We start from the raw sequence: 230686 nt of genomic DNA on the forward strand, positions 1-230686 counted from the left end.
TAAAAGGTTTTGCTGATTTAATTCATCCAGTTACTATTGATAATTTTGTTGATGAATATTGGGAAAAACAAGTTTTACATATTAAACGTGATGATCCGGAATTTTTTTCATCCTTATTTTCTATTGATGATTTAGACAAACTTTTAGAATACAGCCGTCCCAGAGGAAGTAGTTTAAGAGTAGTAAAAAGCCAGCAGCCACTGAACCCAACTATATATGAAAACCAAGACGGGAGCTTAAACTTAAATCAGCTTTATGCCGCTTATGCAGACGGTTATACAATTGTTGTAAACGAAATTCAGCGTTTTTGGGATCCAATTAAGGCAATGATTCAAAACACGCGTGCATTTACGAGCCACAATGCCGTTGCAAATTTATATTTAACTCCGGAAAACGAAAAAGCCTTATCTCCTCATTATGATTCTCACGATGTTTTTGCATTGCAAATTTCAGGTGAAAAACATTGGATCGTATACGACGATACTCATTTTAAAACTCCATTGCTACATAGTTTTCAGCCTATTTTTCAAAGAGAACAACTTACCGGCGCCAGAGAAATTACTTTAAAGGCAGGAGATATTATGTATATTCCCAGAGGAGTTCCTCATGAAGCATATACTACAGATAGTTCTTCAATGCATATTACTTTTGGGGTTCATTCTACGCAATGGCTGGATTTAATTACAAAGTCTTTATTGCATTTAAGCCAAACCAATATAGAATTAAGACAGGCACTTCCAATAGGTTTCCTTAATTCTGATATTGATGCTGTATTACCGCCAAACTTTGAGGTAGACTTTATTGGAATTCTGCAAAAAGCTTTAACCAGAGAAAGTATCAAAGGATCTTTAACCATAATTGGTGAAGAGTTTAGAACAAAAGAACAACCAAAACCAGATGGACATTTTTCTAATTTAGATAAATTAAATCATATTACTCTTGATTCTCAATTAAGAAAAAGAGATAATATATCATCAAAAGTTACCAATAATGTGAGTGGTGCAAGAATTTTGTTTCAGGGAAATACCATAAAAGGTCCTTCGCAAATTGCCACAACATTAGATTTTATTTCACAGCAAGAAGGAGCTTTTTATGTAAACGAAATTCCTTACCTGAGTGATGAAAACAAATTAAAACTGGCAAAAAGACTTGTAAGAGGAGGATTGCTGAAAATTGTTTCTTAATCCTGTTTTTTTTTACATCTACATATAATTAAAGACTTCTCATATTGTTTGAGAAGTCTTTAATGTTTATAAAGCAAACTTATCTAAATCAGCTTATTATTTGTAGCATATGCAATCGCTTCTGTAATACTGGTTACCTCCAGCCTTTCAAACAATTTTCTGCGGTGAAATTTTACAGTATCCGGAGAAACAAATATTTCATCGGCAATTTCGTTTATCGTAAAACCTCTTGTAGAAAGCTGCAAAATTTCTTTTTCCCTTTTTGATAAAGAAACTTTTTTAGATTCTTCCCAATGGCCTTTATCCAGATTATAGTTGTGCACTTTATTCTCGCCGTTTTTATGAATTTTAATATTTCCCGCCTTACGTTCAGATGATAACGAAATAATACAGATCGCTTTCCATATTTTTCCAGTATTGGTTAAAAAAACCGGAGTAAGTTTCTGGTTGATTAAGATTAACTTTCCTTCCTGGTTTTTTAAATGAAAATCATAAGAGATCGTATAGAGAATCCTCTCTTCATGCGGTATTTTTTCATAAAAATCAAATCCAACAGAATTGACTTTTAATAATAACTCCAGATCTGCTGGAGGAACATGTTTGAAATAAAAAGCATATCCCATTTCCAAAACTTCTTCTGCCGTATTTCCACATAAAAACAGCGGGTTATCTGAAACAAACTCAAATCCTTGTTCCAAATAATCTATAACGTAAATACTTGTATATGTTGCTCTAGCAAAAGCCTTAATAGGTTCTAAATAATCATTTTTTTGAGCTCTCTCTTCCTCTGTCAATCCTTCAATTATATTTCTGGAGTCAAAAAATGAATTTAAATCTGGTTCTTTCATCACACCTTATTTTAATCCAAATTTAACTTTTTTTTATTATGTCTGAAAAAAATTACAAAGATCTTGCATAATAATAACATTAAAACGTATTGAATCTCAATTTGTTATTATGTTTTTATGTCTGTAAAGGCCATATAAAATTCTGTTTTTATCTAAAAAAAACGACTCATTTATCTTCATTAAACATTTTTTCTTCTTTGCATTTTAACTAAAAAAAGTCGCTGCTACCCTAAAGTGTAGTTTATTGATTTACAATAAAATACCACTATTTAGTGTAGTAAAATTATGATATATGAAAATTAGCTTTGTTAAGAACCAACGAACCAAAGAACTCATGATTATAACTCAAAATTACCTAGAAAGACTAGAACTGGACCAGCTGAGTGAATTAGCTAAGTTTGTAGTCGAAGAGAACTTCAGTCATCATTGTGAAGATGTAAATAGTAATGAACTTGTAACAGACACTCAGGAAGTGTATGATGAAGAATTAAATTATTTTAAAGATTCTGAAATTTTCGTTGCAAAAGATTTTTCAGGAAATATTCAGGGATCGATCAGGGTCATTAAATGGGATTATAAAACAAAACTTCCTCTTCAGAAAATTTTTAATATCGATCCGTTAAGCGTCTTCGGTTATTCTGACCAATTCTCATCCATTTGGCATATTGGGCGATTTGCAACTAAAAAAAACCTCAAGGATAAAACCCTTTTTAAAAAATTAATGGTTTGTGCCATTGCTCCCATTTGTGAACAAAAAAATGGTGTTGCCTTTGCCGAGTGCGACAGCAAACTATTAAGAATTATGAACCTAATGGGAATAAAAGCTCAGGTTATAGGAGCTTCTGTTCACTATCTGGGTTCTGAAACTATACCTATAGCATTGAATTATGACGGCTTAAAAGAGTTTTATAATAACAATAAAAATTTCGTAACCTCCTTCTCAATCGATAAAATATCTCATAAATCCTTTAAAAAGAGAAAGTATCACTCCCAAGCATGTTAATTCTTCCTCTTAAATAAATTAAGATATAAGCCAAAATCACTATACCCCAAAATACTGCACATTACAAGACCCAATTAAGATTTTTCAAATTATTGATTAACCGTTAATTCTATTACAATCATGAATGAAATGATAAAAAATACCACAATAGATTGGTCTTCTCCAGATATTTTGAACCAGATAGTTCAGAATATTAAAAACCCGTTAGAAAACATTATTGAGGCCAGCAAGCCCAGTATAACAGATACTAAAACACAAAGTGAAATTATTTTTTCGAGCAGCAAACAAATTAATGACCTGATTGATGAAATTTTAGATGGAATCAAATCTAAATCTGTAAGCCTGACAGTTCAGGGACGTCCGGAAATTTTTGACATTTATGAATCTAATAAAAATGTTCAGGAATTGTGTATAAACAAAATTAATCCACAAAAAGTGACAAAATTAGATCAGGACTGGCTACTGAATTTAGAAAAAGAAATTTACAATTCTATTAGCCAAAATGATATGAACCTTTATGAACTGTCGTATAAAATGGCAGTAAGCGAAAGACAACTGCATCGAAAAATTGCAAATTTAGTTTACCTCACACCCAATAAGTACATCCGAATATTGAAACTTCATAGAGCTAAATATATGATCGATAATTATATACAAAACTCAATTTCACAAATAGCCTATTCTGTTGGGTACAACGATGTACATTATTTCTCAAAATTGTTTTCGTATCAATATGACATTTCACCTAAAGAATTAATAAATTCTTTACGGTAAAGCATTATTTATCAGCATCATAAACTCCAAACAAAATATAAATTTAAGACTAAATAAAATGATTTTAACAGAAGAACAAAAAAAGGGTCAGGATGTTTTTTTTAGGATAATTACAGAAGCCTGGGTAAACGATGATTTTAAAAAATCATTAATTACAAACCCCGAAGAAACATTAGAAAAATTTTTTGGTAGAAAGTTACCAATCGGGAAAAAGATCAAAGTGACAGACCAGTCTGATCCCGAATATCTGTACATCAACATTCCTATCAAGATGCAGCAAAAGGATCAGGAATTGGACGAAAAAAAACTAGACAAATTAAGCGGCGGAACTTCTAATCGCACTAGTACTACTAATGACTACGAAGGTTTATATGATTCTTTAGGGAATATATATAAATAGAATTTTCAGGTGTCAGAAATCACAGATTCTTTGTCTTAATCAACAAACGAATTACAAATAAATTAGTATAACCTTAAAAAAAATAAAATTATGAAAAGAGCACTTTTTTTCTTAGGTCAGTTTAATAACAGAGATGTAGAATGGTTCATTAACAATGGCCAGAAAATAGAATTAAGAAACGGCGAAAAACTTATCCAGAAAGGCAATTTTATTGATAGTCTATACATCGTGTTATCAGGTCAATTATCTGTATGTGCAGAGAATGGTGATAAGCAAGACATTGCAACATTAGGATCCGGAGAAGTTGTTGGCGAAATGTCTTTTTTAGAAACAAGACCGCCATCCGTTTCTGTAATTGCCAGAAAAACATCAGTAGTTTATAAAATATCCCGCGAAGTGATAGAACTGCGACTTACAACAAACCCGGATTTCAAAGCTAATTTTTATTATGGTTTAGCCTTATTCCTGTCGAACAGATTAAGAAAAACAACAGATCAGTTAGGCTACGGAACGGCGGAAGAAGAAGATTTAATCGATACAAAAATACTAGATGGAGTTGCTCAGGCAGGTTCCCGTTTTGGACAGATTTTGCATCGATTTTCGGAGGCATAATAAAGTATAAATTTTAAGACCAAATTTTAAATGAGATTATACTATTCCTTTTTTGCAATATGGATTGCTGCTGTTACTAATTTACAAAGTCAGTCTAAAATTAAATGTGATTTAATTGAAATTTCAAGCATAGCATTTGATAAAAGCCCCAATATTAAAAGGACTTTTTATGCGATAGAAAATGCCGAAGGAGAACTTCAGGTACAATGGAGCACATTTGATTTTAATTTGAATTCTGGACTTTCATACAAAAACAGCAGACTGAATCTCTACGATGCAGATCCTAGAAATCAATACATTGAGAGATCACTGAAATCAAATTCAGTAGATTTTTCTGCCGGATTGCAAAAAAGATTTAGGACATCGCAAATTGCCGAAGTAAGTTTAAGATATCTCTATAATGACAGCAATTTTCCGCTTAATACCTTCAATGAGTTTGTTGGTCAGTTTTATGGAACTCATACCGGAGTACTTAATTTCTCCTTAACCCAGCCTCTTTTAAGAGGACGAGGAAAAAAAGTAGCAACAACCGGAGAGCAGGTTGCAAGTCTTTATATCGATAAAAACAAATTCGATTCTGAGTTTACAAACTCCTATGAAATCCTGCAAATTGGCATCGCTTATTGGAATTATTATACCGCATTTAAAAGCCTCGATGTTTACGTACAAAACGAAAGCCGAGTAAGAAACGTTCTGGAAATGACCAGAGAATTAATAAAAGCCGATAAAAAACCGGAGAGCGATATGGCTCAGGTAAATGCCGATTTAACGAATCAGGAAAGATTGACGTTTGTTGCTCAGCAAAATTTATACAATGCAAGATTAAATCTGGGAAGAGCAATAGGTTTATCTGATGAAGAAAGTCAGGAACTCGGCGATCCGGTAAATGATTTTCCTGCAGTTGCAGAAAGCGGTTACAAGCAAAATATCAATAAAAGTGCACTTATTAAAAGTGCCAAAGACAATCGAGGAGATTTAAAAGCCATACAAAAAGTTACCGAAGCTGTAGAGCTTCAATATCAATTAGCCGAAAATAATTTGAAACCTCAGCTCGATTTAACTGGTTTTGCCTATTACGGCAGCACAAGTGTGGGAAATGGAGTCGACAAAACATTTTCCTCGTTTGTAAACAATCAGGGGCAAGATGTTGGTGTGGGCGCAAAACTGACTTTTTCATTTGCTTTAAACAATAACCTTGCAAAGGGAAATTATGCAATTAATAAAATTGCAGTAAAAGATCAGGCCGTAATAAGCGATAATACCAATCGAAACGTTGATTTAAACGTAAATATGGCGCTTAATAATCTAAACAATAGTGTCTTAATTCTTGAAAAGGCAAAAGAATCTATGGGATTCCATAAAGAAGCTTTTGACAACGAAAAAATAAAATTTCAAATGGGTTTAACCACACTTTTGAATTTAATGTTGTTTCAGGAAAGATTCACGTATTCAGAATTAGAATATCTAAATGCAGAGCAGCAGTTTTCAAATGCAATAGTAAGCCTCAGACACGAAACAGGAACACTTTTATCTAAAGAAAAGTCCAGTTTTAAAGTCGATCAAAATGTATTTTATACTGTTCCAACTATAGAAAATTAATAAAAATTAGAAACTATGTCAGCAAGTTTTTTCAGAAAATCAGCGTTAGAAAAGCTTTCTACACCAGAAAAGTTAGATCAATTAATTAAAGTTACAGGACCAAAAGCCTGGATCGCTTTAACTACAGTTGCAGTAATATTATTTACGGCAGTTTTATGGTCTTTTGCAGGTACCGTAAAAACAAAATTAGATGTAGTTGGCGTAGTACAAGGCGGCGATGTTCATGAAGTTGTAGCCACTTCACAAGGGCAGTTAGTAGAACTAAAAGTAGCCATTGGTGACGATGTCAAAAAAGGAGACATTATTGCCACGATAAAACAACCGGAATTGCTGCAGCAAATAGAAGATGCAAAAGCTGTAGTCTCTGACCGAAAGTTCGAAATGGGAAAATTAGCCTCTTACGGAAATCAGGGAACACAATTGCAGAGCGAAATGATTAAGCAGTCACGTGTAAGTATTCAGGGCGAAATTGAATCTGAAAAAAAGAAACTGGCGTTTTTAAACAATCAATTAGAATCTGAAACTAGTTTAATAAGCAAAGGTTTAATAACAAAATCTGAAGTTGCCAATACCAAACAGCAAATAGAAGCGTCAAAAAATACGATTGAACGATTAAAAGGTCAAAAAGTAGAAACCCTAAACCAACAGCATAATTTAGGTTTTGATTTACAGCAGAAAGTAACATTGCAAAACCAAAGAATTGCAGAAGCAGAAAGAAATCTACATTTCCTGACCGAACGATATGATCAGCAAAAAAATATAAAAAGCCCTTATGACGGCGAAGTAGTTGAAGTTTTAACCGATGCCGGAATTGTAGTAACCTCAGGAACACCTTTATTTAAACTCAAAAACCTGGACGAAACAAAATTAAGCGAGCTAAAAGGCATTTTATACATTCCGTCACAAGATGGAAAAAAAATACGAAAAGGCATGGAAGCTTTAGTAGTTCCATCAACCGTTCAGCCGCAGGAATATGGTTTTATAAAAGGAAAAGTAACTTATGTTTCTGATTTTCCTGTTACACAGCAAGGTATGCTGACTTCTGTTAAAAACGATCAGCTAGCAAAAGGACTTTTGGCACAAGGCCCATTATTTGAAGTTCATGTTGATTTTGAAAAAGACCCAAAATCATACAGCGGCTTTAAATGGACATCGGCAAAAGGGCCGGATATTTTTATAAAAGAAGGTACTTCATGCATGGGAAAAGTAACCATAAAACAAGAACCTCCTGTGACGATAGTAGTTCCCGCATTCAAGAAATTTTTTGATTTATATTAATAAATACAAATGGGAGATATTGCAAATTTTGTTATTGAAAAACAAGCCCGGCCAGTTAAGGTTCCAACTGTATTACAGATGGAAAGCGTGGAATGCGGCGCAGCAGCTTTAAGTATTATTTTAGGTCATTTTGGTAAATTCGTTCCTTTAGAAAAATTAAGAATAGCTTGTGGTGTTTCCAGAGATGGGCTTAAAGCAACTAATATTATTAAGGCCGCTAAAGAATTTGGATTAGACGCAAAAGGATATGCTAAATCTATTGAAAAGCTAATGCAGATTAAAACGCCTGCTATCATTTTTTGGAATTTTAATCACTTCTTAGTACTCGAAGGTTTTACCAAAAAAAAGGTATACTTAAGCGATCCTGCCCAAGGAAGATACTCTGTAAGCCATCAGGAATTTGATGACGCTTATACCGGAGTCGTTTTGACTTTTGATCCTAACGAAAGTTTTGAAAAAGGAAATGAGAAAAAAGGACTTATGGGGTCTTTACTTTCAAGAGTAACCAGTTCTAAATTAAGCATAACTTACATCATTATTGCCAGTTTATTTTTAGTAATTCCGGGTTTAATAATTCCTTCGTTTCTTACCGTTTTTATAGATAAATATCTGGTCAACAATTTTTCTGGTTTTGTAATGCCGTTATTGTTGATAATGGGCGGAATCTTAATTATTAATTCGGTTTTAGTATATCTTCAGCAATACTTTTTACTCAAGCTCGAAACAAAATTAGCCTTAGTTACTTCCAGTAAATTTTTGTGGCATGTTTTTCATTTACCAATTGCTTTTTTCACACAGCGTTACAGCGGCGAAGTTGGCAACAGGGTTTCTTTAAATGATAAAGTTGCCAAATTATTAAGCGGTGATTTAGCTAATGCAGCCTTAAATGTTATAGTGGTCATTTTTTATGCGATACTAATGTTTTCTTATGATGTTACGCTGACCTTAATCGGAATTTTTATGGCCGCATTGAATATCATCATCTTAAAATGTGTGGCCACAGCCAGAAAAGACGGAAGCCGACGATTAAGTAACGAAACCGGAAAATTGTTAGGAACAACTACTTCTGGAATCAGCATGATTGAAACCTTAAAAGCATCCGGAAGAGAAAATGATTTTTTTACCAACTGGATTGGATATTTGGCCAAAGTTATGAACGCACAGCAAGAACTGGGCTGGTTAACTATTCGATTAAATGTTCTTCCTAGTTTGATCACATCATTAACAAATTTCTTAATTCTGGGAATTGGAGCTTTACGAATTATGGACGGCGAAATGACCCTTGGAGCATTAGTAGCCTTTACTTATTTGATGAACAATTTTATTACACCCGTTAATCAATTGGTAACCGTAGGTAATACGCTGCACGAAACAGAAAGTGACATGGGCCGAATAGATGATGTATTGAATTATGAAATTGATAATCAGTTTAGAGAAAAAGAATCCAATCAAAACTCACAGTCCGATCATAACGAAATTCCTAAAAACAAACTGATTGGGTATTTTGAAATGAAAGATGTCACATTTGGGTATAACACAACAATGCCGGCATTAATAGAAAATTTCAATTTAAAATTAAAACCCGGAAGCAGAGTTGCCTTAGTAGGAGGTTCCGGAAGTGGAAAATCAACAGTAGCCAAAATTGCTTCGGGACTTTATGATCCGTGGAAAGGTGAAGTTTTATTGGATGGAAAAAACAGAGAAACCATAGCAAGAAACATTATTACAAGTTCATTAGCCGTAGTCGATCAGGATGTTATTGTATTTAATGGCACAATTAAAGAAAACATCTCTTTTTGGGATTCTATGATTTCAGAAAAACACATTATAAATTCTGCAAGAGATGCGGCGATTCACGATGTTATTTCTGCCAGAAGTGACGGTTATGATAGTCATGTAATGGAAGGCGGAACCAATTTTAGCGGCGGACAGCGTCAGCGTATAGAAATTGCCAGAGCCTTATCCGGTAACCCGACTATCTTAGTTATGGATGAAGCCACCAGCGCCCTTGATCCAACTACTGAAAAAACGGTAATGGATAATATCAAGAAAAGAGGCTGTACCTGCCTTATTGTAGCGCACAGACTAAGCACTATTATTGATTGCGACGAAATAATAGTTATGGAGTTTGGAAAAATAGTCGAACGTGGTTCTCATCAGGAATTGCTAAAACAAAATGGCGTTTATGCACATTTGATCGAATCAAAATAAATTTAATACCATGTCAGTGAAAGAGAAAATACATATAGGCGTTGAAAATCCATTGGTTCTAAATAGTACAGACAGTTTCTGGATGGTTATTTCGGGTGAAGTAAATGTGTTTCATACTAAAATTGATGAAGACGGAGAATATCTATGCCCTTTAAAATTCCTGTATGCTGCAAAACAAGGCGAATTACTATTTAGTTTATTACCTCAGGATTGTACCGAAAATATTAGATTAATCGTTTATTCGAATGAAGCTAAATTACTGGCAATTCAAAAAAGTGACCTTTTGAATATTGATCCTTTCTTTTTGAAAAATCTGATCAATAAATGGATATCCAAAACATCTTCTGAATTAAATTTTCAAAACGCACCAAGAGTCTATACTGCGCTTGATGATTTTAATATCATAAATTTAAAAGAAAATACGATTGCATATCCTTCACACGGCATAAACTGGGTAAACTTAAATCGTGGAAGTCTTTCTGCCTTTTCATCTGATATTGTTGTGAATTTTGATGATACTTCTAATTTTCCAATTCCGGTATCAAATAAATTATGGGTAAAATCCCTATCTGACCAAACAGAAATTAAAATACTAAGCACCAGAGAAGTTATCGAGGAAGAAGTTAATCTTTTGATTTCTTTAGAAAAAATACAATCCTACTTTTATACGCAGCTTGCTAGAACAATAGAAAACAATAGTATTTTTGAAAACGAACATTTTAATGCTAAACTTGTCAGTGAAGAAGATGAGTTAAAAAACACGCTAGAAAAAATAAAATCTATAGTAACAGGCAGTAAAAAAAGTATACCGCATGTAACCGCTTCAAAACTAAATAAGCAAAGTGTATTATATTCAACATGTCAGGTTATTGCAGATCACAGCCAATTTAAATTTGAAGAACCCAAACATATTGATGCAAACGAAACCAGTGCAAAAAACCTCCTGTATGCCATTGCGAAAAGTTCTAAAATAAGAGTCCGAAAAATTATTTTAAGAGATGCCTGGTGGAAAGAAGAAAACGGGCATTTACTGGCCTTTACCAAACAAAAAAACGAACCCGTTGCGCTTATACAAAAAACATCGAGTTCTTATTTAATAAAAAATTTAACCGATGGCTCTGAGTCAATTGTCAACAACGAAATAGCAGACTCTTTAGAACCAATTGGCTATATGTTTTTTTCTGGATTCGATGTAAAAATGGATTCCATGAAAAAGGTATTAAATTTTGCTATGAATGGCGTTAAAAAAGATGCCAAATTATTAATTCTGGCTTCATTTGCAGGAAGCCTGATTGGGTTGTTAATCCCTATTTTATCAGGAGTTATTTTTGATGATGTTATTCCTACCGCAGACAGGTCTATACATTTAGAAATTTTTACTATCATGATCATAATCGCTTTGGTAACAGCCGGACTTCAGCTTGCACAAGGCGTATTGCAAATGCGGGTAGAATCAAAGTCCAGTATTAACCTTCAGGCAGGTGTAATGGATTATATATTGCGATTACCTGTAACTTTTTATAAAAAATATACCGCAGGAGATCTTACCAATAGAGTTTTGAGTATCAATTCGATACGACAAATACTTTCAAGCACCTTAATGACGGCAGTATTAAGCGGAGCATTCTCCTTCGTAAATCTAATCCTTCTTTTTTACTACGACTCTAGTTTAGCCTGGATTGGTGTAGGTTTAGCTGTAATCGCTGTTGTTTTTATGATAACTATGGGCTGCTTAAAATTAAAATACGATCGGGAAGTTTCTAAATATCAGGGAGAAATTCAGGGTTTTCTTTTTGAATTTTTATCGGGAATAAGCAAAATAAGAATAACAGGCGGAGAACGAAGAGTTTTTACGCTGTGGGCAGAGAAATTTTCAAAACTAAAACAACTAGGATTCAGTTCAGGCAGTTATCAAAATTTTGTTGAAATTTTCAATAGCTCCTATCCCCTGTTTACCAGTATTTTCTTTTTCTCTTTCATCTATTACAGCGTCCTTAATCCTGCAGCTCCGGGAGCAAACATGATCTCTGTAGGTTCATTTATGGCATTTATTACTGCTTTTAATAAATTTTTAGGAGATAGTTTAAGATTAAGCATGGCATTTATAACTTCCTTAAATGTTATTCCGCTGTATGAAAGGGTAAAACCAATTTTAGAAGAAGAAGCAGAATCTATGGATCAGAGTATTGATCCGGGCGAATTGGCTGGAGATATTGAAATGAATTCCGTTTCGTTTAGATACAACGAAAATCAGCCTTTGATTTTAAAAAATATTACTTTCAAAATTAAGCCAGGCGAAATGGTTGCTTTTGTTGGCCCTTCGGGTTCCGGAAAATCAACTATCATGAGACTGCTTTTAGGATTTGAACATGCTGAAATGGGTTCTATATATTATGATGGAAATACTTTTGACACCATGAACAAAGAGCTAGTTAGAAGACAGATTGGTGTTGTACTTCAAAATGGAGCATTGATGGCCGGCAGCATTTATCAAAATATTGTCGGGAATTCTGAATTAACCTTAGATGATGCATGGGATGCCGCTCGTATGGCCGGAATGGAAGAAGATATTAAGAATATGCCAATGGAAATGCACACTCTTGTTAGTGAAGGTGCTGGAACGTTTTCTGGCGGACAAAGACAACGACTTATGATTGCAAGAGCCATTGTGCATAAACCAAGATTACTGTTTATGGATGAAGCCACAAGTGCTCTCGATAACAGAACCCAAAATATTGTAGCCGAAAGTTTAGACAAACTTCAGGCTACACGTATTGTGATCGCACATAGATTAAGCACCATAAAAAACGCAGATCGTATTTATGTTCTGGACCAAGGAGAAATCAAAGAATGTGGCACTTATGAAGAGTTAATGCAGCAAGATGGCATATTTACACAACTGGCAAAACGCCAAATTTCGTAATGATCATGAATAATTCATTTCTCCCAGAACCAATTGATCAAGTTGCATCAATTGATTTATCAGACAAACTTAAAGCCTATCTTTTTAATAAGTTTCCTTTAAATGATGACTGCAGCGTTTCTACTTTTACCGAAGGCCCGGAAATTCAATTCTGGGAAGATTTTTTAATGAATTTTTCAAATGGAAAAGACATTTTTAATGCGCTAAAAGAATGTTATCCGCCATTAAATTTTCTAATTGATAAAGAAATTGATAAAGCCGAATTGTATAACAACATGCTTTTAAAAGGAACAACAAACGATATAAAATTAACTTCTTACATAAAATTAGAAGACACAAAAAATATCAGTTTAGAACTTCACCAAAGTATTACAGGCAAAATCCCGGTTTTAACCATTCCTAATAAAGAAGATTTTGTAAAAATACTACAGTCCATAATACATAAAAACAATCCTTTGCCTATTCCTGCATCAATGGGAGCTGTGTTATTAAATGGTCTTAATAACTCTAAACGGTTTAATATCATTAAAAAAAACTGGCTGCAGAACAATCCTTTTGGAGACTGGAATACCGAGTTTACAAACAATATTATGCCCAACAAATCTTTGTATAAAGATAAATTGATCATTTTAAGTACAAAACCTTACAGTAATGTACCAGCAAGTCAATTAGGACTGGAGGAAGATTTATGGATTTCATATTCTATTTCTATTCGAAAAGAGCATGAATTAACGCATTTATATACGCTCAAAAAATACGGACAAGCCACTAATAACCTGCATGATGAACTGATAGCAGATTATATTGGAATTATTAAAACAATATGGAATTATAATAAAGTCTGGATGCTGACTTTTATGGGATTAGAAAATTATCCGCATTACAGAGAAGGCGCCCGATTAGAAAATTATGTAAAAGAAAGTAAATTATCTCCAGATGATTTTAAACAATTGATTACCATAATAAAAAATGCAATTGAAAACATTGCCATTTTTGATAAAGCTGTGGGCAAAGTAAAATCGACTAAAGATCAAATGTGCAGAATAGATGCACTTTGTGAAATAAGTCTGATCGATTTAGCATCTGCAAATGGTGCCGAATTGTTGATTGCTATTTATTATGAAAATTTCCATCGAACCTTATTTTAATCTTTGCCATTTGATATGATCTAATACGGTTGTTCAAAAAATTTCTAACTACCTTTGACCTTTGTTATCGCTTTTCTAAACAATTACGTCAAAAATTATGCTTTCTATATCAAATTTGGTTGTAGAAGAAGAGATTAAAAATTCATTCTCGATACACTTTCTTGAAGACAAAAAATACGAGCAAAAATCAACGTACAGACTTGTTTATAACCGAATCTTACTAATTGAATCCGGCAAGGGAGAAATAATAATTGACGATCAGGTTTTTCAAATATCATCTTCACAACTATTTGTAGCAGCAAAAGGACAGTTTATAAGTTTTAATTCCGAAACAAAATTTACCGCATACGAGCTTAGTTTTGGAGATTGTTTTTGGGAAAGAACACCTTCCAGCGCCAACAACTGCAAGGCTGTTTTGTTTAATAATGCTTCTGCCAATCAAACAATTCCGCTGAACCATCAAGATAATATTGAACTTATTTCAATTTTTAAATCTTTGTGGTATGAATACCAAAAAGAGGAATACATCAATCAATTAGATGCTTTGGCTGCGTATCTGAAAATTATAATGATTAAGATTGCAAACGTAAATCATTCACTCTCAAAAGGATTTGACAGCTACGAGAATCAAACCTATGCACAGTTTTTAGAATTAATCAGCAAGAACTATAAAACGTCCAGAGAAGTCGCAGATTATGCAGATCTGTTAGGAATTTCAGCACGTAAACTAACAGATTTATGCAAACGCTGCAGTAACAGAGGCGCAAAAGAATTAATAAATGGACAAATTATCGCCGAAGCAAAAAGAGCGCTGCAGTTTACTTCTAACCCAGTAAAAGAAATTGCTTTTCAACTCAATTTTACTACCGCAGAGCAATTCAGTCATTTCTTTAAAAAGAATGCTCAGGTTTCTCCTCATGAATACAGGTTACTTTTTTTAAATATTGGAAATTAATTCCTTAACAATAATCCCGTAGTTTTTGACATGCGCTTAACGCAATTTGACATTCCTCAAACAAGTTTCTCACGATACCTTTGAAAAAAAACAAATTATCATGTCAGTAAACAAACTAAAAACAGTTGCAGGAATAATTATTCCGGATAGTTCTATTGCACAGCAGGCTACAGAACTTTTATTAGAACACGGTACAGAATTTATCTACAATCATTCGTTGCGTGTATTTTTATTTTCTTCTTTAAACGGAAAAAGAAAACAGCTTAAATATGATGAAGAATTATTGTATGTGGCTTCCGTTTTTCACGATTTGGGTTTAACAAAACATTACAGCAGCACAGATTTACGTTTTGAAGTAGACGGTGCCAATGCGGCGAGAGATTTCCTAAAAAGCCATAATTTACCAAAAGAATCACTTCAATTAGTTTGGGATACTATTGCACTGCATACTACAATTGGTATTGCGGAACATAAAGAACCAGAAGTTGCGCTTATGTATTCTGGAGTTGGTCTGGATGTTATGGGTGAAGGATATGAACATTTAAGCGAACAAAACAGAATTGAAATTCTGGACGCTTTCCCTCGTGATGATTTCAAGAATAAAATTATTCCAACTTTTTTCAGCGGATTTGAACACAAAACAGAAACTACTTTTGGAAACATAAAAGCCGATGTCTGTGCTTACATGATTCCGAATTTTCATCGCAAGAATTTTTGTGATTGTATTTTGCATTCTCCCTGGAAAGAGTAATTAATCAATTTATAGTAAAAATGAGAATTTAGTAACTGATTCTCAAAATTGTATAAAATATATAGCAGTAAAAAAATTTAATTTTAAGTTATTCTAATTGAAAAAGTTAGATAAATCTTAAACTATAAATTTAAACCTCTCTATTATGATTTTTGACGATTACTATTATATACCAGAAGAATCTACAGGCGATACAACTTCTTACGAAGAACAGCTGCTTTTAAATTATGATGATTATCTGCAGGGAAACCTTTCCAACACCTTAACATCGCATAAACATTTCAATCTTGAACTGGATGATCTTGAAGATGAATTCCTTGACGATGATATGGAATCTGAATACGACGAAAATGATTGGGAAGAACTGGAAAATGAAGATGATTCTGAACCCGAAACTTTTTTAATGCAAAGCTGAAAGTGGATGCACAAATATTGATAAAGGAGCCTTTGAAAATGTTCATTGGCTCCCTTTATCTAATAAATTAATTTGGATTGAAATTATACTAATGAAGTTCCTCCATCAATAATTAAAGTCTGTCCTGTGCCGTATTCCTGCTCCAGCAAATACACAAATGTTTTAGCAATATCTTCGGCCTCGCCTACTCTTTTTACAGGCAGTGCGTTTCCAATATTGGTATACATTTCATTTCTCTCACTTTCAGACATACCGCCCCAAAGTTCTGTTTTTACAACTCCAGGCGAAACGATATTAACTCTTATTGGTGCTAATTCCATAGCCATTGCTCTTGAAAAGCCTTCCATCGCTGCGCAGATACTGGCGCCTAAAGCCCAGCCTTTATTAGGTCTGTTGCTTGCAATACCACTTGTTAGTACAATTGAACCTGTAGAATTGATAAACGGCACTGCATATTTTACAGCTGTAAAAGCGCCCCAATAACGAATGTTAAAATAATTTTTAGCTGTTTCTAAAGCAGTATCTTCAACATTTGAAAGCATAATATTTTCACCAGCAGTAAAAATCAAATGATCGAATGTGCCAATTTTTTCAAAAAAACTTTTGACTTGTAATTCATCAGTTACATCAATAACCTGTCCACTTGCCTGACCTTTTATTTCCTGTAAAGCTTTGTCTATACGCTCTTGATTACTGGAAGCAATAATTACATTTGCTTCTTTTAACGCTATTGATTTTGCTGTACCCAAACCAATTCCGGCACTTCCACCTATTATAACTACCTTTTTTCCTTTTAGATTTTCCATTTTTTCCTTTTTATTTTGTTGACTATTTTTAAGTCGAACAAAAGTAAAAAGTCACTTACGGAATGGATTTAACAAATGTTAAAAAGGAAATTTAGAACGCATTTTTTTTAATTCTGCTTAAGGATTGTTTGGCAATGCCAAGATAAGCAGCAATATCAGTTTGTGATACTCTGGAGGCGATATTGGGTTGTCGCTCTATAAATTTTTGATAACGCGATGTTGCATCTGTACCAAGATAAAAATTGCGTAGTTCTACTTTATTAAGCAGAGCTTGCTGAAAAATAGTATCCAGCATTGGTTTAAAATAAGGTAAATCTTTAATTAAAGATTCTAGTTTAGTTCTTTCCAAAACAATTATATCGGTATCGCAAGCCGCCTGAACAATATCTGGAGATACAGTATTTTCGGTAAAACTTTTTAAAATAGTACAAAAATGATTTTCGCCGAAAAAGAAATGGATAACATCATTTCCTTTATCACTAACACTCGTAATTTTCAATACGCCATTGCAGACAAAAAAGATTTCGTTTGCAATTTTATTTTCTTCAATTAAAATCTCACCTTCTTTTACACTTCTATATTCTAAATATTGCCCAATAGTATTTTTATCTTCCGAAGTAATTTTATGAAAAAAATCTAAATGACTACAAAACTGTTCCAGCATATTATTACAATCTTCTTTTAGCATTATCAATATATTTTGACTTTATCAAAGTTAGAAAGATTAATCTTCATTGATTTAAAAAAAAATCCAAATCCCAATCGTAAAAATTGGAATTTGGATTTTTATATTATTTGGAATTTAAATTATTTAGTCCAAAATAAAACTTACACTAACATTTGCTGTAATTTCGATTTCTCCAATTGCTAATGTTTCGTTTTCAGCTCCTGCATTATCAGCAGCCATTGACTTCATAGCTGCATACATTGGCTGTGGGTGATAAATTTGTGAATTATCTGAAATAATATAAGCTTTACCTACTTTTTGACCTAAAACTGAAACGTAATCTTCTGCTTTTGCTTTAGCATCTTTCATCGCTAATTTTCTAGCTTCTGATTGTAATGATGTCAATTTAGAAGATTCAAAAGAAACTCTGTCAATACGATTAATTCCTTGCTGAACCAATCCTTCCATCAATTCATCATATTTAGACAAATCTTTTAAAACGATTTCTACAGTTTGTGTTGCATTGTAGCTTGTTTTCTTTTTCTCGTAATCGTATTGCGGATTAAGTGCAACTTGTTTTGTTTTGAAATCTGCAGTTGGAAGATTCATTTTTTTGATGAATTTTAAAACCGCATCCATTTTTTCGTCATTTTGCTTTTTGACATCTTTAGCATTATTCCCTTTTGTTTCAACCGTAGCTGAAATACAAACCTGATCAGGTGCTACTTTTACTTTTCCTTCCCCATTTACATTAATTTGAGGAATTTGTTTGGTTTCCTGGCCGTAAGACATAGTCATAAACATGATTGTTAAAAATAATACTAGTTTTCTCATTTCTGTGATATTTTAAGTTATTGATCAAGACATTTCAAAAGTTATGCCAACATTATAATTTCCCCAATTTAGCCATTCCAAAAAGAATCAAAATTGGCACTAAAAGTAAAACAACAATAAATGTTTGATCATAAACTAACGAAGGTTCTTTTATTAAAGTAATTAAGTATCCGCCAATTGCGCCTCCAAAATGTGCAGTATGTCCAATATTATCATTTTTCGCCTTCATTCCATAAATAGAATATAATAAATAAAGAATTCCAAAAAGATATGCTGGAATTGGAATTATACCAAAAATTCCAAGTGTCATATCAGGCTGAAGTAAAATGGCTGAATACAAAACTCCTGTTACCGCTCCAGATGCTCCAACAGCACGATAACTGTAATCGTTTTTATGAAACAGCATCGTTAATAAACTTCCGAAGATTAAACTTCCAAAATAAATCAAACCGAAAGAAAGATTACCAAGCCATTGAGAAACTACAGGTGCAAAAAACCAAAGTGTAAGCATATTAAAGGCTAAATGCATAAAATCGGCATGCAAAAAACCAGACGAAAGCATTCTGATTTGTTCTCCGGCACGGATGCTTCCAACATGAAATTCGTATTTTCTAAAAAAATAAAGATCGTTAAAACCTTTATAGCTAATCAGTACATTGGCCACTATAATTCCAATTAAAATGGTATTCATAAATAATATTTAATGTGAAGGGTAAAGATAAACAATATCAAACATAAGTTGATGAGAATCCAAAATATCGAGCTTATTCATTTTTACATTATATTTGTAGAAAAAAAATTTAGATGCAATTTATTGTTTATATAATAGCCTTCCCTTTACTTTGGCTAATCTCTATACTCCCATTTCGCTTATTTTATTTATTTTCAGATTTCGTATACTTTCTCGTTTACAGAGTTATTAGATACCGTAAAAGTGTAGTACGCGAAAATCTGGCGCTTACCTTTTCTCATTTAAGCAAAGCTGAAAGAAAAGTCATTGAGAAAAAATTCTATCACCACATGTGTGATATGTTTTTAGAGATGGTAAAAACATTGAGCATCACACCCGAAGAAATGGAAAAACGATTCCATGTAACCAATATTGAATTAGTTCAGGATTATGCCAGACAAGGTAAAAGTGTAATTCTTGTCGCTTCACATTATGCAAGTTATGAATGGCTTTTAACAATAAATCCTAAAATTGGCTTTCAGGGAATTGCAGTTTATAAAAAAATTGCCAATCCTTATTTTGATAAATTGATTCGAAAAATCCGTTCTAAATACGATACTGAATTAGTTGAGACAAGAAAAGCGATTCCAACAATGGCCCAAAATCAGCGTGACGGAAAACTAAGCATGTACGGACTAGCAAGTGATCAATCGCCTAAACTGGACAGAATTTTTCATTCGATGAAATTTATGGGTATTGAAGTTCCTGTACATACAGGAGCCGAAATGCTGGCAAAAAAATATGATTTAAGTGTAATAATGGTAAAAGTAAAAAAGGTTTCAAGAGGATATTATGAAGCCACATTTTTATCCATTGCTGATAATCCGCATGATTATAAAAATTTTGACATTACAGAAAAATACTTGAAAGAAGTAGAAAAACAAATTCTTGAAGCTCCTGAATTTTATCTATGGACACATAAAAGATGGAAACATCGCGTGGACAAATAATATACAAAAGAAAATCCAAAAAGTAAGTTTTGCTTTTTGGATTTTCTTTTTTAATGAAACCTGCAAATCTTCATCACAAGGTTTTTAAAGACTTTAAAATACATTTTGATGGGTTTTTGTAATATTTTTTTTTGACTTAAAAACTATACAAACCACATAAATTTGAAGTTAACTAAATCGAATAAAAAAACCTTACCAAAATTTTAATCATGATTAAAAATTTACTTTTTACATTTTTGCTAATAACCGTTTCAATTACAGCATTTGCACAAAGTCCGAAACGCGGAATTGCTTATGGAAATAATTCAACGGCAGATTTATTAGCGCTTAAACCAGGAGTTTCCTGGTGGTACAATTGGGATTCACTTCCTGAAAATGACGTTAATGCGAATTACGCAACTCTTGGAGTTGAATATGTTCCAATGATTTGGGGAAAACTAAGCGATGCAGACGTACAAAACTTTATAAACAAAATTAAACCAGGTGCTAAATATTTATTAGCCTTTAACGAACCTAACTTTAATGACGGCGCTCGTTTATCTCCTCAGGAAGCTGTTGATGCATGGGTAAACGTAGAAAAAGTTGCCGCTGCAAAAAACTTAGAAATCGTAAGCGCATCTCCAGCCTTTAATGATCCTAATAAGAGTTATGCCAACATCAGCAGTCCCACTGCATGGCATGATCAATTTTTTCTTTTGTGCCCCAATTGTAAAGTCGATTACATTGCCTTTCATACTTATGATAATACAGCTGGCTCTGTTATTGGCGTAACAAGCCTTTTAAAAAAGTACAACCGCCCAGTTTGGGTAACCGAATTTGCAAACCGAGTTATTCAGAGTGCAGCTGATAAAACAGCATTTATGAAACAAATTCTGAATAGTTTTGAAAACGATCCGGATATTTACAGATATTCTTGGTTTACAGGCCGAGTACCCGCAGACTGGACAGATATGCAGGAAGGGCAATTATTAAGCCCAACAAGTGGTGTTTTAAAACCAATAGGAACAGAATATATCAATGTTAGTTATACGACAAAAAAATTAAATGTTCCGGGAAGAATTACAGCTAATCAACATTACAGAAGAAAAGGAACGGGACTTCAAAACACAACAGATTCTGGAACAGGACAAAATGTATGTTTTATAGACAGCGGCGACTGGAACGAATTTATGCTTAATGTTGCCAATGCGGGAACTTATAACTTAACGTTTAGAGTGGCATCGCCAACTATTCCGGGAAAATTTGATATTCTGGTTAATGATGTTGTAGTAAAAACAGATGAAACGTTTCCTGTAACTGGTGGATATCAAACGTATGCAGACAAAGTTGTAAACGGAGTTACATTACCAAAAGGCGAAGTTTATTTGAAAATTAAGTTCAAATCAAGCGATATGAATTTTAATTATATTGATGTGGCTTCAGGAAACTTAGGCGTAAATGATCCAAAAGCAGAAAATGATTCTTTTACGATTTATCCAAACCCAATTAAAGTTGAGTCTACACTTCATATAAAATCATTTACAACAGAACCTATATCTCTAAAAATAGTGGATATGAAAGGAAGTGTATGTTTTTCTTCTAATGATTACTCTACAAACGAAGATATTAAGATTGGCGATAAATTAGCCGCCGGAGTTTATATCGTAAACGTTTCGTATGGTTCAATTAACAAATCAATGAAAATTATAAAGAACTAAGTTTTAACTATACAAAAAGCGACTTCCATAAATTCGAAAGGCGCTTTTTTATTTAGTCTCGCAAAAATTAAATTCCTGCAATCTCTTTTATTTCATCAATAATACGAAGTGCTAAAGTATCAGCTTCTTTTTGCGAAGGCGCTTCTGTATAAATTCTAATAATTGGTTCCGTATTCGATTTTCTTAAATGAACCCATTCATTAGCAAAATCAATTTTTACACCGTCAATTGTCGAAATATCTTCGTTTTTATATTTCTCTGTCATAGCAGTTAGAATAGCATCAACATCAATTTGAGGAGTCAATTCGATTTTGTTTTTGCTCATATAATATTCCGGATAAGAAGCTCTCAATGCCGAAACTGCTATTTTTTTATTTGCTAAATGCGTTAAAAACAAAGCAACTCCCACCAAACTGTCACGTCCGTAATGCAATTCAGGATAGATAATTCCGCCGTTACCTTCACCTCCAATAACTGCATTATTCTTTTTCATTAATTCAACAACATTCACCTCACCTACTGCACTTGCTTCATATTTTCCGTTGTGTCCGTTTGTAACATCACGCAATGCACGTGACGAAGACATATTCGAAACTGTATTTCCCGGAGTTTTACTCAAAACATAATCTGCACAGGCAACTAATGTATACTCTTCACCAAACATTTCACCATCTTCACTAATAAAAGCTAAACGATCAACATCTGGATCAACCACAATTCCTAAATCAGCTTTTTCTTTTACAACTAATTCAGAAATATCCGTTAAATGCTCTTTTAAAGGTTCTGGATTATGCGGAAAATGTCCGTTTGGTTCGCAGTATAATTTTACCACTTCAACGCCCATTTGTTCTAATAAATTCGGGATAATAATTCCTCCAGAAGAATTCACGCCATCCACAACAACTTTAAACTTAGCATCTTTTACAGCCTGAACATCCACTAAAGGTAAATTCAATACTTCATCAATATGAATATCCATGTAAGCATCATTCAGTGTAATTTCTCCAAGATTATCAACATCAGAAAAATCAAAAGCTTCGGCTTCGGCAATTTCAAGAATTTTCGCGCCATCATCGCCGCTTAAAAATTCTCCTTTTTCATTTAATAATTTTAAAGCATTCCATTGTTTTGGATTATGAGATGCCGTTAAAATAATCCCTCCATCTGCTTTTTCAAGAGGAACCGCCACTTCAACCGTAGGCGTTGTCGAAAGTCCAAGATCAATTACATTAATTCCTAAACCTATTAAAGTATTTACAACAAGATTATGAATCATTGGGCCTGAAATTCTAGCATCACGGCCTATTACAACTGTTAGTTTTTCTTTTGAAGTATTGTTTTTAAGAAAAGTTCCGTATGCCGATGCAAATTTTACAGCGTCAACTGGAGTCAGGTTATCTCCCACTTTTCCACCGATTGTTCCTCGTATTCCTGAAATCGATTTTATTAAAGTCATCTTTGTGAGTTATGGTTATTTTATTACAAATATAAAAAAGTTACTAAGGTTCTGAGGTGCTATGAGGCTAAGTTTTTTTTCTACTGTAAATATTCAGGTAGAATCTCTGATTATTTTATCACAATTGACAAGCTTCTTGGATGATAAGATGCTAATGTTTTTTTAATACCATAAAAATTTAAGTAAAATACTGACTATTTTATAACAAAATGATTTAAAAAAGTTTTTATACATTTACTAAAATAACTTAGTGACTGAGTAACTCAGAACCTTAGCAACTTTAGAAAAAATGAATTTCTTAGCCCATATATATCTTTCCGGTGATAATGATTTAATCAAAATTGGCAATTTTATGGCCGATGGCATTCGCGGAAAAAAGTTTGAGCATTTTCCGCAAGATGTTCAAAAAGGAATTCTTTTACACCGTTTTATAGACACTTACACAGACTCTCACGATGTTTTTAGACAAAGCACAAGACGTCTTCACGAAAAATACCATCATTATTCCGGAGTGATTATAGATATTGTTTACGATCATTTTTTAGCCAAAAACTGGGCAAATTATTCAGATGAAAAATTAGAAGATTTCATTAATCGTTTTTACAATTCACTCCACGAAAATTATGGTGTTTTAACCGAAAAAACCCAAGGTTTAATGCCTTATATGATAGAAAGAAACTGGCTTTTAAGTTACAGAACTGTCGAAGGAATCCATCAAATTTTAACCCAAATGGACAGAAGATCAAGAAATGTTTCAAAAATGCAGTTTGCCAGCGAAGAATTAAAAGAATTTTACACCGAATTTGAACAGGAATTCACTCTCTTTTTTGAGGATATTCAACAACAAGCCAAACAAAAATTACTTTCCTTATAAACCTAACCATTTTATAAAATATGTTCTTGTTATGAAAAAAATTTCACTTCTATTTTATTTTATATCCCTTTACAGTTTTGCACAAAACACAGCAGCACCAACTGGTTTAACAGCTTCAAAAGCAATGGTCGTTTCGGCCCGTGCCGAAGCATCAAAAATTGGTGTAGAAATAATGAAAAAAGGCGGTAATGCATTTGATGCCATGGCCGCAACCGAACTGGCTCTTGCAGTAGCTTATCCATATGCCGGAAATCTTGGCGGCGGAGGATTTATGGTTTACCGAAAAGCAAATGGCGAAGTTGGAAGTTTAGATTACCGTGAAAAAGCACCGCTTGCCGCAACAAAAAATATGTTCCTGGACAAAGACGGAAATGTAATTCCCGGAAAAAGTACCGAAACTCCTTTAGCAATTGGTGTTCCCGGAACCATCGCCGGAGTTTTTGCCGTTCATAAAAAATTTGGTTCTCTGCCAATTTCAGAAATCCTGAAACCAGTTATTGCACTTGCAGAAAAAGGTGTTGTAGTAACTTTAAAACAGCAAAAACAGCTTGAAAATTATCGTGATGCTATAATAAAAGCAAATGGACCTACAACCTTAATGGCCGGAAAATTCAAAGAAGGCGATACAATCAAATATCCTGCACTTGCCAGTACACTTAAACGAATTTTAAAAGGTGGTAAAGACGAATTCTACAAAGGTAAAACGGCTCAGGTTTTAGTCGATTATCTTAAGAAAAAAGGCGGCATTATTACGCTTAAAGATTTAGCATCTTACGAAGCAAAATGGAGAAACCCATTGCAGTTTGATTACAAAGATTTAAAAATTACTTCGATGGCTCCTCCAAGCAGCGGCGGTATTTGCCTTGCACAGATTCTAAAAATGATTTCTCCGTTTTATTTATCTAAAATGGGACATAATTCAGAACAATCTATTCAGGTAATTGTTGAAGCAGAAAGAAGAGCTTATGCCGATAGAAGCCAGTTTTTAGGAGATCCTGATTTTGTAAAAATTCCAATTAAGGGGCTTTTATCAGATTCTTATTTAAAAGAAAGAATGTCCAATTTTGATTCTGAAAAAGCTTCATTATCATCAGAAATAAAAGAAGGAAAAATTACGTATAACGAAAGTACCGAAACAACACATTATTCTATTGTCGATCAATTCGGAAACGCCGTTTCTGCAACTACAACAATAAATGACGGCTTTGGATCTAAATATTATTGTGATGAATTAGGCTTTTTCTTAAACAACGAAATGGACGATTTTAGTGCAAAACCGGGATCGCCAAATATGTTTGGATTAGTTGGAAACGAAGCGAACAGTATTGCCCCTCAAAAAAGAATGCTAAGCTCTATGACGCCAACTATTGTAGAGAAAAACGGAAAACTTTTTATGGTAGTAGGTTCTCCAGGAGGGTCTACCATTATAACATCTGTATTGCAGACTATTCTAAATGTTTACGAATATAATTTAAGCATGCAGGCAGCTGTAAACGCACCTCGTTTTCATCATCAATGGCTTCCGGATCTTATTACATTTGAGCCAAATACGTTCAATTATAATACAATCGAAAGTTTAAAAGCAAAAGGATATTTGATCAACGAAAAAACGACACCTGTAATTGGTAAAGTAGATGCAATTTTGGTTCTTCCAGACAATACTCTTGAAGGAGGCGCCGATTTTCGTGGTGATGACAAAGCTGCGGGATTTTAAAGCAAAAAAGATTTTAGTAGAAAAATTTGACAAAATCGAATGTTTAAAGCTAAATTTGCATTCTCCGTAACTTTTTAAAAACACAATGATAAAGAAACTTTTTCGAAGATTAGAAAGCATTATTGCTATGGCTCAATCTATTTTGACACCAAAGCAATTCATTTTTTTATCCAGTGTTTTGGTCGGAATTTCCTGTGCGTTTGCGGTAATTATTTTAAAAACATTTGCCCATAGTGTTTTTTCATTTGCAACTTATCTTAGCGGAATTTTAAAATTAGGTTTCATTAATAGTATCCTGCCTATAATTGGTATTTTACTGACTGTTTTGGTGGTCAAAAAAGTTTTAAACGGAACCATTCAAAAAGGAACTTCGCAAATTTTATATGCTGTTGCTAAAAAGGCAAGTATAATCCCGAAAAAGCAAATGTATGCGCAGATTGTTACAAGCTCTTTGACTGTCGGTTTAGGAGGCTCTGCAGGTTTAGAAAGCCCAATTGTGATTACGGGAGCTGCCTTTGGTTCCAACTATGCGCAGAATTATAAATTAGCTTATAAAGACAGAACTTTGCTGATTGGCTGTGGGGTTGCGGCGGGAATTGCGGCAGCTTTTAATGCTCCTATTGCCGGAGTTCTTTTTGCGATAGAAGTTCTCTTGGTCGATGTTAGTATTTCGGCCTTTACGCCAATTATGATTTCGGCAGCGACCGGAGCTTTGGTTTCAGCAATTGTGCTGGATGAAAGCATTCTTTTATCTTTCAAAAAACAAGAAACTTTTGATTATCATAATATTCCCTTTTATGTAGTTTTAGGCGTTTTAACGGGCGCAATTGCCGTTTATTATTCTAGAAATTTTCAAAAAGTAGAGCATTATTTTTCAGAACTAAAAATGGGTCCTTATAAAAAAGCCCTGATTGGTTCATCGCTTTTGGCACTTCTTATTTTTATATTTCCAACATTGTTTGGTGAAGGTTACGAAAGTATCAAAATCCTATCAGAAAGTGATCCCGGACAATTATTAGATAATACCTTATTTGCCAGCTGGAGAAATAACCAATGGGTTTTATTGCTTTTTGTGGGCTGTACGATGATGATAAAAGTATTTGCTTCTGGACTTACAATTGGAAGCGGTGGAAATGGAGGAAACTTCGCTCCTTCCCTATTTTTAGGATCTTATTTAGGTTATTTCTTTTCTAAATTTATCATTCTTACCGGTTTAGCAAAATTACCCATCAGTAATTTTACAATGGTTGGAATGGCCGGAATTTTGAGCGGATTATTTCATGCGCCACTTACCGCGATTTTCCTTATTGCAGAAATTACTGGAGGTTACGGTTTGATGATTCCGCTTATGATTGTTTCATCAATTAGTTTTGCGATTTCAAAACGTTTTGAAAAATATTCGCTTGACGTAAAAAATCTGGCAAAAAAAGGACATGCTTTTACCAGCAATAAAGACTCTAATATTTTATCGACTTTAGATATAGATACCATCATCCAAACCGATTATTTAACGGTTTCTCCAGAAGAACATTTAAGTAAATTAGTAGATCTTATTTCGCACTCCAATCAAGTAATTTTTGCCGTTGTAGATCATGAAAGAGAACTCGTTGGCGTTGTGCATTTTAATGATATCAGAGAAATTATATTTAATGCGTACCGCGTAAAATATACTTTGATTAAAGATGTAATGAAAACTCCTCCTGCAACTATTTCTTCAAATGACAGCATGGAGATTGTAATGACTAAATTCGAAAGATCTAAAACTGCTTTTCTTCCTGTTTTACGAAATGAAAAATATTTCGGGATGATCTCAAAGTCTATTGCACTTGAGGCTTATAGAATGAAACTTCGTTCCATGACAATAGAATAAGCTTAATATCGGATAAGTTAAAAATTTGCAGTATCCGATATTAAGAAGTACTTTTGTAGGATTATGTGGAACATTGACTTAACATACAGAGAAGAATTTCAATCAACATTTGATCGATTATACCAAAAAAGGCTTGATTTGCAAAACAGCAGACCACTGCCCAATATCGCTTTGCACAAAATTCGTGAAAGTTTATCGCTCGAATGGACTTACAATTCAAACAGCATTGAAGGAAACACAATGAGTTTGCGCGAAACCCAAATGGTAATTCAGGAAGGAATCACTATAAAAGGAAAATCGCTTCGGGAACACTTTGAAACACACAATCACGATAAAGCAATTGACTATTTATATTCAATTGTAGATGATAATTACAAACTTCGAAGCATTGATATTCTTTCCATTCATGGTTTAGATTTACGTTCTATCGAAGATGATTTTGCAGGTCGTTTACGAAATGGCGGCGTTCGTATTTCAGGAGCTAATTTTATGCCTCCAAATGCTAATAAAGTTTCAGATCTTTTAGATGAATTAATCGATTTTATCAATACAAATCCTTTAGGTTTAAACGATATAGAACTAGCCACTATTTATCATCACAAATTAGTCTGGATACATCCATTTTTTGATGGAAACGGGCGTACCGTTCGTTTAAGCATGAATTTGTTATTGATGCGTTGCGGTTTTCCACCGGCAATTGTCCTTAAAAATGATAGAAAAAAATATTACGAAGCGCTAAATCAGGCAAACAATGGCAATTATCAAAAACTAACCCTTTTGATGTGTCAGGCACTTGAACGCACGCTAAATATATATTTAACCGCAATGCCGGGAAGCAGTTATGATTATCAGGCAATTTCAGATATTGTCAGCGAACCAGAAACTCCTTACGGTCAGGAATATGTAAGTTTACTGGCTCGAACAGGAAAAATTGACGCTTATAAAGAAGGCCGAAATTGGTACACAACCAAAGAAGCTATCGAAGAATATATGGCAACAAGAAAAAGAAAACGCTAGTTTAGACTAGCGTTATTTTGTTACAATTTTTAACATAAACTTCTATACTCTAGTACTAAAAGAACAAATCAAAGTGGTAACTTTGCGTTTTGCTCAAATTTATGCTAGATAAAGACAATACTATTGAAGTTCTTGGCGCAAGAGTTCATAATCTAAAAAATATCGATATTTCTATTCCGCGTGAAAAACTTGTTGTTATAACAGGCCTTTCTGGTTCGGGAAAATCATCATTAGCGTTTGATACGATTTATGCTGAAGGTCAGCGTCGTTATGTAGAAACTTTTTCTGCATATGCGAGGCAGTTCCTTGGCGGATTAGAACGCCCTGATGTTGATAAAATCGACGGACTTTCACCCGTTATTGCAATTGAACAAAAAACAACTAGTAAAAGCCCGCGTTCAACTGTGGGAACTATTACTGAAATATACGATTTCCTTCGACTTTTATACGCTCGTGGTGCTGACGCTTACAGTTACAACACTGGCGAAAAAATGGTTTCTTATTCTGATGAGCAAATTAAAGATTTGATTATTCAGGATTATAATGGCAAACGTATTAATATTTTGGCTCCAGTAATTAAAGCCAGAAAAGGACATTATGCGGAATTATTCCAGCAAATTACCAAACAAGGATTTTTAAAAGTCCGTGTAAATGGTGAAGTTCAGGATTTGGTTGCCGGAATGAAACTAGATCGTTACAAAACTCACGATATTGAAATTGTAGTCGACAGAATGTTGATTGAAAATACCGAAGACAATCAAAAACGATTGGCGGAAAGTATTAATACAGCTATGCATCATGGCGAAAACGTATTAATGATTTTAGATCAGGATACAAACGAAGTTCGTTATTTCAGCCGAAATTTGATGTGTCCAACAACCGGAATTTCATATCAAAATCCAGAACCGAATTTATTTTCTTTCAACTCTCCAAAAGGCGCTTGTCCACATTGTAACGGATTAGGAACGGTTCACGAAATCAATGTTAAAAAGATCATTCCAAATCCAAAATTATCTATTAAAAGCGGTGGATTTGCTCCGCTTGGTGAATATAAATCTTCGTGGATTTTTAAACAGTTAGAAACTATTGGAGAAAAATTTGGATTTAAAATTACAGATCCAATTGAGAAAATTCCGGAAGAAGCTATGCAAATGATTTTGTATGGAGGAAAAGATAAATTTGCCATCAACTCAAAAGATCTAGGCGTTACAAGAGAATACAAAATTGATTTTGAAGGAATTTCAAACTTCATCAAAAATCAATATGACGAAAGTGCAACAACTAGCATAAAACGCTGGGCAAAAGATTTCATGGACGAAATCAATTGTCCGGTTTGTGATGGTTCTCGTCTTAAAAAAGAAGCATTGTTTTTTAGGGTTAATGAAAAAAATATCACCGAATTGTGTGATATGGATATTTCAGATTTAACGGCTTGGTTTCAGGATTTGAATAAGCATTTAACTGATAAACAGCTTTTAATTGCTTCTGAAGTTGTAAAAGAAATCAAAGATCGTTTGAACTTTTTAATGAATGTTGGTTTGAATTATTTGGCTTTAAGCCGAAGTTCAAAATCACTTTCGGGAGGTGAAGCGCAGCGTATTCGATTAGCTACACAAATTGGCTCACAGTTGGTTGGTGTTTTATATATTTTGGATGAACCGAGTATTGGTTTACACCAAAGAGACAATGAAAAATTGATTAAATCTCTGGAGCAATTACGTGATATTGGAAATTCGGTTATTGTGGTTGAACACGACAAAGACATGATCGAAACTGCAGATTATGTAATTGATATTGGCCCAAAAGCTGGAAAATATGGTGGAGAAATTATAAGTATTGGAACTCCGGCAGAAACTTTAAAATCAAATACTATTACCGCTCAATATTTGAATGGTAAGATGAAATTAGAAATTCCGAAAGAGCGAAGAAAAGGAAACGGAAAGTTTTTAAAACTAACCGGAGCAACAGGAAATAACCTGAAAAATGTTTCTATAGAAATACCTTTAGGACAATTAATCTGCGTTACAGGAGTTTCAGGAAGTGGAAAATCAACTTTGATTAATGAGACGCTCTACCCTATTTTGAACGCTTATTATTTTAATGGTGTAAAAAAACCACAGCCTTATAAAAAGATTGAAGGTTTAGAACATATTGATAAAGTAATTGATATTGACCAAAGTCCGATTGGAAGAACACCGCGTTCGAATCCAGCGACTTATACCGAAGTTTTTACTGAAATCAGAAACTTGTTTACCATGACTTCTGAAAGTATGATTCGTGGTTACAAAGCCGGGCGTTTCAGTTTTAATGTAAAAGGCGGACGCTGCGAAACCTGTGAAGGTTCTGGTGTAAGAACTATTGAAATGAACTTTTTACCAGATGTTTATGTAGAATGCGAAACGTGTCAGGGAAAACGTTTTAATAGAGAAACGCTTGAAATTCGATATAAAGGAAAATCAATTTCTGATGTTTTGGATATGACGGTTGATGAAGCGGTTCCGTTTTTTGAAAACATTCCGAAGATTTACAGAAAAGTAAAAACGATTCAGGATGTTGGTTTAGGTTATATTACACTTGGTCAGCAAAGTACAACACTTTCGGGTGGTGAAGCACAGCGTATAAAATTAGCCGGAGAATTGTCTAAAAAAGATACAGGAAATACTTTTTATATTCTGGATGAACCTACAACTGGATTGCACTTTGAAGATATCCGCGTTTTAATGGATGTTATCAATAAACTGGTTGATAAAGGAAATACAATCTTGGTTATCGAACATAATATGGACGTTATTAAACTTGCCGATTATATTATCGATATTGGTCCTGAAGGCGGAAAAGGCGGCGGTCAATTAATCGCCAAAGGAACTCCTGAAGAAGTAGCGAAAAATAAAAAAAGTTATACGGCTAAGTTTTTGAAAAAAGAATTGAAGTAAAATATCTTCATTAATAGAATTGATTAAATCCGTTATATCGAAATCTCTAACGGATTGAAATCCGTTTCTACAATATGAACCGTTCCTTCGGAACTCTATTGTTGGGGCAAATCGACATTTTCAACGAATTAAAATCCGTTGCTACCGATATTTCGTTCCTACGGAACTTTCTTTACGATGGGTTTATCAAACTACGGATTTCAATCCGTTGACGATTTTTGATGCAACAAATTTTATGATATACCTCAATTCAATTCCAAGAAAATAATTCCTATTTCTACATCGTTTTTTAATCTATTGATTATTAATCTTCAAGCAAAAGAACTAACAAAGAAATGTTACATTTCAATTAAAAAATGTACATTTTTATAACAATTCTTAAAAAAAGCACTAATTTAGTACGCCCTTTTTGTCAACGCTTTTTCATTTTGACAAAAGACTAAGATATAATCTATGAATCTAAAAGACAAATTCAGTAATGTAAACCAATATTTTTCGCCTAAAATAATTGACGAAGTAAACGATCAATATATTAAAGTGGCAAAAATAAAAGGTCAGGAAGTTCCGTGGCATAATCATGAAAATGAAGATGAGTTATTTTATATTGTCGATGGTGAACTTTTAATGGAAATTGAAAATGAACCTGCTGTTACAATGAAAAAAGGTGATTTGTTTGTTGTAAAAAAAGGTGTGAATCATAGAGTTTCATCGGTAGAAGAATGTTTGATTATGCTGATAGAATCTAAAACTACAGAACATACCGGAAAGGTAAAAAGCAACATTACAAAATCAATTGAAGAACAAACGTATTAATAAAGAATTCTTCGAATAACCAATTGTTTAATTGAAAACTAATGCCCTAGCCCTGATGGGAACGGCATCTTTTTGTGGCGGGGTTCGCCACAAAAAATATAGTGGACAGCAGGATTAAGCTCCTTCTTATGACTATAATTAAAATGACAGCTTAATAAAATATAAATAATTAAAATACCTAAAATGAGATTAGAAGATTTTGATAATGATGAGGATAAAGTAATCCAGGACAGTTTAAAACAGAAAACCTGGAATGAAATTAGAACAAATGACAGCTGGGCGATTTTTAAAATCATGTCCGAATTTGTAAATGGTTACGAAAGCATGGGGCGTATTGGTCCGTGTGTATCTATTTTTGGATCGGCGAGAACAAAACCAGATGACAAATATTATTTACTGGCAGAAAAAATTGCTTTTAAAATTAGTAAAGCCGGTTATGGCGTAATTACGGGAGGAGGCCCGGGAATTATGGAAGCCGGAAATAAAGGCGCACATTTAGGCGGCGGAACTTCGGTTGGTTTAAATATCGAACTACCTTTTGAACAGCATTTTAACCCTTATATCGATCACGATAAAAACCTGAATTTCGATTATTTCTTTGTGAGAAAAGTTATGTTCGTTAAATATTCACAAGGTTTTGTGGTTATGCCGGGAGGTTTTGGAACGCTTGACGAAATGTTTGAAGCAATCACTTTGATTCAGACTAAGAAAATTGGAAAATTCCCAATTATTTTGGTTGGTGTTGAATTTTGGTCAGGTTTATTGGATTGGGTAAAAACAGTTTTGGTAGAAAAAATGCAAACTGTAAGCCCTGAAGATTTGAATTTATTCAAAATCGTAGATACTGAAGATGAAGTTGTTGATGTTTTAGATAAATTCTACAAGAAATACGACTTGAGTCCGAACTTCTAAAATATTTGTAGGGTAAATAAATTTTGTAAGATTAAGTATTCTTAAAAAAATCTGCACTTATTTTACCTATAAGGTTAAATTTACACCTATTACGATATAAAAATTGAAAGCTGTTTTTTTAAACAGCTTTTTTTATGCTATTTTTACATAAAGCCATGAATAAATTTATGCACGAAATTTTAGGTATATTTATAATTTTTACGCCAATTCTTGAAATCAACATATAAAATTGTAATTCTCTTTTTTGTTTTATTTAGTTCAATAAAACAGTATGCACAACATCAGTCTAAGATGGAAGTGGCAGTTAATCTTGAACTAAAAACGCTGAATGTAAAACAGGATATTACGTATTTTAATACTTCAAACGACACATTGGTTTCAATTGTTTTGAATGATTGGAATAATGCATTTGCAGACAAAAACACACCTTTGGCAAGACGTTTTTCTGATGAGTTTTATCGCGGTTTTCATTTAGCAAAAGCCATTGAAAGAGGAAATACAACAATTTTAAATCTTACTGATTCTGGCTTTACGGCGCTTGAATGGGAAAGAACGGATAAAAATCCAGATTTTATTGTGGTTAAGCTAAACCAAAAGTTATTTCCGGGAGAACAAATTACTTTGCACATAAATTATATCTCGAAAATTCCGAGTGATAAATTCACGCATTATGGATTTAATCAAAACGGAATGAATTTAAAAAACTGGTTTTTAAATCCTGCTCGTTTTGAGGATCACCGTTTTATAAGATACAATAACTTTAATCTTGACGACATTGCAAATGCGGTTGTCGATCATGAAGTTGAAATAAAAATTCCGAATGATTATTCGATTACGACAGATTTAAATTCGGTTTCAAAAGACGTTTCAAATTCGACATTTACTAATTATTCTTTTTCGGGAAAAAACAGATCAGACTTTAATTTAATTATCGAGAGACAAAATAATTTTAAGAGTTATGATAATGGGACGATCGAAGTTCTTTCGGATTTAAAAAACAAAAAGATTACCGAAGTTCAAAAAGCGATCATAATTGATAGAGTTGCTGCGTTTGCAAATGAATTTCTTGGTAAATATCCTAATGAAAAAATTACGGTTTCACAAGCAGATTATGAGCGAAATCCTTTTTATGGCTTAAATCAGCTGCCTTCTTTTATCAGTCCGTTTTCGGATGAATTTATGTTTGAAGTAACTTTCTTCAAAACTTATTTGAACAATTATTTGAAGAATTCACTTCGTCTTGATCCTCGAAAAGACAATTGGGTTTATGACGGAATCCAGATTTATGCCATGATGAAGTACATGGAAGAAAATCATCTGGATGAAAAAATGCTGGGTAGACTTTCGAGAATGAAACTTTTTAAAAGTTACAATATTACCAATCTTACTTTTAACGAGCAATACAGTTATTATTATATGCTGATGGCTCGTAAAAATCTTGATCAGCCGCTTGGAGACCCAAAGAATACACTCATAAAATTCAACGAACAGATTGCGAGTAAATACCGTGCGGGTTTAAGTTTGAGTTATCTTGATGATTATTTAAATCATAATATTGTTCCTGAGAGCATTCAGGAATTTTATAATTTGAATAAAACGCAGCAAACCAATCGTTATGATTTTGAAAAAATCCTGACCGAAAAAAGTCCTAAAAATATCGACTGGTTTTTTAGAACAATAATCGATTCACGAGAAATTATCGACTATAAATTTACGCATGTTTCTAAAACGGCAGACAGCATACAGTTTTCGATAAAAAACAAAACCGATATTTATGCTCCGATTCCTATTTATGGTTTAAAGAAAAATGAAGTTGTTTTTAAGGAATGGATTGAACCTAAAAAAGCAGATTCTGTTTATCAGTTTGACCGAAAAAATGCGGATAAACTAGTTATTAATTACGACAATGAAGTTCCTGAATTCAATCAAAGAAACAACTGGAAATCGTTAAAAAGTCTGGTAATTACCAATCGCCCTATAAAATTTAATTTTGCCAAAGATCTTGAAGATCCTTATTACAATCAGATTTTATATATTCCGACATTGACGTATAATTATTATGACGGATTAACACCGGGAATTCGTTTTCATAATAAAACGATATTAGACAAACCTTTTACTTTTGATATTAATCCGGCCTATTCCATAAAAGCGGGAACAATTTCTGGTTCGTCGGCTTTTTCTTTGAACCAGTTTTATCGAAACAGTACTTTATATAATGTACGCTATTCTATAAGTCAGAACTATTTTCATTATGCGCCAGACGCCACGTACCTGCGATTAAATCCTATGGTGCAGCTGCGTATTCGTGAAGAAAATTTTAGGGATAATAGAAAACAGCTTATTTTGTTTCGTCAGGTAATTGTAAACAGGGAAGCTAGTGAATTTATTACGGATAATTCCAGACCTAATTATTCTGTTTTTGACGCCCGTTATGTAAACACAAAAACAGAACTGGTTAATCATTTTAATTTTATGACTGATGTTCAGTTTGGCGGAGGCTTTGGAAAAGTTTTGGGAGAAGTTGAATACAGAAGGTTATTTGAAAATAATCGCAAAATAAACTTAAGATTGTTTGCGGGAAGTTTCCTGTACAATAAAACCAATTCTGATTATTTTAGTTTTGGTTTAGATAAACCAACCGATTATTTATTTGACTATAATATTTTGGGAAGGTCAGAAACCAGTGGGATTTTCAGCCAGCAATATGTAATTTCCGAAGGTGGTTTTAAATCAAAATTAGATCCTGCATTTGCCAATCAATGGATGACAACTTTAAACGTCAGCTATGCTTTATGGGACTGGGTTGAAGTGTATGGCGATGTTGGACTTTTGAAAAATAAACATCAGGATGCATTTTTTGCTTATGATAGCGGAGTGCGGTTAAACCTTGTTCCAGACTACTTTGAACTTTATTTTCCGGTCTATTCAAATAACGGGTGGGAAATTTCTCAAAAGAATTACAACGAAAAAATCAGATTTGTTATCACTTTGGCACCAAAAGCATTAGTCACTCTTTTTACCCGAAAATGGTTTTAATTAAATAAATTTTAATCAAAAACATAAATTATTATCACAAAGAAGACAAAAATCATAAAAATAACACAATTAAAGTACGTAGTTTTCTGTTTTTAAATACAAATAATTAAATTATATTTATTTTAAAGAATTATGATTATTGATTGTTTTTAAGTAATTTCGCAGTCATAACATGACCCACAAGATTATGATAACAGAAAAAAGCAATACAACTTTAACTTTTGAAGATTTCAAAACAGAGGTATTGAACGACTACAGAATTGCAGTAACTAGCCGTGAGTGTAGTCTTTTAGGTCGTAAAGAAGTATTGACAGGAAAAGCCAAATTTGGAATATTTGGTGACGGAAAAGAAGTACCGCAGCTTGCAATGGCTAAAGCCTTTAAAAATGGGGATTTCCGCTCTGGTTATTATCGCGATCAGACTTTTATGATGGCGATTGGCGAATTAACTTCTAAACAGTTTTTCGCAGGTTTATACGGTCATACTGATTTAAATCATGATCCAATGTCTGCCGGAAGGCAAATGGGCGGACACTTTGTAACGCACAGTTTAAACGAAGACGGATCGTGGAAAGATTTAACAAAACAAAAAAATTCAAGCTCAGATATATCGCCTACAGCAGGACAAATGCCAAGATTATTGGGATTAGCTCAGGCTTCAAAAATTTACAGAAACGTTAATGGAATTACCATTAAAGATAAATTTTCTGTAGATGGAAACGAAGTTGCATGGGGAACAATAGGAAACGCAAGTACGTCTGAAGGTTTATTTTTTGAAACTATAAATGCTGCCGGAGTTTTACAAGTTCCGATGGTAATGAGTGTTTGGGATGATGAGTACGGAATCTCGGTTCACGCCAAACATCAAACTACAAAAGAAAACATTTCTGAAATCCTTAAAGGATATCAGCGTGATGAAGATTCTAAAGGTTACGAAATTTTTAGAGTAAAAGGATGGGATTATGCTGAGTTGGTTTCGACTTACGAAAGAGCGGGCGCAATTGCACGTGAAGAGCATATTCCGGTTTTAATTCACGTAAACGAATTAACGCAGCCGCAAGGCCACTCTACTTCTGGTTCTCACGAACGTTATAAAAATGCAGAAAGATTAGCCTGGGAAAGAGATTTTGACTGTATTCGTCAGATGCGTTTGTGGATGATCGCTATTAATATTGCATCTCCGGAAGAATTAGCTGAAATTGATTTTGAGTTAAAGAAAGAAGTTCTTGAAGCTAAAAAAGATGCGTGGAATGATTTCATTAATCCGATTATTGAAGATCAAAAAAATCTTTTAGATTTATTGGAGCAAATTGCGGAAGCAAGCATCAATCATAAAGATAGAATCAGAAAATATATTTCAGAATTAAGTGCGATAAAAGCGCCTTTAAAGAAAGAAATTCTGGTTTACGCAAGAAAGATTCTTCGTTTTATAGAAGTTCCAAACAGCAAAGTTCTTTTATCAAACTGGATCACGAATTTTATTGGAGAGACCCAGGGAAAATTCAGCAGTAATTTGCATTCAGAATCGGCACAAAATGTGTTTTCTGTAGAAAAAGTACTTCCTGAATATGCCGAAAATGCAAAACCGGATTTAGACGGAAGAATGATTCTTCGTGATAATTTCGACGCTTTGTTTAGCAAATATCCTGAAACATTGATTTTTGGAGAAGATGTTGGAAACATTGGCGACGTAAATCAAGGTCTTGAAGGTATGCAGGAAAAATACGGTGAACTTCGTGTTGCCGATGTCGGGATTCGTGAAGCGACTATTATTGGTCAGGGAATTGGAATGGCATTGAGAGGTTTACGCCCTATTGCTGAAATTCAGTATCTTGATTATTTATTGTATGCGATTCAAATCATGAGTGATGATTTAGCTACTTTACAATACAGAACTGTTGGAAAACAAAAAGCACCATTAATTATCAGAACCCGCGGACACCGTTTAGAAGGTATCTGGCATTCTGGTTCTCCTATGGGAATGATTATAAACGCTATTCGCGGAATCCATGTTTTGGTTCCGAGAGATATGACACAGGCTGCAGGATTTTATAATACTCTTTTAGAGTGCGACGAACCGGCATTAGTTATTGAATGTTTGAATGGTTACCGTTTAAAAGAAAAAACACCTTTAAACTTTGGTGAATTCAAAACTCCGATTGGTGTTGTTGAAACATTAAAAGAAGGTGCTGATATTACTTTAGTTTCTTACGGATCGACTTTAAGATTGGTTCAACAAGCCGCTGAGGAATTATTGGTTCTAGGAATTGACTGTGAAATTATTGATATTCAGTCTTTACTTCCGTTTGATGTTAATAAAGATATTGTAAAAAGTGTCGCTAAAACAAATCGTCTTTTAGTAATCGACGAAGATGTTCCTGGTGGAGCTTCGGCTTACATTTTACAGCAGATTCTGGAAGAACAAGATGCTTATAAATATCTTGACAGTAAACCGCAAACGCTTGCTGCAAAAGCGCACAGACCAGCTTACGGAACTGATGGCGATTATTTCTCTAAACCTTCTGCTGAAGATATTTTCGAGAAAATTTACAGCATGATGAATGAAGTTAATCCTTCTAAATTTCCTAGTTTATACTAAAAATTTAGATTACTTAAATAACATAAAAGCTCCAAATCAAAATTGATTTGGGGCTTTTTTTATTAAAAAAAATCCAATTATCTAAAAATTGGCTGATAATTACCCTCAAAAAACAATCATAATTTAACAAGATAAAACAGAATAAATATTATTTTAGTCTTACCAATTTTTAATTGCAGTTTCTGCCATCTTTAGTATAAATTAAACCAAAAACAACTTATTCTAAATTATGAAAACCATTAAAATACTTCTTATTCTAATTTCATTAGCATTAAATATTCAAAAAGTAAACGCCCAAACATCCTCAATTATTGATACAGAATATAACTTAAGAGGAACAATTTATGCTCCGGGACCTATCGATTCCTATAGAAATAAAGAGAAAGATTCCAACTATTATTTACTTCTCGCTAAAAAATATTTAGAAATGCCTGATACAAATCCCTATAAATATCAAAATGCGGTGGATAATCTTCGTAATTCCTTACTATTAGATCAAAATAATAGCGAAGCTTTTGAATTACAGTCTAAAACAAATTATGATTTTGCAATGCATTCATTGGAACGTGGAGAAAGAGAATTTAAAAGTGGAGACTTTAGTGAAGGATATTATTTTTATAAAGCTTTAGAACATTTCTCTAATGCCTATCTCAATGGATTTAAAAAAGAAGAAATTATCGCTAATACTGAAAAGATTAATTCATTACTCAAAGATTCCAAAAAGAAAGTAATACTATTTAACGAATCTAATTTATACAAAATTTCTACTGTTTATCAGGAAAAAAACACCGCTGCTTACGATAGTATAAAAAAAGTGTATAAAGAGAAAAAAGCCGATCCTAATGTTGACAAAAATGAACTACTGGATATCCTAAAAAAAAGACAAGAATATGTTGAATACTATTTTGAGAACAATAAATTGGAACCTTATGCTTATAATCAAACAACAATAGAAAGAGCAACATTAGGAATAGAAATGGGAGATACAGAAAATTCATGTCTATTATTGTATAAAACAGATCTGCTCTATTTTCATGAAAAGGGTTACGGTGATAAAGCTTGCAAAATATGGTATGATAAATATTCTAAAGCTGAGGAAATAAAAATTGCCTTAGAGAGAAAAGAAGCTGCTAAAAAATGGCAGACCGAACATCCAAATAAAATAAAACTGCGTTCGCTTATAGGACAAAGTGACGATATAGTAAAAAGTTATCTTGGTGCTCCAATTGCCAAAAACTTTAAAATGAATGTTGGTCAAGGTTTTAACAGAGACGAATATTCAGCGAACAGATACAAAACAAAGAATGGCACTTATGAAATAGCCTTCAAAAACAGCAACGTTATTCGTATTCAGTTTTTCCCAATAGTTATTATCAAATTTGATCCGCGTGCCTTTGAACTCAACGATTCTAATTTTGATCAGGAAGTAACAAACAGACCAGGTTCTTGTTTTCCAGCATTCAATGATGGTTTTTCCGGAAAAACAAAAATATTCTCTATAGATTACAGCTGTGAAGGTTATCTGGCCAGTTTACAGTTTTATGGCGTAAATGGTAAAGTTACTTCAGTTGTTGTGTATTAAATTTGATTTCTTTAGATAATAAAAAAGCTCCAATATTTTGGAGCTTTTTTATTATACACAAAGTGAAAGTCATTGCGAGGAACGAAGCAACCTCACTATTATAATCGCGCATAGACTTAGCACGTGAGATTGCTTCGTTCCTCGCAATGACTATTAAATATCTCTCAACATCGCTCTGGCTCTTTCTAAATCCTCTGCCGTATCAATCCCAATTCCAACATGTGTGGTTTCAACCATTTTTATGCGTTTTCCGAACTCTAAATATCTTAATTGCTCCAATTTCTCAGAAACTTCCAAAGATTTCATAGGAAGGCTGTAAAAATCTAATAAAGCCTGTTTTCTAAAAGCATAAATTCCGATATGCTGAAAATAACGAACTCCAGCAGCTGCATCTCTCGGATACGGAATTACAGATCTTGAAAAATACAAGGCAAATTGCGATTGATCTACAACCACTTTTACATTATTCGGATTATTGATTTCGTCTTCATTTGTGATTTCACGCATTAATGAAGCCAAGTCAATCTTTTTATCTTGATCATTTTTAAAAACCGATAAAACCTGTTCTAATGGCCCGGCTTCTGTAAAAGGTTCATCGCCTTGTACATTTACTACAATATCAACATCAAGATTAGCAACAGCTTCGGCAATTCGGTCGCTTCCGGATTCGTGTTCTTTGATACTCATTATCGCTTTTCCACCATTGGAAACAATTTCGTCAAAAATCAAATCAGAATCGGTTACAACAAAAACATCATCGAATAAGTTTGTTGAAACCGCAGCTTCGTATGTTCTTAAAATTACTGTTTTACCTCCTAAATCCTGCATTAGTTTTGCAGGAAAACGTGTTGATGCGTATCGCGCCGGAATTACCGCTATTATTTTCATTTTTTATGTCATTGCGAGGAACGAAGTAATCTCATTCCTCATTATTAATTTATATTTTATAATATTTTCACCGAAGTCATACTCAACGAACCAGCCAGCAATTTATCATTAAACAAACTCACTTCTTCTGATTTTTCTTTTAAACCTAAAGTATACAGCAAAGGTAAATAATGATCTGGAGTTGGAATTGCAATTTGAACTGCTTTACTCATTTTTTCGTACTCGATTAACGGCTGGAAATTTCCATCTAATAAATAATTATTTACGGTTTCTCTGGCTTCAATTGCCCAATCGTAACCGTAATTATCTTTATCAAAATTTCTGAAATCAACTAAACGAAGATTGTGCACAATATTCCCGCTGCCAATAATTAAAACACCTTTATGACGCAGTGATTGTAATTTCTGAGCCAGTTCAAAATGATATTGTCCTGATTTAGTATAATCAATACTTAACTGAATTACGGGAACATTTGCTTCTGGATATAAATGTTTAATTACGCTCCAAGCGCCGTGATCTAAACCCCAATGTTCATCTAAATCAATCTGAACGGGATCTAATATTTTTTGAGTTTCTAATGCCAGTTCGGGACTTCCTTTTGCAGGATATTGCACATCAAAAAGTGCCTGTGGAAAACCTCCAAAATCATGAATGGTTCTCGGCATTTCCATTGAAGTTACTTTTGTACCTTTTGTAAACCAATGCGCAGAAATACATAAAATAGCATTGGGCTGTGGTAATGTTTTTGCCAAATTTCGGAAACCAGCCACAAACTGATTTTCTTCAATAGCATTCATCGGACTGCCGTGTCCCAAAAATAAAACCGGCATTTTATCTGTATTCGAAAACGTAGACGAAATCGAATGTAAATCGTTTAGTGTTGTCATTGCTAAAGTTTTTTTTTCGCCACGAATTTCACGAATTACACTAATTAATAGCGTCGTAAAAATTCGTGCTAATTCGTGAAATTCGTGGCAAACCTTTATTCTTCAAAACTCTCGTCTTTAAATCCTATCAAATATAATTTATTTTTGGCACGTGTCATTGCCGTGTAAAGCCATCTTATATAATCATGATCGATTCCGTTTGGTAAATACGGCTGTTCTACAAAAACCGTATTCCATTGTCCTCCTTGCGATTTATGACACGTTATCGCGTACGAGAATTTTACCTGTAAACCATTAAAATATTCGTTTTCTTTTACCTTTTGAAATTTCTTGTATTTAGTCGATTCATCTTCATAATCCTTCATTACTTCTTCATACAAACGATTTGATTCTTCGTAGGTTAATGATGGAGATTCACTTTTTATAGTATCTAAAATCAAAACCGTTTCAAAAGGTTTTTGGTCCGGATAATCGACCATTCTTATTTTTACTCTTGCAAAAGTAAAACCGTACAACTCTTTGATCCCGAACATTTCCAAAACCTCAATAATATCACCATTGGCAATAAATCCAGCTTCATCTGTTTCTTTCAGCCAGAAATAATTGTTCTTAACAACCATTAAAAAATCGCCTACAGAAAGTTCACTTTCTTTAAACAAAATTCGGGTTCTGATTTGTTCGTTGTATTGATTTGCCCTTTTATTGGAACGGACAATAAATGCCGTATCTTCAATACTATAATTGCTGTAAGCCGTATTTATCGCATCCTGAATATCATATCCATCGGTTAACCGAACAATATCTTTGAACTTTTTTACATTGAATTTAAATTCCGTAATAAAGCTTTCTTTCAAAAGTTCACGTAATTCGGTTGCATTGAATAAAATCCCCGAACTTTCTTCCTGACGCATTACTTCATCAAGTTCGATATGTTCGATTTCTTTATCGTAATGCACGCCCAAAGTATGCGTATCTAAAGCCGGGCTAATATCTAAATTTACCGGAGGAAGCTGCGCTGTATCTCCTAAAAGAATCATTTTGCAATTCGTTCCCGAATACACATAATTAATCAAATCATCCAGAAGCGAACCGCTGTCTAAAGTGCTGTCTGAAATCATCGAAGCCTCATCGACAATAAAAATCGTGTTTTTATGTTTGTTGACTTGTCTGGTAAAAGCCACTCCTCCACCCGATGATTTTTTTGGGAAATAGATCTTTTTGTGAATCGTAAAAGCTGATGTATTGGAATAATTTGCAATTACTTTTGCCGCGCGTCCGGTTGGTGCAAGCAGAACAAACTTTTTATTAATATCACCAAGATTGTTTACGATTGTCGAAATCACCGTTGTTTTTCCGGTTCCGGCATATCCTTTTAGTACAAAAATGGTATTGTTTGCTGGTTCGGTCAAAAAAATGGCGATTTTTTGAAAAAAAATATCCTGTTTATAAGTAGGTGCAAAAGGAAATCTTTTTTGCAAAACGCCGTAAAACGATGCTGAATTCATAAGGTAAATTTGAAACACAAAGTTCGTTCTTTTTAATGGCAATGGCAATTTTAAACCATATAAGTGATATAAGTAAATTTAAGTTTTAGGCTTTGCGCTTAATTTCATAAACTAAATGATCTAAAAAAATCAAAATAAACATCCAATAAGCTTAAATTACTTATATCACTTATATGGTTTAGAAAAAGAAAAAAAATAACGCAACGATAATCCTGCGCTAACGTTCTTGTAATATTGTTTTTTAAAATTGCAATTATATTAGTTGCTTTTAAATTTGTAAGTTTGTGGTCACCTAAATTCATTATTGAAACAAAACAGGTAACGAATTGTAAATCAATTATGTCAATACACAATACTAATATTACATCAAAAAATTACAAAAAACTTTCGATTCAGGTTTCGCTGAACGGATTCTCTTTTTGTTGTTTTGATACTTTAAATAATACGATTACTGCTTTTAATGAAGTTCAGTTTGATGCTGCTCAAAAACAAAGTAAAATTGAAGATTTATATGCTTCGGCATTTAAAAACTATTCTGAGTTAAAAGAAACTTATGACGATATTTTAGTCATTCACAATAACAATCTTTCAACTTTTGTACCAACGCCGTTGTTTGATGAAGATTATTTAGGAAGTTATCTGCAGTATACCACAAAAGTGTTTGAGACTGATTTTTTTACTTACGATCAAATCACAAATTACGATATGCATTCGGTTTACATTCCGTATATCAATATCAATAACTTTTTAATTGACAACGTTGGTTCTTTCGATTACAAACACGTAAACAGTATTTTAGTCGAGAAAATTTTAGAAGGCTCAAAAAACAACGACGAGAAAAAAATGGTGGTTAATTTTAATCCGGAACATTTTGAAATTATCGTGGTACAAAATCAGAAGTTATTGTTATTCAACTCTTTTGAATATCAAACCCCTGAGGATTTTATTTATTACGTCCTTTTTACAGCCGAGCAATTAAATTTAAATCCAGAGATTTTTCAATTGGAACTGCTTGGAACAATTCACCAAAACGATCCGTTTTACGACATTGCTTACAAATACATCCGTAATATTTCTTTTCTTGACGTTAGCTCTTTAAAAGAAAAAAACAACTATACAACAGCTCAGAATCAAAAACATTATATCTTATTTCAATCATGAGAATCATTTCAGGAAAATACAAAGGGCGTAGGATCTTCCCACCAAAAAACCTTCCTGTAAGACCTACGACTGATATGAGTAAAGAAGCATTGTTTAATGTTTTGAATAATCATTTTAGTTTTGACGGCTTAAAGGTTTTAGATTTATTTTCGGGAACCGGTAATATCAGTTATGAATTCGCTTCACGCGGAAGCGCACCAATTACCTCAATCGACGGTGATTTTGGATGCGTTAAATTCATCAAACAAGTTTCATCAGAATACGATTTTGACATTGCTGCTACTAAAAGTGATGTTTACAAGTTTCTTGAAAACTGCAAAACTTCGTATGATATAATTTTTGCCGATCCGCCTTACGGATTAGATCAGGCTGCGTTTGAGAAAATTGTTCTTACTGTTTTTGAAAAAGAATTACTTTCAGAAGATGGAATGATGATTATCGAACATTCAAAATATACTAAAATGGATCACTTAAGTAATTTTTCATTCCAGAAAAGTTACGGCGGTTCATTTTTTAGTTTCTTCGAATTGAATTCTACAGATGATGATGAAGAACTTCCGGGAGAATCTCCTTTAAAAATTGTTGAAGAAGACGAAGGATAATTTCCTTTTAAACATAAATGTCAAATTGAGCGAAGGGTTTCGACTTCGCTCAACCTGACAATCGACTTCGCTCAACCTGACAAACATTTCTTCTATCTTATTCTATCTTCATTTTCATTCACATTCTTTTCCTTAAATTCAGTTTCTTTTACTTTCCCAAAAGAATATTTAACCGAGATTGAAATTTCATGAGCATCAACTATATATCTAGCTCTTGAACTAGTATCATTAATTGTAAATTCTTCCGTTTGAATTACATTTTTAAATACATTATTCCAGCTCAAAGTACAATTCCATTTTTTTAGGAAAGTTTTAGAAAGTGCCATATCAACTACAAATCTGGGATTTCTTTCAAAAACACCTTTCTTCTGTTCGGTTAATCCCCAAAAACTTAAAACAAAAGTGTATTCTTTTGGAAGCTTAAATTCATTGTTAGAGTAATAATATAAATACGGTTTTGAGTCTAAAAATTCAGCCGAAGGATCTTCTATTTTTTCGAGAATAAAAACCAGCGAATTGGTTGTTGTCCAAAATTTATACGTAAAAGGCAATTCAAAATCAAGACTTAAACCCGCTTCTTTATCAAAATTTATATCTTTAAAAGTCATTATATTTTGGCTTTTATCATAGAGAAAACTATTATAAACGGGATTTTTATTTTGCCAATAACTCACTTTAACCGATTTATCATTGTATTGAAAAGTTGACGAAATTTCATTATTAAAAGTCGGTCCCAAATTGATATTACTCGCGTATATAAAATACGGATTTATATAAGTCGCAATATTACTTAACGACGAATAATTGGGACACGAAATACTTTTGGCATAATTCAAACTAATATTTTTTGTGCTGTCTATTGCCATAGAAAACTGCACTTTCGGGAAAAGATTCGTATAATTTTTATCTATCAAAGGCGAAACATCTGTTTTATATTTTCCACTTACATTGGTGTTTTCAACTCTAAGTCCGGCAGAAAAACTGATTTTTTTAATTTTTCCCGAAAGCTGTGTGTAAGCTGCTGAATTCTCTTCTTTAAAATCATAATCTAAAGCTGAATTTTCATTTTCTTCGAAATCAAAAATAGCAGTATTTGATTTGGATTTTGCTGCAGAATAAAGTCCGCCGTATTCTAGGTTCATTTCGTTTTTAAACTTTTTTTCGAGATCAATTCTTCCTGAAAAAACATCAACATTAAACTTTTGATTTCGATTTTGAGACAGATTAAATTCAGTATCGTTATAATTATTTTCGACCATCGTTACTAAATTCTGTTGGAAATTCGAATATTGAAAACCTGTAAAAAGCTGCGTATTAATTGCTTTTATCTTTTTTGAATAATTCATAAATGCGTTTACAAAATCCTTTTTACTCGAATTATCGCTCCAGGTTAAAACGTTATTTTCAATATTTTGATTTTTATTATACGTAAATGTATTTATGGGAAAAGTATCTGTTCGAAGTCTGGAACTAACATTAAACGAAAAATAATCATCGTCATTTATTTTATAAAATAAGCCGCCGCCAAAAACATATTGTTTTCGTTTTGTATTGGCCGATACATCATATTTTGAAGCAATATCAGCATTTTGAATTTGATAATCAATGCTATGACTTTCCCACGGATTGAGTCGGTTGTAATTGAAATTGGCTTTCCATTCGAATTTGTTTTTCTTGAAACTCGTATTCAATCCGAGATAATTGTTGTAGTTTTTCTTGAAAGAAGCAACTTCAGAAATTTCAGTCCTAAAACTGTCTTTTTTACTGAATTTTCGAGTAATCAAAATTACCGAGCGGCCTTCGGCTTCATATTTTGCAGATGGATTCTGGATGATTTCTATCGTTTTAATATCGGCGGGAGCCAAAGCATTTAAATCGTTTATTCCCACTTTTTGATTGTCGATATAAATCAACGGATTTCCTTTGCCAACAACAGTAATATTTTCTTTGTCTGAACTAACCTGAACGGTTGGAAGTTTCGCCAGTAAATCGACTGTATTTGGAATTGAATTATAAACAGAACTGGCAACATCAACTTTAATGTTTCCGTTTGTATTGGTAAACGTTTTTTTGTTTTGAGTGATAACAACTTCTTTTAATTGTTCATTTGAAATGGAATCTTTTGGCGTTTCATTTTGGGCCTTTACAGCAAATGAAAGACCAAAAAGTAAAAGCGCAAGAAGAAGTTTTAAGGGCAGATAAAGATTCATTTTTAAAAGTTTTTTGATTTTGTGATGATGCAAAAATGCTTCTAAAAAAGGGCTGCGTAGGTTAATTGAAGGTTAATGCGGAGTTAACGTCATTTTTGTTCCATAAAAGCATTATTTTTGGGTGGAGAAAATGGGACCACGGGTTTTACAGATTGAACGGGTTTACACAGATTATATTTAAACTAAATCTTAAAAAAATAACCGGCGAAAACCCGTTCAATCCGTAAAATCCGCGGGCCATAAATTTCAAACTATGAAACAAAGAATCAATTTATTGATCGCATTTTCGGTTGTGGCGTTGATCGTTTTGTCGACTGTGCAATGCTATTTGGTAAAAACCACTTACGATTATAAAGTGGCGCAGTTTCATACGCAGATTAAAAATGAAATTGCCCAGATTTCTAATAATTACAGTGATATTGATTCGGTTTTAGTTTCCAGAAAAGAAGCACTTTATACCCATTTATCCGAGAAATACATTCAGGGGAAAAATTCTAAAATTGACATTAAAAAAGGGATTTTAGAAAATGAATACCGAAGTGCATTAACGGCACAAATTCAGCGAAAATTCGAAAGGGATTTACCTAATTTCAAAATCGATTTTGCGATTGTACTCAACAAATTTATTTTGTACAAAAACACCAAAAAAGCCGATACGATCTTCTCTGAAAAACCTTTTATTCGAAATAAATTATATGGAAATCTGGCTTCGTTAAATCATGCTTTTTTAGTTCGGAATTATGTTGGAACTACAAACGGAACTTTCGAAAATCAGGAATATCAATTATTGACAGAAGATTCGATGTATGTTTCGGTTATCGACTGGGAAATGATTATTTTAAGACGAATGGCTTTTATTCTGGTTTTGTCTTTATTCTCGATTCTTACGCTTATTACCCTTTTTGTAATTGCACTGAAAGCTTTAATAAAACAGAAAAAAGTAAGCGATGTAAAAACCGATTTCATCAATAATATTACGCACGAACTTAAAACGCCTTTGGCAACTTTAGGAATTTCGACCAAAATTCTGGAGCAGAAAAACATTCGTGAAAATGATGAAAACTTCAATGCAATTATCAATACGATTTCTCGTCAAAACAATCGTCTTCAAAGTTTAATTGATCAGGTTATGGCAAATTCATTGGCAGAAAATGAAATTGAACTTCAGAAAGAGAAAATCGAAACGGAAGATTTCCTGCAGACAATTGTAAATGATTTTAAAATCACGTATCCTAAAATTGATATTAAAACTGATTTTCAGACTCAAAAAACGAATTTGATTCTGGATAAATTTCATTTGACAACGGCTCTTTTAAATGTTTTGGAAAATGCTGTAAAATACGGTTCAAACACAATTATTGTAAAAACGAAGCAAGTTGAAAATCAATTTTCGATTAGTATTGAAGATAACGGAATTGGAATTGCAAAAAACAAACAATCGCTTCTTTTTGAAAAATTTTATCGTGTAGAACAAGGAAACCTTCACAACACAAAAGGTTTAGGCTTAGGATTGTATTATGTTGCCCAAATCGTAAAAGCACATCAGGGTTCTGTTAACGTTATTAGTGATTTAGGAAAAGGAACTCAGTTTACTATTTTATTAAAAGTTTAATCACCCTATTTTGAAAAAATTACTTTTAGCTGAAGACGATCACGATTTTGCAGCGATTTTAAAACAATATTTAGAACTTCATCAATTTGAAGTAATCTGGGCAGAAAATGGCGAAATAGCTTTGGACTATTTTAAAAATCAGACTTTTGATATTTGTGTTTTTGATGTAATGATGCCCAAATTAGACGGGTTTTCACTGGCCGAAAAAATAATCACAATCAATCCCGAAACTCCCTTTATTTTTTTAACAGCAAGAAAGTTAAAAGAAGACAAAATCATTGGGTTAAAACTAGGTGCAGACGATTATATCGTTAAACCTTTTGAAGTCGATGAACTGGTTTTGCGATTGCAGAATATATTGAAGAGAATCGAGCAAAAGAGAAGTCTGGATGGGAACAATATCATTGAAATTGGTTCGTATATTTTTGACAACGAACGTTTAACGCTAAATAATAAAAATCATGTGCAGCAGCTTACAGAGAAAGAAGCGGCCCTTATTGAATATTTATATCTCAATCATAATCAGCTATTAAAGAGAGATGAAATTTTAATGTCTGTCTGGAAAAAAGACGATTATTTTTCAGGAAGAAGCATGGATGTTTTTATCAGCAGGCTTAGAAAATATTTTAATTCAGATCCAAAAATAAGTATTGAAAGTGTTCGAAATATTGGTTTAGAGTTTAAGATTCAAAAGTAATCCTGCAAATCATATAAGTTTCTTAAACAATTGTATAACAACAATTAATAGTTATGATTATACATTTGTTAGGAACTTAAAATCTAAAACCATGAACCTAAAAAGATTTTTCGGAGGGTTATTGACAATCCTCGGAATTGTAGGACTTATTTATACTGCTGTTATTTTTGCCGGCACATCTGGCGAAACCAGAGATGTTAAATCATTAATTATTTACGGTATTTTAGGAATCGTTTTCTTTACGTCCGGAATCAGTCTGGTTCGTACAACTAAAGACGAATCATAATTTTTTAAATACATAGAAACATAGTTTAATTAAAACTAAAAAAACCTATGTTTCTATGTGTTTAAAGGGAATTTATTTGACCAAAACAGCAGCAATCTTTTCGTAAAGAGGTGTTTTTACGCCGTATTTTCTTCCTTCGTTTACCACATATTGTGTAAGTGACAGAGCTTCGGTATTTTTTCCAGCCAGTAAATCCCTGTGCATAGACGAAGTCGCTTCTTTTGGTGATTTTTCTAATTTTTGAATGGTCTGTGCTACAATATCATGTGGTAATTTCAATCCTTTTGCCTGTGCCACATCTTCAATTTCATGAAGCAGTTCGATATAGGTTACTTTCGATTCAGAATTGCTTAAAATTTCACCAATATTTTGGTTTAGATAAGAAGTTGCAGATGCTAATGCTGAAATAAAAATGAATTTTTCCCAAACGGTTTCCTCTATATTCTCCACTAAATAACTTTCGACTTTTGCTTTTTGAAGGATGTTTTGTAATTCTTCCATTTTTGAAAACGAAGCTGTTTTAGATCCAAAAAACAACTTTTCATAAAATCCGATTCTACGAATAGTTCCAGGCGAAAAAATCATCGAAACAATGTAAACGCAGCCTTGCAAAACTTCATTATCGGGTATTATTTTTTTAATTCTTTCCTGTGCGTCAACGCCATTGTATAACGGAAGAATTAAGGTTTCTTTTTTAATGCAGCTTTTTAACGAGGTGAAACTTTCTTCAATATCATACGTTTTTGTTGCACAGATTAAATAATCCAAAATACCTATTTCTGACGGATCATTCGAAACTAAATTCGGGCGAACAATCATTTCAGAATCATCAGTTACAATCTTTAATCCGTTTTCGGCAATCGCTTTTTGAGTTTCGCCGCGTGCGATAAAAATGATTTCAACATCATCAGATTTTTGATAGGCTTTCGCCAAAAGTCCGCCGAAATAACCTCCAACGCCTCCAAGTCCTAAAATTCCAATTCTTTTCATAATAAATCAATTTAATGCTATAAATTAATGCCACAAAGGCGCTAAGTCACAAAGTTATTTTAAGCCAAAAAGAAAAACAAAAACTTAGTGCCTTTGTGTCTTAGCGGCTAAACAAATTATTCCTCTAAAACAGGATTCAAATCAAGTTCTGTAAAATCGTGTTCTGTTTTCGAAATTATAATCGTTGCGACTGTATTTCCAATCAAGTTTGTAATCGCTCTTGCCTCGCTCATAAATTTATCAACTCCTAATAAAAAAGCCAAACCTTCTACAGGAATTTTATGCAGTGCTGTTAAAGTTGATGCCAGAACAATAAATCCGCTTCCGGTTACGCCCGCAGCGCCTTTTGACGTAATCATCAAAATACCAATAACGGTCAGGATTTCGAAAAAACTCAAATGCACATCATACAATTGCGCCAAAAATATTACCGACATTGACAAGTAAATCGAAGTTCCGTCGAGATTAAAGGAATATCCTGTTGGAATCACTAATCCCACTACCGATTTACTACAGCCCATTCTTTCGAGTTTGACCATAATACTTGGCAGAGCAGCTTCTGAAGAGGAAGTTCCTAAAACCAGTAAAAGTTCTTCTTTAATGTATTTTAAAATCGAAAGTATACTTATTTTATAATATCTCAGAATCGTTCCTAAAATTAGGAAAACAAATAACGCCATGGTGAGATAAACACAAAGCATTAATTTTCCCAGTGGAATCAGGGTTTCTAATCCGAATTTACCAATTGTATAGGCCATTCCCCCAAAAGCACCAATTGGAGCAAGGTACATTACGTATTTTAAGCCAAGGAAAACTACTTTTGAAATTCGCTCTAAAACTAAAATAGTCTGTTCTCTTTTTTTATAAAAATTCAAAGCGATTCCGCAGACAATTGCTGCCAGTAAAACCTGCAAAGTAAAGTTAGAAAAGAAGAACTGAAGCCACGAAAAATCCTTTGCGCTTCCGTTGGTATATTGGCTTGCATCACCCAAAGTCAATCCCGATTTATCAATTTTTCCGGGCTGAAATAAATAAGCAACGGCAACACCAATTGCTAATGCAACGGTTGAAACTACTTCAAAATATCCTAAAGCTTTAACGCCAATTCGGCCGACTTTTTTTAGGTTTCCCATTCCGGAAATTCCTAAAACTATTGTCAAAAAGATAATTGGACCAATAAATAGTTTGATAAGATCAACGAATTTTTTACCTACAATTTCCATTTTCACACCATTATCCGGTGAAAAATGTCCGAGTAAAATGCCTGCAATAATGGCTATTAAAACCCAAAATGTCAGATTGGTAATTATAGTTTTAAAAAGGCTCTTGTTTGCTTTTGAAGCAGGATTTGGAGTGGTTATATTCATGAAGATAGATTAGAGTCTTTCACAAATATATAAAAAAAGCAGACCTATAAGCCGGATTCTGTCCCTGATAAATCAAGGCCTTATCATTTATCTAGATTCCGCATTACTGCAGAACTCAAGCTACCTACCCTTCAACAACGGACGAGAAGCCCTTAAATGCTGATATACTTGGTATTTCACCGCATAGAGTTTACCTGGTTTCACTACAGCATTACCTGTACATACTTTCTGCTGCACTTGTCCTAATCTCAATAACAAGTTATCTTGACCGACGGGCGTTACCCGCTATGCTTCTCTGTGGTGTCCGGACTTTCCTCCCTCCCTAATTGGAACGGCGATAAGGCGGTCTGCGCTGCAAAAGTAACACTTTATAGACTAAGAATAATGATTTTAAATTTCTGATTTTCGGTTGATTTTCGTAACATTTTAATTTTAAAATAGTTATCTTTAAAATTCCGTAATTTTTAAATTAAGTCTATTATGAAAAGAATGTATCACTACGCAACTGTTTCAAAGGCTTTAGATCAATTGAATGAGAAAGGATTTACTTGTGATTTTAATCGAAATGCAGACGCGATTAAAAAAAATCCTGAGAAATTTGAAATTGTTCATGTGTATCGATACGAAGGGGAATCTGACCCTGGCGATGAGGCAGTTGTATACGGAATTAAGTCCGTTAACGGTAAAAAGGGCGTTTATGTAGCAGGTTTTTCCGCCGATTCAGATCAGGAAACTGCCAAATTTTTATTTGATTTAAGTATTAGGGGAAGGTAATTATGATTACATCCAGTTTTGTCATTTCGACGAAGATTGAAGATCAACTGCTCGGAATTTCTGATGCGATTTCTCCTTTCGTCGAAATGACATAAAATGTGGAAAATATTTGCCGAATTTCTGCATGAGATTGCTTCGTTCCTCGCAATGACTTTGCGAACTTTGCGGTTAAATAAAAAGCTATTTCTACTTATGAATAAAACATTTAAACAAAAGGAATAAAATTAGAATTTGAATAATTATCACATTATTAGCCTGAATATAATCTTGGTTTTTAATGCTTTTGCGGTAGAGATAAACATTTAATACAAATGGCAAAACGATTAGAACAGATAGATACGCAGAAAAAAGAAATTTAGATTTTGAAACACAAACAGCAAAAAACATATACCAAACAGAGCAATAGGCAACTTCGAAAATAAGCAGTCGGGAAAAAATTCTGGACTTTATTCGTATTTCATCAATCTCTTTATTGTCTTTCATTTAATATAACTAATTAATTGCTTTTATTAAGTTCAGATACTCCAATAGCAAAACTGGGATTTTATCAAATCCTGCCTGATAAACATCTACAAAGTAAACTTCATTTTCCTGCATTCCGTTTTGAATTCCTTTTTTAGAAGCCTGAATATCTCCTTTTCTAACGATCAGAATTTTATAATAGTGATCATTATCTTTTAAAGCCAATTCATTAAAATCAGATATTTTAGGATCGTTGTAAATATTTTGCTGTCCAATGTCGGCTCCTAAATAACCTTGAAATTTTCCGAAATCATAAAACGGATTATTGTTATCGAAGTTTCGATAGGTTTTTCTGTTTCCTTTTTTCAGAATAAATTGTTTAATCCTCTCAAAATCTTTAACTGAGAATTGGCTTGTAATTTTCAAATAATTTAGTTTCGTTTAAATTAGGTTTTTCTAAAAAGATCAAAAAGTCTGTAAAATTCAATGAATGCTTTTTCTTCATCAAAATTGCAGGTTTTAAGTATCATCGTTCTATAACCCGAAGTAGATTCAGAATAATTTAATTGTATAGATACAAAATCATGAAATGAACTCCATTCTGGAATTAGGTTTTCGTTTACTTTATTGTTCAAAACATATAATTGATAACCGTTTATCGTATAATAAAGTGTTGATAAATGTTTATCTCCAATATACAAATGTGGCTTTTCCCAAATTAAATCTAATAACGAATATAGGTTATTCTGATTCATAAATATATTTCAATTGTTTTTTCTTCTAGCCTTTAATTATATGACGGCTGCAAAGCCATAATCAATTCTTCAACTTGAGCTATTGGCATTTTTACAGCGGTTTCTATTTCAGAATTTTCACAAGTTATAACTAAAACGGCTTCATTATCTTCTTCATAACCAACCGATTTAAACGAATATTGAGGAAGAATTAATTCTATTTCTTTTTTAGCATCTTTAAACCAGCCGTAATTGGCTTCATAGACAATTTTATTGGGGAGGAAATCTATAATTTCTTCTCCGTATGTATTCCACAAAGAAACTCGCAAAAGATAAAATCCTATAAGCCCAAATACACCAATTGCAATGAAGTAACCTATATGTAATCCGTTTCCGCTTGCAATGCTTAAAATAACTCCTAATACGGGAACAACAAAAAACAAAAAAGCCAAAAGAAACATAATTAATCGAATTATAAAAGGCGATTTTTTTACTTTTAAGTTTAGTGTATTGAATTCCAGAGTGTATTGTTTCATATAGATTATTTATCCTTAAATAAAATCATTTAATAAATGTTGAAAAACAAGACGAATGCAAATCTTTAATTTGATCAAAAATAAAATAATATATTATAGCAAATAAAATAGAACTAAAATTGCCTATTAAAAAGTAATCATTTTTTATTTTGTCATTCTTTTCAAACCTTGTTCCAATTTTAATAGCACCGTATACAATCAATACTTGCGTCAAACCAATTACTAATGAAAAATAAAGAACAAATCTTTCTAGTAGTCCTTTAAATATAGAAATATTAATACCCAAAAATTTCTTTGATGCTTCGTCCCCAGATATCTCTCCAGTATTAAAATAACTAATAAGATAAGGAAAGAAACTTTTGTTAATTATGACTTCACCTATTAAAAAAATTAAACAAAAGAAAATAATATTCATAATTAAGATTTTAAAATATATAAAATAATTTTTTTTATGTCCTTATACTCTACAATATTAAGACTTTTCTTTCTTCTCCAAGCATTAGATTGATCAATATTTACATTTTTTGCCACAATTTTATAATCATCATATGACAGAAATTCATTAACTATCTTTAAATCTTTCTCTTTCCAAGAGTCGATAAAATTTTGATAAATTAAAAATATTTTATTTAAATAATCTTCTTTTATTTTTTCATTTGAACCTAAATAAATCCAAAATCTTGAATCCTTATTCTTCAAATTATTTAAAGTTTTTCTTGCTTCTGTCAATCCATTTCCTAGCATTTCATAAGCAACTTTTGTATTAATATCAGTCTCAATTTCCCCAAACAAAAGCACATACCTCAATTTAAAATCATATTCATTACTTAAAATAGTTTCTTCTAAATTAAAAATAGTTTTAATACCATTTTCCATAGTATTAATTAAACCTTGAAATTCATCTCCTAAAGTAATAGTCAGAGGTGAAATAAGATTTTCTTTATTTTTACTATTTATAGTCAAAACTAATTCTTTAAATTCCTCCATAAGTTTTTTGGAATCTTTTCGACCACTGTGTATTATATCGGCCATTAATATTGGATACTTCATTTTGCCATTTTTTTACAAATATACATTTTTTGTAAAAAAAACGCAAAAAAAACCTTTTTGCAATTATCTTACAACAATTAAACTCGACTAATTTTTTACATCTCAAAGTCAAATCATTGAAAATAGCACTAAATATTTATGATTTTCAGATTTGTGATTTGGTAATTTTCAGCCTATATTTGCTATCGAATAAAAAAGAATATGGAACAATTTGTAGTATCGGCTCGTAAATATCGCCCGCAGACCTTTAAGGATGTTGTGGGGCAGAAAGCCATTACCAACACATTGTTGAATGCTATTGACAGCAACCACCTTGCTTCTGCTCTTTTATTCACCGGACCGCGTGGAGTTGGAAAAACTACCTGTGCACGTATCCTGGCTCGTAAAATAAATCAGCCCGGATATGATGATCCAACTGAAGATTTTGCTTTTAACGTTTTTGAGTTAGATGCTGCTTCAAACAACTCGGTTGATGATATTCGTAACCTTATTGATCAGGTTCGAATCCCGCCGCAAACAGGACAATATAAAGTATATATTATTGACGAGGTTCATATGTTGTCTTCGGCTGCTTTTAATGCTTTTCTTAAAACGTTAGAAGAACCGCCAAAACATGCTATTTTTATTTTAGCAACAACAGAAAAACATAAAATCATTCCAACGATTTTATCTCGTTGTCAAATATTTGATTTCAAAAGAATTACGGTAAAAGATGCTAAAGAACATCTAGCAGAAGTTGCAACAAGTCAGGGAATTAATTTTGAAGATGATGCTTTGCACATTATTGCTCAAAAAGCTGATGGTGCAATGCGTGATGCTTTATCTATTTTTGACCGTGTGGTTTCGTATTGCGGAACTAACTTAACGCGTCAGGCTGTAACCGAAAATCTAAATGTTTTAGATTACGAAACGTATATTAGTGTTACAGATTTGATTCTGGAAAATAAAATTCCGGATCTTTTAATTGCATACAACGACATCCTTTCTAAAGGTTTTGACGGACATCATTTTATTGCCGGATTAGCTTCTCATTTTAGAGATTTATTAGTGAGTAAAACTCCTGCAACTATTGCTTTATTAGAAGTTGGAGAACAGGCACAGCAAATGTATGGCGTTCAGTCTCAAAAATGCTCTCAGGATTTTTTATTGAAAGGAATTGACATTGCAAACGACTGTGATTTAAAATACAAACTGAGTCAGAATCAGCGTCTTTTAGTCGAATTATGCTTGATGCAATTAGCCTCTATCAACTTTGATGGAGAAAAAAAAAAGTTGAGCAATTCATAATTCCGCCTACTTATTTTAAAAACGGAAGTTTTTCTATTGTTGAAGTCCAAAGTCCAAAGTCCAAAGTCGAAAGTCAAACTGGAACTGGTGAAAATGTCAATATCAATCAAAATGACAGTGACAATTCTGCTGTAAATACTACAACGCAAACTCCTGTTGCAGAAACTCCAAAAGTTGAAACTCCTGTAACTCCAAGAGTCGAAATAGGCGGTGAACCTAAAGTTTCTGCATTTTCTTTGGCGAGTATTCGCAAGAAGAAAGAATTAGAATTAAGCAGTAAATCTTACGTTAAACCATCATCTTCATCTGTTTTACCTACTGAAGAGTTTACAGAAACAGAAATGTTAGTGCAATGGAATAAATATGCCGAACGTTTAGGTCAGAAAGGTTTAAAGATTATGGAATCGATCTTATTAATCAACGATCCTGTTTTAAACGGAACTAACATTACTTACGAACTTCCTAACGAAGGTTCTAAACTGGAATTTGAAAGTCAGATGAATGCGCTTTTAGGGCATTTAAGAGGCCACCTGCATAATCATGATATTACTATTGAAGTAATTGTAAATGAAAAAGTTGAAACTAAAAGAAATTTAAACGATCAGGACAGATACAATCGTTTACATGAAATCAATCCAAACATTGAACTTTTACGTTCTACATTTGGATTGGAATTACCTTCTTAGTTTTTTTTAGCCACTAATTACACGAATTTTCACTAATTTCTTTATGCTGAAATTCTAAAAAATAATTCGTGGAAATTCGTGTAATTAATGGCGATAAATCTATTTATTTTTCAATCCTAAATCGTAGATTTTTTCGAGCCATTTTGCTCTTTGGAGATCATGAGATCCTTTTATGATTCCAACGTAGCTTACTTTTACGGGTTTTACACCGCAGAATTCCAGAGTTGATTTCTTTAATTGATTTACACTTGGTCTTCCAAAAAACAATCTGTAATACCAGCTTGGCTGATCTAGTGTCGTGATAATATGCGCTGTTTTTCCTTTTAGTAATTTATCCCACCAAACCGAATTTTCTCTGTATTGAAATGCCATTCCGGGTAAAAATAATCTATCTATAAATCCTTTTGTAATTGCGGGAAGTCCACCCCACCAAACGGGATGTATCCAAACCAAATGATCGGCTCTTTTGATTTTCTCCCACGATTCTAATAAATCTGGTTCTAATTCTGTTCGTTTTTGGTAACCGAATTTTAGATTTGGACTAAAATCTAGAGAAGCAATTGTAATGGTTTCTACAACTGCACCAGAAGCAAGTGCTCCTTCTTTATATTCATCGGCAATAGCGAAATTAAAGCTGTCAGGATTTGGATGTCCGTTTATAATCAGTATTTTTTTCATATAAATGTTTTTTCAAAAATACTATTCGGGTTATTTATTTTACTGGACAAATGTCCTGAAAATTTATTTTTTTTGCCACAGATTAAAAGGATTTTAATGATTTTTTTTAAAATCTGAAAGACTGTTTTTTATCTGTAAAAAATATTAGAATTTTCTTTTTACATCTTTTAAATACTTATAACTGATTTTCTGATTCGGCTTAAGTGTCTTGGGGTAACACCTAAATAAGATGCTAAATATTGCAACGGAATTAACTGAATGTATTTTTGGTGATTCTTATACAATTCTTCATAACGCTGGGCTCCGGATAATTTTTGAAAAGAAACCATTCTTTTATGCAGATTTACGAACTCTAATTCTGTTAGTTTTCTTCCTGTTTCCTGCCAGTTAAAACCTGATTGATAGAGTTTTTCTAAGCCTTTACGATCTAAAATCTGAAGCTCGGTTTCGGCTAACGCCTGAATGTTTTCTTCTGCTTTTTCTTCTGTTATAAAACTGGCGAATGATGCCATGAATTCATTTTCGAAAGCAAAACAATTGGTGATTTCGTCGCCTTTATGATTATAAAAAAAAGAACGCAAAATTCCTTTCTTTATAAATACAATTTCATTGCAAACCTGATCTTCCGTCAATAAAATTTCTCCTTTTTTTAGTGTACGAAAAGTTATTAAATTATCTAAAAGTGATAACTCTTCGATAGAAAAATCCTGTATGGACTGAAAAACGTTTTTCATCATAAGTTAATTTAAAAAAAAGATTGCCACGAATTTCACAAATTTTCACGAATTATTATTCTATACAAGGCATAAAAAATTCGTGTTTATTCGTGAAATTCGCGGCAAAAAATATTTTGTTTACGCTTAAATTTTACCGTAATACATCGCTTTTACGATTCCGTCAGAAAGTCCAATTTTTGGAACATAAATCTGGCGCGCTCCACTCCATTTCATTGCATTCAAATAAATTCGTGTTGCGTGGATAATTACGTCGGCACGGTCAGAGTTTAAACCTAATTCTGCAATTCTTTGTTCGTAAGTCAATGAATTTAAAAAGGCATATTGTGAATTGATGTAAATGTATGAAAGCGGTTTTTCCTGCTGTTTTCCAGACATTTTAAACAACTTGTTGATGTTTCCTCCAGAACCAATTAAGGTAACTTCATCGTAATCTGCTGTATTGGCTTTAATCCATTTTTCGATTTCATCCCAAACTACATCGTGAACCATATTATTCAGCAAACGAACGGTTCCTGCTTTGAATGATCTTGAAGTAATCATTTTTCCGTCAGAGAACAAAGTAAATTCTGTACTTCCACCTCCAACATCAACAAAAAGGTACGTTTCGTCTCTTTTTAATAAATGATGCAAATCTGTAGAAGCAATAATTGCCGCTTCTTTTTTACCATCAATAATTTCGATTTTAATGTCTGCTTTTTTCTTGATTAAAGCCACGACTTCTTTTGCATTATAAGCTTCACGCATTGCAGAGGTTGCAAATGCCATATAACGTTCAACTTTATGTACTTTCATCAAAAGGTTAAATGCTTTCATCGCATCAACCATTCGATCTATATTTTCTTCTGAAATTTCACCTACGGTAAAGGCGTCTTGTCCCAAACGAATTGGCACACGAACAAGCGAACTTTTATTAAACTGTGGTTCTTTTCCATCTTGTTCTACAACATTCGATATCAGAAGCCTCATGGCATTTGAACCGATATCTATTGCTGCAAATTTCCTTATATTAATCATGCTCACTCTATGATTTTGTAATTGAATTGTAATTATTTAGTCTACTTTTTGAGGAACCTCTTCTAGTACCGCAATCTTGTCTTGATAATATTTATAGGTTTCAAATTGTGCTCTAAATGGGGCATGATGATTTCTAGGCTTATATTTATTATCTAATTTATAGGAATGATATCTTACTTTTACGTTTCCTTTCCAGGCAATATTGAAATTGTCGATTAACTCTTTTTTGATTTCGTGATCGTAAACCGGGCAGGTTACTTCTACCCTTCCGTCAAGATTTCTGGTCATGAAATCGGCTGATGAAATGTATACTTCGTTTAGACCTGCATTTCCAAAAATGTATACTCTTGTATGCTCCAGATAATTATCGACAATACTTATGGCTTCAATGTTTTCGCTCATTCCCGGAATTCCCGGAATCAGGCAGCAAATTCCTCTTACATTCAACTGAATTTTAACTCCGGCATTACTTGCTTCGTATAATTTATCTATCATTTTAAAATCAGATAAACTATTCATTTTTAATTTGATAAATGTTTTTCTTCCGGCTAATGCGTGAAGAATTTCACGATCTATCAGTTTTATAAATTTTGTTCTTGTATAATGCGGCGAAACGATTAAATGCTTATATCTGTGAATTCTGTAATTGATATCGAAGAATTCGAATATTTTCGAAACATCTTTTAAAATTCCCTGATGACAGGTAAAAAGTGTTACATCGGTATAAATTTTAGCAGTCGACTCGTTAAAATTTCCAGTTGAAATAAATCCGTAACGACGATTTTTCCCGTCTTCGGTTCTTTCTATCACACATATTTTACTGTGCACTTTTAGTCCTTTTATTCCAAAAATAAGTTCAATTCCTTCAGTCTGCATTTGCTCTGCATAGGAGATATTCGAAGCTTCGTCAAAACGTGCCTGAAGTTCAATTTGAACTACTACTTTTTTACCGTTTTTAGCCGCATTTATCAATGAACTGATAATTTGTGAGTTCTTTGCCAAACGATACAACGTAATTTTTATGCTTGTTACTTTTGGATCTAAGGCCGCTTCTCTCAAAAATTTTGTCAAATACGAAAATGACTGATATGGAGTATGTATCAGATAATCTTTTTTATTGATTTTTTCCAGAATACTTCCGTCAAGACTTAAACCCGGAACCGGTAAAGGTTCGTTTGGTTTATATAGTAAATCGTAACGTCCTAAATTTGGAAAATCCATATAATCGCGTCGGTTGTGATATCTTCCTCCGGGAATTATACTATCTGTTTCTACAATTTTCATTTTATCTAAAAAGAATCGCAGCGTATCCTCTTCAATTAAACTGTCGTAAATAAAACGAACTGGTTCCCCAATACGGCGGTCTTTTACAGATGTAGCGATTTTTTCAAGCATACTTTTACTCAAATCGCTGTCTATATCTAACTGTGCATCACGCGTAATTTTGATCATGTGTGCCGAAACACTTTTGTAATCGAATATATTAAAGATGTTTTTTAGTTTGTAACGAATAACATCATCAATTAGAATTACGTATTGTTTATCATCTTCTGAAGGAAGTACGACAAACCTGTTTATGGTTTTAGGAATTTCTATCAAAGCGTAACGAACCTCATCATTTTTTAATTCCAGACGAACGGCCAGATATCCTAAAGTATCTTTTAAAACCGGAAATACAGCCAGGTCATTTAAGATAATGGTTACTAACTCCGGACTTAATTTTTGCATGAAAAAGTCCTTTAGAAAACATTCCTGTTTTGCTGTAATCTGATCTTCGTTTATAATGAATATGTTTTCTGCTTCAAGCTCTGCTTCGATATTCCCTAGAATACGTAAACTTTCTGATTGCTGCTGAATTACAATTTCTGTAATATCCTTAATTAATTGATGGGCAGAAACTCCGCCTAAATATTTTTCACCGGAAATTCCGGAAAGACTCAATCTTCGAATTGCGGCGTATCGAACTCTAAAAAATTCATCTAAATTGTTTGAAAAAATTCCAACAAAACGCAATCTGTCTAAAAGTGGAACCGTATTATCTGCGGCTTCCTGAAGTACTCTTGCATTAAACGCTAACCAGCTTTTTTCTCTATCGATATATTTCTGTTCGTACACTTGATTTATTTTAGGTCTTTGGGGAATAATGTTTTATGGGTTTTGCCTTTATTGATTGAATCCCAGCTTTCTGAGTCAAATTGCAATGAAACAAAGCCGGAAGTTGGGACATTATCGATAAAAACATCCCCAAATTTATTAACAAAATTTGTAATAGCCTCGTTATGTCCAAAAAGAATAACGCTTTCTAAACTATTATCACATGATTTGATAACTTTTTCAAGTTGTCTCTCATCAAAAGTATATAAATCGTCTCTGTAGATTATACTTTCTATAGGATATGAAATGTTTTGTGCAAAGATTACTGCGGTTTCTGATGCACGTGCAGCAGTACTGCTCCAAACTATATACGTTTTTGGAAGATATTTTGATATATGAGTAGAAACTTCATGCGCATCTAAAATTCCTCTTTTTTGTAATGGTCTGTCGAAATCTTTTAAAGGGGCTTCCCAACTAGATTTTGCATGTCGTATTAGAATTAAATTTTTCATAAACAGAAGTTTTAAAAATCACAAAAAATGACTGCGATTTATTGAAGTTCTAATTTACAAAAGATATTTTAATACTTCTTCTTTTTTTATTTCTGTTAACAATTATACTGAAATTTTAACAAGAATAAATTATCCTCAAAATTTTAACAATCCATAATTTTTCATTTTCCACTTTTAAAAAAAATGTACTTCATCCAGCAAAATATGCATTTTGTCGATATTTTGAAATCAGCAAAAAATTAACCAAATAATTGATTATTAACCATTTAACATCGATTAAACAACATGGTTTTTATTAAAAAAGAAAGAAAAATCAGTAATAAAATTTTATAATACTGATTAAAAATATCTCAATTTGAATCAATTTTTAATAAAAAAAGAGCATTTTAACGAGTTTTTAGGTTAGTTACAGATAAAAAAAATCAATTAGAAAAACTCTAATATAATTTTGATTCTGTTAAAATATAAAAAATATAACAAACGATAAAAGCAATATGCTGCCATTAAAAACTATTTCTGAATGAAGTAGTAAAATTACCCAAATTGTAAGTTATTTTTTTTTAGGTGTAAGATGTGATTAATATACTATTTGCCATTTAAAAAAATAGAAATTATTCTCTATCTCTTAAGATCTATCAACCGTTAATGCAAAATACGGAAACCAAAGAATCATAATTAAGCTTTTCTCATCACCATTATTTCTAAATCAATTCTATAATCGATTTACATATTACCAAATAGTCACTAAGACTGACTATACACTTTTAGAATCTTAAGTAAAAGTATTAAAGTTTAAAAATTAGAGATTATGAAAAACATTACTTCTTTTAAAAATATTAATATTAAGCACACACTCATAACGTTGATTTTAATATTCAATATCAATTTAACCTTTTCGCAAGTAGATTTAAGAACATGTGGTTTTAACTGTACATCAAACAATTACACACTGACGGATGTATATTTAAGTCTGTCAAATGTAAATGGGACACCTATAACCAATACTACGTGTACGATTGGGCAGGTACAGCAGGTATATATTTATCTTAATTATTCCTCAAATTCAAATTCGAGCATTCATTTTGCGAGATTAAATTCAGATTTGAAGATAAACGGAGTTAATACTTTTTTGAACGTTTTATTAGGTGAAATTGTTCCCGGGAGCAATAAAAAATTAATATACGGTCCGTTCAATTGGACTTGTGGAGATGAATTAAGCCTAAGTAATACCATTATAGCCTGGAAAACAAACAGCAATAATGATCCCGGACCAAATTATACCTGCGGTTCTTATACCAACTCGCAATGTGATTTTACAAATTCTTTTATTATTTCCAAACCTTTAGCTGTACAGTTTACATACAAAGCATGTAAAGTTGGCACTAACACAACAGTAACTTTTACCTCTACTACAAACGGAGGTAAAACGCCTTATACGTACGCTTGGGATTTCCGGAATGACGGAGGAGCACCTGATTCCACCTCGCCAAATCCAACATTTACTTACACAACTTCTAACAACACTGCCAAACTAACTGTTACTGATGCTCAGAATTTATCAAATTCATATATTCTTTCTATAATTGAACCGACAGAACTGTTATTAAGTGAAGCACATACAAGCGTAAGCTGCAGCGGAGGAACATCTAATATCACTTTGGGCGTTACAGGAGGTACACCCGGCTACAGTTATTTATGGAATAATGGTGTAACTACTAAGGATTTAAATAATGTTACTGCCGGAACATATACAGTAACTGTAACCGATAGTAATAATTGTTCAAAACAATTAACTGTAATCATACCAAGTGGAGATTCTATCAAACCTATAATTGACCCGCTTCCTGCTGTTTCTACAATTAATTGCCCGCAGATTCCTGTATTTGCGCAAGCTACAGCAACTGACAACAGTGGTGTGGTCGCTTCTTTAACATATGTTGATCAGACTACTCCAGGTTCATGTGATGGTTCCTATACGACTATTAGAACCTGGACTGCAAAAGATGCTTGTAACAATATCTCGCTTCCTGTAAGCCAAACCATAAACGTAGTAGATATTACTGCGCCTATCTGGACAACTGCAAGCGGTTCTTTAAACCAGACTATCGAATGCAGTAATACACAAGCTTTAGCTTCAGCGCAGGCTTTATTTCCAACGGCTTCTGATTTATGCGATACTGATGTTTCTAATATTACTAAAGTAAGCGGACAGTTTGTAGCTTTAGAAGGATGCGGAAATTCTGGAACTTACACCAATATCTGGACAGTTAAAGATGACTGTGGCAATACTTCGGATACTTTCACTCAAGTAATTACAATTCAAGATACAACTGCGCCAACGTGGACAACGCAAGCCGGTTCTTTAAATCAAACTATTGAATGCAGTAATACTCAAGCTTTAACTTCGGCGCAAGCCTTATTCCCAACCGCATCTGATTTATGTGATGCTGATGTTTCGAATATTACTAAAGTAAGCGGACAGTTTGTAGCTTCTGAAGGATGCGGAAATGCCGGGACTTATACCAATACCTGGACAGTAAAAGATGACTGCGGAAATACTTCGGACACTTTCACTCAAGTAATTACGATTAAGGATACTACTGCCCCAGCATGGACAACACAAGCTGGTTCTTTAAATGTTACTTTAGAATGTAGTAATACTTCAGGATTAGATGCCGCGCAAACAATGTTTCCAACTGCTGCTGATTTATGTGATGCTGATGTTAGTAATATCATTAAAGTAAGCGGACAGTTTGTTGCTTCTGAAGGATGCGGAGATGCAGGAACTTATACCAATACATGGACAGTTAAAGATGACTGCGGAAATACTTCGGACACTTTCACTCAGGTAATTACGATTCAGGATACTACTGCCCCAACGTGGACAACACAAGCTGGTTCTTTAAATGTTACTTTAGAATGTACTGATACTTCTGGATTGGATACCGCTCAGGCCTTATTTCCAGCTGCTATTGATGCTTGTGATTGTGATGTAACTAACATCACTAAAGTAAGTGGACAATTTGTAGCTTCTGAAGGATGCTCAAATTCTGGAACTTACACCAATACCTGGACAGTAAAAGACGACTGCGGAAATACTTCTGATGTTTTCACTCAAATCATTACAATTCAGGATACAACTGCACCTACTTGGACAACACAGGCGGGTTCTCTAAATCAGACTATCGAATGCAGTAATGCTCAAGCTTTAACTTCTGCACAGGCTTTGTTCCCTTCAGCTTCAGATTCTTGTGATGCCGATGTTTCGAATATCACCAAAGTAAGCGGACAGTTCGTCGCTTCTGAAGGATGTGGAAATGCTGGAACTTATACTAACACTTGGACTGTAAAAGACGACTGTGGAAATACTTCTGATACTTTTACACAAGTAATTACAATTCAGGATACAACAGCACCAGCATGGACAACACAGGCTGGCTCTTTAAACCAAACTATTGAATGCAGCAATGCTGAAGCTTTAACTTCTGCACAGGCTTTGTTCCCTTCAGCTTCAGATTCTTGTGATGCTGATGTTTCGAATATCACTAAAGTAAGCGGGCAGTTTGCCGCTTCTGAAGGATGCTCAAATTCTGGAACTTATACCAATACGTGGACAGTTAAAGATGACTGTGGAAATACTTCTGATGTTTTCACACAAATCATTACAATTCAAGACACTACTGCTCCGACTTGGACAACACAGGCGGGTTCTCTAAATCAGACTATCGAATGCAGCAATACTTCAGGGTTAGATGCCGCACAGGCTTTATTCCCAACTGCTTCAGATTTATGTGATGCTGATGTTTCAAATATCACTAAAGCAAGCGGACAATTTGTGGCTTCTGAAGGATGTGCAAATTCTGGAACTTACACTAACACTTGGACTGTAAAAGATGACTGCGGCAATACTTCTGATACTTTTACACAAGTAATTACAATTCAGGATACAACAGCACCAGCATGGACAACACAGGCTGGCTCTTTAAACCAAACTATTGAATGCAGCAATGCTGAAGCTTTGACTTCGGCGCAAGCCTTATTCCCAACGGCTTCAGATTTATGTGATGCTGATGTTTCGAATATCACTAAAGTAAGCGGACAATTTGTGGCTTCTGAAGGATGTGCAAATTCTGGAACTTATACCAATACGTGGACTGTAAAAGATGACTGTGGAAATACTTCTGATGTTTTCACTCAAATCATTACAATTCAGGATACTACTGCTCCAACTTGGACAACACAAAGTAGTTCTTTAAACCAAACTATTGAATGCAGTAATGCTGAAGCTTTGACTTCGGCGCAAGCCTTATTCCCAACGGCTTCAGATTTATGTGATGCTGATGTTTCGAATATCACTAAAGTAAGCGGACAGTTTGTGGCTTCTGAAGGATGTGCAAATTCTGGAACTTACACCAATACCTGGACGGTTAAAGATGACTGTGGAAATACCTCTGATATTTTCACTCAAATCATTACAATTCATGATACAACCGCACCAACTTGGACAACTCAGGCTGGTTCTTTAAATCAGACTATCGAATGCAGTAATGCGGAAGCTTTAACTTCGGCGCAAGCCTTATTCCCAGCAGCTTCTGATTTATGTGATGTAGATGTTTCGAATATCACCAAAGTAAACGGACAGTTTGTGGCTTCAGAAGGATGTTCAAATGCTGGAACTTTCACCAACACTTGGACTGTAAAAGACGACTGCGGAAATACTTCTGATACTTTCACTCAAGTAATTACCATTCAAGATACAACTGCTCCAACTTGGACAACGCAAAGTGGTTCTTTAAACCAGACTATTGAATGCAGCAATGCTGAAGCTTTGACTTCTGCGCAAGCCTTATTCCCAACTGCTTCTGATTTATGCGATGCTGATGTTTCTAACATTACTAAAGTAAGCGGACAGTTTGTGGCTGCTGAAGGCTGTGGAAATTCTGGAACTTATACCAATACTTGGACAGTCAAAGATGATTGTGGAAATACCTCTGATACTTTCACACAAGTAATTACAATTCAGGATACAACTGCTCCAACTTGGACAACACAAGCGGGCTCTTTAAACCAGACTATTGAATGCAGCAATGCTGAAGCTTTGACTTCTGCGCAAGCCTTATTCCCAACTGCTTCTGATTTATGTGATGCTGATGTTTCTAATATTACTAAAGTAAGCGGACAGTTTGTAGCTTTAGAAGGATGTGGAAACTCTGGAACTTATACCAATAGCTGGACGGTAAAAGACGACTGTGGAAATACTTCTGATACTTTCACTCAAATCATTACAATTCAGGATACTACTGCTCCAGCATGGACAACGCAGGCTGGTTCTCTAAATCAGACTATTGAATGCAGTAATGCGGAAGCCTTAACTTCGGCACAAGCCTTATTCCCTACAGCTTCTGATTTATGCGATACTGATGTTTCGAATATCACTAAAGTAAGCGGACAATTTGTAGCTTTAGAAGAATGCGGAAATTCTGGAACTTATACCAATACGTGGACTGTAAAAGATGACTGTGGAAATACTTCTGATACTTTTACTCAAATCATTACAATTCAGGATACAACAGCACCAACATGGACAACACAAGCGGGTTCTCTAAATCAGACTATTGAATGCAGCAATGCTGAAGCTTTAACTTCAGCTCAGGCTTTATTCCCTTCAGCTACTGATTTATGTGATGCTGATGTTTCGAATATCACTAAAGTAAGCGGTCAATTTGTCGCTTCTGAAGGATGTGGAAATGCCGGAACTTATACCAATACCTGGACAGTAAAAGACGACTGCGGAAATACTTCTGATACTTTCACACAAATCATTACGATTCAGGATACAACAGCTCCAACTTGGACAACACAGGCAGGTTCTTTAAATCAGACTATCGAATGCAGTAATACTTCAGGACTGGATGCCGCACAGGCGTTATTCCCTTCAGCTTCTGATTTATGCGATGCTGATGTTTCTAATATCACTAAAGTAAGTGGACAATTTGTAGCTTTAGAAGGATGCGGAAATGCTGGAACTTATACTAACACTTGGACTGTAAAAGACGACTGTGGAAATACTTCTGATACTTTTACACAAGTAATTACAATTCAGGACACAACAGCACCAGCATGGACAACACAGGCTGGTTCTTTAAACCAGACTATTGAATGCAGTAATGCGGAAGCTTTAAATTCAGCTCAGGCTTTATTCCCAACAGCTTCTGATTTATGCGATACTGATGTTTCGTATATCACAAAAGTAAGCGGACAGTTCGTGGCTTCTGAAGGATGCGGAAATTCTGGAACTTATACCAATACGTGGACAGTTAAAGATGACTGCGGAAATACTTCTGACACTTTTACTCAAATCATTACAATTCAGGATACTACTGCACCGAATTGGACAACACAGGCTGGTTCTTTAAACCAGACTATTGAATGCAGTAATGCGGAAGCTTTAAATTCAGCTCAGGCTTTATTCCCAACAGCTTCTGATTTATGCGATGCTGATGTTTCGAATATCACAAAAGTAAGCGGACAGTTTGTGGCTTCTGAAGGATGCGCAAATTCTGGAACTTATACCAACACGTGGACAGTTAAAGATGACTGCGGAAATACTTCTGACACTTTTACTCAAATCATTACAATTCAGGATACAACGGCTCCAGCTTGGACAACACAAGCGGGATCTTTAAACCAGACTATTGAATGCAGTAATGCGGAAGCTTTAACTGCAGCTCAGTCTTTATTCCCTGCAGCTTCTGATTCTTGTGATAGTGATGTTTCGAACATTACTAAAGTAAGCGGACAATTTGTAGCTTCTGAAGGATGTTCAAATGCCGGAACTTACACCAATATCTGGACAGTTAAAGATGACTGTGGAAATACTTCTGACACTTTTACTCAAATCATTACAATTCAGGATACTACTGCACCGAATTGGACAACACAGGCTGGTTCTTTAAACCAGACTATTGAATGCAGTAATGCGGAAGCTTTAAATTCAGCTCAGGCTTTATTACCTTCAGCTTCTGATTTATGCGATGCTGATGTTTCGAATATCACTAAAGTAAGCGGACAGTTTGTAGCTTCTGAAGAATGCGGAAATTCTGGAACTTACACTAACACTTGGACTGTAAAAGACGACTGCGGAAATACTTCTGATACTTTTACTCAAATCATTAAAATTCAAGATACAACTGTACCAACTTGGACAACACAAAGTGGTTCTTTAAATCAAACTATCGAATGCAGTAATGCAGAAGCTTTAACTTCGGCGCAAGCCTTATTCCCTGTAGCTTCTGATTCATGCGATATTGATGTTTCGAATATTACTAAAGTAAGCGGACAATTTACAGCTTCTGAAGGATGTGCAAATTCTGGAACTTACACTAACACTTGGACTGTAAAAGACGATTGTGGAAATACTTCTGACACTTTTACACAAATCATTACAATTCAAGATTCTACTGCTCCAACTTGGACAACACAAAGTGGTTCTTTAGATATAACGTTACAATGTGCCGATACTGAAGGATTCAATAATGCTCAAACTCAGGCACCAATTGCAACAGATAATTGCAATGGAACCGTAACTTATACTAAAACAACTGGCGAACTACAAAGAGGAAGCTGTGGAAGCACAGGAACTTATACTAATACCTGGACTGCAAAAGACAGTTGTAACAATACTTCAACAACTTTTACACAAGTAATTACAATTCAGGATACTGCAGCGCCAACCTGGATAACGCAAACAGGAACATTAAATGTAACTTTACAATGCAGTGATACTGCTGGTTTAGAAAATGCTCAAAATCAGGCTCCAACTGCAACTGCAAATTGTACATTTGTTACTTATGAAAAAACAAACGGTCAATTTGTCGCTTCTGAAGGATGCGGAAATGCTGGAACTTATACCAATAGCTGGATTGCAAAAGATGACTGCGGAAATGTTACCGCTAGTTTTGTTCAAATCATTACAATTCAAGATACAACAGCTCCAACTTGGACAACGCAAAGTGCTTCTTTAAATCAGACTATCGAATGCAGTAATACTTCAGGACTGGATGCCGCACAGGCGTTATTCCCTTCAGCTTCTGATTTATGCGATGCTGATGTTTCTAATATCACTAAAGTAAGCGGACAATTTGTAGCTGCTGAAGGATGTTCAAATGCCGGAACTTATACCAACACCTGGACTGTAAAAGATGACTGCGGCAATACTTCTGACACTTTCACACAAGTTATTACAATACAAGATACAACAGCTCCAACTTGGACAACACAGGCTGGTTCTTTAAACCAGACTATCGAATGCAGCAATGCTGAAGCTTTAAATTCAGCTCAGGCTTTATTCCCAGAAGCTTCTGATTTATGTGATGCTGATGTTTCTAACATTACTAAAGTTAGCGGACAATTCGCTGCATCTGAAGGATGCTCAAATTCTGGAACTTACACTAATACTTGGACTGTAAAAGACGACTGTGGAAATACTTCTGATGTTTTTACTCAAATCATTACAATTCAGGATACTACTGCACCAACGTGGACAACACAGGCAGATTCTTTAAACCAGACTATCGAATGCAGTAATGCGGAAGCTTTAACTTCGGCGCAAGCCTTATTCCCTACAGCTTCTGATTTATGTGATGCTGATGTTTCGAATATCACTAAAGTAAGCGGACAGTTTGTAGCTTCTGAAGGATGCGGAAACTCTGGAACTTACACTAATACATGGACTGTTAAAGATGATTGTGGAAATACTTCTGATACTTTTACTCAAATCATTACAATTCAGGATACAACTCCTCCAACATGGACCACACAAGCAGGTTCTCTAAATCAGACTATTGAGTGCAGTAATGCTGAAGCTTTAACTTCGGCTCAGGCTTTATTCCCAGCTGCTTCTGATTTATGCGATGCAGATGTTTCTAACATTACTAAAGTAAGCGGACAATTCGTTGCATCTGAAGGATGCTCAAATTCTGGAACTTACACTAATACCTGGACTGTAAAAGACGACTGTGGAAATACTTCTGATACTTTCACTCAGGTAATTACAATTCAGGATACAACTCCTCCAGCTTTTACTGGAGATCTTCCAACTGATATTACTGTTTCTTGTGATGCTGTTCCAGAACCTGCAAACCTTGAAGCATCTGATAATTGCAGCGGAGACTTACCAATTGTTTTTTCTGAAATTAAAAGCAATATTCTTAACGAATGTGGTACAGATTATACTTTAACACGTAAATGGACTACTAGTGATTGTGGTGGAAGTACAGTTTCTCATACTCAAATTATAACAGTTAGAGATACAACTCCGCCAACAGGAACTGCTCCGGCTGATGTGGCAGATTTACAAAGTATTACTGATATTCCGGCAGCAAATCCGCAAGCTATTATAGATGCAGCAGATAATTGCAGCAGTACAGTAACTGTTACAATCAGCGATTCTAATAACGGAGCAAGCGGCTGTAATGGAGATGCTTATATCTTAACCAGAACATATACTCTGACAGATTGTTCTGGAAACAAAACAGAACTTGTTCAAATTTTTACTGTTGAAAATAAAGTTTCTGTAACTGGTGTAGCTTCAAATGTAACCTGCTTTGGAAAAAGCGATGGCTCAATTTTAGTGACTAATAGTCCGGGATCGACAGTAGTTATTACAAATGATAAAAATGAAGTTGTTGGCAATACTAATTTACCTGCCGGAACTTATACTCTTACAGCAACATTTGCTGTAAATGGCGAAAATCAAACTTGTACTGCAACTACAACTGTTGTTATTACTCAGCCTGAATATACTGTAAAAATATCCGGTTATGTTATGAATGTAGACAACAATTCTGGTATTGCAAATGTAATGGTGACATTGATTCCGCAAGGAACTACAACAGGGCCAATTTTATTACGCTTAACCGGAACAGATGGCAGCTACAGTTTTACAGGAATGCCTGCAGGAAGTTATTTAGTTCAGGTACAAGATGCAAACTTAAATAGTGTTTACGAGTTATATCCTATAAATTCGAGTTTGTTCTTTACAACTCTTGAAGATTGTATTTTCCAGGAACATACTTTTAATTACGGATCTTCTACTCTGCCAGTTTTAGGCGATTATGTTTGGTATGATACAAACAGTAACGGAATTCAGGATGAATGGTACGATGCTAACAACGATGGCGTTGTTACTAAAAATGTTCCTGATTCAGGTGGCGCAATTGACTACAGCTTATGGGAATGGATCGATCTTAATGGAGACGGAAGTTATCAAGGTCCATTAAACGTTGGTGAACTAAATGCCGGAGGTTTTGGAAATGCGGCAAGTCCGAATGTTATAGTTGATGGACCAAACGGTTATCACCAAGAAGTAATTATTGGAATTCAAGGATACTGGAGAGACAGACCAAATACCGAAAATCCGTATGGGGAGTATACAATTAAATTGGTTAAAGATGGAAATCTGGATACTATGGCTGCTGCTTTAGGCGCAACAGGACTTGTAAAAGTACTTCCAAATTTAGCTGATAAAAAAGCAACTGATAAAACGAGTAAAACTCAAATGCATACGGTATGCTCAACAACTAGTCCAAGCAGTTATATTGTAAATGTTACACCGCAAGACTTAGTTCATTTAGATAATGATTTTGGAATAAGCTGTAAAGAATACCAAGATATTGTTGCCAATGATGATTCTGCAGGACCTATTGCAGGCGTTAATCACACTACAACAAATGTTTTAAATGTTCTTATAAATGATACCCTTGAAGGTAATGCAGTAACTGTTTCTGATGTAATTATTACTACAGTAACACCAAACGAATTTTTACAACTAAATCCTGATGGTTCTGTAGATGTTTTACCAAATGCACCTGTTGGCACACTTACATTAGTATATCAAATTTGTGAAGCAGATCAAACTTCAAACTGTGATACTGCAACAGTAACTATTACTATTGAAGCTCCGGTTATGACCGTAACTGCAACACCTATTTGTGTAAACGATGTTCCTTACATTGATTATGTAGTAACACCCGGTAATTTCACTCCGGTAAACGGTGTAACGATAGCTTGGGCAAATGCACAAAATACGGTAATAACTACCATGACCAATTTACCTCTAAGCGGCCGAGTTTTATGGCCGGGAGCTGTTGTTAATGAAGCTGGAAATGGTATTGACTGGCCTGGATGGATTTTCGAAAATAACAAATGGGTTCAAGGCGCTGATGGTTTTGAATCATTACGTCCAACAGTTAATTTAACGATATCAGTTAATCCAAGCGAAACTATAACTGTAAATTATCCACCGGCAGATCCGTATTGTATTGCCAGACCAACATTTGCAATTGTCGCAAACGATGATAATCCGCCGGCAATTACAGCACCAGCTGGAGTTACAAACATTGTAAATGTATACAACAATGATACTTTAAATAATGATCCTGTAAATCCTGCCGATGTTACACTTACAACAGTAACACCAGATCCAACAAATACATTGACATTAAATCCTGATGGTTCTGTAGATGTTGCGGCAAATACACCTGCAGGAACTTACACATTGACGTATCAAATTTGTGAAAATGCCGATGCCGGAAACTGTGACACTGCTATTGTAACTGTAATTATTGTTGAACCTGCACCTCCTACTCCAGTTGTTGCAAATGATGATGTATATGCAAACATTGGCTGTAACACCTTTGGGTTAGTTGGAAATGTATTAAGTAATGATTTCAAAGGACAACTTCCTGCCACACTTGAACTAGTCAATTTTACATTACTTGCAGAAAATGAAAACAATGCCAAAACAGATCCAAATATCACAATTGATAATCAAGGAAATGTTACGGTTTCAAGTTTAACACCAGCCGGAACTTATACCTACACGTATCGCATTTGTGATAAACTAAGTGCCGAAAATTGCGATACTGCATCAGTAACCATAACAGTTGTTCCAAATGGAATTGTAAACATAACCAGCGAGGCATGTAATGATGACTCGAGCTTAATAAACTTGTCTAATTTGCTTCCGGAAGGCACACCAATAACCGGAACATGGATTGACACAAACGAAACTAATGCATTACAAGGAAATATATTCAATCCGTTTGGTTTAACACTTGGCAATTATACATTCGAATATAAAATTACCGATGAAAATTGTCCAAGAAGTGTACAGCTAAATATGGGAGTTAACAATGACTGCCACGTTTTAGCCTGTGGAAACATTGTAATACATAATGCTTTCTCTCCAAATGGCGACGGAATAAATGATGTATTCGTAATTGACAGTATTAATGATTTAACCTGTTATCCTGAAAATACAGTAGAAATCTATAATCGTTGGGGAATATTAGTATTTGAAACTTCAAATTACAATAATACAACCAACGCATTTGATGGAACTTCCAGAGGAAGAACTACTGTAAATAAATCTGACGGACTGCCATCTGGTACTTATTTCTACATTCTTACTTATAAATCATTAAATGGAAATAATGAAATTCAAAATAATAAGGAAGATGGATATCTATATCTGTCAAAATAAAAAACAAGTAATACATTATATAAATCACTCTTATATAATGTATTACATAAAAAATAGTAAAAAATTTCTTATTTTTGAATAAGCAAAATATTGACTTTTTGATTGGAAAATAATTAAGAAATCAATCAGTAATAATCAATAATACACATCTACTATGAGAACAAAATTATTTTTCTTCGTCATTATGTTTGTAACTATTTCTGGTTATGCACAACAAGATTCACAGTATACTCAGTACATGTACAATGCTATAAATGTAAATCCGGCTTATGCAGGATCCAGAGGAGTTTTGAGCATCTTTGGTCTCTACAGAACACAATGGGTAGGTTTAGACGGAGCTCCGGAAACAGCAAGCTTCTCTGCAAATTCGCCAATAAACAACAGTAATTTAGGAGTTGGTTTATCACTCGTAAATGATAAAATTGGGCCAACAAATGAAACCACTATTTCTGCAGATTTATCATATACACTTCAAACATCTCCAGATTTCAAGCTTTCATTTGGTCTTAAAGGAAGCGCCAATTTATTCAATTTAGACATTAGCAAACTAAATCCTGAAACTCAGGGAGATCCACAATTTCAGGATTTAGACAATAAATTTTCACCAAATGTTGGAGCAGGAGTTTACTGGCATTCAGATAAAGCCTATATCGGTTTATCAGTTCCAAACTTTATCGAATCCAAAAAATTTGACGATAACGACTATGCCATTTATAAAAGTAAAATCAATTATTATTTAATGGGTGGTTATGTATTTGATCTTGACAAATTACAATACATAAAATTCAAACCTGCGACATTAATTAAAATGGTCGAGGGTGCACCGCTGCAGGTCGACGTTTCTGCCAATTTTATGTTTTTTGAAAAATTTGTAGCAGGACTCTCTTATAGATGGAGTGCATCTGTAAGTGGTATTGTTGGATTTCAAATCACCGACGGACTCTATTTAGGTTATGGTTACGACAGAGAAACCACAAAACTAAATAATTACAATTCAGGATCGCATGAAATATACCTGCGCTACGAATTCTTTAAAAACACCAGCAAAATGGTAACTCCACGTTTCTTTTAAAAAATAATAGTTATGAAAAATTTTACTCTTCTTATTTTAATAACTCTAAATGTTTTTTCCAGCTACTCACAGCAGTCAAAATTAAATGCTGGTGCCAAAAAATACGACACCTACGCTTATATTGATGTCATTAAAACCTATGAACGAGTAGCCGCAAAAGGATACAAGTCTGAGGATTTATTCAGAAAACTGGGCGATTCTTATTACTTCAATTCTAACTTTGAAGGAGCTGCCAAATGGTATGATGAATTATTCGGCATGAATACCTCTCCCGAAGCTGAATATTATTACAGATATGCACAGTCCCTAAAAGCAACGGGACAAACAGCCAAAGCAAATAGGATTCTGGAGGAATTTAATATAAAATTCAAAAATGATTCAAGAGCTAAGCTTTATAGAGAAAACGTAAATTATCTTGATAAAATTAAAGCAAATTCAGGACGTTATAAAATCGAAAATGCCGGAATTAATTCTAAATATTCTGATTACGGAAGCTTTGTTTATAATAACAAAATATACTTCGCATCTGCAAGAGACACTGGAAATTTCAGTCAGCGAAAACACAAATGGACAGGTGAATATTTTACTAACATTTATGATGCCGACATCGATACTAAAAGTGATTCAGCATCAAAAGTAAATAAAATCAGATCTACCGTAAATACAAGATTTCATGAATCCTCACTTGTTTTTACTAAAGATGGAAATACGGTTTATTTTACTAGAAACAACTTTGTTGATGGCAAAAAAGGAAAAGATGCTAATAAAGTTACTTTATTAAAAATTTATAAAGCCAGCCTTGAAAATGGAAAATGGACAAACGTAACTGCGCTTCCGTTTACGAGCGATAATTATTGCACAGCACATCCGGCATTAAGTCCAGACGAAAAAACATTATATTTTGCTTCAGATATGCCGGGCACAATGGGACAGTCTGATATTTTCAAAGTAAACATTAATGCCAGCGGCGGTTTTAGTTCTCCCGAAAATTTAGGAAAAGGAATTAATACCGAAGGAAAAGAGACATTTCCTTATGTACCCAATGAAAACGAAATTTATTTTGCTTCAGATGGGCATCCCGGACTTGGCGGACTTGATGTTTTTGTAGGCCAAATTGAAACTGATGGTTCTATTGATGATATTCAAAACCTAGGTGCCGATATTAATTCTCCTAAAGATGATTTTGCCTATATTATCGATCCAGTTTCAAGAAGAGGCTATTTTTCGTCTAATAAAGACGGCGGACTTGGTTCTGATGATATTTACAAGTTTTTAGAAACCAAACGCTTAAAATGTGTTCAGGAATTAAGCGGTGTAATTACAGATGCTGCAACCGGAATTATACTTCCGGGAACGAAAGTTACTTTGTATGACGGTATGCAGCGAATAAAAAATTCTACCGTTGCAGATGCTTCCGGACTTTACAGTTTTGGAGTTGAATGCGGAAAAACCTATTATGTACGCGCAGAAAAACCTGAATATGCCACAAAAGAAGTCAGCATAACGATTCCTAAAGAAAGCGGAAAAACAGATCTTCCTATCGCTTTAGAAAAATCGGTTTGTAAAGTTGTTGTTGGAGACGATTTAGGGAAATGTTTTGGTATCAAAAGGATTTATTTTGATTTAGATAAATCTAACATTCGAACCGAAGCCGCTTTAGATTTAGAAAAAATCCTGGATGTTTTAAAACAAAATCCAACAATGAAATTAGATATTCGCTCGCATACAGACAGCAGAGCTTCTCATCAATATAACGAAGCATTATCTAACCGAAGAGCAAAATCAACCATAGAATGGCTTATAAACAACGGAGTTCCTACAAATCGCTTAACCGGAAGAGGTTATGGAGAAACACAACTGGTAAACTTATGTTCTGATGGAGTACAGTGTACGGAAGAAGAGCACCAAATGAACAGACGAAGCGAGTTTATTATTACCGGATTATAAATTGTAAAAACCAAACCAGCCAATAATTAAAAAGCTGTCTATTATTCATAGACAGCTTTTTTAAAAAAACAACGCTGCATCCTCAAGAAATGCAACGAAAACTAACCAACCAGTTCAAATGTTCTCTTTTAAATTTTAGCAAATATATTGGTATAATATTTTCTTCCGGCAGCATCTGTAGTAATCGAAATACCAAAATGAGTATAATTTCCTTCGATATTTTCTCTATGACCCTGGCTTTCCAGCCATGATTTCACTGCTGCTGCAGATGTTTTATAGTTGTAAGCAACATTCTCACCCACTTTTTTGGCACCAAGAACGCTCATAATATTGTTAGAACGAGACACAAAATCATTATGATTAACAACATTATTGTCGATCATATATTTGTTGTGCTCTTCGCACTTATAAGAAATGTGATTGATTTTTTCCAATGCATTTAAACCGATACTTACTCTGTAATCGTTTATTAACTGCATTGTTTCCAATTCAGATGCATTATAGCTGTAGTCAGTAATTACCTGTTCTGTAGAAGTACTACTTTCATTCCCTTCGGCGACATCGGCAGAGCATGAGTTCATTGTGATAGACATCACAATGAACACCATGGCGCACATAATTTTTTTCATAATCTGTAGTAGTTTAATGCTTTAAAGTAAATGTTGGGGCAAATTCTTTAAAATTATTATGTGACAATTTTCTCTGTTTTATTGTCCAAACGTATTTAATTTGTCGGTAAACTACAAAAATAATCGACGAAATGCATTAAAATTTTTTAAAATAATATAAAAATCTTACAATTATGATGATAAACGGTCAATCTTCCATGAAAAATCAGACTGACTTGTATAACGAATTCTGTCATGCAGCCTGTTTGGTCTTCCCTGCCAAAATTCTACTTGCAGCGGCGTTACAATAAATCCGCCCCAATTCTCAGGTCTTGGAATTGGTTTTCCTTCAAATTCAGCTTCCAGTTTCTTTAAATTATCTTCTAAAAAAGTTCTCGACGGAATAACTTCACTTTGATGCGAAACAATCGCACCAAGCTTACTTCCGTCTGGTCGTGAATCAAAATAGTTATCAGAAATAATTTCAGAAGTTTTCTGTGCAATCCCTTTTATAATAACCTGACGTTCCATTTCCTGCCAAAAAAACGACAAACAAACGTTTGGGTTTGCTGTAATGGCTTTTCCTTTTTCTGAATCATAATTCGTATAAAATATAAATCCTTCTTCAGAAAATTTCTTTAATAAAACCACACGAGACTTTGGAAATCCATCCAAACCAATCGTCGAAACTGTCATTGCGTTTACTTCGCCGCTTCCGCCAAAATCCTCCACTTCATGAAACCAGCGGTTAAAAAGATTAATCGGATCTTCGGGAATATTAGTTTCTAATAATTCACTCTTTTCGTAAGATTTTCTATAATTGCTTAAATCACTCATAATTGTTGATTTTAGATATTAGATTGTAGATTTTAGATTTTTTTGTTTCAGGTTTCAAGTTTCAGGTTTGTCAGGCTGAGCGAAGTCGAAGCCCTCGTGCTACAAAAGCCCTTCGACTTCGCTCAGGTTGACATCCATCATTCATCTTCATGAACTTAGCATCTTAGTACCTCAGCCCCTTAGAACCTTAGATTAAAATTCAAAGCTAAGTCCATCATCTCCCAAAATAACATTTGGGAAAATTTCTTCGGCTTCTTCTTTAAAACGTTCAATTCCGTCGTAACGTGTTGAATAATGACCTAAAACCAAATGCTTTACATTTGCTTTTAAAGCAATTCTAGCCGCTTCTTTCGCTGTTGAATGCAGTGTTTTTTGTGCCAAAGGAGCTTCAGATTCTAAAAAAGTAGATTCATGATACAAAACATCGGCATTTTCAATAATTGGAATCACTTCTTCATTATAAACCGTATCCGAACAAAAAGCATAACTCATTGCCGGAATTGGGTCAAAAGATAATTTTTCGTTCTCAATTACAGTTCCGTCATCCAGCGTAACATTTCCTCCGTTTTTTATTTTTTGATAATAAGCCGTATGAATATTATAATGCTGAGCCGCTTCGACATTTAACTTTCTTTCTCCCGGTTTTTCCTGAAATAAATAACCATTGGTATAAACACGATGTTTCAACGGAATCGTTTTTACAATAACACGATTATCTTCAAAAATAACCTCACTTTCCTTCGACTCTAATTCATGGAAAAACAAATTATACGTTGTCCAGGATTCTGTCAATTTTAATTGAAGCAGAATAAGTTCCTTAATTCCTTTTGGCCCATAAATATGCAAATCGGTCGTTCTTCCCAAAAGAGAAAAAGTCGAAATGGTACCAATTAATCCGAAAAGATGATCTCCGTGAAGATGTGAAATAAAAATGTGATTAATTTTTGAGAACTTAATCTTATTTTTTCGAAGCTGAACCTGAGTTCCTTCTCCGCAATCAATTAAAAACAAACGATTTTTAATTTCTAAAACCTGCGAAGTCGGATTAGTAAGCGTTCTGGGAGTTGCGGCGTAACAGCCAAGTATAGTTAGCTTCATTGTTGATTTTAGATTTTAGATTGTTGATTTTAGATTAATACAAATCACTTTATATTCAGTTTTAAAAAAATCTAATATCTAAAATCAGAAATCTAAAATTAAAACTCATTCAGTATTCAAAATCTAAAATCTGAACTCTAAAATCTAAAATTAAAACCCTAAGTCTCTTTCAATTTCTTCCATTTCGATAATGTCATGTGCTTCTAAAAGAGAAGGAACAACAACTAATTTATGTGAAATAGCATTAAAATCAAGATCAGAAGCTACAATTACAAACGATTTTTTTGCCTTTTTTTGAAGCTTAACCAGCGGTAAAAAAAGTTTTAAATCATTTTCTGTCAATTCAGAATCTGACGACAAATCGATTATAATATTTTGTTTTTCAAAGGTTTTAAACTGCTGCGTTACTTTTTCTACAAAGCCATTAAAATCGCCTTGCGTATCTTTTATAGTAACGGTATGTCCTTTTTGATCTACTTTCATTTTATGATTTGTGGGGCTAATATAAAAATTGATTTTTCAGAGCGCTAAGGTACGAAGTTTTTTGTTTGTTGTTTCAAGTTTTAGGTTTCAGGTTTGTCAGGCTGAGCGAAGTCGAAGCCAGCACTTATTTCAATAAGGAATTTGTTCTATTATTAAAAATTTGAATAAACTCATCTAATTTTCCTGCACCAGAACAAGTAAAGCAAAAGTTTAAGATCGTTACCTTTTTTCTCTTTATCGTTTCTGTATAAACATTTACATCTGGACATCCATCATAACCACCAACTTTTCTTATCAAGATTGGTTTTCCTTCTAAATAAAATGCCAAAGCAATTTGGTCAATTTGTTTATTGAGCCAGTTAATCTCAGTTCCATTAAATTTTAAATCATCCTGAAACTGATAAACACTTCTTAATCCTCCGATACTATTCAAATCCAATGTAAAAAATCTATTATTTGGTTTCGAAATTTCGTCTACTTTAAAATTTTTAGGTGTTCGGCTATATAAATTATTATAGACAGTATCTATTTTTGCTTCATCAGCATTCTGAGCTTTACATATAAAACCAATTAGTAGAAATATTATTTTAATCGTATTTCTCAAAATGAAATGCAACTACTGTATTTTAGAAGCTAAAAGATAAATAACCGCCATTCTAATCGCAACACCATTCTCCACCTGATTTAAGATTACAGAATGATCAGAATCAGCAACTTCAGAGGTAATCTCAACTCCTCTATTGATTGGTCCCGGGTGCATGATTACAATTTCTTTTCCAAGAGAATCTAAAAGTGGTTTATCAACTCCGTATTGTTGTGCATATTCACGTGTAGATGGAAAGAAGTTTACATCCATACGCTCGTTTTGTACACGAAGCATGTTCGCAACATCACACCATTCTAAAGCTTTGCGTAAATTGGGTTCAACCGTAACACCAAGCGATTCAATATATCTCGGAATCAGAGTTTTTGGTCCGCAGACTTTTACTTCAGCACCTTGCATCTGCAAAGCATATATATTAGATAAGGCAACTCTCGAATGCAGAATATCACCTACAATAACTACTTTTTTTCCGGCAACATCACCTAGTTTTTCTCTGATAGAATAACTGTCTAACAAAGCCTGAGTTGGGTGTTCGTGCGCTCCGTCTCCGGCGTTTACGATACTGGCTTTGACATTTTTAGATAAAAAATAAGCCGCTCCGGGATTAGAGTGGCGCATTACAACCATATCAACTTTCATTGAAAGGATATTATTTACAGTATCAATCAGGGTTTCTCCTTTTTTAACTGATGACTGCGCTGCAGAAAAACTGATCACATCTGCAGATAAACGTTTCTGCGCTAATTCAAAGGAAAGTTTGGTTCTCGTACTGTTTTCGAAGAAAATATTGGCAATGGTAATATCTCGTAATGAAGGAACTTTTTTAATTGGTCGGTTAATGACTTCTTTAAAATGATCTGCCGTTTCAAAAATCAGGTTAATATCATTCTCATTGATGTATTTTATTCCTAATAAATGATTTACGCTTAATTCTTTCATCTTTAATGTTTAATTGTTTTTTCTGTTGAATCGTTAATTTGTTGAATCGTTTAATCGTTCCTTCCGATTAAACAATTAACCGGTTAACCGATTAAACTTAATTTGTCACTAGGTGAACCACATCTTCACCATCATTTTCTTTCCAGCTCACTTTTACTTTTTCGCCATTAATTGCATCCACCTGACGGCCTCTGTAATCGGGTTGAATTGGTAAATTACGGCTGAAACGTCTGTCGATTAACACTAACAGTTCAATTTCAGAAGGTCTTCCAAAAGATTGAATCGCAGTTAAGGCAGAACGAATGCTTCGTCCGGTAAACAAAACGTCATCAATAAAAATGACTTTTTTGTCTTCGACTATAAAATTTATCTGAGTTTTATTGGCTTCAAGCGGTTTATCTGTTCTGCGGAAATCATCTCTAAAAAAAGTAATATCCAAATAGCCCAGTGAAATTTCAGGAGTTTGGTATTCGTTCTCTAAAATTTGTTTTAAACGCTCAGCCAAATAAACACCTCTCGGCTGAATCCCGATTAAAATTGTATCAGAGAAATCAAGATGTTTTTCGATTAACTGACAAGCCAAACGATGGAGTATGATAGTAACTTCTTTTGAATTAAGTAATACTTTTTGGCTCATAAGTAATTGTAATGTTTGGTTCGGCAAATATACAAAATCAGAATTTATTTGTTGGGGTCTTATAAATACAAAAATTTAATTTTATTTAATGCTAAAATATGATTACTTCAATGAATATTAAATATTATATTTCTAAAGAGCAGAATCTTACTTTTCAGAATCAGTTTTATTATAAAAATTATATTTTAGCATATATAATTATCGCATTAAAAATAAATAAACAATCATCTTCAAATCTAACCAATATAAGCTTTTTCAAAAGATTATTTACAAGTAAAAAAGAATCAAACGGTACAAAAACAAAAATTAACCAAGTATATTCTACGACATATTTTGACAATAGATATACGGAAGAGGGTATCGAACCTACAATACTAGATGGATGCTTAAAAATGATCGAAAGTTATTTTATAGACAATAAAATTGAAAGAAAAATTGAGAGTCCAATTAATCATCCAGCAAACTTAGATCAGGTTGATCAAGATGGTTTTGGCTTCTTATTATATTGTAATGCTTTTCAAATCGAAGAATTTCAAGCCACAATGTTTTTGGCTTATGCTTTTTCTGATTTTTTAATGAATAGATATGGATTCAAATTATATAGTGACTCAAAACCAGAATATCCATTACGAAGTATGACTCTAAAGTATGAAAAAGATGAAGTATTTTTATCACTTTATCCATTCGAATACACATCAAAAGTTTTAAAAGGAAATGCAACATTTTCTGATTTAGCAGAAAAAATAAGTTCTCAAATTGAAGAAATGCCAAATATTGAAGACCTAATTAAGAATTCAAATAACGCAAATGAAAAAAAACTATAAATGAAGAAACTATTACTTTTATTTTTATTAATTTCTTTTAATACATACTCTCAGGACAGTTTGAGAGTTGACCAAGTATATTTTGAAAAGGGATTATGTTACAAGTTTGAAACAGATCAATTGTTTACTGGAAAAAAACAAAACTACAAACACAAGAACCATTTAGTATATGAAGAAACTTTCGTGAATGGTGAACTAACAAAATATACTATATATTTCAATGGTAAAAAAAGGAAAGTAAGCGAAGAGGGCTTTTATAATATTAATGAAGGTTTTAAAGAAAAAAGAATTAGATATGAATATTCGATTGACTTCAAATGGATTACCTATTATAATGACAAAAAAGAAAAGACTTTAGAAGAAGACTATAAAGATGGGATATTAGTTTACAGATGCGAATATCTTAATAATAAGAAAAATGGAATCGTATTTTCAATAAATGATAAAGGCAAAAAAACAGAATGTAAATATGAAAATGGAAAATTTATAAAATGATACAAATACAGAAAGCACCAAAGAAGTAATAATGATTATTGAATTAAACAAAGAATACAAAATAGAATTTAAACAAGATCTTGAAGGCAATTGGTTTGGTAATTTATTGATAAATGAACAAGATCATGAATTTACTTTTGATGACGTAGGAAATATTGATTGGGTAGAAATAAAAAATAGGTTATTGTATTTTATTAATCATCATAATGAAATAATTAAAATGACTAATAATGGAATAAAAAACTACTTAAATATCAGTCTTGGATGGAAACAAATTGAGACATACGATTTAGAATGTGTAATTATTCCTCTTAACAATGATCGAAAAGATGATTTTATTATTCATCCTATTTTTATTCTAGACCCTTATGCTCATTGGTACGCTTATATTTATGATAATGAAGGTCCTAAATTGCGAAAAGTAATAAGGGAATGATTAATACTTTGACACTATTGCTTTGACAACTCAGATCCAATAATAATTGACATTGAATAAAAAGATGGATAAATACCAAGAAACTTTTGAAACGTGGAATAAAATTGCAAATCTCTATGAAGATAAGTTTATGAATTTAAGCTTGTACGACGAGACTTACGACTTCTTTTGTGGCACTTTAAAACAAGAGCAAATAAACATATTTGAAATTGGCTGCGGGCCAGGAAACATTACAAAATATTTGTTATCCAAAAATCCCAGCTTAAAAATTACTGGTATTGACATCGCTCCAAAAATGATTGAATTGGCAAAAGCAAATAATCCTTCTGCCAACTTTGAAGTAATGGATACAAGAGAACTTAGTTCCTTAAATCAAAAATTTGATGCCATTATGTGTGGCTTTTGTTTACCTTATTTATCTGAAGAAGATTGTTCTCAATTAATAATCGATTCAGAGAAAATACTTTCTAACAATGGAGTTTTATATTTAAGTTTTGTTCAGGGAAAACCTTCCGAATCTGGTTTTATTTCTGGAAGTACTGGCGATCGCACTTATTTCTATTACCATTCTTTAGAAGATATAAGCAATCAACTTTTAATACATAATTTTGAAATAATTAAACTATTCAACGTAAATTATCCAAAAGCTGATAATGTAGAAATTCATACCATAATAATTGCTAAGAAAACAAGATAATCAATTCAGAAAGTAATTATTCATATAATTATACTATAATCTATATAACTTTAAATGATCAACATAATTCAGAAATTAAAAGATTTAAAAGTAACAGGAGGTATTATATGGCTCTTAGAATTAATTCACGGAAAAAATCATTTAACTCCAAAACTAAATCATTTAAGAACTTTACAACATGGAACTGTTGGGCGAGAAGTTGCTAAAATGCTAGACAGTAAACAATATAGATTAATTCCGAAATTTGAAAATCATGATCTAAAACATATCGTTTTAGAATATGAAATGACAATGAAAGATGAAATTAGAATGCAAGCTTATTTAATTGGCAATGGCAATTTAACTTTTCCTTGTCTAATGTTTTTTTCTTTAGGTATATTTTATCCAACAATATGGAAAAGCTTATTAAAAGAATACTTAGACGGGAAAAATACAAAATCCATTCATTTTCTAACTTTAGATAATTGTATGGAATTAGAATTAAAAGATATAAAAAATGAATATGGACGGAGAAAAATGACAAATTAAATGAAAGAAAGTATCCTACAATTTATAGCAAAACCAAAAAACATTTTTCTAATAGATGCTGTTGGAGCATTAATCACATTTATATTGCTTTTTCTCGTTCTTAGAACTTTCAATACCTTTTTTGGTTTATCAAAAACCACTTTAGAATATCTTTCTTTAATTGCATTTATCTTTTCAATTTATTCTTTCGCCTGCTTTTTTCTAATAAAAAATAATTGGAAATTATACTTAAAAATAATCTGTACCGCTAACGTACTTTATTCTGTTTTGACATTTGGCATTTTGCTATATAATTATAAAAGCATTTCTGTTTTCGGTATCGCTTACTTTTTAGGAGAAATCATTGTTATAGCTGGGCTTGTATTTTTGGAAATCAAAACGATTAAAAAAAAATTCATATAAATATAAAACCCTTTTAAATTCCATAGGAGTGAATTGTTTTTTTTTTGTAAAAAATTGTAATTCATTGCATTATGAGCCAAATTATAAAAAATACTCAACTTGGTTATTTTTTTCTTCCTACTTTATAAACCAGATTTAAATCCGGTTCTTACAAATTTTAACAATTTGGAAATTAAAAACAAACAATTGATTATAATTGAATTTTAAATGTTAATATTTTCACCAATGTAGTATTTTTCATTCATGAATTAATCGCTAAATAACAAATTAAGCTCGATAAAGTGAAATACTTACCTTACAAATAATTATTTAACAATTGTTTAAATAAATTAGCGACGGTTTTTCTTACTAACCAAAATTAAACTAATTTATTTTTAACCAAAAACAAATTATCTATGCAAGTATCTAAAATTCTGGAAATACTAATTGCGTTAGGTTTATTTTACTTTCTCTTTAGTACTCTCGTTTCGTTACTCTTTGAATGGTACTCCTTCAAAACCCAAAAAAGAGGCCGATTTCTTTACGAAACAATTCTTAAACTATTAAACGATCCTGTAAACAAAAGTTACGGTGCCAGCTTATACAGCCACTTTAGCATCGATCAGCTTAAAAAGAACAGAGATTCTTATCCGCAATACATTTCGTCTGATATGTTTGCTGATGCCTTGATTGATATTATTGGGAGTCAATCTGAAACCACAAAATTTGAAAATATTTTTGATCCAAAAGGATCTACAAATTTAGTAGATGTTAAGTTAGTTGAAGAACGTATTGAAGATCCCTATAAGAGATTTAAAAAAGGACTTGATCAAATGAACTACAGTCCATTAAAAAGTTATTTAAGAGCATTCTATGAAAAAACCGAAGACTATCCTGAATTAAAAACAAAAATCACCAAATGGTTTGATGACTATATGGAAAGAGTAAGCGGCTGGTATAAAACAAAAACGAAAAGAAGTTTACTTATTATAAGTTTCTTAGTTTGCCTGGCGCTGAATGTTGATTCTATTACTCTAATTAAAAAATTAAATACTGATGACAAGTATCGTAAAGATCTTGTATTAATAGCAGAGAAAAAAGTACTTGAAAACAAGATTAATGCTCAAAAAATTGATTCAGTTGATATTGCTAAAAATATAGAAAGCATCAAATCAGTAATTACTGAAATAGAAGATAGCTCTCTTCCAATTGGGTATAATTCTGATTTTTTAAAATCAAAAGAAGAAAAGATTGGTCCAATGCTTTTGTGGTGGATTTGTGGAATTATAATTTCAGCATTTGCCCTCAGCTTTGGAGCGCCTTTTTGGTTTGAAGTTATGGTAAAAGCAATAAATATTAGAAGAGCCGGAATAAAACCATCCTAAAGTTATACAATCATGAACGATATATACAACATACATTCGCACATCTTTACAGGAAAATGTGCCCCAAAAGACTTTTTACAAGTAGCTGCCAAACTTGGAGACGGAGCTTCTACGTTTCTTAAATGGTTAATATTAACCCGCCCAATCTCCTGGTTAATTACAAAATTGGGAAATTTAATTCCAAAAAGAATTTTACAATTTCTAAAAATTGGCGTTATGGCTTCGCAGGAAGAGGTGTTTCTTGACTTGAAAGGAGCTTATGATAATTCTGAATACAGCGGGATAAAAATAGTCGCACTCACAATTGATATGGATTATATGAGTGATCCCAACAAAAAACCTGAAAAAGATTTTAACTCGCAAATACAGGATATTTACAAATTAAAAAAAACTTACCCGAATACATTATTTCCTTTTTATGGCATAGACCCAAGAAATCCCGATATTAAAAATCTTGAAAATCTTAAAAAAGCAATTGAAAGTAAAACCTTTGTTGGAATTAAGTTATATCCTGCAAATGGCTTTTTCCCTTTTGATGCGCGATTAGACAGTCTTTATCAATATGCCGAAAAAAATAATATTCCTGTTATGACTCATTGTACTCGTGGCGGCAGTTACTATTTAGGCAAAAATGTCTGGTCGGTTATTCCTGATAATCCAACATCCGTAAATCCGGCACATCCTTTAATGCCCGTAATTACTGCCCGTATTTCTAAATACAAAAATGCTCCCGACAAATTATTTAGGGAAAATGCACGAGCATGTAATCTTTTTTCGCATCCTGAAAATTATATTCCTGTTTTAGACAAATATCCTAAACTAAAACTCTGCATTGCGCACATGGGAGGAGATATTGAAATATTGGGTGTGAAAAATCCAGATGCAAAAACTGCCAAATTGTTTCAGGCTGCAAAAACCTTGGAAGGTAATCTAACATCATGGTATGACATTATCAAACAAAAAATCCTGATAAAAGAATATCCTAATACGTTTACAGATATTTCTTATTCGTTATGCGATGAAAATTGCATGATACAGTTATCTAGTGATTTGAAAAATGGTCTTATTCTCCCAGAGCGGGTTTTATTTGGAACAGATTATTTTATGGTTGCAAAAGAAAATGCTGAACTAAAAGTCGTTGCTGTTGGTCAAAAGAATTTAAGTGGATATTTTGATCAGTTTATGAGTGCTAATAATAAACGGTATTTGTTTTAAGATCTACAAAGTATAAATCAGAAAAAAATGTTCAAAAAAGAAAATATAATTAAAGAATTAGAAAAAGGAGAAAAGTCTGGATTTGTAAAAAATTTCAATCTCAATTCTTTTATCAAAGAGATGGAGTTGAAACATTCGCAAAAAAAACTGTAAAACTAGAATCCAAATCCTAAAACTTTTTCCAAAAATTGTATAAGACATTTTGCTGATTTCTGAAGTAATTTTAATATAGAAATTTAAAAACTCAGAATCATGCAAAATAAAATTACAAGATTGTTAATGGTATTCGTAATACTATTTTCATTTACAAGCTGCGAAGTTATTGGAGACATTTTTAAAGCCGGAATGGGATTCGGGATATTTATTGTGATTTTTATAATTGCAATTGTTATCTGGATCTTTGCAAAAATGTTCGGCAGTAAATAGCAATAAATAAAAAATTAAAAATCCCAAACTCCAAGTTTAATCTGGAATTTGGGATTTTTAATATTGTAATTTATAGATTAAAGATTGTACATCTTCTTTCTTTGTTCCTGAATTTTTTCATCATCAAGATATTCGTCAAATGTCATGTAACGGTCAATTACTCCGTTTGGTGTCAATTCTACGATTCTGTTACCAACAGTTTGTGCAAACTCGTGGTCATGCGTTGTAAAAATTACAGAACCTTTAAAGTTTTTCAATGAGTTATTGAATGCTGTAATAGACTCCAAATCTAAGTGATTTGTAGGCTCATCAAGCATTAAAACGTTTGCACGCTCCATCATCATTCTAGAAAGCATACAACGTACTTTTTCTCCTCCAGATAAAACTCTAGATGTTTTTAAAGCTTCTTCTCCAGAGAAAATCATTTTCCCTAAGAAACCTCTAATAAATACTTCATCACGTTCTTCTTCTGTTTTAGCGTATTGACGTAACCAATCAACTAAAGTTAAGTCATTTTCGAAAAAAGAATGGTTTTCAGCAGGAAGATACGCTTGGTTTGTTGTAATTCCCCAATCAAAAGTCCCTGAATCAGCTTTTTGATTTCCATTTAAAATTTCGTAGAAAGCAGTTGTAGCACGTGAATCTTTTGAGAAAAGAACGATTTTATCTCCTTTTGCCATATTCAAATGAACATCTTTAAACAATAGTTCACCATCTACAGAAGCAGATAAGTGTTCTACATTTAAAATCTGATCTCCGGCTTCACGATCCTGATCGAAAATAATCGCAGGATAACGACGGCTTGAAGGTTTGATTTCAGAAATATTCAATTTAGAAATCATTTTTTTACGAGAAGTTGCTTGTTTCGATTTCGCAACGTTTGCGCTAAAACGACGAATAAATTCTTCAAGCTCTTGTTTCTTCTCTTCTGCTTTTTTGTTTTGCTGTGCACGTTGTTTTGCCGCTAATTGGCTAGACTCGTACCAGAAAGTATAGTTTCCTGAGTAGTGATTGATTTTTCCGAAATCAATATCAGAAATATGTGTACAAACGGCATCTAAAAAGTGACGGTCGTGAGATACTACAATTACAGTATTTTCATAGTTTGCTAAGAAATTTTCTAACCAAGCGATTGTCTCGAAATCCAAATCGTTGGTAGGCTCATCCATAATCAAAACATCAGGATTTCCAAAAAGCGCCTGCGCCAAAAGCACACGAACTTTCATTTTTCCTTCCATATCTGACATTAAAGTATAATGATCTGCTTCTGAAATTCCTAAGTTAGACAACATCGCAGCAGCATCAGAATCAGCATTCCATCCGTTCATTTCTTCAAACTGAACCTGAAGCTCCCCTATTCTGTCGGCATTTTTATCGTTGTAGTCTAAATAAAGTTCATCCATTTCTTTTTTAACAGCATACAAAACTTTATTTCCCATTAAAACGGTTTCCAAAACAGTATGCTCATCAAACAAGTTATGGTTTTGCGTTAAAACCGACATACGTTTTCCCGGCTCTAAATGAATATGCCCCGAAGTTGGGTCCATATCGCCTGAAATAATTTTTAGAAATGTAGATTTTCCAGCACCATTGGCTCCAATAACGCCGTAAATATTTCCGTGAGTGAATGTGGTATTTACTTCGTCAAACAAAATTCGCTTGCCAAATTGAACTGATAAATTATTGACTGTTAACATGAATGTCTTTTTAATTAATTTGGTGCAAAAGTACGGAAAAAGGTTTAATTTTTTTCACCATGTAAGTGATATAAGTTTATTAAAGCTAAACTTATAATTGAGAGCAATTGATTTCTACTATATAAGTGATATAAGTTCATTTAAATCAAACTTATAATCTGCTAACTTAAATATTCCACCATATAAGTAATATAACTACATTTAAACTAAACTTATAATTTCTTCTTTTTTAAATATAGAGTCAGCATTACTTATAATCTCTCATATGAACTTATATGGTTTCAAAAATCTACAGTTTGCTTTCTTTTGCGAGCGCCACTTCTAAGCTTTCGAAATTGGGCAGGACTTTAGAAATCAATCCTTCTTTATTTAAAATAAAATGTGTTGGAAATGAATTTAGCTGTAACGATTCATTCATGTATTCTTTCATATTTGGGATTACAGCATATGAAAGTGGTTTTCTTGCTAAGAATACTTTTAATTGTTCTGGTGAATCTTCGGCTAAACTTATAAAAAGAATATCTTTTCGGTCTTTGTATTCCTCAGTTAGTTTATTTACCTGCGGAAATTCTCTTATGCATGGCGTACAGTGAATATACCAGCATTTAATGACGATTATTTTTCCTTTCATTGTTTCGTTTGAAACTTCATTTCCATCTAAATCTTTAAATGAAAATGGCGGAAAAGCCGTTCCTTCCATTTTGTAATTTTTAAGAGCGTCAAAACCTATTTGGTTAATCGTTGCTTTTATACTGGTATCTGTTTTGGGCTGAATTTTGAATAGCTTATAATAGTAAACTGCCTCTTCAGTTTTTAATCTAATTGGAATGAAATTTCCGTTTGCTAATTGATCTAAAAAAGTTTCTTTAGAGATTTCTTTTGAAGAAATATCAAGTGCAATAAAATCTCTGGAAAGCATTATTTTTTTGCTTTGATAGGCAGACCAATCTCCAAAAGTTTTTTGGATTTGGGCTGGATTTACTTCCGGATTTCCGAATTTATTTTGAGCGCAAGAAAAAGTAAAAATTAGAAATGTGATTATAATGGCGATTGATTTTTTCATGAAGATTTTATGCAATAATTCCGGAGTCAAAAGTACTGATTTTTTTCATGCAATGTCTTTGCGAGGAACGAAGCAATCTCACATGCTGAATCAATTGTTAGTGCGGTTGCTTCGTTCCTCGCAATGACATACTTTGTGTTTACTTTACTTTTAAGCATAAAAAAACCTGGCAATATAATTGCCAGGTTCATAATGCGATCCTCAAGGAGAAAACCAAATAACAAATCTCCTTAATTCACGGCATTTATTCGAAATAAAAATTAGATTAAAAAATAAATAACCAAACTCAATTTTAACCGTCCCAATACTTTTATTTCTAAATTTTCAATCATTTTATTCTAGTTTAAAAAGTTCATTACTTTAAATGATTTCTTGTTTCCAGATTTGTCTGTTACTACAACTAAAAACAATTGTTTAGTTGAGAAACTATAACTTTGAAGCAATACTTCTTTATTGTTTTGAACATTTCTGTGACTTACTAAATTTTGTCCAACAATGTTGAATACATCAACTTGGGCGATATCTTCGTTTTCATTTGAAACTGATAATGCATTGTTTTTAAAATATGCTATCGTTGCATTACTTTTTGAAGAAATATCATCAAGAGCTAATGTTTTTGCTGCACCTTGTGATGCGAAATAAGCTGCATACGCTTTAGATAATTCAGATGAATTACCACAAGAAGATGCATCCCAGTTTACAGACCAAGTCATTAAACCTCTTAAAGAAGGATATGGTCCGCCTGGCTGCATAGTGTATGTTCTTCCAGAAAAAGTAGTTCCGGTTCTTAAATAATGCATAGCATTTATTCCTTCTTGCGGTGTTAAATAACCGCTGCCTGCTGCACTCGGACAAGCCGGTAATGCAATAAGAACTTTTGAAGCTGGTAAACCATCAAAACGCATTCCTGTTGAAGCAATGTTATACCCTTTTATAACCATATCTGTCAAGGCTGTAACCATATTCGATTTCTTAGCTGAACCGTAATATTGACCATCTAATCCGTTTTCTCCTCCTGTATTGTACAATTGTACCGCTAACAAATCTAATTCATTACGTAAGTTTTGAATGATTGGAAGAAAAGAACCAAATGTATCGGTATAAGTAGAATATCCTCCTTGTACATATTGTGTTTCCGGAGCTGCAGTTAATAAGAATCCTGGGCCATAGTAAGCTTTTAATTCTTTGAAAGCATCTACTACGTTTTTTAATCTTGGATAAGCAGAAATACCCGCATAAGAAATATCTCTTAAATTTCCTGCACTAAAATTCATCGATCCGCCTTCAAAATCAATATCAACTCCATCAAATTGATACTCGTCGATAATTGCTTTTAGACCATTAACAAAAATATTTTTTTGAGTAACATTCTCTAAAACAACATGACCATTTTGACCTCCAATAGAAACAATAACAGGAACGCCACTATCTCTTAATGATTTTATATCATTTTTCAACAATTGCTTATTGAAAACACCATTGGTCAAATATCTATTGTCATTTGTAGTTAATACTGGTGTATAACCATCACGATTAACTGTTTCTACGAAAGAATAGTCAACTACATTAAACTTACTTCCTACCATTTGAGAAAAATATAAAAATGGAGCACCAGCATTTTCCCAAGAATGTGCATATCCTAAAATAATTTTAGATGGAAGCGGAATGAATCTATTTGTGCCCACTTGAGCAATTTTAATGGTATTGTTTAAGGTAGTTACACCAGATTGATTATCTGTTGCTTTGATAACAACTGGATAATCCTGATAAGCAGATGGTGTAAAATTATACGTATAGGTATTATTTGTACCTGCTGTCATGTTAAATGTACCTCCATTTATGGTAATTGTAACACCTGAAACCGATCCGTTACTATCTACAGCTGTAACTGAAATTGGCACAGCCTGGAAAGAATTTTGGTATACAGTAGCAGATGGTGAATTCCAAGTAATTACTGGTAATGAATTAGGACAATTTGAACCTGAACAAGTTAATGTAAAGCTATATGTTTTTGCTTCTGTTGTTCCGTTTGATGCAGTAGCCGTAACAGTTAACGTATGAGAAGCCGAAAACTGATTTGCTGCTGGTGTCCAACTCGCTGTATAAGTTCCTGAAGAATTTGAAGCACTTATAGTTTGTCCGTCTAAACTAAATACAACAGATGAGATTGTAGTAGCATCTGCGGCACTTAATCCAACAGTTGCAACAAAATTAATTGATGATCCTAAATTTATAGCAATCGCCGAAGCTGTTGGCGCTGTAATAGTAACTACTGGCTTAGTCGCAACTACCGCTTGTCTATTAAAATTATAAACCGTTGGAGTTGTTGGAACTGCAAAGTTTGCTAAGTTATTTGGGTAATAAGTTTGTTCCCCATTTTCCCATGTATTTAATTTCAAACTTAAAATTTGTGAATAACCCGCTACAACTGAATTATCGAAAGTATAATTTCCTGATGCATCTGTTGTTGCTAAAACACTTTTCCAGTTATGTGTATTATCTGTCCAAGGTAAAACAATTTCTACTTTTGCACCAGCAACCGGAGTTGTTCCGTTTTTAACTGTTCCGCTAATTAAGTTTGCCTGAACTTGCGCTGCTTTTGCTGTAGAACTTGTATTAAAGTTATAAACTGTTGGGCTTGCAGGAACTGGGAAATTTGCCAGATTATTTGGAAAATAAGCTGTTTCTCCGTTTTCCCAAGAGTTTAATTTCAAACTTAAAATTTGTGTATAACCTGCTACAACTGAATTATCAAAACTGTATTTTCCTTGTGCATCTGTTGTTGCCAAAACGCTTTTCCAGTTGTGTGTGCTGTCTGTCCAAGGTAAAACGATTTCTACTTTTGCACCAGCAACCGGAGTTGTTCCGTTTTTAACTGTTCCGCTGATTTTGCTTGAAGGAACTACAATAACATCTTGTGAGAAGTTTAATGTTTTATTGGCATTTAAGTTAGAGTAAACTGTTGAAGCAGGAGTAAAAGTTTGTCCTGTTAAAGCAGCTGTTACTGTATAATTTCCGCCAGAAGCCAAAGTAAGTGTATAAACTCCGCTTGAATTAGTTGTTGCAGTAACATTTCCTGCTGTAGAAGATGCTGTAACTGTTACACCAGAAACTCCAGTACTTCCGTTAAGAACTGTTCCGCTTACTGTGTAAGTTACAACTACTGGTCCTTGTGCGAAATTCAACGTTTTGTTTGCATCGATTGCATTGTAAACTGTTGAAGCCGGAGTATAAGAGAATCCTGTTTTTGCAGCTGTAACGGTATAATTTAAACCTGCTGTTAAACCTGCAACACTATAAACTCCGCTTGCGTTAGAAACTGCTGTTAATGTTGAACTTCCTGAAACTGCAGAAACTGTTACCCCAGAAACTCCAGTGCTTCCGTTAAGAACTGTTCCGCTTACTGTGTAAGTTGGCTGTGTTCCGTTGATGATAACTCCTGTTTGGTTCACAACAACGTTTGTTAAAGTTACCGGAGTAAAAGTATAAGTCGCTTTTAGTGCTGTAACAGTATAATTTTGTCCAGAAGTTAGGCTGTTGAATGTAAAATTTCCCGTAGCCGAAACTATTGTCTGAATAACTGCATTGCTTGCATTACGCAATTCAACTGTAACATCTGTAACTAAAGCTGATCCGTTTTTTGCAGAACCAGAAATACTTACTGTTCCCGGAACAACACCTCCGAAAGAAGTATCAACTTGATTCAATAATGAATTAGGAATTGAGCCTCTTGTATCCTGAGATAATTCCCAGATCATACCTCCAGCTAAGTTTCTTGATTTTATATACTGTACTTTTAAATCTATCGATTGCTTATCTTCATAAGAAATAAACTCTTTTCTAGTAGCATTATATAAATAAGGAACTTTAGTCGTATTATCAAAATATCTAACCCATCCTGCTGAAGCTGCACTTGGTGTAACCTGCATTGTATTTGGATCTAAATAAGCATGTGAGTTTGTAACCGGATTTCCGACTAAATCGCAAATTTCGATACTTCCTGAACGCTCGCACGCTCCTGAACCATCCCATGTTCCAATAGGGTTTTGCGGATTTGTACATCCTCCCACTATATCTCTTGGAGCTGAAACGAATAATCCATTTGTTGAATTTGTCGCTACATGATCAAATTTCTTTCCGTAGAATGGTAATCCCATGATTAATTTATTTGCCGGGAAACCAATTACATTTAGATATTGATTAGTCAATTCGTCCAATGATTCAGATTGTGTTGCGCCATACAAAGGATCGTTAGGATTTCCACTTGCATATAAAGGAGCATTGTAGCATGTTTTGTCATACCAGTTTCCACCAAAATCATATCCAAAATAAGTGATATAATCGCAATAAGTTGAAATGTCTTCTGTCATTCCGTATTGAGATCTGTTGTTTGGCCCCAAATATTGCTGCGATACTTTTCGAACATTGTTTCCTGCTGCGATTGTAACCAGTTTATTTGGCATTGCCTGGCGCATTGCTTTCAATAAAAGCACTAAATTTTTATTGTCATCAGGGCTGTATTTTTGCGGAGGAACAGGCGAACCATTTACAATTTCTGTACCATCAGTTCCACCAGAAAGAGGGTATTCCCAATCGATATCAAAACCATCAATAAACGGATAAGTAACAATGAAGTTTGCCATATCTGCAGCCAATGCGGCTCTTGCTACAGGACTTGCAGCAATTGGAGATAAATCCTGGCCTTTTGTCCAGCCTCCTACAGAAATTAAGACTTTTAAATGAGGATACTTTTCTTTTAACTTTTTCAAGTCATAAAAGTTTCCTTTTACCGGAGCATCCCACGGGATTCCACCTTCCATATGCTCAAAATCGGCATAGGTATCCAAACATTTTAATTTTGTATTCTCCGGATGTGCCGGATCATACGTTGTGCCATAAAAAGAATAATTCAAATGCGTAATTTTACTTCCATCAATTTTCGGAACGTTGAAATCCCGGGCATAAATAGACCATTGTGCATAATATCCCACTACTTTCTTTCCGTGGGCGGGTTGGGCCAACGCAAGTAAGGGAAACAGTAACAAAAAGAGCAATCTGTAATAATGTTTCATAATTAATAAATATTGGTTAATAGAAAATAAATAATTGGGCCGAAGCAGTTTTTTACTGCTGGGTTTCGCTCAACACAGGTTGGAAGGCTGCGTCGATTGGAAATAACTCAAATTAAATTCTATAGATAAATATTACTATTACTGATTCTTCATAATCAATAGCAAATAGTAGTGATTGATATTTATTTATAATTTTTAAAAAAATTAATATTAAATACAAATGATAAATTTGGGACGACTCATCAATCTATACTCTTTTGTTGTCATGTTTGGGTATTCTTTCTATTTGGTTTTTTAAAATGTTAATACTCAGTTAGTGGTTATTTTTTTTATGCTTTAATTATTAAAGGTGAGAAAGAGATTTGCGAAGTTTAAAATAATTACCTCTACCAGAGGTTACTTCTGGCAGAGATAACTAACACTCAAAACATTAGTGGTAACTTAAACTTACTAAATACTAATTCAAACCAAACCTTAAATTAATTTCTTTAAACTCTCATAAACTGACAGCTCGACGTCAGCATGATCTTTTGTATTGCATTGCTCTATTAAGCTTTTTAAATCTGCAGCTTTTAGAGTCGATTTATTATCTAAAACAAGTAGTAATTCCTGCGATGCATCACTCAATTTTTTTGACAAAGGAAGTATTGGCTGTACTAAAGGCGCATTGGCACTCAACTCAATTAGTCCTTTATTTACGGTAATCCATTTGTTGAAAAATGATGCAACTTTTGCTTTATTCTGTTCTGTTTTATTTGCCAAATATTGTGTTACTGCATCATTAAAAGCTAAAGATTCTTTAGCATCCGGTGTACACGCATCAGCAAAAAGTGTAAGTGGAGAATACATTTGATATTCTGTTCCGCCTTTGTTTCTTGTATATCCTTTTAATGGTTCGCAAACATTAGAAAACTCATTAATCGATTCCAGATTTTGGTTATTTGTGATATTTCTTAGAATAACATCTTTGTTTTTAATATGTGTTAATCCTAATTCTTCTAATCTAAAAGAAACATTTTCAAGACGTTTACGCATACTGGCAAGATCTGTAACTGTTTCAGCAGACCAAAGTCTTTCTGCAATTGCAGCTGTTCTTGGCCAAACTCTTGAATCTATCGTTTCTGGTGTTGTAAGTTCTGTCCACATTGTAGCTTCACCACCTAAAATTCTTGCTTTTTCTTCTGCAGATAAATCAGCTCCTTTTGGCATTGGGTCATTTAAATAATGACTTGCAACCGGATACATTAAGTCTATATAATATCCATTTGATAAAACTGTTTTATAGCCTTTTTTCACTGCGTCAACTAATGACTGCCCTGGTGCAACTCCTTCATTTGGACCTCTCCATGAATGTACAATTGCCTCTTTTGAAAGATCTTTGGTCAAAATTTCTTCCCAGCCCATTAATTGCTTTCCGTGTTTTTTAAGCATCGGAGCCAACTGCATCGTGAAATACGTTTGTAATTCGTGATTTGTTTTTAAATTATGTTTCTTTTTAAATTCCTGAATTTTTGGATTGGCATCCCAATCTTTCCCTTCGTTCTCATCTCCCCCAATATGAAAATAAGCTCCGGGAAATAATGGGCATACCTCATCAAAAAGTTCACTTAAGATTTTATACGTTTTAGGATTTGAAGGATCTAATGTTGGAGTAAAAATTCCCGCATTTCTTTCAATTCCATAGGTACTAATTGCTGTACCTTGAATATTTTTTTCAGAAGTTCCTCCTGTCAGCGTAATCACTTTGCTTCCTATTTCTGGGTAAGCCGTAAGTATTGCAGATCCGTGACCCGGAACATCTATTTCAGGAACTATTAAAATACCGCGCTCATCGGCATATTTTACGATATTTCTAATTTCCTCTTGTGTGTAATACAATCCATCCGAAGCTAATTCGATTAGTTTTGGATGTTTTTTAGTTTCAATTCTCCAGCCTTGATCATCAACCAAATGCCAGTGAAAAACATTCATTTTCATTGCTGCCAATGCATCAATATTTCTTTTGATTACATCTACAGGCTGAAAATGTCTTGCTGCATCGATCATTAAACCTCTCCAGGTAAATCTTGGAAAATCTGAGATTTGAGATACTGGAAAATAAAATGATTTACTATCATTTTGCAACAATTGTAATAACGTTTCTAATCCATGTAAAGCACCTAAATCGCTTGTTGCATTGATTGTTATTTTGTTTGATTTTATATCTAAGCTGTAACTTTCATCTTCGTAAAGGCCAATTTTTCCGTTTTTATCACAGTTAATCTGTAATTCAGCGTTTGGAAATTCGTTTAGTTTAGAAATAAAACCCTGCTCGAAAAATATACCTGTTCTACCATCTAATCGGCGCAAAAAACGAGTTACTCCTCCAAAAATTCTTGGATTTGGATTTCCGGAAATATTAACTTTAAAGTTTTTGCTTAAAGTAAAATTTCTATCGTTTACAACAACATTCTGAGGCCAGGGCATAAGGTTCAACTGCTCCTTTTTAACTTGAGCACCAGCTGTTACACCCGCTAATAGTAATACAAATAAATATTTCATTTTTAATTTTTTTGGTCAGATGCTTTTCTGAAACATCCATTTAAATTAGAAAAAAAACAAAACTCAGAAAGACTTCTGCTTACCTCACTTATCGCTTTGAGGTCCATCTGAATTTTGAAATTTTGATTCGCTCTCACCCGAATCTAAAAAAAACAACTTTAATAATCAAAACGTTTAAAAGCTTCAATAGCTTCGTATTCTGCCAGTCCCAATTCATCATACAGTACAGCTGTATTTTTATTTCGATCTTCCGCTCTTACCCAGAATTCTCGAGAATCGTTTCCTTGAAACATTACCCTGTCTTTTTGAGACTGATGGTATAAAATGGCATGACGTTTTAATAAAACTTCTGACGGAGAAAGCGGTACCGCCATATCTATTTCATGAATATCCCACTCGTGCCAAGCTCCTCTGTAAAGCCATAGCCAGCAGTCGTCCATGTATTTTTCTGGTTTTAATTGTTTCATTGCTGCAAAAATCGCATTCAGACAAACTTCGTGTGTTCCGTGCGGATCTGCCAAATCTCCTGCGGCAAATACCTGATGTGGTTTTATTTTAGCAATAATATCTTTTACAATAGCAATGTCTTCTGGTCCTAACGGATTCTTTTTAACTTGTCCTGTTTCATAAAAAGGAAGGTCTAAAAAGTGTGTGTTTTCATCTTTTAAGCCAATGTATCTTGTTGCTGCGTAAGATTCTCTTCTTCTAATTAACCCTTTTAATTTTCTAACTTCCAGAGAATCGATTTGATTTTCTGATTTGTTATTTAAAAATTCAATTACAGATTTGAAGTTGATGTCTTTTGGAAGATTTCCACCAGTGAAATCATTACAAACCTCAGCAAATTTTAATGCTTCGTCATCTGTAACTGCAATATTTCCAGAGGTTTGATATACTACGTGTACATCGTGACCTTGTTTAATCAATTTTGAAAATGTTCCTCCCATCGAAATCACGTCATCATCTGGATGCGGACTGAAAAGGATAACTCTTTTTTTAGCTGGATTGGCTCTTTCCGGACGATGTGAATCATCTGTATTTGGTTTTCCACCCGGCCATCCAGTAATGGTATGCTGTAATACGTTAAACATATTGATGTTCAAATCGTAAGCAGAACCTTCTTGTGCTAATAAATCAGACATTCCGTTGTTGTTATAATCACGGTCTGTTAATTTTAAAATAGACTGGTTTGTTTTTTGGCAAAGCCAAACAATCGCTTTACTTTTTAATTCTTGTGTCCAAATACATTCTCCAACAAGCCAAGGCGTCTTGAAACGCGTTAACTCTGATGCTGCAGACTGATCTAATACGAAAGTTGCATTTGAATGATTTTGTAAAAATGTCGCAGGAACTTCTGAACTAATATCACCTTGAATTGTTCTTTTGATGATATCGGCTTTGTTTTGTCCCCAAGCCATTAATACAATTCTTTTAGATCTCATAATGGTAGAAACTCCCATTGTGATAGCTCTTTTCGGAACGTTGTCAATTCCATTAAAGTCAGATGAAGCATCTACTCTTGTAATGTGATCCAGTGTAATAATTCTTGTTCCAGAATTGATGTGTGAACCCGGCTCGTTGAAACCAACGTGACCTGTACGTCCAATTCCTAATAACTGAAAGTCTAATCCTCCAGCTTGTTTAATATTCATTTCATAGTCGATACAGTATTGATTTAATTCATCAATAGAAACTGTACCATCAGGAATATTAACATTTTCAGGTTTAATATCAATATGATTAAAAAGATGCTGGTGCATGAAATAATGGTAGCTCTGATTGTTTTCTCTGTTCATTGGATAATATTCATCCAAGTTAAAAGTGATTACATTGCTAAAGCTTAGTCCTTCTTCTCTGTGCATTCTAACTAATTCCTCATATACTTTTATAGGAGAAGATCCTGTTGCCAAACCAAGCACGCAAGATTTATTTTTTTCCTGCTTAGATCTGATTAACTGAGCGATTTCCTGCGCTACAATTACCGATGCTTCAGCAGAACTTTTGAAGATTTCGTTGTGAATTTTTTCAAATCGTGTTTCTTCAAATTTTCCGGCGCTTTTATAGCTGATATCAGGTTTTGTTTCTAAAGCACTTTTCATTTTTTTTCTTTTTTTGGTATGTACAATTTTGGTTTTTGAAACGGTATAAGCAATTTGCATTTCTTATACCGTTTACTAACCAAACTTAAAATCTTAAATCTTTATTTTTGTTAGAAGTTAGGAGCATTTTTATCCCACCAAGTTCTGGTTCCGCCATTATCAGGACCTCCAAGTTTTGCAATACCTGTTTTAAGACCTTCTGGGTTTCCATCTTTTTCAGTCGAAACAAAGTTTATTCTTCTTACGCCAAATTCAGTAGTAATTGCACCGGCACTTTGATTGTTAAGAATTGGCAACAATTTAGGATAACCTGTTCTACGGTGCTCAGCCCAAGCTTCCATACCGTCAGGGAAATTAGCAATCCATTTTTGGGTAATGATTTTTTGCAATTTTACTTCGTTGCTTGCTGCATTATCCCAAGCAACAGTTACTTTATTTACAGCTAAACCACTATTGAATGGAGCAACCGGGTCTACATAATCTTTAGCCATTTTTACATTATCTGCAATATAGTCAGCAACTCCACCTGTAGAAAGCTGTGTAAAAGATGCAGTAATACCAGCTTTATAAAAAGTTTCGGCATCACCCCCCATATTCCATCCTCTTAAAGCTCCTTCTGCTCTTAAAAAGTAAACTTCGGCAGTATTCAACCAAACTACTTGTTTGTCTTCATCTATTATCTTACCAAAATTTGAAAACTTTAAGTGCACTGATTTATCTCCAAGAATTCCACCTGTACGAATTCCTTTGTATTCACCTGGAAATTGTTCAGATGTTTTAAAGTAAACATTCATTCGAGGATCATTGTATCCACCCATAATAGATTCCATATCTGCAGACATACGGCTATCGTTATAGTCGTAAGCAGGTACTCTAAGTGGATGCTGTGCCACATCTTTAGTTACTATAAAACTATCAGCAGCAACTGTCATAACTCCAAATTTTTGACTAATAGCTTTTTCAGCTTCCGCTTTAGCTAAAACAGGATTTGCTTTTACAATACGCATTGCAAGTCTTAAGCGTAAAGAGTTTGCATATCTAACCCATTTTGTATAATCTCCTTTATATGTTGAACGGTCAGTATTTGTAAAAGAACTTTTCTCTCCAGCATCAATCCTTTTTGTTAATTCTGTAACAGCAAAATCTAAATCTTTGAACATTAGTCCATAAGCCTCTTCCTGAGAATCATAGCCAATTGCAGCATCGGTAGTACCTAATTTTGAGTAAACGATTGGTCCCCAAGAATCTGCAGCTTTATGTAAAGTTTGTACTTTAATAATTGTAGCAAGAGCATAAAACTCGTCATATTTACCTTTAGATTCTCTTTCAACTTTTAAGAAGTTTGACATAACCTGTGCATAAATGGCTTCCCATCCCCAAAGGTTCCAGTTATCAGAAAGTGCGTATGAAAGGTTATTAGAGCCGTCAAAACCTGGCGCTGTAGTATAACCTCCCCATGTATTTCCAGATAAATCAATGGCTACTTGATACTTCCAACCCGGAGTATTCACCATTACATTCTCAAACATGTTTTTGAAAGGTCCTTTTATATGATTAAAATCCTGTGTTGTTTCTTCATAAGTAAAACCATCAGGATTACTATTAACCTCATCAAAATTATCTGTACAACCCACTAATGCTAGAAGACCAAAACAGATTAATGATTTTTTTATATTATTTGTTTTCATGATATTTTAATTAGAAAGTTACATTTAAATTAAGACCAATACTTCTTGTTGATGGTAAACCATAAATATCAACTCCTTGTAAGCCTTGACCTGTACTTAAAGCAATGTTTGGATCAAAAGGTGCATCTTTATAAATAAAGAATAAATTTCTTGCTATTAATGATAAAGTTGCTGAATTAACAAATGGTAATGTTTTTTTATTGAAAGTATAACCAAGTGAAACCTCTCTTAAACTTACGTTTGTAGCATCGTATACATATTCAGCAGTAGCTCCATTAAGTCCTCCCACTGTTTCGTAATATTTTTGAGCATCCATTGAAGTTACTTTTGTACCATTAGGCATAACTGCATTTACTGCAACACCACCTGCATTTCTAGCATCTCCACTTCTTTTTGATACTCCATACCAATCATTCATAGATTCTGTGATACTCATTACATCACCTCCAAAACGTCCATCGATTAAGAAGTTAGCTGTAAATGCACCAAATTTGAATGTATTTGACCAGCCTAACATAAAATCTGGGTTTGAATTACCAACTTCATGAAAATCAGCCTCTACAGCTAAATTTCCTGCACCATCTAAAACAATTTCTCCATTAGCATTTTTAACAATACCTTTTCCTTCAATAACCCCAAATGGTCTTCCTTCAGTTAAAGAATATCTGTAGTTAATATTGTTTACAGGAGTCAACGGAATTGAACCTCCTAATTCTTCTGGAATTTCTTTAACTTTATTTTTGTTCTGAGAATAGTTTAACATAGTATCCCATGAAAATTTATCTCCATTAATAACTTTTCCAGAAACAACAACCTCAAAACCTTTATTTTCTATACTACCAGCGTTAATTCCGTAGAAAGTATAACCATAAGGGTTTGTTGCTGGCGCAGGAACTTGAATATATTGGTTTTTAGTTTCTGAATTGTAGTAAGAAACTTCAAAACCTAATCTGTTATTGAACATTCTCCATTCAGTACCAAATTCAAATTCTGATTTTAATTCTGGTTTCAATGATTCACCTGGTCTTGGTCCTACTGTTGGAGGAATAATTAAACCTCCTTGAACTGTTGATTTTGGAGATGTTACAAAAGCTGAAACGTCATTACCAACTTCTGCATAAGTTCCTCTTACTTTTCCAAAGTTAATCCACTCTGGTAAAGTTGTCATTTCACTAATAAGGGCAGTAACCCCTACAGATGGGTAAAAATATGATCCAGTATCTGTATTTACTAATGTAGAAGACCAGTCATTACGTCCAGTAACATCTAAATACAACATATTTTTGTAACCAAAAGTTGCAGATCCAAATACTGACTGAACTTCTCTTGAAGAACCTGTAGCCTGAAGAGTTAAGTTATCGATACCACTCGCACCTGCAAAATTTCCTAAAGTAAACAAGTTAGCATTAACAAGTCCTCCAACAATACCAGAATCTAAAGTAGTAGCATGGTTTGCTAATGTATTATTGATACTTGCTCCTACTATCGCATTAAAACTAAAGTTTTCATTGAAACTAGTATTAATTTTAGCAATTAAATCTCCGTAACGTTGTGTGCTTAATGTAGCAACGTTAATGTATCTACCATTTATGTGAGATAACGAAGTATTTGTAGTAGCGTATATCCTTTTGTCAAAATCGTTTTCAATTCTGTTATAGCTATATCTTGCTCCAATACTCAACCAATTGTTTGCTTTGTAGTCAACAGCAATATTTCCGTTAAAGAAATTGTCTTTATCAACAGATTTGTTTCTATTGATTAACCAATAAGGATTTTGAACATAAATATCTTCTAAAGAATAAAAGTTTTGACCATAAAGATTTCTAGAAGGAATAAATGTTTCGAAATTGTCTTTATAATTGTTAAAATCATTTGCTCTCTGGAACAAATACACTCCTGTTAGAGGATTTGAATAAAGTCCGTTTACAGGTCTGTTATCAATAGTTTGGCTTGTATATTTTGCATCAGCCGAAACAATTAATTTATTATCAAAAAATTTCCCAGTTTGACGAATTCCAAAATTATTTTTCTTTAATCCATTACCTTGTATAACACCTGAAGCAGAAGTATTAGCATAAGATAAGCTTGTAGTAGAAACATCTGTTCCTGTTGTGAACGCAGCAGAAGTAATTTGCGTAACCCCTGTATTAAAAAAGTCATCTACAAAATCATTTGAAGCTACTTTTCCTCCCCAAGATTTCTGTGCATTTAAAGTTCCATATTCATTCTGGAATTTTGGTAAAGAATGTACAGATTCAAAAGTAGTAACAGAAGAAACTGCTAAGTTTGATGTGTTTTCTTTACTCTTTTTAGACGAAAGTAAAATAACACCATTTGCTCCTTGTGATCCGTATAATACAGAAGCTGCTGCACCTTTAAGTACTGTCATTCCTTCATAATCATCAGGATTAATTAAAGAAACTGTATCTCCACCATCACGGTTACCTCCTGCAGTACTACCAAAAGAATCGTTCGGTTGATTTGAACTTCCATTGTACAAAGGAATACCATCAATAACATAAAGCGGCTGGCTGTTCATAATAGAAGAGTTACCACGAATAACTACTTTAGTAGATCCTCCAGTACCCCCAGAACTTTTTGTTACAGCAACACCGGCAACTTTACCGGCAATAGTATTAATAACGTTAGCATCTTTTACACGTGTCAACTCTTCGCCTTTAAGTTCCTGAGCAGCGTACGTTAACGATTTTCTAGTTTTCTTAAGACCTAATGATGTTACTACAACTTCGTTAAGTGCATTTGATGCCGCAACTTGCATTTTTACATTAATTGTAGCAGCATCGCCTACAACTATATTTTGTGTCTCTAGGCCAACATAGCTAAAAACTAATGTTTGTCCTTTTTGAACCTCAATTGAGTACAATCCGTCAAAATCGGTAGTAGCACCTTTTTGACCTCCTTGTACAGCAACAGATGCACCTGGTAACGGCATCCCATCAGAATCTGTAATCACACCTTTAACATTTTTTACTTGTGCAAGCGAAACCTGCGCCGTAAAAACAATCATAAAGATTAAGAAAATTTTTTTCATGTTTATTTATTTTGTTAGTTATGACGTAAAATTATTCTTAAGGGATTGTTAAAAAAAATATATTATACAAACAGCTTCAATTTTTAAACGAACGACATAAAACATTCAATAATCTGTTACCCGAAAACGTATTCGTTTCTATTAAAAGCATATTTTATCCTATTTACGACCATTTTTATTTAAAAAATTTACAATTCATTAAAAAATATTTAAAATAAGCAAATATTTAGAAATCTGGTATTTATATAAAAAAGTTCGCTTCTTTCTAATTTATTCAATTAAAAAGAAGCGAAAAACTTATTAATTTAAAATTCTATAAGAGAGAGTTTTAATTACCACACATACTCGAAGTTTTAAATTTTAAAGAAGAATATTTTCTATGAATAACATCTAACAAAGAATATTCAGTAAATGAATCCTGTGCCAATTCCCAAATCATAATTCCTCCTGTATATTCTGCAGCATATTCTACTTTTCTGGAAATTGTAGGTCTGCCGTTGTAATATATTTTTCCAATTTCATCCTGATCTGCAAACTGAGTTCCTGCTTCGACCATTTGCCCAAATGTTGAACTGGTTACTTCCGTGAAAGTGAAGTTATATCCGTAAAAAGGAACTCCAAGCGTAAGTTTTTCACTTGGAACATTTTGCTGTTTATGCCAAAACTCAATTCCGCTTCTTGCGAATTCATAAGAACTGTGTTGTTCAACTTTAGTCGGACTCCACGGTCCTGTACTATCGTACGCCATTATATTTATAAAATCAAAAGCGTTTAAAGCTGCAGAATTTATATTCACAAATCGTACACTATTAGGTAAAGCTGCCGTTAAAAGTTTTTTTTCATCCGTCAGACTCTTTTTTAATTCAACCACAAAACCGCTGTAACCAGATGTCACTGCATCCCATTCGAGATCAACATCTACACCGTCTAAATTATGGTCTTTTACAAATTTTAGAATATTTTGTATGAATGCCGGACGGTTTTCAGATTTATCAATTAATGTCGACCAGTTTTTTGCCTGCTCTTCTGAAATGACACCACCTGCCAGTGAAATACTTACAATAATATTCGGATTAACTGATTTTGCGTATTTAACTACAGCGTCTATATCTCCTGTAAATACTATGTTTCCATCTTTATCAGGATTTGCAAATGCAATATTTAAATGCGTTAGTTTACAAAACTGAATGGAAGAAATTTTACTAAAACTATCTGTAGATAAATACCCTACAACTCTTGCTGTTTTCATTTTTGAATCTTCCGTATTATGCTCTTTTTCGTTTGTACAGCTGTACATTGAAAAAAGTGAACTTATATAAAAAAGGATGCCTAATAAGGCTTTATTTTTTATCATAATTTTTTAAATTTAATTAGAATGAAAATATGACCTCATTAGGCATAACTTTATATTTTTAGGATTCTATTTAGTTTACATCCCACCAAACTTTACCAGTCCAATCATTCTGACCTCCTAGTCTTGATACAGCTTCTAAATAATTTTTCTCATTTTTCTGCATTTCATCATTAGGATAATACAAACGCGTAGGTGTAACACCGCCTGTTTGAGAATCTGAAGCTGTTATTGGAAGTAAATGAGGATATCCTGTTCTTCTCCAATTAGAATATGCTTCTATACTATTGAATAAATACGTAACCCAAAGCTGTGTCCCAATTTGTTCTTTTTCTGTTCCTGCCATCAAAGGTTTAGCACTCAGGTAAGTATTTATATCAGCCTGACTTGCTGCAGGGGCACCATAAATTTCTAACTGTTTTATACCTGCTTCAACTCCTTTTTTATAATAATCTGCCGCAGAACCTGAAACCCAGCCTCTAAAAGCAGCTTCAGCTAATAACAATTGTGACTCTGAATAACTTACATGTAAAAAAGGAGCTGTAATCACCTTTAGGTAAGGTTGAATTCCGGAAGCTGTATTAGAACCGCCCGTAAGATCCCATCTAAAAGTTCCCGGAGGAACTCCTACATATAAATTTTCTCCCGGAGCAAGGGGTCCACCAGCTGGAGTTGCCGTTTTTGGAGTTGCAATCATCGTTAATCGAGGGTCTCCATTATTTCTTAAATAATCAATTAATAAAGAGCTAAAGTGATCTCCATGCTCATCTCCTATAAAACCGTAAGACAATCCATTTCCTCTAAAATCAAGTTTAGAAGGATCATCATTAAAAGGGAAATTCAAATGATGCATAATACAATTGTCTTCATTACTCGCAAAAACTCCGTTTTGAAAAGCGATCTTTGCTTGTTTTTCAGCTTCTGCAGGGCTTACTTCAGAGATTCTCATTGCCAGACGTAAACGCATAGTATTGGCCAGTTTTTTCCACTTTGAAATGTCTCCATTATAAAACAAATCTCCTTTTACCAAACCTCCATTTGCATTCAACTGGACAAAGGCTTCATTCAATTCACTAAAAAAGGAATTGTAGATATCTTGCTGCTTATCATATTTAGGAGTTACAATTCCTTTAGAGAAGCCCAAACCAGCTTCTGAATAAGGTACATCACCATAAATATCTGTTAAACGCTGTGCAATCATTACTTTCATAATCTTACCTACAGCATTCATATTTACAGCGGCAGGGTCATTACTTGTTTTTTCAATAATATCGACAACACTTTTTATTTCGTTAGAATATACGCTTCGCCATAACGCTGTAGCATACTCATCGTTTTTCTTATACTTGCTGCCATATTCTGTTACAGCCCATGAACCCGAATAATGCTGCACAAAACCTCCGGAATATATTAAATTGGTTCTATGTTGATAAAATCCATTTCCAGACATACATAACTGAGTAAATGTAAGCTGACCTGCAGGATTTGGCGATAACGCCACTGGATCTTTTACCAGGTCGTCAAAGTTTTCTGTACAGCCTACTGCCGTAAATACTGAAAGCAGGACTATAATTATATGTTTAATTTTCATCTTTTACTTTTTTAGAATGTAACTTTAATATTAAAACCGTATGATCTTCTTGATGGAAGTGAGCCATACTCAAAACCTTGTCCGTTTCCTGAAGTATACATCGACTCTGGATCAATGTTTGGCAAATCTTTATTGAATGTTAATAGATTTCTTGCAAATGCAGAAATGTAAATTGAATTTATTTTTGCTCCGCCAAAAACACTATTAGGAATAGTATATCCTAAACTTACCTCTCTTAATTTAACATAAGATGCATCATAAATAAATGGTGCCGGTGTGTTTTCACTAACACTGCTCCAATATGCCTGAGGATCTACAGGAGTTGTGTTTTTAACATAGTTCGGATTCTGGGCTGTTCCTGTGTTTACAACTCCATTTGCTATATAACCATCTGTAGGAGTCCAGTTTGCAACATTCAAATTCGGATCGTTTGCAACTGCTATTGCTCTTGCAGCATTATAAGCATCTCTTCCTTCTGTAGTAACATCAAGGAGTCCTTTTCCTGCCGCAACAGAGTTTGTCATAGAATATACATCCATACCAAATTTCATATCCAGTAAAAATTGAAGCGTGATCCCTTTATAAGAAAATCTATTCGTTAAACCTGCCGCCCAATCCGGAAGACCTTTTCCTAAAGCAACTTTATTCTCTGTGTATAACGGAAGACCATTTGCACCTACAATCATTTCACCTGATTCTGTTCTTTGAAAATCTTTTCCAATAATAGTTCCGTATTGTCCGCCAACTTGTGCTACAATTGCAGCTCCGGCCCAGCGAGCTTCAGAAATAGTATAAGTATTAATATCTGGATGCAATGAAAGAATCGAGTTTTTATTTTTAGAAAAGTTTAAGTCGATTCCCCATTCAAAACTGTTTGTTTTTATTGGAGTACCAGATAAGAATATCTCAATACCTTCGTTACGTAATTCCCCTGCGTTTACCGAAAGGAATTCATATCCTGATGTTGCAGAAGAAGCTAAATCAAGTGTTTGGTCTGAAGTATCTTCACGATAAACTGTAATGTCAGCTTTTAATCTGTTTTTGAAGAAAGCCGTTTCAACTCCAAACTCAATTCCTGTTTTCGACTGATAAGTTAAATTAGCATTTGGTGCCGATGTATTCTTAATATTTACAACACTTTGTCCATCGTAAGCAGAATAAGTTGTATAATTTAATGCGTTTTTATAAGCCCCAGGTGCATTAGAAACCTGTGCCCACGAAGCTCTTAATTTTCCATAAGAAAAACTGTCGCTCTGAATACCTAATGCATCAGAAAACACGAAACCTAATGAAGCTCCCGGATAAAAAGCATCTTTCTCGATAACACTGAACCAGTCATTTCTTCCTGTAAGTTCAGCATATAAATATCCTTTGTAATCGAACTTCGCAGAACCATAAACTGAATTTGTTCTTGTTCTGGTTTCTGATGGTGCATTTATAGTCTGATTAGAAAAATTACTGATATATTCTGTTCCTGGTTCAATGATACCTGTTCCAAAACTAGAATTTTCTGACCTTCTAAAATCTCTTCTGCTTGTTCCTAAAATTGCTGAGAAATTAAAGTCTTGAGCTAGTTTAATTTCACTAAAAGTGGCAATTATATCTGTATTCATTTCAGAAACTGTAATATCGTTTAATCCAAGATATCCAGTTTCTCTTGCCGGCCACGTACTTCCAGGTGCCATAAAATCTTTAGCACTAAAAACATAAGTATCTAAACCAGTTCTAAAAGTTAAACCAACCCATTTTTTAAGCTGATATGTTCCCGCAACGTTCCCCATAAAACGGTTTTTCTTAGATGAGTTATGGTTTGCATCTACAGTAAAATAAGGGTTTAATTGATAAATATTATTATTCCACTTATAAACTTCACCAGTCTCCGGATTTCCATAATTTTTCAACCATGCCTGATCAAAATTTGGTGCCAGACCAGTTAATGAATAACCAACATTGTTTGGTGAATCTCCCAAACCAGGTCTGTTTTCTGTAGTTTCTACCATATAATTCACATTAGCATTTAAGGTAAATTTATCTGATTTTAAAGTCGCATTCAAACTTGCATCATTTCTTTCCAGACCAGAACCAGGAACAACATCTTCATTTTTTAGGTTATTATACCCAAAACGAACATAAGCATTCTCGCTTCCGCCAGACAATGCAATTCCGTTAGTTGTTGTAACTCCTGTCTTAAAAAAATCCTGAATATTATTATCTACTTTAGCATAAGGTTTCATGGACCCATCAAATATTTTTATTTGTTGTCCTACTGATTCTGAAAATTTTGGTCCCCATGCCATTGTTGTATAGCCATAAATTTCACTAGGTGCTTTCGTAGGATCTGGCAAAAGTCCATGAGTTCCTGAACCATATTCAGTTTGAAAATCATCATATTTGGCATTTACCCTGTCAAAACTAACACCACTTGTAAGTTCTACCTGCAACTTGCCTTTGCTTCCTTTTTTGGTTGTAATCAAAATTACACCATTTAAAGCTCTTGAACCATATAAAGCAGATGCGGCAGCTCCTTTTAATACCGTCAAACTCTCAATATTGTTTGGGTTGATACTAGAAATTCCGTCCCCATTATCTCTACCATCAAACCATTTACTGGATGCTGCACTATCATTAGATAAACCTGTATTATCTATGGGAACACCATCTATAATATAAAGCGGCTGATTATTTTCGCCAATACTCGAAATACCTCTAATAATAACCCTTGTACTTCCTCCTGCACCTGTCGCAGGGATAGATACATCAACACCGGCAATTTTACCAGAAAGTGCTGTTGCAACATTGGTGGTAATCACTTTGTTTAATTGGTCGCCTTTGATATCCTGAACAGCATAACCCAATTCTTTTTTCTGTCTCTTAATCCCTAACGCTGTAACAACAACTTCATTTAAATTTTGTGCATCTTGAGTTAGCACAACATCTACAGTTGCAGAAGATCCAACTGTTACAGTTTTAGTTTTAATACCGATATACGAAAATACAAGAACATCTCCTGTAGATGCCTGAATCGTATATACACCGTCATAATCAGTTTGACTTGCCGTTTTTGTACCTTGAATAAGAATACTCACCCCCGGCAGCGGCAACCCGTTTTGATCGCTTACCAAACCTTTGACTGTTTTTACCTGCGCAACAGACAATTGCGCCGTAAAGACAACCATAAGGATTAACATAATTTGTTTCATTTTTATCATGGTTTTTGATTAGTTAAGCGATAAATTTATTGTTAAGGGACTGTTAAAAAAAATAATTTATACAAACAGCTGCATTTTTTAAACAAACGACATAAAACATTCAACATTATGTTTTACGAAAACGTTATCCTATTTAAATAAAATATTAATTAGCTTTTTTTACAAAATTTTATTCAAAAGAATTGCGATTTAGCCAGTAATTGTGTAAAGTTGCACAGTAATTACAAAGCTTTACAAATAATAACAAAACGTTAAAAAAAGTTGAACGAAATTCGAAAACTAAAATTTGACATAAAACTTCAAAATCATATTTGGTTTTGGGGTTCTTATTTCACTCTCAACTTTTTACGATGGGGCGCTTACTTTAACGACTATCCGTATTCATTTAAATCGAACTTAATTGAGTTTTCACTTCATATACCCTTAGTATATTTCAATCTTTTTGTTTTAGTACCAAAATATGTCCTTAAACAAAAATATATAACCTATACACTAGCACTGCTTCTAAGCCTCTTTGGAATCTATTTATTAAAAACTGCGCTTACCTATTATATAATATCCGAAAATATCTGGCCGGAAGCCAACAGAGAATATCATCCTTTCGAAATCAACCATATTGTAGCTGTTTGTATTGGCGAATTGTACGTTTTGGCAATGGCATCATCAGTATATCTTACTTTAACCTGGCTTAGGGAAAGAGAAAGAAACAGATCGCTGAGAGAAAATCAGTTTAAAATCAAACTGAAATATCTTGAAAATCAAATTCAGCCGCATTTCTTTTTTAATACATTAAATAATCTTTATGCCTTATCTTTAGAATCTTCAGATAAAGTTCCGGATGTAATTATTAAGCTTTCTAATTTGATGGAATATGTGCTGTATGATGTAAAAGGAACCAAGTTTGTACCACTGATAAAAGAGATCGATTATATTCAAAATTATATTGAAATTGAAAAGCTTCGCTTTGATAATGTGGAAGTTACCGTAAATTTAGAATCAAATATTGAAGACATTGTAGTTCCGCCTTTAATATTTATTTCATTGGTCGAAAATGCTTTCAAACATGGCGGAGTCAATAATAATAACTTTAAAATTAAAATCAATTGTAAAGTTATTGACAATAAAATGTTAGACTTTGAAATCTTAAATAATTTTGTAATTTCACAAAATGTTAAGTCAAAAGGTGGCATTGGTTTAGTTAACACAAAGAAGAGACTAAAATTAATTTACAAGAATAATTTCAGTTTAAAAGACAAAATAAAACTGAATTACTATATAATTCGTTTGCAAATACCTATCCATAATGAAAATTAAATGTGTACTGATTGATGATGAACCCTTAGCAATCAAAGTGCTGCAAAATTATTTTAACAATTTTACAGATTTTGAAGTTATCGGCACATTCAATAATTCTTTAGAAGCTCTGGATTTCATAAACAGCACTTCTGTAGATGCCGTTTTTTTAGACATTAATATGCCCATGATGACTGGTTTTGAGTTGATAAGCTTAATCGAAAACAAAACCAAAGTTATCATCACAACCGCTTTTAGAGAATTTGCTGCAGAAAGTTACGATCTTGATGTCTTAGATTACTTAGTAAAACCTATTCCGCTTCCGAGATTTATCAAATGCATTAATAAAATTACAACCGAATTCAATTTAAAAAACAATATTAAAATTGATGTTGCCAAAGGCGACTCACATATTTTTATTAAAGTTGATAAAAAGATGATGAAAATTAATATTGAAGAAATTCTTTTTATCGAAGGAATGAAAGAATACATAAAGGTTGTAACACCTGATAAAACCTATATTACGCATAAATCTTTGACTTCATTATCTGAAGAATTGCCCGCAGATCGCTTCTTACGCATCCATAAATCCTACGTTATTGCCTTAAATAAAGTCAAATCTATTGAAGGAAATCGTATTCAAATTCAGTCTTATACCATTCCAATAGGAAGAAATTATAGTAAAGACGTAAAAAACAGAATTCTCGAATAAAACTTTAACATTTATAACTCTATATAAATTAACACATTGTTGAATAAATAAGGTTGTTCGTTTAAATTTAACATTATTTTCGATCAATAATTTTTTTTTGATTCATGTAACAAATATATTTACGGTCTTCAAAAAACAATTTTATTAAAAAATTAACCTTATTACAATTATGAGTTCAGAAAATGTTCAAACCAAATGGGGACAATTTATCCCACTAGTTATCGTGTTCTTCTTTTGGGGTTTTGTTGCTGCCAGTAACGATATCTTAATTCCTGTATTTAAAACGGCTTTTAATTTATCTCAAGGAGAAAGTCAGTTAGTTTCGTTAGCATTCTATATTGCTTATACAGTAGGATCCTTAATATACATGGGAATTTCAGTATTAATCAAAGAAGATTTAGTCAACAAAATTGGCTACAAAAACGGTCTATCATTAGGATTACTTATTTCTGCAATCGGAACATTATTATTTTACCCTGCAGCAAATACAGGTTCATTTCCTTTAATGCTTTCAGGTTTATTCATAGTAGCTTTAGGATTTTCATTACAGCAAACTGTTGCTAATCCGTTAGCAATTGCTTTAGGACCAATATCTACAGGTTCTCAGCGTTTAACATTAGCTGGTGGAATCAACAACTTAGGAACTACAATTGGACCACTAATCGTAAGTTTTGCGATCTTCGGATCAAGTACAGGATCATCAACTTTAAGTATCGAAAGTGTAAAAATTCCTTATTTAATTTTAGGACTTGCTTTCTTATTAGTTGCTATACTACTTAAATTTTCATCTTTACCAGACAAACCAGCTCTTATCGAAGAAGAAATTGCTGCTGATGGTGCTAATGCAAAAAAATCAGCTTTACAATACCCTCAATTAATAATGGGTATGATTGCGATCTTCCTTTATGTTGGTGTAGAAGTTTCTACAGCTAGTAATTTACCAGCATACATGGAAAGCAAATTAGGATTCTTAACTCAGGAAGTTGCTCCATATATATCTTTATACTGGGCGAGTTTAATGATCGGACGTTGGACAGGTGCAATTGAAGCTTTTACAGATAAAGCAAGCTTACAGCAAATTTTACGTTTCGTAGCTCCTTATTTAGCTTTTGGTGTATTCTTAGCGGTAAATGCAATTGCGAAGCACGACTTAACTCCATTTTATATTTACGGATTAATCATTTTAGTATTAATTGCTGCTGATATTGCAAGTAAAGGAAACCCTGCAAGAATGTTATTAATCTTCTCTTCTTTAGGTATTGTTGCGATCGCTATCGGAATGGCGACAAGTGGAATTGTAAGTGTTTATGCTTTCACAAGTGTTGGTTTATTCTGTAGTACACTATGGCCATGTATCTTTACACTTGCTGTAAGCGGATTAGGAAAAAACACAAGCCAGGGAAGCAGCTTCTTAATCATGATGATTATGGGGGGTGGAGTTATCAGCTGGTTACAAGGTTTTGTATCTGAATTCATTGGTATCCAGGCAAGTTACATTGTTGGTATCGTATGTTTCTCTTACCTTGCATTCTATGCTTGGAGCGTAAGCGGAATCCTTAGAAAACAAGGAATCAATTTCGACAAAAAATTATCTGGAGGTCACTAAAATTTCAGAAATACCCATATAAAAAATCCAAATTCCAATTTTACAATAGGAATTTGGATTTTTTATTTACAAAAGAAAACTCAATATCTCAGTATCTCAGCAACTCAGAACCTAGCAACTTTATTTAGCATTAATAACATTACTCAAGTTCTTCTTAAAAATTTCTCTATTCTGTTCTGATATTTGATAAACAACATCTTTATCTGCATGAACAACAACTTTATCAATATTTTCTGCTGCAAGCGCTTGCGGGTCTTTAATTTTTAAAGTGCAGGCTCCGTCAAAAAAACCATCGTCTTCGATAATTTTTCTTGCATCGATGGTAGTTCCGTTACTTAAAACAGCCGAAATTGTCATTTCTTTATTTAAGGTTTTAGAATAAAATCCGTCCATAACAAGAAGCAGTCGATATGAATTTTTTATTTCAGGGCCTTTAAATTCATGCCTTGTAATATTATACCTAAGTCCTTTGGCTAAAGGCTGAAATGCCAGAGAACAATCTAATTCAAATGTCGCTACATCGCCGGCATCATTTACACTTTTCAATATTTCAGCTATCTGTGCATTTATTGAAATACTAGCAAAAAAAGACAAAATTACCAATATCACTTTCATAATCAACAATTTAAGTTTTATATAAAAGTAAAAAAAATCGCCTTTTCTCGTTAGAAAAAAGACGATTTAATTTTTATAAGTATCTAAGGATTACTTGTTTCCTTTTTCGAAGTCAGCAACAAACTGAGCTAAACCGATATCAGTTAACGGGTGTTTCAACAATCCGTAAATTGCAGAAAGAGGTCCAGTCATAACATCAGCACCAATTTTAGCACAATTTACAATGTGCATTGTGTGACGTACAGATGCAGCTAAGATTTGAGTTTCGTAACCGTAGTTATCGTAAACTTCTCTAATTTCCTGAACTAAGTTTAATCCGTCAGTTGAGACATCATCTAAACGACCTACGAACGGAGAAACATAAGTAGCTCCAGCTTTCGCAGCCAAAAGAGCTTGTCCTACAGAGAAAACAAGAGTTACGTTAGTTTTAATTCCTTTATCAGAAAAATATTTTGCAGCCATAACTCCTTCTTTAGTCATAGGCAGTTTTACAACGATTTGGTCATGTAGTTCAGCTAACTCTTCTCCTTCTTTGATCATTCCATCATAATCAAGAGCGTTTACTTCAGCACTTACATCACCTTCTACAAGGTTGCAAATGTCAACATAATGCTTTAAAATGTTATTTTTTCCTGTAATTCCTTCTTTCGCCATTAATGACGGATTTGTCGTTACACCATCCAAAACACCTAAAGCTTGTGCTTCTTTAATTTGATCTAGGTTAGCTGTGTCAATAAAAAATTTCATAATTTATTTAAGTTTAAATTGTGTTGATTTGTTTTAAGTGGTCTGCTTAAAATTTTTAAATTAAGAATCTTAAGCAAATGCAGCTGCAAAATTACAAAATCAATATCAATAACGATTTCAAAATCAAAACCAATTTGAAATTATATGTTATAAATAAAAAAATATTTGTGTTTTAGAGCTTATAATGATTCATTAACATTTTTTCATACACTTTATCCGGAAGCGCACGTTTTAAAACAATCGAAAATTTCTGCATGAAAACACCCACTTTATAATGAATTTTTGGTTTGTCTTTTTGTATGATTTTAAAAATAGCCTCTGCCATTTCATTTGGGTTACTTCCCGCATCAACATGTTCGTTCATGCTGGCAAGCGTATCTCCATATACTTTTTCGTAAGCAGAACCTTTTAAAACTGGCGCATGATAACGTCCAGATGCAATATTGGTTGCAAAATCACCCGGAGCAACATTTGTAATTTCAACTCCAAATTGCTTTACTTCCATCCTTAAAGCTTCAGTAATTAATTCCAAAGCTCCTTTTGAAGCCGAATAAACACTTCGGTAAGGCAGTCCCATATAAGCGGCAATCGAAGTAATATTAATAATCAAACCAGATTTTTGCTCACGCATTTGTGGCAAAACAGCTTTCATTACTTCAATTGGGCCAAAGAAATTTGTTTCAAAATTGTTTTTGATTTCTTCCATAGGAATTTCTTCCAAAGGTCCGGTAATCCCAACTCCGGCGTTGTTAATTACAATATCTAATCTTCCAGAAGTTTCAATAATTTTGGCAACAGCTGTTTTAATGGAATCAGCATTTCGAACATCTAAAGCAACTAATGGAAAAACTGAATTTAAAACTTTTTCAGGATTTCTGCTCGTTCCGTAAACAACGAAACCTTTTGCATGCAAAAATTCTCCAATAGATTTTCCAATTCCCGATGATCCTCCTGTAATTAAAACGACTTTATTCATTTTGAGTTTTGAGTTATAAATTATGAGTTATGAGTTTGATGCAGAGAAATCTTTTTACTTCTAACATTTAACTTCTAACACTACGAAAGGTCCAAAAATAAAAAAATCCTCCCGAAGGAAGACTACTTTTATACAAATTCTAAAAAATAAAAAGTGGCAAGCGACCTACATCGCACCGCTCAACCACGTACCCTTGCTATGTTCCCATCCTGGGGGAGTCTGCAGGAGCTGGTCGTGTAGGACTTGCCGGTGCAAATATACAATCTTTTTATATTTTTGCAAGAGCTTTGCTGCTATAAAAATATCGTTGTATATTGGCTTATTCAAATTTTAAACTATGAAAAAATATAACTTCCTAACTGTCATTTTATTAGGAATTACATTAATTGGATGTAACGGTACAAAAAAAGGTGAAAATTCTTTATTTACTATCGATGATTCTGCTTTTCCAGCGCATTTTCTGCCAAAAGAAGCGGTTTCAATTGGAATTTTAAACCCAAATTCGAAAGAAATCGACAGCATTGTCTACTTTGTTAATGACAAAAAAGTAGGAACTACAAAAGGTGCTGAAAAATTTAAATTTGAGTTAAAAGATCAAAAATTAGGTTACCAATACTTAAAAGCAACTGCTTATTTCGGAAGTGATTCATCTGATGCGACAAAAAGAATTGAAGTTGTTTCTGATGTTCAGCCAAAAGCATTAAAATTTAAAATAGTAAATACTTTTCCACACGATCCAGAAGCTTTTACTGAAGGTTTAGAATTTCATGATGGTGTTTTATTTGAAAGTACAGGTCAAAAAGAAGATTCATACTTTAGATCTGTTGATTATAAAACCGGAAAAGTAATTAAGCAGGTTGATCTTCCTAAAGAATATTTTGGAGAAGGAATTACTTTTATCAATGGCAAATTATTTCAATTAAGCTGGCAGGAAAAAACTGGTTTCATTTATGATGCTAAAACTTTCAAGTTAGAGAAAACTTTCAAATACGATAAAGATATTGAAGGATGGGGAATGACGCATGATGATAAATATATCTATCATTCTGATGGTACTGAGAAAATCTGGAAAATGGATCCAAATACTCAAAAATTAATTGATTACATCAATGTGTATTCTGGTTCTTCAAAAATTAAAGCTATTAACGAATTAGAATTAATCGATGGGAAATTCTATGTAAACGTTTGGCAAAAAGATGCAATTGCGGTTGTAAATCCAACATCTGGTGCAGTTGAAGGAATATTAAACCTTTCTGATTTGCGTAAATTTATTAAAGCTCCAAAAGCAGAAGTTTTAAACGGAATTGCTTATAATCCTCAAACTAAAACAATTTTTGTAACAGGTAAATACTGGGAAAAAATGTTTGAAATCACAGTTTCAGAATAAAGAAACATTAAAAATAAAAAACACGAATTTCACAGATTTCACGGATTAGTTCGTGATAATTTGTGAAATTTGTGTTTTATAACATTCTCAAAATACTAAATCTATATAATGATTACTTTAATTAAAAACATAAAAGAACTGCTTCAAGTCCGTGAAACTTCTGTTTCTAAAGTTTCGGGAGCTGAGATGGCAGAACTTCCTACGATTAAAAATGCTTTCTTAATTATAAAAGACAATCTAATTGCTGATTTTGGTTCGATGGAAAATTTACCCGAAATCAAAGTTGATAAAGTTATTAATGCTGAAGGTCGCATTGTTCTTCCTACTTGGTGCGACAGCCACACGCATATTGTATATGCAGGAAATCGTGAGCAGGAATTTGTAGACCGCATTAACGGATTTACGTATGAAGAAATCGCCAATCGCGGCGGCGGTATTTTAAATTCGGCTAAAAAATTAAACGAAACTTCGGAAGAAGAAATTTATGAACAGTCAAAACTTCGTCTTGAAGAAGTGATGCATTTAGGAACCGGAGCCGTAGAAATAAAATCCGGTTATGGATTAACTATTGAAGGCGAATTAAAAATGCTTCGTGTAATTAAAAAACTGGCCGAAAATTATCCAATTTCTATAAAAGCAACTTTTCTTGGTGCACACGCTTTTCCAACACATTATAAAGAAAACAAAGCTGGTTATATTGACGAAATTATAACCAAAATGCTTCCAGAAATTGCTAAAAATAAATTAGCAGATTATGTCGATGTTTTCTGCGAAAGCGGTTATTTCTCCGTAGAAGAAACAGAAAAAATTATGCAGGCCGGAATAGAATTCGGCTTAAAGCCAAAAATTCATGTGAATCAGTTTAATTCTATTGGCGGAATTCAGGCTGGCGTTAAATTTAGCGCACTTTCTGTCGATCATCTGGAAATAATGAATCCAGAAGATATTGAAGCTTTAAAAGGCACAGAAACGATGCCGGTTGCTTTACCGTCTTGTTCTTATTTTTTAAGTATTCCGTATACGCCAGCACGTGAAATGATAAAAGCAGGTTTACCTTTGGCATTAGCAACAGATTTTAACCCTGGTTCTACTCCATCCGGAAATATGAATTTTGTTGTGGCAACGGCATGTATTAAAATGAAAATGACTCCGGAAGAAGCTATAAATGCCGCAACAATAAACGGCGCTTACGCAATGGGGCTTTCTGATACACACGGAAGTATTACAAAAGGCAAAAAAGCCAATTTAATTGTAACAAAACCAATTTCATCTTACTATCAAATTCCTTATGCTTTTGGAAGCAATTTGATTGAAGATGTCATTATTGATGGAGAAATCATATAATATAACATTTTCAAACATTTCCCGTGGTTTCAACCATGGGAAATGTATCGCAAAACACGCTTTCAGCCAAACACAAGAAAACTTAAGACATAAAAAAAGGTCTGTGAAGAAAATCACAGACCTTTAATATCTTAAGTGGTATTTTTACTTAAACGACGATGAGAATTTATCTCAAGCTGAAACTAGTTTTAGAAACTAATTCATCATTATCAAAAACATTGATAAAGTAAGTTCCTTTAGCAAAATCTTTTCCTGGTAAATCTTCTGTAACGTTTACAGTTTTGTTTTCATACTTTACAGTAGTTTTAAAGCTGTATGTTAAAGAGTTGTCACCGAAGCTCTCTGTTTTTTTCTCGCCTAAAACATTGTTTTTTGCATCTATAACCTGAACATAATATGTTTTATCTCCAGATTTTGCAATTTGGTTTTCAGCAATTGTAAAACTTATTTTTAAAACATCTGCACGGCTTGCTTTGTCTGTTTCAATTTGTTTTCCAGAGCTTCTTAATTTATAAGCTGCAGTTTTAGTGTTCGTAATAGATAATTTAGAACCTCTTTCAACTGTTTTTGCAAGCTCTTCATTTTGACCTACAAGTACTTCGTTATATTTTTTAGACTCTCCTAAAACTGTAATCGTACTATCTCTTTGAACTGTTAAAACACCATTTTGTTTTTTCAATTCGTCATTTTCAGCAACAAGTGTTTTCATTTTGCCCTGCATCGCCTGAACTTGAGATCTGTATTTAGAAACGTCACCTTTAGATTTATTTAAATCTGCCATTAAAGCGACAACTTTATCTCTTTCCTGAATTAATTCATCAGACATTGAAGTATTTTCAGCAATTGCAGCATCGTAAGTTGCTTTCAATTCCTGTAAATCTTTCATAACAGATTCTTTTTCTGTCATTGATGTTGTTAATTCTGTTTTAACCACTTCAGTATCAGAAGAAAGTTTAAAGATATACACTAAGCTACCAATTAGTAGGACTGCTAAAACCGCTATAACCGCTTTTAGACTTGAATTGTTGTTGTTCGTTGGGTTTTCCATATTGAATAATTTTCTTTAATAACAAATTTAAGAATTAATATATCTTAATAACGTAAGTTGTTACAATTATATTATTTTTGGAAAATAAATTTTTTTCATGGAGAAATTAGTTCCTTTTACTGTCAATGATTTGGCAAAAGTCACAAATCATCGTAGTGGTGAAATAAAATTCGGAGAAAAAATGATTGTGCTTCCAAAAGGAGCAGACAAAATCAAGTTTTTGCAAGAATCGGAGGCGAAGTATGTGTTGTTAGGAATTCCTGAAGATATTGGTGTGCGAGCGAACTATGGAAGACCTGGCGCAGCATCGGCATGGGAAAGTGCTATTAAAAGTATTGCAAATATTCAGCATAACAGATTTTCTAAAGGAAGTCAGATTATTATTTTAGGACATTTAGATGTTTCTGAGGAAATGCGTGATGTCGAAAAATTAGATTTTAATGATATCGACGATCGTTCTAAACTAAGTCAGTTAGTAGAGAAAATCGACAAAGAAGTTTCGCATATCATATTTACTATAATTAAAGCAGGGAAAACTCCAATTATTATTGGAGGCGGTCATAATAACGCTTACGGAAATATTAAAGGTTCGGCTTTAGCCAAAGGAAAACCTATTAACGCCATTAATTTTGATGCTCATTCTGATTTTAGAATTTTAGAAGGCCGTCACAGCGGAAATGGTTTTTCTTATGCGTATGAAGAAGGTTTTCTTAAAAAATATTTCATTTTCGGACTTCACGAAAATTACACTTCAAAAAGCGTTTTAGATATTATTAAAAAACTCGAAGATCGTGTTCGTTATAATACATATGACAGCGTAAATATTCGCAAAGAAAAAGATTTCGAGAGAGAAATGGCCCTGGCGCTTGAATTTATCAAAACAGATTCATTTGGAATTGAAATTGATTTAGACGCAATTCCTAATATCGCCAGCAGTGCTATGACCATAAGCGGTTTTTCGGTAGAAGAATTACGACGGTTTATTTCGTTTTTTGCACAGCACAGAAATGCGACTTATTTGCATATTTGCGAAGGTGCGCCAGATCTTGCTGATTCTCCTAATAATAATTTAATTGGAAAATTAATTGGTTATTTAGTTACTGATTTTATAAAAGCGAATAACGAAAAAGATAAAATTAACTGAAGAGCAAGCGGTCTGCAGCCACATATTTCCCAAATAATAGCAGATTCAAATCAACGGTTAACCGAATAAACCTATCTTTGCACAGAATTTAGTACTTAAAACTAAAGTTCTTAATTAGTAAGATATGTTATTCGAAGATTTATCACTTTCAAAAAGTATACAAAAAGCCGTATTTGAAGAAGGCTACCTAAACCCCACTCCAATTCAGGAAAAATCGATTCCGATTGTTTTAGCCGGAAGGGATTTAATTGGCTGTGCGCAAACGGGAACGGGAAAAACTGCTGCATTTGCTATTCCAATTATACATCAACTGCACCGAATTGTAGGCTCATCAAAAAAAGCCAAACAAATTCGTGCGCTTATAGTTACCCCAACTCGTGAATTAGCGGTTCAAATTGGGCAAAGTTTTGACACTTATGCCAAATATACCAATTTAACTCAGCTGACTATTTTTGGCGGGGTTTCCCAAAATCCACAGGTTGATGCCTTAAAAAATGGTATTGATATTTTAGTTGCGACTCCGGGTCGTTTATTAGATTTACAAAAACAAGGTTTTCTTGATTTGAATCATTTACATACTTTAGTTTTAGATGAGGCCGATCAAATGCTGGATATGGGTTTTATAAACGATGTGAAAAAGATTGTAAAACTGACGCCTAAAAACAGACAGACTTTACTTTTTTCTGCAACAATGCCTCTTGCGATTCGTGAATTGGCAGAAATGTTTTTACAAGATCCAGAAAAAGTAGAAGTTTCTCCGGTTTCATCAACTGCTGAAAATGTGGAACAGCGTATTTATTTTGTTGACAAAACAGAAAAAAGAAACTTATTATATCATTTGATTAAAAATGAAAATTTATCCAATGTACTTGTGTTTTCAAGAACAAAACATGGTGCGGATAATGTTGTAAAAGCACTTCGCAAAAAAGATATTCCGGCAGAAGCAATTCACGGAGATAAATCGCAAAACGCAAGACAACGTGTTTTAGATGCTTTTAAAAACAAAGAAGTTGGTGTTCTGGTTGCTACAGATATTGCAGCGAGAGGAATTGACATTGACCAATTGCCGTATGTAATCAACTTTGATTTACCTAATATTCCGGAAACGTATGTTCATAGAATTGGTCGTACGGGACGTGCAGGAAATGGCGGAATTGCGATTTCATTTTGCGGTAAAGACGAAGAGCCGTACTGGAAGGATATTAAGAAATTAATAAAAGTAGATGTAAAAATTATTACAGATCATCCTTATCCTTGGCATGCGGGAAGTCCTGAAGCCGGCGAAAAACCTAAAAATTCAAACCGAAGCGGCGGTGCTCACAAATCTAGAAAATCGAGTGCTTCAAAACAAAATAAAAAACGCTGGTATTAACCAGCGTTTTTTGATTCATTTATGAGGTAATTTAAAATCTTAAAGAGTTTAACAGGCTCAAAAGGTTTCACGATAATATCATTCATTCCTGATGAAACTGCTTCATCTGTAATTTCATCTTTATCAAAAGCAGTTAACGCTACAACCGGAGTTTTAATACCAAGCTGACGAATTCTTTTTGTGGTTTCAAATCCGTTCATTAACGGCATATTAATATCCATTAAAATAAGATCAAATTCTTCTTTATCCAATATTGAAAGAGCACCAAAACCATCATCAACTACTTTGCAGACAAAATTATTTTTTTCGATAATTTTCTTGGTCACTAATTGATTAATCAAATTATCTTCGACAATAAGAATTTTATATATATCACTTGAAGTTAAATCGACTTCTATATTTTCAATAATTTTCTTTGTTTTAAGAGGATCATGTTCAAAAGGTATAGAAAATGAAAATGAAGTTCCCGCACCAAGATCACTTTCTAAAGTAATTGAACTTCCAAAAAGCCCTAATAAGCGTTTTACAATGCTTAAACCTAGTCCTGTTCCTTGATAATCTTCTTCTTTTCTTCCTACCTGAACAAATTTTTCGAATATTTTATTTTGATCTACAGCAGCAATTCCAACGCCATTATCTTTTATTAAAAAATCCAGATAATAAAATTTTCCTTCTATCCTGTCCAGCTTAACTCTAATTTCAACTTCACCATCTTTAGTAAATTTTAAAGCATTACTAACAAGGTTCATTAAAATTTGCGCCAGACGCAGTTTATCTCCAATCAAATATTCAGGGATTGCATGATCAATTTCAACATTAATTTTATTGTTATTTTTTTGAGATAAAAAAGAAAGTGAATTTTTGATCACCGTTATCTCATCTGAAATATTAAAAGTTAAACTTTCCAGAACTACTTTATTCTCTTCAATTTTATTGATTTGCAGAATATCGTTTACAAGAGACAATAAATATCTCGCAGAAAATTTTAAAGCGCTTAAGTGTTCACTTTGAGACAATTCTTTGTGTTCTTCTAAAAGCATATTGGTTATACCGACAACTCCATATAACGGAGTACGTAATTCGTGGCTTATAGTAGAAATAAATTGAGTTTTGAGTACAGAGGCTTCTTCTGCCATTTCTTTTGCTTTTAGAAGCTCTAAATTATGTTTTTTCTTAAGCCCGATATTTTTAATTAAGGTTACAATTAAAAAAAGCAGAATCAACGAAATAAGAATAAACAGAATTACAATAATTCGGGATTTTTTAAGACTTTGCAATTGAGATGTTTTTTCATTTTCAATTTTCTCAATCTGTCTTTTGTATTCGTCCAGTTCTAAGTTTAAACCTGCTATAGAAGCTTTTTTAAGCTTTTCCTGGCTATAAAGTTCGCCTGTAATTTTATTATATATAACCAGATTATTATAAGCCTCTTTGTGTTTTCCTATCTTGCTTAAAAATTTTGAATACTCTAAATGTGCATATGCTAAATCCGGTTTTTCATCTTTAGACTTACCAAAAGAAATTGCTTTTATAAAATAGGCATTTGCTTTATCATTTTCATTTTCACTGGCCCAATACATTCCGTTTAAGAAATTCAAAGCAATATCATTCGATTTTCCTTTTAAATCATTTTGATGTATGTTGATATATTGTAAATAAGGCAGTCCTTCTTTATAATTTCCTATTTTGAAATACGACCAGACAATATTAAGATTAGTTATGGCAACTTCTTTCTGATATTTTTGCTGTCTTCCAAATTTTAATGACTCTTTATAATACGTAATTCCGTCATTATACATTCTTTTTTCAAAAAAATATAAATTACCTAAATTACTGGTTATCATCATTCTTAGGCTAACAATATTAGATCGTTCTGCGTAGAATAATGCCTTCTTATAAAAAAATACTGCTTTATTGATTTCTCCCAAATCGTGAAAATTAATTCCGATTATGTTGTAATTCCTCGAAATCAGTGTATCATTTTTTAGGTCAAATGCATACTGCAGGGCAATTCCGGATTTCTTTAAGGATTTTTCGTAATTAGTTTCGTCTAAATAATCACAAGCTTCTTGAGTTATGTCTTTAACTTTTATAAGAGATACAGCATGGTTTTGAGCTGGCGACTCAAGACAAAGTATGTTTAAAAAAGTAAAAATTAAAAAACAAAATCTATAATGAAGCATAATTTGGGATATGTTTATTCAAATATACATTATTATCATAATACACAGTAACAGTATTGCCTTAATAACCTAAAGATTCAACAATCATTCTACTATTTTTAGCTCCTAAAAATACTTAAAAAGACATTTAAATATTTATTGAACTTAAAGTTTATACGTTTAAGTTACTGTTCTTAATAAAAACCTTTTCAAAGATTTAAAATATTACAAGACAAGATCTTTACTTTTAAAATGCTTTTTGTTGTAAAATATTTAATAAAAATATTATAACAATGAAAAATAATGTTATTTTTAACAAAATTAAAAAACACAAGCCCCAAGTGTTTTAGAAGATTGGAGCAACTAAAAATTAAAAAACTATGTTAGAAAACTTTTTAAAATTTGCAGAAACAGAAAAATTGACTAAAACACAACAAAAAGCAATCACTGGTGGTGAGACTGAAGCTCCAGAGTCGGAAGAATCTAGAAAAGGTAAAGTTGCAGCAAAATAATTTATTAGTTGACTCTATTCAACTTTTATAAAAATCAAAAACCGTAACAAACAAAAGTCTGTTACGGTTTTTTTTTATGTTTTTAAAGAATATCTTAATTCTCTTCTGCAATATCTAAATTATCTTCTTTACCATCTTCCCATTTTCCAACAACCGAAGTTGCCAATGCGTTTCCAAGTACATTTGTTGCACTTCTAAACATATCACAGAAATGGTCAATTGGTAAAATCAAGGCAATACCTTCAACCGGAATTTTAAACATTCCACAAGTCGCCGCAACAATTACTAAACTCGCTCTTGGTACACCAGCAATACCTTTACTTGTTAACATTAAAACCAAAAGCATAGCCATTTGTGTACCTAAATCTAAATGAACTCCATAAAACTGAGCGATAAAGATACTGGCAAAAGTCATGTACATCATACTTCCGTCAAGGTTAAACGAATAACCCAGCGGTAACATGAAGGCTACAATTTTATTTTTAACCCCAAAATCTTCTAATTCTTCTGTTAATTTAGGAAAAACAGCCTCGCTGCTCGTAGTTCCAAAAGCAATCGCTAATGGTCCTGTAATACGTTTTAATAATTCGGTCATTCTTCCTTTTAAGAAAATATAACCTACTACAACCAAAACTACCCATAAAGTCCCGATACCTACTAAAAATGATCCGAAGAATTTAAAATAAGTGATAATTAATTCTTCTGCATCTCTAATAGCAAATACTCCTGCAATGGCACCAAAAACTCCAATTGGAGCAAAGTTCATTACATAGTTTACCATTTTTAAAACAATATGCGAAGCTTTATCAAATGCATTTATAATTGGCTTTACAGTACTTCCTAATGATGCAGCTGCTAATCCAAAAAAGATAGAAAATATTACAATTTGCAAAATTTCATTAGTTGCCATTGCTTCAAAAATACTTTTAGGAACAATATGCTCAACAAAATTCTCTACAGATAATATTTTTGTTTTAGTTGTAACTTCACTAGCCGCAGCCATATCAACGTGGTCTAGTTTTAAACCTACACCCGGTTCTAAAATATTTACAAAAAATAATCCGATTAACAAGGATATAAAAGAAGCTGTAAAAAACCAGCCAAGTGCTTTTCCTCCAATTCTTCCAACAGTTTTGATATCACCTAACTTTGCAATTCCTACTACTAAAGTGGTAAAAACTAAAGGAGCAATAATCATTTGCACTAATCTGATGAAGATCGTAGCCAGCATTTTTATTTTATTACTAAACGATACTGCCGCTTCCTGTGAAATTGAATTATGAATAATAATTCCCAAAGCTGCTCCAAGCACCATTGCAATTATAATTTGCCCCGTTAATCCTGAAAAAAATGATTTCTTTTTAGTTTCTGTAATTTGCATTAATTTACTTTTAAATTATTAAAATATAAGACCCTCACTGTCTTACTTTTATTAATATGTTTTGTTGATTAAATAAAAATCAGCCAAAACAATCGCAGCCATCGCCTCAACGATTGGTACTGCACGAGGCACCACACACGGATCATGACGTCCTTTTCCGGTCATTGGTGTAATATTTCCTTTATTATCCAGAGAATCCTGAGTCTGCATGATAGTCGCAACAGGTTTAAAAGCTACTCTAAAATAAATATCCATTCCGTTGCTTATTCCACCCTGGATTCCACCAGAAAGATTTGTTTTTGTCGTTCCATCAGGATTATATAAATCGTTGTGTTCACTTCCTTTCATTTCAGAACCAGAGAAACCGCTTCCGTACTCAAAACCTTTTACAGCATTGATTGAAAGCATTGCTTTTCCTAATTCAGCATGTAATTTATCAAAAACAGGCTCGCCTAAACCAACCGGAACATTTTGAATTACACATGAAACTACACCACCAACAGTATCTCCCTGCTTTCGGATATCACGAATATATTCTTCCATAATAGCTGCCGATTTTTCATCTGGACAGCGAACCGGGTTGCTTTCAATTTTAGAGAAATCTAATTCCTGATATGGTGTATCTAAATGAATTGGTCCAACAGAAGAAACGTAAGCATTAATTTTAATTTCAGGAAGCATTTGTTTTGCAATTGCTCCTGCTACTACTCTGCTTGCGGTTTCACGTGCAGAACTTCTTCCGCCGCCGCGGTAATCACGAAAACCATATTTTTGATCATATACATAATCAGCATGACTTGGTCTGTAATTATCTTTTATATGTGAATAATCGTCTGATTTTTGATTGGTATTTGGGATAATAAAACCAATTGGCGTTCCGGTCGTTTTTCCTTCAAATATTCCAGATAAAAACTGAACCGCATCTGGTTCTTTTCTTTGTGTTACGATAGCCGACTGCCCCGGTTTTCTGCGAGACATTTCAACTTCAATCGCTTCAAAATCAAGTTGTATTCCTGATGGACAACCGTCTATAATTCCGCCTAAAGCTTCACCATGAGATTCTCCAAATGTTGTAACTTTATATAGGGTGCCGTAGCTATTTCCTGCCATTGTAAATTGTTTTGAGCAAATGTAAGTTTTATGAATTAAATTAAAAAATTAAAAATTGGTAATATTAATTAAAGATTAAACACTTTAAAAATCACAATTTATTAAAATTGCCTTCGAATTAGTAACCTTTTGATAAAATAAATGGAGTAGGATTTTCTTTTATTTGTGGAACTTCAAATTAAGAAAAATTGAAAAAACGAAATGTCGAATTGGTCATTATTTCTGATGTCCATTTGGGAACTTACGGAAGTCACGCTAAAGAACTAAACAACTATTTATCAAGCATTAAACCTAAAACTTTAGTTTTAAATGGTGATATAATTGATGCCTGGCAGTTTAGAAAATCTTATTTTCCTAAAGCGCATTTAAGAGTCATTCAGCGCATTATCGGGATGGCTTCTAAAGGCACAAAAGTGTATTACATTACCGGAAATCACGACGAGATTCTTCGAAAATTCAGCGACATGAACATGGGAAATTTTTCTTTGGTCGATAAATTAGTTTTAGAATTAGACGACAAAAAAGCCTGGATTTTTCACGGAGACGTTTTTGATGCTTCTGTACAGCATTCTAAATGGATTGCAAAACTAGGCGGATTAGGTTATGATTATCTAATTTTAATGAATCGTTTTGCTAACTGGTGCCTGGCAAAATTAGGCCGCGAACCTTACTCTTTTTCTAAAAAAATAAAAGCGAGCGTAAAAAAGGCTGTGAAATTTATTTCGGATTTTGAAACTACAGCAACCGATCTGGCTATCGAAAAAAATTACGATTATGTAATCTGCGGACATATTCATGAACCCAAAATCCTTACTAAAGAAAACAAACACGGTTCTACTTTATACTTAAATTCCGGCGACTGGGTCGAAAATTTAACAGCTCTTGAATATCATAAAAAGCGTTGGAAATTATACTCCTACACGCATACAAACTTTACAGAAGAGGAAAATCTTTTTGAAATGGAAGATATTTTAACCTCTCAAATGTTATCTAATATTATTCTGAAAAAGTAAAATATAGCAGTATTTACAGATGCTCCCGAAGGTTAATTAGTTTTAATTTATGTGATTTTCATTTACAAAATGTGAATTATATAACAATTTCTAAAAATGTTATACGTTCTTAGATAGAGAACGATTATACATTTGAAAAAAATTAATTAACCATTTTATGAAAAAGATTATTTTATCTGCCATTATGCTCTTGGGGTTAGCATTTACGGCTCAATCTCAAGAAATTTCAAAACACGCTTTAGGATTACGTTTAGGAGACAATAACGGATTTGGAGGTGAAGTATCGTATCAGCTGGGATTGAACCAAAAAAACAGACTTGAGTTTGATTTAGGCTGGAGAAACAGCAGCGATGTAGACGCAATTAAAGGAGTTGCTCTTTACCAATGGGTTTGGAACATCGATGGAGGATTTAACTGGTACGCTGGTGTAGGTGGTGGAATTGCCGCTTGGGATCACGATTATTACAACAATAATTTCAGATATAATGACAGCGGAACTTATGTTTTTGCGGCCGGAGATATTGGTATCGAATATAGATTTAAAGAAGTGCCTATCACACTGTCACTAGATGCAAGACCTGAAATTGGTTCTGGATACTATGACGATGACAATTTTGGATTTGACGTTGGTTTAGGTGTCAAATTCAGATTCTAATTAAAAATAAAAAATAATTGTAAGAAGAAACCTGTCGTTGTAATGCGACAGGTTTTTTTTATGTTTTGAAAATGAATGTGACGTAAAAGGGCTTCGACTTCGCTCAGCCTGACAATTTCACATCTAACTTTTTTTATTTAACTACTAAAATAATTAAACAATTGTCACCCTGAGCGAAGTCGAAGGCTTACAAAGCAAAAAAGGGGCTTCGACTTCGCTCAGCCTGACATTTTACCTCTAACTTATAACTATTTATTTAATAATAATCTCCTTCTTAGAATGTATTTTTACAACTGTATAAGGATAAGTTATAGCCTGCGTTACCATTGCATCCGGAGCAGGATTTTTTTCTTTTACGGTAATGATGATATTCTTATCCGTTTCTTCAACCTTTTCAATTTCAATAGAATATCCTCCAGTGTTTTTTTCACCCATGTTGAGAATAACATAATTAGAATTGGCAATATCAGTCTGCTTCATTTTAGCAGCTAAAAGCGGATCATTTTCAAGCATTTTGATCTCGTTAGGTTCTGTCAAAATTTCGAAAAATTTAATATTTCCACCGCCATCAGACTGTTCAGTTAAAACTTCGTATAAAGCCGTTGAACTTGTTGATTTTTTAGCTCCACAGGAAATCAAAACAAAAATTACTAAAACCGAAATTACTTTTTTCATTACGTTCAAATTTTTTAAATTAATGTTTCTATTCTTTATAATCGTCAATTGCTCTTTGGTACAAAGCTTCATATTTAGGCAGAATGTTTTTGATATCAAAATTCTTAGCTACTTCTAAGGCATTGATTTTAAACTTATTCAGAGTTTCATTATCTTTTAAAATTCTGATCGCATTCGCCGCCATTTCATCGACATTTCCAACATCACTTAAATATCCTGAAACGCCATCAAAATTAACTTCCGGTAAACCTCCCGAATTACTTGAAATTACTGGAACACCGCAAGCCATTGCTTCTAAGGCTGCTAAACCAAAACTTTCTGTTTCTGACGGAAGTAAAAACAAATCGGTCATACATAAAATCTTATCGATTTCATTACTGTTACCAAAGAAAATTACCTTATCGTAAATTCCCAGTTCCATACATAAAACCTCTGCTCTTTCTTTTTCCGGTCCATCGCCCACCATCATTAATTTAGCCGGCATTACTTTCTGGATATTATAAAAAATCTTAATAATATCCGGAATACGTTTCACCTTTCGAAAGTTACTAATGTGCGTTACGATTCGTTCATTTTCCTTTGCCATAACATATCGGTGGCAAGGTTCCGTTGGATCTTTTCTAACTTTATCCAATTCAATAAAATTCGGGATTACCTTAATTTTATTCTTGATTTTGAACAATTTCAGCGTATCATCTTTCAAACTCTGTGAAACCGAAGTCACATAATCAGACTTATTGATGCTAAAAGTTACCGCAGGTTTATAAAACGGATGGTTTCCAACAAGCGTTATATCAGTTCCGTGAAGCGTCGTAATCATCGGAAGATTAATTCCTTCATTCTTAAGCATTTGTTTCGCCATATAACCCGCATAAGCGTGCGGAATAGCGTAATGCACATGTAAAACTTCTATTTTATATAATTTCACCATATCGACCAATTTACTTGATAAAGCCAACTCATACGGCTGATAATGGAATAAAGGATATTCGGGAACGTTTACTTCGTGATAATGAACATTTGGATTTAAAAGTGCTAATCTTACTGGCTGACTGTAAGTTATAAAATGTATTTCGTGTCCGCGTCTGGCTAATTCGAGACCTAGTTCTGTAGCAACTACACCACTACCGCCAAATGTCGGATAACAAACTATTGCTATTTTCATGTATTAAATTTAATTCTACGAAAGTACTCAAAAATCACGTTTAATTAGGCTTTTAAATTGTTAGATTTTCGACAAAATTAGATTAAATCTGGTTGATAAATATTTTTAGAAGCAGCACAATATCTGCAAAAAAGACCAGTAGTCCCGCTGTTCGCTATATCTTTTCCTTGCTAAAGAAGCAAGAAAAAGGATACCGCTTCCATCGGGGCTAGATTAGACGTTTTTGTTTTTATAAGAACATTTTATTTTGATACTTTTAATTTCAAGCCTCATTAATAAAAGCTAATTCATTAAAGTTTGGGATTTTATCTATCATGCCATCGTTCCTGCTCGTAAAGACAAAATTCTCAACTTCCTGAAGATTACTAATTAGAATATCTGTCTCTTTTATAAAAGCCAAAACTCCTGTATAACCTAGAATTGTTGCATTTGTATCCATATGTGATGCACAAAACCCGTTTATCCTAATAGTCCAGAAATCGGAACTGTGTGAAAGCGCAAATTCAAGTCCATTTCTCAATCCGGTTTTCCAAGTATTGAAACCTTCATGCCTGACATCCAACAAATCGCTAGAATATTTGTAACCCGAATAATCTTCTATAATTTCATTTCCCTTTTCATTCTTTTGAATATATAAGTTTACAATCGCAAAATGTAATAACCCATTTTTAACCTTCTGCCATCTAAAATTTTGATCAGAGTTTATCATTATTAATACTATTTAGCTGTTTATTTTATAAACTAGGTTTTATTTATACTTAAATTGATATTTCTTTATTTCGCAAACTTTGTCAAAGTTTCACGCTGTATTGTCATTCCGAGGAACGAGGAATCGCACAAGTAATTCCGCAACAGTAAGTCGTCAATCTTTGTCGATTCTCTAGTGCGATTCCTCGTTCCTCGGAATGACAAACTTTGGCGAAACCTGAAACCTAGAACTTGAAACAATTAAAACCAAAAAAGGCACAAAATCTAAAATTTCATGCCTTTTAAATATATTATAAATTTCTCTTAGAAAAATCTGCTGTGCCAGCTGTCGGCAGCAGGAACTTCCCAGGATTCGTTGAATTCTTCGATATTGTTTACCAGATTATTGAAAACAATTGTATTCTCAGAAACTGATTTATCTTTAACCATTTTCTTGAAATCAATTAATGGTTTGTGTGCAATATGTTCTCCAAGTTTAAAAGTAACGTTCATTTTGTCTAACAAATCGACATTATACTTTTTCTCTAAACCTTGAATAAATTCTACCGAACTATCAATAGAACAGCCTGTAGCAGCCTGAACATCCTGATTTACGGCTAATATTATAAAGCGATTGTATTTAAGCAAAAATGAAGCTTCAAGACTTGTTCCGTGAGCAGCCCATTCTTCTACAAAAGCTTTTAAATCTGTTTCGATTTCAGAAAACTCTTCCTCAGAAAATTTTCTGTTCGATTGGTAAATCCAAACTCTTGATTCACCAGGTAAATTTTCAAAAGGTATATACATTTTTTAATTTTAGATTTTAGATTGTTGATTTTAGATTTCTTGAATTGTTTCAGGTTTAAGGTTTCAAGTTAAAAAACTTAGAATCTCAGCAGCTTAGAACCTTAGCAGCTTTCTCTATAAATCCTGCGCATTCGCAATTAACTCGGCAACGTCCATTACTTTTACCTCACCCTCTTTATGAGCATGTTTTATTCCATCGGTTAACATCGTGTTACAGAAAGGACATCCGGCAGCGATAATATCCGGCTGAACTTCTAATGCATCTTCTGTACGAAGAACGTTTACTTCTTTGTTTCCAGGTTCAGCATCTTTAAACATCTGTGCTCCACCTGCTCCGCAGCATAATCCGTTTGCTTTAGAACGCTTCATTTCAACTAATTCAACGTCTAATTTCTGAATTAAATCTCTTGGTGCTTCATATACTTTATTGGCTCTTCCTAAATAACAAGGATCGTGAAAAGTAATTTTCTTTCCTTTAAATTGTCCGCCTTCAACCGTAAGTCTTCCATCATCAATTAATGATTTCAGGAATTCTGTATGATGAATAACTTCATAGTTCCCTCCTAATTCAGGATATTCATTTTTTAAGGTATTAAAACAATGCGGACAAGCTGTAACGATTTTTTTTGCTTCATAAGCATTTAAAACCTCGATATTCATCATGGCCTGCATTTGGAACAAAAATTCATTTCCGGCTCTTTTTGCAGGATCTCCAGTACAACTCTCTTCTGTACCTAAAACTGCAAAAGAAACATTGGTACGATTTAAAATACGTACAAATGCTTTTGTGATTTTTTTTGCTCTATCATCAAAACTCCCTGCGCAACCTACCCAAAATAAAACTTCTGGCTGTGTTCCTTGGGCTAGCATTTCTGCCATTGTTGGCACTACTAAACTTTCTGACATCTTCTTTTGTTGTTAAATCGGTTAATTGTTTATTTGGTTATTGCTCTCTTTCATAACCATACTAAAAACCTTTATTTTTAATCACTTAAACGGTTAAACAAATAACCGATTAAACTCTTTTCTAATTCTCGTTTTTCCAATTCAATCGGTCCTGCTGGCTGTACTGCCATGGCGCACCATTATTTTCGATATTGGTCATCATTGCATTCAATGACATTGGTGCAGCACTCTGCTCCATCACTAAATAACGACGCATATCCATAATAATAGACAACGGACTAATATTAACCGGACATTCTTCTACACAAGCATTACAAGACGTACAAGCCCATAATTCTTCTGGTGTGATATAATCGTTTAATAATGTTTTATTATCCGGAACAAAAACACCTTTATTGGCATCTATATTTTTTCCAACTTCGGTTAAACGGTCTCTTGTGTCCATCATAATTTTACGTGGAGACAATTTTTTTCCTGTTTGGTTCGCCGGACATGAAGACGTACAACGTCCGCATTCTGTACACGTATAAGCATTTAATAACTGCACCCAGTTTAAATCCTGAACATCACTTGCACCAAATTTAGACGGAGCTGCATTTTGATCAACCGGAGCTGCCGCAAAAGGATCAGCATTTGGATCCATCATCAGCTTCACTTCTTTTGTTACTGATTCTAAATTATCAAACTGTCCTTCTGGTTTTAAATTCGCAAAGTATGTATTTGGGAACGCTAAAAGTATATGTAAGTGTTTTGAGAAATATAAATAGTTCATAAATATCAAAATACCAACAATATGCAGCCACCAAAATGCTTCAAACAATAATACAACCAATTCGTTTGAAAGTCCATTAAAAATTGGAGCAATAAACTGACTTACCGGAAAAGTTCCTGCTTTATGAAAAACAGCTCCGGGAACATTTTGCAAATGCAGGTCAGAAGCGTTCATTAATAAAAACAAGATCATTAAAACGGTCTCAAAATACAAAATGTAATTTGCATCGCTTTTAGGGAATCCATTTAAATCCGGATTTATAAAACGTTTTAATTTTATAACATTTCTTCTGATCCAGAAAACGGTAACAGAAAAAATTACAAGTATAGCTAATATTTCAAATGAAGCAATTAAAACATCATAAACTACGCCTAAATAAGGCGCAAAAATTCTATGAGTTCCTGCTAATCCATCGATTATAATTTCAAGTAATTCAATATTAATAATTACGAAACCTACATATACTAAAATATGAAGTATTCCGGCAACAGGGCGTCTCACCATTTTTGACTGCCCAAGAGCAATCAAAGCCATATTTTTCCAACGAGCTTTAGGATTATCTTTTCTATCTACGTCAACTCCTAAATTAATGTTGCGGATGATTTTTTTTACGCTCGCTGCAAAAAAACCAAAACCTACGACAAGAAGTATGGCGAATAAAATATTATCTAAATAACTCATTACAATTATTTTTTATCAGTTGAATTTGTTTCTCCGGCAGGTGCTACATAAGGTTTGTTTTTCTTTCCAAAAAGAGAAACGTTTACGTAACGTGTTGGATAAAGTCGAACATCTTGTAATAACAATTCAAGTTCTTTTGAAGTTTTTGCAAGATTGTTATAAAGCGCATCGTCGCTTAACAATTTACCTGCTGTACCTTTTCCAGAATTCAAATTAGCCATAATACCATCTACTTTTGCTAAAGTCTGGTTTAGGTTACGAACTGTTTTTCCAAGATCGGCTTTATTTAAAGAATCAGATATTTTATTGAAGTTGCTTGACATTTTATTAAAGTTTGTCACAACTCCGTTGATCTGGCCTTTGTTAGTATCTAAGATATTGTTGATACTTCCTGAAGCTCTATGAAACTGCTCCATTGTCTGGCTCAATTCTGCTAAAGTTTTCTTTAAATCCTGTTGTGTTTTTTGATCTAAAACATTGTTTAATCCAGTAACCAGATTATCAATATTTAAGAGCATCTTATCCAATTTAATTGTAATTGGTTCGATTTTTCCACCTAAAGATTCCGTTAATCCCAGTTTAACAACAGACTCAAGTGTCTGTCCGTCTTCTGCAAGTTCTTTATCTGCTAAATTTGGAATGATCGCGATTTGCTTTCCTCCAATTAAGCTTCCGGAATATAAAGATGCTTTACTTGTTTTAGAAATTGGAAAATCTGTTTTTAATTGAAGCTCAACTAATAATTTTCCTGTTGTTTCACTGATTGTAATTTTAGTTACCTTACCTACTACTAGTCCGTTTATAGTAACCGGCGCTGATTGTGCCAATTCTTCAACATTGTCATATTCAGCATAATATGTTTTATAATTAGTAAAAAGGTCTTTTCCTTTTAAAAAACTGTAGCCCCAGATAAATAATAAAATAGACGCTATGACTAATACAGCCGTTTTAATTTCTCTTGTTAGTTTCAAAATTCTAAGTGTTTTGTTACAAAATTAGTATAAATATTCGAACTTGTGACGATTATTTAACCGCATCCTGAATACTGATTTTTTCTCCGTCTTTAGTTGCTATCAAATATGCTGCGCCATATCCTTTATTCTTAGCTTCTTCCAGATATTTTTTCGCAGCTTCATAATCGGAAGTTTCCTGATAGAAATATTTATAAATATTGTTTTCGTAGATCATTGTTACATTTTTTAGTCCTTTAAAGTTTTTAGGTTCTAAAGGTGTTTTTTTAATACTTGCAATAAGTTGTACTTTAAAGAATGTTCCTTTTGGAGCTGCAGGCGCAGGTGTTTGTACTACTTTTTTTGGAGTCGAAGTATCTTTTACAGGCTTGGCTTCAACTGCTTCTGAAATTCCTGAACCAAAATATTCTCTTTTGTAACTCAAAATAGCTTCTGCAATTGCTTTTGCGATATCATCCTGTCCTTCTTCAGAATTTAGAATATTTCCTTCTGTTGGGTTAGATACAAATCCTGTTTCAACTAAAACTCTTGGCATATACGCTTTGTGAAGTACCATAAATGGTGCTTGTTTTACACCACCTTGTCTGATTTTTTTTCCAAGTCTCTCAAAATTATCTTCAATTTTACTTGCTAACGAAATACTATTTTCAAGATATTCTTCCTGCATTAAAGTAATTCCAACCATTTGTTCTGGAGAATTTGGGTCAAAACCATCGTATTTACGTTTATAATCTTTCTCTAAAGTAATTACCGAGTTCTCTTTTTTCGCCGCTTCAAGATTTGATGCCACTTTACTTAAACCCATTACATATGTTTCGGTACCATCTGCTGCAGTATTTTTATTTGCATTACAATGTATAGAAACAAAAATATTCGAATTGGCTCTGTTTGCGATATTGGCTCTTTCGACCAAATCAATAAAAACATCTGTTTTACGTGTATAGATTACATTGATATTTGGATTAAGCTCTAAAATTTTCCCCACTTTCAGAACAATAGCTAAGGCAATATTTTTTTCAATCCGCCCGCTGTAAACTGCACCAAAGTCGTGATCTCCGTGTCCGGCATCAAGTGTTACTTTAAAAACATTTGACTGACTATATGTGCAAAATGACGCTATTGTTAGAAAAAAGGTAAAGATTACCTTAATTTTATTTAATCTATTCATAAATCTTAAAGTTAATTTTAATAAAACGCAGCTGTTATAATTTTTACAATTGATTATTTTTGCCAAAAAATTATATGTAAGTTTGACATGTCAAAAAACAAGCCATAATTTTACAAAAATAGCATTTAAACCTTTGCAGACAAACTTATTTAATATCGTTTTAATATCATTTTTCCTAACAATGGGATGTGGTAATTTATATTCGCAAGAGATAAAATCTAAAAAAAAGCCTTTACCAGCTGCAAAACAAACAGATAAGCCTCAAATAACTCAAAATGACACTATAAAATTAGATACTGTCAGACCAACCAAGACTTTTCTGGATGGTAAGGTTAGATACAAGGCAAAAGATTACGCAAAAATCGATCAGAAGAAAAAACTGATTACTTTATACAATGAAGCTGAATTATACTACAAAGATGTTGAACTAAAATCTGGTATAATTGTTTTAAATTATGAAAAGGATGAAGTTTATGCCGGAAGAATTAAAGATTCTGCCGGAGTTTTAGTGCAGTACCCGAACTTTAAACAAGGTGAGAGTGAAGTGCAGCCCGATTCTATCCGTTTTAATTTTAAGACAAAAAAGGCATTAATTTATAATTCGAGAACCAAACAAGGTGAATTAAATATTAAGGCTGCGGTTACCAAAAAAGAAAATGACTCTGTTTATTATCTAAAAGAGGCTCGTATTACAACAGCTCAGGATATTGACAATCCGGAATACTACTTTAGAACGAGCAAAATAAAATTTGTTCCCGGAAAAAAAATTGTTACCGGTTTAACCCAGATGGTTATTGCTGATGTACCTACTCCGCTGGCATTGCCTTATGGTTATTTCCCTTTGAGTCAGGAAAAAAGTGTTTCCGGTATTATTATCCCTAGTTATAATGATTCGAATACCAGAGGTTTCTCTTTACAAAATGGAGGATATTATTTTGCTTTAAGCGATAATTACGACTTAACTGTTTTAGGAGATTATTATACGAATGGTAGTTACGCCATGCGTTTTGAATCGGCGTATGCAACCCGATATAAATATAGAGGAAACGTTAATATTCGATTTGAGAATTTAATTAGCAGCGAAAGAGGTTATCCTGATTATTCAAAACAAAACATTTACAATATTCAGTGGTCACATTCAAAAGACACGAAATCTAATCCTAACTCAAGTTTTAGTGCTTCTGTAAACATGGGTAGTAGTAAGTACTTTAAACAGTCTATTAATCAGGCTAACGTTGGGTCTAATCTGAATAATACATTGAGTTCGTCTATTTCATATAACAAAACTTTTAATACGATTCCGGGTTCTCGTATTTCGTTATCTGCTACACATCAGCAAAATACACAGACAGAGCAAATCCAGATGAGTCTTCCTAATCTTCAGGGAAGTATTGATCGTATTTATCCTTTTGTTGGAAAAGACGGGGTTAAAAAGGGGTTTATTAAAAACATCAACTTACAGTATAACGTAACAGGTAAAAACAACATCACTACTTATGATTCCTTGTTTTTTAAGCCTCAAATGTTTAGAGATGCACAAATTGGTATGCAGCACTCTATTCCTATTAGTACCAACTTTAAAATATTCAAATATTTTAGTGCTGGAGCATCTACAAATTATCAGGAAACATGGGTAACTAAAACTATTAAAAAAGGTTTTGACGACACTGCAGGAAAAGTGGATGATAAAACAGTAAATGGTTTTGACTCATACAGAACATATAATTTAAGTACTAATTTAGGAACTACTATTTATGGTACATTTAATTTTGGTGAAGACAAAAGAATTCAGTCTATACGCCACGTTATGAGGCCGAGTCTTACGTATTCCTATACGCCAAGTTTTGATCAATATTATGAACATTATACGGTTGATGCGTCTGGTAAAATTTCAACCGATGAATACTCGCGGTTCGCAAATGGTATTTACGGCGCACCAGGACAAAGTAATTCAAACATTGTAGGGTTTTCATTAAGCAACACGTTTGAAGCCAAAGTAAGAGATAAAGACAGCACAAAAACAGAACCTAAGAAAATAATGCTGCTGAACAATTTAAACTTCAACACAAGTTATAATTTTAGCGCAGACGGAAAAAAGACTTTAGCCTGGCAGCCAATTGTTGTAAGCGGGGGAACGCAGTTTTTTGACAATAAAATGAATGTCAATTTTGGAGCTGTTTTAAATCCTTATGCTATCGACAATGCAGGAAATGTTATAAACAAGTATAATATTGATAATGGCGGAAGTTTGTTTAGAATGACCAGCGCCAACCTTACCATGAACTATTCTTTCTCGAATAAAGGAACCGGAAAAGAAAAAAATACGCAAAGCCAGCGAAATGGTGGTCGTAATGACGACTTATTTGGAACAAACACAGACTTAAATGACAGCCGAAATAGTCAGTTTGCGAATGAACCGGAACGTGACGAAGATGTTGTAAGCGAGTTTTTCAGCTCAAAAATTCCTTGGGATATGACAATGGCGTATTCACTTACTTATTCAAATACTGCCAGAGAAAATAAAATATCCGGAAACTCTATTATGATTTCTGCAAATATGGATATCACGCCAAAATGGAAAGGCGGGGTTTCTACCGGTTATGATTTTGTTCAAAAAGGGGTTACTTTTACTCAATTCCGTTTTGAAAGAGATTTGTTAAGCTGGAGAATGGCATTTAACTGGAATCCGATGGGACCAAACGCTAACTGGAACTTCTTTATTGGAATTAAATCTGGTATGCTGAGTGACATTAAATGGAACAAACGCAGTACTTCTAATCGATAATTTGTCGACTTAAAATAATTTATCATGAAAAAAATAATCTTTACAGAAAAGGCTCCGGCTCCTATTGGGCCGTATAATCAAGCGGTATTATCAGGAAATACACTTTATGCTTCTGGGCAAATTGCTATAAATCCGGCTTCAGGAGAACTTGTAACTGACAATATCAATGACGAGACAAAACAAGTAATGGAGAATATTGCGGCTATTTTAGAAGCGGCAAATATGACTTTTGAAAATGTTGTAAAAGCAACGATCTTCATTATGGATATGAACAATTTTGGTGCTATTAACACTATTTACGGTTCTTATTTTAACGAAAAAACCGCTCCAGCACGTGAAACGGTTCAAGTGGCATGTCTGCCAAAAAATGTAAATGTTGAGATCTCTATAATTGCAGTGCAATAGCATCTAATAATAATTGTGCCGTTGCTTCATTTGTTGCCAGCGGCACATTATGCACATCGCAAACACGAATTAACATATTAATATCAGCTTCATGCGGATGACTTGATAATGGGTCTTTAAAAAAGAAAACCATTTGTGTAATTCCTTCCGCTACTCTGCCTGCAATCTGCGCATCACCTCCTAAAGGTCCGGAAAGCATTCTTTGGGTTTTAAATCCCGCTGCTTCGGCTTTTCCTCCAGTTGTTCCGGTACCAATAAGTCTGATTTTTTCATTATGAAGAACTGCTTCATTCTTAATCAAAAAATCAATCAAATCTGCTTTTTTACCGTCGTGCGCAATAATTGCAATTTCCATAAATCCAGAACTATTGGTTAGCAACATGGTAAGCAATTAAACCATCAATTGGTCTTCTTAACACATTCCCTAATTTAAGCTCGTATTTATCGAAAGTTTCTTGTAATTCATCTTTTAGATAAAAAGCAATAGAACCTACAAAATGCACAGGAACTTCTTTACAGTTATCAAACTGTTTGATGTAGTTTTTAACGAAAGATTTCATTCCTTTGAAAATGATTTTTCTGCAGAATTCTGTGTCTTTATGTTTGATTAAAAACTTAGCAAAAGTTGCTAAATAAGCATTTGGGTTTGGTTCTTTATATAATTTGTTTTTAATAAAGTCCGGATCAACGTCGTATTCTTTTTCAAGCTCAACCGCTAATTCCTTAGGCATTTTATTAAAATAGTATTTTCTAATTAATTCTTTTCCAAAAACGTTTCCGCTGCAGTCATCCATTACGATATATCCTAATGACTGAACTTTTTGGTGCAATACTTTTCCATCAAAATAACTGCAGTTTGATCCAGTTCCTAAGATAGATACGATTGCTTCTTCTCCTTTTGGAGTTGTAGCATAAACAGCCGCATAAGTATCTTCCTGAACGTCAACAATAGCGTTAGTAAAATACTCCTGAAAGATCTGCTTTAACCATTCTTTCATTCTGTCTGTTCCACAACCTGCTCCGTAAAAGAACAAATGTGTTGCATTTTTTTTATTTTGTAAAATATCAAAACGGTCATTCAATCTTGAAATGATTTCCGGTCCGTCAAGAATTTCAGGATTTAATCCTAAGGTTTGTGTCGTGAATAATACTTTTCCATTATCATCAATTGCAATCCAATCGGCTTTAGTAGATCCACTATCAACTATTAATTTCATTTTTTTTGTTTTTTGAATTAGTTTTTCTTCAAATAAGTGTGTTTTTTACATTAATTAAAGACAGAACAAAATAAGAAAATCCCGTTACTTGGTGATAACGGGATTTTGTAAAAATATATAATATTATTTTAAACCTGCAATATGTACAGATAAATCGATCAATTTGCTTGAGTATCCGTACTCATTATCATACCAAGATACTAATTTGAAGAAAGTTGAATTTAAACCAATTCCTGCAGTAGAATCAATGATTGAAGTTCTTTTATCAGAAATGAAATCCTGAGATACAACTGCATCTTCAGTAAATCCTAAGATACCTTTTAAATCAGTTTCAGAAGATTTTTTCAAAACTGCCATAATTTCTTCATAAGAAGTTTCTTTAGCAACTTTTACAGTTAAATCAACTACAGAAACGTCAGCTGTAGGTACACGGAAAGACATTCCAGTTAATTTTCCATTCAAAGATGGAATTACTTTTCCAACCGCTTTTGCAGCTCCAGTTGAAGAAGGAATGATGTTAATTGCAGCTGCACGTCCACCTCTCCAGTCTTTTCTAGAAGGTCCGTCAGCAGTCATTTGAGTTGAAGTAGTTGCGTGAACAGTAGTCATTAAACCTTCAACGATTTCAAAATTATCGTGGATAACTTTAGCTAATGGAGCTAAACAGTTTGTAGTACAAGAAGCGTTAGAAACTACTAAATCAGAAGCTTTTGCAGTTTCGTGGTTAACTCCCATTACAAACATTGGAGCATCTGCAGATGGAGCAGAAATGATAACTTTTTTAGCACCACCTTTAATGTGCTCATTTGCAGTTTCGATAGTTGTGAAGATACCAGTACATTCTGCTACTACATCAACATCAACTTCATTCCATTTTAAGTCAGCAGGATTTCTTTCTGCAGTGATACGGATATTTCTTCCGTTTACATACAATTTTCCTTCTTTTACTTCTACAGTTCCGTTGAAACGACCGTGAACTGAATCATATTTTAATAAGTAAGCTAAGTGATCTACGTCTAATAAATCGTTGATTGCTACAACTTCTACATTATCTCTATTGAAAGACTCTCTAAAAACGATTCTTCCGATACGTCCAAATCCGTTTATTCCTAATTTTACTTTTGACATTTTACTAAATTTTTGCTTTTGTTTTTATTATACTAATTCAAAGTCTAATTTCCTCACAATAAACTTCTTCTCTTTTAAACTTTATTATATATAATTATGTCGACATGATGTCTGACACTCTCAATAATTCTCTATCAATTTCAGATTTACCTTTAATTGCCTGCTCAAGCGGAGTTAAAATAACTTTATCTTCCTTAAGACCAACCATATAATTTGATTTCCCTTCAATTAAAGATTCTACAGCTTTAACACCAAGACGGCTTGCTAAAACACGGTCAAAACAAGATGGTGAACCACCACGCTGCATGTGTCCTAAAACAGATACTCTTACGTCATACTCAGGAAGATTAGCTTCAACGTAATCTTTTAATTCGAATACGTTTTTACCAATTTTATCTCCTTCGGCAATAACAACTATGCTTGATGATTTTCCTGAAGCTTTACTTTTTTGAAGAGAGTCTAATAATCTGTCAAGACCTAAATCTTCTTCAGGAATAAGGATTTCTTCTGCACCTGCACCAATTCCGGCGTTAAGTGCAATGTGACCTGCATCTCTACCCATAACCTCTACAAAGAATAAACGGTTATGTGAACTTGCAGTATCTCTGATTTTATCAATACAGTCGACAACAGTATTTAAAGCAGTATCGTAACCTAAAGTAAAACTTGTACCATAAATATCATTATCGATTGTACCTGGAATTCCCATTACCGGGAAATTATACTCTGAATTAAAAATTAAACCTCCGGTAAAACTTCCATCGCCGCCAATAACTACTAAAGCATCAATTCCGGCTTTCAAAAGGTTTTCGTGCGCTTTTTTTCTTCCTTCCGGTGTTCTAAAATCAACAGAACGAGCTGATTTTAAGATCGTTCCTCCTTTATTTACAATATTATTCACGCTTCGAGGGCCCATTTCTTTAAAATCGCCTTCTATCATTCCTTGATACCCTCTATAAATTCCTATGCATTCTATATTATGATAAGCACATGTTCGAACAACAGATCGTATTGCAGCATTCATTCCTGGTGAGTCTCCTCCTGAGGTAAGAACACCTACTTTTTTTATTGTTTTTGACATTATTTAAGTATTAAAGTTGTAAATTTAGCAAACATTCAGCACTTTTCGGGTTATGTTTATAATAAATTAGTAAAATATGTTAAATTCAAACGTTTTCGTTAATAAGTTTTTTGATACCAAAAATTTCATTTAAAATAATAAATACCCCATTTTTTAATTAATTCTTTAAAAATAACAATACCTAAATGAAGTGTTATAAAAATATAAAGAACAGCACTTTAGCAAAAAATTACTAAAAGCGCTAAAGTTAGGCATAAAAAAACCATTCGTTGCGGCGAATGGTTTTTTTATACTCTTTTTTAACAATCTGTTAGAAATCATTGTCAGGAATCAGACCTTCATTATTGTTCTGAGGTTTTGGTTTACTCTCCTCCTCTTTTTCTTTTTCTGATTTCTTTTTATTCTTTTCAGCTTCTTTTTTATTGTTGTTGAAATTAACAAAGTCCGGATTTAAATTAGAATCCTGAAAATCATCTGAATTTTTTATGGCTTTTTCCAGTTTATGGCTTTTGAATAGTTTATTGACCAGTTCGCTAAAAGTATCAAAATCGACTTCATACGAAATACCAACTCCCTGCGTATAACCAATTCCTTGTCCTATATAATTAATATCATTTTCTTTATTAAACAAACGAAGGTTCATTGATCCATCTTCATTTACTCGGTATAAAATCTCAATATCTCCAACAATAGCAGATTCGTTTACTCCACCAACAGGAACACCTACTTTTCCGTTTATCGAAATTCGTTCATTAATCTGCGATGAAATATTGGCTACAAACTGTCCGTCGGCTTCCTGCCCTATTCTTCTGTCTGCCGATATAAAATTCAAGTCTATATTAATAAGGTCATTATCTGATTTTATAATGCCGCCTAATAAACTTGCCGCCGTCTCTGCAAATGTTCCGGATAAATCGCTTTGATTAAATCCGTCCTGACTCATAAAGGAACCTGTCGATAATAAATACAAGGCTTGCGTTTGGCGCACGTCTTTATCATCTAACTTATATTGTATCTCTGATTTTAAAACATTACTTACGGATGGAAACTGAATATCAAAATTAGGTTCAGGGCTTGTTAAATCTCCTCTTAAACCAATTACAACTTCAACAGGAACTTTTTTATTGAAAGATGAATTGTCTAATAATACCGCAGGATTTGCCGATGTCCTGTAAACAGCTTCTAAATTCAGCTGGGCTTTCATTGGATTTCCTTCCCAAATAATCGAACCACCTTTTTTAACCGCAAACTTTTTATCGATTAAACCTCCGTATTTAAAGTTATATGTTCCTTCGTATGCCTGGAAATCCCCCCACATATTGAATTTACCCAACGTATTGATTTTAAACAATAACGATCCGTATCCTTTTCCTTTCATACCGTGGCCGGAATTTCTGTCGAGAATTACTTCAACTTCGGCATCTGGCGTAATATCAAAATCAAACTCTAATTCAAGTCCGTTATAATTTCTGGTTTTCTCAACAATGCCTTTGGCTAAATTGTATTTCTCTTTTGGCGTTACAAAATGAATCCAGTTGCTTTCGCTGGAATTTTGCACGTTACTGATAGGAATTTTAACTTCTGTTCCTTTTTCAGATTTTGCATCAACCTTAATAAACAAACTTTCTGTTGGACCTTTTATACTTGCCGTTCCGTTTATAAATGCCGTTCCAAAATAGGCCGCATCTTCGCTGTCTTTTGTATCAAGCGCTAGTAAGCGTTTTGAAGTTATGGTTAAATCTAATTTCCAGTCTCCAAAATTATGATGTTCAATCGTTCCGTTCAGCAATCCTTTTGTTCCGAATTTTGTATCGGTTAACTGATTATTTCTAAACAGGAATTTTTCATCGGTTAAATCAATAACTGTTCTGTCGCTTAATGCATAATCAACATTTAGGTACGGAATTGTCATTCCGGCTTTCTCCACATACAAACGTCCGTTGATTTCCGGTTTTTTCAAATTCCCCACAACAGCCGCATTTCCTGAAACAGAACCTCTTACATTTGATAATACATCGCCGCCGACAGTTCCTAAAGTTGCCAGATTAAATCCTTCCAGCTTTAAATTTAAATCTAAAAATGTCTCTTTATTTTCGACTGCAATAGTTCCGTTTGCCCTAAACGACTCTGCAAAGCCATTTACAATCGAAGAATTTATAGTAAACTTTTTAAAACTCTGATCTCCGGAAATATCAAAATTCAAAGTTCCCAGATCGACTTTATTCAAATTAAGATGATCTACCACAATACTCGCCGTGGGCTGAAAGACATCTTTATTCTGCTTATAATTTATATTTCCGTTTAAGTTTCCGTTGAAAACAAACTTGGAATTAAAAGGCGTAATTTTATTGATATCAACATCTTCAAAATTGAGGACGATATCTTTATAATCTTTTCCTTTAATGACACCGTTTAAATCAATTTTCTGGTTTTCATGCGACAATACAATATTATCAATCGTGAAGTTTTTAAAATACTGATCAAAAACAATCTGATTATCTTTCTTTGCATCTTCATTTAAATACCATAAATAGTCTTTAAACTTCATTTCAGATTTCTTGATCCCGACTATGTTATTTTTGTTTTTATCAATGGTATGAAACAAATCGAGATTGAAATAATCCTGCCCTTTGTCGCCGCCCTTAAACTCAGAACGAACAAACAAAGTATCTTTTGCTGTTACATTGATTAAATTGAAATCTCGTATTTTATAATACGGCGTTTTGATACTATCTAACTCAATGAAAGCATTATAAAGCGGATTTTTATTATCAATGCTTATTCTGATATTATCAAAAGTATTTTTGGCCGCGCTGATTTGTTTTGATCTAAATCCGAATTTAAATTCCTGTAAGTCAGAATCGATTTTTCCGCGAACTACTGTACTCGAATCGATTTTCATTTCGGGATACAGCATTTCGACAACCTTATTATATACATGAAAGTTGAAACGCAGAAACTGCCCTTTTTTAACTTTAAAAGGTTTATAATTGGTATAAAGACTTCCAACAGAATTCATCACCAATTTATCTAATTGTGCAAACTGAAATTTACCCACAATTTTACCTTCAACAATATCCGATGAATTAACAGTTATAGTACGAAGTCTGTCTGCATCAAAATTCGAGCTTACAGTAACTTCATCAAAAGCATACGTTGCTTTTGGGTTTTGATACACAGCATCTTTAATATAAATATTTCCCTGAAGATTCTCGATCGAATTTCCTGTTAACTGTACAACAGCATCTCCTTTAAAATGGGAAATTGAATCACTTATGAATTTCAGTTTTCGCAAATCAGAGTTTTCGACATTGATATGAAAATCGTAACGGCTTTCTTTTTTACTTAAATCAACCAAACCATCAAATGTCAAATTAAGGTTTGGATCATTTACAGAGATTTGTCCTTTATAATAAGGAAGCTTGAAATTACCATTTACAACAATGTTACTATACGTATATTTATTATAATCTAATTTAGCAATATCTCCTTTTACAATAGTGTTCAGGTATTTTTCTGTAAAACCAACACCGTCAACATCAACATCTAAAGTTGTTCTCCCAATATCTTTTCGATCTAATAAAGCACCAACATTAAAATTATCCAGAACTATATTTCCTGCATAAGAAGCCTTATCGATAAAATCCATATTATTCATATGAAGATTAACTTTACCGTTTCCTAAATCAGTTGCCATTTTAAAATCGGCTTCTAAATCTGTTGTCGAAACTTTTGCCTTTCCAACAATATTAAATTTCCCAATTCTTTTTAATTCTTTCGGAAGTTTTTTACCTAAAATACCCGGCAGTAAAACTACCAGATCATCATAACTTGAAATCAATTTATCAAACTTTCCGTCCATAGAAAACTTTTGCTCTTTTGAGCCTAAAAGGTTTCTAAAATTAATTGTTCCAAAAATTTTCGAACCGTTTGTATCGGTAAGCCTAAGGCGGTTTAAATTCAGGTTATTTAAAGTTCCTTTTATTTTAGTTCTAATTTTAAAATGCTGGTTTTTACCTAAACCGTCATAAAAATAACGAATATCATTTGAAGCAATTGAAGACGAATCCAGCGCAACATTAAACTGTACTTTATCTGTAAACTCCAGAAAATCCCCGGGCTTATAATTTAAAATAGCTTTTCCGTAAAGCGAAGATCTTTTGGTTTTAATCGCTAAATTGTCGACCTGAATTCTTTTTTTGGTATAACTAAATTTCCCTGTAAAATTAGAAACATACAAACCACGGTGATCCTGAAAAGAAAACCTGTGAATTATAGTGTTTACATCTGGGCCATATAATTTAAAATCGCTTATGTAAGCGTTTAGTTTCTTGAAATCTAAAAACTGAGGCGTCCTTTTATTTTCGTCTACAACAGAAAAATTTCCATTTTCGATATAAGCGTTTTTAGCTGTAAAGAGAAAATGTTTACCCGATTGTTTCTTTTCTTCTTTGGTTTCAAACAATTTAATAAACTTATTAATATTGTTTTCATCCTCGTTTTTATACGTTTTTATATTAAAAATCAAGCCCGTTAAACGAATGTCTCCAAAAAGTAAATCGCCGTCGATAAGCCTTTTTATACTTAAGATATCAGTACTAATAATATCAGAATAAATCAACGTTTTTTTATGATGATCTAAAATCAGGACTTTTTTAAGTTTTACACCGCCAAAAATATTAATAGCAACTTTATCAACACTAATGTTTGTTTTGAAATCAGTATTTAAAGTTTCGGTAAGATATTTTGCGATTTTTGTCTGTACGACAGGCAGAGAAAGAGTGATAGCAAGTATCAGCAAAAGTAAAATTAAGCCAATCAGGGTTCTGGATACTATTTTCTTAACTCTTTTGATAACTGGTAATATTATTGTGTTTTTGTTTAAATTTAATTTGAACAGACAAAGGTCGGCTGTTTTGATAAAAATTCTTTAATTTTGGGGCTCTGCTTCAAATCAAAAAAATTCAAAATTTGATTTGTCAAATATAATTCAAAATTCGTGCCTTTATATGCAAAATTCAGAGGTTTTTATTCTAGCCATCGAAAGTTCATGCGATGATACTGCTGCCGCAGTTTTACATAACGATAAAGTTCTCTCAAATGTTGTGGCTAATCAATTAATTCACAATCAATATGGCGGTGTAGTTCCTGAATTAGCTTCGAGAGCACATCAGCAAAATATAGTTCCTGTTATCGACGCAGCGCTTCGTAAAGCAAATGTACAAAAAGAACAGTTAACTGCCATTGCCTTTACACAAGGTCCGGGATTAATGGGGTCCTTGCTAGTAGGAAGTTCTTTCAGTAAATCATTATCATTAGCATTAAACATTCCGTTAATTGCTGTAAATCATATGCATGCCCATATTTTAGCACATTTTATTGATGAAGAAGGCTATGATAAACCTGAGTTTCCTTTTTTGGCTTTAACCATAAGCGGAGGACATACGCAGATTGTAAAAGTGAACAGCTTTTTTGATATGGAAATTATTGGTGAAACGACTGATGATGCCGTTGGAGAAGCTTTTGACAAGAGTGCAAAAATTTTAGGACTTCCTTATCCGGGCGGGCCTTTGATTGACAAATATGCTAAAGAAGGAAATCCAAAAGCTTTTACTTTTACAAAACCGAAAGTACCTGGGTTGGATTTTAGTTTTTCGGGATTGAAAACAGCAATTCTATATTTTATACAGAAGAATAAACTGGAGAATCCAAATTTTGTGGATGAAAACCTAAACGATATCTGCGCTTCTATTCAGCATACAATTATCGAAATCTTGATGGACAAACTAAAACTGGCTGTTAAAGAAACCGGAATTAAGCAAATTGCTATTGGCGGAGGAGTTTCGGCAAATTCAGGAATCAGAACTACTTTGAAGGAAAGTGAAGCCAAATACGGATGGAAAACTTTTATTCCGAAATTTGAATATACTACAGATAATGCCGCAATGATTGGAATTGTGGGCTATCAAAAATATTTATCAAGTCGTTTTGAAACTTCTGCTGTAGTTTCTAAAGCGCGAATTCAATTTTAATTATGCAGTTATTTTACAATCCGGATATTGACGAAACAACCGAAAGTTTTTCTTTTGATAAAGAAGAAAGCAAACATATTATAAAAGTTTTACGAAAGAAAGATTCAGATATTCTGCATGTTACAAACGGTTTAGGTGTATTGTTTGAAACTGAAATAACTTTGGCTTCAGACAATAAATGTATTGTTGCCGTTCGCTCAATAACAAAATCTCCCGAACCAAAATTCCGTCTGCATTTAGCGGTTGCACCAACCAAAATGAACGATCGTTTTGAATGGTTTTTAGAAAAGGCTACAGAAATTGGAATTCAGGAAATTACGCCTATTATCTGCGATCGTTCTGAAAGAAAAGTGATTAATTTAGAGCGTTTTGAAAAGATTATTTTATCGGCAATGAAACAATCAAATGAAATGTTTCTTCCAAAATTAAACGATGCCATTTCGTTTAAAGAATTTGTGAAACAAAAAAATCAAGGCTTACAATTTATTGCTCATTGTGAAGAAACCGACAAAAAATCTTTGAAGGAAACTTTAAAGCCAAATGAAAATGTAACTTTATTAATTGGTCCTGAAGGGGATTTCTCTGAAAAAGAAATAGCTTTGGCCATTGAAAATAAATATCAGCCGGTAACTTTAGGAAATACACGTTTGCGAACAGAAACTGCTGCAGTTGTGGCTTGTCATAGTGTTGTATTTTTTAATGAAGTGCCTAATTAAAGACAATCTTGTCATCCTGAGGAACGAAGGATCGCACTAGTTGATCGACACAGATTGGCGACTTTCTGTGCGGAGTTTCTTGTGCGATCCTTCGTTCCTCAGGATGACAAAAAAGCCAAATAACAGGCAATTTAAAATTATTATGAAAAAAATATTTTACTTATTATTACTTTTTTCAATCTCATCCTTTTCTCAGGAAATTGCTTTGCTTAAATACAGCGGCGGCGGCGATTGGTATGCAAACCCAACATCGTTGCCTAACTTAATCCGTTTTTGCAATTCGACAATCAATACCAGAATAAAAGCAAAACCTTCAACAGTTGAGCCAAGTAATCCTGATTTGCTTTCGTATCCGTTTGTACATATGACTGGGCACGGAAATGTTGTTTTTAGCGATTCTGACATAACCAATCTTAGAAATTATTTATACGGAGGCGGTTTTCTTCATATCGATGATAATTACGGAATGGATCAATATATTCGAAAAGAAATCAAAAAAATATTTCCGAATAATAATTTAGTTGAAATTCCGGCAAATCATCCTATTTTTCAAAAACCATTTCCGTTCCCAAACGGATTGCCTAAAATTCACGAACACGACGGAACCCGTCCGCAGGCGTTTGGAATTTTTGTAGAGAATAAATTGGTTTTATTGTATACTTACGAGTGCGATTTAGGCGACGGCTGGGAAGATCCTGAAGTTCATAATGATCCGGCAAATGTTCGAGACAAGGCTCTAAAAATGGGCGCTAACATTATCAATTATATTTTTACTAATTAGTGACTAGTCTAAAGTGATTAGTAACTAGTAATTCATCAATTTTAAAAAAACAACGTCACCTCTCAACACTATCACTTTTTACTAATTATTTTTTACTAACAAAAATGCAGCTTACTCACGAAGAAAATCAATTTGAGCGAAAAACATTTCCTATAACTCTGGTTTGCGATCATATTTATTTTCAGCAAAACATAGGTTCGCTCTTTAGAATTTCTGAGGCTTTTGGTGTCGAAAATATTATTTTTCTTGGGAAAGACATTCCGCTTACGCCAAGAAAAATCAACAAAACTTCTCGCAGTACACATCTTCATGTACCGCATCAAATTATTGAAGAAACTTCTGAATTAATCGAATATTTGCAACAAAACAATTTCGAAGTTATTGCGTTAGAAATTACAAGCAACAGCAAGCCTCTAAGAGAAGTTGTGATTCCAAGCAAAAAAATTGCACTTATAATTGGAAGTGAAATTGATGGTATTTCAGATGAACTTTTAAAAATCTGCGATCAAATTGTGCATATCAATATGTTTGGAAAAAATTCCAGTATGAATGTTGTGCAAGCTGCCAGTATTGCACTCTATGAGATTACTTCTTTCCCTCTTTAACATAAAAAAACACTTTTTTAAAAAACGTAGAAATACGTAGGAAAAACGTTAAAATTTAGATAAACGTTTTAGTAAAAGGTTAAATTTCAATCTAATTATAGTTTTTTTACTCCTAAAATATTCATAAATAAGAATTTACATCACAAAAATAACTTTAACATTTTTGTAAGAACTAGACTATACAAGGGATCGTGAAATTTCTCAAAAATTATTTCATATAAAAATTTGGCTACAAAATGATTTTGTTATAAAATTGCGATCTGGTTAACCAAAACTAATATTTTATAACAAAAAACCCCGTTATTATGAAAAAAGTTATTATTACTGCATTTACAGCACTAGTGCTGTTTTCTTGTCAAAACGATCAATCTGCTGATTCAAGCGGATCTGAAGCTGCTGTAGCAAAAGCAACTCTTCGCTCTTGCGCAACTCAGGATGTTTTAGAAGCTCAATTAAAAGCTGATCCTACATTAGCGATCAGAATGAACGAAATTGAAGCTTTTACAAACAAAACTTTACTTTCAGGGAAACTTGTAAATGGTAAAATTCAGATTCCTGTTGTAGTAAATGTTTTGTACAGAACAACTGCAGAGAATATCTCAAATGCTCAAATTCAATCTCAAATTGATGTTCTAAACAAAGATTTCAACGCACAAAACTCTGATTATAACAGCGTACCGGCACTTTTTGCAGGTGTTAAAGCTAATGTTGGAATTTCATTTGTTTTAGATCAGGTTATTAGAAAATCTACAACTAAAACTTCTTGGGGAACAAATGATGCTATGAAAAAAACAGCTCAGGGCGGTTTAGCACCAACTTCTCCAACTACAAAGCTTAATTTATGGGCTTGTACTATTGGTGGTGGAATTTTAGGTTATGCACAATTTCCTGGAGGATCTTCTTCTACAGACGGAGTTGTAATTGATTCTAAATATTTCGGATTGTCTGGTTCTGCAAATGCTCCTTATAACTTAGGAAGAACTGGTACTCACGAAGTTGGACACTGGATGAACTTACGTCACATTTGGGGAGATGCAACTTGCGGAAGCGATTTAGTTTCAGATACACCTACTCACAACACTGCAAACTATGGCGTTCCTGCTTACCCACACTACAGTACTTGTTCTGGTACTCCGGTAGAAATGACAATGAACTACATGGATTACACTGATGATGCTGGAATGTATATGTTCTCTAACGGACAGAAAAACAGAATGGCTGCTATCTTCGTAAGCGGAGGTGCAAGATTTTCTTTTGGACAGCCATAATTTAAATAGTCTTAAAATACCCTATAAAAGCGAGATGGAAACATCTCGCTTTTTTATTTTAAAGCTAGAATATTAAAAGGTTTTTCCTATTTTTATAGTCTAAAATTTAAATATGATAACGTCAAAAACTATTTCTAACGGAATCTTAAGAGCATTAGCTACAATATTAATAATTGGTATTGTTTTATACTTTCTGTACGAAATACAAACTGTAATTGTTTACTTGTGTATTTCTTTGATATTGTGCCTAATATCAAATCCGCTGGTTTTGTTTTTAAAGAATAAATTAAAATTCAAAGATTCGCTTGCTGCAACGACCGCCATTGTAATTTTTATATTATTAATGGTTGGCTTTATCTTTTTGTTTGTTCCGTTAATCATTTCTCAGGCTAATAATTTATCGTTGCTGGATACCAACCAATTGCAGACACAATTTATGGAAACAGAGCAGAGTATTGAAACCTATTTTAATATTCAGCATTTTGATTTAAATAAAGTGCTGAGAGATTCTAAAGTCACTTCGATGTTGAATTTCAGTTATTTTACCGGTTTTATCAATTCGATTTTGAACTTTATGGCCGATATGGGAATGGGATTAGTTTCGGTATTTTTTATTACCTTTTTCTTTATTAAAGATCAGGATCAGTTTAAATCTACAGCACGAAAATTACTTCCGGATTCAAATGAAGATAAAATCATAAATTCTATCACTAAGATAAATCATATGTTAACCCGCTATTTTATTGGGCTTTTACTTCAATTAACGGTTGTATTTATTCTTTATCTGATTGTATTGGTCATTTTTGGAAACAAAAATGCATTTGTTATTGCGTTTTTATGTGCTGTCTTAAATATCATCCCGTACATCGGGCCGATTATTGGAACTATTTTAGCAGCTCTTTTAACCATGATCAGCTTAATTGGTCAGGATTTTAGATCTGAAATTTTACCAACTACTATTTATGTTGTGATCGGATTTTTACTGGTTCAGGCCATTGATAATAATATCAGCCAGCCTATAATTTCATCAAAAAGCGTAAATTCGCACCCGCTGGAAATATTCCTGATTACTTTAATTAGCGGCATTACCTTTGGAATTGTGGGAATGATTATCGCAGTTCCGCTTTTTACGATGATAAAAGTAATTTTAAAAGAATTTTTTCCGGATAACAAAATTATATCTGTTTTAACCGAAAGAATTTAGCTTTGAACACTTCTATTTTAAGTAAAAATATTCAAGATTTTATAACGCTGAATAGCAGTGAATCCATTACAAAATTAGCACTTCAAAAAAATCCTTTTCCTGAGGTGGAATGGATTTTAATTTTAAACCAAATTGAAGCGAAGTCAAAAGCAAAAGACAAATTACCAACTTGGTTTGCAACGGAAAACATCATTTATCCGAGTAAAATTTCTGTAGAGCAGACTTCTTCTGAAAAAACGGCGGCTTACAAAGCTTCTTTAATTTCGGGAGAAAGTTTAATTGATCTTACCGGAGGTTTTGGCGTTGATGATTATTATTTTTCTAAACAATTTAAAACTATTGCCCATTGCGAAATAAACGAAGATTTATCTGCAATTGTAAAACATAACTTCAAGCAATTAGGCGTTGAAAACTGCAGCTTTTATGCCGATGATTCTGCCAATGTTTTAAATAATTCAAACCAGAAATGGGATTGGATTTATATTGACCCTTCCAGAAGAAATGATGCAAAAGGCAAAGTTTTTATGCTGAAGGACTGTCTGCCAAATGTTCCCGAATCTTTAGATCTCTATTTTGAAAAGGCTGATTCTATTTTAATTAAAACCGCACCTTTATTGGATATTTCCGCAGGTTTATCTGAATTGAAATTTGTAAAAAACATTCATATCATCGCGCTCGAAAATGAAGTTAAGGAATTGCTTTTTGAAATTCATAAAAATTATTCAGGCAATATAACTTTAAAAACGGCCAATATTTTAAAAGATAAAGTTGAAACATTTGAATTTGTTTTAGGCGATGATATTCCATTTCCAACTTACCATCTTCCTCAAAAATATCTTTACGAACCAAATTCGGCAATTATGAAGTCGGGCGGGTTTGATGAAGTAAGCACGATATTCCAAATCAATAAACTGCATAAACATTCCCATTTATATACTTCTGACGATTTAATTGATTTTCCCGGACGCCGTTTTGAGATAGAGAAAGTAATTTCATACAGCAAAAATGAGATGAAAACAGAACTTTTAAATCAGCAGGCAAACGTTACAACCCGCAACTTTCCTGAAACTGTAGAAAACATTCGGAAGAAATGGAAAATAAAAAATGGAGGAAATATTTATTGTTTTTTTACAACAGATAAAAATGAAAGCAAAATAGTTTTAATTTGCAGAAAAATAATCTAAATCTAAAAATGAAACAACTAATTACTCTAACTCTTTTTTTATTAACCTTTACCGCATTTGCTCAAAAACCTTGTGAATACAGTGCCAATGTAACGGACTCGATTGGAACTTATAAAGTAACTAATGAATATTTGATAAGTGAGAAAAACTTTGGCGGTACTTTTAGTTATGTTTTCTTTTCGCTTGCGCAGACAGACGGTTTACCTACTTTAAATTTACAGCTTATTCAAAAAAGCAAAGACTTTATAAAAGCGAATTGTTTTGATAAAAATTCTAAAGTTTATTTACAATTAGAAAACGGAAAAATTGTTACACTCCTTCATATTAATCAGGAAAACTGCGGAACTTTAATTCGCGACGACAAAGGTTTTGATAACCGTGTAAACACAGGGATTTTTATGTTTATGAAAGATAATTATGAAGATTTAAAAACTTCACCTGTTTTGATTATGCGAATTAAGTATCTTACGGATACAGAAGATTATATTGTAAAAAGAGAATTAGTTTCTGAAATGAATAACAAAACGTATCAGCCCAATACGTATTTCATGCAGAATATCAAATGCGTTGAGTAATTATTCGCAATTCCATTTTTGATTCGCAACCGGGTCTTTTAATCCGGTTTTTAAATTATAATGCCACCACTCTGAATCAAACGAATTGAAACCGTTCTGGATCATTATTTTTTTAAGGAATTTTCGATTTGCTAAAACTTCTTTAGAAAGTTTAGTGTAATTGTGGCCTGCTTCCGGACCAAAAAAGTCAAAAGCAGTTCCCATTTCAATTTCTTTTCCGTTTGCATCGACTAACGAAATATCTACGGCTCCTCCTCTATTGTGGATGGAGCCTTTTTTTGGATCTGCCACATACTCCGGATTCGAAACAATTTTCCACATTTTCTGCTGAATCGATAAAGGTCTGTAGCAATCGTACAGCTTTATTTTATATCCTTTTTTTATAAAATCTTTATTGGCCGCCACTAAAGCTTTTACGGTTTTTAATCGCAGGAAACATTCTGCACAATCATATACTTTTGCCTTCAGGAAATTATCTTCTGTGGCATATTTCATATCATAAATAAAATCTTTGCTGTAATCCTTAAGATTTACAAAGGTTGTATCCTCAATTTTATTTTCTACAGGTTCTGCATACGCTTCATTTTGTGCTTTCGCAGAAATTATCCAGCAAAAGCATATTAAAAAAAATGAAGATTTGATATATTGTAACATGAAGTTATAATTTTGAGTCTTTATTAAGTAAATATATAAATTTATAATTAAATTCGTTTAACTAAAAAACTTACAAATGATGAATAATAAAGCATTGTTTTTATTTCTGAGTTTAATTTTTACAATCTGCGGGCTTTCTGCCCAACAGACAAAAGCCACAAAATTAGCAAGTAACGAAAGTGATTACGATATTCAGGACAGTGTTTCGATTACAACGCGAGACGGTGCGATATTATCTGCAATGGTTGCCCGAAAAAAGAGTGATAACGATGCTAAACCTGTAATTCTTCAATACACGATTTATGTTCGTGACAAAGGCAGGGATCTTAAAACCATAAAAGAATCTGTTGATAACGGTTATATAGGTGTTATTGTATATTCTCGCGGAAAGCGTTTCAGTCCAAACGAAATCGATCCGTATGAAAATGAAGCTAACGATGCTTATGATGCAATTGACTGGATCAGCAAACAAAAATGGTGTAACGGAAGCGTTGGAATGTATGGCGGAAGTTATAACGGTTTTACGCAATGGGCGGCTTGTAAAAAGATGCATCCGGCGCTTAAAACAATTGTTCCTTATGTTGCCAACAGACCCGGAATGGGATTACCAATGGAAAATAATGTTTTTATAAACCCCAATTACGAATGGGCTTTTTATGTGGGAAACAATAAATATCTTGATACGGTTACGAATAATAACCGACCTCGCTTTAGAGGATTAAAGTTTAGATGGTGGGAATCCGGAGCAGCTTATAAAACATTAGACAGTATTGACGGCGAGCCTAACAGATGGTTTCAAAAATGGATAAAACATCCATCATTTGATGATTACTGGCAGAAAATGGCGCCTTATAAAAATGATTTTTCGCAGATTAATATTCCGGTTTTAGCTTTTGATGGTTATTATAATGATTCTCAAAACTCTAGCTTATATTATTTGAAAGAACTTCAAAAGTACAGTCCGAAAACACCTTTTTACCTTGTAATTGGTCCTTATGGCCATTTTGGAACCCAGATTGGCGGTGAAGCCATTTTAAATGAATATAAAGTTGACTCCAATGCTTTAATCGATATTAAAAAAATTACGTATCAATGGTTTGATTTTATTTTGAAAAACGGCACGAAACCTGAAATTCTAAAAGATAAAATCAATTACGAAGTTATGGGTGTGAATGAATGGAAAAGTGCTTCTTCATTTGAAAAAATGCACAATAGTTTCCTGACTTTTTATTTAACAGCAAATAAATCCGGAGATTTCCATTTAGCCGATTCTCAAAAACCTAAGAAAAAAGAATTCCTATCGCAGGAAGTTGATTTTACAGACCGACAAACAAGCAATAACAATTATTATCCCAATCCGATTATTCAAAAAGAAGTCAGTAAATATGACGGTTATTTTTTTATAAGCGAGCCATTAAAAGAAGCTTTGATTGTAAACGGATCATTTTTGGGAGAAATCAAATGCAGCATCAACAAAAAAGATATGGATTTGGGTGTAACACTTTATGAGGTTACGCCAACTGGTGAATACTTTCATTTATCGTATTACATAGGCCGCGCCAGTTATGCAAAAGATATTGAAAAAAGACAGCTTTTAGAACCTAATAAAATGGAAACAATCTCTTTTACTAATACGCATTTTGTGAGTAAACAACTAAGCAAAGGAAGCCGTTTACTGATTTCTGTTAATGTAAATAAAAACCCGTTTTCGCAGTTAAATTACGGAACCGGAAAAGAAGTAAGCGATGAAACTATTCTGGATGCAAAAGTGCCTTTGCAGATAAAATGGTATAATGATAGTTTTGTGAAAATTCCGGTTTTGAAATGAGTGTAATTTTAAAATCATTCCTTTTTTAAGGCATACCAGCCAAAAGCACGTAATCTTACTTTAAAAAAGGAATCTGGCAGGAGTTTATCCAATTTTTCCCATGCGGCTTCTACAAGTTCATCGGCTTCTTGTCTACAGGCTTCGATGGCTCCGCAATCTTGCAATAAATGAATTACAGAAGCTATTACTGCCCTGTCCGTTGGCAGCGTCTGAATGGTTTCCCATACATATTCGCGCTGATTTAAAGGCATTAAACCCATCGCTTTTGCCACCGGCATGGTTATTTTTCCGGCTGTAATATCTTCACCTTTATCTTTAAGATTATTTTCATAACCTTGTAAATTCAGTACATCATCCATTATTTGATACGCCACACCAATTGCTTCTAAAAAACTGCTTAATGCCTCAATTTCTTCAGGTTTTCCACCTCCTATTAATCCTCCCAGCTTGGCTAATGTACAGGCGGGCGTTGCAGTTTTTAATCTGTGTATAGTGTAAATTCTATTCTCAAGCGTTGAACTATTTCCCTTGTAAACAGCCTCTGGCATAAGATCATGAAGTCCGCTGATATCCATTGCCTGGCCTGCATGTGCTGCACGCATCATTTCAAAATAAAGTTCATAAACTTTTATCCGAATATCATCCGGAAGTTTAGGTTCATGCATAAATAATTCCGAAATAAAATAACTGGCATTACCGGCATTAATTGCAAGTGTTTCTCCGTAAAGAAGATGCAGCGCTGAGCCTCCTCTGCGCGTGTCAGATCTGTCCTGAACATCATCTACAATTAATGATCCTGTATGTATAAACTCCGGCATGGCAAGCCAGTCAATAAAAGGCTGAGAGTTTCCACCAACACTATCTATACAAGCCAAAAATATATATGAACGCCAGGCTTTTTTACTTCTGTCTACGATTTCCCTTATAGGTTTTATTACAGACGAAACATATTGTTCTTTATCAGCAGCGCTCAAAAAGGAAACTCCCAACGGACTATTAACCAACTTGTAAAATTGATCGTCACTAGGATTTAAAGGCATTAAAGATTCAACCGATTTTTGTGTAGTGTCGCCTACTGCTTTTAAGAAGCTTTCGATATTTGTTTTGGTACTAAATCCGTTTCTTTCGATGTAGCCCTGACCGGAAACTTGTGTATCCATAAATTTTCCTTCGGCACTTACACTGCCTTCCCAAAATGCGGGCGCAGAAAGAATAGTAATAAATTCCTGTTCGGGAAAATCTGCGGTTATAGAAAGATAAATATTAAGCAGTGGTATTTCTATTTTCCAAGAAACAGGATAGGAAATAAAAGTTCGGGCGCTTGTCCAATATTTTTCAGGTAAAAATGAGTAATCCTCTGTGCTTATTCTTTCTCCATCAGGATTAATGATAATGATGGTTCCTCCCGCATGTTCGCCATTTTTTGTATTATCAAAAAGATCGTAACCTGATAACTGATACCCATTATCTAACTGAAGTGCAATCCAGTTCCAATCCATTTCTTGCTTAAATTCAAATGTTGAAGTTTCATCCGCCGGTCTGCTAAATTCATGATCGTACCAGCCGCTTCCTTCTACTTCATAAACCGTATTACCAATTTGAATTTCTCCACTTACTTCGCACTTTGGAATAAAATAATAAAACATTTCTTCTTTTCTAATTCCGCTTACCACACCATCAATTCCATGACGTATCGGTTTTGTTAATGGAGTAAATGAAAGTTTACATACAATTTCATTTAGCGGATTTTCGAGCTTTAAATGATAATTGCCGTGTTCGTCTTTTTTAAAAGAGTTTTCATCATATTCAAGAGAAAGATTATTTATACCAATATTTGCGGGCAGTTTAAGAAGTCTGTCTGGCAGCGGTGTATTTCCTTTTTCATATACCTCTTTTAGTGCACGGCGAATCCATCTGCTTCCTTCGTTTTTTTCTTCGTTCTTTTTAATCGCTTTTAATACTTGTGCCGGTGTAGTTGGATCTACAAGAGCATCCCTATAATATTTCTGTTCGGTTTTATCTGATAAAGACCATATTACAGAATGTGTATAATTCAAATTTCCTGTTGTCTCTTCTTTTACTGCCACTCTAAAAAAAGAAGCAAATAAAGACAGCTGTTTTCCATCTTTAGATCTGAGATGACAATTTTGATACCACCACTCGATTAGTGACTCATGATGCGGGAGGTCATGAATATTTAAATCAATTGGCCCATCAGCAGGCCAAGTCGAAGGAAAATGATATTCAATATCGATCAGGTTTGGTTGTTGTGCATTAGTTTCTTTTTTCATAGTGTTAGATATATTCGTTATTAAAAACAATATTCCATCTCGCTTTTCGAATTTGCATCGATAACGAAAACAGTATTAAAAATTGAATGCTGTACCACAACTCAAAACAGGAACGCTACTTACTTTTACTAAGCTGCAATAAAAAATCATCGCTATTTAGTAAAGCGTTAATTTTGTAAGAATAAAGTTAATATAATTAAATGAAGTACTGACAGGTATATTTACGTATTTTACTGAATAACAGAAAATTAACAATAAACAAACATTCACTGATTGATTATTAATCTCTGTAAGTAAGAAGTAATCGAGACTTTTAAATCTCCCCCGTCATTAAAATATTCTCTTTAACACCTTTGTTTTTAAGCATCCTGAAATGCGAACGTATGGCATGATAAAAAGGATATGAGGTATATGGAAGATCATATTCTTCGGCATATTTTATTATTATTGGCGTAATGTAGGGATAATACGTATGGCCAACACCCGGAAAAAGATGATGCGCTACATGATGTGTAAAACCTCCGTATAAAAAATTAGCCAGTTTGCTGTTGGTACTAAAATCTTTGGTTACAATCATTTGATGTAAAGCCCAGGTTGCAGATAAATTTCCGTCTTCATCTGTTCCGGGAAAATTGGCGTCTTCATCGACATGCGTAGAAACTAAGGCTACAACTCCTAAAACGCTTCCGAATAAATGCATCGAAAACCAGCCTGCCAAAACTAAATACCAAGGCTGATTGAGTAACAGCATTGGAATAAAAAGGATGTAAAACAGGTTTAAAATTTTTGCTGTAAATAAGATAAATATTTGCTTTCGCGGAATAGTTTTAACAATTTTCTTTACGTAGTTATTTTTTGTTCCAAAAAAATCTTTAAAATCCCGAATATAGATCCAGTTTAAACTGTAAAACGGATAAATAAACCACATATAAATGTGCTGGTATTTATGATATTTAAGCACGGGACTATTTGGAAAAATCCTAATGATATTGCTTTGCTTGATATCAATATCCCAATCGGGAACGTTTGGGTAAGCATGATGCAGGTTGATGTGACGGCGCATCCAGAGCCAGTGATTGCTTCCAAAGAGTTCTAAAACATACAAGAACCATTCGTTGTGTTTTGCTCTTTTAAATAAAGCGCCGTGTGCAGCATCATGAAAGGCATTTATAAAAAGTACAATCATGGTAAAACCACACAGAATATAAAAAAGGAAAAGTAAAGGTATGCTGTTTCCAAAAAATAAAATACAGCCATAAAATAAAAAAAACAAAACCAAAAGACCTAAAGACTTTATAACATTTAAAAGGTACAATGATGAATTTTGCAATACCGTTTCGGTGACTTCGTTGCGCATTTTTCTAAAAAAATCATCAGTACCAGCTCTAAGATAAACCGGGCGTTTTAATTTTTCCATAATCACTATTGCTAGAAATTGTCATATCAAATTTAATAAAAAAAAGTTAAAACTCACTATTTCAAAACATTACACACAAAATAAATAATTAAAACTTTTCAAAAAGAAATTGTTTCTGAATTTTTGTTTTGCAATAAAAAGCACATCAAATACACATCATTTTTATCTTGATTTTACTTACAATCGCAGTAAAAATAAGTTCCTATAGTTATTTCTGATTTTTTAATGAAATTTAGAAGAACAGAAAAGCAGTATAAATTTTCACTTTTTTGTAATTTGCTTTATAAAAAATAAACTATGCTAAAACTCCGTCAGCAATTTATATATCTCATAATAGTGCTGTTTCTTTCTGTTATGGCTTACAGTAAACCTATTATCTATGTAAATCAGGTTGGTTTTGATCCGAAAAGCCCCAAAATAGCCATTATAGCGTATCCAACTAATATTCGTGAAAATGCATCTTTTGATGTTGTTGATACTCAAACGCATAAAACTGTATTTACAGCATTAATAGGAAAACCGCAAAATGTGGATGACTGGAAGCTTGGTGAAAAATTTTATAAAGCTGATTTCTCTTCTTTTCAAAAACCCGGAACGTATAAAATTACTTTTAAAGTTGCAGATCAGATTTATACTTCGGTTAGTTTTTCGATTGAAGAAAATATACTGGCAAAACGAGTTATTTCATCCATAGTTCATTATTACAATAAACAAAGAGCCAATACTCCCGAAGAACTCGAAGCCGACAAAAACATAATTTTATACGGCAGTACAAAAACAGCAGATGTTCGCGGCGGATGGTGCGACGCCTCTGGCGATGTGAGTAAATATTTTTCGCATTTGGCTTATGCTAATTTTGTATCTCCGCAGCAAACGCCTTTGGTAACGTGGTCGTTAATTAATACCTCAGAAACAATTCCGAAACAGTTAACGCAATGGAAAATAAAAGATTCTCTTGATAATGAAGCTATTTGGGGAGCTGATTATATGATGCGCTGTTTATCAAATGAAGATTATTTTTATATGATCGTTTTCAGCTATTTTGATAAAAATCCTGCTGCGAGAAGAATTGTAGGTTTAAAGGCAAATAGTGTAACAACAGACGAATATCAAAGTGCTTTTCGCGAAGGTGCAGGAATGGCAATTGCTTCATTAGCCCGAATTTCGCAATGGAAGAAAAATGGTGATTTTACCTCACAGCAATATTTAGACGGGGCAAAACGTGCTTATGCGCATCTTTTAGTAAATAACACTAAATATGATGATGACGGAAAAGAAAATATTATTGATGATTATTGTGCTTTAATGGCGGCGACGGAGTTATGGATTGCTACCAACGATAATTTCTATAAAGACGAAGCGAGAAAATGGGCACACAATCTCGAAAACCGAATGACAGATCAGGGCTGGTTTAGAAGCAATGATGGAAATCGTCCGTTTTGGCATGCTGCCGATGCAGGTTTACCAATAGTTTCTTTGACAAGATATTTGAAAAAAGAAAACGACAGCAACGAAATAAAGAATGCCAAAAATGTGATTAAAAAGGCATTAGAATATAATTTAGCCGTTACCAATAATGTAGAAAATCCGTTTGGTTATGCACGCCAAAGTTTCTTGTTTAACGGTAAAGTACAAGATGGTTTTTTTATTCCGCATGATAATGAAACCGGCTGGTGGTGGCAGGGAGAAAACGCCCGATTAGCATCGCTGGCTACAGCGGCAATTGAAGGCGGAAAAGTAGTTGCTGTAAAAAATAACGGTGCAGAGAAAAAACCGCTTGATTTATATGCTTCTCAGCAATTATCCTGGATTTTAGGCTGTAATCCGTATTCAGTATGTTTTTTATATGAATTTGGAGAAACCAATGTACCGTATATGCATTCTAATTACGGTCACGGTTCTGAAAAGGGCGGTATTTCTAACGGAATTACGGGTAAAGAAGGAAACGGAGATGGCTCTGGAATCGATTTTAAAATGGATGTTGACGGCAATGACGAATGGCGCTGGACAGAACAATGGATTCCGCATTCAGCTTGGTTTTTACAAGCCATTACAGCTTTGGCAGACAAATAAAATTTAGATAAAAACTTCAATTATTAGATGAAAAAATTTCTATTTATATTCCTGACAATCTTCGTTTTTCAGGTAGATTGTACCGCTCAGAAATCAAAAAAATCAAAGTTTAAAGTTTTGGTTTTGTATGAAAACGGCGGACATCATCTGGAGTTTTCTAAAGCAGCAAAACCGTGGCTAAACAAACTTGCAGCAGACAGTGGTTTTACGATTGATTATATTGAAAACACAGCAAAAATTAACGACGCTTTTTTAAAACAATATAAGGTTTTTATTCAGCTGGATTATCCTCCATATACCTGGAGCGAAGAATCTATGAAAGCATTTGAGAAATACATGAACGATGGCAATGGCGGATGGATTGGTTTACATCACGCTACTTTATTGGGCGAATTTGACGGTTATCCAATGTGGAAATGGTTTTCTGATTTTATGGGCGGAATACGTTTTGAAAATTACATTGCCACTTTTGCGAATGCGAAGGTGAATATTGAAGACAAATCGCATCCCGTAACCAAAGGAATTTCACCTGAATTTTTGATCAAAAAAGAAGAATGGTATACTTACAATAAAAGTCCGCGAGCGAATGTTCATGTATTAGCTTCTGTAGATGAAACTACGTATGAACCTAATTCAGACATAAAAATGGGCGATCATCCTGTGGTTTGGACAAACGATCATTTTAAATCCCGAAACGTTTATATTTTCATGGGACATTCTCCTGAATTGTTTGAGAATGAAGCTTACACTACTCTTTTAAGAAATTCTATTTTTTGGGCAGCTAGTAAAAAATGATTTTTCTGCTTCTTTAAAAAATTCCCATATTTTCAGGTTTAATCGTAAATCCTAAACGTACCATACTTTTGTGTTCCTGATAATCGATTAAACTTTCGGTATAACCCACAAACCATTGCAACGTGAGATAATAATTTTCATGCTTAAATGGTTTCCAGTTTACCTGTGTCTGCAAAGATCCGTAATTGATAAGTCCGCTGCCTTTTCTAAACAGAATATCGGCACTCCAGCGTCCGGGTTGAATTTGATACGTTGCGCTGGCTTCACCGTAACCTACATATTTGGTCAATTCAGGATTATCTTCTTTATCTACCAGCGGAATCCATCCTCTGATTCCCACAGTCCATCGAGGAGAAACCTGCGATTTTAAGGAAAAAGCAAGCATGTTCCAGGTTCTGGAATAAATAGAATCCCTTCCGTTTGATTCGTGTTCCAAGGAAATTGTCCCGTAAGTAAGCCTTCCGCCTTTTAAATAAAACGGACGTACAACGGCAAAACCGGGATTAAAATTGATTTCTGAAAATGGTTTTGAGTTGGCGTAAATGTCCCAAAATGCTTTTTGGGTATACATTAAATAAGGGAAAAAACCGCCCACCCAAGGTTTTGAAGTCAATCGCAGTTTAAAACTGATCTGGTATTTTACGTCGGCAGAGTTTCGGGTAATCGCTTCATTTACGGGCACACCTGTCAAAAAATAATTGTCTCTGTGAACAGAAAAACTGGATTCTTTTAATAATGAATCTGCGGCGCGGAAATTCTTTTTTTCTTCTACAATTTGTGAATTTGCAGTTATCGAAAACAAAACGATACAAGTCAATAGGTATTTAAAGTACATTCTTATAATTTAAGCTGATTATAATTAAATGTACATTCCTCAAATGAATGATATTAACGCAATCAAAACAAGAGTTAACTCAATAACTTTCGATTAAAAACTATTCCAAACTTCTTACATATTCTTAAAATTATCCTCTTTTGTGACTGATAATTTCCGCTTGGTGTCATTTTTTCCTAATGCCTCTTATGTCTCCAGTAATTTCGATTGAAATCAATCATCTAAATACCCGCGATGCTGAAAACGGGAAAAAAGAGTAAGCAAAATCCAAAAACAAAAATCTATTATGCAAACCGTGAACCCATTAACCATGTATGTTCCTATTTATCAAACTGATGAAGCACAGGCAACAGCACAGGCAGCTTATCAAAACTTTAATAATCCTTTGACTAAAGCTGCTTTAGATAAAATGGCAATTGTGCATTATGCAAGAATTGCTCTTGTTCCTAATACTGACGGAAAAGGTATCGCCGGAATTTTAGTTATTACAGAATTTGACGGAAATATGAATTCTTACTTAGAGGCTTTTTACAATAACTCGCCTACTATTAAGGCTGCGTTCCTTGGCGTTATTAGTCTTTGGGCTAACAAACCTGCAGATTTTCCAACTGACCCTAAAGATATTACGTATACGATTTTCTCAAATTTCATTAACGAGCGTAATGTAAGTCAGGTTAAAGATCTTTATTATGCTTATCCACAATCGGTAAAGCAAATTGTGGCGAAATTTTCTAAAAAATAAGAAATAAGAAAAAGTATAAATACTAATAGCTGTGTCATTTGATTCGGCTGTTTTTTCTTTAATTAAAAACTTAATCTTATGAATTATACACAAACACCTCAGGCTGCAACACCCGAATTAAGCGATATACAAGGGCTTATTATAAATGGTTATACGCATCCGTGTTCTGTACATATGCTTTTTAAATTTGATCAGAGCGTTTCTAATTTGAAGTATATTCAGGGATTTTTTAAGGATTTGCTTCCGTATCTGCAAAGTGCAGAAGACTGGGGCGCCTTAAAGCCGGAAATCATGCTGAATATTGGTCTTAGTGCTGACGGAATTGGCATTGTAAAACCAGATCTCGATGTTCCAAACTCCAGCTTTCCATCTACATTTAAAACCGGACCCTGGGATGTAAATAGTGCGCAGTTATCACTGGGAGATGTGGGCATTAAGGGTGGTGATCCTAGCGAATGGTGGAATCAAAAGTTTTGCAATGATGATATACATTGTGTGGTGCATGTTTATGCCATGAACCCAACTGCACAGGAAAAAATCGTAGGCATTGTAAATGATGCCGCCCTGAAAAGTAACGGAATGGTTACAGAGTTAAAACCGTTAAATTCTGAAAGCGGGAGATTAGAGCAATATTTGTTAGTACCGTCAGATTATATTCATTTTAGTTATCGAGATTCAATTGATGAACCTAATTTGAATGATAATCCTGCGGGAAAAGATCAGCAAGACCTCAACAACTTTTTAATAGGTTATAGTACGCTTCCTAACCCAATTCCGGGACCACTTTCAGGGCCGGAAGCTGCGTTTGCTAAAAACGGCTGTTATAATGCGTTTCGAATTTTGTATCAGGATGTTGAAGCTTTTAATACCTTTCTTGATGCACAGGCAGAATCGATTGCACCGCAAATTAAAAACACGAAGGATTATGCAGAAGAATGGCTTGCTGCGAAAATGTGCGGAAGATGGAGAAATGGCTCTCCACTGGTACTTTCGCCAGACAAACCGGAGCACGATACTTCTAAAGCTACTGATTTTGGTTATTTAAAAGATGATATGCAAGGGCTTAAATGTCCGTTTTCTGCACATACAAGAGTATCAAATCCACGTGATGAAGGTGTTGAAGTGGCAGGTTCAGATACGGTGCCGCGTATTATAAGACGAGGAATGCCGTATGGTCCGCCTTTATCAATTGATCCTAAAGCAGACCGCGGATTGATTGGTTTATTTCTTTGCGGAGATTTAAGCAGTCAGTTTGAAACGCTTTACGGATGGATTAACCTGAATAATTTCAGCAATGTTTTTGACCCTGCCGAAAATACGCCGCAAGATCCTTTGGTTGCGAATCGTATTGTACCGCTACCGGGCAATATCGATCCTAATTTTACGATTCCTATGGAAGATGGAAACAACATTGTTATTGATGGGCCTCTGCCTCAGTTTGTTGTAACCCGCGGAACGGCTTATTTGCTTCTTCCTTCTATTTCGGCAATTACTGCAATAGCAAATGGCGAAGCGTAAATAATTAGTTAAAAATTGTTGTTAGAAAAAATAAAAAAACCATCTGCGCTGGCGGATGGTTTTTAGCTTTTAGTGTTTTTTATTTACATCATAAAATACAGCGCTCTTTGCAGTATTTCGAGTTGTTTTTCAATCATGCTGGATATTACAAATTTCTTATCCGGTAATTTTGGAATGTGGCTTGAGGATTTCTTAAAATTGAATTTTAAATCCTGCAAAACTTCTATTTTGGTTTTTGAGGCATCTATTAAAAATAATCCTTTGATTTCACCTATCAGCGACATGCTGTTGTAAAGGTGTTTACTAAACAGGCAAACTATAAAATTTGCTTTTATACTTTCTAATTTGAAAAATTCTACGAGTTCCGAATACTCATAGATTACAAATACAGAATAATCGTATTGGTTTGATTTACTCTCGTTTTTCAATAAAAAAGAGTCTTCAGAAAATTCAAAGTCATTTTTAAATTTTCTTTTAAACATTTTTAAAAAAATCCCTTTATTGTCCCTAACTAAAACTCTTTTTTTTCTGATCATCTCTTAAGAATTAGCATTTAACTTTTCTTATAAATAAATTATATTTTAATAATACAGTGATAGAAAATTTCTTTGGAATATAAAATCAGAGCCACTTTTATATCATGAAATTTAAAAGATAAAGGATATTTAAAACAAGAAATTAAAGAGTGTCTAAAGGTAGTACAACAATGAGGATTAAGATAAATGTAAAAGGAAATGAGCTCAATAAATATCGAGCTCATTTTTATCTTATTTGGTTATAAATCGTGTAAACTTTTGAGTGCAGTTTATTTGTAGGTGTTCTTGGTGAAAATATTAGTAAAGAATCAAAAAAATCAACGCTGTAGTTTTTATGAAAAAAAACAGTCTTGTTGTTTTCTTTTTATGCTGTAAGTAAGTGTTTGAGTTTAAATTGTAAATTAGAAAAAATCTTAAATACCAGCGTTAAGCTTTGGTGTCTCTCCGGTACTTAAGCTTTTTAGCTTTTTTATTTTATCATTCAATTTTAAAACCCGGTCGAGTTGTTTTTGCTGAATGGTGTATTTAGTATAATATTTATACCATTCTTTTCCAATAAAAAAGGTTGTCACAGAAACTCCTGTGAGTACACCTATAAAGTAATTAGTAATATCCATAATTTCTATTTTTTAAGTTAAAAAGCATTTTTATCTCCTTTCAGAGTCACAATAACGGTTAATAGGCAAATTTTAATATCTGTAATTAAACTCCAGCGCTGCAGGTATTGTATGTCTGTAGTAACGCGGCGTTTCATGTCGACTACTCTTTTGGTTTCTCCCCTAAGTCCGGAAACCTGAGCTAATCCTGTAATTCCTGGTTTAACAAAATGACGAACCATGAAATTATTGATATGACAATTGTAATCTGTTGTATGTTTGATCATATGCGGGCGCGGCCCAACAATGCTCATATTTCCCATCAAAACATTAAAAAACTGAGGCATTTCGTCTAAGCTTGTCCTTCGCAGGAATTTTCCAATTGGCGTAACTCTCGAATCTCCTTTTCTGGCCTGCTGGCTTTCGTCGCCGGAATTCATATACATGCTTCGAAACTTATAACACCAAAAGGGTTCATTTTTTTTACCTGTTCGCATTTGTCTAAATAAAACAGGGCCTTTACTTTGTCTTTTAATCAAAATGGCCAGTAAAGGATAAAGCCAGGACATAATGAAAATAATGACCATAAGGCTGAAAATAATATCAAATATTCTTTTAATCAATCTATTATAGGCATTTTGTAACGGCTCAAAACGGGGCTTAATGACATGAAAATTGTTTAAATGACTGGAATTAAAATGTTTTTTTGATATGGATGAAAAGTCAGGGACAAACTTTAAACGCATACAATATTTATCACCCAGCTCAAAAAAATAGTTTAAATCTGAAATAAAATCAGGCTTCGATACAATGTACAATTCGTTAATATGATCTCTGGATGCGTTATGAATGGCTTCAGAAAGCGCTTCGCTAAATTCTTCATTGCTTTTGTAATCTGCAGTCGAATTTTCGTTAAGAATGCCTAAAAATTGAATAAAAAACGAATTGGTTTCCAGATGAGAAGCTAACTCAATACTCGTTTTATTAAAACCCCATATGGCAACTGTATATTGTTTAAAAACCCATCCTTTAATTTCTCCAATTACCAGCGTAAATAAAATTCTGGACAGCAGAAAATAGAACAGTAAAAAACTCAGTTGAAACAGGTTTGCCCGGCTTCCGAAAAAATAAAGAACGTTATCCTGAAAAATAAAAATATAACTATGCCACAAGATTCTCTGTGTAAAGAAAGCGCGCCAGCTGTTGCGAAAAAAGTATTCTAAACTAAATAGAACATCGATTCTATACAATTGAAAATAGGTTACAGAAAATAACCAGCTTAAAATTGTAATAGGAATCATCTTATCCAGAAACAAAGCATTCCAGCCAATCTTTTCTTCATTTGCAAAATTCAAAAACACTATAGTACCAAGTATCATAGCGATCATGTCTGCAATTGCACAGCAAATTATGAAGGTAAATTTATGTCTGTTTCGCATTTTTTAATTTTTTTGAATAAATTGTAAAACAATCCCCCTGCTACACTTCCTATAATTCCATAAAAAACATCCATTATATCGGGATTTCTTTTTTGAACTATAAACTGTCCTCCTTCGGCTATACAAACAATTATGGCTGCTATGCCTATATTTTGTATAAAGTTTAAATTTTTGCTTTGATTTATTTCATTCGGGCTCTTTTGCTGTACATATGCTTCCAGCAGAAAACCAACGGCTAAAAAAGGGACAGCAGTGCGTAGATTGTAATAATGATTACTCCAGTTTAAAAGCCATCTTGGTAAATAACTTTCTGTTCTTAAACTAGGATCGGGCAGCCAGGAAAAATAGAAAACAACACCAATAACGAAAAGCAATATCAATAGAACTATTTTTTGAAACATTGTTCACTATTTAATTTTTTTAATAAATGTGCTTTTAGTATTTGGGGTGAATTTGCGGCGGGAAAAATATAAACTTAGGCTTCTTTTATTTTAAGGCTTTTTTTGTACCAGGGTCTTTTCATTTTTATTTCCTGATACTGATAACCATAGCTGCGGCCATAACCATATCCGTATGCCGTTTTCATATTGACTGCATTAATGAGAATACCAACATTTTTTAATTGCTCTTTTTTAATAAAATTACTTACCTGAACTAAATTACTCTTATCTGTATAATCGTATTTTACAACAAATACAGTAACATCTGCCAAATGACTAAAATTGAGAGTGTCTGATACTATTTGTACCGGAGCCGTATCTAATATTATAAAGTCATAGAGATCTTTTGCTTCTTCAATTAATACTTCAAAATTAGAATTGGTTATTAATTGAGAAGGATTTGGAGGTACTTCACCCGCGAGCAGGATATCAAGGTTTTTAGAATAATTAGTATCTTTTTGCAGGAATTCTTTCCAGTCATCATTTTTATTTGCCAGGTAATTGGTAAGACCTGATACGTTTTTATTGATATTGAAATATTCATGCAATTGAGGATTTCTTAAATCAACACCAATAAGTAATACTTTTTTGTTAAGGTTACTAATGGTTACCGCATTATGAAAGGCACAAAAGGATTTTCCTTCTCCCTGAATACAAGACGTAAACAGGATTATATTTCCTTTGTCTTCCTTTTTTTTGTGCAGCAAATAGCGAATATTTGAAACCAAAGTACGCGTTGCTTCTGCAATTAACGAATGAGAAGTTGCTGTGTTTTCTAACTTTTCAGTCGTATTTATTTTAGGAATGTGTCCTAAAATAGGAATATTGGTAATTACTTTTTGAATGTCTTCTTCGTTATGTATTTTGGTATCCAGATATAAACGAACGTATATTATTCCAAAAGGAAGCAATAAACCAAACAGAAATGCGCCCAGCATAAAGGATTTAGGCTGAGGAAAAATGGCTGAATAATTTGTTTCTGGTGCGTTTAAGGTTTTTAAGTTGGATTCCAGAATTGCCCCGTTCAAAACTGCTTCTTCCTTTTTTTGCAATAATGCTACATAGGTTTCTTCCTTCATACTAAGATTGCTATTGATGTTACCCAATATTTTATCTTGTGTAGGTATGTTTTTGATTTTTGAAGCCGCAATAGTTTCCTGAGTTTTATTGACAATATTATTTTGATTCAGAAAGTTTAAATAGCCTTCTAAAGAATTCAATATTTCTTGTTTTGAAACTCTTAACTGGGTCATTAAAGTAATATAAGCCGGATTGTTTTTTTGTGCTCTCTGCAGGATTAATTCACTATCCATGAGCTTTGTATTATAATTTAAAAGCATTTGATTGACAATCGATGATTCTAAATTATAATTGGTGCCTAAAGTTTGTCCGGGTTCTCTTTTTCTGATATCGTTAATGGCATAATTGGCAAGTGAAATTTGTTTTTCGTTGAGTAAAGAACTTTCCGTTTTCTGACTTCTATCAGCTGTTTTTTCGGCAATATAATTGTCCATTACCGCTATTTCATTGTTTTGCAGGTATCTTTCTTTTACACTTTCAATCGAATCTTTTTCTTTAGTGAAACTTTTTATTCTTTGATTTAAATAGGTAACAGTATTGGTAAACGTTTTTTGTTTGTTGATTACAATGCTTTTATCCAGCAAAACGATAATTTCATTTAATATTTTTCGTGAACGCACAGGATCAGAACTAATATGGTTTAGTTCGATTGTTCCTTTTGATTTTTCATCGGATAAAACGATAAGTGATGATTTTAATTCTTTTAAAGCTGCATCTGTTGGTTCAAGATTTACTTTATATTCTTTATCAAAATAATACGATGCATTTTTCTTTGCTTTTGAGGCTAATCTAATTTTAAATGGCAGACCGTTGACTGCTTCTTTTCCGTCATATCCATTCACACGGAATTTTTTTTCTGCAGCAACATCAGTTATAATAAAGCCGCCTTTATCTACTTTAATTTCATACGAAACCTGCGGTAAAGAATCTTTAGAAACCGTTAGTTTTAAAACAAAGGGAACCTCATTTACATTATTATTTTGTGTGGTATATACTTTTTCAAAATAACTCACATTTAGATTCAAATTCTTTACTACACCCAGCAAAAACTCATTGGATGTAATCAATCTGATTTCGTCGTCTAAATTATCTTCGTTATTTTTTTGATCTGTACTAATGGTTATTATTTTCGTTTTGTCTTCTTGTTTTTTATCCAGAAAAATCAAAGCCGAAGTCTGGTAAGTTGGCGGCACTATTTTGATAAAAATGAATGCTGCACCAACGCATAAAATTAAACTAAGCAGGAACCAAGGCCAAAACTTGAGATACTTTAAAAATTCTTTTTTAAAATCCATAATTATTCAATTAATTACACAACAGTATTCATAACACATAATTTTAGGCTGTTCTTTACTTTATCACTGTGCAATAAGTAAAACGACCGCTAAAAGAGAAGCTGTTATACCCAAAACCTGTATAGGATCTTTGATTAAACCGCCGCTGTTTGCTTTTAGTTTATTGGGTTCTACCACAATAACATCGTTCTGCCTGATTCTGTAATTTGGGTTATTCATCCAGGAAGCTGTGGTCAGGTCAATATGAAAAACCAAACGTTTTCCGTCCACTTCCCTAATCAGTTTTATATCTTTTCGAACGGCTGAATAGGTTAAATCTTTTGCCAGTCCTATGGCGTCGAGCAGGCTGATAGATTCTTCACTAAAAGGGATTACGCCGGGTGAATTTACTTCTCCCAAAATGGTAAATTTATTATTGAGAACTCTAACCTGCACGGTAGGATTTACTAAATAACCTTCACCTATTAAGCGTTCTTTTATTTTTTGTTCTACATTAGTTGGCGTTAAACCGCCTACTTTCACTTCATTTAAAATAGGCATCATGATATTTCCCTGCGGAGTCACTAAATAACCGGTTAATTTCATCATTTCTACTGATGTTTGCCCGTTGGTAGTTCCCACATTCATATTAAAAGGTGCGGCTACCACAGGATTAAGATCTCCTACATCAATTTTTAAAATATCATTGGGCTGTATTTTTGTCGATGTATAAACTAAAGTCGAATTTGCATAGCTGTCTAAATCTTGTAAATACAGCATTTCTTTCTTTGTGGTACAAGACTGAAGCATTAATAAAAGCAATAAAAATATCGGAAGTAAAATTTTCTTCATGTTCATCGTAGTATATTTTAGTGTTTTTTAATTACTCTAAATTCTATTGAAATAAATCTGCTTAAGACCTATGTTCACAATGATGAAGAAAATACTGACCGATCAATATTTATCCTTATATTAATGAACTATATACTGCCTCAAAGCGATGCTTTTTTTTAGAAAAACAACAGATATTGCTGCCAATCCATGAAATTTATAAATCTTATAATCTTCGTATAAAACCTCAAAAGCACGTTTTAAACTGGTACTCATGCCGCCCATTCTCATTTTCACGATATAGGCATCGATGTAACTCATATTAATTTTGTGCTTGTACAAATAGCGGAGCAAAAACTCGGTATCTGATGCTATTTTAAAATCAAGGTTGTACAAACCATGTTTATTAATTACAGCTTTCTTTAAATAAACCGTTGGATGCAGGGGCAGCCATCCTTTTTTTACTCTTTTGAGACTGAAAACGCCTCCTATTCTATCGCGAATTAAACGTTCTTCTTTATCATTTGAAACATAAATTCCGTCGCCGTAAACGCCTTCTATATTGGAATCGTATTCAAAACGAGCCGCAACTCTTGAAATTGCTTTTCGATCATAAAACTCATCATCAGAATGCATCAAACCAATTACATCTCCTGTTGCCAGTTGAAAACCTTTATTAATGGCATCGTACATACCTTTATCAGGTTCTGAAATATATTTGGAAATTCGATCTTTATAAGATTCTATAATCTCCTGTGTTCCATCTTTAGAATTACCATCGATAATGATGTATTCGATATTTGGGTAATTTTGTGAAAGTACACTTTGAATTGCTTTTTCAATTGTGGCTTTACGATTGTAACACACTGTAATTATGGTAATTTTCATAATAATTATACTTTAAAATAAAAATGTTACATAATTTCCATATAAAACTAAAACAAAAGATTTCTATTAAAAAAAGTTCTCGATGAACCGCCTCAATTGTCGTTAAAACCCTTAAAAACCAAAGTTTTAACTTAAAAATCTTTGCATTAGTTTCCTTAATAAGGAAATTGAGAAAAAGAAGGCTTTGCCTGACTCAGCAATAATTGGTCAAAATAGCTGATTGTTGAAACCAATCCTTCGCGCAATTCTATTTTGGGTTTCCACCCGTTTAGTTTATTATGCGCCAAAGAAATATCCGGTTGTCTTTGTTTGGGATCATCCTGTGGTAAACCAAGATGAATAATTTTTGAAGTTGATCCTGTCAGTTCAATAATGGCCTGCGCAAGTTCGAGCATGGTAAACTCGTTTGGGTTTCCCAGATTTACGGGGCCTAAAAAATCACGATCTGAACCCATCATTCTAATCATTCCTTCGACTAAATCATCAACATATTGAAACGAACGGGTTTGTAAACCGTCTCCAAAAATGGTAATATCTTTTCCCTGTAAAGCCTGAACAATAAAATTCGAAACCACTCTTCCATCTGCCGGATTCATGTTTGGGCCGTAGGTATTGAAAATTCTAATGATTTTAATAGCCACTTTATTCTGATTGTGATAATCCATAAACAAAGTCTCGGCGCAGCGTTTTCCTTCATCATAACAAGAGCGAATTCCTATTGGGTTTACATGTCCCCAATAACTTTCGGTTTGCGGATGTACAAGTGGATCACCGTAAACTTCACTCGTGCTGGCCTGCAAAACTTTTGCCTTAACACGTTTGGCTAATCCCAGTACATTTATTGCGCCCATAACCGATGTTTTTATGGTCTTTATTGGATTATACTGGTAATGTACCGGAGATGCCGGACAAGCCAAATTGTAAATCTCATCGACCTCAGCATAATAAGGTTCTGTTATGTCGTGACGCACCATTTCAAAATACGGATTATCGATTAAATCAATAATATTTGATTTGGTTCCGGTAAAGTAATTATCGAGACAAATTACTTCGTTTCCTTCATTCAATAATCTTTTACATAAATGTGAACCTACAAATCCGGCTCCTCCCGTTATCAATATTCTTTTCATATTAATTCTTGTTTTTGATTAAATCAATTTTTGTTTGAATTTGAAAAAAGTAATGTGACTTAAAACGTGCCAGATAAAATCCTTCTTTTCCATCTAAAAAACCCAGCTTTAAAAAGTAAGCACCAAAAAAATAAACCGCAGGAAGCAATCCTGTATTAAGAAGTCCGTATTTAATTTTTTGGTTTAAAGATAAAAGTGTGTTATTCGATTTCCTGATTTGTAAATATCTCTGGGCTTCCCAACTAGAATAAGCATTGTGTTTGTCTATATAATGTTCCAGATTTTTAAAATCTTTATGCACTACTTTTGCTTTGATAATGCCTACTTTGCCTTCGATAATAGGATGTTCGTGTACTTCCATATCCAAATGGCTCCACAAATCCTCCTCGATTTTTTCGTAAGCTCCTTTTGATTTCTTAAAAAGTGCCGATTTTTGAAATCCGTACCCGTATTTGAGTTTTCTTCCCATAAAATAGTTTTCAAAACGAATCGTAAAACCGTTATATGTTGGGTCCTGAATTTTATGTTCTATTTCGTTGACAAATTCATCGGTAACAAATTCATCGGCGTCGAGAAACAAAATCCATTCGTTGAGAAGATTTGCGTTCTGCAGTGCCCAATTACGTTTTTTAGGGAATTTACCATTCCATTGAAATTGCAATACTTCGGCTCCCATAGCTTTTGCTATAATTATGGTATCATCAGTACTGCCTGAATCGACCACAATTAGTTGGGAAAATCGCTTTAATTTATCCAGACATGAGGGTAAATTCTGCGCTTCGTTTTTGACAGAAACGATTACGGAAATTGGAATTTTATTCAAGGCTTCTAAATTTTATTAATTTGGAAGGATTTCCTCCTACTATGGAATTTTCCTCAACATCTTTAATAACTACAGAACGAGCGGCTACAACAGAATAATTTTCTACAGAAACTCCCGGTGCAATAAAAGCATCGGCAGCAATCCATACGCCGTTTCCTATTGTGATTGGTTTTAATATTAAAGGAAAATCTTTTTTAGTATAATCATGTGTAGAGGCACATAAATAGGCTTTTTGCGATATTATGGTATTATCACCAATGCTTATTTTTCCCTGATTATAACAATCGACTTTAGGGCCTAAACTGGAATTTTTGCCCAATTCTAAATTCCACGGAGCCCATACTTTTACGGAAGCATACACATGCGCCGACCAATCTATTTTTGCACCAAAACATTTTAGTACCAAAACTCTCCATGTTTTAAATAAACGCGAAGCAAATGGGCGAAATATAATCAGCCGTGCAAAATTCCAGATCAATCTTGAAATTTTGTTTTTTAAGCTGAAAGAATGACTATAAGTAGATAAATCCAAAACTGTAATTAATTAAGTATTTTTTTATACAAGTCGTTCATTTGGTTGGCAACAGCTTTAATTTCATATTTTTCTGCTACAAGTCTTCGTCCTTTTCTGCCCATACTTTCTAGTTCGTAAGCTGCTGTATTCAATACTTGCGTAATGATTTTTTCAAGGTTTGGAACTGATAAGTTTATCCACCAGCCGCATTCGTGTATTTCAAGATCTTCCCACGGCGTGCCCTGTGTTGTGATTACCGGAACTCCAAGAGCCAGCGCTTCAGCAATTACAATTCCGAAATTTTCGCTATGCGTTGGCAGTACCATAACATCGGCAGATCGTAAAAAATCCCATTTTTCGTTACCGTATTTTGCACCTACAAAATTTACATTTTTGAGATCTCTGGCACTGTTACTTAAATGGGCTATATAATTTTTATCGCCATTTCCTGCAATTTCAAGATTCCATCCATCAGTCTTGCAATGACGCCAGGCTTCAAGCAGTAATTCAATTCCTTTTTTGGGATGAATTCTGGATATAAAAACCATTTTTTTTGTTCCATAACATTCTTTAATTCCTTTAATATCGTTCAAATCAATGCCATTTGGAATGATAGAAATAGGCGGTTTAAATCCTAAATACTGAATATTGAGTGCTTCCATTTCGGCAGTTGTATGTAAAAATGCAACATCCTGAATGGCTTTTTTTTGATATAAAAACAATCCTAATCTTTTCTTCCACGGATTGTTAGCCATGATCCACGGTTCTAACATTCCGTGTGGAGACAGGATTACTTTTATTCCTATTTCCTGCGCTACTTTTTGAAAACCCCAGTTTTGCGGACTCCAGATTCCGTTAATATGAACTATATCCGGTTTTTCGGCCATTAAAAAGATTCTAAAGTCTTCAAGCATATCAAACCATCTCAAAATGCCGCCTTTAAAAAATTTAATTCTTACGCCCGGAATATCTATAGGATGAGCCGTTTTTTTTGTTGCTACCACTATTTCCATATGTTTTGATAAAGCCGTGCTTAATAATCGCATATATTCTGTAGTTCCTCCGCCTACCTTGTCAATCCCCGCAATAAAATGGATTACTTTCATACAATTTGATTTATTTCTTTGTAAATAACTTCGACAGCATCAAGGAAATATTCTGTTGTAAATTTTTGCGACTGGGTAAAAGATCTTTCAATTGTTTCCGTTTGCTGAGGCCGGCTTAATTTCAATACTTTTTCGATTGTTTTTGCGCCTTCCTCTTTCCATTGCTGCCATTGTGCAGGATCTGCTGGTTTTTTCTCAATGTAAAAAGCGGCCATTCCGCCTACTTCATTCATTGGAGCTTTATTGGTCGTGATTACCGGACATCCAGAAGCCATTGCTTCAATAATAGGCCAGCCAAAACCTTCATCTAATGACGGAAACAATAAACAAATTGCTCCGGAATAGGCATTATTAACATGTTCATCTGATAGGTTTGTGATGAAATGAATATCGTTTTTGAATGGTGATTTTTTGTGCAGAAGATTTAATTCTTCTGATGGTTCTTCACCAATCAAAACCAAGGGTATATTTGTATGGTATAGGTTTCTCCAGGTTTCGTAAATCTCCAAAACACCTTGTCGGTTTTTATAATATTGATTCCCTCCAATGTGCATGATGTAACCCTGAGATAAAAGTATATTAAATTTTGCTTCTAATAAATCCCTTGAAGATTCTCTTGGCAGAGAAAAAAACGGACGGCTTAATCCGTTGTAACATACTTTTGAATTGGCGATTTCTCCCAAATGCAATTGGTGTAAATCTTGTCGTGTTTTTTTTGAAATGGAAATGAAATTTTTTCCTTTTGAAAAACCTCTTCTAATATAAATTTGATACAGCTTTCCTGTAAAAGATGTCGGATTTTCAGGCACCATTCCCAATGCCGATTTTAAGGCTAAAAAGTCATGGCAGTGTACAACGTGTTTTCTGTTTTTTACCAATGGAACCCACGGACCAAGCGCCTGATCTGCAAATACAAAAAGAGTGTCTTCTGATGAATTGCGTAATTTTATTTTTACTTCTAATGGAAATACAAAATATTGATCCAGATAACCCAGCCATTTTTTAAAGGATTTCGTTGTAGGCAGTTTATAAAATCTCGCTTTCGGGCTCCAGACTGCTACTTCGTGTCCTCTTTCTTTCATTCCGTTCAGGAGCATATTGGCATAGCGCGGCATGCTTTGATGACCTGTAAAGGAAGGATGCGTAAAAAGGACAATTTTCATCATTCTGTTTTCAAATTGATATTCATACCGGCCAATAATAAACCTGTGGCAAGCACGGCGCAGCCCAGCATACTTGGCTGAGCCCATTGGCCTTGCGTGATTAAAAATAAAGCCGTTCCGCAAAATGTTAAAGGCAATAATTTATAGTTTCCCGGTAATTTTATAGAACTAAAAAAAAGTCCAAAGGCTAAAACTAATCTCAAAACGACAAGACCGCCGCCTAAAATAAGTCCCTGCTCGCCGCCCACACGATTTAATTCGCCTTCTGAAACTAAAAATTTTCTTTGGCCAGTTAACAGCTGTGCGCCCGCATTTGTTCCCATTCCTAAATTGCCTTCAAATAAAGGTGCTTTTAATAATGTTGTGATGGGTTCTGTAAATCCGTTTATGGTTCGCATTACAATAGATCCTCCTTCTTGGCCTTTTGCCGTATCGACACGGCTCATAAAAACCTGAGTTCCTAAATTAAAAATGGAGGTTGTTTTTTGTAAAACCATAAATAAAACCACAATGACTAAAACAGTTGATATTAATCGTATTAATGATTTTACACTGGTTGTTGATCCTGCAAAAGCAAAAAAACCAACTAATAAAACACCTAAAACTGCGGTTCTGCTCACCGTTAATGGCAGAGCAATTATTAAGGCAACTGTGCTGGAAATAAGTAAAAGTTTAGAGCAGGCTTCTTTTGAAAGCCAGAAATAAAACACAAATACAGAAACCAAAATATAGTAAGCCGATAATCCTGTGGTAAACGAAAATGTTCCCGATGGCCTGAAATATCCCATTGCGCCATCAAAACCTGCGCTTCCTTCTCCGCCCAAACCTGTATTGATATAAGCAGTCTGTGGACTTGTAAACTGAAGATAAATAATGATGGTCATTAAAATATTGGTAGCCAGCATGACACGTCCCATTTTAAGAACATCTTCTTTTTTAAATACAGCTCCAATTATAAAAATCAGCGGAAAATGAATCAGCATAATTCTTGCTCCGTAAAGTCCGACAAATAGATTTCCGTGTCCGAAAGTAAGCGTAATCGCTAAACCTAATAAGGTAAAAATGGCGCTTAAAACTACATAGCCATTTATAAATTTTACATCAAGATAAAAAGCTCTTATGATGATAAAAATAGCAATTGGGTCACGCACAATTAAAAGCGGCGTAGCCAGACTTGGCAGAATCCATTTACGGAGAGCGCCTTCAAAAACCCAAAGTAAAAAATACAGCCAAATGGCTATTTTTAAGGTTTTATAAGATTGTTCTAAATCTTGTTCTTTTGGGGTGTACATTTTTCTAATTGTTTACAAAATCTTTTAATGAAGAAAGTGCATCGGCCATTTCTTTACCATAAACTGACCACGGTCTGGTTTGTGCTTTGTTTTGAGCGGCAAATCCAAATTGTTCCAATATTTCCGGTTTTTCGAGTATTTGAGTAATGACTTCTTTTATGGCTTTTGAAGATCCGGCGGGAACAATCCATCCGTCTTTTCCGTGTTCTATTAAATCCGGGCCTGCGGTACGATTGGTTGTAATAACCGGAATTCCCTGCGACATGGCTTCGGTAATAACCAAACCAAAACCTTCAAAAAGAGAAGGAAAAACAAATACGTCATGTTCATACATACACTCTAAAACCTCATCGTGAGATAATGACGGAATCCAGTTGTGTTTTTCTAAAGCCTGATTTAATGCCTCGCAATTAGATACTGCTTTATGTCCTACAATGGTCAACTCTATTTTGTCTTCCATTTTTTCGACTGCGTCAAATAAATAGGATATTCCTTTTCGCTGCGATAAACCGCCTATGAATAAAATTTTAAGCTTTCGATCTAAAAGAGGCTCGTAGTATTTTTTTCTGGTAACTGTCGGAAAACCATATGGAATTACTTTTATTTCGGGCAGGTTTCCTTTATAATTTTCTAATGTTTTTTTGGTAAAACTGCTGGCGACAAAAATTACATCGGCCAAAGCTAATTCTTCATCTTTTTTGCTCAGTTTTCCTAGTGAATCATTGAAACCTGTAAGCGTATCTGACCAAGCCGGGTTAATGTCAAATTCTTTCTGCATTAATAAACGGGCACTTTTCCAATACCCAATTGGTAAATCGTAAATGCAGTAAAGTCCTAATTGTTTTGCTGCTTTAAATGTTGATAAAGCTCCGTCTTCGTATGCATAAACTCCTAAAAGCCCTTGGTTTTTTAATTCGGATAAATTATCAGCAACCCATTTATCATGTTTTTGATAGACTTTGTCAATACAGAAAAATCCTTTTTCGTGTGTGATTAAAAAATCTAATTTGAATTTTGAAGTCAGTAAACGTCCAAATTCAAAAAAGGATCTTGATCGTGTGTATGGCTGCCAGGTTTCGTCTAAACTTCTTCTTTTTAAATCTTTTAGTTTCGGATTATTTCCAAGTTTAAACAATAACTGTCCGGGAAATATAGCAATTGAAGTAAACAGTTTAAAAAGCTGCTGTTCTTTCAATAAACCGGTTACCAGATTTTTTGAATTTGCGTTTAAAGTTGGATGTGAAACCAATAATTTCATACTGCCGAAATTGAATTGATAAACTGCGCAGCAATAGCGTTTAAGTCTGAAACCTCAACGTTTTGCTGCGTTATATTCAGATTGTTTTTTTCGTATTTAATAATCTGCGGAATCACATACTGCCCTTTTGTTGGAGTCCAATTTCTGGAAACACAAATCGTATTGATTTGATGTTCTTTGTACGCAGCAAAAACGCCGCTTTTTTCTGTTTGAAAATACGGAGTTGTTGATATTCCAAAATCGCTGTCTCTCAAAACCTGTGATATTACTTTTTCAGATTGTACGCCAAGAATTTCATAAGCAATATTATAATTGTCCAATATTGCAGTGTACTTAATTAATTCCGGTCCATTTTTACCGATAAAAACAAATTTTATAGGTTTCTCAAACTTAGCTGCATTACTGCTTAAATCTTTGATAAAATCCTCAAAAGGAGCTCCGTTATGAATGGTGCCAAACAAAACAAACTGGGCAAACTCTATTGGTTCTTTTTTCTCTGCTGTTAACGGAATATTGCCGCAAATGGGCAAAACTTCTGCTTTGATATTTTGAGATTGAAGAAAGAACTGGTATAATTTATTTTGGGTATTTATGGAATGTGTTTTTGTATTGTGCACTATTTTTTTAGCGATTACCTGCTGCAACTTTCCAATGCATTTGTGTTTGATGGAAGATTCGGTATCAATTCCCAGCCACAATTCATGAAACATGATATGCCATTTATGATTTCCTCTAATTTTTTTTAAATATGAAGGAAGCCAAAATGGCAATCCTTTTGGATTGAAACTATATGGAACGTATTGCAGCGAAATCCAGTCGGGTTCAAAATCTTTCAGGATTTTTTGGAGCCAAATTAATCGCTGATCGTTTGGTGCAGCAACCGGAATTCGATGTACGATTACGGGAGTTTCCTCTGCAACCTGAGTTTCGCTGGTAAAGGAAACGGCTTCGTGATCGCATAAAGATAAAATCTGTGCATCGTGGCCGGATTTTATAAGTTTTCCACATAAGCGGCGGGTATAATCGCCTACACCATCGTTGCCAATTTCTGCAGAGCCGCATATGAAGAGTATTTCCATTTCGTGATTTAATTATTGAATTTTATAGGGAGGTTTTTTAATTTTTCGTCAATCAAATGGATGAGTGCTTTGTAATGATTGTTTTGAGGTATTTTGATGTACGATAGGTTTTTTTAACGCTTTTATCAATAAAATTGACGACGGGAAATAATCTGGGGTAATGGTTCCGGACTAAATGCAGGAATTTTTCAATGCCTTTTTTTCCGCGCCAACTGCCATTTATTAAATGAATTGCATAGGATCTTCTGTCTAAATAAATAGAATTTCCTACCAGAATATTCGCCGGAAGAATCAGCATATTTTCTCTTAAAATCTGTTCTTTATTTTGATAGGTATAGCCATATTTTTCGGCAACCGGAGTTATTACAGAACCTATTATGACTTTTTTTAAATTCATGGTTCCGTCCTCACCAAATAGCTGCAGGTTTTTATATTGTTCTAAACAATCTTTGATATACGGATGATTGGGCACCGAGGCAAAAATTGCTCCCTGAACTGCAAAACCGGTAATTGTTTCGCCGTTTACAGGCAGATAGGAAGCATTTAACTGTTTAAGTCCGCCTGCATCTTCAAACAAGCCGGGATGTATTTCGTGTGCGCTGAAAAAGTCATAATCAAACCAGGTTTCCTTAAATGGTTTCAGTATTTTAACATCAGAATCCAGATATAAACCGCCTTCGGTATATAAGGCATATAGGCGAACGTAATCAGCTGCAAAGGCCCATTTCTTTGCCTGAAAGGCTTCTTTTACAAAAGGAATTGAATCAAAATCAAAACTATCTTTATTCCATATTCGTATTTCAAATTCAGGCAGGTGAATTTTCCAGGTAGCCATACATTCTTTTATAAATGGAGTATAATCTTCACCACTAAACCAGCAAATATGAATTGTTTTTGGAATCATAATTTTTTATCCGTTTTAAAAAAATTTACACTTTATAGAATCTTCCAATAACTTTGGCTATTTTAATGCCTATTAATTTTCGTGTAATTTCCCATTTAGAATGTGCTAATATGGGTTCACTGCAATATTTCCAATAAATAACATCTAAATTTCTAGGGATTTTTCCCTGAGCGGCCCTCAATAAATGGTTTGCTTTCCAGGGTTTTGGACTTCCCATTCCGTGGGACATTGTTGAATCACCTTCAGAAAAACCCATTCCTTCTTTTCCAATATAACTTACAGGATCATTATAAACTTCAATCGCCACATTTAAAGCATCCTGATCCGGTTTATCAAAAATCTGGAATCCTTCTCTTTTTAAAACCGTTGAATTGTAGGATTGATTCAAAAAAATAGAATTCTCCAAACCTCCAATTGCAGGTCCCATAAGTTCCTGCATCTGAACCCATAAATTTAAAAAGGAACTGTTTTTTTTAAGAAGTCCAACAAAACCGGCGTTTACATAAATCGCATTTTTAAAGTGTAAATCAATGTGGTAGTGTTTGTAATAGTTTTTCCAGCCTTGCCGCCGGGGATGAAATTCCTGCAAAGGTGAATTAACATCTTCACAAAGTGCAACGCCGCAGTTTATCCATTGTTCGTAACACGCCCATGAATCGTTTATTACAATATCGGGGTCAAAATAAAACATGGCGTCTGCTTCTTTTGCCGGGCCTTCCCAAAGTTCCAGCATAAAATCAGGCTTGTAGTTTGCCATATTATAGTTGGTCACAATTGGCAGAAAAATCAGTTTTATTTCCTGCACGGGAGTTAGGACGATGGCTTCTTTCCATTTACCAATTGTTTCCTTTTCACCTTTTAAAACCCATTTGGGTAATCTGCCTCGATAACCTACATAAATATTGCCTCTAAATCCGTTTTGATATAGTGAATTAGAAAGTGCAGCTACTCCAAAATGGTAGTGACCCTCGAAAATAGTGCAAACTGCTGCATTCATCATATTGTATTATAAATTTAAGATGCGTTTAAGTCTTCTTGTAACTCGTTTTGATTGATGTTTGATATAGGTAATGCAAAATAAATCAGAGCTTTGCACTTTGTATAAACTCATCATTCGCTCTTTATCCGTCTGGCTGGAATACATTAATTCGTCGATTGATTCTGCTCCAATACGGCCTCTTCCGGAATAATGTAAATGACTGATTGGTACATTTAAAGCGCGAAAAGAAGATTGTTTATTGACCACTATTTTAGATTCTTCAGACAATTGAGAATACCAAATTTTGTATGAGTCTGTGTTTTGTTTGTATCCGCCCTGAATGGCATGAATTAAATCTAAACTATTGGTATAATCTCCAGACCATGAACTGAGCCAGTTGTATGGAGGCTTGCATAAATTGAGTAATTTCCAATCTCCCAATAATGAAGCGATATGTAATAAGGATTGGTCGTGTTTTTTTGGAATTTCTGGATGTTGTTTGAACCATTCTACAGCAGCATTCATATCTTCAATGATTTTTGAACTTTTTCTTACCAATATGTGTCCGGCTGTAATGGCTGAATTTAAACTGTCTTTTCCGAAATTTTCTTTTACTTTTTCAGGAAGCAGATAATTGTGTATGCCGCAGGTTGTGTATTCTGTATCGGCGTGAACTAAATCGTGTCCGTTTGCAAACTCAAACAAACGTTCCCAATTCATTAGTGCCACGATATCATTATCTGTATAAATAAATTCGTCCCAATCTGAAAAGAATGCTAAAAAACGATATAAAAATCCCATTGGACATTCTGTTAAAACACTTCTCAGGTTTTTTATAAAACTTCTGGCTTCTTCTGAAAAATCTTCTACGGTTAAAAATTCAACTTCGTTTAAGATATACTTTGAAGTTACTTTTTCTCCTCCAAAATGAATTAACCGAATTGGCAATGTACAGCCACTTTTTCTAATGGAATAAATTAGGTTTTCGCTGTACCACTGACTTTTTAAATTGGCCACTAAAACAATACCTTTTTTCATCTATATCGGTTTATAGGCTTAAATGCCATTTGTAATTTTTCTGCCACATTTTATGACGAACGGGCCCTGTATAATGCCGAACTGCCATTTGTTTTGGAGTAAATAAATACGAAAAATCAAATTGATCGCCTGAGTCTAAAATGAAGGTTTTAGGTGTTAAAGGCATATAGGAATTATTTTTTAGCAAATGATGGTAAACGGTTTGTTCGCTAAAATATTCGTAGGTGAAATTATAGGTTTTAAAAAAGTCTAAGGATTCTTTTATGTTCTTAAAAGCTTCATTGGCAAAAATAAAACCGGAGTTTACCTGATATATTTGTTCAGAGTTTAAGGCTTTATAACGACTGTCTAAACATCCCCAGCTTACATCTGGCATATACCAGCCGTTTGCTTTGGGTTTTTCTGTTAGTATTAGTTTTAAAACATTGGCGTGTTCATAAAATAGAATATCTGAATCTATGAATAGTGTTGGTTTTTCGATTGGATGATTTAAATAGTAAAACAGTTTTTTGCCTAATGGATATTTTTTAGCATAATCGATTAAGTAATCTTCATAAGGTTCTAATTCTTCTTTACATAAACCTTTTAAGGATTCTATTTCGCTCCAGTCGAGTCCTTCGGCTACTTTGAGGAAATCAAAATTACTTTCGAGTTGGTTTATTTGTGCCTGAGTATGTGTTCCGTCTGAATAAAGTGTCCATTTAATTGGTTTTCCTACGTAGCGAATAAAGGATAAAACAGACAAGACCTGCTCGTGAAAATCATTGAATGAGGAGAAACTGGCGACCTCCATTTCAATAGTTTTTTTTTTACTGACTTGGTTTACCAAATGATATAATCCTATTGCTACTTGTCTGGCAAACTTTTTACGGTTTACCCTTCCTTTTGCTATGGTTATTTTTTTGGTAAGTCCGCCTTGACCTGGTAATTTATTCATGTTTTTTTGCTCTAATTATTACTAAAAAACTAAATATATAATTTACTATTAATGAAAGACATTGGTTAAAAATGCTGTAGTACAAAATGCCTCGAAGCTTTGTTAAATCCCAAATAAAATAAGCTAGTATAACGGTTCCTAAATTGAGTGCAATTACAAAAATTGGGTTTAAAAAATGTCCTCTGCTGCCTATTAAATTACCGCTCATTGCAGCAATTAATCCGATACAGCTGGATAACATAATCAAAAAAAGTTCAGATGATAATGAACTGTAAGAGGCTCCTAAAAGCCATAACATTTGAGCAGGAAATAAAAATACGATCAACATTATAAAGCCTGCTGCCAAAAAAAGGATCAACTGAAAAAATAAAAAATATCTTAAAAGGATTTCTTTATCATCTGCTAATCTCGAAAATCGGGGTAAAAATAAAGTACCTGATATCGTGGTAAAAAAAGCCATGAGTGCCGCAAATCTGCCCAACGCTCCTATACTTGCCAAATCAGTAGAGTTGCCAAAAACAGATAATATCCAAATTACGATTTGTCCTGATAGCGCATAAAATATAATATTGGGCAGGATGCGGGTTACAATTTTGAGTATCTCTTTACGAATTACGGGATCTGGTTTTTGGTGACTGTCGACAAACTTTTTATTAATTATTTTGAGTTTGGAATTGCCGTATATCTGCGGAATTCCTGAAGCCAAAATAAGGACGAATGTCCAGGGAAAAATAAAAATTGTTAGGATTACTAATAGCAATCGTCCAAATCCAACTCGTAATTGATTTTTTTGTAAACTCGAAATATCCTGATGTAACTTGGGTGTTATTTCTAGTAAAGAATCTGATAAGGCGGCATAAAAAGCGGGAATCAAGGACAGAAAAATTAAAACTGCCGATAACCAGCTTGCATTGTTTTTTAATAATAAATAAATGATTATGGGTGTAGAAACTGTTAAGGCTATAAATGCAAATTTCTTTCTTAAATCTAAACCTGTAGCCAGCACTTCGCCCAGTTTTTTAGGGTCTTTCCATACTTTGCCGCTCAGCGCCATGACCCCGTTTGAAATACCGGAATCTGTAAACATTACTAAAGTTCCTAACATAGTATTAGCGAGCGTGTATAGAGCGTATTCCTGAACAGGCAGCATTCTGACAATTAATATCCCGGAAACAAATCCGATTAATTTTAGGATTACTTCTGTACTTCCTACAATCGAAATTAATTTTATAAAATTTAGACTTTTATCGAAATGCTGGTGCTGTCTTATTTTATCTAATGACCAGTTCATTTTCTACTTTTAATTTAGCACTAAAAGAATTATTTTTTCCAATTCCTTTTACCTGAAAACCTATTGCAGCTAATTTTTTAAAATCGAGAATATTACGGCCGTCAAATACAAAAGCGGGTTTGTACATGTTGTTGTAAATACTTTCCCAATCGTAGGTTTTAAATTCATCCCATTCTGTTAATATGGCAGCTGCATGAGCTTCATCAAGTGCTTCTATCGCTGTTTTGTAAACGAAAATCTGATTTAATTTTGATTTGATTTTTTCTTCAGAAAGTCCTTTTAATTCCCATAAATAGCGCATATCGGATTTAATTTTTTCTTCGGAAACTTTGGGATCGTAAACATGAATTTCTGCTCCGTCTTCGATTAAATGTTCGGCTACATAAATTGCCGCAGATTCTCTGGTATCGTTGGTATCTTTTTTGAAAGCCCAGCCTAAAAAGGTTATTTTTTTTCCGCTTACGGTATTAAAAAGGGAGCAGATAATGTTTTTAGCGAAACGGTATTTTTGATAATCATTGAGAATAATAATTTGTTCCCAATAATTAGCAACTTCTGGCAGATTAAAATAACGGCACAAATACACTAGGTTTAAAATGTCTTTTTGAAAACAAGATCCTCCAAACCCAACCGAAGCTTTAAGAAACTTTGAGCCAATTCTGCTATCTGTTCCAATGGCTGCGGCAACCTCATCAACATCGGCTTCAGTAGCTTCGCATAAAGCAGATAATGCATTAATGGATGAAATTCTCTGCGCTAAAAATGCGTTGGCTGTGAGTTTTGATAATTCTGAAGACCAAACATTTGTGGTTAAAATTTGTTTCGGCGAAAGCCAATGTGCATAAATATCAACCAAAGACTGAATGGCTTTTTGACCGCTTTCGGTTTGATTTCCTCCAATTAAAACTCGATCAGCATTAAATAAATCTTCGATGGCAGTTCCTTCAGCTAAAAACTCAGGATTCGAAAGTACTTCAAATTTTACTCCGTTGCCGGTATGATCTAAAATAGTCTGTAAAGTTTGCGCTGTTCGAACAGGAAGCGTTGATTTTTCGACTATAATTTTATCATTTTTAGCTATTCTGGCTATTTGTCTGGCGCATAATTCTACAAATTTTAAATCGGCTGCCATTCCTTTTCCTTCACCGTATGTTTTTGTTGGCGTATTTACGGCTATAAAAATCATATCTGCGGCTTCAATTGCAGCATCAACATCGGTTGAAAAAAACAAATTACGGCCTCTCGCTTCGCGAACGACATCGGCAAGTCCGGGTTCGTAAACAGGAAGTTTATCTAAATTTTCTTCATTCCATGCCGAAATACGATCTGTATTTAAATCTACAACTGTTACTTTAATTTCGGGACATTTCAATGCTATTACAGACATTGTTGGTCCTCCAACGTAACCGGCTCCTAGGCAGCAAATATTTTTGATTTTCATTTAGTTCGTTTTTTTGGGAAGTGTTTTTTTAAACACATAGAGACATAGTTTTTCGGAATCTTTAAAAAGGCGTTTCACTTGCATTAACAAACATAGACAGCACAATCTTGTCATTCCGAGGAACGAGGAATCGCATTAGAGAATTGAAAAAGATTGGCGACTTGCTGTTGCGGAGTTGCTTGTGCGATTCCTCGTTCCTCGGAATGACAAACATTGGGAACTTATGTGTTTAAATTAATTTTCAGTATTCGTTATTCGAAATAATTTAAGATCGTATAACCACATTCTTTTAAATGCTGTTCTTTCTCCATCAGTTTTAAATCAGACTGCATCATTTCTTTTACCAATGATTCTAAATCGTATTTGCATTTCCAGCCGAGTTTAGTTCTGGCTTTTGTGGGATCACCAACTAATAAATCTACTTCTGTTGGTCTAAAATAATTGGCATCAACTTCTAATACTTCTTTACCAATCGGAATTTGATAATCTGGATTGCTGCAATATTTTACAAGAGCTTTTTCGTTTATTCCTTTTCCTTTAAATTCCAGTTCAATACCAACTTCAGCAAAACTCATTCGTACAAATTCACGAACTGTTGTGGTTTTTCCGGTTGCAATTACCCAGTCTTCCGGTTCATCTGCCTGTAGAATCATCCACATCATTTGTACATAATCTTTGGCGTGTCCCCAGTCGCGCTGTGCGTCGAGATTTCCTAAGTATAATTTATCCTGAAGTCCTAAAGCGATTCTTGCCGTTGCTCTGGTAATTTTGCGTGTTACAAAAGTTTCGCCTCGAATGGGTGATTCATGATTAAATAATATCCCATTGCAGGCATACATTCCGTAAGCTTCTCTGTAATTTACCGTAATCCAATAGGCATACATTTTGGCTACTGCATAAGGCGAACGCGGATAAAACGGCGTTGTTTCAGACTGCGGAACTTCCTGTACTTTTCCATACAATTCTGAAGTTGATGCCTGATAAATTCGTGTCTTTTTTTCTAATCCAAGCAAACGAACAGCGTCCAAAAGTCTTAAAGTTCCTAAACCATCTGCATTTCCTGTATATTCGGGAGTTTCAAATGAAACAGCTACGTGGCTCATGGCGGCCAGATTATAGATTTCATCGGGTTGAATTTCCTGAATGATTCGGGTTAAATTAGTGCTGTCTGTCATATCTCCGTAATGCAGAATAAAATTTCTGTTTTCTACATAAGGATCCTGGTATAAATGATCAATTCGGTCTGTATTAAATAAAGAAGTACGTCTTTTTAATCCGTGTACGATATAGCCTTTTTCTAATAAAAATTCACTTAAATAGGCTCCGTCTTGTCCTGTAACTCCTGTAATTAGGGCTGTTTTTTTCAATGGATTCATAATCTGATTGTAAGGCACAAAGGCATTATGCTGCAAAGTCGCAAATTTTATAAAGTCGTAACGATAAAGGGGTTTGGGGTAATTTGAAGGGCAAAAGGTCAGTAAACCTTTTGTTTGAAATTTTCGATGTTTTCTAAAAACCAAGTGTAGGTTTTTTGTATTCCTTCTTCGAGTTCAATTTGGTGTTTCCAGCCCATGCTGTGCATTTTAGAAACATCCATTAATTTTCGTGGTGTACCGTCGGGTTTTGTATCGTCCCAAAGGATATCTCCAGTATGGCCTACAATTTTTTGTACCAATGCGGCCAGTTCGTTTATGGTTAAATCTTTTCCAGTTCCAATGTTATACAAATGTTCCGGAAGCTCATTTTCTAAAGCAAAAACTACTGCTTCTGCCATATCATCTACAAATAGAAATTCACGCATGGGTGTTCCCGTTCCCCACAAAATTACTACGGCATTATTGCTTTCTTTGGCTTCATGAAACTTGCGGATCATGGCGGGTAAAACATGCGAACTGTTTAAATCAAAATTGTCGTGAGTGCCGTATAAGTTGGTTGGCATCATGCTGACAAAATCTTTTTGGTATTGTCTGCGGATGGCTTCACATAATTTTACTCCGGAGATTTTGGCCAGAGCATACCATTCGTTAGTGGATTCTAAAGGAGCTGTGAGCAGATATTCTTCTTTTAAGGGCTGCGGTGCAAATTTTGGATAAATACAGGAACTTCCTAAAAAAATGAATTTATCTACCGCTAAACGGTGCGCTTCGTTAATAAGGTTGTTCTGTATCAGCATGTTTTCCATCAAAAAATCATAAGGAAAATCATTATTTGCCTGGATTCCTCCCACTTTTGCAGCGGCATCGATAATTACATCGGGTTTTGTTTTTCTGATAAAATCCCGAACTGCTTTTTGCTTTCTTAAGTCTAATTCTTTGCTCGAAGCGCCAATAAGATTTATATAGCCTTTTGCAGTCAGCGTTCTCCAAATAGCGCTTCCTACCATTCCGTTATGTCCGGCAATATATATTATGGATTTTTTATTGATCATAGCGTAAATTTTATTTTACAGCAGCGGAGAAGCAATCGATTCTAACTGCTGATAAACTTGTTTTACTTCCTGAGAATTTTCTTTTTGCAAAACCATCAAAGCATCGGCGGTGTAAATCAAAATGCAATTTTTAACGCCGATAAAAGTGGTATGCAATGAAGTTCCTATAACAATATTTCTGTTGGCATCAATGGGATGTCCTTTTTGAACCAAATAATCATAAACCGATTCGAAAGAACCTAAATCAGACCAGCCAAAATGAGCGGGAACCACTTTAATGTCTTTACTTCGTTCCATAACCGCATAATCAATGCTTATAGACGGAATTTTTATCGACAATTCGTAGTTCAAAAAGCCATTTGTATTGTTTTCCCAGGCTATTTTTGAAGCTTTAAAAACTTCGGGTTCCTGTTTTTCGAGTTCAGATAAAAACTTTCCGGCTTTGAAACAAAAAAGTCCGCTGTTCCAGAAATAATTTTTCTTTTTAAGATACGTCATCGCCGTTTCAAAATCAGGTTTTTCATGAAATGCGATTACATTTTCATCCTCAAATTCGATATAACCGTAACCTGTTTCCGGTTTAGTTGGTTCTATACCAAAGGTTACCAAATAATCCTGATTGGCTAATACAATGGCGTGCCATAAAGCGTTATTGTATAAATCGCTGCCATCTATAATATGGTCTGAGGGGGTTATCAATAAAATATCGTCTGGTTTTGATGCAAATGCGGCAAAGGCAATTGCTGCGGCTGTATTGCGGGGGACGGCTTCTACAATATGAGTAAAATGCTTATTTAGTTTTGACATAATCGCATTCGTCATTTTGTAGTTTTCAATATTTCCAACAACTATCATTTTTGTTGAAACATTTTCGTTACGAGCCACTGTTTTTTCAAAAAGTGATTGTCCGTCAAAAAGTTCAAGATATTGTTTTGGAAGTGTTTTTCTGGAAAGAGGCCATAATCTGCTGCCAATTCCGCCGGTTAAAACTACATGAGTAATTGTAGTGCTAATTGCCATTAGAATGTATTAAAATTTCTTTTTGATATACTTCATGACGAAGATTCGTACTCGAAAAACGATGGTCTCTGGTATTAAAATACAACTCGATTCCTTTTTCTTCGCAATAAGCTCTTCCGGTAAAGTCTTTCTCTTTATATTCATCTCCTAACACACGCATATCAATTGTAAAAGATTTCAAAATATCTTCTAAATCCTGCTCTGTTGCATAAGGAACAATTTCATCAACAAATTTACACGCTTTTAACTGTATGTATCTTTCGACAACAGTCTGCGTTGGTTTATTTTTTGTTGGACGGTCTAACGTTGGGTCAGTCTGCAGGCCAACAATTAAATAATCACAATTTTGTTTCGCTTCTTCAAGCATTTTTACGTGTCCCGCATGTAGCAAGTCAAAGGCGCTAAAGGTTATTCCAATTTTCATCTTTTTAACGTTTTAAATTAAATAATCAGTTTATGAATGGAGTAATGATTTGTGAAAAATATTGTGAACCTGTTTACTGGGGTTTCGGCGCTATTTTTTAAAATTTAAAAAATGGGTTCCCCGTGAATAGTTACAATTCGTACTACTCAAAAAAGAAAAAATTAAGGGTATAAAATCTAAAAAAATTGTGTTTTTTGACTGTTTTAAAAAGATTAAATCCTGTTATGGAAAACAGAAAATTAAAATCCATAATTTCAATCTGAATACAACAATAATTTAAGATAAAATTATGATAATGAAGCTTATAAGAAATTACTTTTTTGTAACTAAATGTCCTAAATAAGGAAAAATTAGCATGAAAACCGTAAATAATTTTCGCTCCTCAGAATTAAATTTACATCCTATATTTATACTGAAACAGTGCTTCAAAACACATTAATCTTTTAGCGATTATTAACAGTTTTTAAGGAAGAACTTTTTCAGAAAAATATAAATACCAATACAGCTTACCTTACTTTAAACTGATTTACAATTACTATAAATAAATTAAGAATTATGAAGTGGTATGTAGTCTATACAAAACCCAAATGGGAAAAAAGAGCAGCAGAACAATTAACAAAGTATAACATTAATTGTTACTGCCCTCTGATTAAAAAAACACAGCAAAGATCTGACAGAAAAATAAAGGTAGAAGTGCCGTTATTTAACAACTACATCTTTGTGCAAATACCAGAAAAAGATAGAAATATGGTGTTTTATTCTCCCGGTGTAGTTCGTTATTTATTTTGGTTGGGAAGACATGCAATTGTAAAAGACCAGGAAATCGAGACGATAAAAGAATGGCTTAATTGTGGTGATACTGCTAAAGAAATATCAGTTATGCAGTACCAAATAGGAGATAAAATACATTTGAATTCCGGGCCTTTTTGTGATCAGAATGCCGTAATAAAAGACATTACAAAAACGCATTATGTTTTAATTTTAGAATCTTTGGGGTATGTTTTAAAAGTAAAACATAAGTAAAACCTAAATAAAAATAGAGTTCTTATAGGAACTCTTCTTTTTCAAAAAAATATTAATTGCTCAATCTGAAAATTTCACTTTTTTTGATTCCTAAAATTTTAACCAGTTTATCCAGTTTTGACAACTTTAGATCAATCATTCCATTTTCAATTTTTTCATATTTTTTTACACTTATTTCCATCTGAATAGCAACATATTCAGGAGTATGATTATTTTGCAACCGATACTCTTTTATTCTTAAGTAGTAATTTTCCATAACCTTCATTTTTAATTATTTATTTTATCTATTTAAGCTTCTTTTCTATTTTCCAGATATTTTATCTGGTTGTATCATTAAAAAAAATCGAAACATCGAATTTAAATATGAACTCAATTGAGACTTCTAAAACTTTTGAAATTTCAATTAATTTAGACACTGTCAAATCAACATCACCTCTTTCAATTTTGCCATAACCACTGGTACTCATTTTTAGTTCGGCCGCCACATATTCTCTGGTTAGATTTTTTAATTCTCTTATTTTTCTAATATTTTCGTATACACTGTATTTCATAAAACAAAAAATATAAATAATCCTTATTTTGAGATTACTATTGTATCTTAAAAAATACAATAGGTTGATAATTTGTTTTTCACTATACTTTGTAAAAAAATTACTATTTTACAATAACTGTTTAATTATTAATAAAGAATAAAGCTAAATGACTGTTTTTATTTAGTATTCTTTTTAATTCGTGGTTAAAAATATATATTGTTTTCAGTTTATAATAATAAATCTGTTCAACGGATTTTAAAATCCGATAAAATACAATTTGCAGCCTTTTACAGCTATCATATTGAGGTAAAAATGGCTGAAAAACTTCTTTAAAAATTACTTAAACCAGCATTATCAGCCGCTTTAAAACCTTGATTATGTAAGATTTATAATAAGATTTTGATGTTTTTCGAAGTAATTAAAAAATATTCCTGTTAATCAGAAATTGAAGAATAAAAAAAGGTTCAGATTAAATAATCTGAACCTCTAATTGTATTTTATTTCTGTTTTTTTATTGCGTCACCAAAAACTGCGGATACGGATTTGGTGTTGTATTAATTATTACTGTCGGCACGCCTACTTTTACATTTACTAATAATTTACTTAATGTAGGATTTGCTGATAATGTAGAGTTCACATAAATCGCAGACGAATCATAATATAAGTTCGACGGTTTTGCAACTACTACATTTCCTGCAACTGTTGAATTTAAAATGTAATGAAAAGTCGAATTGTACACTACAGGCGCAAACATATTAGAACTGTCTGAGAATTTACATCCTTCAATATAAGTAATCATAGCATTTAAAGTTGCTGCTGATGAAGTGTTATTGAAAAAGTTAGAACTGTATATCGAAATAGAGTTACTGTTAATTACGCTTGCTCCGGTATAATTACTAAAATCACAATTGGCAATTACAGGATAATTTTGTGCTCCCATGTCTAAAGCAGTCTGACCTCTGTCGAACTTACAGTCTACCCAGGCATTTAAGTTATTTGGTCGGGTTGCCTTCATTGACATTGCCGTAGTACAATTTATAAACTGACTTTTGTAATACATGGTTTTGTCAACATAACTCGATGTGTTATAATCTCCTGCGTATGGTAATAACGGTTCCTGGAAAAAACCTCTGGTACAATTTACAAAACCTAAATATTCAAAAAAGTTATTATCAAGCCCCATAATTTGATACAGATGAATTCCGTTAGTCTGATCTCTAAAAGTAATAAACCTTAAATTTGCATAAGCAATCTGACCAATTCCCACACCATTTCTTTTACCTGCATATATACCTGTGCTCCCGCCTTGCAGTGTTAAATAGGCTAGAACAAAATTAGTATCAGTTCCTGTGTCTAATGTAATTAAAGGGAAATCATCTTTTAAACCTACAATTACTGTTTTTCCGGTTCCTTTTCCTATTATACCGTGATTTCCGTCAAGATGAACATTTAAAGTACCACCTATATAGAATATTCCTTCTGGCAATTCTGCAATTCCTTTTGTATCAATAAGATTTTGAATATACGCTCTTTGATCTGCTTTTCCGGTTCTTTCTGTTTTCCAGTTTGGTCCCAGCGGATCTGGCAGTGTTTCCCAGGCAGTTCTTGCCCAAGGTGTATATTTTGTACCTAAAATAGTATTGCTGATAGCAGATACAACTGCTGTATTTGTAATCGTGCTGGTTTGCTCTGTTCCGTTATATTTTATGGCATTGCTTTTGTCTAAATTCCCAAGTAAATCAAAACCTGTTACAGTTCCGCTTCCTCTTTTGTATGCTCCTTCTCCATCAATTAAAAACATATTGGTTCTTGCCGATATTATATCGTTTGACGTACGCAGGTATTTATTTAAGAAGAATACATTTTGAGCATCAATATCATAAGATCCTGTTTGAACTGCAGAATAAGCATTTCCGCCTCCAAAATCAGTAATCTTTAAATTACCCATATTTTTAGCCGTAAACATTGCTTTTGTTCCCTGTCCGTTTAAGTTCCATCCTTCACTGTCAACCCCAACAAAAGTAGCCGATTGTAATCCGGCGATATCTGTTGCATCGCCCGCAGGAGTTAAGTAATTAGAATGCAGATTTACGTTTCCATAACTTGGCGTTGTGGTATTTCCTTTCATTATTAATTGATTGGAAATAGACTGCGCCTGATGTTTGATAATCTTATTATTTCTGAAATAACCTGATGCACTGCAGTCAAACTTAATTTGTCCGCCAATATTGATCAGCTCATTATTAACTAATTGTGCTCCGCTTCCATTGATGTAAACGTATCTTAAAGTTTTAAGAACGCAATTTGTTATAGGCGCGCCCAGTTCAAAAGTAACCGTACGGTCTACAAATGAAAGTTGCTCAATATGTACATTGGTACTTCCGGCGGCGATTTTAATATTCGATACTTTAGATAATGTTGGATGTCCATATAATCTTTGATTACTCTTCATCACAAGATCTACTCCAGAATAATCACCTTTTTCTAAACGTACAGAACCGTATTGATCTAAAGCAGCCTGAAGCGTTCCTTTTTGCGCAAGCGGCAGTAAATGAGCTTCAAAATATTTAATTTCTTCTATTTGATTGTTTACGCCTGTTGGTGGTTCCGGTACGGTAACCGGAGCTTCTTCAAGAGCATATTGATAGTTTTGTGAAAAAACTGCTGTTGAAAAGAGTAAAAAAAATAGTAACTTTTTCATTGTCCCGATATAATATAGGAATTTGCGCCTGTTTTTCTAAGAAATCCAAATCTTACGTTCCCGGCAGCGCTTGTAAACTTTGCACTTCCGCTTGCCGTATAGTTTATTGTTACTCCAGAAGATGCCTGAATGGTTAATACCGCACCATTATGAGCTTCTAAATTAATAGTATCACCTGTTAGCATACTCGTAAAATTAGAGGTTAATGTTAATGTAGATGTTGCGGTACATTCTATTGTATTATTTACATCTGTAGTAGTAATGTTTCTGGAAGAGGTAAACGGAATAATTGCCGCTCTTGGCGTTGTAGTAGCTGTACCTACTAGTCTTTCAGCTGTTTTTGCATGTAATGCATAAGGAACACTCAAAAGCTGTGTAGTTCCCATAATGTTATAATTAGCTCCTCCGCTTACATCAACTTGTGTCTCTATAAAGTATGGGCCTTTTTCCCATGCAATTGCACTAAAAGTACCTGTAGTAATATTTCCTGTTCCTATTTCAAGGGAAACCAAACCATTGTTATTGGTAGTCGCAGAATGTGTTTCCTGATACACAATAGTTCCCGCTGCACTGCCTTGATGTACAATAACTCTCAGGCTTATTCGCGAGTTCGCAACCAAGTCATTATTCTGTGATCGAATAATAGCCTGATAACTCATTTTTTCTGGTGATTGTGCATATAACTTAAGCGTAACAGTCACAAATAATAATAGTATGGTAAGCGCAGATTTCATTGTCTTATTCTTTATTTTTTTAATATTTTAAATGATTCCAAAATTTTGCCGTCTACATATACCACAAGTATATAAAGAGAAGGTGTCAGGTTATTTAAATTAACCTGAGTTTCAGTTTGATTAATTTTGTTTTGTTTTAATAGTCTGCCCTGAATGTCATAAAGTCTATACGATCGGTCTTTACTTTCTAACTCGGGTGCTTTCATGCTTACATTAACAAAATCTGCTGCCGGATTTGGGAAAACTAATATGGATACTACAGGCACCTCAACTTCCGGATTATCCAGAGTTTCATCTGATTCTTGCTGTTGTATTCCCTGTGCTACGTTATAACCTGTTCCAATGTAGGTATAGAATACTTGTCCTATTGAATATGTTACAGAACCTGAACTTCCGGTTGCGTTGCTCCCGGATGGAATTATAGTTTCCATCGTGTCATTTGCCTGCGTTTGGCTAAGCCCTTTAAAAGGGATAAACGCCATCATAATTATGAGTAGGTTTAGGTTTTTTATATTTAAATACTTCACAGTTCTATAAGCCTTATAATTTATGCTGCAAAAATATTTAATAGCAAAATAAAATCGATATAACGAATTTTATTTCCGATAAACTACACAAAATGTAGTATTTTAATGACTATTTACCTACATCAAAAAAATGTTTTTCTATAAATTACTACGATTATTTTAAAAAAATAGCTGCCGATATAACTTAAATAATAGTTCTAAAAATTAAATATTTAACGCTAGTATAAACTGGTTGATACTTAATTACAACGGCAATTTATTTGACTAAATTATATCACTAAATCCTTTTTATTTAATCTTTAATTATGGGGTGCATTTATAAAAAAATCCATATTAAATTAACAGTTATCTTATTGAATACAAGATATTTACAAACAACAAAGCTAAATATTTTTCTACTACAAACAAGTACCAAAATAAAGTTTTTCCTTACAAAGGAAAAAATGGTCTGAATAAGGAATTATTGACTTTTAAAAATATGTCCGAAGATAATTTTGACTGTAATTTTATCTCAAAAAAAGTTCCCATTTTTTGATAAAAAAACTGCTGACCTAAAATTCATTTAAAAGTGAAGGTCAATTTTAAAAAAATGTCCCAAATAATTCAAAATATGCAATTCATCGAGAATAATGGCTTTATACAGAAAATGCAAGTATTAGTAAAAAAAAATTACTTTTTTTGATTAACATATTGATTACTAGGACATAATTATAATTTCAATAAATGCCAAATCAATGATTAAAAACTACTTATAACCTCTCATTTATTTATTAACAAAGCAGACCATTGTAAATAAAAAATGCAGTCATTTTTATAATGAGCTGTAACCCCGGATGTAAGTCGCGTTTTTCTTTAGTTTCCCATTAATTGAATCTTATTATTTGTTCCACTTTAATTTTAATACCATTAAAATGAAAAGAGCTAACAACAATGATTTAGCCAACAATAGAAGTTGGACCAAAATGGCGTATCCTAAAAATACGTTACCGGAGATTTTTGCAGAACAGGCTGCTTTATCTTCAAATTCAACAGCGCTTGAATCTGGAGAAGAACAGGTTACCTATGAAGCATTAGTAAAAATGACCAACCAGCTGGCGAATTATTTTTTGGCGCAGGGTTTATCTTCCGGACAAATTGTTGCTGTATCAATGGAGCGAACTCCTAATTTAGTGGCTTCACTTTTAGCTATTTTACAGTGCGGAGCTGCCTATTTACCATTAGATCCAAAATTTCCGGCGGCACGTTTAGAATTTATGCTTGAAGATTCCGGGGCTGGTTTTTTACTTACTACAAAATCACTTGTCGCTTCGCTGCCTAATTATTCCAAAACTATTGTAATTGAAGACATTTTAGCTGCACTCGATCAATATCCATCAGTACCTGTTTCAACTTCTGTTTCTTACGATACGGCGGCGTATATAATGTACACTTCCGGATCTACCGGAAAACCTAAAGGCGTAACTGTTACGCATAAAAATCTAATAAACTTCCTGTTCAGTATGACAATTGAACCGGGTATACATATTGAAGACAGATTATTATCCATCACCACAATTTCTTTTGATATTGCAGGTCTTGAATTATTTCTGCCGCTAATTAAAGGTGCAGCAGTAGTTTTTGCCGATTATGAAACGACTCGTGACGGTCATCTTTTACTTGATCTTTTACAGAAAAAAGAAATTACCATATTACAAGCCACACCTACCACATGGCAGTCATTGCTTGATTCCGGATGGGAAACACCGTTACATTTAAAAGCCTTATGCGGCGGAGAAGCTATGCCTTTAAACTTAGCTCGTCAATTAACTTCAAAATGCGATTCACTTTGGAATATGTATGGGCCGACAGAAACAACGATTTGGTCGGCAGTAAAACAAATTCAGGCAGATGATGAACTAATAACAATTGGTTTTCCAATTGCGAATACACAAATTTATTTATTAGACGAAGAAAGAAAAGCCGTTGAACCCGGAACAATTGGAGAAATCGTAATTGGCGGAGACGGAGTCGCAAAAGGGTACTGGAATCGTCCCGAACTTACTGCCGAAAAATTTATTCCAGATCCGTTTTCTACAGAACCAAATGCTATTTTGTATCGCACCGGAGACTTGGGAAAATTACTGCCAAATGGAGAATTTCAATGTTTAGGCCGTATCGATCATCAGGTAAAAATAAGAGGGCATCGCATTGAATTAGGCGAAATTGAAGCCGCATTAAATAGTATTCCTGAAATAAAACAATCTGCCGTAATCGTTAGTAATTATTTTGGTAATGAAGATAAACTCGTGGCTTATTTAAAATCTGGTACTGAATTACAAGATGAAAAACCCATTCATGAAGCACTTTCAAAAGTGTTGCCCGAAATATTATTACCGTCTAAATACATTTGGGTAGACGAATTTCCGATTACACCAAATGGAAAAGTGGATAAAAAAAACCTTCCTGTTCCTGAACATAACAGACCTGATTCTGCACCGCCTTTCAAGAAACCGAATACGCAATTAGAAAAAGACATTGTAAAAATTTGGAGCGAAGAATTGCAAATAGCAAGTATTGGTATCGATGATGATTTTTTTGATATGGGCGGAAGTTCCGTATTGGCACAAAAAGTAACGTCGTTAATGAGACAGCAATTAGAACTGGATATCTCTGTTTCAAAAATCTATATTCATCCTACCATTAGAGAACTTGCCAGTACTTTAGAAGAAAACAATACCAAAGAAGATTCATTTGCCTTTAAACAAACAGACAAACAAAACTCTAACGGAGATATTGCCGTAATCGGAATGGCCGGAAGATTTCCGGGTTCTGATACTACAGAAGAATTATGGGAAAATCTAAAAGAGGGAAAAGAAACCATTTCTTTATTTACTAAAGAAGAATTAGATCCAAGTTTGCCCGAAAGTCTTCGTAAAGATCCATTTTATATAGGCGCAAGAGGAATTTTACCTTCGGCTAAAACATTCGACGCTCATTTCTTCGGACTAAATCCGCAGCTTGCCGCCGCTATGGATCCACAAATACGTGTGTTTATGGAAATTTCGTTTGAAGCTTTGGAACAAGCAGGACATCTTCCAAAACATTATAAAGGAAGCATCGCCGTATATTCTGGAAGTGAAATCAATACGTATTATGAAAATAATATATTCAACAACAAAGAGCTAAAAAGTTCTGTAGGCGAATTACAAATTTATACTGTAAACGGAAAAGACTTTATTGCGCCGCGTACTTCTTATCATTTAAATCTAAAAGGGCCTTCGGTTAGCGTGCATTCTGCCTGCTCTACTTCATTATTGGCTGTAGCCGAAGCTGTAAAAGCCATAAGAACCGGCATGTGCGATATAGCGCTTGCAGGAGGATCCAGCGTAACTTGTCCTATAAATAGCGGACATCTTTATGATGACGGATTTATCAAAAGCCCTGACGGATCGACAAGATCATTTGATGCATCTGGAAAAGGTACAGTTTTTAGTGACGGCGCCGGAGTTGTTGTGCTAAAAAGACTGGAAGAAGCAGAAAAAGATGGCGATATTATATACGGCGTCATTAAAGGCGTTGGCGTAAATAATGACGGCGGTGACAAAGGCAGTTTTATGGCGCCAAGTCCGCGAGGTCAGGCCGGAGCAATTATAAATGCTTTTAACGATGCCCAAATACCCCCTTCATCAATCAGTTATATGGAAGCGCACGGAACCGCAACTCCCGTGGGAGATCCAATAGAAATTGAAGGACTTAAAATAGCCTATGGCAAACAGGAAAAAAACAATTATTGCGCTTTAGGTTCTATAAAAAGTAATATGGGACATACCACAGCGGCTGCCGGAGTTGCGGGTTTAATGAAAGTATTATTAGCCATGCGTCACAAGCAGATTCCGCCAATGGTTAATTTTAATGAACCAAATCCAAATATAGATTTTGCGAACAGTCCTTTTTACATCAATAATAAATTAATTGAATGGAAATCTGACAGCGTACGAAGAGCGGGTGTAAGTTCTTTTGGAATTGGCAGCACAAATGTTCATGCCATCGTCGAAGAATATACTGCAGAGCCTTTGCCTTCTTCAGCTGGACGTCCGCTTCAATTATTAATGTGGTCTGCAAAAAGCCAAAACAGTTTGTTAGGTTATGAAAACGCATTGGGTCATTTTATTGATAAATCAAGAAACATTCCTTTAGCAGACATTGCTTATTCGTTGAATATTACGAGAGATGATTTTAACCAACGCAGCTTTTTGGTAACAAATTCTTCAGATGATGCAGTCGAAAAATTAATTTCCTTAAAAGCAAAAAGTACTAAATCTTCCATATTAAAAAGTGTTCCTAGTGAAATGGGATTTCTGTTTCCGGGACAAGGCGCTCAGTATCTGCAAATGGGAAAAACGCTTTATGATAACGAAAAAGTATATCGTGAAGCCGTAGACAAATGTGCAGCATTATTAATGGAAGATTTAAAATTAGATATCCGCGAAATTCTTTATCCGAAAACGAATTCTCCTGAGGCCGAAGCACGCTTAAAAGATACCCGCTTAACGCAGCCTAGTTTATTTGTTACAGAATATGCACTAGCTCAGTTATGGATGAGTTGGGGAATTAAACCCACTTTTCTTTGCGGTCATAGTATTGGCGAATTTGCAGCAGCACATTTAGCTGGAATTATGAGTTTAAAAGATGCTTTACATATCGTTGCCATTAGAGGAAAATTGATAAGCGAACTTCCCGGCGGATCAATGTTAGCGGTACGTGTTCCGGTAGAAAAATTATACGAATTGATTCCTGATACACTTTCTGTAGCAGCCATAAATTCAAGTCAGTTTTGTGTGGCTTCGGGTACGAAAGAAGATATTGCCTTATTTAATCAGGCACTTGATGCCCAGGATATTCCAAACAAACTGCTTCTTACAAGTCATGCTTTTCACTCTTTTATGATGGAACCTATTTTAGATTCTTTTAAAGATGAAATAGAAAAAATAAAATTAAGTATTCCGAGGCTTCCTATTATTTCAACAGCAACTGGAACCTGGCTTACAGATACAGAAGCCACAAGTCCAACTTATTGGGTTAGCCATTTAAAAAATACAGTACGCTTTGCCGATGCAATGGATACGGCATTTGAATTAGAAGATTATATTCTATTAGAAGTTGGTCCGGGTCAAACCCTTATTACACTGGCACGTCAGCAGGCGGCTGGTAAAGTTATACCTGTTTTTTCCAGCATCAATTTTCCTAAAGAAGAACACGATAATGAATATTCGACTTTATTAAATACTGTTGGTGAATTATGGTCCAAAGGAATAAGTCCTGATTGGAAATCTTTCTACAACGAACAGCAAAGACAAAAAATAGAATTACCGGGTTATGTTTTTGATCGAAAACCATGCTGGATTGAGCCATTAAATGTTATTGAAACCATAGTTCAAAAAAGTACAGTTTCTGAAATAGTTACGAACATTTCAGTAGAAACTGAAAGCATTTCTTCTGCATCAAAAGAATCAAGAAAGGAATCTATATCAGTTAGAATTTCAGAAATTATAAGAGAAGCTTCGGGCATAACTTATGATCCTGATTCGGCTTCCAATACTTTCTTAGAATTAGGATTGGATTCTTTATCGCTCACTCAATTATCAGGAAGACTGAAAAAAGAATTTGATCTGCCTATCACTTTTAGACAACTCAATGAAGGATATCCTACTCCATTGCTTTTGGCAGATTATATTGATTTAAATTTTCCTGAAGAAAGTGAAGCTGAAATTAAAGAGACCGAAATTGTTTCTAACCAAACTGTTCAGCCTTCTGTTTTAACAAATGAAGCTCCATTATCAGTAAATCACAATCAAACTTCATTGGAACAAATTATCCAGCAAATTCAGCTTTTGAGTCAAAAAGTAGATCAATTGCAAGGTTTTCAAAGTTCATCTGCAAACGGAAGTACTTCATTCGTCAATTTAAAAGTAAAACATTTTGATGCCCTTACATTTAATCCTGAAAATCGAGTCGGTACAAACGGATCGAATGGCGTTCATAAAAAAGAAAAAGCTTTTGACCTTTCCAAAATAAACGGACAGCTCTTTCTTGAAACTAATTCTGAAGAAAAGAAATATACCATAATGGCAAACGAACCTCCTATTCATGGCAGTAAATTAGGGCGGGACGAAAACGGAAATCCGGCATGGTTTATTGAAGATCCTGTACACAAAGGGAAATTTAATAAAACGATGTTATTAGAGTCAGATAAACATAATTAATAATTCAGATTGTCAATTTAAAAAACTGTGCAATTACTTTTAAAAATAGAATTATGATAACAATGAAAAATAAATCTCAAATAAAAACTGAAACTGAAGTTCAATTTAATCCGTTTTTACCTGAAATTGAAAGAGTAATTCAAACCACAAATTCACAGCAGGAAATATGGTCAGATTGTATTTTTGGAGGCAGTGATGCTAATAAGGCGTACAACCTGTCTGTTTCTATTAAATTTAAAGGCAACTTAATAATAGACACATTTGAACAGGCCATAAAAACTTTAGTGCAGCGTCATGAATGCTTGAGAGCCGTTTTTAGTCCAGACGGACACTATATGTGTATTTACAGCGATATTGATTTTAAAATTTCACATAATAATTTTTCAGACCTAAATACAGCTGAAAAAGAACTTTCGATAGAAGCTTTAGTTAAAGAAGAAGTAAATGCACTTTTTGATCTTGTTAACGGCCCATTATTCAAAGTTAATTTGGTTAAAATCGACGAATTTGAATATCTGGTAACTTTAACCATTCATCATATTGTTGGAGACGGACTGAGCGTCGATATCATATTAGAAGAACTTGGTATTCTTTATTTTGCCTCTGTAGAAAACAAAAAACCAAACCTTCCAAATCCGGAACGCTTTAGTGAATATGCCGAAAAAGCGAATTCCTTTATGGAAACGAATGAACACAAACAGCAGGAAAATTTTTGGCTTACTATTTATAAAGAATCGACTCCTACAATCGAATTACCGCTGGATTACCCAAGACCTTCTTTGCGAACTTATAATAGCAATCGTATTGATTTTCCTTTTGATAATACCATGACCGATTCCTTAAAAAATATAGGCATAAGTGTTAACTGCAGTTTAGTTACCACTTTACTTGCCGCATTTGAAGTTTTTTTATGCAAAATTACCGGGCAGAATGATTTAGTTGTTGGGTTTCCTTCATCGGGAAATACATTATATGGCATGAAACAATTGATTGGGGATTGTGCAAACCTGCTTCCTTTACGCAGTAAAATTAATTCCGATGTTACTTTCTTAGAATACTTAAAACAAAGAAATTCACAGTTATTTGATGCCTACGAACATCAGCAGGTAAGTTTTGGTCATCTTCTTAAAAGTTTGGCTATTGCCAGAGATTCTTCCAGAATTCCTTTGGTGCCAGCTGTATTAACAGTCGATATGAATCGGGATATAGAAAGCGATTTTTCATTTGCGGGACTTTCCCATGAATTTAAGGTTAACCCGAGAGAATATGCAACTTTTGAAATTCAGCTTCATATTTTTAGAACCAAAAAAGGACCAATATTTCAATGGTCTTATAATACTACTTTATTCAAGCCGGAAACGATCAATCAAATGATGCAAACCTTTGAAAATATCATCCATAAATTAATATCTGATGCAGATAAGCCTTTATCAGAAATCCTTGGAAGTCATTATTTAGCTGATTATGAAGCTCTGAATAATACTGAAGTATCTTATCCGGATGTTTCCTTAACCGAGTTATTAAAAAAACAAGCCGAACTTACGCCAAACAACATAGCTTTAGAATTTCATGAAACAAAAACTACTTATCAGGAGTTACACCAAAAAGTAAATCAATTAGCCCATTATTTAAAAGCACAAGGCGTTCAGTCTGGAGATATTATTGCTGTTTCTGTTTCACGCAGTCCGGAACTGCTTTATACCTTGTTAGCCATAATGCAGTGTGGTGCGGCTTATCTTCCCCTCGATCCTGAATATCCAAAAGGTCGTTTAGAATTTATGCTGAATGATTCTGGAGCAAAAGTTTTGTTGACCAGCAAAACATTATTTGCATCCTTGCCATCATGGCCGATTACTCTTTTTATAGAAGATGCTATGGAATCATTAAATCATTATGATGCATCACCGCTTTCTTTTGTTGTGAGCCCTGATAGTATGGCTTATATACTTTACACATCCGGATCAACGGGAAATCCAAAAGGTGTTCCTATTACTAATAAAAACTTAGTTAATTTACTTTGCAGTATGGCTTTAGAACCCGGTATTAGTGAAAACGACAGATTGCTGTCAATTACTACTATCTCTTTTGACATTGCGGGTCTGGAACTGTATTTACCACTCCTTAAAGGTGCAACTTTAATACTGGCTGATCAGGAAACAGCCAGAGATGGCCGACTTTTACTCGAGTTGGTAAAAAAGGGAAATATCAGTTTTCTGCAAGCGACTCCTACAACGTGGTCGATGCTTTTGGATTCTGGCTGGGATGAACCTTTACCACTTAAAGCTTTATGCGGCGGTGAAGCAATGCCTGCAGATCTTGCCAGAGAACTTACAAGGAAATGTAATACGCTGTGGAATGTTTATGGACCAACGGAAACCACGATATATTCGGCTGTAAAACAGGTAAAAGCTGATGATACTTTAATAACTATTGGTAAGCCTATTGCCAATACGCAGCTTTATATCATTGATGAACAAGGACAGCTTGTGGCTCCAGGGAAAATTGGTGAAATTGCCATTGGGGGTGATGGTGTTGCAAAAGGCTATTGGAACAGACCTGAACTTACATTAGAAAAATTTATTAAAAACAGTTTTTCTGCTAATAAAAACGACATCATTTATCGTACAGGTGATTTAGGACGATTACTTCCAACCAATGAAATAGAATGTTTAGGGCGTCTGGATCAACAAGTTAAAATTAGAGGGCAGCGTATTGAACCCGGTGAGGTAGAACACGCATTGCTGCAGCTTGACGGTATAAAATATGCTGTTGTATTGGCTAATGAAAACTTTCTTATAGCTCATGTTGTACCAGAATCCAGTATAGAAAGTGCCGAAACTCAAATTCCTTTATGGCGCGAAACTTTGGCTGCACGCCTGCCTGCACAATTAATGCCGCATGATTTTAATTTATTAGATAAAATACCAACAACGCTAAACGGCAAAATAGATCGTAAAGCATTATCTCAATATAAAACAAGCAAAATAATTGAATATACTGCTCCTCGCACAGAAGAAGAAAGTATTGTCGCTGCTATTTGGAAAGAAAGTCTTGGTTTAGAGAATATCGATATTTTCAGTGATTTCTTCGAAATGGGCGGGCATTCTATTAAGGGAGTAAAAGTCATGATTGAAATAGAGAAATATACCGGTAAACGAATTCCGCTATCAGCATTATTTAAATATTCTACTGTCGAGAAATTTGCAAAACTGCTGAATACGGGTACCGAAATTTATTCTGATTGTTTAGTTCCAATAAGCCCAAGCGGAAATAAAGTGCCACTTTTTATCATTCACGGAGCAGGACTTAATGTTTTAAATTTTATTAATTTGAGTAAACACTTTGATGAAGATCAGCCTATTTATGCCATTCAGGGTATTAAACCTAAAGGTTTTGATGGTTGGTACGAATCAATTGAAGCTATGGCTGCGCATTATATTGATGCTATTATAAAAGTAAATCCAAAAGGACCTTATGCTTTGGCTGGTTTTTCTTTTGGCGGAATTGTGGCTTTCGAAATGACGCGTCAATTAAAGGAACAAGGACGAAAAGTAAGCTTAACGGCATTACTGGATTCGTATGTTGACTCTTCTTATTATTATGGAAGTTACAGACGTAAACAACTCGTTAGATACTTCGATATTACGCATAGAAGATTAGATTTTTTAAAAGAAATGCTATTGAGCTGGAAAGCCTTTAAAATGCGTATTAACGGAAAAAAAGAATATATCCTGAAAAGACATTTTGGTAAAAAGGATGAAATGACCGAACAAGAAGCACTGGCGCTTAAGGAATTTATAGAAGCTGACAGCATGGTTAAGAAAATTGTGGATCGTTATCATCTTAAACCGCAAAACTTTGAAGTAGATTTATTTCGATCTAAAGATGACATTAATTACAGACTTGACCCAACGCATCTTGGCTGGAAAAAAGCTGCGCTTGGGGGCGTAACCATTCATAATATCTCTGGGAATCATTTAGACATTGTAGCTCCGCCAAATGATATATTTTTAGCGAGACTACTTCAAGACATCTTAGATGAAAAAAATGAAAACATCTAAGCTCTTTATCTCTTTTTCGGATATAAAGGGCGTTACATTGGTTTCTGGTAAAGAATATTCTTTAGATACTAATGATATAATCATTTATAGTATTTATCTGCCCGGATTCATTGAACTTAAAACTAATTTATCGCAGTTTCTAAATTCTCCTGAACTCAAAAAAGCAAAACGCTTTTATAAGGAAATTGACCGGGACCGATTCATTATATACAGATCGATTTTAAAACTTATTTTAGGAGCTTACACTAAATCCGATATAAAAAATATTCATCTTGATTATGACTTTAATAAAAAACCATATCTAGCCTCACACCCGTGGCTGCACTTCAATATCTCGCATTCGGAAGATTATGCGGCGATAGCGGTTTCACATAAAAAAGTGGGGCTGGATATTGAATTTTTATCTAACGATTTTAAATTCACAAACCTTCTTCCGGATATCTTTGATGATCACGAAAGGTTACTAATTCAGAATGCTGATGATAAAAAAACTACTTTTTATACGTTATGGACACGCAAAGAAGCTTTTGTAAAAGCATTGGGAAAAGGAATTGATGAAGATTTTAAATATATCCCCTGCACAGACGGACAGCACAATTTAGAGTTTAAACTAGTGAAAAATACCCTAAACTGGCAGGTGTATAGTTTTGATTTTGCCGAGCATTATTTAGGTGCCGTTTCCTATGAAGGACTTCCAACAACTTCAGACAATTTGTTATTGTATATAATTCCGGATAGTATGGAAAACTTACTGGAAATGACCCAAAAAAGAAATTACTAATATTCCGTTTTAATATTCTCCGCAGCATTACAGGATTTAAAAAACTTATAAGCTCTTTTCTCTGCATAAGAATAGGTTGAATCACGCAGTGGAAAAGCACAGTGTCCCCCATATTTTGGCGTTTCCAGATAAACATATTCGCTTTCTTGCGCTATTGCTCTTGGATAACATCTTTCACCTAAAAAAGGATCATCCAAAGAATTAATAATTAAAACCGGAGTAGTAATATTTTTAAGGGAAAATTCAGGAGAAACCTGCTGATAATAATCGTCACGGCTTGCAAAACCATGCAGCGGTGCTGTAAAATACTGATCAACCTCATCAAAAGAAGATATTTTATCAATTTGATCACGGTTTATAAAATCAGGAAATTGAGCCGCTTTATATTTTAGCTTTTTCTTAATATCAATTGTAAAATTCTTTAAATAAACTCTGTTAAAGCCTTGTTTAAGAATCTCAGCACTTGTTGCAATATGTGTTGGCACAGAAATAGAAACTCCTGCTTTTATACGCTTATCAATTTTTGTCCATCCAAAATAATTCAGAAGCTGAACACCTCCCATTGAATATCCAATCATATAAACATCTTCGAAGCCTTTTCGCAAAACAAACTGAACTACCTCATCCAGATCATCAACTGCACCGTGGTGGTACAATCTCGGCAAACGGTTCATTTCTCCTCCGCAGGTACGATTATTCCATGCGAAAACAGAAAAACCTTTCTGCTGAAAATAAGCCGCACAGCTGTTATTGTAAGTTCTTCGGGAATCTCCTTCTAAGCCATGACACAGGATTACTGCTTTTTTTGGATCATTTATAATAAAATCAATGTTGATAAAATCTCCGTCCTTCAACTCCAGTTTTTCTCTTGTGTATCCTGGAACATCAAACTTTTTAAACAACGCAGCATAAATAGTCGAAACGTGCCTGTTGCGATGAATAATAGAAGGAAAATTATATTCTGATTGTTCAATTACCGGCATGATTAAAAGTTTTTGAGTGGTTATACAAATCTAAGAAATGTATCAATATGTAATTTAAAACTGTCATTTTTATTTTCATCTTAAATACAAATTAATTGGAATGAACATTAATATTCTTTTAGTAATTGTTCTTTTCAACAAACAAAATTTGACACGCCTAACAAAGTTTGAACTTTTTTATCAGTCTATATTTGTTTCCTTATAAAAGTTCAAAATAGTATCTTTACGTTTCTACGATTAATTTCAATTTAAGATGGCACAACAGCAAAGTAATAAATATGCCAAATTTGTCCATATGGTGACAGAAGAAAATCTTTTCAAGGATGAAATCATGCTTGATTTCCACTCTTTTGTGCATATAATTTCGGGCGAAATGCTAGTTGTACAATCTGATAAATCATATACTTTTGGAGCTGATCAAACAATGCTCTTTCCGCGAAATCAGTTATCCTCTGTAATAAAAAGGCCAAAAGACGGAAGGCCTTATAAAGCAATAGTTTTAACGCTGACAACCAATCATCTGGAACAATATTATACTAAAAACACCTTTAAAATTACCCAAAGCCCTATTCTTAAAACAAGGTTATTTAGCAAACATCCTCTTTTAGACAGCTTCTTCGCATCTTTAAAACCTTATTTTGATCTTACGGAAGAACTGCCGGACAAGTTGGATCTTATGAAAATTGACGAAGCGATTACGATTATTCGTTCTATTGATCCTGAAATCGATAACCTTTTAGCAGATTTTTCCATACCGGGAAAAATTAATCTGCCCGATTTCATGGAAAAGCATTTCATGTTTAATATGCCGATGGAAAAATTTGGGTATCTTACCGGAAGAAGTCTTTCTACTTTTAATCGTGATTTCAAAAGAGCTTTTAAAACTACTCCCAGAGAATGGTTGATGCAGAAACGCCTGGAATTAGCACATTACCAACTTGCTGAGAAAAAACGAAAACCTGTTGATGTATACTTAGAAACCGGATTTGAAAACTTATCCCACTTTTCTTTTGTATTTAAAAAGCATTTCGGGTACGCTCCTACTTCACTAAAAAACCAGTTGTAGTAGATTTTAATTTGACTTGTACAACAAAGTAAAAACGACTTTTACAGCAAAGTTCTACAGAACAGTCACTTATACCTTTGCTTCATAAAAATATAATAAAATGAAAGCAATAGTATTAAAAGAAATCGGTGCGCCCGAAAATCTTATCCTTACAGAAATCCCTATACCATCCATTCAGGAAGATGAAGTTCTCGTACAAGTAAAAGCAATTGGAGTAAATCCTGTAGATGCCTTCGTAAGAAGAACAAAAGAAGCCCTTGACTGGGTATATCAATACAAAGGAACAGAAGAAAATATTATCCTTGGCTGGGATGTAGCCGGAATTGTAACTCAGGTTGGGAAATCTGTAACAAGATTAAGCGTTGGAGATGAGGTTTTTGGAAATTTTAAATTTATTGGTCAGGCAAATGCTTACGCTGAATTTGTCGCCGCACCCGAAAAAGAAATGATCCTGAAACCATCCAATATTTCGTTTGAAGAAGCAGCCGGAGCAACAATGGCGGCGCTTACGGCATGGGTTTCTGTGGTAGACCACGGAAAAGTTAAAAAAGGAGACAAAGTTATTATTCATGGAGCATCTGGTGGTGTTGGACATTATGCCATTCAGTTTGCCAAACATTTTGGTGCTCATGTTATTGCAGTAGCTTCTGAAGCAAACAGAGATTTTGTTTTAGGATTAGGTGCTGACGAATTTATTGACTATAAAACTCAAAATTTTGAAGAAATCATAACTGATGCCGATATCGTTCATGATGCAGTTTGGGGTGACGATGTCAATCATATCGAGCGATCACTTAAAGCGTTGAAACCGGGAGGAAAATTATTAAGTCTTATTGTTTATCCTGACGCAGAATTCATAGAAAAAGCAAAAGCAGAAAAGAATGTTGAGGTAATAAGAGTAAATGTTCGTTATCCCGAAGAAAACTATTTTGAGGATATGCAGGCTATTGCAAAGCTGCTTGGTTCAGGTGCAGTTAAAACTCATATTTCTCAGATTTTTCCTTTAGAAGATATGGACAAAGCCCATACCGCTATCCAGTCAAAAAATACGGTTGGGAAAATTATAGTAAAACCATAATCATGTCAAAATTATCCATAATAAGGCTTCACGCCTCAGTTTCAATTAAACCTCATAATTGGGATAAATTTCGACAAATGGTTTCTGAAGTAAAAAGTATTGTTGCATCAGAAGAACCTGGTAATGTACTAACACACGAAACTTATTATCAAGAAAATAGTTTTGATTGTTTGATTATCGAAGCGTATGCAAATGAAAACGCATTTTTAGAACATCTGCAAAAAATACAACCGCTGATGAATAAGTACAATATAAACTGGAATGTAAAACGTATGGAATTATGTGGTTTGCTTTCTGCGGAAACGGTATCGATTCTTAAGGAAAGCGTAAAAGACGGTGAATTTATTTTTTACAATAAAATATTTTGACCCATTATTGAATTTTGCCCCAAATTCATTTTCAATAAAAGCTGCCTCTTGGCAGCTTTTATTTTTTTTACGAAATGAATATTTATTTTGAGCAACTTAAAATAAACGATCGTAAATCATCGCTAAATAATTTTCCGGTATTTCCTAAATACAACATATGACCCGATTCGTATTCTTTAAAAATAACTCTGTCTGCTGCAAAGTTTGCTTTTTCGGTCGTTTTTTTAGCATAACCTACCGGAGTAGCTAAATCATAACTTCCGCACGCTATAAATACTTTTAAATTTGGAGTTCTGCGTAAAACAACATTCAAATCGTCGGTAAAATCAGGACCTTCTTTGGTTTCTTTTCGTGCCCATTGCCATTGAAATGAAATATTTTTCCAATCAATAGTTTTATACGGATCTTGGATATCAATGTCTAATTTTGAAGTCAACAATTCTCTAAATGCAGCTGTATATCCGGGAACGTATCTTCCCATTGCCGGATCGTCTGCAACCGGATCATTACCAGAATGCTCCAGCGGAAGATTGTATCTTGTATCGTATAATCCAATTTGTAGATTTTCTTTCGACAAAAGGCTGTCTGCGAAAACTTTGGGAGCTATTTCAAGTGTTGATGAAAAAAAATCTTTTGACAATCCTGTGTACTTACAAAGTTTGTCAATTATAACACTCCTTTCTGTTACCGACAGTTTTTGCTGATTGTCTAGTAAAAGTGCATTCAAATACTCTTTTTCTGCAAATGCTGAAACTTCTTTTTTAAACTCTCCGTAAGATACAGTTTTATCTATTTTATTATAATACCAGGCAGTTTTTGCTAAAGTAGGAAGTAATGATACTGCTCTTTCTAATTTTGCATCTGTTGTTAACTTTTTTAAAGGCGATTCCAATGTAGTTCCCAGCATAATAATACCGTTTAATGTAATGCCTCTCATTACACCAGAATACGTTACTCCGCCCATAAGTGCTCTGGGAAGAACTGAAACGCGTTGACTTCCATAGCTTTCTCCAATAAGAAACTTTGGAGAATTCCATCTGTTATTCTTATTTAACCACTTTTCTATAAACTGCGCCATTGATTCAGCATCCTGATCTACACCATAAAAATCTTGCGGCGTACCGGGAGAAATAATACGGCTAAAACCAGTTCCGACAGGATCTATAAAAACTAAATCTGCTACATCAAGCAGACAATCTGTATTATTTTCTAATCCAAATGGAGGTATGTTCGAAGAATTAATTTCCGGAGTTAATTTTACTTTCCACGGTGCAATACTGCTTAGATGCAGCCAAATAGAGGACGATCCCGGACCGCCATTGAATACAAAAATGACAGGTCTGTTTTCTTTATTTTTATTTTGTTTTATATAAGAAAAACTAAATACACTGGCTATAATTTTATTCTCATCATTTTTAAGAAATATTTCATCTGCTATTGCGGTAAAATTTAAAGGCTTTCCTTTAATATCGATAGTATGTTTTGTACTGAAGAAAAGCGGTTTTTTAATCATTTCCTCCTTTGCATTTTCCTGACTAAAAAGAGACAATGACACCAAAGAAAAAAAAGTGATTAGAAAAAATCTTGCAATATTTAGCATGAAATAATTGTTTTAAATGAGTAACAAAAATGGTTTATTTTTTTGAAAATTCCCGTCTAATTCTACTTAATGATGTATCGGTAACATTTAGGTAAGAAGCGATTTGTTTGAGCTGGGCAAATTGAAATACTTCTTTATTGGTCGTAATAAGATTTTCATATCGGGCTTCACCACTAAGATTAATTAATTCCAGCGCACGTTTTTTAAACATCATATATTCTTTAGCGAGCATTTTTACCCCATAAGCCCTAAACTCCGGAACAGTATGCAGCAATGAATTTAATTGATCATAACTAATGGCAAAACCTCTGCAATCTGTAACCGCTTGTATATTCTCAGATGATTTGGTTTTTAAATAAAAAGATGACACTTCAAATACCACACTATCCTTTTGATAGAAATTTGTAGTGATTTCATTTCCATCAATATCATGCGTAAACGCTCTCATAAAACCGCTCTGCAAAAAGAAATAATGCTCATTTATTTTTCCTTCTCTAAGAAAAAATTCATTTTTTTCAATAGTAATTTCTTCAAAAAACTCTACCACCTCATCTAAAGTGCGGTCTGGAAATGGTAAATTTTTTATGATGTAATTTTTTAATCCTTGTTTGTCCATTGGTTTCTTAGTTAATATTATACTCAACAGCTTCTTTACAAGACCGTTGCAGGTCAAAAATAATCAATTACCTAATAATTAGATAAAACACAATCTCAAATCACCTGAAAAAAAGGACACTATTAAGGGACAAATGAGAGACATTTTTTCTAAATATTTGAGAGATAAGAGTATAAAGTTATATCATTAGGAAGTTTTATCTTCGAAATAATTCTCTCTTTTCTTTTTTTGCTTGCATATATTGTTATACTCAACAAATTTGAAATCTCTTTAGTCGTTAAATTCATATAGATATAAGCAATATAACGCATATCGTTTGAGGTTAATGCCGGATGTAATTTTCGAAGTCTTGCCAGAAAACCGGGATTTACTTCTTCAAAATGAAAAACAAATGTCTCCCATTCATTATCACTTTTTAAATAATCTTTTAAATGTTTAATATGTATATCCAAAGTGGAGATTTTCGAAAGTTTTGGTATACTTTCTATAGACATAATCAAATTATTAATAAGCTGATTTCTACCCGAAAGATATAATGCTCTGGCAGAAAGTTTCCTGTTTCTCAATTCAATTTCTTTATGAAGCAGTTCCCTTTCATTGTTCATTTCATGAATTTGCTTTTCCAGTTCCAGATTTCTCCTTTGGGCTGTCAGCTTTTTTTGCCTTTGAATGAAGATCAGAAGCGTAAAAATGAGCAGGAATATTATATTTATTGAATAACAAAATTTATGTTCTTTTTGCAATTGCATAAACCAATCGTTTATTGTTTTTTTAAAACCGATTACTGCTGCCATTTCTTCTACCATCATCTCAAACAATAGCCCAGCAACCGGTTTTTATTTATAAATTATATACTTCAATTTGATCTTAATTCAATAAGAATGAATTTACCTCCTGAGAAAAATCTTTAGAATATTGAAAAATCCCGCCATGACCTGAATCACTCCAAAGTACAAGTTTTGCATTCGGAATATTCTGAAGCATTACATAAGAATTGATCGAATCAACCATAGTATCTTCACTTCCATTAACAATAAGCACCGGCTGTTTAATAGCTTTAAGCTGTGTGTTACCTTCATCTGTAGATAAACCGTAGTTGATAATCGCTTTAGCTTGACTTGCAATTGTGTCCTGACTTGTTGGTGAATCTCTGTCTACTTTTCTTTCAGATAATCTTTCTAAGAAAGCTTCACCCGCTTTGATACTGCTTGGTGTTTTGCTGAAAAAAAGATTAATTAATACTCTGTCTGGTCCATCAACAAAAGCGTTTTCTAAATGCGACTCCAGTTGCGCAATCGCTTTTCCTCCTATCGACCCTGTGCCTGCCAATATAAGTTTATTCACCAGTTCCGGATAATTTGCAGCTATCTCCTGCCCTATAAAACCACCAAGAGAAAAACCTAAAATATTAACTTTGTTGTAACCCAAAGCACGGATAAAATCTACAGCATCTTTCGCCATATCCGATACATTTTCAGGAGTAGTCCCGTTTGAACTACCAACACCTCTGTTGTTAAATAATATTACCGGATAATTAGTGGCAATTGCATTTGTAACTTCAGGATCCCAATTGTCCATGTTTCCGGTAAAGTGTTGTAAAAAGATAACCGGAATACCTTCTTTCTTTCCAAAAGAGCGGTAAGTAAAATCGGCTCCATTTACGTTTATAGATTTTGTTGGTGCTGTTTTATGAGTGAATTCACCCAATGCTAAAATATTTTCTTGTGTTTCCATTTGTTTTTAGATATTATTTATAATTGAGATAAGAACCACTATTTGCCACTGAAAGCTTAATTCAAGTTTTTTACTGACTAACAATGATTCTTATCTGTGCTATTTAATTTAAACTTAGATTTACTTTGTTTCTACAGCAATGATTTGAGCCAAAACGTGCGGGAACATGATAAAAGGTGTGTGGCTTGACGGAAGAGCATATAATCTTTCGATCCCTGCATCTTTAGTCATTTTTTGCTGAAGCGTATAACCTATTGTATGGTCATTTAGAGTGTAAACGAATACTTTATTAATTTTTCCAAATTTAGCCTCAGTCAAAGTTACCGGAGTAGCTAAAGGAGCTAATGGCTCTGGTTTTAAATTATTGCTTACATAATCAGCAACTTGTTTTGGAGCATCTGCAAGGAAAACATCAGCAATACCTTCTTTTTTGATGCTTGCAATTCCTGCTTTCTCATCTACAATAAGATTTTTTCCAACGTGACTTTCTCCATCAGTTTGTGCAAGAGACAATAAGCTTTCTCCATTTTTTGGTACGTAAGCCGCAATGTAAACTACCTTTTTTATCTGAGGCGCAATGTCTTCTGCAACCTGACTTGCTACAATTCCACCAAAACTATGCGCAACAAGTACAACATTTTGTTTGTTTCCAATTGCCTTTTTCACATCTTCAACATAAAGTTTTAAGCTAATAGTAGAGATTGCTGTATTATCGCTTCCATGTCCCGGAAGATTAACAGAAATAACGGAGTTTCCACCAGCAGTTAAATCTTCTGAAACGTGCTGCCAATCATTTGAAGATGACCATGCACCGTGGATGATTACAATTGTGTTTTCGTTTTTAGCTTTGTTCGTTTGTGATGAAGCTGTAATAGTTGTAAGCAATAGCATTGCTATTAATAAAATTGAATTTTTCATGATATATATTTGTTATTTGTTGATAATTAGTTTGATGCAATTTTTGTTAAGATTGATGATAAATCGTCTGGTTTTGAAAGGAATGGGCTATGTCCTGTATTTATTTCGTATACAGATTCAACTTTGCTGGCTGAAATCATTTTGTTTTGTAAATACGGCGACACAACATGATCCTGTAAAGTTTTGATGTAAACCTTTTTAACTGATCCAAAATTTTTGTCGGTAAGTATTACAGGATTAATGAATGGAGTTAAAGGTTCTGTTCTGTAGTTTTTCAACACAAGGTTTTGAATTTCCGGAGTACCGTCCTGAATAAAAAGATTAACGATCTGATCCTCTTTTACATCTACAATACCCTGATCATAATTAAAAATTAGATTACCAGTTATCCCAAGTTGAGAATCAGGATCCATGTGTGCCAACTGATCTAATGTTTGACCTGAAACCGGTAAATAAGCGGCAACATATACCAGTTTTTCGATTTTCTCAGGCATCGCTTCTGCCACAGAAGAAATTATCATACCGCTCAGACTATGACCTACTAAAATAACTTTCCCGTCTATTGTTGAAAGCGCGTTTATTACTTTTTCTTTATAAACATCCAACGTTATTTGGCTTGGAGGAGTTTGGTCAGCACCGTGGCCCGGTAACTCGACAACAACTACTTTGTTGCCTTGTTTTTCCAGATTAGCTTTAACTGCTTGCCATACAAATGGAGCCTGCCATGCGCCATGAACCAGTACATAATTTTTAGGTTTTTCAGGCTGTGCATCATCATTTGAACAAGATGATAATATTATGACACATACGGCCATGACGAATTGAATCAATTTGATTTTTTTCATGATTGTAATTTTTAAATGTTATTTGTGAAATGTGTTTTATTTAGCTTCTAAGGCTATAATTGAAGAAAGTATTTGAGGAAATACTATAAATGGAGTGTGGCTTGAAGGAAGTGAGTAAGTTCTTAAGATTCCTGCATTTTCAACCATTTTTTGTTGAAGTGAATACCCAATAGTATGGTCATTTTGACTGTGAACATACACCTTAGCAACTTTACCAAAATTAGCATCACTTAATGTGACCGGAGTAGATAATGGAGCTAAAGGTTCAGGTCGAAGATTATTCGTTACATATTCTGCAACTGGTTTTGGTGCATCGGCTAAAAAAACATCTGTAATTGCTTCTTTAGCAATAGAAGCAACTCCCGCTTGCTCATCTACAATAAGATTTTTACCTACATGACTCTCTGAATCCATTTGTGCAAGTGACAATAAACTGTCTCCATTTTGAGGAACAAAAGCGGCTATGTAAATTAGTTTTTTGATTTGCGGAGCAATTAGTTCTGCTACTTCGCTTACCACAATTCCACCAAAACTGTGTCCTACAAGAGTAACATTTGTTGTGCTGCCAATAGCTTTTAAAATCTCGTATACATAAAGTTGTAAACTAATATTCGATACGGGTGTTTGGTCAGTTCCATGACCAGGAAGATTTACAATAATTAGATTGTTTTCAGGAGAGTTAAGATAACCCGCAACATGATGCCAGTCATTAGCAGATGACCATGCTCCATGAACAATTACAATTGTGTTTTTACTGTTTGATAATGAAGGATTTAATTCGTTCTGTGTGTTTGTTTTTTCGATTTCCATAATATTTGTTTGTTTAATACTATGCAAAGAAAGAGCGAATAAAACCTGTGGCACTTGTCTTGTGACAAGTAATGAAATTATGTGTGTTTTTTTATTATGATAAAATGAAGGTTAAGTTATATCAGGTTTTTTGAACCATAAAAAAAGCCTGTAAAGTATTAATTTTACAGGCTTTTTAATTATATTCTGACTTATTTATTCTGATTTAAACAACTCTACTAATTCCTTAATTGATTCGGCAGAAGGTGAAGCAAAATCTTTTATACCGTCAATAGCTTCTTTCCCAAGAACAGCAGCTCTTGATTTCATACGAGATTCATATTCTGAAATTGCAACTTTTAAATCAGGAAATTCTTCGTTGCATAAACATTCACTTAAATCAAAGGCATCAAGCATAGCTGTATTAACACCTTCACCTGATGGAGGCATCAAATGAGCAGCATCTCCAATTAAAGTTACATTTGACTTAGCTTCCCAATCCTGATCTAACGGAAAATAATTTAAAGGTCTTATGACAAATTTTTTACATGCTTTAAACAACGTAAAAAATATTGGATTCCATCCTTCATAGTATTGAACTAAATAAGCATATACTTCATTAGGATCTTTAAAATTTATTCCACTTGTTTCAGCCCAGTTTTCAGGATATAAAGATGCAGCGTAAAAAGTTAAGCCTCCACTAGCCATAGGCTGTGCTGCAATAGTTTTGCCAATATCCATCGCAATAAGATTTGCATTATCTACTAAATTATAAATATCTGGGCATTCTGTTTCAGGGTTTTCAATTTCGCCTTGTATAATAGTTGCACCTGAATATAATGACTGAATATCTGTTACGTACGGACGAACTTTTGAAAGATGCCCGTCTGATCCAATTACGATATCCGCAAAAGCTATGCTTCCATTTTGGAACTTCAATTCCCAGGAATCATTAATCTGGTCCATGCTCACAAAATGACTGTCCCAAATAACCGTATCTAGCAAAAGATTATCTATCAGTAAGTTTCTTAATACTCCCCTGTCAATTTCCGGTCTGAAATTTTCATTAGTAAAATCGTCACCATCTTTATTATCTTCATCAATATAAATATTGGCATTCTTATCAACCATTCGATATTTATCTGCACCACGCATGTAAACGTCTTTAAAAGAATCAAGTAATCCGGCAGCTGCCATTACTTTCAAACCTGAGTCAAAATGCAAATCAACAATTGCTCCCTGTACACGCGATTCTTTACTAAAGTCTCTCTCATACACCTTCACTTCTGCTCCTTTTAATTGTAAAAGGCGAGCCAAAGTCAGTCCGCCCGGACCTCCACCTAATATTGCTACTTTTTTATTCTTTAAAAGATTAACCTTATTTATTCCTTCCATTTTTCTCTATTTTATTCAATGCAAAGGAATAACATATTAAAAGCAGAGACAATGACAATACATAGTAAGTATAGGACTATTCAAGGTTTTTATTTCTAAATGCCAATGGAGTCATTTGTACAATTTTAGAAAATAATCTGGTAAAATAAGAATAATCATCATAGCCTAAATCTGTTGCAATTTCTTTTATGGATTTATCAGAGTGATATAGCAACCGTTTCGCTTCCAGCACAACACGCTGCTGTATATGATAAGAAACAGAATAACCCGTTGCCGTTTTGAGGCATTCATTTAAATAAGGTGTAGATATATTGAGAATATCTGCATAAGCACTTGGACTTTTAATGGTTGTAAAATTAAGCTCAAGAACTTTTTTAAAAGCCTTAGTAACAACCTCAAACCTTGAATACTTTTCAGCAGGCTTAAATTCTGCTAAGTATTGCGAAATCACTAATGTTATTAATGTGTTACAGCTTTCTTTTAAAATAGAAGCGTACATTTTTTCCTCTCTTCTATTTGAAATTTTAATGCATGTTGATGCAGTTTCTTCAATGATAGATAAAACATCTTCTGTTAGTGATAAGATATTTACTGGAGTTAAATCTTCTAATATTTTTAGGTACTCAGGATGAATATTTTCTACAGAAATTATCCAGCTGGTAATCACAGCCTCTTCAAATGAAATCACACGATGTACCTGATTTGGATGAATAAAAATAACTGCCGGTCCTTTTATTTTCTGTTTTCGGAAATCAATTTCGATATTAGTAATTCCTTTTTCCTGAAGAATAAATGTATAACCACCATCCCGATGAGATCTTTCTACTTCTTCAGAATTAGGAGATCCATTAAATGAAGCTCTGCCAATGATTACTGCAGTACTAATTTCTGAAGGCAGGGCGTTTACAGGAATGGATTTTAACTTCATAAACTTATATATTTCATCCGTTAAACAAAGGTAGCTTTTTTGGGAATTTATAAATTTTATTAAAGCAATTAAATAATGTATATTCCAATCTAAATGATTCAGACAAACACTTTTCTCAATTATTATTAAGATTTTAAAAAAGAAGGAAAAGGAAATTGATACAAAACAAAAAAGCCACTCGATATGAGTGGCTTTTCGTGAACGCAGAAGGATTCGAACCTTCGACCGCCTGCTTAGAAGGCAGGTGCTCTATCCAGCTGAGCTATGCGTCCATTTTTTTTAAAACTTTATCGCTTAAAGTTTTAGTCGGGGTGGCAGGATTCGAACCTGCGGCCTCCTGCTCCCAAAGCAGGCGCGATAACCGGGCTACGCTACACCCCGAATTAGACATAGATTCGTATCTGTGGTCTTCCCGATCTCAATCGGGACACGATAACCGGGCTACGCTACACCCCGAGGCAAAAATTAAGCGGAGAGACAGGGACTCGAACCCTGGCGACGGTTACCCGTCGACAGATTAGCAATCTGCTCCATTACCGCTCTGGCACCTCTCCAAGCTCAAGAAACGTGTTCTGTTTTGCGGTTGCAAATGTAAGACAACATTCCATTTCTCACAACTATTTTTTCGCTTTTTTTTAAGTTTTTTTAATCTTTTCTCTAAAACACTTCACAATCAAACGAATAGAATTAACAAAAATTTCATATTCAATTTAAAATCCATTCGAATTGACGCAAAATTTGAATTTATTCAAATAAAGAGTAAATTTGCTACATTAACTAATATTAAACAGAAAATGAACAAAAGAGTTGTTATCGTTTCTGCCGTTAGAACACCTATCGGAAGTTTCATGGGAGGGTTATCTACCGTACCCGCACCAAAATTAGGAGCTGCTGCCATAAAAGGAGCCCTTTCAAAAATTAACCTAGACCCAAAATTAGTTGATGAAGTTTTCATGGGGAACGTAATCCAGGCAGGCGTTGGACAAGCTCCAGCTCGTCAGGCTGCCCTTTTTGCAGGATTATCAAACGAAGTTGCTGCCACAACAGTAAACAAAGTCTGTGCCTCTGGAATGAAAGCTGTAATGTTTGGCGCACAGGCAATCGCTTGCGGTGATGCAGAAATCGTAGTAGCGGGTGGAATGGAAAGCATGAGCTTAATTCCACACTATGTACAAATGCGTGCCGGAAACAAATTTGGCCCTGCAACAATGCTCGACGGAATGCAAAAAGATGGTTTGACAGATGCTTACGATAACAACGCAATGGGAGTTTGCGCTGATTTATGTGCAACTGAATACAACATCAGCCGTGAAGAACAGGATAATTTCGCAATTCAGTCTTATGAAAGAAGTGCAAAAGCCTGGGATGCCGGAAAATTTGACAATGAAGTCGTTCCTGTTGAAGTTCCGCAAAGACGCGGCGAACCAATTATTGTTTCTAAGGACGAAGAATATACCAATGTAAAATTGGATAAAATCCCTTCGTTAAGTGCTGTTTTCACAAAAGACGGAACAGTTACTGCTGCAAACGCGTCGACAATCAACGATGGTGCTGCGGCTTTAGTTTTAATGTCTGAAGAAAAAGCAAATGCTTTAGGTTTAAAACCTTTAGCTTACATAAAAGGTTATGCCGATGCTGCACAAGAACCAAAATGGTTTACTACAAGTCCGGCAAAAGCATTACCAAAAGCTTTAAACAAAGCAGGAATTGCAATTGGAGATGTTGATTTTTTCGAATTCAACGAAGCATTCTCAGTTGTTGGTCTTGCCAATTCAAAAATCTTAAACCTTGATAACGATAAAGTAAACGTAAACGGTGGTGCAGTTTCATTAGGACATCCTCTTGGTTGTTCAGGAGCTCGTATTATTGTAACTTTACTAAACGTTTTAGAACAAAACAATGCAAAAACCGGAGCTGCTGCAATTTGCAATGGCGGCGGCGGCGCATCTGCAATTGTTATCGAAAGAGCTTAAAATAATATTTCATTAGGAGTTATTAGAAATTAATAACTCCTAATTTTTAACTAATACATTATCTAAATGTTCGGAATCTGCAATCTTGCCATAGTACCCGTTCGATCTGAGCCTAGTGACAGAAGTGAAATCGTTACACAGCTTTTGTTTGGCGAACACATCGAAATTTTAGAACGCCAAAATCAATGGGCACGAATAAAAATTCAGTTTGATGATTATATAGGCTGGGTAGATTCTAAACAATATCAGATAATTTCTCAGGAGCAGTACAATCAGTTAAGTAAAGAAGCCATTATTTTGAATGCAGATTTGATTGACTACATCACTGCACCAAACAACCTATTACTTCCAATTCCGCTTGGAGCCTCTTTATCTTTTCTAAACAACAGCGAAATCAATACTTCTAATTTTGATTTTGAAGGAACGAAAACAAGCGGCATAAAACCAAAAAGCGCGTTGATAAATACCGCTTTCATGTATTTAAACGCACCATATTTATGGGGTGGAAAAACACCATTCGGAATCGATTGTTCGGGTTTCACACAAATGGTCTATAAACTAAACGGATATAAAATTCATCGCGACGCATCACAGCAAGCACTCGAAGGAGAATCTTTAAGTTTTATTGAAGAAAGCGAAGTTGGCGATTTAGCCTTTTTTGACAACGACGAAGGCAACATCATCCACGTTGGAATCATTATGGAAAATAATTACATCATTCACGCAAGTGGAAAAGTACGTATTGACCGTTTAGATCACACCGGAATTTACAATCCAGAATTAAACAAACACACTCACAAACTACGCGTGATTAAGAAGATTATTTAAAACACAAATTCCATGAATTAACACAAATTAAAAAATCCTTTTAATCTGTGAATCCCGATAGTTATCGGGAGTGGCTAAAAAAAATTAGTGCAAATTCGTGTAATTCGTGTTTATGCACTAATACGAATCGTCTTTCTAAACTCCGAAGGACTATTCCCTCTCTGTTTCTTAAAGAATTTATTAAAGTGGCTTTCATCCGTAAAACCAAATTCATACGCAATTTCATTAATACGCTTATCGCTGAATTGCAAACGATGTTCAATTAATTTCGTTTTATAATTACTGATATATTGCTGCATCGTTTCGCTGGCATGTTTTTTAAAATAGCGTCCCAAATACGTATTCGAAATTCCAAAATAATCACTAATAGATTCCGCTTTAATCTTCTCAGGATAATAAATATTCGTTTGAATATATTGCAAAATATCCATCGCTCTGGCTTCAGAATTAATATTTACCTGCTCCGGTAAATACTTCGCAATATTTCTTGCCACAATAATAATCAATGTATTAACCAATTGCTGAATCAACTCTTTATTGTAAACATCTTTATCCTGATGTTCCCGAATAATGGCTTCCACCATTACTTTCACCAAACATTTATCAGCATGATTTTTTAAAATACAACCCGGCTGATGATTAGCATTTTGCAGAATATATTCTAAACGCTGAATATTCTCGTTTTGCAGGCTCGAATTCTTCAAATAAATATCATTAAACCTCAAAAAGAAAAACTTCGTTTCGGTTTCAATTGTAAAATTATGACAATCCTCAGGCGTCAATAAAAACATATGTCCCGCATCATATTCAAAAATATTTTTGTTGATGCACTGCGTTCCAGTTCCGCCCAAAATATAAACCAATTCAAAGAAATTATGACGATCTCCAACATCGGGATATTCATTTAATGTTTCAAAAGATACTGTAAACGGTTCGTATAAATTTTCTTTTTTCATAATCTGCAGCAATTAATTCAGGATGCAAATATACCTAAAAAAGACAAATTTATACAATTTAACAGTTAAAAAAATGGTATAATTTTGTCAAATAATTTTAAGACATTAATTTTAAGATCATGGAATATAGAAAATTAGGCAACTCAGAACTTGAATTATCAACTATAACTT

At 33.8% G+C, this 230686-nt stretch carries 185 protein-coding genes, 3 tRNA genes and 2 other RNA genes (2 of these 190 only partly in view); 80 read left to right on the plus strand and 110 right to left on the minus strand.

Annotation, left to right across the window (positions count from 1 at the left end; genetic code table 11):
• Window positions 1-1184 carry the 3' portion of a JmjC domain-containing protein gene (locus tag J2Y38_RS00185; protein WP_309838421.1) on the plus strand. It extends 31 nt beyond the left edge of the window, so the window shows 1184 of its 1215 coding nt (coding positions 32-1215); its start codon lies beyond the left edge, outside the window; its stop codon occupies window positions 1182-1184.
• An 83-nt stretch (window positions 1185-1267) separates the two neighbouring features.
• Here the strand turns inward: J2Y38_RS00185 and J2Y38_RS00190 are convergent, their stop codons facing one another.
• Window positions 1268-2032 carry a helix-turn-helix transcriptional regulator gene (locus tag J2Y38_RS00190; protein ID WP_309838423.1) on the minus strand — a complete coding sequence of 255 codons (765 nt, stop codon included), beginning with the start codon at window positions 2030-2032 and terminating at the stop codon, window positions 1268-1270.
• 292 nt (window positions 2033-2324) lie between these two features.
• Here J2Y38_RS00190 and J2Y38_RS00195 point away from each other — a divergent pair, with 292 nt between their 5' ends.
• From J2Y38_RS00195 to J2Y38_RS00250, 12 genes are all read left to right on the plus strand, one after another.
• Complete coding sequence (locus J2Y38_RS00195; protein WP_309838424.1) at window positions 2325-3035, plus strand: hypothetical protein; 711 nt, start codon at window positions 2325-2327, stop codon at window positions 3033-3035.
• Window positions 3036-3164: 129 nt separating this feature from the next.
• Entirely contained in the window at window positions 3165-3809 is a 645-nt protein-coding gene (locus J2Y38_RS00200) for a helix-turn-helix transcriptional regulator (protein ID WP_309838427.1), read from the plus strand.
• Window positions 3810-3867: 58 nt separating this feature from the next.
• Window positions 3868-4209, plus strand: coding sequence for an NHLP leader peptide family RiPP precursor (locus J2Y38_RS00205; protein WP_291150215.1), 342 nt, complete (start codon window positions 3868-3870; stop codon window positions 4207-4209).
• A gap of 90 nt (window positions 4210-4299) precedes the next feature.
• Entirely contained in the window at window positions 4300-4821 is a 522-nt protein-coding gene (locus tag J2Y38_RS00210; protein WP_309838430.1) for a cyclic nucleotide-binding domain-containing protein, read from the plus strand.
• Between the two features lie 30 nt (window positions 4822-4851).
• The gene (locus J2Y38_RS00215; protein WP_309838432.1) at window positions 4852-6420 is read left to right on the plus strand and encodes a TolC family protein; all 1569 of its coding nucleotides are present in this window, start codon (window positions 4852-4854) and stop codon (window positions 6418-6420) included.
• A 15-nt stretch (window positions 6421-6435) separates the two neighbouring features.
• Window positions 6436-7698, plus strand: coding sequence for an NHLP bacteriocin system secretion protein (locus J2Y38_RS00220; RefSeq protein ID WP_309838434.1), 1263 nt, complete (start codon window positions 6436-6438; stop codon window positions 7696-7698).
• A 9-nt stretch (window positions 7699-7707) separates the two neighbouring features.
• Complete coding sequence (locus J2Y38_RS00225; RefSeq protein ID WP_309838436.1) at window positions 7708-9909, plus strand: NHLP family bacteriocin export ABC transporter peptidase/permease/ATPase subunit; 2202 nt, start codon at window positions 7708-7710, stop codon at window positions 9907-9909.
• Between the two features lie 16 nt (window positions 9910-9925).
• On the plus strand, window positions 9926-12832 hold the full coding sequence (locus J2Y38_RS00230) for an NHLP bacteriocin export ABC transporter permease/ATPase subunit (RefSeq protein ID WP_309838438.1): 2907 nt from the start codon (window positions 9926-9928) through the stop codon (window positions 12830-12832).
• A gap of 5 nt (window positions 12833-12837) precedes the next feature.
• Window positions 12838-13980, plus strand: coding sequence for a DUF7005 family protein (locus tag J2Y38_RS00235; protein ID WP_309838440.1), 1143 nt, complete (start codon window positions 12838-12840; stop codon window positions 13978-13980).
• Window positions 13981-14077: 97 nt separating this feature from the next.
• Window positions 14078-14935, plus strand: coding sequence for a helix-turn-helix domain-containing protein (locus J2Y38_RS00240; RefSeq protein WP_309838442.1), 858 nt, complete (start codon window positions 14078-14080; stop codon window positions 14933-14935).
• A gap of 100 nt (window positions 14936-15035) precedes the next feature.
• Window positions 15036-15686 carry an HD domain-containing protein gene (locus J2Y38_RS00245; protein ID WP_309838443.1) on the plus strand — a complete coding sequence of 217 codons (651 nt, stop codon included), beginning with the start codon at window positions 15036-15038 and terminating at the stop codon, window positions 15684-15686.
• Between the two features lie 145 nt (window positions 15687-15831).
• Entirely contained in the window at window positions 15832-16101 is a 270-nt protein-coding gene (locus J2Y38_RS00250) for a hypothetical protein (RefSeq protein ID WP_309838445.1), read from the plus strand.
• Between the two features lie 83 nt (window positions 16102-16184).
• Here J2Y38_RS00250 and J2Y38_RS00255 read toward each other — a convergent pair whose 3' ends face one another.
• The 4 genes from J2Y38_RS00255 to J2Y38_RS00270 all read right to left on the minus strand — a co-directional run bounded on the left by J2Y38_RS00255 (window position 16185) and on the right by J2Y38_RS00270 (window position 19099).
• Window positions 16185-16907, minus strand: a complete 723-nt coding sequence (locus J2Y38_RS00255) for an SDR family oxidoreductase (protein ID WP_309838447.1) — start codon at window positions 16905-16907, stop codon at window positions 16185-16187.
• A gap of 91 nt (window positions 16908-16998) precedes the next feature.
• Window positions 16999-17595: a Crp/Fnr family transcriptional regulator gene (locus J2Y38_RS00260; protein ID WP_309838449.1), complete on the minus strand. Its 597-nt coding sequence runs from the start codon at window positions 17593-17595 to the stop codon at window positions 16999-17001.
• A 123-nt stretch (window positions 17596-17718) separates the two neighbouring features.
• Window positions 17719-18408, minus strand: a complete 690-nt coding sequence (locus tag J2Y38_RS00265) for an SIMPL domain-containing protein (RefSeq protein ID WP_309838451.1) — start codon at window positions 18406-18408, stop codon at window positions 17719-17721.
• Window positions 18409-18460: 52 nt separating this feature from the next.
• Window positions 18461-19099, minus strand: coding sequence for a rhomboid family intramembrane serine protease (locus tag J2Y38_RS00270; RefSeq protein WP_309838453.1), 639 nt, complete (start codon window positions 19097-19099; stop codon window positions 18461-18463).
• 113 nt (window positions 19100-19212) lie between these two features.
• Here J2Y38_RS00270 and J2Y38_RS00275 point away from each other — a divergent pair, with 113 nt between their 5' ends.
• Both J2Y38_RS00275 and J2Y38_RS00280 read left to right on the plus strand, forming a co-directional pair.
• Window positions 19213-20088 (plus strand): lysophospholipid acyltransferase family protein, encoded by an 876-nt coding sequence (locus J2Y38_RS00275; protein ID WP_309838457.1) that lies wholly within the window; start codon window positions 19213-19215, stop codon window positions 20086-20088.
• A gap of 209 nt (window positions 20089-20297) precedes the next feature.
• Window positions 20298-21785 carry a glycosyl hydrolase gene (locus J2Y38_RS00280; protein WP_309838460.1) on the plus strand — a complete coding sequence of 496 codons (1488 nt, stop codon included), beginning with the start codon at window positions 20298-20300 and terminating at the stop codon, window positions 21783-21785.
• A 67-nt stretch (window positions 21786-21852) separates the two neighbouring features.
• Here J2Y38_RS00280 and glmM read toward each other — a convergent pair whose 3' ends face one another.
• Window positions 21853-23241 carry a phosphoglucosamine mutase gene (gene glmM / locus J2Y38_RS00285; RefSeq protein ID WP_309838462.1) on the minus strand — a complete coding sequence of 463 codons (1389 nt, stop codon included), beginning with the start codon at window positions 23239-23241 and terminating at the stop codon, window positions 21853-21855.
• 289 nt (window positions 23242-23530) lie between these two features.
• On the opposite strand from glmM, the gene J2Y38_RS00290 reads away from it, so the two are divergent.
• The 10 genes from J2Y38_RS00290 (at window position 23531) to J2Y38_RS00335 (ending at window position 40594) form a co-directional block, all read left to right on the plus strand.
• A complete protein-coding gene (locus tag J2Y38_RS00290; RefSeq protein ID WP_309838465.1) occupies window positions 23531-24115 on the plus strand; it encodes an acyl carrier protein phosphodiesterase in 585 nt (194 codons plus the stop codon).
• Between the two features lie 31 nt (window positions 24116-24146).
• Window positions 24147-25829, plus strand: coding sequence for a gamma-glutamyltransferase (gene ggt / locus J2Y38_RS00295; RefSeq protein WP_309838466.1), 1683 nt, complete (start codon window positions 24147-24149; stop codon window positions 25827-25829).
• 85 nt (window positions 25830-25914) lie between these two features.
• Window positions 25915-27699 carry a chloride channel protein gene (locus J2Y38_RS00300; protein ID WP_309838468.1) on the plus strand — a complete coding sequence of 595 codons (1785 nt, stop codon included), beginning with the start codon at window positions 25915-25917 and terminating at the stop codon, window positions 27697-27699.
• A gap of 63 nt (window positions 27700-27762) precedes the next feature.
• Window positions 27763-28716, plus strand: coding sequence for a Fic family protein (locus tag J2Y38_RS00305; protein ID WP_309838470.1), 954 nt, complete (start codon window positions 27763-27765; stop codon window positions 28714-28716).
• Between the two features lie 101 nt (window positions 28717-28817).
• Window positions 28818-31649, plus strand: coding sequence for an excinuclease ABC subunit UvrA (gene uvrA, locus J2Y38_RS00310; protein WP_309838472.1), 2832 nt, complete (start codon window positions 28818-28820; stop codon window positions 31647-31649).
• Between the two features lie 453 nt (window positions 31650-32102).
• The gene (locus J2Y38_RS00315) at window positions 32103-32462 is read left to right on the plus strand and encodes a cupin domain-containing protein (RefSeq protein ID WP_309838474.1); all 360 of its coding nucleotides are present in this window, start codon (window positions 32103-32105) and stop codon (window positions 32460-32462) included.
• 183 nt (window positions 32463-32645) lie between these two features.
• A complete protein-coding gene (locus J2Y38_RS00320; RefSeq protein WP_053470674.1) occupies window positions 32646-33374 on the plus strand; it encodes a TIGR00730 family Rossman fold protein in 729 nt (242 codons plus the stop codon).
• A 291-nt stretch (window positions 33375-33665) separates the two neighbouring features.
• Window positions 33666-36413: an aminopeptidase gene (locus tag J2Y38_RS00325; RefSeq protein ID WP_309838481.1), complete on the plus strand. Its 2748-nt coding sequence runs from the start codon at window positions 33666-33668 to the stop codon at window positions 36411-36413.
• Between the two features lie 187 nt (window positions 36414-36600).
• Window positions 36601-39012, plus strand: coding sequence for a thiamine pyrophosphate-dependent enzyme (locus tag J2Y38_RS00330; protein ID WP_309838483.1), 2412 nt, complete (start codon window positions 36601-36603; stop codon window positions 39010-39012).
• A 229-nt stretch (window positions 39013-39241) separates the two neighbouring features.
• Window positions 39242-40594, plus strand: a complete 1353-nt coding sequence (locus tag J2Y38_RS00335; protein ID WP_309838485.1) for a hypothetical protein — start codon at window positions 39242-39244, stop codon at window positions 40592-40594.
• Between the two features lie 153 nt (window positions 40595-40747).
• Here the strand turns inward: J2Y38_RS00335 and kdsB are convergent, their stop codons facing one another.
• From kdsB to J2Y38_RS00350, 3 genes are all read right to left on the minus strand, one after another.
• The gene (gene kdsB / locus J2Y38_RS00340) at window positions 40748-41482 is read right to left on the minus strand and encodes a 3-deoxy-manno-octulosonate cytidylyltransferase (protein ID WP_309838486.1); all 735 of its coding nucleotides are present in this window, start codon (window positions 41480-41482) and stop codon (window positions 40748-40750) included.
• Window positions 41483-41538: 56 nt separating this feature from the next.
• Window positions 41539-42369: a 4,5-DOPA dioxygenase extradiol gene (ygiD, locus tag J2Y38_RS00345; RefSeq protein WP_309838488.1), complete on the minus strand. Its 831-nt coding sequence runs from the start codon at window positions 42367-42369 to the stop codon at window positions 41539-41541.
• A gap of 95 nt (window positions 42370-42464) precedes the next feature.
• Window positions 42465-43874 (minus strand): ATP-dependent RecD-like DNA helicase, encoded by a 1410-nt coding sequence (locus J2Y38_RS00350; RefSeq protein WP_180858851.1) that lies wholly within the window; start codon window positions 43872-43874, stop codon window positions 42465-42467.
• A gap of 339 nt (window positions 43875-44213) precedes the next feature.
• Between J2Y38_RS00350 and J2Y38_RS00355 the strand changes: the two genes are divergently transcribed.
• Together J2Y38_RS00355 and J2Y38_RS00360 are read left to right on the plus strand one after the other, a co-directional pair.
• Entirely contained in the window at window positions 44214-45035 is an 822-nt protein-coding gene (locus J2Y38_RS00355) for a DUF3822 family protein (protein WP_309838493.1), read from the plus strand.
• A complete protein-coding gene (locus J2Y38_RS00360) occupies window positions 45032-45637 on the plus strand; it encodes an RsmD family RNA methyltransferase (RefSeq protein WP_053470668.1) in 606 nt (201 codons plus the stop codon). The genes J2Y38_RS00355 and J2Y38_RS00360 overlap by 4 nt, the downstream gene beginning before the upstream one ends.
• A 92-nt stretch (window positions 45638-45729) precedes the next feature.
• On the opposite strand, the gene J2Y38_RS00365 is transcribed toward J2Y38_RS00360, so the two are convergent.
• A complete protein-coding gene (locus tag J2Y38_RS00365; protein ID WP_309838497.1) occupies window positions 45730-47847 on the minus strand; it encodes an outer membrane beta-barrel family protein in 2118 nt (705 codons plus the stop codon).
• Between the two features lie 253 nt (window positions 47848-48100).
• On the opposite strand from J2Y38_RS00365, the gene J2Y38_RS00370 reads away from it, so the two are divergent.
• The 3 genes from J2Y38_RS00370 to J2Y38_RS00380 all read left to right on the plus strand — a co-directional run bounded on the left by J2Y38_RS00370 (window position 48101) and on the right by J2Y38_RS00380 (window position 50442).
• Window positions 48101-49459 carry a HAMP domain-containing sensor histidine kinase gene (locus J2Y38_RS00370; protein ID WP_309838499.1) on the plus strand — a complete coding sequence of 453 codons (1359 nt, stop codon included), beginning with the start codon at window positions 48101-48103 and terminating at the stop codon, window positions 49457-49459.
• A 10-nt stretch (window positions 49460-49469) separates the two neighbouring features.
• Window positions 49470-50156, plus strand: coding sequence for a response regulator transcription factor (locus J2Y38_RS00375; RefSeq protein WP_309838502.1), 687 nt, complete (start codon window positions 49470-49472; stop codon window positions 50154-50156).
• Between the two features lie 91 nt (window positions 50157-50247).
• Window positions 50248-50442, plus strand: a complete 195-nt coding sequence (locus J2Y38_RS00380) for a hypothetical protein (RefSeq protein WP_073488669.1) — start codon at window positions 50248-50250, stop codon at window positions 50440-50442.
• 72 nt (window positions 50443-50514) lie between these two features.
• Here the strand turns inward: J2Y38_RS00380 and J2Y38_RS00385 are convergent, their stop codons facing one another.
• The 3 genes from J2Y38_RS00385 to rnpB all read right to left on the minus strand — a co-directional run bounded on the left by J2Y38_RS00385 (window position 50515) and on the right by rnpB (window position 53153).
• A complete protein-coding gene (locus J2Y38_RS00385) occupies window positions 50515-51432 on the minus strand; it encodes a 2-dehydropantoate 2-reductase (RefSeq protein ID WP_309838504.1) in 918 nt (305 codons plus the stop codon).
• Window positions 51433-51548: 116 nt separating this feature from the next.
• On the minus strand, window positions 51549-52799 hold the full coding sequence (locus J2Y38_RS00390; RefSeq protein WP_309838506.1) for a cation:dicarboxylate symporter family transporter: 1251 nt from the start codon (window positions 52797-52799) through the stop codon (window positions 51549-51551).
• Between the two features lie 31 nt (window positions 52800-52830).
• Window positions 52831-53153: RNase P RNA component class A (gene rnpB / locus J2Y38_RS00395), an RNA gene on the minus strand.
• A gap of 126 nt (window positions 53154-53279) precedes the next feature.
• On the opposite strand from rnpB, the gene J2Y38_RS00400 reads away from it, so the two are divergent.
• Window positions 53280-53573, plus strand: coding sequence for a hypothetical protein (locus tag J2Y38_RS00400; protein WP_053470661.1), 294 nt, complete (start codon window positions 53280-53282; stop codon window positions 53571-53573).
• A 492-nt stretch (window positions 53574-54065) separates the two neighbouring features.
• Here J2Y38_RS00400 and J2Y38_RS00405 read toward each other — a convergent pair whose 3' ends face one another.
• Genes J2Y38_RS00405 through J2Y38_RS00425 form a run of 5 tightly spaced genes read right to left on the minus strand, consistent with a single transcriptional unit; the run spans window position 54066 to window position 56355 of the window.
• Entirely contained in the window at window positions 54066-54461 is a 396-nt protein-coding gene (locus J2Y38_RS00405; protein ID WP_309838509.1) for a hypothetical protein, read from the minus strand.
• Window positions 54462-54481: 20 nt separating this feature from the next.
• Complete coding sequence (locus J2Y38_RS00410) at window positions 54482-54790, minus strand: hypothetical protein (RefSeq protein WP_309838511.1); 309 nt, start codon at window positions 54788-54790, stop codon at window positions 54482-54484.
• Window positions 54791-54822: 32 nt separating this feature from the next.
• Window positions 54823-55305 (minus strand): hypothetical protein, encoded by a 483-nt coding sequence (locus J2Y38_RS00415; RefSeq protein ID WP_309838513.1) that lies wholly within the window; start codon window positions 55303-55305, stop codon window positions 54823-54825.
• 25 nt (window positions 55306-55330) lie between these two features.
• Complete coding sequence (locus J2Y38_RS00420; RefSeq protein WP_309838515.1) at window positions 55331-55720, minus strand: hypothetical protein; 390 nt, start codon at window positions 55718-55720, stop codon at window positions 55331-55333.
• A gap of 2 nt (window positions 55721-55722) precedes the next feature.
• Window positions 55723-56355, minus strand: a complete 633-nt coding sequence (locus J2Y38_RS00425) for a SatD family protein (protein ID WP_309838517.1) — start codon at window positions 56353-56355, stop codon at window positions 55723-55725.
• Window positions 56356-56556: 201 nt separating this feature from the next.
• On the opposite strand from J2Y38_RS00425, the gene dnaX reads away from it, so the two are divergent.
• A complete protein-coding gene (gene dnaX / locus J2Y38_RS00430) occupies window positions 56557-57642 on the plus strand; it encodes a DNA polymerase III subunit gamma/tau (protein ID WP_053470654.1) in 1086 nt (361 codons plus the stop codon).
• A gap of 106 nt (window positions 57643-57748) precedes the next feature.
• Here the strand turns inward: dnaX and J2Y38_RS00435 are convergent, their stop codons facing one another.
• A complete protein-coding gene (locus J2Y38_RS00435; RefSeq protein ID WP_309838519.1) occupies window positions 57749-57895 on the minus strand; it encodes a hypothetical protein in 147 nt (48 codons plus the stop codon).
• Between J2Y38_RS00435 and J2Y38_RS00440 the strand changes: the two genes are divergently transcribed.
• Window positions 57879-58328, plus strand: a complete 450-nt coding sequence (locus J2Y38_RS00440) for a hypothetical protein (RefSeq protein WP_053470653.1) — start codon at window positions 57879-57881, stop codon at window positions 58326-58328. The genes J2Y38_RS00435 and J2Y38_RS00440 overlap by 17 nt on opposite strands.
• A gap of 99 nt (window positions 58329-58427) precedes the next feature.
• Here J2Y38_RS00440 and J2Y38_RS00445 read toward each other — a convergent pair whose 3' ends face one another.
• The 5 genes from J2Y38_RS00445 to J2Y38_RS00465 form a co-directional block, all read right to left on the minus strand.
• Window positions 58428-59006, minus strand: a complete 579-nt coding sequence (locus J2Y38_RS00445) for an NAD(P)H-dependent oxidoreductase (RefSeq protein WP_309838523.1) — start codon at window positions 59004-59006, stop codon at window positions 58428-58430.
• Window positions 59007-59173: 167 nt separating this feature from the next.
• Window positions 59174-59743 (minus strand): Crp/Fnr family transcriptional regulator, encoded by a 570-nt coding sequence (locus J2Y38_RS00450; protein WP_309838525.1) that lies wholly within the window; start codon window positions 59741-59743, stop codon window positions 59174-59176.
• 123 nt (window positions 59744-59866) lie between these two features.
• Window positions 59867-60757, minus strand: a complete 891-nt coding sequence (locus tag J2Y38_RS00455) for a Ppx/GppA phosphatase family protein (RefSeq protein WP_053470650.1) — start codon at window positions 60755-60757, stop codon at window positions 59867-59869.
• A gap of 36 nt (window positions 60758-60793) precedes the next feature.
• A complete protein-coding gene (ppk1, locus tag J2Y38_RS00460) occupies window positions 60794-62872 on the minus strand; it encodes a polyphosphate kinase 1 (RefSeq protein ID WP_309838528.1) in 2079 nt (692 codons plus the stop codon).
• 5 nt (window positions 62873-62877) lie between these two features.
• A complete protein-coding gene (locus J2Y38_RS00465; RefSeq protein ID WP_309838530.1) occupies window positions 62878-63363 on the minus strand; it encodes a histidine phosphatase family protein in 486 nt (161 codons plus the stop codon).
• An 808-nt stretch (window positions 63364-64171) separates the two neighbouring features.
• On the opposite strand from J2Y38_RS00465, the gene J2Y38_RS00470 reads away from it, so the two are divergent.
• The 3 genes from J2Y38_RS00470 (at window position 64172) to J2Y38_RS00480 (ending at window position 78926) form a co-directional block, all read left to right on the plus strand.
• Window positions 64172-75907: an Ig-like domain-containing protein gene (locus J2Y38_RS00470; RefSeq protein ID WP_309838532.1), complete on the plus strand. Its 11736-nt coding sequence runs from the start codon at window positions 64172-64174 to the stop codon at window positions 75905-75907.
• A 154-nt stretch (window positions 75908-76061) separates the two neighbouring features.
• Window positions 76062-76979 carry a type IX secretion system membrane protein PorP/SprF gene (locus tag J2Y38_RS00475; RefSeq protein ID WP_309838533.1) on the plus strand — a complete coding sequence of 306 codons (918 nt, stop codon included), beginning with the start codon at window positions 76062-76064 and terminating at the stop codon, window positions 76977-76979.
• Window positions 76980-76991: 12 nt separating this feature from the next.
• The gene (locus J2Y38_RS00480; RefSeq protein WP_309838535.1) at window positions 76992-78926 is read left to right on the plus strand and encodes an OmpA family protein; all 1935 of its coding nucleotides are present in this window, start codon (window positions 76992-76994) and stop codon (window positions 78924-78926) included.
• Window positions 78927-79054: 128 nt separating this feature from the next.
• On the opposite strand, the gene J2Y38_RS00485 is transcribed toward J2Y38_RS00480, so the two are convergent.
• From J2Y38_RS00485 to pyrR, 7 genes are all read right to left on the minus strand, one after another.
• Window positions 79055-79555 (minus strand): CAP domain-containing protein, encoded by a 501-nt coding sequence (locus J2Y38_RS00485; RefSeq protein WP_309838537.1) that lies wholly within the window; start codon window positions 79553-79555, stop codon window positions 79055-79057.
• 171 nt (window positions 79556-79726) lie between these two features.
• Window positions 79727-80371 carry a pyridoxamine 5'-phosphate oxidase gene (pdxH, locus tag J2Y38_RS00490; RefSeq protein ID WP_309838539.1) on the minus strand — a complete coding sequence of 215 codons (645 nt, stop codon included), beginning with the start codon at window positions 80369-80371 and terminating at the stop codon, window positions 79727-79729.
• Window positions 80372-80563: 192 nt separating this feature from the next.
• Window positions 80564-81469 carry a ribonuclease Z gene (locus tag J2Y38_RS00495; protein WP_309838541.1) on the minus strand — a complete coding sequence of 302 codons (906 nt, stop codon included), beginning with the start codon at window positions 81467-81469 and terminating at the stop codon, window positions 80564-80566.
• Between the two features lie 150 nt (window positions 81470-81619).
• Complete coding sequence (locus tag J2Y38_RS00500; RefSeq protein ID WP_309838542.1) at window positions 81620-81952, minus strand: ribonuclease Z; 333 nt, start codon at window positions 81950-81952, stop codon at window positions 81620-81622.
• Window positions 81953-82076: 124 nt separating this feature from the next.
• Entirely contained in the window at window positions 82077-82556 is a 480-nt protein-coding gene (locus J2Y38_RS00505) for a hypothetical protein (RefSeq protein WP_309838545.1), read from the minus strand.
• Between the two features lie 12 nt (window positions 82557-82568).
• Window positions 82569-83495, minus strand: a complete 927-nt coding sequence (locus J2Y38_RS00510; RefSeq protein WP_029273654.1) for an aspartate carbamoyltransferase catalytic subunit — start codon at window positions 83493-83495, stop codon at window positions 82569-82571.
• Window positions 83496-83592: 97 nt separating this feature from the next.
• Window positions 83593-84132 (minus strand): bifunctional pyr operon transcriptional regulator/uracil phosphoribosyltransferase PyrR, encoded by a 540-nt coding sequence (gene pyrR, locus J2Y38_RS00515; protein WP_053470147.1) that lies wholly within the window; start codon window positions 84130-84132, stop codon window positions 83593-83595.
• Window positions 84133-84242: 110 nt separating this feature from the next.
• On the opposite strand from pyrR, the gene J2Y38_RS00520 reads away from it, so the two are divergent.
• The 9 genes from J2Y38_RS00520 to J2Y38_RS00560 all read left to right on the plus strand — a co-directional run bounded on the left by J2Y38_RS00520 (window position 84243) and on the right by J2Y38_RS00560 (window position 90519).
• Window positions 84243-84956 carry a hypothetical protein gene (locus tag J2Y38_RS00520; RefSeq protein ID WP_309838570.1) on the plus strand — a complete coding sequence of 238 codons (714 nt, stop codon included), beginning with the start codon at window positions 84243-84245 and terminating at the stop codon, window positions 84954-84956.
• Window positions 84957-85451: a hypothetical protein gene (locus J2Y38_RS00525; protein WP_309838572.1), complete on the plus strand. Its 495-nt coding sequence runs from the start codon at window positions 84957-84959 to the stop codon at window positions 85449-85451. It begins immediately after the preceding gene.
• Between the two features lie 31 nt (window positions 85452-85482).
• The gene (locus J2Y38_RS00530) at window positions 85483-85887 is read left to right on the plus strand and encodes a hypothetical protein (RefSeq protein ID WP_309838574.1); all 405 of its coding nucleotides are present in this window, start codon (window positions 85483-85485) and stop codon (window positions 85885-85887) included.
• Window positions 85888-85951: 64 nt separating this feature from the next.
• Window positions 85952-86584 carry a methyltransferase domain-containing protein gene (locus J2Y38_RS00535; RefSeq protein ID WP_309838576.1) on the plus strand — a complete coding sequence of 211 codons (633 nt, stop codon included), beginning with the start codon at window positions 85952-85954 and terminating at the stop codon, window positions 86582-86584.
• A 54-nt stretch (window positions 86585-86638) separates the two neighbouring features.
• Window positions 86639-87112 (plus strand): hypothetical protein, encoded by a 474-nt coding sequence (locus J2Y38_RS00540; RefSeq protein WP_309838578.1) that lies wholly within the window; start codon window positions 86639-86641, stop codon window positions 87110-87112.
• A 797-nt stretch (window positions 87113-87909) separates the two neighbouring features.
• Complete coding sequence (locus tag J2Y38_RS00545; RefSeq protein ID WP_309838579.1) at window positions 87910-88878, plus strand: hypothetical protein; 969 nt, start codon at window positions 87910-87912, stop codon at window positions 88876-88878.
• A 12-nt stretch (window positions 88879-88890) separates the two neighbouring features.
• On the plus strand, window positions 88891-90093 hold the full coding sequence (locus J2Y38_RS00550) for an amidohydrolase family protein (RefSeq protein WP_309838580.1): 1203 nt from the start codon (window positions 88891-88893) through the stop codon (window positions 90091-90093).
• Between the two features lie 27 nt (window positions 90094-90120).
• Window positions 90121-90246, plus strand: coding sequence for a type II toxin-antitoxin system ParD family antitoxin (locus J2Y38_RS00555; RefSeq protein WP_309838582.1), 126 nt, complete (start codon window positions 90121-90123; stop codon window positions 90244-90246).
• 99 nt (window positions 90247-90345) lie between these two features.
• Complete coding sequence (locus J2Y38_RS00560) at window positions 90346-90519, plus strand: hypothetical protein (RefSeq protein WP_165871969.1); 174 nt, start codon at window positions 90346-90348, stop codon at window positions 90517-90519.
• A 77-nt stretch (window positions 90520-90596) separates the two neighbouring features.
• Here J2Y38_RS00560 and J2Y38_RS00565 read toward each other — a convergent pair whose 3' ends face one another.
• The 10 genes from J2Y38_RS00565 to J2Y38_RS00610 all read right to left on the minus strand — a co-directional run bounded on the left by J2Y38_RS00565 (window position 90597) and on the right by J2Y38_RS00610 (window position 113873).
• Window positions 90597-92216, minus strand: a complete 1620-nt coding sequence (locus tag J2Y38_RS00565; protein WP_309838586.1) for an ABC-F family ATP-binding cassette domain-containing protein — start codon at window positions 92214-92216, stop codon at window positions 90597-90599.
• 289 nt (window positions 92217-92505) lie between these two features.
• Entirely contained in the window at window positions 92506-93279 is a 774-nt protein-coding gene (locus J2Y38_RS00570; RefSeq protein ID WP_309838588.1) for a TlpA disulfide reductase family protein, read from the minus strand.
• Between the two features lie 338 nt (window positions 93280-93617).
• On the minus strand, window positions 93618-98351 hold the full coding sequence (gene chiA, locus J2Y38_RS00575) for a T9SS-translocated chitinase ChiA (RefSeq protein ID WP_309838590.1): 4734 nt from the start codon (window positions 98349-98351) through the stop codon (window positions 93618-93620).
• Between the two features lie 474 nt (window positions 98352-98825).
• The gene (locus tag J2Y38_RS00580) at window positions 98826-100892 is read right to left on the minus strand and encodes a family 20 glycosylhydrolase (RefSeq protein ID WP_309838592.1); all 2067 of its coding nucleotides are present in this window, start codon (window positions 100890-100892) and stop codon (window positions 98826-98828) included.
• A 158-nt stretch (window positions 100893-101050) separates the two neighbouring features.
• On the minus strand, window positions 101051-102991 hold the full coding sequence (nagB, locus tag J2Y38_RS00585) for a glucosamine-6-phosphate deaminase (RefSeq protein ID WP_073485297.1): 1941 nt from the start codon (window positions 102989-102991) through the stop codon (window positions 101051-101053).
• Between the two features lie 110 nt (window positions 102992-103101).
• Window positions 103102-104679 (minus strand): RagB/SusD family nutrient uptake outer membrane protein, encoded by a 1578-nt coding sequence (locus J2Y38_RS00590; protein WP_309838594.1) that lies wholly within the window; start codon window positions 104677-104679, stop codon window positions 103102-103104.
• Window positions 104680-104689: 10 nt separating this feature from the next.
• A complete protein-coding gene (locus J2Y38_RS00595; protein WP_309838595.1) occupies window positions 104690-107731 on the minus strand; it encodes a SusC/RagA family TonB-linked outer membrane protein in 3042 nt (1013 codons plus the stop codon).
• A 328-nt stretch (window positions 107732-108059) separates the two neighbouring features.
• Window positions 108060-109085 carry a glycosyl hydrolase family 18 protein gene (locus J2Y38_RS00600; RefSeq protein ID WP_309838597.1) on the minus strand — a complete coding sequence of 342 codons (1026 nt, stop codon included), beginning with the start codon at window positions 109083-109085 and terminating at the stop codon, window positions 108060-108062.
• Between the two features lie 70 nt (window positions 109086-109155).
• The gene (locus J2Y38_RS00605) at window positions 109156-110673 is read right to left on the minus strand and encodes a SusD/RagB family nutrient-binding outer membrane lipoprotein (protein WP_309838599.1); all 1518 of its coding nucleotides are present in this window, start codon (window positions 110671-110673) and stop codon (window positions 109156-109158) included.
• 11 nt (window positions 110674-110684) lie between these two features.
• Window positions 110685-113873 carry a SusC/RagA family TonB-linked outer membrane protein gene (locus J2Y38_RS00610; protein ID WP_309838601.1) on the minus strand — a complete coding sequence of 1063 codons (3189 nt, stop codon included), beginning with the start codon at window positions 113871-113873 and terminating at the stop codon, window positions 110685-110687.
• Window positions 113874-114143: 270 nt separating this feature from the next.
• Here J2Y38_RS00610 and J2Y38_RS00615 point away from each other — a divergent pair, with 270 nt between their 5' ends.
• From J2Y38_RS00615 to J2Y38_RS00625, 3 genes are all read left to right on the plus strand, one after another.
• Window positions 114144-115196, plus strand: coding sequence for a sensor histidine kinase (locus J2Y38_RS00615; protein WP_053470163.1), 1053 nt, complete (start codon window positions 114144-114146; stop codon window positions 115194-115196).
• Window positions 115186-115887: a LytTR family DNA-binding domain-containing protein gene (locus J2Y38_RS00620; protein ID WP_053470164.1), complete on the plus strand. Its 702-nt coding sequence runs from the start codon at window positions 115186-115188 to the stop codon at window positions 115885-115887. Before J2Y38_RS00615 ends, J2Y38_RS00620 begins: the two co-directional genes overlap by 11 nt.
• Before the next feature lie 169 nt (window positions 115888-116056).
• Complete coding sequence (locus J2Y38_RS00625) at window positions 116057-117493, plus strand: MFS transporter (protein WP_057121150.1); 1437 nt, start codon at window positions 116057-116059, stop codon at window positions 117491-117493.
• 120 nt (window positions 117494-117613) lie between these two features.
• On the opposite strand, the gene J2Y38_RS00630 is transcribed toward J2Y38_RS00625, so the two are convergent.
• The 4 genes from J2Y38_RS00630 to ffs form a co-directional block, all read right to left on the minus strand.
• Window positions 117614-118108 carry a hypothetical protein gene (locus J2Y38_RS00630; RefSeq protein ID WP_309838608.1) on the minus strand — a complete coding sequence of 165 codons (495 nt, stop codon included), beginning with the start codon at window positions 118106-118108 and terminating at the stop codon, window positions 117614-117616.
• A gap of 90 nt (window positions 118109-118198) precedes the next feature.
• The gene (gene fsa / locus J2Y38_RS00635; protein WP_053470166.1) at window positions 118199-118855 is read right to left on the minus strand and encodes a fructose-6-phosphate aldolase; all 657 of its coding nucleotides are present in this window, start codon (window positions 118853-118855) and stop codon (window positions 118199-118201) included.
• Between the two features lie 172 nt (window positions 118856-119027).
• Window positions 119028-119831 (minus strand): SDR family oxidoreductase, encoded by an 804-nt coding sequence (locus tag J2Y38_RS00640; protein ID WP_309838611.1) that lies wholly within the window; start codon window positions 119829-119831, stop codon window positions 119028-119030.
• A gap of 151 nt (window positions 119832-119982) precedes the next feature.
• Window positions 119983-120080, minus strand: an RNA gene (gene ffs, locus J2Y38_RS00645) — signal recognition particle sRNA small type.
• An 88-nt stretch (window positions 120081-120168) separates the two neighbouring features.
• Here ffs and J2Y38_RS00650 point away from each other — a divergent pair.
• Complete coding sequence (locus J2Y38_RS00650) at window positions 120169-121218, plus strand: glutaminyl-peptide cyclotransferase (RefSeq protein ID WP_309838613.1); 1050 nt, start codon at window positions 120169-120171, stop codon at window positions 121216-121218.
• 108 nt (window positions 121219-121326) lie between these two features.
• Window positions 121327-122562 (plus strand): imidazolonepropionase, encoded by a 1236-nt coding sequence (gene hutI / locus J2Y38_RS00655; protein WP_309838615.1) that lies wholly within the window; start codon window positions 121327-121329, stop codon window positions 122560-122562.
• 166 nt (window positions 122563-122728) lie between these two features.
• On the opposite strand, the gene J2Y38_RS00660 is transcribed toward hutI, so the two are convergent.
• Entirely contained in the window at window positions 122729-123610 is an 882-nt protein-coding gene (locus J2Y38_RS00660; protein WP_053470170.1) for a hypothetical protein, read from the minus strand.
• Window positions 123611-123707: 97 nt separating this feature from the next.
• Here J2Y38_RS00660 and J2Y38_RS00665 point away from each other — a divergent pair, with 97 nt between their 5' ends.
• Entirely contained in the window at window positions 123708-124754 is a 1047-nt protein-coding gene (locus J2Y38_RS00665; protein WP_053470171.1) for a formimidoylglutamase, read from the plus strand.
• 124 nt (window positions 124755-124878) lie between these two features.
• The gene (locus J2Y38_RS00670) at window positions 124879-126126 is read left to right on the plus strand and encodes a DEAD/DEAH box helicase (RefSeq protein ID WP_309838620.1); all 1248 of its coding nucleotides are present in this window, start codon (window positions 124879-124881) and stop codon (window positions 126124-126126) included.
• Here the strand turns inward: J2Y38_RS00670 and J2Y38_RS00675 are convergent.
• Window positions 126123-128309, minus strand: coding sequence for a response regulator (locus tag J2Y38_RS00675; RefSeq protein ID WP_309838622.1), 2187 nt, complete (start codon window positions 128307-128309; stop codon window positions 126123-126125). The two genes, J2Y38_RS00670 and J2Y38_RS00675, sit on opposite strands and share 4 nt — an antisense overlap.
• 359 nt (window positions 128310-128668) lie before the next feature.
• Between J2Y38_RS00675 and J2Y38_RS00680 the strand changes: the two genes are divergently transcribed.
• A complete protein-coding gene (locus tag J2Y38_RS00680) occupies window positions 128669-128800 on the plus strand; it encodes a hypothetical protein (protein WP_309838623.1) in 132 nt (43 codons plus the stop codon).
• A 94-nt stretch (window positions 128801-128894) separates the two neighbouring features.
• Here J2Y38_RS00680 and J2Y38_RS00685 read toward each other — a convergent pair whose 3' ends face one another.
• On the minus strand, window positions 128895-130181 hold the full coding sequence (locus J2Y38_RS00685) for a dicarboxylate/amino acid:cation symporter (RefSeq protein WP_309838625.1): 1287 nt from the start codon (window positions 130179-130181) through the stop codon (window positions 128895-128897).
• Between the two features lie 51 nt (window positions 130182-130232).
• Window positions 130233-131291: a chorismate synthase gene (gene aroC, locus J2Y38_RS00690; protein WP_163410371.1), complete on the minus strand. Its 1059-nt coding sequence runs from the start codon at window positions 131289-131291 to the stop codon at window positions 130233-130235.
• 188 nt (window positions 131292-131479) lie between these two features.
• Here aroC and J2Y38_RS00695 point away from each other — a divergent pair, with 188 nt between their 5' ends.
• Together J2Y38_RS00695 and J2Y38_RS00700 are read left to right on the plus strand one after the other, a co-directional pair.
• Window positions 131480-132304 carry a UDP-2,3-diacylglucosamine diphosphatase gene (locus tag J2Y38_RS00695; RefSeq protein ID WP_053470176.1) on the plus strand — a complete coding sequence of 275 codons (825 nt, stop codon included), beginning with the start codon at window positions 131480-131482 and terminating at the stop codon, window positions 132302-132304.
• 157 nt (window positions 132305-132461) lie between these two features.
• Window positions 132462-132959 (plus strand): hypothetical protein, encoded by a 498-nt coding sequence (locus J2Y38_RS00700; RefSeq protein ID WP_309838629.1) that lies wholly within the window; start codon window positions 132462-132464, stop codon window positions 132957-132959.
• Between the two features lie 252 nt (window positions 132960-133211).
• Here the strand turns inward: J2Y38_RS00700 and J2Y38_RS00705 are convergent, their stop codons facing one another.
• From J2Y38_RS00705 to J2Y38_RS00740, 8 genes are all read right to left on the minus strand, one after another.
• Window positions 133212-133634, minus strand: a complete 423-nt coding sequence (locus tag J2Y38_RS00705; protein ID WP_309838630.1) for a protease complex subunit PrcB family protein — start codon at window positions 133632-133634, stop codon at window positions 133212-133214.
• 28 nt (window positions 133635-133662) lie between these two features.
• Window positions 133663-134799 carry an N-acetyl-alpha-D-glucosaminyl L-malate synthase BshA gene (gene bshA, locus J2Y38_RS00710; protein WP_309838632.1) on the minus strand — a complete coding sequence of 379 codons (1137 nt, stop codon included), beginning with the start codon at window positions 134797-134799 and terminating at the stop codon, window positions 133663-133665.
• Between the two features lie 262 nt (window positions 134800-135061).
• Window positions 135062-135508, minus strand: a complete 447-nt coding sequence (locus J2Y38_RS00715) for a hypothetical protein (RefSeq protein ID WP_309838634.1) — start codon at window positions 135506-135508, stop codon at window positions 135062-135064.
• A 302-nt stretch (window positions 135509-135810) separates the two neighbouring features.
• Complete coding sequence (locus tag J2Y38_RS00720; protein WP_031455874.1) at window positions 135811-136293, minus strand: hypothetical protein; 483 nt, start codon at window positions 136291-136293, stop codon at window positions 135811-135813.
• A gap of 114 nt (window positions 136294-136407) precedes the next feature.
• Entirely contained in the window at window positions 136408-137199 is a 792-nt protein-coding gene (locus J2Y38_RS00725; protein WP_053470181.1) for a (Fe-S)-binding protein, read from the minus strand.
• A gap of 121 nt (window positions 137200-137320) precedes the next feature.
• A complete protein-coding gene (locus J2Y38_RS00730; protein ID WP_309838639.1) occupies window positions 137321-138652 on the minus strand; it encodes a (Fe-S)-binding protein in 1332 nt (443 codons plus the stop codon).
• A 5-nt stretch (window positions 138653-138657) separates the two neighbouring features.
• Window positions 138658-139623, minus strand: coding sequence for an MlaD family protein (locus tag J2Y38_RS00735; protein ID WP_309838641.1), 966 nt, complete (start codon window positions 139621-139623; stop codon window positions 138658-138660).
• A 52-nt stretch (window positions 139624-139675) separates the two neighbouring features.
• Complete coding sequence (locus J2Y38_RS00740) at window positions 139676-140791, minus strand: N-acetylmuramoyl-L-alanine amidase (RefSeq protein WP_309838645.1); 1116 nt, start codon at window positions 140789-140791, stop codon at window positions 139676-139678.
• An 82-nt stretch (window positions 140792-140873) separates the two neighbouring features.
• On the opposite strand from J2Y38_RS00740, the gene J2Y38_RS00745 reads away from it, so the two are divergent.
• Both J2Y38_RS00745 and J2Y38_RS00750 read left to right on the plus strand, forming a co-directional pair.
• Window positions 140874-143576 carry a putative LPS assembly protein LptD gene (locus J2Y38_RS00745; protein WP_309838647.1) on the plus strand — a complete coding sequence of 901 codons (2703 nt, stop codon included), beginning with the start codon at window positions 140874-140876 and terminating at the stop codon, window positions 143574-143576.
• 24 nt (window positions 143577-143600) lie between these two features.
• Window positions 143601-143981 carry a RidA family protein gene (locus J2Y38_RS00750; protein ID WP_073485158.1) on the plus strand — a complete coding sequence of 127 codons (381 nt, stop codon included), beginning with the start codon at window positions 143601-143603 and terminating at the stop codon, window positions 143979-143981.
• Here J2Y38_RS00750 and J2Y38_RS00755 read toward each other — a convergent pair.
• From J2Y38_RS00755 to J2Y38_RS00775, 5 genes are all read right to left on the minus strand, one after another.
• The gene (locus J2Y38_RS00755) at window positions 143962-144336 is read right to left on the minus strand and encodes a methylglyoxal synthase (protein ID WP_053470300.1); all 375 of its coding nucleotides are present in this window, start codon (window positions 144334-144336) and stop codon (window positions 143962-143964) included. The genes J2Y38_RS00750 and J2Y38_RS00755 overlap by 20 nt on opposite strands.
• Window positions 144337-144346: 10 nt before the next feature.
• Window positions 144347-145198 (minus strand): N-acetylglucosamine kinase, encoded by an 852-nt coding sequence (locus J2Y38_RS00760; RefSeq protein ID WP_053470185.1) that lies wholly within the window; start codon window positions 145196-145198, stop codon window positions 144347-144349.
• Window positions 145199-145321: 123 nt separating this feature from the next.
• Complete coding sequence (gene gap / locus J2Y38_RS00765; RefSeq protein ID WP_053470186.1) at window positions 145322-146326, minus strand: type I glyceraldehyde-3-phosphate dehydrogenase; 1005 nt, start codon at window positions 146324-146326, stop codon at window positions 145322-145324.
• A gap of 94 nt (window positions 146327-146420) precedes the next feature.
• Entirely contained in the window at window positions 146421-147407 is a 987-nt protein-coding gene (gene pfkA, locus J2Y38_RS00770) for a 6-phosphofructokinase (RefSeq protein WP_053470187.1), read from the minus strand.
• A gap of 310 nt (window positions 147408-147717) precedes the next feature.
• Complete coding sequence (locus tag J2Y38_RS00775) at window positions 147718-152208, minus strand: translocation/assembly module TamB domain-containing protein (RefSeq protein ID WP_309838655.1); 4491 nt, start codon at window positions 152206-152208, stop codon at window positions 147718-147720.
• 208 nt (window positions 152209-152416) lie between these two features.
• On the opposite strand from J2Y38_RS00775, the gene tsaD reads away from it, so the two are divergent.
• The 8 genes from tsaD (at window position 152417) to J2Y38_RS00815 (ending at window position 159772) form a co-directional block, all read left to right on the plus strand.
• Window positions 152417-153439 carry a tRNA (adenosine(37)-N6)-threonylcarbamoyltransferase complex transferase subunit TsaD gene (gene tsaD, locus J2Y38_RS00780; protein ID WP_053470189.1) on the plus strand — a complete coding sequence of 341 codons (1023 nt, stop codon included), beginning with the start codon at window positions 152417-152419 and terminating at the stop codon, window positions 153437-153439.
• Between the two features lie 2 nt (window positions 153440-153441).
• Complete coding sequence (locus J2Y38_RS00785) at window positions 153442-154155, plus strand: 16S rRNA (uracil(1498)-N(3))-methyltransferase (protein WP_309838657.1); 714 nt, start codon at window positions 153442-153444, stop codon at window positions 154153-154155.
• 142 nt (window positions 154156-154297) lie between these two features.
• Window positions 154298-154936, plus strand: coding sequence for a DUF4159 domain-containing protein (locus J2Y38_RS00790; RefSeq protein WP_232682268.1), 639 nt, complete (start codon window positions 154298-154300; stop codon window positions 154934-154936).
• A 104-nt stretch (window positions 154937-155040) separates the two neighbouring features.
• Entirely contained in the window at window positions 155041-155541 is a 501-nt protein-coding gene (locus J2Y38_RS00795) for a TrmH family RNA methyltransferase (RefSeq protein ID WP_309838661.1), read from the plus strand.
• Window positions 155542-155846: 305 nt separating this feature from the next.
• Window positions 155847-156809: a zinc metalloprotease gene (locus tag J2Y38_RS00800; protein ID WP_309838663.1), complete on the plus strand. Its 963-nt coding sequence runs from the start codon at window positions 155847-155849 to the stop codon at window positions 156807-156809.
• A 112-nt stretch (window positions 156810-156921) separates the two neighbouring features.
• A complete protein-coding gene (locus J2Y38_RS00805) occupies window positions 156922-158013 on the plus strand; it encodes an AI-2E family transporter (protein WP_309838665.1) in 1092 nt (363 codons plus the stop codon).
• Window positions 158014-158015: 2 nt separating this feature from the next.
• Complete coding sequence (locus J2Y38_RS00810) at window positions 158016-159197, plus strand: THUMP-like domain-containing protein (protein ID WP_309838667.1); 1182 nt, start codon at window positions 158016-158018, stop codon at window positions 159195-159197.
• Between the two features lie 8 nt (window positions 159198-159205).
• A complete protein-coding gene (locus J2Y38_RS00815; RefSeq protein ID WP_309838669.1) occupies window positions 159206-159772 on the plus strand; it encodes a hypothetical protein in 567 nt (188 codons plus the stop codon).
• On the opposite strand, the gene J2Y38_RS00820 is transcribed toward J2Y38_RS00815, so the two are convergent.
• Window positions 159773-160426: a M15 family metallopeptidase gene (locus J2Y38_RS00820; protein ID WP_309838671.1), complete on the minus strand. Its 654-nt coding sequence runs from the start codon at window positions 160424-160426 to the stop codon at window positions 159773-159775. It abuts the gene before it with no gap.
• A gap of 76 nt (window positions 160427-160502) precedes the next feature.
• Between J2Y38_RS00820 and J2Y38_RS00825 the strand changes: the two genes are divergently transcribed.
• A complete protein-coding gene (locus J2Y38_RS00825) occupies window positions 160503-162254 on the plus strand; it encodes a CocE/NonD family hydrolase (protein WP_309838673.1) in 1752 nt (583 codons plus the stop codon).
• A gap of 14 nt (window positions 162255-162268) precedes the next feature.
• Here the strand turns inward: J2Y38_RS00825 and J2Y38_RS00830 are convergent, their stop codons facing one another.
• Together J2Y38_RS00830 and J2Y38_RS00835 are read right to left on the minus strand one after the other, a co-directional pair.
• Window positions 162269-164545 carry a polyprenyl synthetase family protein gene (locus J2Y38_RS00830; RefSeq protein ID WP_309838675.1) on the minus strand — a complete coding sequence of 759 codons (2277 nt, stop codon included), beginning with the start codon at window positions 164543-164545 and terminating at the stop codon, window positions 162269-162271.
• 313 nt (window positions 164546-164858) lie between these two features.
• Entirely contained in the window at window positions 164859-165962 is a 1104-nt protein-coding gene (locus J2Y38_RS00835; protein WP_309838677.1) for a fatty acid desaturase, read from the minus strand.
• 297 nt (window positions 165963-166259) lie between these two features.
• Between J2Y38_RS00835 and J2Y38_RS00840 the strand changes: the two genes are divergently transcribed.
• Both J2Y38_RS00840 and J2Y38_RS00845 read left to right on the plus strand, forming a co-directional pair.
• Window positions 166260-168035 carry a glycoside hydrolase family 9 protein gene (locus J2Y38_RS00840; RefSeq protein ID WP_309838679.1) on the plus strand — a complete coding sequence of 592 codons (1776 nt, stop codon included), beginning with the start codon at window positions 166260-166262 and terminating at the stop codon, window positions 168033-168035.
• A 27-nt stretch (window positions 168036-168062) separates the two neighbouring features.
• Entirely contained in the window at window positions 168063-168830 is a 768-nt protein-coding gene (locus tag J2Y38_RS00845) for a ThuA domain-containing protein (protein WP_309838680.1), read from the plus strand.
• Between the two features lie 13 nt (window positions 168831-168843).
• Here the strand turns inward: J2Y38_RS00845 and J2Y38_RS00850 are convergent, their stop codons facing one another.
• On the minus strand, window positions 168844-169665 hold the full coding sequence (locus J2Y38_RS00850) for a phospholipase A (RefSeq protein ID WP_309838682.1): 822 nt from the start codon (window positions 169663-169665) through the stop codon (window positions 168844-168846).
• Between the two features lie 286 nt (window positions 169666-169951).
• Between J2Y38_RS00850 and J2Y38_RS00855 the strand changes: the two genes are divergently transcribed.
• On the plus strand, window positions 169952-170407 hold the full coding sequence (locus J2Y38_RS00855; RefSeq protein WP_309838684.1) for a hypothetical protein: 456 nt from the start codon (window positions 169952-169954) through the stop codon (window positions 170405-170407).
• Between the two features lie 78 nt (window positions 170408-170485).
• The gene (locus J2Y38_RS00860) at window positions 170486-171925 is read left to right on the plus strand and encodes a hypothetical protein (protein WP_309838686.1); all 1440 of its coding nucleotides are present in this window, start codon (window positions 170486-170488) and stop codon (window positions 171923-171925) included.
• Between the two features lie 83 nt (window positions 171926-172008).
• Here J2Y38_RS00860 and J2Y38_RS00865 read toward each other — a convergent pair whose 3' ends face one another.
• The 25 genes from J2Y38_RS00865 to J2Y38_RS00985 all read right to left on the minus strand — a co-directional run bounded on the left by J2Y38_RS00865 (window position 172009) and on the right by J2Y38_RS00985 (window position 197836).
• On the minus strand, window positions 172009-172407 hold the full coding sequence (locus tag J2Y38_RS00865; RefSeq protein WP_309838687.1) for a hypothetical protein: 399 nt from the start codon (window positions 172405-172407) through the stop codon (window positions 172009-172011).
• A gap of 467 nt (window positions 172408-172874) precedes the next feature.
• On the minus strand, window positions 172875-173078 hold the full coding sequence (locus J2Y38_RS00870; protein WP_291153614.1) for a hypothetical protein: 204 nt from the start codon (window positions 173076-173078) through the stop codon (window positions 172875-172877).
• Window positions 173079-173095: 17 nt separating this feature from the next.
• On the minus strand, window positions 173096-174496 hold the full coding sequence (locus J2Y38_RS00875; protein ID WP_309838691.1) for an exopolysaccharide biosynthesis polyprenyl glycosylphosphotransferase: 1401 nt from the start codon (window positions 174494-174496) through the stop codon (window positions 173096-173098).
• Window positions 174466-174897, minus strand: coding sequence for a VanZ family protein (locus tag J2Y38_RS00880; protein WP_309838692.1), 432 nt, complete (start codon window positions 174895-174897; stop codon window positions 174466-174468). The genes J2Y38_RS00875 and J2Y38_RS00880 overlap by 31 nt, the downstream gene beginning before the upstream one ends.
• Window positions 174898-174971: 74 nt before the next feature.
• A complete protein-coding gene (locus J2Y38_RS00885; protein WP_309838694.1) occupies window positions 174972-177311 on the minus strand; it encodes a polysaccharide biosynthesis tyrosine autokinase in 2340 nt (779 codons plus the stop codon).
• A gap of 63 nt (window positions 177312-177374) precedes the next feature.
• Complete coding sequence (locus tag J2Y38_RS00890; RefSeq protein WP_309838696.1) at window positions 177375-178148, minus strand: polysaccharide biosynthesis/export family protein; 774 nt, start codon at window positions 178146-178148, stop codon at window positions 177375-177377.
• A gap of 114 nt (window positions 178149-178262) precedes the next feature.
• Window positions 178263-179009 (minus strand): glycosyltransferase family 2 protein, encoded by a 747-nt coding sequence (locus J2Y38_RS00895; RefSeq protein WP_309838699.1) that lies wholly within the window; start codon window positions 179007-179009, stop codon window positions 178263-178265.
• A gap of 155 nt (window positions 179010-179164) precedes the next feature.
• Window positions 179165-180139 carry an SDR family oxidoreductase gene (locus tag J2Y38_RS00900; RefSeq protein WP_309838700.1) on the minus strand — a complete coding sequence of 325 codons (975 nt, stop codon included), beginning with the start codon at window positions 180137-180139 and terminating at the stop codon, window positions 179165-179167.
• A gap of 1 nt (window position 180140) precedes the next feature.
• The gene (locus tag J2Y38_RS00905) at window positions 180141-180962 is read right to left on the minus strand and encodes a glycosyltransferase family 2 protein (RefSeq protein ID WP_309838702.1); all 822 of its coding nucleotides are present in this window, start codon (window positions 180960-180962) and stop codon (window positions 180141-180143) included.
• A complete protein-coding gene (locus J2Y38_RS00910) occupies window positions 180955-181494 on the minus strand; it encodes a putative colanic acid biosynthesis acetyltransferase (protein WP_309838704.1) in 540 nt (179 codons plus the stop codon). Before J2Y38_RS00910 ends, J2Y38_RS00905 begins: the two co-directional genes overlap by 8 nt.
• An 8-nt stretch (window positions 181495-181502) precedes the next feature.
• The gene (locus tag J2Y38_RS00915) at window positions 181503-182582 is read right to left on the minus strand and encodes a glycosyltransferase (RefSeq protein ID WP_073485113.1); all 1080 of its coding nucleotides are present in this window, start codon (window positions 182580-182582) and stop codon (window positions 181503-181505) included.
• Window positions 182579-183748, minus strand: a complete 1170-nt coding sequence (locus tag J2Y38_RS00920; protein ID WP_309838708.1) for a glycosyltransferase family 1 protein — start codon at window positions 183746-183748, stop codon at window positions 182579-182581. The genes J2Y38_RS00915 and J2Y38_RS00920 overlap by 4 nt, the downstream gene beginning before the upstream one ends.
• A complete protein-coding gene (locus J2Y38_RS00925; protein ID WP_309838709.1) occupies window positions 183745-185037 on the minus strand; it encodes a hypothetical protein in 1293 nt (430 codons plus the stop codon). Before J2Y38_RS00925 ends, J2Y38_RS00920 begins: the two co-directional genes overlap by 4 nt.
• A 4-nt stretch (window positions 185038-185041) precedes the next feature.
• Window positions 185042-186295, minus strand: a complete 1254-nt coding sequence (locus J2Y38_RS00930) for a glycosyltransferase family 4 protein (protein ID WP_309838711.1) — start codon at window positions 186293-186295, stop codon at window positions 185042-185044.
• Window positions 186292-187374 carry a hypothetical protein gene (locus tag J2Y38_RS00935; RefSeq protein WP_309838713.1) on the minus strand — a complete coding sequence of 361 codons (1083 nt, stop codon included), beginning with the start codon at window positions 187372-187374 and terminating at the stop codon, window positions 186292-186294. The genes J2Y38_RS00930 and J2Y38_RS00935 overlap by 4 nt, the downstream gene beginning before the upstream one ends.
• A gap of 52 nt (window positions 187375-187426) precedes the next feature.
• Window positions 187427-188278 carry a glycosyltransferase gene (locus J2Y38_RS00940; protein WP_309838715.1) on the minus strand — a complete coding sequence of 284 codons (852 nt, stop codon included), beginning with the start codon at window positions 188276-188278 and terminating at the stop codon, window positions 187427-187429.
• Window positions 188279-188303: 25 nt separating this feature from the next.
• Window positions 188304-189278, minus strand: a complete 975-nt coding sequence (locus tag J2Y38_RS00945; RefSeq protein ID WP_309838717.1) for a hypothetical protein — start codon at window positions 189276-189278, stop codon at window positions 188304-188306.
• A gap of 6 nt (window positions 189279-189284) precedes the next feature.
• Window positions 189285-190295 (minus strand): hypothetical protein, encoded by a 1011-nt coding sequence (locus tag J2Y38_RS00950; RefSeq protein ID WP_309838719.1) that lies wholly within the window; start codon window positions 190293-190295, stop codon window positions 189285-189287.
• Between the two features lie 10 nt (window positions 190296-190305).
• Window positions 190306-191232, minus strand: a complete 927-nt coding sequence (locus J2Y38_RS00955) for a hypothetical protein (RefSeq protein WP_309838720.1) — start codon at window positions 191230-191232, stop codon at window positions 190306-190308.
• Window positions 191225-192523: a polysaccharide biosynthesis protein gene (locus J2Y38_RS00960; RefSeq protein ID WP_309838723.1), complete on the minus strand. Its 1299-nt coding sequence runs from the start codon at window positions 192521-192523 to the stop codon at window positions 191225-191227. Before J2Y38_RS00960 ends, J2Y38_RS00955 begins: the two co-directional genes overlap by 8 nt.
• Complete coding sequence (locus J2Y38_RS00965) at window positions 192504-193964, minus strand: UDP-glucose 6-dehydrogenase (protein ID WP_309838725.1); 1461 nt, start codon at window positions 193962-193964, stop codon at window positions 192504-192506. Before J2Y38_RS00965 ends, J2Y38_RS00960 begins: the two co-directional genes overlap by 20 nt.
• Window positions 193965-194215: 251 nt before the next feature.
• On the minus strand, window positions 194216-195340 hold the full coding sequence (gene gmd, locus J2Y38_RS00970) for a GDP-mannose 4,6-dehydratase (RefSeq protein ID WP_309838728.1): 1125 nt from the start codon (window positions 195338-195340) through the stop codon (window positions 194216-194218).
• A gap of 98 nt (window positions 195341-195438) precedes the next feature.
• Window positions 195439-196389: a GDP-L-fucose synthase gene (locus tag J2Y38_RS00975; RefSeq protein ID WP_309839715.1), complete on the minus strand. Its 951-nt coding sequence runs from the start codon at window positions 196387-196389 to the stop codon at window positions 195439-195441.
• An 18-nt stretch (window positions 196390-196407) separates the two neighbouring features.
• Complete coding sequence (locus J2Y38_RS00980; RefSeq protein ID WP_309838731.1) at window positions 196408-197412, minus strand: mannose-1-phosphate guanylyltransferase; 1005 nt, start codon at window positions 197410-197412, stop codon at window positions 196408-196410.
• The gene (locus J2Y38_RS00985) at window positions 197402-197836 is read right to left on the minus strand and encodes an adenylyltransferase/cytidyltransferase family protein (RefSeq protein WP_073485088.1); all 435 of its coding nucleotides are present in this window, start codon (window positions 197834-197836) and stop codon (window positions 197402-197404) included. The genes J2Y38_RS00980 and J2Y38_RS00985 overlap by 11 nt, the downstream gene beginning before the upstream one ends.
• Window positions 197837-198391: 555 nt before the next feature.
• Here J2Y38_RS00985 and J2Y38_RS00990 point away from each other — a divergent pair.
• The gene (locus J2Y38_RS00990) at window positions 198392-198859 is read left to right on the plus strand and encodes a UpxY family transcription antiterminator (protein WP_053470229.1); all 468 of its coding nucleotides are present in this window, start codon (window positions 198392-198394) and stop codon (window positions 198857-198859) included.
• Between the two features lie 52 nt (window positions 198860-198911).
• On the opposite strand, the gene J2Y38_RS00995 is transcribed toward J2Y38_RS00990, so the two are convergent.
• The 5 genes from J2Y38_RS00995 to J2Y38_RS01015 all read right to left on the minus strand — a co-directional run bounded on the left by J2Y38_RS00995 (window position 198912) and on the right by J2Y38_RS01015 (window position 203312).
• Window positions 198912-199115, minus strand: coding sequence for a helix-turn-helix transcriptional regulator (locus J2Y38_RS00995; protein ID WP_053470230.1), 204 nt, complete (start codon window positions 199113-199115; stop codon window positions 198912-198914).
• 61 nt (window positions 199116-199176) lie between these two features.
• The gene (locus J2Y38_RS01000) at window positions 199177-199410 is read right to left on the minus strand and encodes a helix-turn-helix transcriptional regulator (protein WP_256635470.1); all 234 of its coding nucleotides are present in this window, start codon (window positions 199408-199410) and stop codon (window positions 199177-199179) included.
• 493 nt (window positions 199411-199903) lie between these two features.
• On the minus strand, window positions 199904-202093 hold the full coding sequence (locus tag J2Y38_RS01005) for a hypothetical protein (RefSeq protein WP_309838737.1): 2190 nt from the start codon (window positions 202091-202093) through the stop codon (window positions 199904-199906).
• Window positions 202090-202827, minus strand: coding sequence for a hypothetical protein (locus J2Y38_RS01010; RefSeq protein ID WP_309838739.1), 738 nt, complete (start codon window positions 202825-202827; stop codon window positions 202090-202092). The genes J2Y38_RS01005 and J2Y38_RS01010 overlap by 4 nt, the downstream gene beginning before the upstream one ends.
• Before the next feature lie 11 nt (window positions 202828-202838).
• Entirely contained in the window at window positions 202839-203312 is a 474-nt protein-coding gene (locus J2Y38_RS01015; protein WP_309838741.1) for a T9SS type A sorting domain-containing protein, read from the minus strand.
• Window positions 203313-204265: 953 nt separating this feature from the next.
• Between J2Y38_RS01015 and J2Y38_RS01020 the strand changes: the two genes are divergently transcribed.
• Genes J2Y38_RS01020 through J2Y38_RS01030 form a run of 3 tightly spaced genes read left to right on the plus strand, consistent with a single transcriptional unit; the run spans window position 204266 to window position 214438 of the window.
• Complete coding sequence (locus J2Y38_RS01020; protein ID WP_309838743.1) at window positions 204266-209596, plus strand: polyketide synthase; 5331 nt, start codon at window positions 204266-204268, stop codon at window positions 209594-209596.
• Window positions 209597-209649: 53 nt separating this feature from the next.
• Window positions 209650-213657 carry an amino acid adenylation domain-containing protein gene (locus J2Y38_RS01025; RefSeq protein ID WP_309838745.1) on the plus strand — a complete coding sequence of 1336 codons (4008 nt, stop codon included), beginning with the start codon at window positions 209650-209652 and terminating at the stop codon, window positions 213655-213657.
• Window positions 213644-214438: a 4'-phosphopantetheinyl transferase superfamily protein gene (locus tag J2Y38_RS01030; protein ID WP_309838747.1), complete on the plus strand. Its 795-nt coding sequence runs from the start codon at window positions 213644-213646 to the stop codon at window positions 214436-214438. The genes J2Y38_RS01025 and J2Y38_RS01030 overlap by 14 nt, the downstream gene beginning before the upstream one ends.
• Here J2Y38_RS01030 and J2Y38_RS01035 read toward each other — a convergent pair.
• On the minus strand, window positions 214435-215421 hold the full coding sequence (locus J2Y38_RS01035; RefSeq protein ID WP_309838749.1) for an alpha/beta fold hydrolase: 987 nt from the start codon (window positions 215419-215421) through the stop codon (window positions 214435-214437). The two genes, J2Y38_RS01030 and J2Y38_RS01035, sit on opposite strands and share 4 nt — an antisense overlap.
• 253 nt (window positions 215422-215674) lie before the next feature.
• On the opposite strand from J2Y38_RS01035, the gene J2Y38_RS01040 reads away from it, so the two are divergent.
• The 3 genes from J2Y38_RS01040 (at window position 215675) to J2Y38_RS01050 (ending at window position 217933) form a co-directional block, all read left to right on the plus strand.
• Window positions 215675-216487: a helix-turn-helix domain-containing protein gene (locus tag J2Y38_RS01040; protein WP_309838751.1), complete on the plus strand. Its 813-nt coding sequence runs from the start codon at window positions 215675-215677 to the stop codon at window positions 216485-216487.
• 100 nt (window positions 216488-216587) lie between these two features.
• Window positions 216588-217565, plus strand: coding sequence for an NADP-dependent oxidoreductase (locus tag J2Y38_RS01045; protein WP_309838754.1), 978 nt, complete (start codon window positions 216588-216590; stop codon window positions 217563-217565).
• 2 nt (window positions 217566-217567) lie between these two features.
• Window positions 217568-217933 (plus strand): antibiotic biosynthesis monooxygenase, encoded by a 366-nt coding sequence (locus J2Y38_RS01050; RefSeq protein WP_309838756.1) that lies wholly within the window; start codon window positions 217568-217570, stop codon window positions 217931-217933.
• Window positions 217934-218015: 82 nt separating this feature from the next.
• Here the strand turns inward: J2Y38_RS01050 and J2Y38_RS01055 are convergent, their stop codons facing one another.
• The 12 genes from J2Y38_RS01055 to J2Y38_RS01110 form a co-directional block, all read right to left on the minus strand.
• Window positions 218016-219533, minus strand: coding sequence for a S10 family serine carboxypeptidase-like protein (locus J2Y38_RS01055; RefSeq protein ID WP_309838758.1), 1518 nt, complete (start codon window positions 219531-219533; stop codon window positions 218016-218018).
• 34 nt (window positions 219534-219567) lie between these two features.
• Window positions 219568-220149: a Crp/Fnr family transcriptional regulator gene (locus J2Y38_RS01060; RefSeq protein ID WP_309838760.1), complete on the minus strand. Its 582-nt coding sequence runs from the start codon at window positions 220147-220149 to the stop codon at window positions 219568-219570.
• Window positions 220150-220298: 149 nt separating this feature from the next.
• Window positions 220299-220754 (minus strand): hypothetical protein, encoded by a 456-nt coding sequence (locus tag J2Y38_RS01065; protein WP_309838762.1) that lies wholly within the window; start codon window positions 220752-220754, stop codon window positions 220299-220301.
• A gap of 262 nt (window positions 220755-221016) precedes the next feature.
• Window positions 221017-221883 (minus strand): alpha/beta hydrolase, encoded by an 867-nt coding sequence (locus tag J2Y38_RS01070; RefSeq protein ID WP_309838764.1) that lies wholly within the window; start codon window positions 221881-221883, stop codon window positions 221017-221019.
• Between the two features lie 120 nt (window positions 221884-222003).
• Window positions 222004-222801: an alpha/beta fold hydrolase gene (locus tag J2Y38_RS01075; RefSeq protein WP_309838767.1), complete on the minus strand. Its 798-nt coding sequence runs from the start codon at window positions 222799-222801 to the stop codon at window positions 222004-222006.
• A gap of 26 nt (window positions 222802-222827) precedes the next feature.
• Window positions 222828-223646, minus strand: coding sequence for an alpha/beta fold hydrolase (locus J2Y38_RS01080; protein WP_309838769.1), 819 nt, complete (start codon window positions 223644-223646; stop codon window positions 222828-222830).
• A gap of 36 nt (window positions 223647-223682) precedes the next feature.
• A complete protein-coding gene (locus J2Y38_RS01085; RefSeq protein ID WP_309838770.1) occupies window positions 223683-224456 on the minus strand; it encodes an alpha/beta fold hydrolase in 774 nt (257 codons plus the stop codon).
• 195 nt (window positions 224457-224651) lie between these two features.
• On the minus strand, window positions 224652-225830 hold the full coding sequence (locus J2Y38_RS01090) for an FAD-dependent monooxygenase (RefSeq protein ID WP_309838772.1): 1179 nt from the start codon (window positions 225828-225830) through the stop codon (window positions 224652-224654).
• A gap of 76 nt (window positions 225831-225906) precedes the next feature.
• Window positions 225907-226758, minus strand: a complete 852-nt coding sequence (locus tag J2Y38_RS01095; RefSeq protein WP_309838774.1) for a helix-turn-helix domain-containing protein — start codon at window positions 226756-226758, stop codon at window positions 225907-225909.
• A gap of 198 nt (window positions 226759-226956) precedes the next feature.
• A tRNA-Arg gene (locus tag J2Y38_RS01100) sits at window positions 226957-227030 on the minus strand.
• Between the two features lie 34 nt (window positions 227031-227064).
• Window positions 227065-227139: transfer RNA gene (locus J2Y38_RS01105), tRNA-Pro, on the minus strand.
• 89 nt (window positions 227140-227228) lie between these two features.
• Window positions 227229-227312 (minus strand) — tRNA-Ser (locus J2Y38_RS01110).
• Window positions 227313-227552: 240 nt separating this feature from the next.
• Between J2Y38_RS01110 and J2Y38_RS01115 the strand changes: the two genes are divergently transcribed.
• On the plus strand, window positions 227553-228731 hold the full coding sequence (locus J2Y38_RS01115) for an acetyl-CoA C-acyltransferase (RefSeq protein WP_309838776.1): 1179 nt from the start codon (window positions 227553-227555) through the stop codon (window positions 228729-228731).
• A 66-nt stretch (window positions 228732-228797) separates the two neighbouring features.
• Window positions 228798-229559, plus strand: a complete 762-nt coding sequence (locus J2Y38_RS01120; protein ID WP_180858779.1) for a C40 family peptidase — start codon at window positions 228798-228800, stop codon at window positions 229557-229559.
• A gap of 110 nt (window positions 229560-229669) precedes the next feature.
• Here J2Y38_RS01120 and J2Y38_RS01125 read toward each other — a convergent pair whose 3' ends face one another.
• Window positions 229670-230515: an AraC family transcriptional regulator gene (locus tag J2Y38_RS01125; RefSeq protein WP_256635484.1), complete on the minus strand. Its 846-nt coding sequence runs from the start codon at window positions 230513-230515 to the stop codon at window positions 229670-229672.
• 119 nt (window positions 230516-230634) lie between these two features.
• On the opposite strand from J2Y38_RS01125, the gene J2Y38_RS01130 reads away from it, so the two are divergent.
• Window positions 230635-230686 carry the 5' portion of an aldo/keto reductase gene (locus J2Y38_RS01130; RefSeq protein WP_309838780.1) on the plus strand. 935 nt of this gene lie beyond the right edge of the window, so the window shows 52 of its 987 coding nt (coding positions 1-52); the start codon lies at window positions 230635-230637; the stop codon falls past the right edge of the window.

Origin of the sequence: Flavobacterium sp. 2755, assembly GCF_031455715.1 — a bacterium.
GTDB lineage: Bacteria > Bacteroidota > Bacteroidia > Flavobacteriales > Flavobacteriaceae > Flavobacterium.

Coding starts and splice junctions, on each gene's coding strand:
- J2Y38_RS00190 (WP_309838423.1), bottom strand. CDS start 2,032: ATGAAAGAACCAGATTTAAATTCATTTTTTGACTCCAGAAATATAATT.
- J2Y38_RS00195 (WP_309838424.1), top strand. CDS start 2,325: ATGAAAATTAGCTTTGTTAAGAACCAACGAACCAAAGAACTCATGATT.
- J2Y38_RS00200 (WP_309838427.1), top strand. CDS start 3,165: ATGATAAAAAATACCACAATAGATTGGTCTTCTCCAGATATTTTGAAC.
- J2Y38_RS00205 (WP_291150215.1), top strand. CDS start 3,868: ATGATTTTAACAGAAGAACAAAAAAAGGGTCAGGATGTTTTTTTTAGG.
- J2Y38_RS00210 (WP_309838430.1), top strand. CDS start 4,300: ATGAAAAGAGCACTTTTTTTCTTAGGTCAGTTTAATAACAGAGATGTA.
- J2Y38_RS00215 (WP_309838432.1), top strand. CDS start 4,852: ATGAGATTATACTATTCCTTTTTTGCAATATGGATTGCTGCTGTTACT.
- J2Y38_RS00220 (WP_309838434.1), top strand. CDS start 6,436: ATGTCAGCAAGTTTTTTCAGAAAATCAGCGTTAGAAAAGCTTTCTACA.
- J2Y38_RS00225 (WP_309838436.1), top strand. CDS start 7,708: ATGGGAGATATTGCAAATTTTGTTATTGAAAAACAAGCCCGGCCAGTT.
- J2Y38_RS00235 (WP_309838440.1), top strand. CDS start 12,838: ATGAATAATTCATTTCTCCCAGAACCAATTGATCAAGTTGCATCAATT.
- J2Y38_RS00240 (WP_309838442.1), top strand. CDS start 14,078: ATGCTTTCTATATCAAATTTGGTTGTAGAAGAAGAGATTAAAAATTCA.
- J2Y38_RS00245 (WP_309838443.1), top strand. CDS start 15,036: ATGTCAGTAAACAAACTAAAAACAGTTGCAGGAATAATTATTCCGGAT.
- J2Y38_RS00250 (WP_309838445.1), top strand. CDS start 15,832: ATGATTTTTGACGATTACTATTATATACCAGAAGAATCTACAGGCGAT.
- J2Y38_RS00255 (WP_309838447.1), bottom strand. CDS start 16,907: ATGGAAAATCTAAAAGGAAAAAAGGTAGTTATAATAGGTGGAAGTGCC.
- J2Y38_RS00260 (WP_309838449.1), bottom strand. CDS start 17,595: ATGCTAAAAGAAGATTGTAATAATATGCTGGAACAGTTTTGTAGTCAT.
- J2Y38_RS00265 (WP_309838451.1), bottom strand. CDS start 18,408: ATGAGAAAACTAGTATTATTTTTAACAATCATGTTTATGACTATGTCT.
- J2Y38_RS00270 (WP_309838453.1), bottom strand. CDS start 19,099: ATGAATACCATTTTAATTGGAATTATAGTGGCCAATGTACTGATTAGC.
- J2Y38_RS00275 (WP_309838457.1), top strand. CDS start 19,213: ATGCAATTTATTGTTTATATAATAGCCTTCCCTTTACTTTGGCTAATC.
- J2Y38_RS00280 (WP_309838460.1), top strand. CDS start 20,298: ATGATTAAAAATTTACTTTTTACATTTTTGCTAATAACCGTTTCAATT.
- glmM (WP_309838462.1), bottom strand. CDS start 23,241: ATGACTTTAATAAAATCGATTTCAGGAATACGAGGAACAATCGGTGGA.
- J2Y38_RS00290 (WP_309838465.1), top strand. CDS start 23,531: ATGAATTTCTTAGCCCATATATATCTTTCCGGTGATAATGATTTAATC.
- ggt (WP_309838466.1), top strand. CDS start 24,147: ATGAAAAAAATTTCACTTCTATTTTATTTTATATCCCTTTACAGTTTT.
- J2Y38_RS00300 (WP_309838468.1), top strand. CDS start 25,915: ATGATAAAGAAACTTTTTCGAAGATTAGAAAGCATTATTGCTATGGCT.
- J2Y38_RS00305 (WP_309838470.1), top strand. CDS start 27,763: ATGTGGAACATTGACTTAACATACAGAGAAGAATTTCAATCAACATTT.
- uvrA (WP_309838472.1), top strand. CDS start 28,818: ATGCTAGATAAAGACAATACTATTGAAGTTCTTGGCGCAAGAGTTCAT.
- J2Y38_RS00315 (WP_309838474.1), top strand. CDS start 32,103: ATGAATCTAAAAGACAAATTCAGTAATGTAAACCAATATTTTTCGCCT.
- J2Y38_RS00320 (WP_053470674.1), top strand. CDS start 32,646: ATGAGATTAGAAGATTTTGATAATGATGAGGATAAAGTAATCCAGGAC.
- J2Y38_RS00325 (WP_309838481.1), top strand. CDS start 33,666: ATGGAAGTGGCAGTTAATCTTGAACTAAAAACGCTGAATGTAAAACAG.
- J2Y38_RS00330 (WP_309838483.1), top strand. CDS start 36,601: ATGATAACAGAAAAAAGCAATACAACTTTAACTTTTGAAGATTTCAAA.
- J2Y38_RS00335 (WP_309838485.1), top strand. CDS start 39,242: ATGAAAACCATTAAAATACTTCTTATTCTAATTTCATTAGCATTAAAT.
- kdsB (WP_309838486.1), bottom strand. CDS start 41,482: ATGAAAATAATAGCGGTAATTCCGGCGCGATACGCATCAACACGTTTT.
- ygiD (WP_309838488.1), bottom strand. CDS start 42,369: ATGACAACACTAAACGATTTACATTCGATTTCGTCTACGTTTTCGAAT.
- J2Y38_RS00350 (WP_180858851.1), bottom strand. CDS start 43,874: ATGAATTCAGCATCGTTTTACGGCGTTTTGCAAAAAAGATTTCCTTTT.
- J2Y38_RS00355 (WP_309838493.1), top strand. CDS start 44,214: ATGTCAATACACAATACTAATATTACATCAAAAAATTACAAAAAACTT.
- J2Y38_RS00360 (WP_053470668.1), top strand. CDS start 45,032: ATGAGAATCATTTCAGGAAAATACAAAGGGCGTAGGATCTTCCCACCA.
- J2Y38_RS00365 (WP_309838497.1), bottom strand. CDS start 47,847: ATGAATCTTTATCTGCCCTTAAAACTTCTTCTTGCGCTTTTACTTTTT.
- J2Y38_RS00370 (WP_309838499.1), top strand. CDS start 48,101: ATGAAACAAAGAATCAATTTATTGATCGCATTTTCGGTTGTGGCGTTG.
- J2Y38_RS00380 (WP_073488669.1), top strand. CDS start 50,248: ATGAACCTAAAAAGATTTTTCGGAGGGTTATTGACAATCCTCGGAATT.
- J2Y38_RS00385 (WP_309838504.1), bottom strand. CDS start 51,432: ATGAAAAGAATTGGAATTTTAGGACTTGGAGGCGTTGGAGGTTATTTC.
- J2Y38_RS00390 (WP_309838506.1), bottom strand. CDS start 52,799: ATGAATATAACCACTCCAAATCCTGCTTCAAAAGCAAACAAGAGCCTT.
- J2Y38_RS00400 (WP_053470661.1), top strand. CDS start 53,280: ATGAAAAGAATGTATCACTACGCAACTGTTTCAAAGGCTTTAGATCAA.
- J2Y38_RS00410 (WP_309838511.1), bottom strand. CDS start 54,790: ATGAATCAGAATAACCTATATTCGTTATTAGATTTAATTTGGGAAAAG.
- J2Y38_RS00415 (WP_309838513.1), bottom strand. CDS start 55,305: ATGAAACAATACACTCTGGAATTCAATACACTAAACTTAAAAGTAAAA.
- J2Y38_RS00420 (WP_309838515.1), bottom strand. CDS start 55,720: ATGAATATTATTTTCTTTTGTTTAATTTTTTTAATAGGTGAAGTCATA.
- J2Y38_RS00425 (WP_309838517.1), bottom strand. CDS start 56,355: ATGAAGTATCCAATATTAATGGCCGATATAATACACAGTGGTCGAAAA.
- dnaX (WP_053470654.1), top strand. CDS start 56,557: ATGGAACAATTTGTAGTATCGGCTCGTAAATATCGCCCGCAGACCTTT.
- J2Y38_RS00445 (WP_309838523.1), bottom strand. CDS start 59,006: ATGAAAAAAATACTGATTATAAACGGACATCCAAATCCTGACAGCTTT.
- J2Y38_RS00450 (WP_309838525.1), bottom strand. CDS start 59,743: ATGATGAAAAACGTTTTTCAGTCCATACAGGATTTTTCTATCGAAGAG.
- J2Y38_RS00455 (WP_053470650.1), bottom strand. CDS start 60,757: ATGATTAATATAAGGAAATTTGCAGCAATAGATATCGGTTCAAATGCC.
- J2Y38_RS00465 (WP_309838530.1), bottom strand. CDS start 63,363: ATGAAAAATTTAATTCTAATACGACATGCAAAATCTAGTTGGGAAGCC.
- J2Y38_RS00470 (WP_309838532.1), top strand. CDS start 64,172: ATGAAAAACATTACTTCTTTTAAAAATATTAATATTAAGCACACACTC.
- J2Y38_RS00475 (WP_309838533.1), top strand. CDS start 76,062: ATGAGAACAAAATTATTTTTCTTCGTCATTATGTTTGTAACTATTTCT.
- J2Y38_RS00480 (WP_309838535.1), top strand. CDS start 76,992: ATGAAAAATTTTACTCTTCTTATTTTAATAACTCTAAATGTTTTTTCC.
- J2Y38_RS00485 (WP_309838537.1), bottom strand. CDS start 79,555: ATGAAAAAAATTATGTGCGCCATGGTGTTCATTGTGATGTCTATCACA.
- pdxH (WP_309838539.1), bottom strand. CDS start 80,371: ATGAGTGATTTAAGCAATTATAGAAAATCTTACGAAAAGAGTGAATTA.
- J2Y38_RS00495 (WP_309838541.1), bottom strand. CDS start 81,469: ATGAAGCTAACTATACTTGGCTGTTACGCCGCAACTCCCAGAACGCTT.
- J2Y38_RS00500 (WP_309838542.1), bottom strand. CDS start 81,952: ATGAAAGTAGATCAAAAAGGACATACCGTTACTATAAAAGATACGCAA.
- J2Y38_RS00510 (WP_029273654.1), bottom strand. CDS start 83,495: ATGAAAGAATTAAGCGTAAATCATTTATTAGGAATAAAATACATCAAT.
- pyrR (WP_053470147.1), bottom strand. CDS start 84,132: ATGAGCCAAAAAGTATTACTTAATTCAAAAGAAGTTACTATCATACTC.
- J2Y38_RS00520 (WP_309838570.1), top strand. CDS start 84,243: ATGAATATTAAATATTATATTTCTAAAGAGCAGAATCTTACTTTTCAG.
- J2Y38_RS00525 (WP_309838572.1), top strand. CDS start 84,957: ATGAAGAAACTATTACTTTTATTTTTATTAATTTCTTTTAATACATAC.
- J2Y38_RS00530 (WP_309838574.1), top strand. CDS start 85,483: ATGATTATTGAATTAAACAAAGAATACAAAATAGAATTTAAACAAGAT.
- J2Y38_RS00535 (WP_309838576.1), top strand. CDS start 85,952: ATGGATAAATACCAAGAAACTTTTGAAACGTGGAATAAAATTGCAAAT.
- J2Y38_RS00540 (WP_309838578.1), top strand. CDS start 86,639: ATGATCAACATAATTCAGAAATTAAAAGATTTAAAAGTAACAGGAGGT.
- J2Y38_RS00545 (WP_309838579.1), top strand. CDS start 87,910: ATGCAAGTATCTAAAATTCTGGAAATACTAATTGCGTTAGGTTTATTT.
- J2Y38_RS00550 (WP_309838580.1), top strand. CDS start 88,891: ATGAACGATATATACAACATACATTCGCACATCTTTACAGGAAAATGT.
- J2Y38_RS00555 (WP_309838582.1), top strand. CDS start 90,121: ATGTTCAAAAAAGAAAATATAATTAAAGAATTAGAAAAAGGAGAAAAG.
- J2Y38_RS00560 (WP_165871969.1), top strand. CDS start 90,346: ATGCAAAATAAAATTACAAGATTGTTAATGGTATTCGTAATACTATTT.
- J2Y38_RS00565 (WP_309838586.1), bottom strand. CDS start 92,216: ATGTTAACAGTCAATAATTTATCAGTTCAATTTGGCAAGCGAATTTTG.
- J2Y38_RS00570 (WP_309838588.1), bottom strand. CDS start 93,279: ATGAAAAAATCAATCGCCATTATAATCACATTTCTAATTTTTACTTTT.
- chiA (WP_309838590.1), bottom strand. CDS start 98,351: ATGAAACATTATTACAGATTGCTCTTTTTGTTACTGTTTCCCTTACTT.
- J2Y38_RS00580 (WP_309838592.1), bottom strand. CDS start 100,892: ATGAAATATTTATTTGTATTACTATTAGCGGGTGTAACAGCTGGTGCT.
- nagB (WP_073485297.1), bottom strand. CDS start 102,991: ATGAAAAGTGCTTTAGAAACAAAACCTGATATCAGCTATAAAAGCGCC.
- J2Y38_RS00590 (WP_309838594.1), bottom strand. CDS start 104,679: ATGAAAACAAATAATATAAAAAAATCATTAATCTGTTTTGGTCTTCTA.
- J2Y38_RS00595 (WP_309838595.1), bottom strand. CDS start 107,731: ATGAAAAAAATTTTCTTAATCTTTATGATTGTTTTTACGGCGCAGGTT.
- J2Y38_RS00600 (WP_309838597.1), bottom strand. CDS start 109,085: ATGATAAAAAATAAAGCCTTATTAGGCATCCTTTTTTATATAAGTTCA.
- J2Y38_RS00605 (WP_309838599.1), bottom strand. CDS start 110,673: ATGAAAATTAAACATATAATTATAGTCCTGCTTTCAGTATTTACGGCA.
- J2Y38_RS00610 (WP_309838601.1), bottom strand. CDS start 113,873: ATGAAACAAATTATGTTAATCCTTATGGTTGTCTTTACGGCGCAATTG.
- J2Y38_RS00620 (WP_053470164.1), top strand. CDS start 115,186: ATGAAAATTAAATGTGTACTGATTGATGATGAACCCTTAGCAATCAAA.
- J2Y38_RS00625 (WP_057121150.1), top strand. CDS start 116,057: ATGAGTTCAGAAAATGTTCAAACCAAATGGGGACAATTTATCCCACTA.
- J2Y38_RS00630 (WP_309838608.1), bottom strand. CDS start 118,108: ATGAAAGTGATATTGGTAATTTTGTCTTTTTTTGCTAGTATTTCAATA.
- fsa (WP_053470166.1), bottom strand. CDS start 118,855: ATGAAATTTTTTATTGACACAGCTAACCTAGATCAAATTAAAGAAGCA.
- J2Y38_RS00640 (WP_309838611.1), bottom strand. CDS start 119,831: ATGAATAAAGTCGTTTTAATTACAGGAGGATCATCGGGAATTGGAAAA.
- J2Y38_RS00650 (WP_309838613.1), top strand. CDS start 120,169: ATGAAAAAATATAACTTCCTAACTGTCATTTTATTAGGAATTACATTA.
- hutI (WP_309838615.1), top strand. CDS start 121,327: ATGATTACTTTAATTAAAAACATAAAAGAACTGCTTCAAGTCCGTGAA.
- J2Y38_RS00660 (WP_053470170.1), bottom strand. CDS start 123,610: ATGGAAAACCCAACGAACAACAACAATTCAAGTCTAAAAGCGGTTATA.
- J2Y38_RS00665 (WP_053470171.1), top strand. CDS start 123,708: ATGGAGAAATTAGTTCCTTTTACTGTCAATGATTTGGCAAAAGTCACA.
- J2Y38_RS00670 (WP_309838620.1), top strand. CDS start 124,879: ATGTTATTCGAAGATTTATCACTTTCAAAAAGTATACAAAAAGCCGTA.
- J2Y38_RS00675 (WP_309838622.1), bottom strand. CDS start 128,309: ATGCTTCATTATAGATTTTGTTTTTTAATTTTTACTTTTTTAAACATA.
- J2Y38_RS00680 (WP_309838623.1), top strand. CDS start 128,669: ATGTTAGAAAACTTTTTAAAATTTGCAGAAACAGAAAAATTGACTAAA.
- J2Y38_RS00685 (WP_309838625.1), bottom strand. CDS start 130,181: ATGCAAATTACAGAAACTAAAAAGAAATCATTTTTTTCAGGATTAACG.
- aroC (WP_163410371.1), bottom strand. CDS start 131,291: ATGGCAGGAAATAGCTACGGCACCCTATATAAAGTTACAACATTTGGA.
- J2Y38_RS00700 (WP_309838629.1), top strand. CDS start 132,462: ATGAAAAAGATTATTTTATCTGCCATTATGCTCTTGGGGTTAGCATTT.
- J2Y38_RS00705 (WP_309838630.1), bottom strand. CDS start 133,634: ATGAAAAAAGTAATTTCGGTTTTAGTAATTTTTGTTTTGATTTCCTGT.
- bshA (WP_309838632.1), bottom strand. CDS start 134,799: ATGAAAATAGCAATAGTTTGTTATCCGACATTTGGCGGTAGTGGTGTA.
- J2Y38_RS00715 (WP_309838634.1), bottom strand. CDS start 135,508: ATGATAAACTCTGATCAAAATTTTAGATGGCAGAAGGTTAAAAATGGG.
- J2Y38_RS00720 (WP_031455874.1), bottom strand. CDS start 136,293: ATGTATATACCTTTTGAAAATTTACCTGGTGAATCAAGAGTTTGGATT.
- J2Y38_RS00725 (WP_053470181.1), bottom strand. CDS start 137,199: ATGTCAGAAAGTTTAGTAGTGCCAACAATGGCAGAAATGCTAGCCCAA.
- J2Y38_RS00730 (WP_309838639.1), bottom strand. CDS start 138,652: ATGAGTTATTTAGATAATATTTTATTCGCCATACTTCTTGTCGTAGGT.
- J2Y38_RS00740 (WP_309838645.1), bottom strand. CDS start 140,791: ATGAATAGATTAAATAAAATTAAGGTAATCTTTACCTTTTTTCTAACA.
- J2Y38_RS00750 (WP_073485158.1), top strand. CDS start 143,601: ATGAAAAAAATAATCTTTACAGAAAAGGCTCCGGCTCCTATTGGGCCG.
- J2Y38_RS00755 (WP_053470300.1), bottom strand. CDS start 144,336: ATGGAAATTGCAATTATTGCGCACGACGGTAAAAAAGCAGATTTGATT.
- J2Y38_RS00760 (WP_053470185.1), bottom strand. CDS start 145,198: ATGAAATTAATAGTTGATAGTGGATCTACTAAAGCCGATTGGATTGCA.
- gap (WP_053470186.1), bottom strand. CDS start 146,326: ATGTCAAAAGTAAAATTAGGAATAAACGGATTTGGACGTATCGGAAGA.
- pfkA (WP_053470187.1), bottom strand. CDS start 147,407: ATGTCAAAAACAATAAAAAAAGTAGGTGTTCTTACCTCAGGAGGAGAC.
- tsaD (WP_053470189.1), top strand. CDS start 152,417: ATGCAAAATTCAGAGGTTTTTATTCTAGCCATCGAAAGTTCATGCGAT.
- J2Y38_RS00785 (WP_309838657.1), top strand. CDS start 153,442: ATGCAGTTATTTTACAATCCGGATATTGACGAAACAACCGAAAGTTTT.
- J2Y38_RS00790 (WP_232682268.1), top strand. CDS start 154,298: ATGAAAAAAATATTTTACTTATTATTACTTTTTTCAATCTCATCCTTT.
- J2Y38_RS00795 (WP_309838661.1), top strand. CDS start 155,041: ATGCAGCTTACTCACGAAGAAAATCAATTTGAGCGAAAAACATTTCCT.
- J2Y38_RS00800 (WP_309838663.1), top strand. CDS start 155,847: ATGAAAAAAGTTATTATTACTGCATTTACAGCACTAGTGCTGTTTTCT.
- J2Y38_RS00805 (WP_309838665.1), top strand. CDS start 156,922: ATGATAACGTCAAAAACTATTTCTAACGGAATCTTAAGAGCATTAGCT.
- J2Y38_RS00815 (WP_309838669.1), top strand. CDS start 159,206: ATGAAACAACTAATTACTCTAACTCTTTTTTTATTAACCTTTACCGCA.
- J2Y38_RS00820 (WP_309838671.1), bottom strand. CDS start 160,426: ATGTTACAATATATCAAATCTTCATTTTTTTTAATATGCTTTTGCTGG.
- J2Y38_RS00825 (WP_309838673.1), top strand. CDS start 160,503: ATGATGAATAATAAAGCATTGTTTTTATTTCTGAGTTTAATTTTTACA.
- J2Y38_RS00830 (WP_309838675.1), bottom strand. CDS start 164,545: ATGAAAAAAGAAACTAATGCACAACAACCAAACCTGATCGATATTGAA.
- J2Y38_RS00835 (WP_309838677.1), bottom strand. CDS start 165,962: ATGGAAAAATTAAAACGCCCGGTTTATCTTAGAGCTGGTACTGATGAT.
- J2Y38_RS00840 (WP_309838679.1), top strand. CDS start 166,260: ATGCTAAAACTCCGTCAGCAATTTATATATCTCATAATAGTGCTGTTT.
- J2Y38_RS00845 (WP_309838680.1), top strand. CDS start 168,063: ATGAAAAAATTTCTATTTATATTCCTGACAATCTTCGTTTTTCAGGTA.
- J2Y38_RS00850 (WP_309838682.1), bottom strand. CDS start 169,665: ATGTACTTTAAATACCTATTGACTTGTATCGTTTTGTTTTCGATAACT.
- J2Y38_RS00855 (WP_309838684.1), top strand. CDS start 169,952: ATGCAAACCGTGAACCCATTAACCATGTATGTTCCTATTTATCAAACT.
- J2Y38_RS00860 (WP_309838686.1), top strand. CDS start 170,486: ATGAATTATACACAAACACCTCAGGCTGCAACACCCGAATTAAGCGAT.
- J2Y38_RS00865 (WP_309838687.1), bottom strand. CDS start 172,407: ATGTTTAAAAGAAAATTTAAAAATGACTTTGAATTTTCTGAAGACTCT.
- J2Y38_RS00870 (WP_291153614.1), bottom strand. CDS start 173,078: ATGGATATTACTAATTACTTTATAGGTGTACTCACAGGAGTTTCTGTG.
- J2Y38_RS00875 (WP_309838691.1), bottom strand. CDS start 174,496: ATGCGAAACAGACATAAATTTACCTTCATAATTTGCTGTGCAATTGCA.
- J2Y38_RS00880 (WP_309838692.1), bottom strand. CDS start 174,897: ATGTTTCAAAAAATAGTTCTATTGATATTGCTTTTCGTTATTGGTGTT.
- J2Y38_RS00885 (WP_309838694.1), bottom strand. CDS start 177,311: ATGGATTTTAAAAAAGAATTTTTAAAGTATCTCAAGTTTTGGCCTTGG.
- J2Y38_RS00890 (WP_309838696.1), bottom strand. CDS start 178,148: ATGAACATGAAGAAAATTTTACTTCCGATATTTTTATTGCTTTTATTA.
- J2Y38_RS00895 (WP_309838699.1), bottom strand. CDS start 179,009: ATGAAAATTACCATAATTACAGTGTGTTACAATCGTAAAGCCACAATT.
- J2Y38_RS00900 (WP_309838700.1), bottom strand. CDS start 180,139: ATGAAAAGAATATTGATAACGGGAGGAGCCGGATTTGTAGGTTCACAT.
- J2Y38_RS00915 (WP_073485113.1), bottom strand. CDS start 182,582: ATGAAAGTAATCCATTTTATTGCGGGGATTGACAAGGTAGGCGGAGGA.
- J2Y38_RS00920 (WP_309838708.1), bottom strand. CDS start 183,748: ATGATGAAAATTGTCCTTTTTACGCATCCTTCCTTTACAGGTCATCAA.
- J2Y38_RS00925 (WP_309838709.1), bottom strand. CDS start 185,037: ATGTACACCCCAAAAGAACAAGATTTAGAACAATCTTATAAAACCTTA.
- J2Y38_RS00930 (WP_309838711.1), bottom strand. CDS start 186,295: ATGAAATTATTGGTTTCACATCCAACTTTAAACGCAAATTCAAAAAAT.
- J2Y38_RS00935 (WP_309838713.1), bottom strand. CDS start 187,374: ATGGAAATACTCTTCATATGCGGCTCTGCAGAAATTGGCAACGATGGT.
- J2Y38_RS00940 (WP_309838715.1), bottom strand. CDS start 188,278: ATGATTCCAAAAACAATTCATATTTGCTGGTTTAGTGGTGAAGATTAT.
- J2Y38_RS00945 (WP_309838717.1), bottom strand. CDS start 189,278: ATGATGAATGCAGCAGTTTGCACTATTTTCGAGGGTCACTACCATTTT.
- J2Y38_RS00950 (WP_309838719.1), bottom strand. CDS start 190,295: ATGAAAAAAGGTATTGTTTTAGTGGCCAATTTAAAAAGTCAGTGGTAC.
- J2Y38_RS00955 (WP_309838720.1), bottom strand. CDS start 191,232: ATGAATAAATTACCAGGTCAAGGCGGACTTACCAAAAAAATAACCATA.
- J2Y38_RS00960 (WP_309838723.1), bottom strand. CDS start 192,523: ATGAACTGGTCATTAGATAAAATAAGACAGCACCAGCATTTCGATAAA.
- J2Y38_RS00965 (WP_309838725.1), bottom strand. CDS start 193,964: ATGAAAATCAAAAATATTTGCTGCCTAGGAGCCGGTTACGTTGGAGGA.
- gmd (WP_309838728.1), bottom strand. CDS start 195,340: ATGAATCCATTGAAAAAAACAGCCCTAATTACAGGAGTTACAGGACAA.
- J2Y38_RS00980 (WP_309838731.1), bottom strand. CDS start 197,412: ATGGCAATTAGCACTACAATTACTCATGTAGTTTTAACCGGCGGAATT.
- J2Y38_RS00985 (WP_073485088.1), bottom strand. CDS start 197,836: ATGAAAATTGGAATAACCTTTAGCGCCTTTGACTTGCTACATGCGGGA.
- J2Y38_RS00990 (WP_053470229.1), top strand. CDS start 198,392: ATGAAGTGGTATGTAGTCTATACAAAACCCAAATGGGAAAAAAGAGCA.
- J2Y38_RS00995 (WP_053470230.1), bottom strand. CDS start 199,115: ATGGAAAATTACTACTTAAGAATAAAAGAGTATCGGTTGCAAAATAAT.
- J2Y38_RS01000 (WP_256635470.1), bottom strand. CDS start 199,410: ATGAAATACAGTGTATACGAAAATATTAGAAAAATAAGAGAATTAAAA.
- J2Y38_RS01005 (WP_309838737.1), bottom strand. CDS start 202,093: ATGAAAAAGTTACTATTTTTTTTACTCTTTTCAACAGCAGTTTTTTCA.
- J2Y38_RS01010 (WP_309838739.1), bottom strand. CDS start 202,827: ATGAAATCTGCGCTTACCATACTATTATTATTTGTGACTGTTACGCTT.
- J2Y38_RS01015 (WP_309838741.1), bottom strand. CDS start 203,312: ATGATGGCGTTTATCCCTTTTAAAGGGCTTAGCCAAACGCAGGCAAAT.
- J2Y38_RS01020 (WP_309838743.1), top strand. CDS start 204,266: ATGAAAAGAGCTAACAACAATGATTTAGCCAACAATAGAAGTTGGACC.
- J2Y38_RS01025 (WP_309838745.1), top strand. CDS start 209,650: ATGATAACAATGAAAAATAAATCTCAAATAAAAACTGAAACTGAAGTT.
- J2Y38_RS01030 (WP_309838747.1), top strand. CDS start 213,644: ATGAAAACATCTAAGCTCTTTATCTCTTTTTCGGATATAAAGGGCGTT.
- J2Y38_RS01035 (WP_309838749.1), bottom strand. CDS start 215,421: ATGCCGGTAATTGAACAATCAGAATATAATTTTCCTTCTATTATTCAT.
- J2Y38_RS01040 (WP_309838751.1), top strand. CDS start 215,675: ATGGCACAACAGCAAAGTAATAAATATGCCAAATTTGTCCATATGGTG.
- J2Y38_RS01045 (WP_309838754.1), top strand. CDS start 216,588: ATGAAAGCAATAGTATTAAAAGAAATCGGTGCGCCCGAAAATCTTATC.
- J2Y38_RS01050 (WP_309838756.1), top strand. CDS start 217,568: ATGTCAAAATTATCCATAATAAGGCTTCACGCCTCAGTTTCAATTAAA.
- J2Y38_RS01055 (WP_309838758.1), bottom strand. CDS start 219,533: ATGCTAAATATTGCAAGATTTTTTCTAATCACTTTTTTTTCTTTGGTG.
- J2Y38_RS01060 (WP_309838760.1), bottom strand. CDS start 220,149: ATGGACAAACAAGGATTAAAAAATTACATCATAAAAAATTTACCATTT.
- J2Y38_RS01065 (WP_309838762.1), bottom strand. CDS start 220,754: ATGAACAATGAAAGGGAACTGCTTCATAAAGAAATTGAATTGAGAAAC.
- J2Y38_RS01070 (WP_309838764.1), bottom strand. CDS start 221,883: ATGGAAACACAAGAAAATATTTTAGCATTGGGTGAATTCACTCATAAA.
- J2Y38_RS01075 (WP_309838767.1), bottom strand. CDS start 222,801: ATGAAAAATTCAATTTTATTAATAGCAATGCTATTGCTTACAACTATT.
- J2Y38_RS01080 (WP_309838769.1), bottom strand. CDS start 223,646: ATGAAAAAAATCAAATTGATTCAATTCGTCATGGCCGTATGTGTCATA.
- J2Y38_RS01085 (WP_309838770.1), bottom strand. CDS start 224,456: ATGGAAATCGAAAAAACAAACACACAGAACGAATTAAATCCTTCATTA.
- J2Y38_RS01090 (WP_309838772.1), bottom strand. CDS start 225,830: ATGGAAGGAATAAATAAGGTTAATCTTTTAAAGAATAAAAAAGTAGCA.
- J2Y38_RS01095 (WP_309838774.1), bottom strand. CDS start 226,758: ATGAAGTTAAAATCCATTCCTGTAAACGCCCTGCCTTCAGAAATTAGT.
- J2Y38_RS01115 (WP_309838776.1), top strand. CDS start 227,553: ATGAACAAAAGAGTTGTTATCGTTTCTGCCGTTAGAACACCTATCGGA.
- J2Y38_RS01120 (WP_180858779.1), top strand. CDS start 228,798: ATGTTCGGAATCTGCAATCTTGCCATAGTACCCGTTCGATCTGAGCCT.
- J2Y38_RS01125 (WP_256635484.1), bottom strand. CDS start 230,515: ATGAAAAAAGAAAATTTATACGAACCGTTTACAGTATCTTTTGAAACA.